Origin of the sequence: Arthrobacter sp. GAS37 (assembly GCF_044908325.1) — a bacterium.
Classification (GTDB): domain Bacteria; phylum Actinomycetota; class Actinomycetes; order Actinomycetales; family Micrococcaceae; genus Arthrobacter; species Arthrobacter ramosus.
On record NZ_JBIYDB010000005.1, the window covers coordinates 1 to 219,790 of the forward strand.

Sequence of the window (219,790 nt, forward strand, 5' to 3'; positions counted from 1 at the left end):
CGAAAGGGTGCTCCTCACGATCAGGAAAATATGGCGTCGAATACCACTATTTTCCCTTGTCGGAGCACCCTTTCACCGGTTTAACACACCCCCCCGGCAGACCTGCCATGAAAACCCCGGGCTAAGAAAGGAATTGAAAAGGAATGGGCCGCGGTGACGATGGCAATGGCGCGAGACCTCGAGACCTCGAGACCATGACCGGTCGCGACTATCTTCTCGTTACCTACGATATTGGCCGTCATGATTACTCCGCCTACGGACAATTTGCGCTCAACGGCCTCAATTTTCAATGCGAGGTTGTGTCGGATCGCTTCCTGCCGGCCGACGTCTGGCCCATTGATACTCCGTACCTCCTCAGAAACGGATGGTCGGCGCCCGATAGCGGAAACCCCAATTGGTCCCAGCTCCAGAAGGGGCCAGAAGAAGCAGCCGTATCCGTTTTGAGCGCCATGCGGGGTCTCGGGTGCAGTGACCCCAGACTGTTCAGTTGGTCATTAGGTGCTTTTTAGTCCACGAGGGTGTTGCCAGACAGGTTCGCTCTCAGCGGTGGTGGCTGGGTGCTTGACCAGTTTCGAGGCGAACACACGTGCTATCGACGGTCTAATGGCCGAACAGTTCTGCTTCGAGCTGGTCGAGGGCTTCGGGGTACCCGGCCACATCGAGGGCCCCGCGTGTGGTCTGGAGTGAAACCACTCGGAAACCAGGACCGAAGTTAACTGCCGCGAAATCCCACAGCTCCAGGTGCCTGCGGTTCGCGGGGATTCGGCCATTCACGAGGAAAGTAGCAGGATTCACCCAGGATCCTTCCCGAGACTCATCTGTCACGAAGTCAACAAGCGGTGCGCGGATGGAGATCAGGCCCCGCACCCAGCAGTTGGCCAGGCTGCCGGGCAACGGTTCTGGCGAACGAATCCAGAATTCCGTCCACCCGCGCCGTCGCCATAGCTTGAACCTGAGTCGGTTGACTACACGGGCTACCACTAGCGAAACGATCCAAGTGGCCACAAAAGTGATACCGAATATGGGAATCGAGCTGGGCTTTGCGCCATCGAACATAAGCAGGACGATCGAGCCCGAAACTACGAGGCCGATCGCCAGCAGACGCTTGATCCATGGTTCCTTCCCGGTCATGCCACACTATAGGCCGGGTTCCCGCCCGTTGTCCCAGACATGGGCCCCCGGGCGAAGCGTCCTAACCGCCGAAGCGTTCAGCGAAGTACTTGGCTGATTCGATGGACTCAATCCCGATCATCCAACAAAACACGACGGCGGCAAGCGCGATGAGCAAGAAAACCGACGCGGCTGTGATCCAAAAAACCTCTCGTGGCAGGGTACGAATGGAGCGCACAGACGCCACAGCAGCCATTGCCGGAATAGCGACAGACACTGCCATCACCCACTGGCGTTTGGGGATCTCGGCCCGGTAGTACGATCCGGGCCTGTCGTCTGGATCAAAGTCGAACCCGAACCAGAAGGCAACAACGTGGACACCGCCGTCAGGCACAGTAGCGCGAACGCGATGCTGATCCAGACGGCCCCGTTTCCAGATTTCCCCATATCCACCATCCACTCATCTCCGCTTCCACGGATCGGAACGGGCCGCGGACCGCGGCGGAAAGTAAATTGATGTTGGAAGACGACATACCGTCCGGCCAAATCGATCGGCAAAGGGAACATGAACAGGGAAATGAACGAAACCGCGCTGCGTGCTGCGAACGTCAATCTGATGGTGGCGCGGTGACGGCCCGGCTGCGGGTGTGCCTGCCCGATCAGAAACTCCTGGACGCCATGGAACCTTCCGCCGACGTCGAGTTCGTGGTGTGGGACCTGACAGGCCCAGCGCCGGCTGACAGTTTCGACCTGCTGGTGCCGCCCTACATGGGCAGGCCAGACGCGCTCACGGCGCTGGATGGCGTGACGGTCCGGTTGGTGCAGAGCCAGTCGATAGGGTACGACGGCGTCGCTGACGTCTTGCCGTCGGGTTGCGCTTTCGCGAACGCGGCAGGAGTCCATGAGACGTCGACGGCGGAACTCGCCTTGGGAATGATGATCGCCAGCCAGCGTGGGATTCCGGAGTTTGTTCGGAATCAAGCGTCCGGAACATGGGCCAACGGTCAGCGTCCCAGCCTGGCCGATCGCCGCGTTCTCCTGGTTGGCTACGGGGGAGTGGGCAAGGCCATTGAAGCCAGGCTGCTGCCGTTCGAAACGCTGGTGATGCGGATGGCAAGCCGCGAACGGGACGATGAACATGGCCGGATCTACGGCATCGACTCACTGTACGAACAATTGCCGCTGAACGAGATCGTGGTGGTCAGCGTACCGCTGTCCGAGCAAACTCGTGGGCTGGTGGATGCTCGGTTCCTCGCGGCCATGCCGGACGGGGCGTTGTTGGTGAACGTGGCTCGGGGTCCCGTGGTGGATACGGAATCGTTGCTGCGGGAAACGTCTTCGGGACGGTTACGTGCTGCCTTGGATGTGACCGACCCGGAGCCGTTGGCGGCCGACCATCCTTTTTGGACGGTCCCTGGTGTGCTGATCACGCCCCACGTGGGCGGGGCAAGCTCGGCGATGTTCCCCCGGATGGTCCGGCTGATCCACAAGCAGATTTCTTTGCTGCTGGCCGGAGAGGCTCCGGTGAACCTGGTGCTGGGTATGGAATCAGTGGCTCGGTAAGGGCCTGAGCGGGCAGCGCGGTTGTGACTGGGCGAGGCAGCAACAACCGCCCTTTACTGCCTGCGGGCTCGGTCGTGAGCCGTCAGTGGGTTGAACGAGCCGGAAGCATCCTCGTAGTGGTTAGTTCTCAGACTATCCTGGACGAATGGTCGAAGTCGCAGAATACGGGGTAGAGAGTTTCGACTCAAGGTTGCGGCGCGAAGCGATGGCATGGCTGACCGTTCGAACCAACGACGGCGAGGAATGGCTCACAAGGGAAGATATACAGGACTTCACTCTCGGCGGGGAGAAAAGAAGGCTTCAGGCAACCCAAACTGGGATTTGGAAACCTAAGGATCTCTCGGCGGCTTTGTCGATCCAAACCGTTTACAGGGCCCCTGGTAGGGAACGGCCATACAACGATGAGGTGGGCAGTGACGGACTCCTTCGTTACGCCTGGCGTGGTGACGACCCGGATCACCCAGACAATCGGGCGCTTCGATCTGCAATGGAGCAGCAAGTGCCTCTCATCTGGTTCTTTGGTGTTGGGATGGGTCCTGCAGTATTTCAGCCTGTTTTCCCGGTCTACTTACTCTGGGAAGAGCCGGACCAGAAACAATTTGTCATAGATCCAAACGTCGGACGAGGAATCGTCAACCGGGAAAGTCCGATCGAAGAACACCTCCGACAATATCTTATGGTGGAAACTAAACGACGGCTGCACCAGCCTGTATTCCGGTCAACGGTCCTGCGCGCCTACAGGAGCAAGTGCGCCGTGTGCGCGCTCGCGCACAAAGAATTGCTTGATGCTGCCCATATTGTTCCTGATGCTGCAGAGCAGGGAATTGCCTCGATCGTGAACGGAATGGCGCTCTGCAAAATTCACCATGCTGCTTTTGATGCCCATATTCTTGGCATTCGGCCCGATCTTGTCGTGGAAGTCCGTGACGACATTCTGGCGGAAGTTGACGGCCCGATGCTGACGTATGGCATCCAAGCCCGGCATGGTCAACGTCTGATGGAACTTCCAGCCAACAGGCGGGAGTATCCCAGTCGGAATCTGCTCGAGCACGCTTACCAGTCATTTCTCAGCGCCTAACAAATACGCCCGACCTCGAACGTTGCTCGGACAGGGCCGCCCGTTCTCGTAACACGGGGGTATCGTTCTTCGTCAGACCTGACTTCGGTCATTCCGTTTAGTGCCTGGCCCGCGGGTTCCGGATTGCGTTGAGGACTGCTTGTTTGTCGGCGGGGATGGCGGGCGGGAATGTCTGTTCGGTGCCGTTGATCGCGATGGTGGCTGAACGAAACGGCCGTAGTTGGCGGATCAGGTTGCGGATCGCGAGCCCGGTCCGGTTCTGTGCTTCGCGGCTGAGTGCCAGCGCGGTGAACACGATGGTCAGGTGGGCTTCGATCGCGTCCTTGGTGCGGTGGAACATGGGCCGGGCCCGTAGGTCGGTCTTGGACATCCGGAAGGACTGCTCTACATGCCAGAGGTCGTGGTAGCTGGCGATCACCTCGCCGGCGGGCATCACGCCGATAGGGATGTTGGTGACGTAGCCTTAGGCCTACCAGGCGTCGGGCCCGCGCCAGCGATGCCTCATCGAGTGACCGGCTGCCGTTGCTGCCCGACCGGGGATGCCGCCCCCGTTACCAACACATGCCGCTGGTAGGTCCTGCAGAACCGGTCATAGCCCACCATCGGCTCACCGGCAGCCGAGCATGAATCGACGTACTCGCCATGCAGCAGCTTCAGCGTCACCCCGACCCGGGCCATCTCCCGGTGGACCTGGTCCCAGTCCGGCTGCGCGAACACGCTTTGATGCTCACCGCGCCCCGCGAACAATCGGACATACACCTCGCGATCCGAGCTGTCGGCGATATCGTCCCAAACCACACCGGCCGCATCGGCAGCCTCCAGCACCGCCGTGATGCTCTTCCGCGACATTCCCTGCGATGCCGCGATCGCCCGGCCTGACAGGCCTTCGGCACGCAACTGCAACACGAGCTTCGCTCTGATCTTCCGTGCCATTGATGATTACTCCTTCCGCCGTGCGCCCTATACACACGACGGAAGGAGCCTAAACTTGGTGGCCCCCAGGCACGCCACTACCGGCACCCAAGGCCGCTACTGCGCGCTCTGCCCACTGGCCCCCAAACACACGAAAGATGGACCCCAACAGCGCGAATATTCAACAACGACGATACCTGCGGGGTGCGGGCGTAGCTTTCGATCGGCAGCGACAGAAACGTGCCATTCGAGCGGTGACGATGCTAGCTGCAGCGGGATGGGCAGCCGTCTACGTGTTTCGGTCTTGAACACGTAGACGCTCCTTTTGTGACACGTAGATGGCGTCTTTATTACACCTAGATTGGCCGTTTTTGCACGTATTTTTCGCTGTTTCACCACTTAGATGGCAAATCCAGCCATAGCCTTTTTACGGCGAACTGGGCGGCCCTTGTGCCACCCAATTGCTGGAATGAAGTGATTGCTACAGCAAGCTCGCACCTGAAGGGGCGCGAACCGGACATTCCCGCCGAACAACAAAATCTGGAGGAAACGTGAAAATTAGTTCAGTATCCTTAGTTTTTTCGGTCTCAGTCGCTGCAATACTTTCTCTGTCAACCATTTCACCCGGCGTGGCGGCCGAGAGCGCGCCACCGACAAGTCCGGCAATCCGCGCCATCGATAATTCGGCACCGGGATTCATTCCGTCGGCCAACGTGCGAGGATCTGCAGATTTGACCACCTCGCACGCCAGGGCCCGAGCCGGGAACGCATCGAACGAGCTTCCCACGAATTCCGGCGATCCCGTGGTAGTCCAGAGTTCAAGTGGGACCGTGATTAGGTTGGGGCTTCCCTTCAATGAAAAGGCCGTTGAGGGCAAGAAACAGTCGAACGGGACAGTCGTTTTTGATAATGAGAACGGAACGAGTTCCGTGCTGGTGCCTAAGGAAGGAAGGAGCGTTGCCGCAGTGACTGTCCTTTCCAGTAACTCCTCTCCGACCCGTTTCAACTACAACCTTGCGGTTCCTCTAGGCGGTACCGCAACCCTAAACAGCCGAGGTTCCCTCGAAATCTTTGATGCCAAGGGCGCTTTCTCGGGCGTAATTGCCCCGCTTGGGCAAAGGATTCCAATGGCAAGGTCGTGGCCACTCATTACGAGCTAAATGGTCCCACTCTCACCCAAGTTGTAGACCACACGTCCCAGTCGTACGCGTACCCAGTCGTGGCGGATCCATGGCTAGGAATCGACTTGATTGACAGATTTAGCTGGGACGGAAACAACATCAAGGTTCACGTAACCCCTATGATGGGCTTCGTGAACGAGGCTGTCGCCGCTGGCCCAGGCTGGGACGAGCTGAAGACCAAGACCCGTAACCGGGTGAATCAGGCTACCCTCCATCAGCAGTGGGTCTGCCATGCCTTAGGAAAGTTCATGATCTTTTTCGAGCCGCCACCCAACAATACTTGGGATCTGGAGGGTTGGCGCCGAGTTGTGACCAACCCGGTCGACTTCATCAGGTACCGGTGCAATTGGTAGTACGTAAAGTAAGGACGAAATGAGTAACCGAACAGCCCCCATCATCATTGGTGCGCTTGGTCTCGTAGTCTTTTCCGTCGTATCCGTGATGTGGACAGTGCGGACATTTGAGATTGACGCTGCCAATCTGACAGAGGCCACCCCACCACTGCAGGAGGCCCTCTGGCTGGGGAGCATCCTGGTGGTTGCCGGGTCCATTACTTGGCTCATTGTGCTCAGAAGACGGGCACCTTAGGAGTAGCAGCCACTCGATCATTTCATCGACGACCGCGGGTTCGCGGCTTTCGATCGCGGCGGCGGCAATGCAGGCGTCGAGCTCGCGCCTCATGCGCTGGCCGAACCCGGGCTCGACTGTTGCTAGGCGTTCGGGGAGGTCGTAGGTGAAGGTGAGCTCTCCGTCGTCGGCCTCTTCCAGTGCCCCTGAAGCCGGATGCCTGGCGGCCGAGCATAGGGAGGTGGATGTCGCGGTCACCGTCGTCCGCCACAACCCGTGTCGGTTCGTCGAGCGCCTGAAGTCCCCGTCCAGGACTTACTGACCGGCCCGGACGAACCTATTCACTTCTTGCCGGGAACGAGAGGACTCCTGGTTTGATAGCACGGATCACGAACAGGCAGGTGAAAATGTTCCGAATCCGGCGCATGTAACCCACCGAACGACGAAACTGAACGCCTCGACGGCTCCGAGGGCCGCTTTGTCGCGGCCGAACAGCCCCCCTGGCGAACTATCCTTACCAGCAGGATTGGCTTGGCCAGCCTGCGGTGATGGTCCTTGCCCGGTAGAGCAGGCTGTTGGTGGCGCTCAGGGCGACGGCGGGTTTGCCTCTTGGCCAGTCGATAGCGCTAATGAGAGCGGCCTTGACCGGCTTTTCCTGAGCGGTGACGGTGAATCGCCGGGACCCCAAGAAAGATGTACCCAAACGCTATCGCCGGGTATCCGGTCCACAGCGGTCCAAGCAACTCGTGAAGGTGGCTAATGAAAATCATGGCAACACCCAAGAGTGCTATTGCAAGCGTCAGCAAGCCGCTCCAGCCGTGAAGCATCACATGGCGGGCTTGTTCTGCGGTGATCATTTTGCGGCTCCTATGCCTCTGGTTACCCACAATTGCTGCTCTTGTAGATCCGGATAGCAGCGAGGGTTGTTACGACAGCTGTCATCATGATGATCATTTCGCTGATGACGAGTTCCAACACACTGATGTTCCCGAGTGCATTTCGGAACAGCAAGGTACTGGGTGCAGTGAGGGGGAAATAGGTCATGGTCTGGACTGCGATCGATCCGGGATTCTCCGAAATAACGCCCAGAATGTAGCTTGGAGAGAACATCGCAAGAATAAACAGGGTTGCGAACGCTGATCCTTCACGGACGCTCCTGATTTTCGCGCCGACGGCAGCATGAATCGCGATCATCATCGCGACGCCGAGGAGCAGCGTCGCGAAACCTGCAAGCATCTTTGAACCGTCGAGGATCCAGGTATGGAACGCAGGGAGGGGCAGCCCGAGTTCCGGCCCGATGGCAAAGTAGGCAAGTAAAATCGGAATGACCATGATGGCAAGCTGAACGGCTCCCAGCACTGTGGTTGCGACCATCCTTCCAAGAAAGACGCTCGAAGCCGTCACGTCCACGAACAGCACCTCGCGTATCTTCTGTTCGCGTTCCTCGGCAAAGCCTCCGATGATTTGGTTCCCTAGAAAGATCGTCATCGTGAAGTAGAGAAACAAGAACAACATAGGAACTGCCACCGCTGCCAACCCTAGATCAGGAACCCCGTTTCGATATCCGATCCTGTCTACATCGACGCTGGCAGTAAGCGACTTCACAAGCTGGGTTGATTCGACGGATCTTGCTACAGACATCTGGAGGAGTTGTCTCGCAAAAGACGTTGACTTTTGATCCGCAACAAGCCCGACATTGTTCTCCGTAATTTGGATCTTGCCGCGCGCTACGTCACTCGGGTAAACGATCAGCGTTTGTACTTTGCCAATCTTCACCTCTTCTTTGGCCTTCTCCACGTCCGTAGCGATACTTCCCCCCGCGCGTCTGGCCAGCTCAGGGTTAATCAAGCCGGACTGGTCGGCGTACTGAAAGGCAAACGACGTCAGCCCAGATACCTCTGAACTTTTCCGGATGACGCTTTCGCTTGACTGGACTAACAACGCCAGGAGAATCATGAACGCTGGCACCATCAGCGACGCAACCCAGAAGCTCTTCCGTCTCAGATGGCGCTTCACGTCAAATGCCACAAGCTGTCGGTTCGGGCTGTTCATACGCTGATCTCACCCTCCATCTCTGCAGATTCTCCGTACATCCGCACGAAAACTTCATCTAGGCTCGAGAGCCGAGTCTGAAACCCCGTGACTCGGACACCGGCTGCCAACAAGTCTGAAAGCAAATGCTCGGGCAACGCATCCAGATCCTCTGTGTGAATCAGCTCAGCCCGCCCGCTCCCCTGAAGTGCCAATGGCCAGTCGTTCACAGTTGTGGGGAGTTCTCCTAGAAAGGTGAACTCGGTTCGGGTCTCGCCGAGATCGCGTTTTGCGTCAGAGACCGCTCCCAAGTAATGCTGAGCTCCGCCATCCAGAAAAAGGATACGTTCGGTGAGGTCTTCTACCTCCTGCATTTGGTGGGTGACCAGGATCAGCGTCGCCCCTCGGCCAGTGCGCTCCGCAACGTACTTGTTGAAGAGGGTCTTGTTTACAGGATCAAACCCCCGCGTGGGCTCATCCAACACCAATAGGTCGGGGTCGCCCATGAAGGTGATTCCTAGATGCACCTTTTGCTGCTGGCCGTTTGATAAGGCTTGGATTGGTGTGAAGGCCTGCGACCCCAAGCCCATCTCTTCAAGATATTCATGAGCCTTTCTCGCTGACGCTTTCGGGTCGAGACCCCTCAAAGTGCCGAAAAGTCGAAGTACGTCAATTACCCGATCACGCTGGAAGTGCCCGCGATCTTCAGGCAGGTAGCCGATCCGGGTAGGGTCGGCTGGCTGATATGGGCTCCCTGCAACATGCGCGATCCCTTCGCTCGGTTCGACCAGGCCGAGCAGACACCTGACTAACGTCGTCTTGCCAGATCCGTTCGGTCCTACTATGGCCATCGATTCTCCAGCGTCGAGATTGAATTGGATTCGGTCAATCCCGATAGCTGAGCCGTAGCGCTTTGACAGTCCCTTAACTTCAATCAGTGCCATTCGCCCTCGTTGGTTTACCGATGTCTGTGACTCTGTGGGGCTGTGTCTGGAACGGACCTCGGTCGATTCCAGACACAGCCGCAGACCTACTTTGCTTGCTTCTTGTAGACAAACCACGTCGCGAGGTTTGCCCCCGATGCGGCAAGGGACAGAATCCCCATGATGATCTGATTGTTAAGGAACGCGATGGTGGCAACGATCAAGAGCATTACGGCCGCGGAGAGGGTAAGAAACTTCATGACGCGGTCATCCACATCCCAAGGCAAGCGACAGGCCGCTAAATGTGTAGCCGACCCCAGCAATGACGAGCGATGCACCGCCAGTGAATGCAGCAGCGATCAGACCGCCGGTCGTAAAAATATGACTAACGAATCCCAGAACGCAGCTGAGTTGGTGCCAGTTCATAATCCCCCCAAGGGTTAGGTTGACATAATTTGGTTAGGAAAGTTGGTCAGTTGTTGAGCTACTGAGGGACCCTTCCTGAAAGAAAGGTAAACCTGCGGATACCCGTCTCCGTGTGGAATCGGCCCAATCTCCGTGCGTTTTGGGCGAATCTCCGTGTGAAAATCGCAAAATTCAGTGTGAAAGAGCCGGCGTCTACGTGTTTAGGTCTAGGTGTGTCTACGTGTTTGGCACCCCGCCGTCGTACCCGCAACGGAACCACACAAGAAGTGAACGTCACCGTCCAGATGCCGCGCGCCGTCGTACACTTCAAACCAGCGGCGCAAGTTGCCGTCGACTCCCTGGAACCAAGCAGTTCCTGCGCTCCCGAGCCGGGTTCCTTCCTGGGGTGTCGCCGTCCGGGCCGAGTTCGTCGGAGTAGGGTGCGTGGCTTTGGTGAGTGTGTCGATGAGTTCCTTGGCGGCCATGGCCAGGAGGTCGCGTTGCGGATAGAAGCCCACGGGAGATCGACGTCCAGGGGCGCCGGGATCCCGGCGACGAGATCGACACTGATCCGGCCCAGTGTGCTGTTTTGCCACCGGGCCCGGAGCACCAGCTCGGCAAGGTCCATGTCAACGGTCAAAGAGTGGCGCTGCATCAGGATGCCGCCGGCCCGGTTGACAAGGTCGCGCTTGTGGAGGCACGCCGCCAAGGCCTTCCGTGCTGCGGTGCGAGACGGGCGCAGGATGTCTGCGGCGATCGGCTCCCCCCCCTGCCTCTCGGAGCGGCGTCATCTGGAGTGGCGTCATCCAGCGGAATTGATTGGCGTGACGCATCTCACTTTCTATATGCTGGATTCAGTCAAGCAGCTGACTTCCCCGACGTCGTCCGAGGAGTCAGCCATGGCACCGATCCGACCCACACACACCCACCTTCATGGTCCGGGTGGTTCCCTCTCCGGGCAAAGTGCGGTCCAACAACTGTTTCGGAGATGGCCGCTTGTGCCCTCCCGCGAATTGAAACGCATCCGCCGCGTGCTTCTGCACTGCGATGAACTAGGCCATCCCGCCGCAACCCGCCACCTGTCCGAACCTGCCCAGGCGCTGCTGGATCTCGTGACGGCCGAACTGGAGCGGCGCCGCGAACCAGGAAAGCATCCACCACTTAGCCATAGCCCGGGTTCCGGAGTTCGCGGACTGCCCCAACGTCTTCCCGCACACCATCGGGGAGGATTGTTCTGATGGCCGGACATTTTGAAGTGTTCACTGACAACGGAGGCAGCTGCAGGGTAAGGCTGGTTGACGAGTTCGGCACGGAGCTCGCGGTGTCCGGCCCCTTCCACGACAAGGACGCCGTAGTCCGTGGGATCTACAAACTCCGGGAAATTGCAGCGAGCGGGCTCATCGAGGTCCACACGTCCACATTCTGAACGGATCCACGATTACAGCGACGAGCCAACGCACTCGCGGGATTCCCCGGATGGCTCCTCGCCAGGGTTCGCGCTCGCCCGCGATGCTCGGCGCTGGCTGGCCGCCAGCACGCCGAGCGAAACGATGGTCAAAGACGCGATCGCCGCTCCGACTGCCGGTGGCCCGGTTTCGCCTGCTGCGGAGCTGAGGGCGAGGCCTGCCGCCCATGAGCCGGCGGCAATGCCGAAGTTGAACGAGGCTGTGGTCAGCGCGGACGCAAGCGTCGGGGCTTTGCCGGCGAACTTGACCGCAAGCGCGAACGCGACGGGATTCACCACGAACCCCGCAAAGCCTGCCAGGGTGATCAGGATGACGACAGGCAGGGCCTGCTCGGAAAACACGCACAATGCGAGCAGGAAGAGCGTGGCCGCGACGGCAGCTGTGATGGTGGTGGCGTACGGCCGGTGGTCTCCGAGCCTGCCTCCCGTGTAGTTGCCGAGGAGCGCGCCCACTCCAAAGCAGCACAGCACCCACGGCAGCATCGCAGCCGGGACGCCGGCACGGTCCGTCAACAGGGGCGCGATATAGCTGTACGTGGCCAGGACGCCTCCCATGATCAAGGCACAGGAGGCCAGGGCCAGCCACAATCGACCGGACCGGAGCGCCGCGAACTCCGAGCTCAGGGACGGCGTCGCCCCGGTGGGCTCTCCGTGCGGGACGAAGCGGACGATAAATACCGCGGCACCGGCCGCGAGGATGGCCAAGGCCCAGAAAGGGGCCCGCCAGCCGGCGATCTGCCCCGCGAACGCCCCGAGCGGGACGCCAACCACCGTCGCCAGGCTTCCTCCACCCATGACGACGCCGAGCGCGCGCGATCCGGCCGCGGGGCCCGCCGCGCGGGTCGCCACCACGACGGCGACGGACCAGAAGGCACCTGTGGCGCAGGCTGTGACAAAACGGGCCGCGAAGATGACTTCGAAGCTCGGGCTAACGGCGACCAAGACATGACCGACCGCGAACAGCAGAAGCGAGAGCACCAGGGTGAGCCGGCGCTGGAGGCGCAGGGTCAGGATGACCATCGCCGGCGATCCGATGATCATCCCGACGGCGAAGACGGTGATGAGGAGGCCCGCGCGGGGAACACTGACCCGGAGGTCGCTGGCGAGTTCGGGCAGCAGACCGGCGATGAAGAACTCGGTTGTCTGCATCAGGAATGTTCCGGCGGTGAGAACGAACACCACCGGCGGCAGTCCGCCGCGTGAACGCACGGCGCTTTTCAACCCGGCCGCTTTGAGATCCGTTGATGACATGCTTTGAGGCACCACTTTCTAGGGGAACACAGAAGGCAACGCCCGAGGCGTGCTGGGGATGTGGGAGGGTCAAATTCACGGTATCGGAGTAGAAGCGAACACTGAGAGGCCCCCTTAGAACCCCTCACCCGGCTCCAAAAGGGGCCCCGGCAGGGCCTCCCACTGTTGCCGGTCCAAGCCCTACCGTGGAAGGTATGAGTTCGAAAGATGAAGTGCGGGCGTTTCTGATGTCCCGCCGCGCCAACATCACCCCGTCCCAGACCGATCTGCAGGACTTCGGCGGGCAGCGCCGCGTACCCGGCCTCCGACGCTCAGAAGTGGCCATGCTTGCAGGGGTTAGCCTCGACTACTACACCCGCCTCGAGCGGGGGAACCTCCGCGGGGCGTCAGAGCATGTACTGAACGCCCTCGCCAATGCCCTGCAACTCAACGAGCTCGAACGGGAATACCTCTTCGGACTCGCCCGCACCGCGACGGCGCTCACCGCCGCCGCCAGGACCGGGCAGAAGAAGCCGGTAGTGCGCGAATCGGTGCAACGAGTTTTGGACAGCATGAGTGTTCCGGCCGTGGTGTGGAACCGTCAACATGACCTCGTCGCCTCGAACCTCATGGGGCGGGCGCTGTACTCGCCGCAGTTCGAATCCGACAGTCCCAACCTCGCGAGGTTTATCTTCCTGGACCCCCGGGCGAAGGACTATTACGTGGACTGGCCGCTGGCCAGGCAGATGACAGCAGCGATGCTCCGCATGGAAGCAGGACGCGATCCGCTGAACGCCGAGCTGACCGCCGTGATCGGGGAGCTCTCCACCCTTAGCCCGGAGTTCCGTTCGAACTGGGCTGAGCGAGACGTGCACGAGCACCGCACCGGCCGGAAGCTGTTCAGGCACCCGGTGGTGGGGGTCGTTGACGTTACCTACGAAGTGTTTGAGATGCCGGGGGAGAAGGGGTTGTGGATCGGGATCTATAGCGTCGAGGAGGGTAGCGAATCCGCGGAGAAGTTCGCACTCCTCGCCAGCTGGGCCGCCACCAACGACCAGCTCGCCGCGCGAAGGCTCGCGCCGCCGTCGTCCGGTCACCCCGCCCAGAACCAAACACGCGCCCAGAACCAAACACTCACAGCTAAATCATCACGAAGCACTGGAGAGCAATGAAGGTCATCGTCATCGGCGGCAGCGGTCACATCGGATCTTTCCTCGTCCCCCGGCTGGTGCGCGCCGGCCATGAAGTCATCAACATCAGCCGTGGCACCCACAAAAGCTATGGCGACGCGCCCGAGTGGCAGCAGGTGCGCCAGGTCATCGCCGACCGGCAACAAGAAGACCGGGACGGCACGTTCGGTGACAGGGTCGCGGCACTGCAGGCCGACGTCGTCGTCGATCTGGTCTGTTTCACGTTCGAATCGGCGAGCTCGCTCGTCAACCGGCTCCGCGGGGAGGCCGGGCACCTGCTGCACTGCGGCTCGGTGTGGCGGTACGGCCAGAGCCTCAAACTGCCGATCGCCGAGGGTTCCGGATCGGCGGCAGCCCCGTTCGGCGAGTACGGAATCCAGAAGGACCGGATCGCGCGGATGCTGAAAGAGGAGACCGACGACGGCGGCGTGGTCACCACGTCCGTGCACCCTGGCCATATCGTCGGGCCCGGTTGGCACCCGATCGGTCCGCTCGGGAACCTCGACCCCGCCGTCTGGCACACCCTCTCTGCCGGCCAGCCGCTGCAAGTTCCCGGAAGCGGCGCCGAACTGATGCACCACGTCCACGCGGACGACGTCGCGCAGGCGTTCGAGAAAGCCATCCAGAACCGCGACGCGGCAGCCGGCGAGGACTTCAACATCGTCGCCCCGACTGCGCTCACCGTCCGCGGATACGCCGACATCGCCGCCGGCTGGTTCGGCCAGTCCGCAACGTTGGAGACGGTCACGTGGGAACATTTCCGGGAATCGACCACACCTGAGTACGCCGAGTCGAGCTGGGGCCACCTCTACCGCAGCCATTGCTTCACAATCGAGAAGGCCAAGTCCCTGCTGGGCTACGCTCCCCGGTACGAGCCCGAACAAGCTGTGCTGGAATCCATCACCTGGTTGATCGAACGCGGGCAGCTCCGCGTCGCCAATCCGCTGAGCGTCCCGGCGAGCTGACCGTTCACGTGGACTGTTGTTGATCTCGCTTGCATTTGACCTTGAGCCCCGGCACCAACTCTTCTCACAGGGAGTGGAGATGAGCCTCGGCGACTTGGTGGAGGATATTCAGGGAACGAGTGCTGCTCACGTGTTTGTTCTTGGGCGGGAATAAGGGAATCCCTGGTTTGAGGCTAAAGACGAAGATTAGGAACATCACGAGGCCCGCGGCTGTCGTTTGGATTCCAGCCCGGCCGGCCGGGCAAACAGACCGCGAAACTTCTGGAAGAACCCCGCCCGAAGGCCGTGCGGACTCACCATGCCTAAGCGCGTAGCCAGCAAACGACTCTGGAGTTGCGCTACCCGCAACCCCTAAAGGGCGCGGCCCTGACCGGCTTTTCTTAACCGGTAGCGGTGAATCGCCGGGACCCCAAGAAAGATGTACCCAAACGCTATAGCCGGATACCCGGTCCACAGCGGGCCAAGCAACTCGCGAACCGGGCTAATGAAAATCATGGTCACGCCCATAGGGCTATTGCGAGCGTCAGCAAGCCGCTCCAACCGTGAAGCATCACGTGGCGGGTTTGTTCTGCAGTGATCATTTCACGGCTCCTCATGCCACGGGTTACCTGCAATTTGATCCTGGATTGTTGATACAACCTCTTCGGGATGGGCGGTTGAGACGATCCATCGGCGGGTCTTCGTTTCCAAAGCGACCGCAGGCCCTCCCGCCAACAATCCTCGGGTGCCCTTGCCCATGACCCGGAAACCACATCCGTCAGACAGGGATGTATCCTCGGCCGTCGCTACGGCCAAAACGTCTGAGATCGACACTTCGGTTGAATAGAACGGCGCGCAGCGCAGGACGATTTTCTCCTCAGCTATGGCGATGGAGACGGTCATCCGAACAATCGCCCAGGTGAAGGCGACGATGCAGGCGGCCATGACGAGCCCGGGCAAAAAGATGCCCGAGACCAGAGCTGACACGACCAACACGATGACTGAAGCGCCGACAATTCTCCAGATCAGACTCTGGAACGTCTTGCCAGCCGGACCTCTGATATCACCATGTCTTCTCCAGTTCCGCCTCTAACTTAGACCGGCCTCTCCAGGATCTTCTGGACGGTCTTCCGACCTCCGGTGCCGCGCTTGTGAGTAGATAATCCACGCAACTGAGCCTGCAAACGGCACCGCAAAGATCCCGACGACAATCGCTACTTTGACTGGAGCGGGAATCCATTTTGACGCCATCAGCGACGCAAGCGCGACGATTACCAACACCAAATAGACGATGCCCAAAACAGGCGTAGCCCAGGCGCCGCTGACGACTGGGTTATCCGGATCAATTGGGCTCACCACGACCGACATGTTCATGTATACCGCTTTCTTCAGAAGTTACAGTCTTGGCGCCAACGCTTCCGACGCGGAGTGGGGATAAGCTTCGGACTCGTTCTCGGTGGTCACTTTGCCTGCTTCTCGTAGACAAACCATGTCGCAAGACTCGCCCCAGACGCCGCCAGGGATAGCACCCATGTGGCCTGATTGCCGACGAATGAAATGATGGCAACGATCAAGAACATTGCGGCCGCGGTGAGAGTTAGAAGTTTCATCAACAGCAAAATAAGCCCCGCCGAGGGCGTCTCCGTGTGCGATGTACCGAATCTCAGTGTGATTTCACCAAAAATCCGTGTGAAAACAGCAAATCTCAGTGTTCGCAGGCGACCTTCTCCGTGTAGCCGAGGCCGCTGTCGCATCGTCGAGCCGCCGACTCTCCGGGCAGCGGCTGGTAGACGAGGCCCCAGCGTGCCTTCATCCGGACCAGGTGCTCGAACCGCTGGGCTCCAGCGCAAGGTTGGGCTTCACCAACGAATTCCGCGCGGAATCGAAGGACATGAAAGCCCACACAACCATGCGGCCTCTAAAGAGAGCGGCTTTGGCCGGCTTTTCCTGACCGGTAACGGTGCCGCGTAGTTGCGGGCCGAAGTCTTCGACCCGGATACGGTCAGGGTCCCACTGCTGGCATTGGCTTCGGGAGCCGAATTGTCGAAGCAATAGACTGTGGCATTCTGAAAGCTCGCCAGCGACGGAGGATACGTTGAACAGATCAGTAACCAGGGGATTATTGTTCGGGGCAGGGTTCGGATGTGCCTATGTGTTGGTGGTTCTTCTCTTGAGCAGGCCCGGCGGCCCCGGGGTGGCGGTACTCAGCGGGCTCGGCGGCGCGATGGTGGGTGCCGTGTCGGGTTGCGTCATTGCCGTATTGACCTTTTGGGTGTGTCGCCTGACCAGAATTCGGCGTGACCATGAAAAGGCTACGGCCGCCGGTATGGCCGGGGTTTCGACTTTGCTGATCCTTATGGCCTTGGCTTCGGCATCGGATTCACGGTGGCCGTGGTGGACGAACCTTATTTCGGCGGGTGCAGCAGCTGTAATTGGCGGACTGGCATGGCCTCGGACGCAAACTGTGATGCTCCAGGACTGAACCACGCAGGACCGGAAAGCCACCGCATTGGTGCCGGGCGCCGTCGTACATCTCGACTTGTGCATCCAGAATGCCCCGCGACGCAGACCGCCGCCTAGTCCTCAGACTCCGGCCGCTGCTGCGTCCCGGATCCGGGTTCCTTCCTACGGGAGTCGCCTTCCGAGCCGAGCTCATCGGAGTAGGGGGCGTGACCTTGCGGGAATTTGTTGATGAGTTCGTTGGCCGCCATGGCCAGGAGGTCACGTTGTAAGACGGGCAGGGAGAGGAGGCCTTGGAGATAGGCTTCCACCTCGTATTCGCCAACTTCGCCGCCCAGGCTGAAGTACTTGAGCCAGAGGTCGCCGACGTTGATTTGTGCTGACTTCATGGCAGCGGCCAGCATGCGCTGCTGTTGTGGTTCATGCGGATCGAAGCCCACGGGCCGGCCTTAGTCCAGGGCCGCCGGAATCCCGGCGACGAGATCGGCACTGATCTGACCCAGTGTGCTGTTCTGGCGCCGGGCCCGGCGCATCAGTTCGGCAAGGGCCAAGTCAACGGTCAAGGAGCGGCGCTGCATCAATATCCCGCAGGCCCGGTTGACCAAGTCGCGACTATGGAGGGACTCAGCCAAGGCTTCGCTGATGCGGTGTGGTGCTTCACTGGCCTGGATATTCGCAAGCAGCGTTGCCGCCGGGGCGGCAAATAGTTCCAACACTCGGGCCGCGTCCTCGCCGAAACCCCCGGCGACGTCCGAGTAGATCTTCAAGGCGCCAATGCATTCTTGCTCGGCGACCAAAGGGGTGCTGACCACTGAACGGATGGACAAGTCCTTCACAGCGTCAGCCCAGTCCGGCCAGCGCGGATCCGTTTCGACGTCCTGGACGATCACCGTTTCCTCCATTGCCCAGGCTGTCAGGCACGGTCCCTGGCCCAATTCATACTGGAGGGCATCCGCAAGGGTGACCACTTCGTCCGTCGAGGCGCTGCTGGTTCGCCTGCCCCTCGAATCCAGAAGAGAGACCCCCGCGCCGGTGGCTCCGGACACGGAATCCTTGATGGCGCGGGCCAGCAACCGCACGGCGCGGTCCACTTTCTCTTCCGTGAGCAGCAGGCCCTGGATTCGCGCGATCACGGTCGACAGTTCATCCATCGGTAGTTTCCGCGCCATAGTCCTCATTCATCTAGGTCGAGTGCATCGAGCCGCAGCGTTCTTGTGAAAGAGAATCCAGTACGGCAGTTGGTGCGCTGTTCCTAGCTTAGTCCGCACCATTTCCCACGCTTTGGCTATTCGTCGAAGTAAGCTTCTGGGTCCGTCTCGCCCGAAACGGAGGCAATGACATTAGCGGCTATGTCCCGGAGTTTGACATTCCGGCTATTCGAAGCCCGGGTCAAAACCTTGAAGGCAGTGTCGCGTCCGCATCGGCTTTGCGCCATGACAATGCCGACGGCGGTGTCGATGGTCGAGCGGGACTGCATGGCTGCAGTGAGATCGTCCCGGGCGTTACGCAACTGGGAGATCGTCAAAGCCACACGCAGGGACTTCGCTGCACTCCCAGCGAATTCTTCCGCGGCTGTAATGTCCGGTCCGGAAAACCCGTGCGGGGTGGTCGAATAGAGGCTCACCACGGCCTCGGCTTCACCGGCCAGATCAAGCGGGACCGCCAGGATGGATCCGATGCCGTTCCGCCAAACTGCCTCCATGTAGTCACCCCAACGGCATTCATGGCGGGTATCTAGGACAAGGATCACTGAATTGTGCCGAAGCGCTGTGAGGCAAGGGCCGTCGCCGAAATCAATCTGCAGCTCATCGAGAGCGCGCACTCTCTCATCGCTGCTGGCCGTGGTGATGCCCTTTTTCCTCGTCACAACGGTGACACCGCACGAGACGTCGTTGTAGGCAGTTGTGAGAGCGGCCGCTGCCAGGTTGGCTAAAGCACCAAGGAATTCGTCGACGTCGGCGCTCGCCAAGACAAGATCCTGGAGGGCGATGCCAAGATCCTGATCCGGGTGAGCAGCCAATCCGGCCAACGCAGTGTGGGTTGGCCTCCGCTCCGTACTAGTCATGGTCGGCGCTGGGTGAAGTCCAATCCTGGGGGACTGATTTGTTCAGGATGTCGGTGGCGATGTCATGAAGACGTCGGTTGTTGTTCCGCGCAGCGAGCTGAAGGAGCTCCATGGCGCGGTCCCGTCCACAGCGGTTCTCGACCATGATCAAGGACAGCGCCGCGTCCACCGCGGCGCGCGATTGCAGGGCGGAGCGCAGGTGTTCAGGGTACGGCTCCGGGACATGAAGCCGCAGCGCCAGCCTCAGTGTCTTCGAAATTGTTTTGGCATGCTCCAGTACGCGGGAAACGGTGGCCTCGTTGAAGATTCCGGTGGTGTAGGCGTAGCAATTCAGGGCTGCGCGTGACGACGAGTCTGTCTGAAGAGGCACTGCGAGGACCGAGCGAATACCTTCGCCTTCCACCTGGTGTGCGTACTGTGCCCAGCGGGCATCGGCCTGCAGATCATCAATCAACACCCGATGTTGGTGACGCAAGGCCGTGAGGCAAGGGCCGTCGTCGAACGCGTATTGCTTCTCGTCCAAGCGCTGCGCCGCAGCGGTACTGCTGGCCACCGTTGAGGGGCCGGCGTCCCGTTCGACAGTGATGGCGCACAGCAAGGGCTCCCGACCGTCCAACAAGGATGCTGAGATGCTGGCCAAACCCAGGAGAAATTCGGTGAAGCCCGGACTTTCAAGCAGGAGGTCCTGCAATTGCTCTGTAGTGGGAACTGCGTTATTGCTGGCCATGCGGCCTCGATTCCAAGGGGTGCCCAGGATCCCCAACCCGGACCTGTAGCCGTGCCCGCTCGCGCGCTGCACAGCCCTAATATTCAATCCCCGGACCCGAACGACCATCCCGAAATCTACTAATTCGACACTACGCCCTCGTGGGAACTTTATAGACGAGAGCCCGAACGCCCGCGTTTACCGGTCTGGTGGCTATTGGAAGCAAGCCGAAATTGGTTGATATGACGTGGGTCACTTATGCTGGTAGAGGTCAAGCAGCTGGCTTTCTCGATTTAGTACGAGGAGGTCAGTCATGGCATCTATTCAACCCAGTCAGCCCCACCTCACCTCCAATGGATCTTGGCGGGGCCACCTACCCAGGCATAGCGCGGTTCAACAACTGTTTCGGCGATGGCCATCCGTGCCCTCGCGCGAATTGGAACGCATCCGTCTCGTGCTTCTTCACTGCGGCGAAATAGCCCACACGGCCGCAACCCACCGACTCTCCGAGCCAGCCCAGGCGTTGCTGGATCTCGTTACGAGCGAGCTGGAGCGGCGACGCGAATCGGGAAATCATCAACCGCTCAGCGACAGCCCGACTAGCAGGCGTCCCGGGATGCCCAAGCTTGCTTCCGGACGCCGTCGGGGAGAACTTCTGTGATGGCGGGACACTTTGAAGTGTTCACTGACAACGGGGGCAGCTGCAGGGTGAGGCTGGTTGACGAGTTCGGGAAAGAGCTTGCCGTCTCCGTCCCTTTCCATGACAAGGACGCCGCAGCCCGGGGGATCTACGCCTTCCGTGAGATCGCGGCAAGCGGACTGATTGAAGACCACACTTCCCGATTCTGAGCTGCCCCGCTTTGTGCGTGCGGCTGGCGTCGCCGCCGCCGCGGCGGTTACTTCTTCGCCGAACGCGGCTTCGCGGCTTTCGGTGGAAGAGTTGCGACGTAGGTGAAGGCCTTCTCGACCCATTCCGCCGTTTGTTCTTCGTTGTCGCTCCATGCCTCGGGGAGACCGACGTAGCCACCCATAGCGCGGCCTTCCGGGCCGAACGGAAGCGTTTGGTGGCCGGCCTCCAGCGCCGCACGGTCGGCGTCGGACAGCCTGACGCCGATCATCGGGCCGAACAGTCCGGCGAACATGTTCCCGTTCACGAAGGCACCCAGGTTGCCGAACATCGGCTTGACGACGACATCAGGGTTCTCCGGCACCACCGCGCGGAAGCGGTCTTTGTCGGCGTCGGACGGTTTGGGTATCTGCATGTGCCTGCTCCGGGGTAGGGGATCGAAAGCCTGGGACTGCCTGAAGCATACGACGGCGGGATGCGGGCTGCCAGCGTCCGGGCACCGTTCTCCATGTCAAACGAGGACAGCAGGATGGGCCAATGTCGAGTTCACCGGAAAAAGAGCCTGCAGGCCAGCTCCAAGGCATTTTGGAACTTCAGTCTGTTCTAGTGGGCGCAGGGAATGCATCTGAATTCCTGACCGGGCTCTCTAGGCTCGCTGCGGCCTCGATTTCTGAGGCTTCCGGCGACGAGATCGAGTGCGCAGTCACCGTCAAAGTCAGGCGCCGGCCCCTTACTGCAGCCGGCAGCAGCGCACGCGCCGTGGAGCTTGACCGGCTTGAGCAGGCTATCGGTGACGGCCCCTGCATCAAGGCACTCCGGGAGATGTCCCCTGTGATCATCGACGACGGTTCGACCGATCTGCGCTGGCCGGAGGTCACCAAAAAATTCGCCGGGATGGGCATTCATAGCTCGTTGGGGATTCCCATGGAAATCAGCGACGACGCCAGCGCCGCGCTGAACTTTTTCGCATCCAGGCCAGGCGCGTTCACCCCGGATGTCTTCGACAAGGCCGTGGGCTTTGCCGCCGCCGCCCGCAACATACTCCACCTGTCTGTGCGCATCGACTCCGCCCACAACCGGGCGAAGGACCTGGAATCAGCCATGCAAAGCAGGACCGCCATTGACGTGGCCTGCGGTGTCATCATGGCGCAAAACCGATGCTCGCAGGCAGAAGCGATGGAAATCCTCACCAGGGTCTCCAGCAACCGCAACCGCAAACTACGGGACGTAGCCACCGAACTGATCGAACAGGTCTCAGGGAGCGGGATCGAAACTCACTTCGAGGGGTAGGAACGGGCTCAGCTGGAGTGCCGTGGCAGTTTGGATGGCCTCGGTAGGACCGCTACTTGTGGATGGGCTTGGTCACCGCGAGGCTGATTGTCTGGCCGGGGGCGAGCTCCCCGGTGGGTAGGTCGGCGAAGGCGTACCAGACGGCGTCGGTGCCGGTGAGCGGTCGGTTCGCCCACTCCAGATCAGGCATTCCGAAACGGAAGGAGATCTGGCGTTCGGTGTCCCCGGGGGCGGTGGTGTACGTGAGTGGGATCCCGTCGGCGTCGGCGGTGAAGGTGCCTTGGGCGCCGTCGATCTTCAGCTCTCCTGGTATCAGTCTCACCCTGGTGCCCGCGGGGATGGGCCGGTCCCCGGCCAAGGAAGTGTTGTACTGCAGCAACTGCTCGGTGGTGCACCGGAATTTGTAGCCGATGCTGTCGAACGAGTCGCCGTCGATGGTGGTGTAGAAGATGGTTTGGCCGGATGAATTGTTGACGGTTGTTCCTCGACCGGATCTGCTGTCGACGGGATTTTTCTGCAGCTGGATGTGGTTCCCGGCACGGACAAAGTGGGTGTTGCCCTTCTCGTACACGTACGAGACCTTGTTCGCTTCGGCCAACTGCTCGCCGGTGATTCCAAACCGGTAGGTGATCCCGCCCAGAGTGTCACCGGATTCAATGGTGTAACTCGTGGGGATGCCGTTTTCGTTGACGGTAGCCGTCCCCTTCGCGCCGTAGATCGGACCCGGAACCGGGATCAGCCGAAGCTTCGTGTTGGGTGCCAATGCGCTCCCGGGCTGAAGTCCATTGAATTCAGCGAGTTTCTCCTTGGAGATGCGGAAGGCTGCGGCCACTTCCGCTGACGTGTCACCGGAGACGGTGGTGTAGTAATCTACGTTTCCAAATGAATCGGTAACAGTGGGCCCAGTCAGGGAAGACTTCCCGGCGTCGGACGGTGTCGCCACAGCGGTGACGGTCGGAGCCGCAGCCGTGTTGACCGGACCCGTTACTAACCTCGAGGCCACGAGTACGCAGGCCGCGATCGCCTCTGCCGCAAGCCCCGCAGCGGCGAAACGCGTCCAATGACGTTTCGCCCGTGTGCGGTGGAAGTCGTGGAGGGATCCGCCGACCGCGATGTGAGTGACATCGGAATTCACGAACGACAGAGACCGATCGCGGCTGCGCTCCAATTCTTCGTCTGTGATCATGAGCGCAGGATCGGCGGATGAAAGCAGATCGTCGAGAGACAGGTCGTTGCTCATTCTGTTGCTCCTTCTGACACTGTCTGCTCTTGAAGTATTCGGCTTAGTTCCTTGCGGGCACGGTGCAGGCGCATTCGCACCGCAGTCGCCGTCGTGTCGAGGAGATGGGACACTTCGACGGCGGTGAGTCCGTCCCAAGACGTCAGCAACAACACCTCCCGTTCCTTCGGGCCCAGATGGTCGATGGCATCCCGCACGGAGGATTCCTCGGCGGGTGTTCCGGGGATATGCTCCAACCGCAAAGCACCGATGAGCCCGGCCGACCGGGACAAGGAGCTGTCATGGTTTCGGAGCACGTTCTTGGCTATTCCGAAAACGACGATCACCGGGAGATCGTCGTCCTGTCCGGACTTCTCCCAGGCAATCCTGAAAACCTCCGCGCACAGATCCTCTGCGGTGGCAGGGCCGTCCGTCCTGCGCCGAAAATAGCGGTAGATGCGGTCGTGGGCCCCCGCGTGGGCGGCAAGAAACCGTTTTTCCCTCTCCAGATCCACCCGTTCCCCCATTGTTTGCAAGCTCATGCTCTGTTAATGTCCGGCAGCCAACAAACTGTAACGAGAATCTTGAAAGAATCTGGGCCATTCAGAAGATGCCCGGCGAGTCACGAAGTGGGGCGGGCGATTGCCGATCAGTTAACAGAACCATTCGTGCAAGAATCGCGGCATGGATGAGGATGAGCGGCAGATGAGGCAACAATTGATGCTCCACGAGGCCCTGGTGAAGGCGATGGATCGGCGGGACGAGGTCTTCCAGGTGATCGAGGATTCAGAGGACGTGGACGAAGCAATCCGTCGGGTGGGTCAGCTGTTGGGCGTGGGAGAGCTGGGCAGCCGTGCAGTCCTCAACCTGCAGGCCAGAAGATTCACCCGCGACCAGCGTCAGGCAATCGCTTCCTATGCAGAAGAACTCAGATCAAGGTTGCCCGATAGGCGCTGAACTGGTCGCGTGCGGTAGATCGTCCTGGCCTCGCTCCCGAGCTTTCAGCGCCATGAAGTGCTTTATGAACTCCGTGGCGGCGACGGCCCACGGGGAAGTTTAGCCCTCGACGACGGACATCGGCAGGCCGCCCCCGTGCACGCTAGGAACGCTAGATGATCAGCCTGTCGGCGGGTGCTTTCCCGCCCAAATGCGGGCAAAAACCATAGCCACCACGAGGACCACAGAAATCGCAACCAACACCCACGACATGACCGGATATTGGGCGCTACCGTCAGCCAGACTTACGAGCTGGGAACCTGCGATAAATGCGTACAGGACGGAAAGCCAGACCATCTGCAGCGTGGTTTTCTGCCACTTTTTCCGGGCGGCCATGGCCCAACCCTAGCTACAGTCCAAGAGGTTAGACAGAGCTAGCCGAGGCTCGGGGGATATTTTCGCTAATGCCTGGGGTGCGAACGGGAGGCCTCTGCGGAGGGGTCCTCCCCCATACCCCGATATGGGGTTCTGGGATACGAGTTTTCGTATCTGGGGTTATCCACAGGTCACCATTCCCGGCTGGTTTTGAGTGGTTTGGCTGCCATGACGGTTGTTGCTTTGGGTGCAGCGCGGTTGCCTTTGGATTGGTTGCATCTGCGACATATGACGATGACGTTTGATAGTTCGTCTCGTCCACCTTTAGCGTGTGGCACGATGTGGTCTGCTTCGGCACTGAATGGGGTGAGTCCGACGTCGTAGTCGAGCGCAACTCCACAGTGAGGGCATCGCGTCTGGCCATTGGCTTTGGCCAGCTTCTTGGCCGCACGTGAGACGCGCTTCCATGTGGCCGTGCCTGTGCGTGAGGTAGCGATGACCATTCTTCGTTGATTGCGGGGTCAGTCGAGGGGTGGGATGATGCGCCAATGACCACAGATGAGAGCGCAACCGAACCGTTCGTGCGATGCCCGCAAACCTTTCCGGTACTCGACGGGCCAGTCGGCAAGGGCTTTGTCCAATGTCAGGCTGAGGTCAACCATGTTGGCCCCTGCGCCGCTCAGGGGACGCCGTATGACCCGGAGGAACGGAAGCGGTGGTACCTGAACTAATCGCCGCTGTGTTTCCGGTGTCGAAGCAGGTAGTGCCTTGACAGGATGGAAGAGCTGCATCCCGGTTCTACCTTTGATCGCTGGTCCGCTCGTGAGGCGGGGCGTGACGTTGACTCCGACACCGGAAAGTGTGTGCCCCGCCAGTATCTTCCGCTGGTGTGGGCGTGCCCGGGTTTGCGTCCGGCGTGCGCGCTCTGCTGCCCTGAGACGAGTGTTGCAAGGGCGGGCGGCTTTCGCTGGCCGGGACGATTGATGTTGGCAGGGTGTGCAGGGATCGAACCTGCGATTCCGGTTTTGGAGACCGGCGTGATGCCTCTTCACTAACTCCCCAGGTGGCCCGCGCTCATGGGGGTTTGCGCGGGGCCGGACGCTGCCTCTCGGCCGTGCCTCGATTCGGGGAACCATTGTGGTTCCCGTGAGCTGCCGGGACTCGAACCCGGTGCACCCCCACAAGGTTCAGCCCTGCCGCCGTTTCGGGCAACAAAAAAGGCCGAACCGTTCAGGTTCAGCCTTGGGATTAGTGACAGTTGTCCTGTCAACGGATCTAGATTAACACATCATCCTCCGGTGGCAAGCTGGATGGTGCCCGTGTCGGTAGCCGCTCTGAGCGGGCCGGATCGGTGAGGACCAGACAAACGGTGCCGGGGCTCGTGCGTGCATTGGCCCCGGCACCTTAGTTCTAAATGACTAGCCGCCGCAGGTGATCGTGACTGAGCCAGACTGGTGGACCCCGGGGCCGAGGTCTGCGCACTGCTTCGCCACGGATGCGGCCCCAGCGACAATAGCGATAATGACGATGATCCCCACGACTACACCAATGGCGCCGATGATGATGCCGGCTAGGGCGAATCCGTTCTTGGCTCCGGCCTTGCGTGACTGGACCTTCGCGATGATGCTGACGATCAGACCGACGAGAGTCAGGGGGCCAAGCAGGGACAAGATGAACCCGACGATTCCGAGAGACTTACCCGGAACGGGCGTGGACGGCTGGTGCTGGTAAGGCGCGGGCTGCAGGGGGGCGCCTGGGACCGAATTGACAGCATTGTGCTCGGACATAGTTTTTTCCTTCATGAGAATGAGACCTGAAATGCGAGGAAGATGCTCCATGATGATCGCGTCGGCCGGCCAAATCTATAGTTCCGGTCGCACATGCTCAGCAATTTGTCCATGGACACGCCAAAAGTAACATTTCTGTTCTCTCGTCTTTCCCGTTTTCGGTAAATCGTCGCGAATATTTCGCCGGCCATCAACGCAGCGTGAGTCTGGGGGCAATCCTTGCGCTAAGCCATGCCATCTGGTCTCCAGCCCATCCGGCCCCGCACCCGTCGCATCCAGCCGTCCAGAGCGAGGGATGGTTCATCTTTTCCTCGTCATGGTTCCAGTATTCGACCCGGAGGTTTGGTTCTCGTTCCGGGCCGTGGAATCGCTGGTTACAGGAGGGGCAGTTGAGTGTTGGGCGCCATGGTGGCCTGCGTTGCACAAGCAGAGCCCGGATTCGGTCCACCCATTCGAGCGTGACGGCGGCAAGGCAGTCTGCCCATTCTCCGTCGAGTGCAGCCCAAGTTTTGAGCATTTCGACTAGGTTGCCGCGGTACTCCTTTCCGGTTCGCTCGAACTCTTCGGCCAGGGCGTCTTCTCGGATCCGGGTTTCTAGTTCGATCGCGTTGGCGTTGATGGCCATGCCGATCCCTTGGCCGGTTCCGCCGCCGTGGTTGCCGTGGGTTGATGCACATGCGGCGCGCAGCTCGGCTAGATGATTAAGTCCTATTGGATGACTAAGTCCTATTGGTTCTTAGTGGTCGTAGGCGATGAGTGAGCGCTTGCGGGGTGCGTTGATGCGCCAGTTGTGCCAGATGCCGGCGGCAAGGGCGAGTAGTCTGGCGCCGACCCGGGCGTAGACACCTTCGAGGGTGCGTCCGCCGTGATCTTCGAGGCCGAGCTGGCCCTTGAGGGTGTCGAAGACGGATTCAATTCATTGCCGGATGCCGCCGAGTCTGCCGAAGCGGGGTTTCTCGTTCTTGCGGTCCGGGCGGATCAGCGTCGCGCCCAGATTCTCGGTGATGAATGCTTCGAATTCCCGCCCGGCGAAGCCCTTGTCACCGAGGATGACCTGTCCTTCGCGGATGAGGTGGTGGTCGTGCTCAAGGAGCGCCTGGGTGGCTTCACGTTCACCGATTTTCGGGTTCGCCAGGCCCCGGATGACAGGCATGCCGTCCGGGGTGCTGATCAGGTAGAGCCGGAACCCCCAAAAGTAGCGGGAGTGGGAGGCGCAGTAGCCGTAGCCGGCATGGCCGGACAGGTCGGAGCGTTTGACGGTTTCCCGGGACATGCCACGCGGGACGGGGGTGGAATCAACCAGGCGCAGGAGCTCATGCCAGGACGGGGTGTCCCTTGCCAATGCGGTGATCGCTGCCGCGATCAGGGAGCCGGCGGCCCGGAGGCGTTTGTTGTAGCCGGATTGGTGCGGGATGCCGGGAAACATGCCGAACAGGTGGACCCGGGCGTACCGGATCCACCTCGTCTCGGAGGAGAAGCCCAAGAGATGTTGGGCCACCGCCAAACACAACGGTTCTGCGTCGCTGAGCAATGGTTTGCGGCCTGGCCGCCGGGTCCGGGACACGCCCAGATCCGGCAGGACATGGTCATCCAAATAGACGTAAAGTGTGGTCAGCAGAGTGTTTAGTTGAGTGTTCACAAACCCGGCTTAACACTCTCCGCCTTACTTTAAAAGCCTCCACGCCCGTTCCCAGCAATAGGACTTACTCATCAGCTGCCAAACGTCTCCAGATGACCGGAACGTCGCGGTCTGGACCAGCGAGTAGCCCGACGGGATGCTGCTCGGCCCATTCGCCGTCGAGGCCTGGTATTCCTCAGTCAATTCCTTGAACCGGACGCTCGCCTCCGAACCGGTCACCTCGACCGATTCCACGGTTAATTTCGTCGAAAATGACGTATACCAGAAGCCCATTGCCTTGAATCCGGCCTTCGAACGGGCCACCTTTGAGAGGTCCCGCTCGCGCTTGGACAGGTAGGCCGCCGTCATATGCTCTCCGGCAAGGCTCATGGCAGGGAGAGTGTCGAGGACTGTACCGTTTTCGATCCTCGACCGCTGCCTGGATGATGGCCGCCAGCTCGGACGGTGAGGGGCTCTGGGCTGCTCCGGGCGATCCCACCATGAGGGGACCGGCGGCGGGCCGGCATCCGGCGAGGGCTAGCCCGAGCACAGCCGCCGCGGCGACCGTGCACATCGAGTGCTTTATCGTGGTCCCCCTTGCCGTGGATGTCCTCACAGCCTGCCGTGCCTAGCCGACCCCGTCAACGGGCGCTCACTCATGTGCCGCCACCGGACCGGCTTACGGGCGCTCGTGAAGTGCGCGACCGTTTTCGGTTAGGTCCACGACGCGTTACTCGGAGGAAGCTCGACGAACGCAACCCCCTGCGATGACTGAGTGCGTGATGCTTGAGGATTCAGGTCGGTGCACCATGCGGGATGGACGCGAAAACCGCGCTTGCCGGGATGAAGGTCGGAGCTGACGTATCCGAGCGAGATCAGGTGCGCCTTGGTGAATTGGAAGACCCCGAACCGTCCCTGTTCCTCTACGAAGACGAGCAGTCCAGACATCGACTCGGCAGCCGTGAAGGGCCTGGTCGATCCGCCTTCGCCGCGCTTCCAGACCGCGACGAAGGCGCCCGGCTTCGTCGATGTGATCCGGGCGGTGCGGATTCGCCACTGCTCCTTCCCGATGCGGGCGACCCCAGATTCGTAGTCGTTGTTCTGTTCTTCAACCTGGATGACAGGCTGTGCATCGGCAAGAGCAGGTGCAGTGTCGATGAAGCGCTTGAACGCATGGAAATTCACTATCAAACTGTATTCGCTCAAGAATCCGGCCTGAAACCTGTCCGGTTGACGGTCCCTCAGCAGGCGCATCGCGGAAGCCAGGGGCGTTCGCATCGACTATTGGGCCGGGGGTTCGCTGAAAGGGAAGCGAGACGTGGTGTCCCAGGCGAAGGTGCCTCGGTTGACGTCCTGGTGGACAGCTATCAAGTGCACTTCGTTGATGGTCAGGGGAGGCAGGGCGGGTGCCCTCAGCTGATCTGACGCTTGCTGAATGAGTTCGGTACTGCCTTCGGCCACGGCATAGCCCAGGGTGAGATGGGGGGTGAAGGGGGCATAGGGCAGCGGTTGGCCCTTGTTGATAGTGTCGGCGCCCGCGTCGCGGACCGCCGCGGTCAGTTTCGCCCATGATGACGTAATCGTCCCTCTGACCCCGAGCGAGTAATCATCCGCTTCCGGTTCGCCCAGCTCGACGCTGAACGGCTTGGTTTCGGCGGCGAGGCTCTTGAGCTGGGCCTTGAAGGCATCCATTTCTTCGGGGCTGACCTCGTCTGAGGTAACCGCGAATTGCTGCACTGTTGCGTGCAGGTAGTCGGCTGGCTGGATGGAGCAGTAGTCGAACGTCTTCAGGACGCGCTGACGTTCTACCAGTGCCGATCGGAGGTCGGGTGCCGGTAATGCGTAGACGTGCAGGCGGTTCCGCATAGACGGCCACAGGGTCATCGGGTGCCCAAAAAAGCGCTTCACGTGGAAACCGTAGTGTCAGCATATGAATCGGAGGTGAACCCCGCCTGGTGCGCAGCAGAACGCCCACCTGGCTGGGATGGGGATTGGCTGGCGGAAGAAATTAATGCGCCGGCCGACGGCGCAACCGTAGGGAGTGCCCTCGTTGGATTCTACGGTCATCCCATAGATCGAACCCTGACCGGAGAGAGTGCGGGAGCTGCTCGGGGAGGCGCCTCACGCGCCTTGATGGTGTGCGTCAGTCGATCCGTCTGGAGCTCTCTCGGCGGCCAAGCACCGAATCCGCAATCTGCTGCGCGGCTTGGTCCGCTGTGATGTGTGTGGTGTCGATGACTTCGGCTTCATCGTGCAGCCAGGTACGGGCTGCCTTAGCGTATGGCTCCAAGTACGCGAAGCGGAACGTCGAGGGTCCGAGGTCTTTGTCGTTCTGTATGCGGTCGCGAAGCGTGGCCTGGTCGGCGTGGAGCACGAAATGCTGGATGGGTATGCCGTGCTCGGTAAGACCACCGCTGATCTCTCTCCAGTAGCTCTCGACAAGGACCGTCATCGGCATCACTAGTGTGCCTCCGGTGTATTCGAGGACGCGTCGAGCGGTTTCGACGACGAGCGGTCGCCATGGCTCCCAGTGTTGGAAGTTGTCGGTTGCAGGAAGTCCCGGCTTGATGTCCATGAGCACCTCACCGACCTTCTCAGCGTCGAGGGCGCGCGCGCCGGGCAGCAATTGCTGCACGATCGCGCTCGTTGTCGTCTTTCCCGCCCCGTGGGTGCCGTTAAGCCAAACGATCATGGACCGAACTCTAGCGCCAAGAAGTGTCCTTCACGGGGCGCCCGATGCCCGATCGGTTACTGGGCGACCGCGCCCAGAATGCGCCCGACGATCTGGTCCGGCGATTCCGATGCGTTGATGCGCTCTTCTTCTACAAAAGATAACGGCTGAGGAGCGCAGTCGGCCAGCCCGGCGCTTGTTGTAGCACTGCCGCGATGGTGCTCTTCCCGAACCAGAGTTTCCACGCAGGACGATGAGCATGTTTCGAACGTAACAGAGACCATGTCCCAGCGGGACCGGCTTACAGCGATGTCTTGGGCTGCAATCGCAGCCGTAGGGTCTCCGTGGGGCAAAGTGCACGGAAGATGATGGGGGATCGCGGTGGCTCGCTTCAAAATGATCGAGGGCAGCGTATTTCTTGTGCCAACTTCCCGTGGCGATGCCGTGGGAGTTGGTGCTCGAGTGTACAAGGCACCGGAAAATTAGGAATGGGATGGCCCGGGTTCAGTACCCACGATTCTCGAGTCCGCAATCGAAGGCTTACCCCCCGGCCACGCGCAGCCACGATCGGCGAGCTCCGCAGGCTTCGGCCAGCGACCGGAGGAGATATGAGCGTCGAGGCGTTAGTCACCGACCGGGAGGTCGTCGCGGAACGGTTGAGAGGCCAAGTGACCAACCTCGAGCAGGTGCGGTTCGAGGCTTTCAGGCAGAGCCTCGCCCGCTGCGATTGGGGGACCACGATCTCGCGGCCCACCTCAACGAGTTTTACCTGCAGCGTCGTTTCGCGGATGTGATGCTCTTCGAGGACGTCCTGCCGGTCCTGGCAGAGCTGCGACGAAACCACCACGTCGGCCTCCTGTCCAACGGCAACTCGTACCCGAAGCGCCTCGGCCTGGAGGATTGCTTCCAGGCCACTGTCTTGTCACAGGACCACGGCGTCGAAAAGCCAGATCGCCGGATCTTCGACATCGCCTCAGACCTGTTGCCCGGGGAACCCCGAATCATGGTCGGCGACTCGCTGGCCAATGACGTCGCCGGTGCCCAAGCGGCGGAGTGGACCGGATTCTGGCTTAACAGGGAAGGCGCCCCGACACCGAAAGCCGCCCCGGACCTGACGATTCGAAGCCTGCACGAACTACTCCCCATGGCGAAGGCCTTGTGACCTCCGCATCCCAATAAAGGATCCCCGAACGCTCGCGTGGTGCAGTGTCTGACTACCATTCACTATGGGCAGGAGAAACTTCCTCATTGAAGGAGGTTCCGGAACCGGGAAGACCTCTGTGTGCGAGGAGTTGGCAAGGCGCGGTTACCACGTCGTTCACGGCGATCGCGAACTCGCGTACCAGGGTGATCCGGAGACCGGGGCACCGATGGAGGACGTCACTGGTCTTGCCGTTCACGATCACCACCTTTGGCGGGTCGACAAAGTGAAGGCGCTCGTCGCAGATCAGCGCGAGGCGGTGACGTTCTTCTGTGGGGGATCGCGAAACTTCGCGAAGTTCATTGACCTGTTCAACGGCGTCTTCGTGCTCGAGATCGACACCGAAACCTTCGCTCGCCGGCTCGACGACCGGCGGGAGGACGAATGGGGAGGACCGGGCCGGCAAGCGGAACGGGACCTCATACTCCGGTTGCATCGCACGAAGGCGGACATTCCGCGAGGTGGCATCGCCATCGACGCCACCGCTCCGCTCGCGCACGTTGTCGACGAGATCCTGACCTTGAGTGGAGCAGTAGGAGACTCCGCCCATTAGCCGGTCCTCCATCGGGCAGGCCGGTCAATATTCTGTGCTCTTGAAGTTCCAGGCCGTAGAGCACGTCCCGTATGTGACTCGCAGCGATAATAAATGCACGATGGGGGGATTACTGCAACCATCCCTCATGACTGGATGCAGCCCGCAACATATTCCGCGTCCACGCCCACCCCGCCGACTATCGACGAGTAGTGCCCCGTCAACCACGGGAGCCCGACCACGTACAGCCTCGGTTGCTCAGTGACGCCGCGGACTTGTCGCGGGTAGCTCCACGTATCCAGAACAGGAATGTCCACGAAGCCAAGGTCCAGCTTGTAGCCAGTGGCCCAGAGCACCGAGGTGATGTTCTCGGCGGCCAGGTTGACCCGCGCCGGCGAAGAAACTGGAAGCCAGTCGTCCGCGGGCGCAGGCTGCTGTTCGGGCGCCTCGATTCCCGCGGCGGCGATGTAGGCGTCGAGCGCCCGCCCCATGCGCTGGCCGAACCCGGCCTCGACTGTTGCCAAGCGTTCGGGGAGATCGTCCGTGAAGGTGAGTTCGCCGTCGTCGGCTGCTTCCAGGTGGCCGTGCAGCCGGATGCCCTTACGGCCGAGCTCGCGGAGGTGGATGTCGTGGCCGCCGTCGGTGCCGGAGAGCAGGGGGTTGCAGGCGAACCGTGCCGCGGGGGAGGGCAGCTGTCCAACCGTCAGGGCGTTGACCCCATACTCGGGTCCGTGGATTCCGGCTTGCAGGATCCAATAAATGATGTCGTGCCCGCGATACCGGCGCGGCGCCTCCGGACACATCGACACCGCCAGATGCACCTCACGCCCGGCTGCGAGCAGGTCTTCCGCGATCTGCCCGCCTGACTGTCCCGTCCCGACAATCAGCACGGCGCCGTCGGGCAATTGCTCCGGATTGCGATAGTCGTGCGTGTGGAGCTGCAGGACATTCCCGGGAAGTCCTGCGGCCAGCGCCGGGATCTTCGGTATTTGATACGCGCCGGTCGCCAGCACCACATTGCGTGCCAGCCAGCCGCCGTCGGACGTTTCGACGCTGAAGCCGCCATCCGACGTCGAGATCCGCGTGACATCCGTGCCGGTCCGGACCGGGGCGCCGATCCTCCGCGCGTAGTCGCGGAAATAGTCCACGGCGTCGTCACGCGCCATGAACGCCTCCGGCTGCGGCCCCGTGTACGGCATGCCCGGCAGGTCGAGTGAGAAGTTCGGGGTGTTCAGCACGAACGCATCCCAGCGATCCTGCCACGCGCCACCCAGCGCGGCCCGCCGTTCAAGGACCACGTGCTCGACGCCGGCCCGGCTGAGGAAGTAGCTCGTGGCCAGTCCCGCTTGGCCTCCACCGACGACGAGCGTGTCGATTTCGAGGGGGCGGTCCTGTTGTGCAGCTCTGTTCTGTTGCACGGCTCTGGGCGGGGCAGTCTCCATGAGCGATCCTTCCGGTCCCTTGGCAGAACTTTACGCCCAGTGATTCGGGTGTGGGAGCCTGAAGGATCGACACCGGGACGCGAGTGCAAGGTTTTGTCGAAGAATTGCCCAAGATTCGTCAATCCACCACCCAGCGTGGGCGGCTTATGGGAGCATCGACGTCGGGGCCTTTCCCGATGGATGTTGGGGGTAACGATGTTCGTTCCGAATTCCGGTGATCAGTTCCGAGAGGATGATCTTCCAGCCCAGATTCGTGCACTGCGGATGCCGCGTTGGGCTGGTGCGGCCCTCGGCGCGGGCCTCGTGGTGATCGCGGTGGCAGCGGTCGCCGGCTCGATCCTCGTCAACGAGAGCGACGGCACGATCATCCCGTTTTGGGCCGAGGCGCTCATCCTGGCGGGAGCGGTAATTTCGGCGATCTCGGGCGCCGCCCTGCTCTGGCATGCCGGGGAGTGGGTCACGCTCACGCGGGACGAGGCGATCGTGACGAGGGCATTCGTTGTCCAGGTCCGGGTCGGGCGCATGCAGCTTGAAGACTTCCATGCCTACCTACACCAGTACCCCGCTCGCGGGGGAGTTCAGTACCGCATGGTGCCGACCTTCACGACCAAGGACCCGTACGACCGGCTCCGGGACCTGCCGCTACCGTTCCTGTCTTACTGGAATCCGGTCGGAGGCACGGAGGCGCCCCTGCCGCCGCGCGCCGCGTACATTGAGGCCTGGACCCGCGCGGGCAGCAGCCCGTACTCGGGAACCATGCCCGCCGGCGTCGCACCCTACACACTCTCGATGCACCGGCAGGCCGTGCGCACGGGCCTGCGGCGCCGTGCGCTCATGTGGGCGATCCTCCTCCCGGTCGTCTCGATCGGGCTCGGTCTCAGCCTCGGCGTCGGACTCGGACCTGTCGCCAAAGCCCTGGGCCATAGCCGCAGCAGCGTCGACAACCGAAGCTTCGACAACCGCAGCGTTGACGCCCAAACGAACCGCACCGGCATCCGCGACCTCGACGACGCGCTCACTCCCGCCGTCACCGCCTTCCAGTGGCGTGCGATGGTGTATCCGGCCACCGGCACGAGGGATTTCACCTTCTTCCCGACCATACGGTCCCTGCCGTCAGCCCCGTACACGGTTCGATACTTCATCCGTGACCCTGCGCAGCACGGAACGGACCTCAGTGTTCCGGAGCAGAAGTACGGCCGAATCGTCTCGCAAGGAACAATTTCCGTCGAGAACCCCACGATCCAGTTCACGCTCGACCACGACGACAGCACCTTCACGTTCGAGGTCTACGTCACCGACGACCGCGGCCACACCACGCTCGACTCGGATCTTTACAGGAACCTCGCAGTGCTTCCGGCATCGACCCCCACGCCCATGCCTACGCGCTGAAAAGCGCTCGCGATTCGGGGGCTGGAGGTGGACAGCCCTGTCAGCCGCGTGGTTGCGTGGAACTGTCGCCATGGCCGCCAAGGGAAGGAACGACAGTGAGCAAGCTAGCACTTATCACGGGCGCCAGCTCCGGAATCGGCTGGGCATTCGCCGAACGCCTGGCGTCCGACGGTTACGATCTGGTGGTCGTGGGCCGACGACAGGAACGCTTGGAACAATTCGCCGCGTCGCACCCTCAGACCACGGTCCGGACCGTCGTCGCCGACCTCGCCACGACTGCGGGTATCGGCTCGGTCGCCGAGATCTGCGCCACTGAGCCCGTGACCTTGCTCGTGAACAATGCCGGCGTCGCGCACTACATGCCCTTCGCCGAGCTTCCCGCCGACAAAGCCGCGGAACTCGTCAACGTCAAGGTCCTCGCTCCCACGATGCTCAGCCGTGCGGCAATACCGGGCATGCAGGAACGTGGCGAGGGCACGATCATCAACGTGGCCGGCATGATCGCTTTCGGCGGCACGGCCCCGCACTCCCAGATGCCCCGCCGCGTCGTCTACGGCGGGACCCTGGCTTATCTCGTCGCGATCTCCCAAACCTTGAGTGCTGAGCTGGAGGGGACTGGAATCACGGTGCAAGTGGTGTGCCCGGGCGCGGTGGCCACCGAATTCCACGAACGCCAAGGCATGGACTTGAGCATGGTGCCGCGGATGAGCGCAGCCGACGTCGTCACCGCAAGCTTGCGCGGCCTGGAACTGGGCGAAACCGTCTGCGCCCCGGGGGTCGAGGACGCCGGGCTCCTCGACGCGGTCTTCCACGCAGACCTCGCCGCTTTCGGAGCGCAGAGCCCGGAGCTTGCCACGCGGTACCGATAGTTCCCGCTAATTCCGGCGGTCGAATGTGATGCGATCCTCCTGAAACGGTCCTAGAGTGTTGGCCATGGCTATCGCACGCTTCCCCGTCGTCGTACTCGACTGCCCTGACCCCAAGACCCTGGCTGAGTTTTACAGCGCCCTTCTTGAGTGGAAAATCGAGCGGAACGACGACGACTGGTGGTCCGTCCGCGCCGAGTACGGTGATTCGCTGGCCTTCCAGAAAGTCGAGTCCTACAGGGCGCCACAATGGCCCGGCCAGGACGTTCCGCAGCAGATGCACCTCGACGTCGTGGTCGATGACCTCGACACGGCTGAGGCAGCTGTGCTCGAGCTCGGCGCGACCAAGCACGAAAACCAGCCGGGAACGACGTTCCGGGTGTTCCTTGATCCCGCCGGTCATCCTTTGTGTCTCTGCCTGGACTAATTGGTCACAGTTGTCGATCTTTGCTTCTGGTGCGCGTCGTATGAGTAAGGGCCCGAATGGAAGGGTCTACCGGAGTGCGACGAAAGGAACAGACCAATGTCGAAGAACGAGCCCACAGACGCTCAGTCCGAGGCGACCGACGAGATCCGCAGCCTCTTCGGCGAGATCTACGCTGCATGGGCAGACAATGATGCGGATGCTTTCGTGGCATCGTATCGGGACGACGCCACGGTGGTTATGCCGCGAGCGTATCACCGCGACAAGGGGGAAATCCGCAGTTCCATGGCTGCTGGCTTCCAGGGTCCGCTCAAAGGTTCCCGGGCGGTCGATGAACCTCTGAGCATCCGCTTTATCGGAGACCACACAGCGATCGTAGTCAGCAAGGCCGGCATTCTCATGGCGGGAGAGGCCCAATTCCCGGTCGACCGCGAAGTCATTGCCACATGGGTATTGGTTCGAGAGGATGGGCGCTGGCTTGTCGCCTCGTATGCCAACGCGCCGGCCCACTGAAAATCGTGTCGAAGAGCCGAATCCGCAAGGTGTTCGGTGTTGATGGAGCGAAAACTCAAGCCAGAGTTCAGACGGAGGGACTGTGAAATGTCAAAGTATTTGGTCCTGATCTTCCAGGATGAAGTGGCTACGAAAGAAGTCGCGGGCGAGACAGTCAGCGCCGACTACCAAGCGTTCATGCAGCGCCGCGGGCGGTCGCTGCTCGGCGGGGCCGCACTCGAGCCGGCCGAGACGGCGACGTCCATCCGGCGCGACGGGTCCGGCGGATTCTCGGTGACGGACGGCCCCTTCGCCGAGTCGAAGGAGACGCTTGGCGGCTACTTCCTGATCGAGGCAGCCGACCTCGATGAGGCGCTGGAGATTGCCAAGGAGGTGCCCGCCGGGGTCGGAGTCGAGGTTCGGCCCGTGCGAGTGGCAAGCTGATGCCGGCCGCCAGCTCCGAGGTCGCTGCTGCGGTTGCGGAGGCGCACCGTCGGGAGTGGGCGTTCGTGTTGGCGGCCACCGTGCGTATTGCCGGTGATATCGACACAGCGGAAGAAGCCGTGCAAGATGCGTACGCCAGCGCATTGTCGACGTGGGGTACGCGTGGCATCCCGGAGAACCCTGGAGCGTGGCTCACCGTGACCGCGCGGCGACGAGCAGTGGACATGCACCGACGCGCCGCGACCGCACAGCGGGCGCTCCCCAAACTTCTCGACCCGGAGGTCCAGTCGCTCGACGACCCGGGCCGCGAGACGGAAGACATCACCGATGATCGGCTGCGGTTGATATTCACGTGCTGCCACCCCGCCCTCGCGCCTGACGCTCAGGTCGCCCTGACGCTACGCCTTTTGTGCGGGCTGTCCACGGCCGATGTCGCGCGGGCGTTTCTGCTCCCGGAGGCGACGATGGCTGCGCGGATCACTCGCGCGAAAAAGAAGATCGCGGCCGCGCACATCCCGTACCGCGTGCCGGCGGCGCCCGAGCTGCGCGAGCGTGTCGACGGCGTGCTGTCCGTTGTTTACCTGGTGTACACGACCGGGCACACTGCCCCATCAGGAGGGGACCTGATGCGCAGAGATCTCGCCGAACGCGGCCATGAGCTGGCGAGAATGCTGCACGTCCTGCTGCCCGGCGACCGCGACGTTGCCGGGCTTCTCGCCCTCGTGCTACTGACCGACGCCCGCAGGGGCGCGCGGCTCGATGAGCACCGTGAACTCGTGCTGATGGAGAACCAGGACCGATCAAAATGGGACCGACCGGCCATTGATGAAGGGGTAGCGCTCCTGGGCGAGGTTTTGAAGCTAGGGCCACCGGGCCGCTTCGCCCTCATGGCAGCGATCGCGGCCGTCCATGACGAGAGCAAGTCGTGGTCCGACACTGACTGGCAGGAGATCCTGGGTCTCTACGACCTGCTCATGGAGACGTGGTCCACTCCGGTCGTCAAATTTAATCGGGCCATCGCTCTCGGCTTCGCGGTCGGCTACGCGGAAGGTTTGGCCGAGCTGGATGCGCTCGGAGCCGAACCGCGACTCGCCCGATACCCGTATCTTCCCGCTGCACGCGCCGACTTCCTGACCCGGCTGGGCCGTTTCGACGAGGCCCGGGTCGCCTTTGAAGAGGCTCTAATCCTCTCTGATAACGACACCGAACGAAGCTACCTCCGGTCTCGTCTGAGTGAACTGATGGAATGACTCCTGCGCGGGTCAGGCACGGTCGTGGAGGGTGATTTGGTATCCGTCGGGGTCGGCGAAGGTAAAGGTGCGCCCGAATGGGCCGTCGAACGGTTCGACCACGATTTCGGTCCCAACGGCCGCTAATTTGTCATGGATCGTTTGCGTGTCCGTGGCGTGCAACCACAATCCGATGCCGAGGCCGGGCTGTGGCGTGGAGGCAAGGCTGACGCCCGGCGCAAGGTCCCGGACGGCGAACGCGACCGGTCTGGTGTCAAATACCACTGCGTGCGGCGGCCCCGCTGGGGAACGGGTCAGCCCGAGGTGCTGCTGGTAGAAAGCGGCAGACGCTTCAAGGTCGCGCACTTGGATTGAAATGAAGTCGGGTCCGGTGACCGGCATGAGGAGCTCCTTAGTGTCAGTTAGTTGACACTTAGAGTATGTCAGAATATTGACATGAGTCAAGACGTAACAGGAGTCAGCCTCGATACATCGCTCGGATATCTCCTTAAGGAAGCGGCCAGTGCGCTTCGCACGGCAATGGAGAGTGTGTTGCGGCCGCTGGGCATGAGCATCACCCATTACGCATGCCTGGAGCTCCTTGCTCAGCGGCCGGGGCTGTCCAACTCCGAGCTCGCGAGAGGTGCCTTCGTGTCTCGACAGTCGATGAACGTTCTATTGCAGGCGCTAGAGCGTGAGGGCCTTGTTTCTCGGGCGACCGAGGCTTCGGTCGGCCGAATACTGCCGACTGAACTGACAGCGCATGGCCGCCAGCAGCTCGAAGCCGCCAGTACTGCAGTCAAGGCGGTGGAAGACACCATGCGCTCGGGCCTCACTGAGGACGAACAGAAACAGCTTCGAGACATGTTGAGGACGTGCGTTGCTTCCCTGCAAACGGCCATCCAATAGAAGGGACGTCGCAACTTGGAAGTGAACAGGTGACCGATAAAAGCTCGGCGCCCAGGTGCGGAACACATCGGTCAGGATTGGAGAAGCGGTCAGTGGGGCCTCGGCATAAAGTCGAAATCACGAAGCAACCCACTCACTTAAGGACCTGTCATGACCGCCATCGAATCAGTCACCCTCGAAGTTCCTGACCCCGCGGCCGCCACCGCTTTCTACGACGCCGCCTTCGGATTGGGCCCGCGTGTGCGCGTGCGGGCCTCCGATGCTCCTACTGACGGCTTCCGCGGGTTCACGCTGTCGCTCGTAGTGTCACAGCCGTCCACCGTCAGCAGCCTCATCGATTCCGCTGTGGAAGCCGGTGCCACGACGCTCAAGCCAGTGGCGAAGTCCTTGTGGGGCTACGGCGGCGTCGTTCAGGCTCCGGATGGCGCGATCTGGAAGGTCGCGACGTCGGCGAAGAAGGACAGCGGTCCGGCCACCCGGGAGGTCGACAAGATCGTGCTGCTGATGGCAGTCGCGGACGTTGCCGCGAGCAAACGGTTCTACGGCGACCGGGGCCTCGCCGTTGGGAAGAGCTTCGGCAAGTACGTCGAGTTCGCCATGCCATCGAGTCCCGTCCAGCTCGGGCTTTACGCGCGCCGCGCGCTCGCCAAGGACGCCGGGGTCTCTCCCGAGGGCACCGGATCGCACCGACTCGCGATCGGTAGCGAAGCCGGCCCGTTCACCGACCCGGACGGATTCGCGTGGGAGCCAGCCTCAGCGTGAGGAGGGCTCGATGTCTCGGCTCGTCCAAGGCCCTTGGGGCTGGTAAGTGATAGCTTAGTCACACCTAAACCGCGAAGGGGAAGCCGTGTTTTTTCTCTCAACTGGTAACGACGTTCTCGCTCCAACCGGGTATGAAGTCATAGCGACGGTGCTTGCTTTGGCCGCAGTTGTCGTCTTTGTCTGGGCCTTGATTGTGCTCGCGCGCAGCGCCAGGAGTCTGACTAAACGGGAACTCGTGCTCTGGCTCTTGTTGGTCCTGTTCATTCCGCTCATCGGCCCGGTGGCTTGGATCGCAACCAGCGTGAAGCATCGGAAGCGACCTTCGATTTCCTAAGTTGGCCTACCGCGAGTTCCATCGGAACCAGCGGATTCCGATGAAGGCGAACACGACGATGTATCCCACGCAGGCCAAGAGCGAATAGGTGTCCTGGCCGCTCCATGCAGACTGGTTCAGGACATCCGAGAACAGTGCCAGGAGGGCTCCGACGGGGGACCAATCCGCGATGGTTTGCATCGAGTCCCCGAGGATGCCGCTGCCGCCGAGGAGGCCGAGGAGCAGCAGGAAGATCATGAGCAACCGGCCGATCGCACTGACGGCGTTGGTGGACTGAACCAAGCCGACCAGGGCTTGTCCGATGGCCAGGAACATGGCTGCTCCGAGGACCGCAATGGTGACGACCAAAAGGTACTGGCCGATGTTGAGCGTGAGCCCGTGAACGATAGAGCCGACGATGACGACAATGATGGACGCGAGCAGGTTCGTGGCTATTTGGACGACAAGGCGGCTGGTCATGATCATCCAGTTGGGCGCCGGGGTGACACGGAGCCTTTGCATCACACCGATCTCCCGGTCGTGGGCCAGGGCCAAAGTGAATCCGAGCAGGCACGAGGTGAGTAGTCCAAGGGTCAACGCCAAGCCGATGAGGAGGTTTGACCCGCCGAGCCGTGATTGTGCTTTGCCAAAGCTTGTGACCACAAGGATTACGACCGGCAGCAGGGCGCTCAAGACAAGTGAAGTCTTACTGTTGAGCATCACAATGGAGTCCGCGCGAAGCAACGAGCCCATGGCGAGGCCGCGCGGTGGGCGGACAGTGGCGACTCTGGTGTTAGTCACGGATCTCACTTCCTGTCAGTCCGATGAACACATCTTCCAAGGTCGGTGCGCCGTGGGCGACCGAAAGCACCCGCGGATCGTCCCTGTGTTTGTCGATCAACTCCGACGGCTTGCCGATGGTGAGCAGTACCCCATGGTCGATGATCGCGACCCGGTCACACACGGCCTGTGCCTCCTCCATCGAGTGCGTGGTCAGAAGAATGCTGTTGCCTTTGCCACGGAGTTCCTCGATGCGACGCCATAGTCCACGGCGTGACTGGGGGTCCAGCCCGGCGGTCGGTTCGTCCAGTAAGAGCAGTAGGGGGTTGTGAATCGTGGCAATGAACAGTGCAAGCCGCTGCTGCTGCCCACCTGACAACTGTTTGAATCTTTTGCCCAGTTCTTCTTCAAGCCCTATGGAACGCATGCTCGTCCCGATTTGCGCACGCGAGAGTTTCACTCCATAGAGGCCGCCGTAGAGTCTTGCGATCTGCTGAATAGTCAGCTCGGCCTGGAAACTGGAGGACTGCAATTGCACCCCGAGGCGCGCTTTCGCGTCCAGCGGCTCTTCTCGAACATTGATTCCGTCCACCAGCAGCCGCCCGGATTTCGGCTTAACCAAGCCTTCGATGGCACTGAGCGTGCTCGTCTTCCCTGCACCGTTCGGGCCCAGCAGGCCGAAGATCTCACCGCGATGAATTTGAAAACTGACGCCGTCGACGACGGTCCGCGCGCCATAGGCGACGCGCAAGTCGCTGACGTCCAAAACCGGCGGCTGTGCCGGCATATTCATTTCACTCATCGAGCCGTATCCCTCTCAGGCTGGCCAAGCAGCCCATGCCAGGGCGCCGTTGCGATGAGTCTATATGCGGGAACCTGATGTTTTGGTGAGAGAAGACAGATGCCTTGCAAATTTGCAGCGGCCGAGATTTCGGACGATCCTCGGTACTTCCTAGCCGCTGCGATCTTCATATAGAGCCTCAAGCTATCTGGCGAGCCGTGCTGAAGGCGGGCAGCCTCTAACTGTCCGGGTGCGACCCCCGAACACTCACACGCCCCGCCGAGTGAGTTCACAGACTGCCCCCAATTGACACTCAAATTGGGCTCTTCGAGTACTCAATTAGTGTCTTTTCACCACACACGCGCCAGTTCCGGCGCTAGTCTTCCTTGCACTGATAGTGGGGATTACGAGACTGGTGGGCACCAGATGGAAGTGTTGGTTCGGCCGCTGATTCTAAGCCCGTCATCACAAATCGATGAGAGAGAGAAGCATGAAAACGTCCTTAAGAAGAAGCCTTTTTGCAATCGGATTTACGGCAACACTTTTAGTGTGCGGTATCGCTCCATCACCTGCACTTCCGCCTCAATCGGAGGACGGTGCGATTTCAGTCGCTCCGGAACTAAAAAATCACGCCGCCCTCCTGGAACGGGTGGTCTCAGTCAGAAATGGCGTCGAGTATGTCTCGGCGGGAGGAAATGAGATTTCGTTCCCGACTACGGGCGATGGATTTGTGGAATTGAAGAGTGACGCCACAAAGATCAAGGTTGGACTGCCTGCTTCGTCGGATTCACAAGGCATTCGAGGCTCGGTTGGTGTCACGTACCCTCATGGCAGGGATGCAACGACCGTTATACCTAAGACGGACGGTTCAGTTCAGATTGCTACGACAATATCAGGACCCGAGTCGCCGACGGAGTTTGCATACCCTGTCGAGCTGCCGTCGGCGGCGAAATTGGAAGTGACGGACGCCGGATTCGTGGTTGCAACCGATCAGGCAGGCGAGTTCCTAGGTGGCTTCTCTGCCCCATGGGCGAAGGACTCAGCAGGAAAGGCGATACCGACTCGCTACGAAGTGCACGGCACTAAACTGATACAGAAAGTAGAGCATCGTAGGGCTGGCGTCCAATACCCCGTTGTGTCGGATCCATGGCTTGGTGTGGACCTTTATCATCGGCCCTGGTGGAACAGCAGGAATGGCGGTTGGACCGTGAATGTTACGCCGACCGCCTGGGGAGTAACGTTTTCGAACGCTACGACTTGGTGGGCGCACCGCGACGAGGTCCGATCCAAGATGGGGGCCGATTCATGGCGCTGGACCGATTCAATTGAGCAGCAGTTCTATTGCCATATCGCCGGCCTGCCACTTTCACTACCCGAGTACAATCTCGAGTCATGGCGGCCTGCTTGGAATTGGTTAAGAATGGCACGATACAATTGTAATTACCCGGAAGGTGGTTGGGGATCCATTTGGCGTTAGGACGAAATGATATTTACTCGGCGACTATGAGAGGGGGGAAGCCTTCGTGACGGCATCCAAGATGAAAACTGCTTTAAAGATTTCAATCACAATCGCGATTATAGGCGCCGCCGTTTCAGCCGTTAGCCTCTTGACGTACTTCGTACGATACTCGCAGCATGACGCAAAGATCGGCCTGATTCCTTACGACGACTATCTTGAACTTACGAGAATGACGCTGATCGAGAAGTACTTCTTGGCGGCTGGCTCAATCTCGTGCTTGATAGCGGGAGTCGTCGCGATAATTATCCTCGTTCGAATTCGCAGTCGCCGGCAGTAAATTTGCGGTCGATCGAGACTTCGCGATGAGCACTTACGGCAGACGAAAGGGCTACTTTCCAGGCGAGAGGACGGTGACGCCGGCGTCAACAGCAGCGGCGAGGAGCTCGGCGTCGTAGGCCACCAGCAGATCAGTTTGGAGCCTGATCGCGGTTGCCAGATGGATCGCATCCGCGCTCCGCAGCCGGCCGGGAAGTGCGGCGGCATACATCAGATCGGAACGGGCGATGTCCACCAGGTTGATGCCGCTCAGGACGGTATTGACTGGCTCTGAGCCCAGTCTCCGCCGCCGCGCCACGCAATGAAGCTCGGTGTAGAGAAGCATCGACGCGACGAGGCGGTTTCCGCTTGAGGCCGCAGTCGAAAGATACTCAGCGACGGCGGGGGATTCCGGTTCGTCGACCACCAGCTTGAGGATCGCGGAAGTGTCCACATAAGTGATCACCGATCGCCACGCAGATCGGCGAGCATGCCCGAGCTGCTCATCGCACTCTTGATGCGCGGCACAAGCCTAAAATCCACGGGGCTCTCGCCAGCAGGGCGGACGCCGCCCGACTGCAACAGCCGCTCGAACGGCGAAGCGGAAGGCGGAATGAGGGTGGCCGCAATTTCCCCGTTGTTGGTCACGTCGATGATTTCGCCGTTTTTGACGCGCTCCAGAATCTTGCTGCTGTTGTTGCGGAGTTCGCGGTGCGGGATCGTGGTCATCATTTGCCTCCGTAGCAATCGTAGCACTGCCCTGGAGGCGGGATTTCGTTTAGACAGGCCCAGCAGCAATCCGTTCCAGCGCCCAGTCCCAACGGATCAGCTCCTGTTCCAGGCGGACGTCGTTTCCGTAGCGGTTGTTTCCCAGCGACTCGTAGACCTCCGCCTCCTCCGGGGTGAGCCTCGCCAATTGGGCCCGTGACGGTGACACTTCCACACTCCACGCCTCGCGATGGGCGAGCAGTGTCGCCTCATCCATGAGAACGCTGGACACGTGTGGGTGAACAGCGCGGAGCTGATCCAGGATCCGGAAGCCATGTGTGTCCAGATCTCCCCAGTACAGGACCTCACAATCCCGCATCCACTCCACGTCCCTCAGTGACGAAAATCCATAGCCGGCGCCAAACAACGCCAAGGACCGTGGCCGATGCGGAAGGGCAAGGAAGTTCACCAGATTTTCGGTGACGAGGACAGAGGTGACCGGTAGCCGGAGCGTACTGAAAGCCTCTGCCGTGACCATAACGTCGCGAGCATCGCCCAACAGCGGAATTTCGGGGTCCAGCAGCCGGAAGCGCACAAGTTCTGGCGGATGCAGGAAACCATGACGCTCAGCGAAGCGGGCTGCCGGTGTGCGCGCAATCGGGTTAAGCAGCAGGCCGTCAGTTTCGTCCGAAGCAGCACCGTCCGCGGCCGCGCTTTGGCCCGGCTGATCGTCCTCTGGCGGCCTGTGCTGCAGTACGGCCAGCATTTCATCAATGATCCGTCGATGAGTCTCGATGAACTTCGTGTGGACTCCGGGAAGGCTCAGTTGCCTTAGATAGATCCCGGGTCCGGGATTCGCCCTCAGCCACAGCGCTACCCGCGCAGCGCTCAGGGCGGCATCACCCAGAGCCAACAGTTGAAGGGGGCGTTTCATAGCCCAGGTACTTAGTGCCGGATCCACTCCGGTAAGCCGTTCGGCCAGCGAACGGAACTGCCCCAGCTCCTGTGTCTTACCCACGAAGGCAACCTCGTCCTCGACCCTCGCGAACACTGCCGCGGCGGGAAGGTGGTTGGAACCGATCGTGGTGCGCCCGACGTCGACCGTTTCCAAAGTGTAGGTCCCCACCGAGGCGAACAACTCGGTTGCCCACTCCCGCGCGGCCGCATAGTCGTCCCGCAGCTCGGCGGCCGAGGGTCGCTTGAGCGCACGACGGCGGGGGTACGCTTCCGTTGGTTCCAGCGCCTCGCGTAACAGTTGCCCGCGCTCCCACGTCGCAGCAGAGAGCGAACGCAGCCCCGCCAGCGTGGTCCAGGTCCGGGACGCACCCGTGTTTTTAGCCGGCACGGCGATCCCGTTCCTCGCGGTATTCCGTGATGGTCATGTTGCGGAGCTGGGAGTCGTTGCCGTTGGTGTTCGCTACGAAGCCCACGTGTGCTACAAAAGGCTCGATCACGTGGATCTTTTGTAGCGGCGTGACGATCAGTAGCTGCAGTTTCATGCGCTGGAACAACTCCAGGCCGTACCGCGCGGACTCGTCCGAGCCGCGGCCGAACGCCTCGTCAATGACCACAAAGCGGAAGCTGCGTCCTTTCGCCGCACCCTTCGCCACGCCTTTTCCTGATGCGAGCCCGAACTGGAACGCCAACGCCGCCGCGAGGATTGTGTAGGCCAGTTTTTCCTTCTGGCCGCCCGACTTTCCGCCTGAGTCGGTGAAATGCTCGAATTCCTCACCGGTCTCCGTCCACTTTTCCGAGGCTGAGAAAGTAAACCAGTTCCGCACGTCCGTTACTTTGGCTGTCCAACGTTCATCGAGTGCCGTGTAGCCCTCCCGTCCACGGAAGCGTTCGATCAGCCTCTCCACCTGCAGGTACTTCTGCTCCGAGTACTGGTCTTCGTCGCCGATGGTCCCCTCCGAGCAGGCCCGCAGGTCGATCCCGAACTGGCGCACGTCCAAGTCGGTTGAGCTCTGATGCTCCAGCTGGATATGTCTGCCCGGGTTGTATTCGATCCCCGCCAAGGACACGTTGATTTCACCGATCCGATTCACGATGTCCTGGCGCCGGCTGTCCAGGAAGGCGTTGAATGCCACCACCTCGTGGATGGTGTTCTGGGTCAGCGACTCCTTGAAGCGCGCCTCGAAACGCGGCAGATCGTCCTTCTCCAGCTGCTCAAGCAACCGGTTGAACTCTGGGGCTGCTTCCAGCGAGGCGTCGATGTCGGTGGTCTCGTTGGGGTACTTGCCGCGGAACTCCGTCATCAAGCGAACGGTAGATGCGGCCGCCGTCGCGATGCGTTTCGTGAGCGCATCGATCGACGCTGTCAGCCCCGATCGGACGGAGCTCTCGGCGGTGCCCGTGTTCTTGTAGGTGAGTGTTTTCTCGCCGAGCACCTCGGCGGCGAGCCGAGCGACGGCGGCCAGCACGGCGTCGTCGTCGGTCAGCGGATGCTCCAGCAGCGCCAGGCGGCATTCCTCGATCGCCGCAGCGATATCTTTGGCGTCCTTCTCATTGGCACCGAGCCGCTGCTGGATTTTGTTGGACTTCTCCTCGAAGCGTCCGAGCTTCCCGGTCACCTCGGTTTCTTTGGCCGTCAGCTGCTGCAGCACGCTGCTGGCCGACTGGAGTTCGTTCCTTTCCGCCTTGAGATCCTCGATCCGCCGCGCGGTCAGTTGCCAGCCGATCTCGGCGAAATCGGCCACAGAGCGGATTGTTCCGAGCTGCTGGTTTTGGCGCACGAGAGAGCCGAGGGACACGTCCACTTTGTGCAGCTGGGTTTCGACCACGCTGACCTTGCCGTCCACGTCGTCCCGCTCGGCGAGGAAACGGGTGATCTTGTCATGGTTATCCCAACCGAGGACGTAATTGCGCCGGTCCGCGAGATCCCGGCGATCATCCTTCTCATGCCTGCCCCTGCCGCCCTTGAGCTGGCCGTTGACCGTCAGGGATTTGGGGTAGCGGCGGAAATCCTCCATGGTCTCGCAGCAGACATAGTCGAACCGGGTGCTGAGTTCGTCCAGAAGGAAAGTGCGGAAGGGGGTACCTTGCTTGATGGCGATTTTCGCCGCCAGTGTCCCTGCTTCGGTGGGCCGCGCCGCGTTCGAATCTCCGACCTTCAGGTAGACCAACCTGGCTCGGAGGTTATTGGAATCCACCCAACTGCTGACCGCCGGGTAGTGCTCTGCGGAGACCAGCAGGGACAACGCGAAACCACGCAATGTTCTTTCCGCTGCGCCCTCCCATTCCGACTCGCCGTCGCGCACCCGCAGCAGTTCGCCGGCATAAGGCAGGACGGTTTCCGCGACGCCGATTCCCTCACACAGCCGACGGCGGAGCTCGAGTTGGGCGAGCGGCAGCAGGGTCTGGCGGGACTGCAGGCTAGCCAGTTCGGCGTCGATGTCTGCCTTGCGGCTGCTGAGTTCAGACCGCTCCAAAGTCAATCCGGTGCGGCGTTCCTGCAGCACACTGGATTCGGCAACAAGCTCCTGTTCCACCTCGCCAAAACGCGCCCGGTTCGCGTCGAAGAGCACACGGTCTTCCGGCATCCTCAGACCCAGTTCGACGGCGGCAGCTGAGTATTGCTCGAAGCGCTTGCGTTGGGAGCGGGACTCGTCCTCAAGCCGTGCGATCTCGGCGTCGATCGCGGCGAGCCGACCCCCACCGTTGGTGCGGATGTCCTCCTGGACCACTGAAAGTTCATGGCGCAGCCGCGAAATGTCCGCGCCGAGCTGGGTGCTGTCCTCCAGCAGTTTGACCCCGGTGTTTTCCAGCTCCCGCTGGTGTTCCAGGCTCAGCGTCAGCTGCTGATCCGTGAACCACGGATGCAACTGATCGCGCTGCTGGCGGGCGAGGGCGTCTTCGCCGCTCAGCTGCTCATGCACTGCGGCAGCGTCACGGATCGGCTTCAGCAAGCCGATCTGGTCCTTCGCCCTCAGCACGGCCTCGTGGGCCTTCTTGAGGTCGTCGAAGTGGTGGATGAGGTTGTCGATGCGCGACTTCACGTCATCGTCCTCGAGCATGTTGGTCCGCACGAAGTGGGTGATGTTCTCCACCTGTTTCATGGAGACAGTGCGGTGGAACAGATCCATGGCTTGGTTGCCGCTGATGCCGAAATGACGCTTGAAAGCCGCGGCGTAGGGGTCGAAGGTGTCATGGACGGCCGCGCCCGCGGCACGAAGCTTCTTTTTCAGCTTGGCCGGATCCTGCCCGAAGTTGGCGAAGTCTTCCGCAATGGACTGCTCAGTTTCGGCCAACGAGTAGAAACGGCTGGGCTGGCCCGCTTCTTGCATGGTCCAGAGGGTGATGGCAAGCGTGACGGACTTATTGAGGACCGCGTTGTGGAAGACGCCGAGGACTACGGTGAGGGCTCCCGGTGCCCGGAGCGCCACGGGTTTGGAGAATTCGCCGCCGGTGCTGCGCGTGCTCTTGTGGAAGCCGCGAACGTACGACATGAGCGTGCGTTCGCGTTTCTGGGCGCCAGCGGCTTTGTTGTAGTCGATCCTATTGGCAGGGAGCAGGAGAGTGGTGATCGCATCAACTACTGTGGACTTCCCCGAACCGATGTCCCCGGTCAGAAGGCTATTGGCACCATCCAAACGGAACATGCGGACCCCGCCGTGGAATGTCCCCCAGTTGAGCAGCTCCAGGCGGTGCAGCCGGAAGCCCGGGAGGGCGCCGTCGTCGTCTTTTTGCCCAGCCGGGAGCTCGTCCAAGCTGAAGAGGCCGTCCTGCAGCTCGGTGGTCATGCGTCGTCCGTTTCCGTTGAAACTGCGGGCTTTTGCCCCGTGAGTGAGCGGCGGTAGTCAGCCAGCCGGGCGTCGAACTCTTCCAGCCACTGGGCATCCACGTACGCCTTGAGGATGCGCGCCACCTCGTAGGTGCCGGTTTCTCCTCGCAATTTCCGCAGGAAACCGAGCTCTACGACCTTCTTGATGTTGGCACCCAGCTTGTCCAGGATCCGGGCTTCATTGCTGGACTCGGGCAGGAACACCGAAACCATGTCGGCAATTTCCTGCTCCGTCATGATGAGGCGGGTCTCGCTGCTATTCGTGTCGAACTCGAGCATCCGGGCACGCAGGAGGGCCAGGAGCAGGCTGACATCGAAGGTCAGTTGGCGTCGGGGGATAAGCCGGGGGAGCGTGACATCCGGGTCCTCGCGCGATTTGAGGAAGGCGTACCCTTCGGATTCGTCCAGGATGAGGTCCAGTCCGAGGACCGCAACATAGTCGCGGACCTGGGAGGCCAAGGCCAGAAGCGACTGCCAGATCTTCTCGTCGGTTTCGGAATAGACCACGCCTTTGAAGAGCCTCGTGACGACGCCGGGCAGTTCCTCGGGAGTGCGGGTGTCCAGTTCCATGATGGTGTTCATGCAGGCCTCACAAAGATGATTTGATCGATTGTCGCTTCGCGGATGCTTCCGTCCGGCAGGGACCAGGACAGTTGCTGGGTCGCCTCCGGGTTGATGTTCGCCCATTCCGACTCGGCAGCCAATTGGTAATAGGCAACCAGCTCCGCCAGGCCCTGCGACAGGGGATAGGCGGCGGTAATGTTAGCCAACGTGGCCTGGTCCGCGTCTTCCAGGACCGCATCGATGTGGGACTTGAGGTGCTCTTTGTCCACATAGAACTGGCTGAACAGGGCGCCGGCGTCAACATCGGCGTCGTCGGCAGTGACGACGTCGTCCATCACCAGGACCCTGCTGCCCGGCTCGTAGAGGGGACGCTCAAACGGCAGCGCGACATCCACCGACGGCGCGGCGATCTCCATGAAAATGCCCGACGGCGGTTGGGCGCGGGTGGTGAGGGCGGTCGACTCGACGCTTCGGATCAGTTGCATGATCCGCTTGTTCTCCAGGAAGACCTTGTCGTCCAGGAGCCTGCGCATTTGCTGGGACAGCTGGCGGACAGTGGCTTGTGTCTGCTCGACGGCGGGCAGCCAGTCCTGGTGGAGGTTCGCCACGGCATGGAGATTGTCCATGCGGGACAGGGCTTCGATCTGCGTGGCGCGCTGAAGAAGGTCCCGTAGCTCCGTCCGGAGTTGTGGGGACATGAGGTAGTCCCAGAATCCCTGGAAGGTGCGCCCCTGCAGGGAGCTGCCAATATCCTGCTGGTTGGCAAAAATGGAGTCGAGGAGCTCCCCTTGGCTGCCATCCCACGTGGCGATCTGCTCGCGCACCTGGCGGTCCAGCCGCCGGAAGTTTTGTTCGACTTCACGGAAGTCGGAGAGCAAGTCTTTGGCCAAAGTGGTCAGCTGTTGGAAGTGGTCCAGTGCTTCCGGAGCGCTCATGACCTTGATGTTGCCCTCGCGTAGGCGCTGCATTTCGGCGTCGATCCCGTCACGCTGGCGCTGGAGTTCGGCCAATCGCACTTCCGGGTCTGTCTCGGATTGCTGAACGAGCGTCTTGAGTACTGCGAAGATGCTGGTCAGGCGGGACTGAGTGGCCACGAAATCCCTCCCGCGCAGGTTCTCGACCCACCGCACCACGTCTTCCGCGGCGGCGGTGAGATCGTAGTGGGGTTCGTCCTCGCCGGGAACGTAGTATTTCCGCAGCCAGGCCCGCTCCGGATCGGCCCAATCGTCGAGGTATTCCGACGCTTGACGGGGAAATTTGCCTTCACCGAAGGACTCGCGGACGCCGAACAGCACATCCTCCAGAATGTCGATGAGTTGCTGCCGGCCGATGTTCCGTTGGTTGGGGCCGGTAAACGCGGCCATGAAGAAGTGCACAGCCAGCGGAGCGTTCTGGGCGCGAAGCAAGGCCCATCCTGCATGGTTTTCACGCAGTGAATTTATTGCGTAGTAATCCATATGATCCTCTGGTTCCAGCGATGCCGGCCGCGTTCATGCAAGGTCCACTTCAACGGCTGCATCCCGTGGTTCTAGGCTAAGCGAGGTCCCGGACATTATTGGGGTCAGCCCGTGTGCAGCCGTCCAGTTTACGGCGCGCGTTACGGCGCGCGGCAGATGAAGGTTTTTGACAAATAGTAGCCATCCGCCCAAAGGCCTGTATGCTTGTAGCTGTTGTTGTGTTTGGCATTTGGTAGTTCAGGCAGTTCCCGCGGTTCATCAACCGCGACCTTCTGAAGTAACGGTGGAGAACACCCCACACCGGAGGCCCGACAGTCGGGACAACCTCCACCTTCAGTAAGGAAACTGAAAAAATGGCTACAGGTATCGTCAAGTGGTTCAACTCTGAAAAGGGCTTCGGCTTCATCTCCCCGGAAGATGGCAGCCAGGACGTTTTCGCTCACTACTCTGCAATCAACTCGGGCGGCTACCGCTCCCTCGAAGAGAACCAGAAGGTTTCCTTCGATGTCGAGCAGGGCCCCAAGGGTCCCCAGGCAGTAAACATCCAGGCTCTCTAAGCTTCGGATTTCAAAAAGCAGGGCCGGTCAATGACCGGCCCTGCTTTTTTGCGCCTATTTCCGGGGTGAGTGACTACTTCGCGACACGCAAATTATCCGGGGATGCGCTAGATCCCTGCCGACACCTGAATACAGGTGTCGCCAGGGATTTGGCGTGTCGCCCAGCTTTTGCTGTAGCGCTCGGCCCTGGGCTTGGTCATGTCCGTCCGGGGATCGTCTTCGCCCGGATGAGGGATTCTGCCCAATCATTCGAATGGACAAATTGCCGGGCCCGCGCAATCACGGGACCGGCAACTTCAGCGAAGAGAATGATCCAGCAGAATCCGACGGTGTCCCTAGGTTGTCCTGTGTAACCCCTTTTTTATGCCTATTCGCAGGCTATGCCGTCGTTATCCCTGTCCAGCGCAGGCCGGTAACCTGGCTGACCCCTATAGATAGGTGCGGCGCCGGCGGCCCGGGCGGCCGTGCAGTTCGCATAGTAAACGGACGACGGCGCGACCGGCTGTACCTGCCTGGCCTGGGCTTGGTCTTGTTGTGCCTTCACTGCGGCAGCATCGGCGTCAGCCTTTGCCTGGGCCGCTGCCTGAGCTGCCGCTGCCTGAGTTGCTGCGGCATCGGCAGCCGCTTTGTCAGATGCAGCCTTGTCTGCCGCCGTCTTCGCCGCCGCTGCGGTTGCTGCCGCACGTGCATCCGTCACTCGCTTGGACTCTGAGCTTTCCATCCAGAGCAGGACTCCCGTGTCCGACTTGGTGCAAATGAACTGCTTGGGTGGATAGCTCTCTGTTGCGTTCTCCGTCACGCAGGACACTGATTTTGGCGCGGTCGGCGTCGGTGTTGGGGTGGGAGTCGCCGAAGCCGAAGCCGAAGCCGAAGCCGAAGCCGAAGCCGAAGCCGATTGGGTGGCGCCGGCCTGCGAAATTGTCGGGCTAGTTCCGCCGCACGCGGCAAGGGAGAGTGCTGCGGCTGTTGACGTGACGATGGCGAAGACCTTGAAGCCGGCTTTGCGAGATTTCAAGAAGTCGTGTGACGCGTGCTTTAATTCCCAGTTGTTTTTAGGCGCGCGAGTATTCATAAATTGCCCCCAATGATTCAGTTTTTGACGCGAATGTGAGCAGATCCTAGCATCTGAAATGCGAGAAAAGAAGAAGTTGTCCACATAGATGAGATGGCCTCTTGACGAGGCGCTCAAGAGCACGGAGCCGGGCCGCCAGTAGAAAATATGTTCGATCCGAAAAAAGATGATTCGAATAAATATCCACATGTGCGAGGTTCGATCTAGAGGCGGCCACGAAACCCCCGTACCGTCGAAAGCAAGAGACCACCACCAGGAGAGCCATGGAAAAACCACCGCCAAACCTCACCACCTTGGACGCCGGGGGAACACTGAGATTTCGCCGGCGCACACGGAGATGCGGAACAAAACCCCACGTCGGTACACGTAGACGCCTCCCTGCGCACACTGAGTTTCGCCAAAACCACACTTAGATGGCGGTTTCGGACTTTACGGTTGCCCTTGGAACGAGGTTCGTCAGCGCACCCGGGGGATTCCGCGGGAGTGCTTGGGAGTCCGCCTGCCCAACCCGGCTTTGGGCAGGAAACAGTTGAATCGTCTGGACCTCGCACCACCTAGGCCCGGAGAGTGCTGGATCAGCACATCAGAGAAAGTTGGATCGCGAGTGTTCGATCAGGAAGTTCGGCGAACGCTGGACTACGTTGCTCGCGGAATGATGGTTCGAATTGTCGGCGCGCCTGGCAGCGGCCGCACGAGTGTCGCGCAAAAGGCTATCGCCGATCTGGAAAATACCGGAGCAACGGTTTACTCCATTTCGGGACTCCGCTCACATCGCGGAATACCATTTGGTGGAATACATAGCCTGAGCCTGGATATTCGAATAGGCCAATTGGGAGTTCTAGGTGTGGCTGACACCCTGGCAAGCCGACTCTCCAGGCCAGGGGAGCGCGTGCTTGTAGTCGATGACCTCGAGTTCGTCGACGCGGAGACTGTAGCGGTTCTGGACGCCGTCCGGCGTCGGACAAAACGGCCCATGATCGTCACCATGAACGAGTCTTCCATCTACTCGATGGCACAGCCTGCGGTGCTCAGCCCCGGCCCGGAAGCCAGGGTTCACTTGAATCCGCTTCGCTACGAGCAGGTGAACGAGCTCCTCACCGACATTCTGGGAGCTCCTGCGGACGCCGACACCACTGCCCGGATCCTGACGAAATCGGCGGGGAACCCCCGGCTTGTGGTTCGCATCGCGGAAACTGCTTCCCTCAGTGGCTTGATTGTCCTCCGCCGTGGTCAATGGCACATGACAGGCGACACCCTGTGGAACGAGCACCTCCATGGCACGGTGGAATCCCTCCTCGAAGGACTTGAACCCGACGAACTCACTGGCCTTCAAGCCATGGCCATCGCCGGGACGACGCCCCTCGATGTACTGCAACAGGTAGTCCATTCCGACGTTCTCGACAGGCTCGAACAGCGCGGCCTCATTTCCGTCACGGAAGATCTCCACAACACTGTCTGCGCTTCGATCACCCCGCCGGTCCTGGCCGACTATTTCCGCGGTCAAAGGGTGCTCACAAGCAGGCGGGTCCTGAAGAGTCGAATAACACGAGCCCTCAGTGGTTTGCCGCAGGAATCCCGCATTGACCTCAACTCGGCCGATTCGCTGATGAGGGTCCTGGCCGCGCTGCGCCTTGAACGGAGCTCCGACGATGCGGCCACGGCGCGCCATTTTCATGAGCAAATCTCCGTCCTGGAGCGGCATCGCTACGAGCGGTGGGATGCCGACAGATCGGTGTCGAATGCGGTCGCACTCCTGAGCGTCTACTGGGGATCGCCCATTGACGCATCGAGAATTGAGCGCGTGATCGCGCAGACGTTGACCTCTGGGGGAGAATCGTGCGATCTGCTGTTCCTGGCATTTACCAAAGCGCTTTGGGCGATCCATAAAGGCAAGGGACTGGATTCTGCAGCCGGCGTCCTCAGGAGCTTCGGGAAGGAACGTCCCGAATGGTCCGCAGAAGCCGAAGCCGCGGAACTTTTCCTCAGGGCATCCTACGATCGAATGCCGGAGAACCTCGACGAAATCTTCGCGCGGCTAGACGATCGTCACCCTGAAAGCGGTGTCATATCCAGCATCCGGGGCATCCTGGAACTCTACCGATTCAACCCTTCCGCCGCGCTCCAAGCCATCCAGCCTCCAGGCGGATTAAGAGGCATCCCGGGAATCGAACCGTTCATCCGCGGAATGGCATTGTTCAGCTCGGGGCGGATTGAGGAGTCAATTGTGTTTGCGCTTGACCAGCGTGCAGAAGCCCGGCGCAACCTGGACCAATTCGGGATGGTTTCCAACACCTATGTGGCTGCCCAAGCCCTGACCTACCGCGGCTATTTCGACGATGCCGAATACCTCATGGGCAGTATCTTTGCCATGGGGCGGCCGGGCTTCCTGGTGGCTTCCCTCCACGACGCCATGCTTAGGCTCGCTGGACTGAGGACGGCGACGTCCGCGATCTTGCCTGCAGCGACCCTTGCCACCCAGGCAAGGCGCGAAGCTGAAGACATCGGCCCACTTCCCGGAACCGCGAGAGGAGTCTACGAACTCGTCGCCGCGCGGCCCCTTATCCCAGCTGTATTCGACGGGAAGGCCGCGAAACTCATTCAACGGCAGCTCGAACGTGGCTATATCCTCGAGGCGATCCATTCCGCGCTGTTCTTCACGTGCCTGCTCCCCGGCCGTAAGGTTCTCGAACTCCTTCGGCAGACCTTGAAAGAGCATGCCTCCTCCACTTCACATGATCAGCTTTTGGCCATTGCTGCCGCGGTAGTGGAGGACGACCACGTAATGCTAGGCGTGCTGCTCGAACATTACGAGCCCGACGTCGACTTCTACCAGGTACGGATGCTGCTTCGCGGTGCTTTCAAGCGGTATGCATTCGTGGACGACACCATCGGCGCGGCAGCGATGGACCGGGCGTACTCCATGTTCGCGACACGATTTCCCTCGGAGGATGAACCCGTAGCGTTTAGCTCCGGAAGCTACTCGCCCCTGACGGTCCGGGAAATCGAGATCGCAGCCCTGGCCGGTCATCGCTCCAACCCCGAGATCGCCGAGCATCTGGGAATCAGTATCAGGACCGTTGAAAGCCACGTCTCCAACGCGCTGCGCAAGACCGGAAGCCCCTCCCGCACCGCCCTCTTTGACCTCGTCCGGGATTCGTCTCCGTTCCGCGAGAAGCGGCTTTCGGAGTGAGCCGCGCGTGGGCTTCGGTCTACAACGATCCTCCTTCCTGCTTGAAGACGAAGGAATGTCTAACGGCCAGTTGCTCCGGAACTGTGTGGGAGATGAGGACAACTACTTTGTGCTGTGCCCACTCGCCGAGCTCGTCGATCAGGGCCTCGATTCCCCGAACGTCCATACCGTTGAAAGGCTCATCGATGGCGACCACAGGGGTATCGGCGACAGTGCACATGAGCAGCCAGAGCTTCCGGATATTGCCCGTCGACAGCATGGAGACGGGCTGTTCCGCCCAGTCCTCCAATCCGTATCTGGCCAGCCGGGCGAGCCCGGCCTCCGGGCCGACCTGACGGCTGCGGGCCGCAAGAGCCAGATGGTCGTGAACGGTCATGGAGGGGTAGAGCGCCGGCGTCGTACGGCAGACGCTCCGCACGTGGCGCGCGTCGGGAGAGCCGGCGTCGATTCCGCAAAGGCGAACGCTTCCGGCCCAAGGTTCGAGGAAACCGCTGATGAGCTCCAGGAGAGTCGATTTCCCGCTGCCATTGCTGCCGGCCACCCGGTAGAGCCCCGGCTCGTTCATGCTGAGACTGAGTCCGTCCAGGACGGGTGAGCCTTGCCGGTAGCCGGCGGTTACAGAATCAATTTCGATCGAAGCCTCAAAAGACGTTGGTGCAGGCATACGGCGGCTCCCAGGATCAAAAGGATGGAATAGCCCAGCAACAGCATGGTGCTGAACTCAGGGCTGACAACAAGGATGAGCGAGCAAGGAGAAATCAGGAGGAGTGTGAAGAGGCCGTCCATCACGTCATTGGATTTGGTGCCGTCAGTGGTGGTTGGCGGACGGGAGAGCGATTCCGCGACCACTCCGGACGCTGCGACGATCAGGCCCGCGAGGACAGCACCGGGAGCCGGAATGTCCAAGGCGAGAAGTGCCCCCAGGAAGACAAACCCACCGATGGCCGCCCCCGCCATAACGTAGATCCCGACGAGCCGGACAACGATCGCAGTGGCGGAGACGCCGTTCTCCCAGGCAAAGCGGTAGTGGTACAGCTTCGCTGTGGGCCCGATCCGATGGAGCATCGGTTCCGTGACGCCCAAGCTCAGGAGCACGGCAATACCAATCAAGGATTTGTGCAGTTCCCCGACGCCGAGAGCTGAGTGAAAGGGGAGGATGCCCCTGGCTCCCAGGAGGATGCCAACGACGGCGATCCAGGCGAGGACGATGGTGGTGATCACCGAGCCCTGTTTGCTGCTCAACAGATCAGTGACAAGGAAAAGCCCGAAGTTTGTCACCGCTCGCTGACTGCCGCCCCGTTCGGCGCTGAAGGAAATCTTGCGGTAGCTGAGGCGGCGCCACGCGCGGATGCTGAGGAGGATCAATACCCCGGATGCAACAGCCGCTAGCAAGCACAACGCCGGAAGGAATCGCGAGGGGTCCTCGGCGAGGCCGTCCAGCCGGGAGAGCTGAGGCACGAGGAAGCCGGTGGCCAACCCAAGCAACACTCCGGGGACGAGAGCCAAGAGGCAGTACCTCCAATGGAGGCCTATCCGTCGTGCAGGCGTCGAAGCGAAATGGAGAACACAATAGACGCAAGCACAGGACGCGAGAGTCAGGACGGAGATGGATGCCGCCACGACGTCGATGTAGCTCGACGATTCCTCGAAGAAGACCAGAAGGAATACCGCGGCTGAATACCAAAGGATGCCTGTGCGGCGGAACGCCGGGACCAGACCGTATCTCACCACAACCTGCGGGAGGGGAAGTTCCATCGCCCGGAAGAGCTCCAAGTGCGGAGTGCCGGAGACTGCCAGCCGTCGGCTCGAAACTACCTCCGTGAGCACTGTCGCGACAGCGGAGTAGAGGATCGCGAGGAATCCCCAATTGAGCACAGCGGCCGCGTCATGGCGGAGCGGGCCGTCGCGGAGAACGGACATCGTGGACGCGAACGCCGTTGTTCCGAGCAGGACCAAGGCTATCGATCCGAAGATAGCGAGGGCCCTGAAGCCATCCAGCGTGAGCGGCAAACGCATCGCATTGACGATTTCGAACGCCCGGAAGTCCCGCAGGATTCGGTAGTTGGACCGCCGGACCGACGCGGCTGTGACTCTGGCGCTCGAAACCTGGCCTGCGACGTCGGCGGGAGAGACTTTGGCCTTCATCAGCGCTTAGAACTTGCTCCGCGGACTCTTCTTCTGGACTGAGTCCATGAAGGCCACAACGGTGAGGACCGTAAGTCCGAGCGCACAGACGACGGCGACGGCCGACGTCGTTCCCTGGAACGGGACAACTATTACCGGGCTGAGGGCCGCCGCGTTGGCAAAACCGGCGACGGCGAAAACGGCCGCCTTGAGCGGTAGCCATTTCCCGGCCGGGCTGAATGCCGCAATCAAGGGTGCTGCCACTCCGAAGACGAGAAGTACGGTGACTGCTGTGTTCTTCAGGGCGAGCGGATCAATATTGTTGAGGCCTTCCGGGGCAGGAGAAGCCCAAATCAGGCCGAGGGAAATGCAAGAGAATACAGCGACCATGAGGCCCACGATTCGTAGAAGAAGGCTGTAGAGCTGAGTAGTCATTGAGAATTTCTGTCCGTGGGTGGTGGTTGAAGAAGGTCAGCCGATGGCAACTATTGTTGACAGAGCTATGGCTGAAAGCACAACGAGGATCTTCCTGCCTGTGGAAAACCCGCGCCAATGTCGGTAGAAGATCGCCAGGGCGAGAACGGCCATCGATGGGAAATAGGCCCAATATCCGGGGACATCCCGCGGTTGGAGGACGCCGAACACCACGCTGAAGAGATTCACGGGGATCGTGGCGAGAATGGCGATCACAAAGAAGGCTCCGATATTGAAGCGGCCCGCGAGTAGCCATTTACCCGGGATCACTCTTTTGTCCAGGAACGCGGCGAGGGAAAAGTACAAAGCGATGATTACCGCGTAGAGAAGAAAGAACAAAACGGTGCCCACCGTCATGGAGAGATTCAGCAGGCGATCGTCCCCGATTTCCGACCGCACGTCCGCCGGAACGTTCGCGCTGAGATGCTTCCTGGTCAGGGGAAGCCGCAGGGCCACCAAAGCCATCAGCAGAATGTAGCCCGCGATCCACAGACCGCGGGACGTGGAGACCCATTCCCTGGCTGCTGATGGCTCGGGCCGCAACTTTCCGACCTTCGCGACGCTGATGACGGTTTCGGACTCTCGGCCGTTTTCCGTGCTGGTCATGAAGTCCTCCTCAGGTCTTTAGCTGGATCACGATGGCCTCGATGGCGGCACCGAGGACTATCAAGGCGATGGCAATGAGCAAGGTGCCGAGGGAACGGGCCATGTCGTCGATGAACGAGCGCACAGTTGCGGGCTCGTTCTTCATCAGCAGCCTGCGAGTGAGGCCCGCGGCGGGCTGGAATCCGGCGGTCGCCGCCATCACCAGGCCGAAGAATTCGAACGGGACATACCAAATCACGTCGGCAACCAGGCCGGTCCCGCCGACGGAATGCACCCCGAGGGATACCGTCGCCCCGACATACAGCGCCAGGATTCCGGCTCCGAGAAGCGTAGTGAGCCCAAGGGTCGCGACCCCCGAATAGAGCAACAAGGCCGCGCCGACGTTCCGGCCGAGGATCTGGAGAAAGTCTTTGCTGTAGAGGGGACTCCCACCCATGTCCTTCGCGTCCCGGATCCAGGACAGGTCCACGGCCGAGTAACCGAAGACGGCTATGGCTGCCATGGCCAGACCCGTGCTTGGGAGCAACCATCCAGGGATGCCCCCAAGCACGCGTGCTGTCTTAGCAAGCATCGATTTACGCGACTGCTTGCGCCCGGCCGATGCGGAAGAGGATTCCTCGAGCCGTTGCGATCAAGGCGCCAGTGATTCCTGCCCCGAATATTGTGCCGATGACAACGAGAGCCCAGCCTCCGACCTCGATGGCGTTCACAATCTGGGACGCCGCCGCGGCAGAGATGCCGAGGGACCCCGCGATCCATGAAACGGCCAAGCTCGCGCCGAAGATGCCGACCACAGCCAGCGCGGCCGCGGCCGCGGCCTGAAGGCCGGTCCTTTTCGTCATTGTTGATTCCACTACAACCCCATTTCTCGAGTAGAACGGCCAACGGTATTGCTGGCCTTGAAACGTGGTGCCCCTCCTCAAGGAAGGCCATCCACGATTCAGATTCTCTCGGTGAAATTGGCGTCTACGTGTAAAAAACGGAAAAATCCGTGTGCCAAAGGCCGTTTCTCAGTGTGAACAAGCCGGATCTCCGTGTGCCTGCGGGCCCGTCTACGTGTTCACAGGGCAAAAACACTGAGACCCGCTAGCGGCCCTCATCACGGCCGCGGCCAAGCAAAGCTACCGTCTCGTCGACGGCGCCTTGGCCGGCGAACCGACAATGAACGGCCGCGTGTTGAGCGGTTTGACAGGAACGACGGGAGGTTTGACTTGAGCCATCGGCTCCGAAGGCGCAGCGTGAGAGCCGGTTCCGAGCCCGCGAACCGTCCAGCCTTGCGCCCGCCATACTCCAGCGTCCAGGACGTTCCGCGCGTCCAGCACCATCCGGCGTCGTACGAGCGAACCGACAGCGGCGGGGCAGAGGGCTCGGTATTCGTCCCATTCGGTCAGCAGCAGCACCAACTCAGCGTCTTCGAGCGCGCGCGTGGTGGACGCTTCGAAGCGGAGTTGAGGGTAGCGCATCCAAGCATTGTTGATGGCCTTGGGATCGGTCACGGTAACGTGGGCGCCGGCCGCGGCCAACTGGAGGGCGACGTCAAGGGCGGGGGAGTCACGGATGTCGTCAGTGTCCGGCTTGAAGGCCGCGCCGAGCACGGTGACGGTGCGGCCGGACAGGAAGCCTTTGCACATTTCACGGGCGACGTCCACGGCGCGGGCGCGCTGGCCCAGGTTGATGGAATCGACCACACCCATCCACTCATCAAGGGAAGGCACGGACAGCGCCTGTGCCTGTGCGCGGAACGAGCGGACGTCCTTCGGCAAGCAGCCGCCGCCGAAACCCAGGCCTGCGTGCAGGTACCGGTTGCCGATGCGCGGGTCCAGGCCCATCGCCTCACTGAGCTCAGTAACGTCGGCCCCTGAGGCGTCGCAAAGTTCGGCTATCGCGTTGATGAAGCTGAGCTTCGTGGCGAGGTACGCATTGGAGGCGGACTTGATGAGCTCGGCCGTCGCGAAGTTGCAGACCAGCCGTGGGATCCCGGCGGAAATCAGCGGTTCGTAGACGGTGTCGAGCGCAGCCGTGACCGGGGCGCCGGCGGCAGAGTCCTTGCCGCCCGGCACGCCGTACACCAGACGATCTGGTACCAACGAATCCTTCACTGCCGTGCCCTGGCGCAGGAACTCGGGGTTCCAGCCGAGCAGCACATCCGGCCTGCGGGCAAGGATGCCGCGGAGCATGTCCACTGTTCCCACCGGAACGGTGGATTTGCCGACGACGGCGGCGCCCCTCGCCAGGTGCGGGAGGAGGCTCTTCGTGGCTGCGATCACGTAGGAGAGGTCCGCGGTATCTGACGTTTTGGACTGAGGGGTACCCACGCAAAGGAAGTGCGTCTGGGCGTCGGCGGCATCGGCGAAGTCGGTGGAGAACGTGAGCCGCTTGGTGGCGAAGCCGTCCCGGAGAAGTTCATCAAGGCCGGGTTCGTGGAAGGGAGCGAAGCCCTTGTTCAGGTGGGCCACCTTCTGGGCGTCGACGTCGATGCCCACCACGGTGTGGCCCATCGACGCGAGCGTGGCGGCGTGTACCGCACCGAGATAGCCGCAGCCTACAACGGAGATTTTCATGCTGGGAGTCCTTTGCTGGAAGTCACGGAAATGGTGGCAGGCTCGGCCGGCTGAAACGCGGTTGCCTGAAGTTCGGCAGCCTGAAGTTCGGCCGCCTGAAGCGGGTGGCTGGGTGCAGCGGTCGGCTCAACAAGCGCTTCGCCGGCGATCACCGCCTTGTAATGCTCGACGAGTTGGGCACTCAGGACCGGCCAGGTCCGTCCTTGGACCGAAGCGAGTGCCGCCGTTCCGAAAGCACGGCGCTTGGCGTCGTCGCCCACCAGGTCCTGCACGTAGCCCCGCAACTGCGCGAGGTCTCCCGGTTCGTAAAGCCAGCCGGTCCGCGAGTTTTCCACGAGATCGAGGGGACCGCCGCGGCCGGTGGCTACGACGGGGACGCCGGAGGCCATGGCTTCCTGGATGGTCTGGCAAAACGTTTCGAACTCGCCAGGATGAACGAAGAGGTCAAGGCCCGCCACGACTTGGGCCAATTCGTCGCCGCCGAGGAACCCGGTGAAGAAGGCGTTTGGCAGTGCTGCTTCGAGTGCGGCGCGTTGCGGACCGTCGCCCACAATGACAAGCCTGGTTCCCGGCAGGTCCGCCAGCACAGCAAGGTCCTCTACTTGCTTCTCCACCGCGAGGCGGCCGACATAGCCGATGATGCGCTCGCCGTGGGGCGCTACGGAGGCGCGCCACGCCGTCGAGCGCTTGGTGGGGGAGAACCGCGCGGTATCCACACCGCGCCGCCACATGCCCACCCTGAGGATCCCGCGGCCGCGCAACTGGTTGAGCGCGAACGTGGACGGGACCAGCGTCCGGTCTGCCCGAAGATGGATGTTGTCCACCCGGTTCCATGCCCAGTTCTCCAGGATGGGGACGCCATACCGGGCGGCGTAGCTGGGGACCTCGGTTTGATAGATGGCAACCGTGGGGATGCCGAGCTGGTGCGCAGCCTGCACAGCCCGCCATCCGAGGACGAAAGGGGATGCGAGGTGGACGACGTCCGGTGCGTAGTCGGCAAGGATTCTCTTGACCCGGCTCACACCGCCCAACGCCACCCGCACATTTGTGTACCCGGCCAAGGGCACGGAGGGGAGGCGGTGGACAAAAGCGCCATTCACGACGTCCGAGACAGCAGTGTCCGACGTCGACGGCGCAATCACCATTACTTCGTCGCCGCGCTCTTGCAGATGCTCCAGCACCCGCAGGATGGAGTGCGTAACCCCGTTCATGAGCGGCAGGAATGATTCGGCAACGATAGCGATCCTCACCCCTCCACGGTGTGCGCGGAGGTTGGCGAAGCGGGGGAATGGGCGTGACCGCAAGGGGAAGGTTTGGTTAACAAATTGATGTTGATTCCCGAGTGGAGAATCCTGAGCGGCGGAAAATGCGTCGATCTAGGTATTTACGGAGCTGAAAGACGGGTAGAAGTTACTCTTATTCCCCAATATCCGCGCGATTTACGGTGACAACGGTAATGAACCTCGTGGCCATGACTGGGGCTTGTCCCGGGCACCGGGGTATTTCGGCAAGAGGGCGCTGACTGGGCGCCGCGCCCTCGGATGCTGAACAGCGCAGGGTGATTCACCCCGCGCCGCCCGTATGTCCGGCCAGGCCGTTGTCTAGAATCGAGCCAGACCCTATGAAACTCTCCAACCGTACTGACCAGGTTGACCAGCACCGGACGTTCAAAGGGACGATCCCCGACAAATGGTTTACATGGTTCTCCACCGTTGTGGTGGTACTTGCTTTCGCCGGTGTCACGGCCGGCATCACCGCACCTGCAGCCCAAGCTGCCAATCCCACCGTCGTGACCCTGACTTTTGACGACGCAAATGCCGACCAACTCAACGCTGCGCAGACCATGCAGAGCCTGGGCCTGGTGGGCACTTTCTTCACGCCGTCCGGATTCATTAACAACCCGAATTACATGACGACCAGCGACATGCAGGGCCTTGTAGCGAACGGCAATGAGATTGCCGGCCACACCGTTACCCACCCGGACCTGACGACCGTGACGGCGGATGAGGCAACTCGCCAGATTTGCAACGACAGGGTGAACCTCAGCAACCTTGGATTCACGATCACTGACTTCGCGTATCCATTCGCTGCCGAGAACGCATCCCTCGAAACCATCGTCAAGAACTGCGGCTTCAACAGTGCCCGCAATCTTGGTGACATCAAGACGCGCTTCAGCTGCGCCGGCTGCCCGCTCGCGGAGACCATCCCTCCTGCCAACCCGTACAACACGGCGGCCCCGGATGAAGTGGACAACACCTGGACCCTGGCAGACCTGCAAAATTCAGTCACCCAGGCGGAGACCGCAGGCGGGTGGGTCCAGCTCACCTTCCACCACATTTCAGCTACCAGCACGGATCCGCTGAACATCACCCCGACCCTGTTCAACCAGTTCGCCACGTGGCTCAAGACGCGACCTGCAACCACCACGGTTAAGACGGTGGCCCAAGTGATCGGCGGAACCGTGAAACCGCTCGTCTCGGGGCCGCCTGTCCCGCCACAGGGCACTGGAAACTTGGTCAAAAACCCAAGCCTCGAAACCCTCGTGAACGGCGTACCGCAATGTTGGGCAGCCGGAGGCTACGGCGCGAACACTCCAACTTTCTCCGTCGTCACACCCGGACACACGGGAAATGTCGCTGAAAAGCTCGTGGTGAGTGGATATGTCGACGGCGATGCGAAGTTATTGCCTGCCTTGGACCTGGGAGGCTGTTCGCCGACAGCAACTGCGGGACACACCTACAACATAGGCGCATGGTATCAGTCCACCACCAACACTCAGTTCGAGCTGTATTACCGAACCGGGCTCGGCTCGTGGACGTACTGGACCTCCAGTCCGTGGTTCGCCGCAGCTACTACCTACCAAAAGGCCACCTGGACCACGCCACCGCTTCCGAGTGGCGCGAACGGCATCAGCTTCGGGTTGAACCTGTTCAGCAACGGCACCATCACGACCGACGACTACGAGATGTTCGACGTCGCCACGGTGACCCCACCGCCACCCCCACCGGCCGGAACCAACCTCGTACAGAACCCCAGCCTTGAAACAGCCGGGGCCGGCTCGTTCCCGCAGTGCTGGCAAGCGGGTGGATACGGCACCAACACCGCCGCGTTCAGCACCGTATCCACCGCTCACACCGGTACGAAGGCGGAGCAGCTCACCATCACTGGCTACGCCAGCGGGGATGCGAAACTGCTTCCCGCGATGGACAGCGGCAGTTGTGCTCCGCCAGCCATCGCCGGACACACCTACTCGGTGCGAGTTTGGTACACCGCCACAGCCGTCACACAGTTCGTTTTGTATTACCGTGACGCCTCCGGCACGTGGGTGTACTGGACCTCCGGACCGTGGTTGGCTGCCGCCAGCACCTACACACAGGCAAGCTTCACGACGCCGGCACTCCCCGCCGGGGCCACTGCAGTCAGCTTCGGCTTGAGCCTGTTCAACAACGGCACAGTCACCACGGACGACTATGCCATGTTTGACACCGTGGGAGCCCCGCCGCTGGGCTGAGTAACTGAACAACTTGAGTAACTGAAACAAGACTGAGGGCGGCTGCTTAGCCGCCCTCAGTTGTTTTACCTGGCCTGTTTACTTGGCCGCCCTCAGAACCTCCGGCAGTTCGTCAACGAACACTGTCCCGGGCGGCTCGTAGTAGATGACAAGCACCTCATCACCCACGTTGAAAACACTGCTCTTATCGAAGGGATGGGCGTGGAAGGCGCTTGTGCCGCCGTGGAACGGCAGCATCACTTCCCCCACGGTGCCTGGCCCGATACGACCCGTGACCCTACCGATTTTGCCCGTCAGGCTCCGATCAACCTCTTTGTGCATCGGCTTCCCTATGCATCAGGGGTTTTGGTGGGCCGCTTGGGCGGCTCCTTGCCGTTCTTGAGGGCTGATGTGATCGAGGGCAGGTAGTTGCCCACTTGGGAAAGGATCCCACCCACCATGCTGTTGAGGCCCTCCCCACCGTTGAGGACCGTCAGGTTTCCCACGTGTGCAAAGGGTTCGGCCGCGGCTGCCACGATCGCAGGCATGTTCTCGGCAAGCTGCTGGGAGATAACGGCCTCTTGGTTGGTTCCGAGAGCCTCGGCACGGGCCTTGATGCCGTCCGCTTCCGCCAAGGATTTGGCCTTGATGGCGGAGGCTGCAGCATCACCCCGGGCCTTGGTGGCTGCCGCTTCAGCTTCACCGGTGATCTTCGTAGCTCCCGCAATGGCGGCCGCAGCCGTGGCGTTGGCCTGGGCTTCGACTTCCACCTTGCGGGCATTCGCCTGGGCCTCGAGTTCCGTTCGCCGCGCCCGCGCCTCGGATGCGCTGATGTCGGCAGCCTTTTGGGCTTCCGCCTCGGTCCGCTGCGCGTACGCCTTAGCATCGGCGGGCTTCCGGATGGACGTCTGGAGCTTCTGCTCCTCGCGGTCTGCCTCGAGCTTTGCCACTTCGGTTTCCTGGACCACCACTTGCTGGCGCGCCGTGGCATCAGCCAACGGTCCTGCCTGGGCGGCGTTGGCCCTGGCCGTTTCGGCATTGGCTTGTGCCGCTGATTGCTTGATCGCCGAGATGCTTTGGGCGTCCGCGATCTGGGCAGCTGCCTCGGCCTCCCTCTCCGCGGCCTCACGGTTCCTGGTGGCTTCGGCGATGCGGGCCTCCATTTTGACCTGCGCAATGTGCGGTTTGGCCAGGTTTTGGATGTAACCCGTGGGGTCCTGGAGATCCTTGATCTGCAGGGAATCAACCACTAGGCCAAGCTTTTCCATTTCTATGCCGCTGGCGCTGCGGACCAACGACGCAAGTTTGTCGCGCTCACGGATGATCTCTTCCATGGTCATGCTGCCAATGATCGAGCGCAAATGCCCCTCAAAAACGTTGTAGACCTGGCTTTGCATTTTGGGCTGCTGGCCGAGAAACCTCCTCGCGGCGTTCGCAATGAAAGGCGCAGCGTCACCGATCTTGTAAATAACCACGCCCTCCACGATCACCTGGATACCTTGCGAGGTCACACAGTTGACCTGAAGCTCTGTTTCATTCAGCGTCAGGGACAAAGTCCTCACGGTTTGGAGCCCGGGAACCACCAAGGCACCCTTCCCTGTGACGATTTTGAAATCCATTCCGTCCCTGGTGTCCACACTTCCGCGGGTCAGGCCGGAAATGATCAATGCCTCGTTTGGTTCAGCCACCTTCCACATCAATTTAATGAGCAGCCGAATAACGGCAATGGCGACAACTACCCCCAATACGGTGACAAGAATAGGGAGATAAGCAACGAGGTCGAACATGACTGTCCTTTCAACGGCAAGCACCCAAGCGGCTCGTGTAGTCAGTCTGCGGTGGTCTGCTCCAGGAGTCCAGCAATTTGTTTACTTACAATTGACACAACGGATGCTGCTAGGCGTGCGTTCCCGCCAACGCTTCGGTCCTCGCAGTGCGTTCCGCCGGAACTACCGGGACGCCGTCGCCCTCTTGGCCGTACAGCCAGTCGTTGTACTGGAAGTCGCCGTCCTTGCGGCTCTTGAACAGCAGGTTCCGCAAGATGCGCGCGACGCCGGACACGTGCCACGACTCTCCCCAGATGCGCGCAGTGCGCTGGACGCGGGCCGTTCGTGCTGCGCGGGCTGAGTTGAAATCGCTGATGGCGCGGTCCCAAGCAGCGGCGTCCACGCCGTCGTCGGTGAACACGGAGCCGACGGTGGAGTCTTGGAGGACCGCCGCGTCTTCAAGCGCCTGGCAGGCTCCCTGGGCCAAGTACTGGAGCATGGGGTGCGCGGCATCGCCCATCAGAACCAGGCGGCCGTCGATCCAGTTCTCGATGGGATCGCGATCGTACATGGGCCAGCGGATGCCGGTCGCAAGGTTCCGCAACGCCAACTGGACTGCCGGAATGCAGTCCTTGTAAGCGGCCTCGAGTTCGTCGACGCCGCCGTACTGTTCCTCCCCGCGCTCGAACGAGGGCGACTTGAAGACCGCCACCGTGTTGAGCAGTTCGCCTTTGCGCAGCGGGTATTGCACGAGGTGGCAGTCCGGACCGAGGTAGACGACGACGTCTTCGAGATCGGTCGCCGGGGTCTCAGGCGTGATGGGGACCGTTCCGCGGTAGGCGACGTACGACGACGACACCGGCCCGTCCTGCGCGACGGCGGCGCGGAGCGTGGACTTGAGGCCGTCCGCACCGAGCACGACGTCGGCCTCGTAAACGTCGCCGTTCGCGGTGTGTGCCACTCCGCGGCCGTTCACGGTCCCGACTTTCTCGACGACGACGTCGTTCACCAAGCGGACGCCCGCGTCCTGGCAGGCCTCCAACAGGATCCGGTGCAGGTCGCTGCGGTGGATCACCACGTACGGAGCGCCGTAGCGCTCTTCGAACTCGCCACCGAGGGTCTGCCGCGTGAGTTCCTCACCGGTCAGGGCGTCGCGGAACACCAAGTGCTTGGGCCGGACGCCGATCTCGAGCGCCTTCCCGAGGAGGCCCCAGCGCTTCAGGACGCGGGAGGCGTTGGGAGCCATCTGCAGTCCCGCGCCGACCTCGCCGAATTCGGGGGCCCGCTCAACCAACGTCACCTCGGCGCCGTTTGCGCGGAGGGCCAGGGCGCCGGCAAGGCCAGCCATCCCTCCGCCGACGACGAGGACTTCAGTGGACGGTTTGCGGTTAGACATTGCTAACTCCTACAGAGGTGGTGTTTTTGGATTGGGTATTGGCGGTTTTGATCTTCGCGCCGATGGCGCCGAGCAGGATGGCCGCGACGGCTGCGGCCCCGGCAAATGCCAGGAAGTTCGAGTTGACGCCGAGCCCGGCCGCGAGCAGCAGTCCGCCTACCTGGGGTGCGGCGACCGCTCCAATGCGGCCGACGCCGAGCGCCCAGCCGAGCGCTGTGCCGCGCAAGTGCGCCGGGTAATGGCTGGCGACCGCCGCGATGATGAGGCACTGGGTTCCGTGGGTGCCGACCCCGGCCAGCACCAACATGACGTAGACAAGTCCTACGGGCGGACCCGCTACCAGTACGGCCAGCGCGACGGCGGCGACGGCGGCTGCCGCGATCGCCGTCGGGATGGGACCGAAGCGGGTTCCCGCCCAAGCGGTGGCCACCGAGCCGACGACGGCACCGAGGTTGAGCGCCAGCGCGAACGTTAGGGCTGATCCGAGGTTGTAGCCGGCCAGTTGCATCAAGTTCGGCAGCCAGGTGCCCAGGCCGTACCAGGCAAAGAGCGTCACGAGGGTGGAGATCGCGAACAGGAGACTCATGCCGAGGTAGGGAGCCCGGAGCAGGGACTTGAAGCCCACTGTTTGCTTCGCATTCTTTGAGGCCGGGAGGGTCTGCGGGAGTGTTTCCGGGAGGAAGCGCATGCCCAGCGGAACCACCACGAGCAGGGCCACGGCGGCCACCAGGAACATGACCGGCCAGCCGAAAGCGGGAATCAGCGGAATGCCTGCCAACGCGGCAATCGAGCCGCCGATCGGCACTCCGGACATCATCAGCGTGGCGATCGTGGACCGACATTTGGCGGGGACCAGTTCCGCGACCAAGGCATTTGCCGAGGGAACAAGTCCGCCCAGACCGATGCCGGCCAGCAAGCGCAGGCCCCCGAAGACGAATGCGTTCGGGGAGAACGCACACAGAATGGTGAAGATCGAAAACAGCGCGGCGCAGGCGATGATGGTCCGTCGGCGGCCCCAACTGTCCGACATCCTGCCCGCGAAGATGGCTCCGATCATCATGCCCAGGAACGCCATCGAACCGACCGTGCCGGCCGTGGCTTTCGTGAGTCCCCAGCCTGTGTCGGTGATAAGGGACGACTGCACGGTGCCGTAGACGATGAGGTCATAGCCATCGAAAACCACCAGCAACCAGCAGACCAGCACAGCGGCGGCGGAACGCTTGGAGAACCGGGTGGAGGCCCTGGGGAGGTGGGGAACGCCTTGTTGTTGGGTCCGCTCCGGCGCTGCAGCGGATGGTGTGTGATTCATCCCACCACTGTGTGGCCGACGCTCGCCGGTACCAATAGAATTCTGTCGTGCAGAATCTTCCAGCCCGCAAGAAACCGGCCTACTCCATTGAGGCCGTGGACAATGCCTTGCAACTCCTTCAGCTCTTGCGCGACGGCGGCAGCCTGCGGCTCAAGGACGCCGCCGCGGAGCTGGGTGTTGCTCCGTCCACCGCCCACCGGCTGTTGGCCATGTTGGTCTACCGGGGGTTCGCGGTCCAGGACGAGACCCGCCGCTACGTGCCGGGGCCGGCGATGGGGGTTGGACCGGCAGGACTCAGTTGGAGCCGTTTGCTGCGCACGGTGGCGCAGCCGCACATGGAACTCCTGAGTGGTCGCATCAACGAGACCGTCAATCTCATGGTGCGCGTGGGAACCAAGGTGAGGTTCCTTGCAACGGTGGAAGGGACCAACGCCCTGCGGGTAGGCGACCGGCAGGGAACCGTATTGCCCGCCAACAAGGCCTCGGGCGGCAAGGCACTGTTGGCCGAGCTGGAGCCAGCCATGATTGAGCAGTTGTTCCGCAGCCACAACGCGGAGATCGGCGGGGACAACATTCCCGACGCCGAATACCCGGCTTTCCTCCGCGAGCTGGAGACGATCCGGAAAAACGGATTCGCCGCGAATTTCGAGGGCACCGAGGAAGGGATCAGCGCTTTGGGGGTGGCCCTCCACAACGGGCGGGGCGATGCCGTGGGTGCGCTGAGCGTCGCGACTCCCGTGGCAAGGTTCCGCAGGCTCTTCGACAGTGGACTCGTGGGCATCATGCGGGAAACCCAGCGCCAATTGGAGATCGACATTGCGGCAAATCCGGCCGAGTCCCAGCCGTGACCCACCCAACTGACTCGCAGTTGTTGTCGTTTTGAGCGCCCATAACGACACCTACTGCTAGTCAGTTGGGCCAACGCCGCCAGGGTTCCCTGGCCGAGCTTGCGAGGCGAGGGTGGCGGTGGGGATCAGTTGGGTCAACGGATTCTGGCTAGCAGAATTTTCTGGAGATCACTTGAGGGCTTCCCTAGGGTCTGGAGTACGCCAAAACTGTCCCGTACCCCTTGAGGAGGCCCCTGTGTCTATCAGCGCCGATAGCACCACACACGAATCTGTTGCCGCCGCGCACGCGGTGCAGGAACCGACTCCCGAGGAAGCTGCCCAGCTCGAGCAGTTGTACCGTGACTTCGAGGCCGGGAACCTGATCCCGCTCTGGACCGAGATCGCGGACCTGATGCCGATGGTGCCGTCCCCGAAAGCCGTACCGCATGTGTGGCGCTGGAACGATCTGTATCCGCTGGCTGCCCGCGCCGGGGAGCTCGTGCCCGTGGGCCGTGGCGGAGAACGCCGTGCGATCGCGCTGGCCAACCCGGGCCTGGCCGGCACGCCGTACGCGACGCCGACCTTGTGGGCGGCCATCCAGTATCTGGGCGCGCACGAAACAGCCCCGGAACACCGCCACTCGCAGAACGCCTTCCGGTTCGTCGTCGAAGGTGAAGGCGTCTGGACCGTTGTCAACGGGGACCCGGTGGCGATGCGCCGCGGGGATTTCCTGCTGACGCCGGGCTGGAACTTCCACGGCCACCACAACGACACCGATCAGCCGATGGCGTGGATCGACGGACTGGACATCCCGTTCGTGCACTACGCGGACGCCGGGTTCTTCGAATTCGGCACCGAACGGGTCACGGATGAGGCCACCCCGGACGTTTCGCGCTCCGAGCGCCTCTGGGCCCACCCGGGCCTGCGCCCGCTGTCCGGGCTCGATGACACCACCAACTCACCGATCGCGGCCTACCGCTGGGAGCACACCGACGCCGCCCTGCGCGAACAGTTGCTTCTCGAGGATGAAGGCCACCCCGCCACGGTGTCCCAGGGCCACGCCGCCGTGCGCTACACCAACCCGACCACCGGCGGGGACGTGATGCCGACCATCCGCGCCGAATTCCACCGCCTGCGGGCCGGCGCTTCGACCGAAGCTGTGCGTGAAGTCGGTTCCAGCGTCTGGCAGGTCTTCGATGGCCGCGGCACCGTGGTGCTGAACGGGGAGTCCAAGGTCCTGGAGAAGGGCGACCTGTTCGTGGTCCCGTCCTGGGCCTTGTGGTCCCTCGAGGCCGAGAGCGAGTTCGACCTCTTCCGCTTCAGCGATGCCCCCATTTTCGAACGACTGAATTTCAACCGCACGTACATCGAAGGACGCAACAAATGAGACTCCTCACCCTCCGCACCGCTGCAGGTACCGTGGCCGTCCGCCAGGACGGCGACACCCTGACAGAGATCGACGGCCTCTCCGACGTCGGCGCCCTCCTGCACGAACCCGGCTGGGCGGCCATCGCGGAGGCGGCCAACGGCGCAACGCACGCGTACGACGGCGCCGACCTCGCCGCCGTCGTGCCCTCACCGGGGAAGATCATCTGCGTCGGGCACAACTACCGCAACCACATCAAGGAGATGGGCCGCGAAATCCCCGAGTACCCCACCTTGTTCGCGAAGTACCAGGAATCGCTGATCGGCCCCAACGACGATCTGGCGTTGCCGCAGGAATCGGACACGGTTGACTGGGAGGCCGAGCTCGCCCTCGTGATCGGCAAGAAGGGGCGCCGCATCAGCGAGGCCGACGCGGCCGATCACATCGCGGGCTATTCGGTGCTGAACGACATCAGCATGCGCGACTACCAGTTCCGCACCGTCCAGTGGCTCCAAGGCAAGACCTGGGAGAAGTCCACGCCGTTCGGTCCGGCCCTGGTCACCAAGGACGAGTTCACGGCCGGGCCGCTCATGACCTCCGCGGTGGATGGCGAGATCCAGCAGCAGACCCCCACCGGGGACCTCGTGTTCACCCCGGAATTCCTCGTGTCCTACATCTCGACCATCATCACGCTGAACCCGGGCGACGTCATCGCGACCGGCACGCCCGGCGGTGTGGGCCACGCCCAGAACCCGAAGCGCTACCTCCAGGAAGGCCAGCTCCTGGTCACCACCATCGAGGGTCTGGGGCAGCTGAACAATCGCGTGGTCAAGGAAGCCTGATGGTCGCCCGCCACGACCTCACCACCGATCCGGGCCTGCAGGAACAGCTGCTGCAGGCCCGGCGCGGGACCGCGTTCTTCGCCCGCAAGCTCAATGAACTCTCCGATGCCGAGCTCGACGGCGATTCGCGGCTTGCCGGCTGGAGCCGCCGCCACGTTGTAGCACACATCGGCTACAACGCCCGGGCCATCGCCCGGCTGGTGGAGTGGGCATCGACCGGCGTGGAGACTCCCATGTATCCCTCTGTTGCGGTGCGGGATGAGGAGATTTCCTTCGGTGCGACCCTGTCTCCCATCGCGTTGAGGAACCTCTTTGACCATTCCGCCGTGCACCTGAGCGTGGAATGGCGGGACCTGCCGGAGGACGCCTGGCACCACACGGTCCGGACCATCCAGGGCAGGGAAGTGCCGGCGTCGGAAACGGTCTGGATGCGCACCCGCGAAGTCTGGGTGCATACCGTGGACCTCGACAACGGGGCAACCTTTGCGGACATTCCTGCCCCGGTACTGGAACGGCTGCTGCGCGACATCACGTCCGCTTGGTCCACCCGCGGCACCGACAAGGGCCTCCTCGTCAAGGTCAGCGGCACGGACCTCATGTTCGGCGATCCGAACGCCGCCGTGGTGGTCGCCGGGCCTCTCGCCGGCGTCGTGCAATGGGCTACCGGGCGCGGGACCGGCGGGGTCGCCGGGGGTGCTGGGCCGGTGCCGGCGGCACCCAAGTGGATCTGACGGCGTCGGGCACAAAGAAGGTTGGCACAGCCCCCGGCTTCTTCACCGCAGGAACTGCACCAACCGCTTGTATGACTATTCAGATTTAGCTGTAGACCCTACCATTGGCGGCTCCTGTAATCCCGGGCTAACCTAATCCGGGCTTTGAATGGGCTATTTTGCGTCGTCAGCCAGATGCCGTGAAAACATCCAGCCTGCGGCGACCATCAGGATGCCCACGACGATGAACGTCCAGTTGTCGAGCGTGTTCAGCGACAGGAAGTTGGCCGCCGAATCAACCCCGACACTCAGTCCGTACACACTGAGCACGATGTACAGGGCACCGAAGCTCATCAGGATATTGCGTGCGCTATGGCCGCCCGAGCGGGACATCGCCCAGCCGGTTCCGCCGATGAGCAGCTGCACAATGTTGAGCAGCAGCGACACTTGGAACACACCCAGGAGCATTGCGTGCGAATTTGGCCCGAAGAACTGCAATTCCCCGTACCGCATGGTGATGCCCGGAATGAATCCGAGAAGGCCCACCAGCGCCATCAGAATACCTACACCCATGCCGATGTTCTGGATGTCCGTGCGTCCAAAGTGAACACCATGTGCATGTGGGGTTGCGGTAGTCATTATGCCCTCCATCCACCTCTTGCGAACAATCCAATTTTACGTCTGGCATATGCAAAAAGCGCTGGGACGGCGGCGCTCGGCGTCCCGGCGCGAGCGCCGGCGCCCCGGTGTGCCCCCGGCGCTCGCTCACACATGGGGCATTTTTCCCCGACGCTCGCGCACATATGGGGCATTTTTCCCCGACGCTCGCTCACTTAAACGACGGCGGCGCGGCCGATGTGCAGGAGCGTTTGGCGTTCGCGCCCCAAAGGTGAGCGAGCGTTGGCCGGGAGGGGGTTATAGGTGAGCGGGCGTTGGAGGATTGGCGGGCCGCGCGGGCGCCTGCCGGGGGAGCGGGGCACGCCGTGGCACGATAGAACACGATGAAACTGCGCGCTGATCAGACCGGTAACCATGGCCTGCCCATGCCTTTGTGGCTGCAGGGCGCCCTTGAGTCGGCCCAGGCTGCCATCATCTCGGCGCTCGTGGTGGTCCTGCCGCTGATCGGCGTCTGGGCAACCGACGGATTCCAGAACCACACCATCGATTTCCTGGCACGCTTGGCTGGCCAAACCTGGCTCCTCGTCCACGGCGTGCCGCTGCAGCTTGCCACCGTCAACCTGGGAACCGCAGGTCTACCGGGTTCCGGGATGCTGTCCCTCATCCCGCTCGGGCTGACTCTGGTCCCCTTCCTCCTGGCGTGGCGCGCGGGCCGCCGACTGGCCAGGGCTTCCTACACGGACCAGCTGTGGCAGGCCTTCTTCGGAGCGTTGCTTGTCTACGGGGCGTTCGGCGCGGCGACCGGATTCGTCTGCCGCACACAAGACGTCGTGATCAACATCTGGTTCGCTGCATTACTTCCGCTTATCCCGTTCGGCCTCGGCATGGTGGTGGGCGCCCGGCGTGAGTCCGGCTCCTGGAGCAGGCTCATTGGCGTCGATGCCGTCGATTGGCTCGCACGCACCAGCCAACATTCCCGTTGGGCCGGTTCCTACTTCGGCTCCGCCATCAAGGCCGGATTCGTGGCGATCATGGCGGCCATGACACTCTCAGCGACGCTGCTCGCCGTCGACCTTGTCATGCACTGGACGGACATCATCGCCGTCTACGAAGGCCTGAAAGCCGGTGCCCTCGGCGGTGGCGTCCTGACCATCGCCCAGCTCGGCTACCTCCCCAATCTGGCGGTTTTCACTTTGGCTTGGTCCTCTGGCGCCGGGTTCTCCCTCGGTGTCGGCTCACACGTCGGACCGCTGGGCACCGCCGTCGGGCCGCTTCCTGCGATTCCTGTCTTCGGCGCGCTGCCCACTGGGCAACTCGACTTCGGTGCCGCGGCCCTTGCCCTTCCGGTGATCGCCGGTCTGTTGGCGGGCTGGTGGTTCCTGCGTGCGGGGGAGAACCACTTCGACGAATGGCTCTCCATCAAGATCAAGGCGCGCTGGTTCACCGCTCCTGTTTCCACGCTGATCCTCGGCGCCCTCATCGGGGCCGTGGCCGGGGCTTTGGCGGGAGGCCTCGCCTGGCTGGCACGCGGTTCCGCCGGAATCGGGCGCCTCACCGAGATCGGCCCGGACCCGCGGTGGACGGCAGTCTGGATCGCCGCGGAGGTGGGGATCGGCGTCGTGATCGGTTATTGCGTGGGGCCCTGGCTCGAGAGGCGGCAGAAGCTCCGCGAAGCGGATCTCGACGATTCCGTCTACGACGGCGACCGCGGCTAAGGTGCCCGCCTCACCTGGCTTGCGCCCCGGCTAGCGCAATCCGCTGGGAATGGACTTCTGGAAATCCACCTGGCACGAGTTTTGGGCGTGAAGCGTCAACGCGGCTCGTGCGCAGTTCTCCAAGGTGGTGATCTGTTGGAAGAAGACGACGGCGGTGATCACCAGCAGGCACATGATGGCCGTGACCACGAGCCCGGAAATGGTGCCAAACAGAACGATGCGCGGCTGCTTGAACCGGATGGTCCGCACGAGGACAACCACTCCAAGCACCCCCGCGATGACGGTGAGGATGCCGCTGAGCCAGACGTAGCTGATGTTCAGGATGTAGACGAAGATGGCGCCAAGCACGGTCAGCAGGAATGTCCTGAACAGCGTTTGGGTAACGGCAAGCGCTGATTTGGCAGCCTCGCTCTGTGGCTGATGCTGCGGGGTGGGTCCAACGCCGGAATTCATGTTTTCCAGCCTACGCGAGCCAGCCATAAGCTAGTGCAATGCGCATTGTTGTCCTCGTCTCCGGAACCGGTTCCAACCTCCAAGCAGTAATCGACGCCGTGAAGGCGGGCGAGCTGGACGTTGAGATCGTAGCCGTGGGAGCCGACCGGCCGGGTACCTACGGCGTGGAACGCTCCGCCGAGGCTGGACTGGACACCTTCGTGGTGGACTTCAAGGACTACGCAGACCGGGCCGATTGGAACGCCGCGCTGACCAAAGCCGTTGCCTCGTACGATCCGGACGTGGTGGTTTCCTCCGGGTTCATGCGGATTGTCAGCCCGGAATTCATCGATGCCTTCGGCGGCAAGTACCTCAACACGCACCCCGCATTGCTGCCCGCTTTCCCGGGTGCCCACGGAGTCCGCGATGCCATGGCCTATGGCGTGAAAGTGACTGGCTGCACCGTCCACTGGGCCGACGCCGGCGTGGACACCGGGCCCATCATCGCCCAGGAAGCCGTCGAAATCGCCCCTGACGACACCGAAGACACCCTGCACGAACGCATCAAGGTGGTGGAGCGCAGGCTCCTGGTCCGGACCCTCGCAGAGCTCGCGGCGGGAAAACACGCCTGAGTCCTCCTTCCGGCCCAACTGACTCGCATTAGGTGTCGTATTCAGGCCTGAAAACGACGTCTAATGCGAGCTAGTTGGGCACCCCTGAGGGACATGCCCACTTTTGACCGCCAAGGATGGACATGTGCAGCGCACCCCAAGGGACATGCCCACTGTTGGCCGCCAAGGATGGACATATTAGCGTTATGTCCACTCGTAGCCTCGGACAGGGGGCATGCTCAGTCGAGGTCGAGCTGCTTGGTCTCCGGCGCAAACAACCCCATCCACAGCACGGACAGCACAATGAGCCCGCCAGCCAAGGCGAAGGACGTGGCCAATCCAAACTCGGGCCAGAAATACGAGGCGAACACGAGCGGCCCGATCCCGGCACCAACCCGTGAGAACGTGGACGCCCAGCCGAAGCCGGAACCCCGGAGCTCGGTGGGGTAGAGCTCTGACACGTAGGTGTAAAGCACGGGGACGGCCACCTGGATAACGAAGCCGAACGCCAGGAGCCAGAACACCGCCGCGTCAGGAATGTCCACCACCAATGACACGATCACCAGGGTCAACGCGGACAGTGGCCCGGTGATGGCCAGGATCCACTTGCGGCCCACCCGCTCCGCCAGCACTGCCGCGACCGCCACGCCCAGGAGCCCGACGCCGGCCATCCCGGCTGTCGTCACGAAGGCCTTGTACTCCTCGAATCCTGCGCCAATCAGAATCTGCGGCATCCACGTCAAGCTCAAGTAGTAGACCAGAAGGATGCTGAAAAACAGGGCCCATGCCGCCGTCGTGATCTTCCAGTTGAACTGCCAGACGCGTCGCAGCTGCCGCCACGCGCTGCCAGCGGAGAGGCGCGGCGCGTCTTGCGGCACGGGAAGACTGTAGGCGCGCGGCTCGGCTCCTGTGGCCAGGACGAGACTGTCGATGACGTCGGCGGCCTCTTGGCGCCGGCCCTTGCGGATGAGGAAGAGCGGGGATTCGGGCACGCTCCGCCTGACCCAGAACACCAGCAGGGCAGGCAACACCATGACGAGCATGGTCAGGCGCCAATCGGCAAAGGCCGCAACAAGTCCTGCTGAAATGAAGCCGCACAGGGCTGCGCCCACGGGCCACCAACCATCCATGGCGGTAAGCACCTTGCCGCGTTGCTTCCTTGGCGTGAATTCACCTACCAGGGCGTAGTCCACCGGAATACAGCCGCCCAGCCCGAAGCCGGCCATGAACCGGAAGATGCAAAACCAGACCAAGTCCGGGGCGAAAGCACCTAGCACCGTGAAGATCGAGAAGATCAGCAGAGTGGCGGTGAATGCCCGCTTCCGGCCGATCGTGTCCGCGATGGTGCCCCAGGCGAAGGCGCCCAAGGCCATGCCGATCAGGTTGGCAGTGCCGATCCATCCGGCGTCGGCGGGCTGGAGGGACCAATGCTTGGAAAGCAGCGGAACGAGGATGCCGTTGAGGGTGACGTCCCAGGCATCGAACATGAAGCCGAGGCCACCGATCAGGAAGATCCGGCCCTGGACCTTCCACCGCCAAGGCAGCTCCTGGACAACCTGCTCGCCGCTCGGGACGGTTGTGTAAGTATTCATTTCCCCTCCTGGGGAAAACTCTATCCGTGCTTCTCAATCGCCTTTCGCAGGAAGCCGCCGGCCTCATCCAAAGCAGTCTTCGCCTGCGCGGGATCGATGCCCGTCAGCACCACCATGATGGCCGCCTTGACCGATCCACCCACGGAATCCAGAGCGCGAATCGCCGTCTCCGCGTCCACTCCCGTGGCGTGTTGGATAGTCCGCTGGGACCTCGCAAGGAGTTTGTTGTTGGTGGCTCGCAGATCGACCATCAGGTTTCCATAGGTCTTCCCGAGCTTGACCATGGCGAGCGTGCTGATCATGTTGAGGACGAGCTTTTGCGCCGTGCCGGCCTTGAGCCGCGTGGAACCGGCAACGAATTCCGGACCGACCACTACGTCGATCGCCACGTCCGCCAGTTTGCTGATGGGTGAGTCGTGGTTGCAGGCGAGCGAGGCGGTGAAAGCCCCGCGGCTGCGGGCCTCCTCAAGGGCGCCGATCACGTACGGCGTGCGTCCCGAAGCCGAGATTCCGACGACGGCGTCCGCCTCGGTCACGCTGATGTCGTGCAGGTCCCGGGCTCCGGCCGTGGCATTGTCCTCGGCGTACTCCACCGGTTTCTGGATGGCCTGGGTGCCGCCCGCGATAATCCCGACGACGAGGCTCGGGGGAGTGCCGAAGGTTGGCGGGCATTCGCTCGCGTCCAAAACTCCGAGCCGTCCGGCAGTTCCGGCGCCGACGTAGAGCAGCCGGCCGCCGCGGGTGAGGCGTTCCGCAACGGCGTCGACCACTGCGGCGATCTGCTCGCTCGCTAGTTCGACGGCGGCCGGGACGCCGCGGTTCTGCTCGTTCATGGCGGCGACGAGCTCGGCCGTGCCCATGGTGTCCAACTCACTGAGTGCGGGTGATGCCGCTTCTGTTTGCAGGCCCGCGAGCTCGGAGCGGAGTTCCTTGAGCCGGTCTCCGTCAGGGGAACCGGGGGAGTCAGGGGAAGCTGCTGCGTCAGGCTGTTCCGTCACGGTGAATGTACCTTTCCTGGAGGAGCCCGCGGCGGTTCGCTGCGAGGGCGGCCCCGTCCATGCCATCGCCGAGTGCCGCAACCACCTCAATCCCAGCCGAAGCGAGGGCGTTGTGCAAGAGCCCATCGAAGAACTCCGATTTCACTACGCCGCCAAGGAGCGCCACTTGCTTCGTGTCGCCGGAGGCAAGGTTCACGGTGGTCACGAGGAGCGTGCACGCGTCGTCCACAATGCCGCGTGCGACGGCGTCTCCCGCCTCCGCTTCTTTCAGCACCACGGGGGCGAAACGCGCCATCGTCCGGGCCGGGTTGTCGGATTCGGCGAGCCACGCCGGAAGCTGCGCGGGTGAGTCAAGCAGCGCGGTAGCCGCGCCGAGCAACGAAGTGGCCGGTCCGCCGTCGTGGGCTTGAAGTGCGGCCTGAAGACCCTGCTGGCCGATCCAGCGGCCGCTTCCGCGATCGCCCAACAGCGGTCCCCAACCGTCGGCACGGTGGAGGGTGCCGGCGTCGTCGAAGCGGAAGGCAACGGCGCCCGTGCCCACAATCAGCACTGTTCCGGGCGCGCCGTCCAGGGCGCCGAGCTGGGCCGCGGTGGCGTCCGAGAGAACCGCGGCCGGGACCTTGAAGCGTTCGGAAAGCAGGGCGGCAAGTTCGTGGGAGTTCGCCGCGGAGGCCTCAACCCCGGCCACGGCGGCGCCGATTCCCCGCAACGAGGCCGGAAGCCCTCGCGGCAGCATGGCTGCAGTGTCCGCGAGCAGCTCGAAGGCGAGCCGGGCGCCGTTGTCCATGCCCAGGCCGGGGAAGCCCTTCTGGTCCGCCGAGCCCAACACCTCATCGCCCTGCCTGAGTTCAACCCTGCATCGGCTCTTGCCGACGTCGGCTACCAAAATCGCATCCGCGGAATCCATGGCCCAACCATATGTTGCGGGCGCCGCCGCGTCTCGAAAAACGAACAAGAGCCACAACGCGATAAACTCGTCCGTATCCCCAGCAACCGCGGAATCCCGCGATATAAGACGGAGACTTTTGTGAGCTTCACGCAGCTTGACCGTGTTCCCATCCGCCGTGCACTGATCTCGGTTTACGACAAGACGGGGCTGGAGGAGCTCGCGAAGGGCCTGCACGCAGCAGGAGTCGCCATCGTCTCCACCGGTTCCACCGCGAAGAGGATTGCCGCAGCCGGTATTCCGGTCAAGGAAGTCGAAGAAGTCACCGGTTCCCCGGAGATGCTCGATGGTCGGGTCAAGACCCTGCACCCGCGCGTTCACGGCGGCATCCTGGCCGACCGCCGCGTTCCTGCCCACATGGAAACGCTGGCCGAGATGGAGATCGAACCCTTCGACCTCGTAGTGGTCAACCTCTACCCGTTCGTGGAGACCGTCCGCTCCGGCGCTGAACAGGACGACGTCGTCGAGCAGATCGACATCGGAGGCCCCGCGATGGTGCGTTCGGCCGCGAAGAACCATGCCGCCGTCGCGATCGTTGTTGACCCGAACTTCTACGGCGCCGTGGTGGAAGCCGCCGCTGCTGGTGGCTTCGACCTGAAGACGCGCCGTCGCCTGGCCGCCAAGGCTTTCGCCCACACCGCAACGTACGACACCGCCGTTGCCACCTGGACCGCCAGCCAGTTCCTCGATGAAGACGGCGACGGCATTATCGACTGGCCCGCTTATGCCGGCCTCGCCCTCGAGCGCTCCGAGGTGCTGCGCTACGGCGAAAACCCGCACCAGCAGGCCGCCCTTTATGTGGACAAGGCTGCGCCCGCCGGCATTGCCCAGGCAGACCAGTTGCACGGCAAGGCCATGAGCTACAACAACTTCGTCGACGCCGACGCCGCCCTCCGCGCCGCGTTCGACTTCTCCGAGCCTGCGGTCGCCATCATCAAACACGCCAACCCCTGCGGCGTTGCCGTTGGTTCCGCCGATGCCGCCGACCCCATCGCCGACGCCCACGCCAAGGCCCACGCTTGCGATCCGGTGTCCGCTTTCGGCGGCGTCATCGCGGCCAACAGCATTGTCACGGCGGGTATGGCTAGAACCGTGGCCGGGATCTTCACCGAGGTTGTCATCGCCCCGGGCTTCGAGCCGGAAGCCGTTGAAATCCTGTCCAAGAAGAAGAACATCCGCCTCCTGGCGCTCCCGGACGGCTACGGCCGCTACCCGACGGAGATCCGCCAGGTCTCGGGCGGCGTCCTCGTACAGCAAGCCGACAAGGTGGACGCCGGCGGCGACAACCCCGCCAACTGGACCCTCGCCGCCGGCGAAGCCGCCGACGATGCCACGCTGGCTGACCTCGCGTTCGCCTGGACCGCTTGCCGCGCCGCCAAGTCCAACGCGATCCTTCTCGCCAACAACGGCGCCGCAGTCGGCATCGGCATGGGCCAGGTCAACCGCCTGGACTCCTGCAAACTGGCCGTTGAGCGCGCCAACACCTTGGGCGTTCAGGTGGAGTCCGACGTCGAAGGTGCCGGCGGTGCGTCCAATTCGAACGCGAGCGGCGCTCCCGAGCGTGCCCGCGGTGCCGTGGCTGCTTCCGACGCGTTCTTCCCGTTCGCCGATGGCCTGCAGATCCTGATCGACGCCGGTGTCCGCGCCGTCGTCCAGCCTGGCGGTTCAGTGCGCGACGAGGAAGTCATTGCCGCGGCCAACGCCGCCGGCATCTCGATGTACTTCACGGGAGCAAGGCACTTCTTCCACTAAGTCCGGGCTTCCACCAAGTCCACTCGCTCCACCAAGTCCACTCGCTCCACCAAGTCCACTCGCTCCACCAAAAAATGGACATGTCCTCCCTTCCCGGGAGGACATGTCCATTTTTGGTGGTCAGGACTGGGCATATTCGCAATATGTCCAGTCCTGGGAGCGAACAGGGGGCATGTCCGGCGAGAGAGGGATGCTACGGGGCTGTGGACGCGGTCTGGTTCTCGTCACAGATGCCCTATTTCCGAGGACGCCGAATCGTAGGCTTCCTGGATGACGGAGCCCCAATAAGGCCCGTAGATCACGGCCGGGCCGCCGGGGTAGCCGTAGCTCGTAATGGAGTTTTGGTAGGAATCCCGGCCGGAGTCGACCATCCACGGTCCGCCCGATGATCCGCCAGTCATATCGCAGGGAATGCCCTGCGCCTTGAACTGTGGATTGATGGGGTCCTTGGTGGCGTCACCCGAACAGCTCTTCAGCGATTGTCCGTCGAACGGCGGGGCGGCAGGGTAGCCGAACGCTTGGTAGCTGAGCCCCCGATCCTGGTTGAACTCTACGCCGGACGCGCCGACGACGTCGGCCAAGTGCTTGCCGTTCACCGTGGCAGTGACTGCGAAGCCTGTGTCATAGCGAATGTCGCCCGCGGTGCGCCACTGGGGTGTGGTGTAAAGGGCTTTGGCAGGCCAGATGCCGAAAGGAGCCTTGCCGTTGAGATAAGCCGGAACGAAAACGAAGTTCCGGACGAACGCCCCGGGACCCTCATTGACGCAGTGACCCGCGGTCGCTACCGTGCTGTCGTTGTCCGACACGACCACGTTGCCGGAGCAGACGTAGGCGAAGGCGCCCATGGTGAAGAAGACCTTGCCGACGTGGTCAATGGGGTCTTCGTCTTGGTGCAGGCTCGCGCTGCTGCTTTTGGCGCTGGCGATTTTCACTGGCGGTCCGGTTTCGACCGTGCCGCTGGCGGTGCTGGAGGTGCCACCTCGTGCGAGGGCAATACCAGCGAGGACATCGCCAGGGATTGCTGCTTGCATCCGTTCGGGAGTCCAGTACCCCGTGGGGTCGGTGTTTGTTGTCGCCAAGCTGACGAGCTGCTGCGTCCCAGGCGCTGCGAAGCTCGAAACCGCGGTGTAAGGCGTTGCGGCTGCCGCCCCTCCAGCGGCACAGAGGGTCAAAACGGCGGAGGTAAGGAGGCTCAGGAGACCAGTGATGGGGAGTGATTTCTTTGTCATGATTGTCCTGCCAATCGTTTGGCGGCCACGTGTCGTCGGCCACAGTTTGACCCCATGAACCTACTCCGATTTGGCGCGGAGGTACATAAGGTCCGGCGGGGTATGACGTTGCACAGCTCGCTCGGAGCCGTCCCAGTACGCCCCAATCCGGCACCCTCAGGTAAGTTAGAGATGTTGAAATCTGCAGACTTTCAGGGAGATGCCCCACCAATGGCAAAGATTATCTATACCCACACTGACGAAGCGCCGATGCTGGCGACGTACTCATTCCTGCCGATTGTGGAAGCTTTCGCCTCGACGGCGGGCGTGGAGGTCGAGACCCGCGACATTTCGCTGGCCGGCCGAATTATCGCCGTCTTCGGTGACTACCTGACTGAAGAGCAGCGGATCAGTGACGCGCTGGCCGAACTGGGTGAACTGGCAAAGAAACCCGAAGCCAACATCATCAAGCTCCCCAACATCAGCGCATCCGTCCCGCAGCTGAAGGCAGTCATTGCCGAACTGCAGGGGCAGGGCTACGCGCTTCCGGACTACCCGGACAACCCCTCCTCTGACGAAGAGACGGACATTAGGTCGCGCTACGACAAGATCAAGGGCTCGGCCGTGAACCCGGTCCTGCGTGAAGGCAACTCCGACCGGCGCGCACCCCTGTCGGTGAAAAACTACGCCCGCCAGAATCCGCACTCCATGGGTGCCTGGAGCGCCGACTCCAAGACCAACGTTGCGCACATGACGGCGGACGACTTCCGCTCCAACGAGAAGTCCGTGGTCATTCCCGCAGATGACACCATCAAGATCCAGATTGTCCGCGAAGACGGCACCGTCAAGGTCCTCAAGCCGGCCTTCCCCGTCCTCGCCGGTGAAGTAGTGGACGGCACCGTGCTGCGCGCCGCCGCATTGGACGAGTTCCTGGCTGCCCAGGTGGTCCGCGCCAAGGAAGAAGGCGTGCTGTTCTCGGCACACCTGAAGGCCACCATGATGAAGGTCTCCGACCCGGTCATCTTCGGCCACGTCGTCAAGGCGTACTTCTCCGAACTCTTCGACACCTACGGCAAGCAGATCGCTGCTGCCGGCCTGAGCGCCAACAACGGCCTCGCTTCCATCCTCAAAGGCCTCGATGAACTCCCGGAGGACGTCCGCGAAGGCATCAAGGCGGCCATCAAGAAGGGTCTGGCAGACGGCCCGGCACTGGCCATGGTCGACTCTGACAAGGGCATTACCAATCTCCACGTTCCCAGCGACATCATTGTCGACGCTTCGATGCCGGCAATGATCCGCAGCTCCGGCCACATGTGGGGACCGGACGGCAAGGAAGCCGATACTCTCGCGGTCATCCCGGACAGCTGCTACGCAGATGTGTACCAAGTGGTCATCGATGACTGCCGTGCCCACGGCGCCTTCGATCCCACCACCATGGGTACGGTTCCGAACGTCGGCCTGATGGCACAAGCGGCTGAGGAATACGGCAGCCACAACAAGACCTTCGAGGTTGAGTACGCCGGAACCATGCAGGTTGTGGATTCCTCCGGAACCGTGCTGATCGAACACCAGGTCTCCCCGGGCGACATCTGGCGCGCCTGCCAGACCAAGGACGTGCCGATCCGCGACTGGGTCAAGCTGGCCGTTACCCGTGCCCGCGCCTCCAAGATGCCGGCCGTCTTTTGGCTCGACGAAACCCGTGCCCACGACGCCCAGCTGATCGCCAAGATCAAGGAATACCTGAAGGACCACGACACCGAGGGCCTGCAGATCGAAATCATGTCCCCGGAGAAGGCCACCGCGTTCACGCTGGAGCGGATCCGCAAGGGCGAAGACACCATCTCGGTGACCGGAAACGTGTTGCGTGACTACCTCACCGACCTGTTCCCGATCCTCGAACTTGGCACGAGCGCAAAGATGCTCTCCGTGGTCCCGCTGATCAACGGCGGCGGCCTCTTCGAGACCGGTGCCGGCGGTTCGGCCCCGAAGCACGTCCAGCAGCTCCTGCAGGAAAACCACTTGCGCTGGGACAGCCTGGGCGAGTTCCTTGCTCTGGCGGTTAGCTTCGAGCACCTCGCCACCACCACGGGCAACGCCCGGGCCCAGGTCCTCGCCGACACGCTGGACCGTGCCACGGGCACTTTCCTCCTGGACAACAAGTCCCCGAAGCGCCGGGTGGGCGAACTCGACAACCGAGGCAGCCACTACTACCTCGCCAAGTACTGGGCACAGGAACTGGCCCAACAGACCGACGACGCCGAACTCGCCGCGGCGTTCTCCGCCGTTGCCGGAGCCCTGACGTCCAACGAGGAAACCATCATCGCCGAGCTGCTCGCAGTCCAGGGTTCGCCTGCCGACATCGGCGGCTACTACCGCCCCGACGCCGCAAAGGCGGAGGCCGTGATGCGTCCTTCCGCGAAGCTCAACGAGGTTGTCGCCACGCTGAACTAAGCGCCCCGCCTCACCCAACTGGCCCCACCGCCACCCTCGCCTCGCAAGTCCCCACCGGCTCCCAGCCTTCGCAAGCTCAGGCAGGGACCCTCGCCGGTGGGGCCCCACGGCCAGGGAACCCTGGCGGCGTGGGCCCCCGCAGTTGTTGTCGTTTGAGGGTTCATAACGACAACAACTGCGAGTCAGTTGCGTTTAAGCGCGGAGTAGCGGCGCGTCGATCCCGTCGACAAGATCGGCAAGCACGCGGCCGATAGCCGGGGTGAACTTGAATCCGTGGCCGGAGAACCCGGCCCCGACCACCAGCGGTCCAAAACGGTCGAGCACGAAGTCTTCGTTGGCCGTGCTTGTATAGGTGCAGCTGCTCCTGGGTGACCACCAGACGGGGGAGGTGCACCTGCGCCCCGACTAGCTTGCTGGTCCAGGCGCCCGCCGTGATGACAACCCGGCGCGGTGATCACTAGCGAATCAGTCACGACGACGGCCCGATCGTCGCCGAGGACGCGGATGTCGCGAACAGGGGTGGAATACGAGAAGCGGGCACCGTGTGCCTCGGCCGATGCGCGCAGCGCCCTGAGGGCCTCGGCCGCCCGGACCCGGCCCGATTCCGGCACGAAGAGAACATCGCTTCGGAACGCCATGCCTGGCCAACGCTCTGAAGCTTCTTTGGCGGAAATGAAATGGCTTGCGATGCCCCGCTCAACGCGCAGAGCGGACTTCCCGAAGCCGGGCAACATTTCCGTGGTTGGCCAGACCCACAAGATCCAACAATTGCGTTTCGGTTTCCTCTGCGAGCCCGTCGCAGAGGTCCCTCGCTTCGCTGACCAGGGCGAGATAGTCGTCCTCCGCATATGCCGTGTTGAAGTTGCGCGTGGCTCCGTGCGAAGCGCCCACACGGTGTCCCTCCGCAAACTGCTCAAGAAGGACCACCGATCGCCCCCTGAGTGCGAGCTGCCGCGCCGCAGCTGATCCCATTGCGCCTCGGCCGACTACGACGACGTCAACATCCATCCCGGATTCATCTATCCTGTCCTGCGGCCTCCCATCGAGGTCCACTGCAGTTTCCATTCCGCCGTGGACGGAGCGGCTGTTTTGAGCTGTGCCGTCGGCATGGAAGATTGGATCGGGTGAAATTCCTCCTTCCCTCGCAGACCTCGTCCTCGCGTGGCGTCGCATTTCTGAGGATCGTGTTCGGCGGCCTTTTGCTGCTGCATGGAGTCCAGAAGCTGCTCGCGGGACAGCCTGCGTTCGAGGCAACCATCGCTGCCATGGGTGTTCAAAAAGCGGAGCTGATGTCCTGGCTCGTCATCTGGGGCGAAACCGGGTTGGGCGCACTTTTGGTGCTCGGCGCCCTGACCAGGGTGGCTGGCTTCCTGGCAGCCCTCATGTACGCAGGGATCTGGTTTGTCACCGAATCAGGCAAGCCGCTGTTGAGCGATAGTCCCGGAATCAACGCTGAGCTGCTCATTCTGTATATCGCGCTGGCGTTGGCGTTTGCCTTCATTGGTTCCGGGGCGGTTTCGCTGGACCGGAAACTGTTTGCCGGGAAACCAGCCCGGAAGTCACGGCGCCAGGCGCCCTAGCGCCGACCGGCCTGGAGACCCGCGCGGGCCATGGCGTCCGCGTAGGAGCGGCCCATTTCGATCAGCCATTCGGTCTGGCGTTCCTTGGAACCGGCGAAGGCGCGCCCGTGCAGCGAACGGGCCTTGTAGACCTTCAAGCCGCGGCGCCAGATCAGCTGGTTGTCAGTCTTGAGGAGCATCTGCGCCAGGCGGTTGGCTTCCGTTCCGTGGGCGACGATCGCCGAGGCGCGTGGAACGAGTTTGAGGAAAGCGAGGAGCGGCTTCAGGCCGGCGGCGACCTGCTCGGGAGTCAGCTTTCCGTTCGCCTCGCCCGGAGTGAACCACGGGTGGGTGTTCCACGGCATCATCCATTCCGGGCGCAGGCCGAGCTGGAACTGCAGGCCCAGTAGCCGGGTGGCGGCGGCGTCGTCGCCCGCCCAGACAACGCCCCGCGAGGAGGCCTCGCTGTTGTTGGAAAACAGGGTGACAATCCGGCACTCCTCCACCGAGTGCATCGGATCCACATAGGGGACTTCGAAGCCGGGGCGGAGCTTGCGGAGGAACTCCACATGCTGGTTCACCGGTGCGATGTGCGGGGCGAAGAAGGGGCTGACCGGTACCGGTGGAGTCACGGCTTCTTCGGCGGAAGCCTCTGCGGAGGCTGCCGGTTCGACGACGGTCGGTTCGACGACGGCCCTTTCGACGGCAGCCGGTTCGACGACGGTCGGTTCGACGACGGCGGGAGCGGCCACAGGTACCACCGTGCGGGTAATGACCGGGCTGGCCTTGGGCATCGAATTTGAGGAAGCCTGCTTCGGCGTGGCCGTCTTTACGGCGGCGGCCTTCGGGGTGTCTTTCCTGGCCGGAGCCTTCTTTTCGGCCTTGGCCGGGGCGTCCAAGTCATCCTCGTCGTCGAACAAACCATCGAAGAGCTTATCGAGTTCGTCGTAGCCGCTGCCGTAATCGTCGTCGAGCTCGGGGCCGCGCCCGAAACCTTCCTCGTACCGCGAGTCCAGTTCGCTGCGGTAATCCTCGTCGTGTACCTCGAAAAAGTCCGGTTCGGCCAATGCGGTCATGAGAGCAGGGGTCTCCTGGGGTCGGGCAGGGGCCGGTGCCGGGGCGCGTGGGAGCACGTCCGTTCCGGGCCAGTTGATGGGGGGCTCTCCGGGGGGCCGGTTGAGCCTTTAGATCTTAGCAAGCCACAGGTGGTCTGGTGTCCTTCCGCCGTTCACCTGACGCGGTATGTCGCGCAGCCCCGGGGCATGAAGGAACTACGATGCGTCGAACTTCACCCGTATGCGCCGGCGAAGGCGGAAGCAGAGACGCGAAAGGGCGGTGGAATGAACGAAAAGTCCATTCCACCGCCCTTGTTCGGCGTCAGTTGTTCGGCGTCAGCGCTCAGACATGAATGACGAATTGCGCAAGTGCTGCGGCAGCTATGAAACTCGCGGAGAACGTGATTGTCGCCACAATCACCGTGCGCCAGTTCAGGGTCTTCAGCGCGTTGATGTCGCGCCCCACGTTCATGCCGAGCAGGGCGATCGAGCCAAGGCCCACGTAGAGCGGGTCGAGGTTGTGGGTGAAGGAGACGATCATGCCACCGAAAGGCAGGATCGGAGCCGTTGCCAAGGTGGCGAGTGCAAGGACCCATACGCTTGACGGCACGGCGGGCACGTACTTGGCGAGTACGAATGCCAGCGCGGTGAGGAGGCCAAGGATCACCACGCCAATGACATCGTTGACACTGATGGACTTGGTGCCCAAGGCGTTGAGGACCACGCCCGCGGCGATGCTTGCAACGAAAGCGATGATCCAGGTTGAAGGCTTCGTGCGCACCTCCGGGTCCTGGAGCACAGCCGAAACGTCCACCTTGGTTCGGTCCTGTGGCCGGCGCAGGTTCGCGACAACGGCGTTCCCGTTGCGGTCAAGGCGCTTGCCCTCGTCATCGCGGCGGAAGAGGCGCGACCAGAACTTGTAAAGCCGCAAGGACATCGGCAGCGAAAGGAAGGCCCCGGCGTAAAAGCCGACAAGGTTCGTCACCAGGTTCGACAGGGCCGCCAGCGCCATGATCTCCGGCGCCTGCTCCGGATGCATGATTGACAGGGCGGCTACGCCACCAAGCATCATGGATCCCGAGCCGAGGCCCAGGCCCAGCGCCAGGGCACGCGGGTCGAAGATGCCCATCCCGCCGAGCAGGCTTGCCAGCAGGGAAATGAAGACTGCGCCGAAGACGCTGCCCAGAAGCCACACGGAGAACACGCCGCGGTAGACCGGGGATTTCACGCCGAAACGCTGCAATGCGTAGGCCAAGTAGGATTCGCGGTCGATTGCCCAGGTGGCACCGATGGCCGTGCGGCCCATGCCCAGCGCGACGCCGACCGGCAGCGCGATGATGACCGTTCCGAAGATGTGGCCTACTTCCTGGAGCAGGATGGCCGGGCCGAGGGTGGTCAGTTTGGCGAAAGAGGGCCCCACCTGGGTGCCGAGGGCCCCTAGGAACATGACGATGCTGACGTTGAGCAACACCGAGGCCACGGCGCGGCTTTGGCCGGACATGGGGCGTACCTTCTGGACGCCGATGACAGCGCCAATCAGCACGGCCCACAACACGGGCATGAGCACGATAGCGGCGTTGCCCAGGGGAATCTTGTGCGTTCCGGCCAGGATGGCGACGGCGCAGACGGCTGTGGACAGCAGGATCATCGATCCCCATTGCCGCGCGGTCGGGGTGAAGAGGCGGGCCGGTCCGTGATCGACATTGACTACGGGCGTATCCACCTCCGGAGTGGTTGTGGATTGGTTCTTCATTGTTGGCACCCTTCGTGTGCTGCAGCGGCGAAGGACGAATATGTCCACGCCATTTGGTATACCAAAGATGGTAAGGTGGATCACATTGCAATGCAAGACATGTCACAAAAGCTGTTCAAAGTCCTGAAGGTGAAGGCGTCCTCGCGCCCGGCCAACTTCGAACTTGATCTGTGGCTATTTGACCTGGGATACCAAACTTGGAGGGTTTATGATTACTCAGCTTTCTGCCCGGTACGTCCTTGGCTATGACGGGACCAGGCATGTGATGCACACAGATGGGCACGTCGTGATGCGGGATGACGAGATCATCTACGTCGGTACCGACTACACGGGTCCCGTGGACGAACGCCGGGACTTTGGACAGAGCCTCATCGCACCTGGCCTCATCGATCTCGACGCCTTGACAGACATTGATCACATGATCTTCGACTCCTGGCCCACAGACGAGACCGCCGCAGGCCTGCAATGGTCTGAGGACTACTTCCACAACCGCCGGCGCGATGTCTTCACCGCGGCGCAGCGCCAGAGCGTGCGAAAGTTCGCACTGGCGCAGCTGGCCTTGCACGGCGTGACCACCTACATGCCGATTGCCTCGGAGATCCACAGTTCATGGGCCGAAACCTTCGAAGAACTCAAAGGAATGGCACAGTCCAGTATCGAGCTCGGCCTGCGCGGCTTCCTGGGCCCCGCGTACCGCTCGGGGATCAATGTCACCGACGACGACGGCCAACGCGTGATCCTCTTCGACGAGGAGGAAGGACGCAAAGGATTCGCCGACGCCACGCGGTTCCTCGACTACGCCGCCGAGCTAGGACACCCGTTGCTTACGGGTGTTCTCCTGCCGTGCCGCATCGAGACCCTTTCGGACGAGCTGATGCACCGGACTGCTGAGCTGGCCACCGAACGGAATGCACTGGTCCGCCTCCATTGCCTCCAGCAACCCAATGAAGACGGGTTCCTCGTCAAGCTCACGGGACGCACCGTCCTGGAGCAGCTTGCGGATTCCGGCCTGCTGGATACCCGGCTCCTTATCCCGCACGGGGTTGTCATCGACGGCACCGACCCGTCCTCGAGTGCAGAGGGCGGGCCGTTGGATGTGCTGGCCCGGCATGACGTCAGCATCATCCACTGCCCACTGACGTCGTTCCACTACTCAGGCATGCTCAAGTCCTTTGATGCCTTCGCAGCCGCCGGGGTCAACATGTGCCTGGGAACGGATTCGTTCCCGCCGGACCTGATTAAGGGCATCGACGTCGGCACCCACCTGGCGCGCATCGCGGAGGGCCGCCGGGACGCCGGCACGGTGTCGGCGTTCTTCGACGCTGCCACTTTGGGTGGCGCCAGGGCATTGGGCCGCGACAACCTGGGACGCCTGTGTCCGGGCGCGCAAGCGGACATCATGGTCGCCTCACTGGGTGACTTCCGTGACGGGGTCGTGGAAGATCCATTGCGCACGCTGATCCTCAACGGCTCGGCACGCAATGTCACCGACACGTACGTTGCGGGCCGCCCCGTGGTTGTTGGCGGCTCGCTCCCAGGCATCGAACTGGATGAACTGCGCGCTGAGGGTCAGCGGCTTTTTGGACAGATGGTGGAAGCCTACGGCGAACGCGACTACAGGCGGCGCGATGCCTCCGAGCTGTTTCCCCCGGTGTACGCCCCCACGGCGGTCCGGATCCAGTGACCCGACGGCGTAACGCACCGTGGGAGTCGGAATTCCCCCGGTGGTTCCACGCATGAGCTCCTCCGCGGGGTTGTTGGCCCTGCGGAGGAGCCGGGAACAGGCTACATCCAGTGCGGTGGAGTAGCCCGAGCCAGTGATTATGCGGGAATTGTTGCCCGGATCTTCCGGCTACCCACCATCACAATGAGTCCAAGCAGCAGCAGAGCTGCCGCGAACAGCAACCACAGACCATTTACTCCAGTGCTTGCGAGAACGGCCGTTCCAGCCCCGACAGCAACCTCTGCAGTAACTGAGGCCGCATTGGCTTGTGCTGCAGTTCCGGATGCGATGGCCGACGGCGACTCAACCGAAGGAACGGCTGCAGCCGGATCGACAAAGCCCTGAGAACCGACCTGCTGGTTCGCGGCCGGCTGGTTCACGACGGGCGGGGTGACTGTCGACAGGTTCACGACACCGGAAGGCAGACCCAAACCTACCGATGCGGTGCCGACAGTGATCGGCAGACCCAAGGGCGCGGTGAGTCCCGTACCCGAGAGGATGCCGGTAGCTGCCGTTGGCGTGGTGCCGAGCAGGTTGACTGAGGTGTCACCGACGGTGACAGGAGCGGTTACAGGCGCCGTAACGCTGGTGCCTCCGGTGGTTCCCGTCGGCGTGGTGCCGAGCAGGTTGAGGGAGGTGTCACCGACGGTGACAGGAGCGGTTACCGGTGCCGTGACGCCGGTGCCTCCGGTGGTTCCCGTCGGCGTGGTGCCGAGCAGGTTCAAGGGTGCGGTGAGTCCCGTACCCGAGAGGATGCCGGTAGCTGCCGTTGGCGTGGTGCCGAGCAGGTTGACTGAGGTGTCACCCACGGTGACTGGCGCGGTCACCGGCGCCGTAACGCCGGTGCTTCCGGTGGTTCCCGTCGGCGTGGTGCCGAGCAGGTTGAGGGAGGTGTCACCGACGGTGACAGGAGCGGTTACAGGCGCCGTAACGCTGGTGCCGGTCGGCGTAGTGGTGCCTTCCGGCGTCGTACTAAGCAGGTTGACCGAGGTGTCACCGACGGTGACTGGCGCGGTCACCGGAGCCGTAACGCCGGTGCCGGTCGGCGTAGTGGTGCCTGCCGGCGTCGTACTAAGCACGTTGACCGAGGTGTCACCCACGGTGACTGGTGCGCTGACGGGAGCCGTCGCCTGGGTGCCAGAGGTTGTTCCAGTGGCGGAATTGCTCAGAACTGCCAGTGAGGTGGCTCCGATATTAACAGGGACCGATATTGGAGCCACCACCTGGGTTCCGGACGGGACGGCTGCTCCGCCGGAATTGCTCGCCGGGGCCGGAGCCGGGGCGGGTGCAGGGGTGGTGGTCGTGGCGCCCGAATTTCCAAGTATTGAGAGCGACGTCGACCCGAGAGTCACCGGAATGGACACCGGTGCAGCGACTTGAGTGCCTGAGGCATTGCCTAGCGCACTTGTAGTGGTGTCTGCCGCGTTCGCGGCAGTTGCGCCGAGGGCTATCAACCCACCGGCAAAGAGGGTGCCAAGCAGCCCCTTGCGAATCATGCTGTGCATTGTGTTTTCTCCTGAACGAGTAGTTCCCTAAGGCGTCCGCAGGAGCCTGCGTGTCCGCCCGGATTGGCCATCTGCCGCCGTCCAGAATTGGCTTCTGGGAAAGCGGCGGGGCTCGGAACTAGTCGGGGGAAGAACCCGGGTCAAACGACACCGGGGCCGGAACTCTGCCGGCAGCAGCTGTGGACACGAGGGTCCCAGTCAAGGGGCAAAACAGGTTAGTGCCTTGGAGCCAGGCAGTAGCAGCCCCCGAAGGATTGCTGGAAAGGACTGCGGATCCGCTTACGGTGTCGCTGCCGCCTGGTGTACCGGGCGGGAGGGTTCCGCCGGACGGGGGCGCTGAAGGATCGTTGGAACCGCTAGCCCGGACTGTCGCCTTCAAAGGTGCCCCATGCAGGCCCGGCGGGCCACTAGGGACAGCGAGGCTGAGCATCGGGGCCGCGACATCCTGAGCCAGCGTTGAGGGGACTCCGGCAACGGGCTCAACAACAGCGGGTCCCCCTGCAAGAGCGACGACATCGGGGATTTGGATGGAAGGGACAGTCATCTCTGGGATGGCGACCGGAAGGCTGCCAACCAATGAACCAACGCTTGACCCAACCCCGTCAACCGCGCTCGCTGCCGGCGACACAACGCTTGTAGTCACCGCACCAACGGTCCCCTCAGGGAGGACTGCTCCGACCACGGGAGTGCTGGCCACAATTTGGTCGACGCTCCGAGTCAGCTGGGGAAGTTCGTTCACTACGCCAGTCGGCACTTGGACGACGGTCACCGAAACGGTATTGCCGGGGATCCCGGAAAGCCCCTCTGCAGCGTTGTGCACGACGTTTGACACTGCGGAGCCCGCGCCGCCCAAAAGCGTGTGGTTGTTCGTGCTGCCGGAATCAGCGTTGGCTGCCGTGGAAGAGAGGGCGATCCAAACAACGGCCCCGGCGCCAGCGAGCATGACGGAGCGGAGAACATGAAGAACGCGCGACTTACTTTGCTCAGCTTCCATCTCGACACCCCCCAGCGTCAGCTTGGATCGACGATCGCTCCCATCCTAGGCCTCACTAGTTAACTAGTCCAGACGTTGGACGACGGATTCGTCATTCAGTTCAGCGGGCGTCGTTGGCGTATCGGACTCCGAGCTGGGACCGCACCCCGTCGAAGAGGCGCATCGTGTTCAGCGAATCGTCCAAGGGCATCACGGGACTTTCGGTCAGTCCTTGTTGGACACAGCGTGTCACCTCACGAAGTTCGTAGGTGTAGCCGATCCCTACCGCGTCAAAGCGTTCGGTCCGTGGTTCATCCCAGCCGGTTCGGATCAGTAGCTCGCGCGGATTGTTGATGGATCCCTGCGTCTGGAGGAAGCCCTTGGAGCCTGCAACGGACGCCGAGCGCGGCCCATGGGCCAGCAACGAAGAGGTCAGCTGGGCGATGGCACCGCCGTCGTAAGCCAGCGTGAGCGCATTCTGCGAGTCGACGCCGTCGTCCGTTAAGGTTCCCACTGCGCTGACCGACTGCGGGAAACCGAGGGTGCCCAAAGGCCAGAGCAGGGCGTATACCGTGAGGTCCAAAAGTGCCCCGCCGCCGTCCGCCGGGGCCCAGATCCGGGCCGAGGGGTCATAGGGGGCGGGGAAACCAAGGTCGGCGCTGACCCACTTGATGTCGCCCAGTTCGCCCGACGCGGCAATGGCGAATGCCCTCTGCATGCTGGGCAGGAACCGACTCCATACGGCTTCCATGAGGAACAATTTCCGTTCCCGGGCCAAAGCGACGAGCTCTGCCGCTTCACGGCCGTTGATGGTCAAGGATTTCTCGCACAGGACGTGCTTGCCCGCGTTGAGGGCGTCCCTGACGATCTTGAAGTGCTGGGCGTGCGGGGTGGCCACATAGACAACGTCGACGGCGTCATCGGCGAGCAGCCGCTGGTAGCCGGGCACACCGCCGTCGTCCCCGTAGGACTTCGTGACCCCATGCGCGGCAGCAAAGGCGTCCGCGGATTCCTGGCGCCGGGAACTCACTGCGTAGAGGTTTGCGTCCTCGAGCTGGGCGAGGTCGCCGCTCACGGTTTTAGCGATCCCTCCTGTGGCGATAATGCCCCAGTTCAGAGCCTTGCCGGTGGCTGCGCGGGGATCCTGGTTCGGCTGGCTGAACAACCATGGCTTGGCGATATGCAGACTCATGCGGCCTATCCTCTCATTCCGCCGCAAGCGTTATACAGCACACGCTCAAGTCACGAGCCATCTGAACTTCGTCGGAGCCATCGCCTAAGCTGATGGTCATCATCCCTCGCAGAGAGGTTCTGTGGGGAGTTACCGAATGGAGTAGGGATGGGTGTTTTTCGACGCGTCATTTTGCCTGTGGCGTGGCTGCTGGTTTTTGCAGTGATCGCCGTGGCCTTGGTGAAGATCGCCTTTGTGGATGGGCTGAAGCCGCAGGGTGCCGAGCCGGCCCCGATGGCCAGGGTGGAGACGCCTGTTGTGCCCGCGGCGCGCGCAACGGTGACCAATACCGTGCAGATCAAAGCCACCGTTCAGAGCGACCCCGTTGTCGGTGTCCGCAGCACGGCGGCGGGAACGGTTGTCCACCTCTATGTGGAGCCGGGCGTTGCCGTGGCCAAGGGGGACCAGCTCTTCCAAGTCAAGTCCGAGCGGACCAAGCCTGCCAGCACTGGCACAACGCCCGGGGAGAAGACCACGTCGGAACCCGTGTACGTGTACACCGACGTGCTCGCCCCTGCCGCTGGAAAGCTCAATGAACTGACTGCCCTGCTTGACCAGCAGTTAAGCGTGGGCGAAGTTGTGGGCAAGGTCGATCCCGGGACCTTCACGGTGTCCGGCCCGGTCAACGCCGCCCAACAGTATCGGCTTCTTGCCAAGCCGGGCTCAGCGCAGATCTCCCTGGTGGGCGGGCCGGCTCCGTTCGCCTGCCCTGCAGTGACGCTGAAGAACAACGCCAACGACGCCGGAGCCACTGCCGGCGCGAACGGAACCGGCGGCGTGGGGATGGCCGCGCCGGCGGGCGCACTGCCGCTGGCCGCGGTGCCCGCGCCAGGCGGGGAAACGCAGAATGGCGGCGTGAGCACCGGGACCCTTAGTTGCCCTGTCCCGGCCGGAGCGGAAGTCTTCGCCGGCTTGGGAGCAACCATGACGGTGAGTGCGGGCGAAGCCAAAGACGTGGTCACCGTTCCACTGACCTCGGTGAAGGGCAGCGTCAAAGAAGGCATTGTCTGGATGGCCAGTGTGGCGGCCGAGGGTAAAGCGCCTGAACAACGGACCGTGAAGCTGGGCCTGAACGACGGCTCCAAAGTAGAAGTGGTCTCTGGCCTGGCCGAAGGCGAACGGGTGCTTGAATTCGTTCCCGGCGCCCCGGCCGTCCCCTCCCAGCAAGGTTACGGGCCAGGCGGGGTACCCTACGGTCCGGCGGGAGGCTAGGCATGGAAAGCCTCGTGAGTTTGCGCGGTGTCACGCGCACGGTGGTGCTGCCTGATGATCAGAAGCTTCATATCCTCCGCGGGATCGACCTTGAGATTTCCGCCGGCGACCACACCGCGATCATCGGCCGCTCGGGCTGCGGGAAGTCAACGTTGCTGAACCTCCTGGGTCTGCTGGACGTGCCCACGTCCGGCGAAATCCAGTTTCTTGGCACATCTGTGCTACAACTCGGTGGCGACGCGCGTGCACGGCTTCGAGGCTCCACAGTTGGCTTCGTGTTCCAGCAATTCAACCTGCTCCCCGGCCGTAGCGCACTGGACAATGTCATCACGCCGCTCCTTTACGCCCGCGGCCGCGATTTCCTGCGACGCCGTGAACTGGCCATGGACATGCTGGACCGTGTGGGACTTGCCGGCCGCGCCCAGACCATGCCGAACATGCTCTCGGGTGGTGAGCAGCAGAGGGTTGCCATCGCGCGGGCCTTGGTCCGGCGCCCCCGTCTGATCCTTGCCGACGAGCCCACAGGCGCGCTCGATGTAGAGACCGGGCAATCGGTCATGGCACTTCTGGACCAGGTGGCCACGGAGTCCGCCGCGGCACTTGTGACCATCACCCACGACAGCAATGTGGCCGCACTGGCACGGTCCCGCTTCCGTCTGGACTCAGGCGTTCTCCATCCCCTTGAGGGCGAGTCGAACTCGGGGACCGCTTTGTCGGAACCGGCCTTGTCGGCACCGGCTTCGCCGGGTCCAGCGCTGTGGGGGCCCACATCGTCGGAGGTCGGTCGATGATCGGTTTCATGTCAGCCATGGTGGAAGCCTGGCAGGAACTGCGGATCAACAAAGTCCGGATCCTGCTGGCTTTGCTGGGCGTAGCCTTGTCCGTCGCGGCGCTCACGTCCGTGGTAGGCGTCGGCAATCTTGCACGCGAAGGATTCAAGGCCTCGTCCGAGCGCACAGGGGGGCGCTCAGCGACGCTCGCACTAGGGGTCAATGGTCCAACCCAGACGGATCCAGCGCGTCTGGATGCGGCGTATCAGTCCATCGTTGACCGTTACGGTATTGCTTTCTCCTCGCACGAGGGCCACGCCGAGCAGCCGTTCCAGTTCCCCCGCGGTGTCCAGTCTGTTCAATTGATGGTGGTGGACCCCGGATATGGGGTCATTCACCGTCTGGAGTTGCGGAAAGGGTCCTGGTTTGCCAGCGACGACGAACAGCGGCTGGCGCCCGCCGTCGTCGTCTCTGAGGCGTTCTACAACGCGGCTGGCAGGCCGGACCTCGCCTTGCAACCCGGCATCAAGACCGCAGGCGAGCAGGAATCGAATGCAGTGATCATCGGCGTCGTGCCGGACACTTGGCCGGATGCACCCCCGGCGGCGTACATACTGTCGGGCGCCGCCAAGCAAATGGGAGTCAACCAGCTCGGTGGGCAGTTCAAAGTATGGGTGCAGGACAGGCAAGCAGAAATGCTCTCGGCAGCCATCCAGGCCGATTTGGCGCAACAGTTCCCCGACACGAACATCATGGCGCAGCGGATCGACTTTGCGGCACACGGAGATCCCCTGGCCCCGGTGCAGCTGGTGGTAGGCGGTATTGCCGGCCTGGTCCTCTTGCTGGGCGCGGTGGGGATGTTGAACATCTCGATGGTCACGGTCCGCTACCGGGTGCGGGAAATCGGTATCAGAAGGAGCTTCGGAGCGACCTCGGGGCGGATCTTCCTGGGCGTGATGATGGAGTCCGTCGTGGCCACCGCAGTGGCCGGGCTGGCCGGCGTCATGGTGGCGGTGGCGGTGGTCAAACACCCCTGGATCCAGTCAAAGGTTGCCCCAGCCCTCAGCCAGTACCCTCCGTTCCCCATCGAAGCGGCCATGCTCGGTTTCGGAGCAGCTGTGCTGGTGGGAGCGTTGGCCGGAGCAATCCCGGCACTTGTGGCGGTGCGCGTCAAGGTTATCGACGCGATTCGCTTCTAAGGAGCCGAGCCCGGCCGCCCGGGCCGCCCGGAAAAGGGGGCCAGGAACCTCGCGGTTCCCGGCTCTCTTTCCGTTGTTTGGAAAACGTGATCAGGCCCCGGCAGCGACCCTTGGACGCACCGTTTCCTCGCTCAGTTTGCCCTGCTGCAGCCTGAAACGCCGTTCGGTCTTCTGAGCCAGGCTCCGGTCGTGCGTTACCACCAGAATGGTGGTGTTGTGGTCCCGGCTCAAGGAACTGAGCAGTTCGATGATGTGTTCACCGGTCTGCTCATCCAGGTTGCCGGTGGGCTCGTCGGCCAGGATGAGCTTGGGCTCGTTGGCCAGCGCCCTGGCAATGGCAACCCGCTGCTGCTCGCCGCCCGAGAGCTTGTTGATGCGACGGGACTGTTTCTCCGGATCCAGCTGCACCTGCTCCAGGAGGGACCGTGCCCGCTCCAAGCGGGGAGCCTTCCGCATGCCCGCGAACTCCATGGGCAGCATCACGTTGTCCACTGCCGAGAGGTTGGGGATGAGGTTGAACTGCTGGAAGACGAAGCCGATGTCCCGGCGTCGGTATTCGGTGAGTTTGCCGGCGGGCAGCCCGGCCAGGCTGACCCCGTCCACTACGACGTCCCCGCTGGTGGGCTTGTCCAAGGCGCCGAGCAGGGAGAGCAGGGTGCTCTTTCCGCTGCCGCTCTTCCCCACGATCGAAGCGAGGGTGCCCTTTTCGAGCTCGAAGCTCACGCCGTTGACGGGCTTGATGGTGCGGTCGCCGGACTTGAATTGGCGGACCAGGTCTTTGACTTCAATCATGGCTATTCTCCTCGGAGGACTTCGATGGGACGGATGCGCGCTGTGAGCAGCGCTGGTACCAGGGCGCCCACGACGGCGACGCCGAAGACTGCGGCAACGCCGGCGGCAATGACGCCGGGGGAGGCGCTCGCCGTGACCGAGGTGAGCAGCTGGGAGGCTCCGCCGAAAGGGTTTCCACCAGGTCCGCCGAAGCCTCCGCCGCCGGGGCCGCGCTGGCTCGTGGCCGCCGTCGAGCTGTTGGAACTGATCAGTGCCGAGGCGATGCCGCCGCTGGCGAAGGAGGCGATGGCAGCGCCAACGACGCTGCCGAGCGCCACGAGGACGAGGGCTTCGAGCACGAACTGCAAGCCGATGGTCCGGTTGCGGGCGCCGATGGCTTTCAGGACTCCGATCTCACGGCGGCGCTCCCGGACCAGCATGACCATGATGAGCAGGATGATCAGGCCGGCCGTGCCGAGGGCGGCGATGAATGCGACGAGTGAAATGTTCTTGACGCTGTCCAGGGAACTGACAGCGGTTTCGAGGTTCCGCTGGCCCTGCGTCACGTCGGCCTTGCCCGAGCCCAGGGCAGTCTGCAGTGCCGTCTTGGCAGCATCCACGTTCGCCATGCTGTTGACCGTCACCACCATGCTGGAGAGCTCGCCCGGTGTTGCTGCGAGGGCCTGGGCCTCGGCGAGTGTCGTGTACACGGCGTTGTTGCCGAAAGTGGTGCCGGCGTCGAAGATGCCCGCTACCGTGAAGGTCTTGTCGGCGATAGTGAACGTTGAGCCGGCCTTGAGATTGTTCTTTGTCGCGAGCGTGGTTCCGACGAGGGCCTTCGTGCTCGCTACGGTGTAGTCGCCCAGGCCCGTGCCGCTGGTGATGTTCAAAGCCTTGCCGGCGGTGTCTACCTCGGCGCCTATACCTGTAGCCGTGATGGGCAGCGAGAACGTCGGCGCGGTTTCGGTGCTTCCCGTGCCGGTGCTGCCCGTGCCGGTGCTGCCGCTGGTGTTGTTGCGATTGCCGAGCGTGCCGGCGTCGATGGCTGCCTGAAGGTTTGTGGTGACGCTCGTGCCGCCGCCGGGACCGCCACCCGGTCCGGCTTGCTGCGTCGTGGTGCCGGTCGAGGCCGCCGTTGCGGTCTCCAGCCGCAGCGCCTTGGTGCCCACCACGGAGACGACGTTCGGTACGGCTGCCGCCGTCGCGGTCTGGGCCGTGGTGAGCGGCTCGCCGCCGCCGTCGAAGCCCTGTGCCCCGGCGGGGTTCACGGTCAGGACCGTGCCCACGGAGGCGTTGAGCTCCTGGACTTTGCCGCCAACGGCTTGGTTGGCCACGAGCATGGCCAGCGCCAGCCCGATCGCGACGGCCAGCACTGCCACCACAGCCGCGGTTCTTATTTTGTTGCGGAAGGCATTGCCTACACTCCGGGCGAGGACGCTCACGATTCTCCTTCTGGACCTGGCCCGCCCCAGCGGCGCGCCTCCTCACCTAACAGTGCTCACCGCGGCTGTGCGGTTGTGCTGCTGTTGCTATGCGGGGCCTGTGAAGAGTTGCGCGACGGCGGATGGAACCGGACACAGCGACGGCGGCCACCCCCTTGAGTGGGGATGGCCGCCGTCGTTGGTGCCTAGATGAGAACTGTTACTTGGTGATCGGTCCGAGGATCGGATCGTCCACGTAGGCCGTCTTCACGTTGGCGAGGGTCACGATGACCGGAGGCAGCAGGTATGCCGGCACGGTCTTGACGCCGTTGTTGTAGGACTTGGTGTCGTTGATTTCCGGGGTCTTGCCGGACTGGACGTCCTGGACCATGGTGATGGCGTGCTCAACGAGCTTGCGGGTGTCCTTGTTGATGGTGGAGTACTGCTCACCGGCAAGGATGGACTTGACCGACTCAACTTCGGAGTCCTGGCCGGTCACGACCGGAAGCGGCTTGCCGGCCGCCTTGACCGAGGTCAGGATGGCGCGGGCCAGGGTGTCGTTCGGGGACAGCACGCCGTCCAGTGAAGCGCTGGTGTAGGTACCCGCGAGGAGGGTGTCCATGCGCTTCTGGGCGTTCTCTGCCTTCCAGCCCTGGGTGACGGCCTGCTCGAAGGACTTCTGGCCGGAAACCACCTTGAGGGTTCCGTCATCGATCTTCGGCTGCAGGATGCTCATGGCGCCGTCGAAGAAGACCTTCGCGTTGGCGTCATCGGGGGAGCCTGCAAACAGCTCAATGTTGTACGGGCCGCTCGGCTTCTTGGCCTTGAGTCCGTCCAGCAGGGCCTGGCCCTGCAGCACGCCGACCTTGAAGTTGTCGTAGGCCACGTAGTAGTCCACGTTGGAGGTGTTCAGGAGCAGGCGGTCGTATGCGATGACCGTTGCGCCGGCGTCCTTGGCCTGCTTGAGCTGCGTGCCCAGCTGAGCGCCGTCAATGGCGCCGACGATGATGAGCTTGTCGCCCTTGGTGATCATCGCGCTGATCTGGTTCTGCTGCTCCGAAACGCCACCGTTGGCGAACTGCACATCCGGCTTGAAACCTGCGCTCGTGAGCCCGTCGTTGAAGAGCTTCTCTGCCAGGACCCAGTTCTCACTGGTCTTCTGGGGGAGCGCGACGCCGATCGAGGAACCCTTGGGGAATGCCTCGCTGCCGCTTGATGAACCACCGGTGCTGCCGCTGTCCGTACGGCCGCAGGCCGTCAGCGCCAGAGCCGCGATCGCAGCTACTGCTGCTGCCTTTCCTGCTTTACCAAACATTCGCATATCTTGGTTCGCTTTCTTTGTTGTGGATGGAACAAGTCGTCTTGAAGCCGATCAGGCTTCCTTGGAGATGACTTCCTTGGTTGAGGTTGTCTCGTCCGGGGCGTTTTCGCTGCTCCGGCCGAAGTTCTTCATCATCATTCCGATGATCGATTTCTTGCCCTGCGTCTTGTTGTAGACGTCGAAGGCAACTGCTGCCAGCAGCACGAGGCCCTTGATGATCTGGGTGAGGTCCGCGCCGACGCCGAGCAGCTGGAGGCCGTTGTTGAGGACGGCCATGACCAGGCCACCAACGATGGAGCCGATCACGGTACCCACGCCGCCGGTGACCGCTGCGCCACCGATGAAGACCGCAGCGATCGCATCCAGTTCCCAGCCGACGCCGTCGAACGGACCCGAAGCGGTGGAGCGGCCCACGAAGATCATGCCGGCGAGGCCGGCAAGGATGGACATGTTCATCATGACCATGAAATTGACCTTCTTGGACTGAACTCCGGAGAGCTCAGCCGCGTGGCGGTTGCCGCCGACTGCGTAGATGTGGCGGCCGATGACCGTCTTGGCGGAAATGAAACCGTAGATCAGGACCAGCACGGCCAGGATGAGGCCCGGGATGGGGAACGAGGTGCCGGGGCGGCCAGTCGCGAACAGGTAGGTGGCGTAGAGGATGGCTGCATTGACAAGCACAAGCTTGGTGACCATCACCCAGCCTTCTTGTACTTCGGCGCCCAATGCCTGGGCGGTGCGGCGGGAACGAATCGCACTGAAAATCACGAATGCGACGGCGATAAGGCCCAGCAGGATTGTCAGGTTGTTATATCCCGTTTTCGGCCCTATCTCGGGCAGGTACCCGGAGCCCAGGTACTGGAAGTCTTCCGGGACCGGAACGGTGTTGGACTTGCCGACGAACTGGTTGAAACCGCGGAACAGCAGCATGCCCGCAAGGGTCACGATGAATGCCGGAATCCCGACGTATGCCGTCCAGAATCCTTGCCAGGCCCCGATCAGGGCGCCGAGCAGGAGCCCGAACAGGACTGCTACGTACCAGGGCAAGTGCCAGTCCCTGATGGCCAAGGCCACCGAGATACCGACGAAGGCCGCTACCGAACCTACGGAAAGGTCGATGTGGCCGGCGATGATGACCAGGACCATGCCAATGGCCAGGATCAGGATGTACGAGTTGCCGTTGAAGAGGTTGATGACGTTGCCCGGGGTGAGAGTGCGGCCCGAGGTGAAGATCTGGAAGAAGATGACGAGTGCAACCAGGGCGAAGATCATGCCGAATTGGCGGGTGTTGCCACCGAATAGCTTCTTGAGCGCGTTCATTGTTTTGGGTCCTTGTGTCCGTGTGGTTCTGGAGATGACCGGGGTCAGGCAGCTTTGCGGCTGGATGTCATGAGCTTCATGAGGCTTTCCTGGCTGGCTTCGTCCTTGTTGAGTACGCCAGTGATGGAGCCCTCGAAGATGGTGTAGATACGGTCGGAGAGGCCCAGCAGCTCGGGAAGCTCGGAGGAAATCACAATCACGCCTTTCCCCTGGTTGGCGAGCTCCTGGATGATTCCGTAGATCTCGTACTTGGCACCGACGTCGATTCCGCGGGTGGGTTCATCCAGGATGAGAAGGTCCGGATCGGTGAACATCCATTTGGCGAGAACAACCTTTTGCTGGTTTCCGCCGGAGAGCTTCGATACGCCTTCCTCGACCGACGGCGTCTTGGTGCGCAGCGATTTCCGGTATTGCTCGGCCACCATGAATTCCTTGTTGGTGTCCACAACGATTCCCCGGCTGATCTTCTTCAAGTTGGCAGACACCGTGGTGGTCTTGATGTCGTCCAGGAGGTTCAGTCCCAGGCTCTTGCGGTCCTCCGTGACGTAGCCGAGACCGGCGTCGATCGCCTGGCGGACGCTGCGCATCGTGATCGGCTTGCCGTCCTTGTACACCTGCCCCGAGATGAACCGACCATAGGAGTGGCCGAAGACGGAGCGGGCAAGCTCGGTGCGGCCGGCGCCCATCAGGCCCGCGAATCCGACGATTTCACCGCGGCGCACATGGAAGCTGGAGTTCTTGCACACCAGGCGGTCCTGGATCTGGGGATGACCGACGGTCCAATCCTTGACCTCGAAGAACACCTCGCCGATCTTCGGCGTGTGGTCGGGGAAGCGGGACTCGAGCGTCCGCCCGACCATGCCCTTGATGATCCGGTCCTCGTCGACGCCGTCTTCCACGACGTTGAGCGTCTCGATGGACTTGCCATCGCGGATGATGGTGATCTCGTCCGCGATCTGCTCGATCTCATTGAGCTTGTGGGAAATGATGATGGACGTGATGCCCCGGCCCTTGAGCCCAAGGATCAGATCCAGCAAATGCTGGGAGTCCGATTCGTTGAGGGCTGCTGTGGGCTCGTCGAGGATGAGCAGCTTGACGGACTTGTTCAGGGCCTTGGCAATTTCCACCAATTGCTGTTTGCCGACGCCGATTTCCTTGATGGGGGTATCCGGGTCCTCGCGCAAGCCAACCCGTGCGAGCAGTTCGATTGACCGCTTGCGTGCCTCGGCCCAATCGATGATGCCACGACGGACGGGTTCGTTGCCGAGGAAGATGTTTTCCATGATGGACAGCTCGGGGATCAGCGCCAGTTCCTGGTGGATGATCACGATTCCCGCATGTTCGCTGGCCCGGATGTCCTTGAACTGCTGGACTTCCGCCTGGTACACGATGTCGCCGTCGTAGCTCCCGTAGGGGTAAACGCCGGAGAGCACCTTCATCAACGTGGACTTTCCTGCACCGTTTTCGCCGCAGATCGCGTGGATTTCGCCCACCTTGACCCGGAGGCTAACGTCCGAGAGCGCCTTCACGCCGGGGAATTCCTTGGTGATGGACCGCATCTCGAGGAGAACCGGATCCTGGTGCGTTATGGGGGTCGACATACCCTTGCGCCTCCAATGTTTGACGTCGTTGTCGGCTCGGGGATGGCGAGCCTATCTGATGAGAAAGTAAACTGGATCACACCGCTTGTCGTCAAGACTTTAACGCAAGACGGCGATAACAGCGTGGTAACGAATTGTTCAGCCCTGCTTGATTCCGGCGTGCTGGAACACCAAGGCGGCCGCCCCGAGGGCCTCCGCCCGGGCGCCGAGCGAAGACATCGCCAGATGCGTTGTCTCGCCGATCACGGGCACTGCATGGCGGACGAGGCCGCGTCTGATCGGGTCCAGGAGGATGTCGCCGAGGCCGGCCAAGGGGCCGCCCACCACGATGACTTCCGGGTTTATGAGATTCGCCACATTGCCCAACGCCCGCCCCACCGCGAGCCCCGCGTCGTCCACCACGCGAAGGGTTGCCGGATCCCTCGCCAGGGTGTTGCGGACAATGTCCTCGGGCTCGAGGTGCAGCCCCGAGCCCTTCCCGAGCAGCTCGATCATTGTGGTGGTGGAAGCCATCGTTTCCAGGCAGCCCCGGTTGCCGCAGCGGCAGATTGCGCCGTATTCGTGGATGGTTGCATGGCCGATTTCTCCCGTGATTCCCACCGCCCCGTAGTAGGGCGCGCCATTGATGATGAGTCCCGCTCCAATGCCGGAACCGATCTTCAGGAACATGAGGTTGCTGACCCCGCTGTGGGGTCCCCAAGTCACCTCCGAGAGGGCGCCCAGATTGGCGTCGTTGTCAACGTATACGGGAAGATCGAGGGCTTCTTCCAGTCGTTCGAGAATCTGGATCCCCACCCATTCGGGCAGGATGGCACCCTGTGCCACGGTGCCGGAACGGCGGTCGATGGGGCCGGCTATGCCGGCGCCCGCGCCAACTACCGCGCTTCGGTCAACCCCGCTTTCGAGCAAGAGTTTTTTGAGGAGCGCGACGGCGGCGCTGATGCCCTGTTCGGCGTGGTGGCCAAGGGGTAGCGTGACGGTTTCCTCGACGATGATGTGATAGCCCAGCGAGGCCAAGACCACCCGCAGGTGGCGCCGGCCAAAATCAATCCCGACGGCGACAGCACCGTTGCTGTTCAGCCTGACGTTCAGTGCCCGGCGTCCGGAGCTGGTGATCGGTTCGGTGGAGACGAGCCCTGCGTCCTGCATGATCTTGACGATGTTGGACACCGTTGCCGTGGAAAGGCCGGTCTGCCTGGCGAGTTCGGCCTGGGTGGATGGGCCGCTCAGCAGGCATTCGATGATCCGCTGCTGGTTCAGGTGGCGCAGTGCTGATTGCGAGCCGGGGTTTTTGCGGTGGCTCTTCGTCGAGCTGGATGTTGCAGGCATGACATGAAGCGTGCCTCAAATCACGGTTGCAGTCAAGAAGTTAACGCAATGGAGTAAAGTTGCATCTCCGTCATGAACTGTGCCGCAGATTTGTACGATCCATCCTCGGCGGGCTGTCCGCAGGTCCATTTGTCCTGTGGGACCGGCCTGCGGCTGGCTAGGCTGGAATCACGAGTAATCCCGGGCGTGTCTCCCATGAACGCCTGACGGGGGATGCAAGGTGCTATCGAGGTGGTAATGATGCTGCTGTCCGTTCTGCAGGCCAACGCTGTTGTCCTGGACATCGACGCCAATCTAAGGACGGTCGATGCGGCGGCACAGTGTGCTGCCGCGGCCGGGGCCTCCTTGTTGCTGACGCCCGAGCTCTTCCCGGTGGGCTACGCGCCGCTGAGGCTCCACGCGGAGCTGGATCCTGCAGTTCTCCCAAGCATTCGCGGGCGCCTTGCGGACATTGCGCGTTCACGGGCCATCGGGCTCGTTTACAGCCTTCCCGCACCGGCTGCCGACGGCGGCTGGCATATCTCCGCCACTCTTCTGGACGCGCACGGAACCGTGCTCCTGGACTACGACAAAGTGCACCTCTTCGGCGAGGAGGAGCGAAAGGCGTTCTCAGCCGCCCAAGCGGCTCCCGGCGTCGTGGACTTCAACGGGATCAAAACGTCGCTGCTGATTTGCTACGACGTCGAGTTTCCCGAAAGCGTCCGCGCTGCGGCCATGCGGGGCGCTGAACTTCTGCTGGTTCCCACCGCCCTGTCCGCGGGCTTCGAGGCCGTGCCGCAGGTCCTGATCCGTGCCCGGGCGCTGGAGAGCCAGCTCAACGTGGCCTACGCGAACCACAGCGGCCACGAGGACGGGTGTGACTTCCTTGGCGGAAGCGCGGTCGCCGGTCCGGATGGTTCATTGCTCGCTGCCGCCGGGGATGGCGCGGCATTGCTGTTCGCCGAGATCTCCACCGAAAGCGTCAAAGCGGCCCGGGAACAGGTGCCCTACCTGCGCGAACGCCGCCCGGAGCTGTACCGCGAGTGGGAAGACTCTGCTCCACAAGGTTGAGGGTTTGTGATGCCGCGCTGGCGGCACTTGTCCAAGGCGACGGCGGAGTGCTGGGCTCGGTGATGGAGTTTTTGTCAATTTTCATCGCAGATCCATAACAAAAACGATAGTTGCATCTCGATTGCCTCCGATCGCAGGTAGCGTAGGAGGGTGTGGACCATGAAAAATTCGCTCAAACAGGAACGACGCATTTTGTTCACTGTATGGGCTGTCGCTGTTGTCGCGGGTGTGGCCGGAGGCCCTTTTCTTGCTACGGTAACGTGCCAGCCCGTCTGGGTATTTTTCGGTCTGCTGGTCCTGGCGGTCCTGCTGGGCTTTTGGCATAGCAGTTTCCGCCGGCGCTCGCAGAGACCCTGATCAGCAGTTGTTCCCGGGCGCTCGCAAGCCAACCGTCCGAGCCCACACACGGATTCCGAGAATGAGGCTGCGTCCATCGCCAAAAAACGGCAGAAGGAAGACTGCATGCAACAGGAACCAATACTGCAGCAGGGAGCCGGGCGCGAGTAGGGCAACCAGCGCCCCGACCAAGCAGGATGCACTCGGGCCCAGTATTGCCACGACTGCGATCTGCCACCCGTAGAGACGCCCGACCGGAATGACGGAAAAGCGAAGGACTCCGGCAGATATCACGATGTCTGAAACCCCGCGAAACAGCCTCATGCCCGCAACATGGGACCACTCATGCACCAGAAAACCGCCCAGCAGGAAAAGTGCATGCACAAGGAGCCACAGGCCGGCCTGGAAAAGGATTGGGTCAGTCGTCACGGCGGCCAGGAAGGTGCACGCAGTGAAGCTGAGAACGACGGCGGCAAATGGCCATCTGCATGACCATATGAGTTGCTTGGCTATCAGGCCGACGGTCGCATCCGTGAGGGTGATCGTGCGAACGGTCAACCCTGGTCTGCTCGTAGGAGTCGCTTCTTGTGGAGCTTCAGTCGTTCCAGGACTGCAGCAACGGCAACATAAAAAACCAAGCATGCCGCGAAGACCAAAGCGATGGGCGCGCCGTTCGACACCCCGATTTCCAATGCGGTCGCTCCGTCGGCCTGTTCATGAGGTTCGAAGAAGAGCGCGCCGAACAGGCCAAATTTCCTGACTCCTATTTCTGACGCCGAGAACATCGTGGTGATGAAACTCGTGACAACGACGATCATGGTGACAACAAAAGAGACTGTCAGCCCAGCGATGAATCTAAGCAACCACTTCATGGCGCGCAATCCTCTCCATTCTTCGCATACCCAGGATGCTGTAAAAGACGACGAGTAAGTTAAGGGCAGCGAAAATTGCCGCACTGATAATTGGATCAAAGTTAAAGACGTTCAAACCAAGCGCCACAATCATGACGACTATCATCGTTAGCAGGACTCCGATGATTACCGTGAATGGGTTTCCCTTCTCGGGAGGGAAGGCAATGCCAACAAGGGTTGATATGAGAATGTTGCTCAAGCAGAATCCGAGCACTGGCAGACAGGCTTCAAAGGAAACTCCCTGGGCCACGGAAATCACGATGACTGGAATGCCCACAACCATCAGGAGGACGCTTTGCGAGCCCACGAGGCGCAAGTAGTTCGCAACGGTGCGGCCCGGATAGGTGACCATGCGTCGGAGAGGCTCAGAGTTTGAAAATGCATAGACTCCCTGAAACGTGATGAGGGCAAGGGCGTAGGGTGGCAACACCAGATGCTCGAGCCAGGCGAAGACGGAATAGATGATGATAAAAGAGGCGGCAACAATTGTTTCGAAACTTCGAAACAAGACCAGGAGGTAAACGCCGAACTTACTCCCTGCCAAGCGTGAAGGCAGAAAGGCGAAGAAGCGACGCATCGGAACGTAGTTCCTGGGGGCGATCGCCACTATTGCTGGAATAATTGCTGCTGATGTCGCAAGCAGCACTAAAATGGAAAACCAGAGCCCGACGTCTTCCTGCAGCTTCGCGTAGAGCAACACCGGTGCATTGTAGTCGCGCCCGAATACGTAGCTTTCGGCGATCTGGCTGCTCTGCTCGTTGGTTTGAGGAAAGGCCACGGCCAGCCCGAGAGCCAGCACCATCGGGACTACCAGGCCGCGGAGTCGGGCAATCCTGAGGGCCTGTAGACCACGTTCAAGGAGATAGTAGCCGAGGCTCAGAAGTAGGTACGTTGAAATAGCGGGAAACCAGATGGACGCCAGAACCCTCGGAATGTAATCAGTTCCCTCGATCAGCACGGTTGAAATGGAGAATGCACCGAAAACGAACACGGTCACAAGGAGAACGAGGGACGACTCAAAGAGCGCAAATGCCATTGTCCTTTCCCTGTTGGTCACTGGCAGATTAAAGGAGAGCTTCAGAAGCTCATCTGCCTTCATGAACAGCACCCGGATCAGTGTGTACGCGATAAGTACCCAGAATCCGACCGATGCGTTGGCGACTTGAAGAACAGGCTCAAGCAGGCCGGTTCCACCGAGATACTGGCGGATGACCACATAGCTCAACACGTTGAATCCGGCGAACGCGGCAACGAGCAGGAATATGGCTGAAAGCCGGGCAGCCGGGCTTGCCAACAGGCCTCGTCCGAAGACGCGTCTCACGATGAAGAGCCAGAACAATCGAAACAGAAGAACTACGCTCTTGAGGCGCATTTATGACGGTTCCATCGCTTGGATGAATTCGTTGGCAAGGTCAGCTATCGTGCCATGATCTTGGATGATTTTCCGGACCGGAGCCTGAACCACGAGGGCCCCTTGGACGAGAAGTGCCAGCTCGTCAGCGACGTGCTCCAACATGGTGAAGTCATGGCTGCACAGCAGAACTGAGCGGCCTTCTTTGGCAAGATTCCGGATATCGCGCTCGAAGAGGTTGATCGCATCGATGTCGACGCCATTGAGGGTCTCATCGATTACGGTAAACCTTCGCCTGAGCATGAACGCGGCGATGAGTTGCAACTTCTTCCTCATGCCGTGTGAGTAGTCTTCGATCAAGTCGCGCTGTCTTTCGCGCATCGAGTACCTGGCGAATTGCGTCCTCAGTGCCTCGTGATCCATGGGTTCTCCATAGAGCCCGTGCATGAAACGCACGTATTCTTCCCCTGTGAGGAACTCAGGGAGGTAATCATTGCTCGACAAGTAGATCGAAGACATCTTGGCGCTGCGGCTCTGACTACTGTCAGACCCAATGTGGACGCGGCCGCTTTGAAGTTGGAGCAGATCCAGGATGACCTTTATCAGGGTGGACTTTCCAGACCCGTTGGGACCAATGAGGCCCATGACCTGGTCCTCGGCGATCGTGAACGAGACATCATGAAGCACTTGGGTCCTGGAATTGTAGGCGTAGTTGACGTTGGCAACACTGAGAGTCATGGCGCGTGATTCCGATGCTCTGGTCGTGGTGGCACGTTGTCTGTGCCACCACGACGGCTGGCTTGCTGGGAGTTACCTGCATTCAACCCACACAGAGACACCCCATTGGCTCCAACTCCAGTTGCCGGTAAAGCGGCCTCGGCCCTGCGTCAGGCACCAGACGGCCATCGCTGCGAGCAATGCAAAAGCAAGCACCATCAGGACGGCCAGAATCACCAGAAACCAGCCGTCGTAGCGAACAATCATTTCGTCAATCTTGGTTCGTGCCGTTGCCATCGTGCTGCTTGCGTTCAATGCGGTCGTCGCGAGCATTTCGTTCCTCCACTTCGATTTGAGCTACTGGCGGATCCCGTGTAGCCGGCATCCGAATGGTAGGCCGCGAAAACCGCGTCTCAGTGGTCGATCGGCGAAATTAAGTGGTGGAACCGGGAAAAATACGTGCAAAATCGACGTTTCTCCGTGTGGCTGCGGCACCGTCTACGTGTTTTATGCAGCACGACACGTAGATAGTGCCGCAGCCAGGAAGCGCTGAGACTACAAGCCTGGAAGCACCGAGACTAGGCGTCCCCTCCGCCCACCAAGCTGTCCGTGTACTGAAGCGCGATCCAAAGCTCCGCGCGATCCGTGCCCGGGCGCTGGAGAGCCAACTCAACGTGGCCTACGCGAACCACAGCGGCCACGAGGACGGGTGTGACTTCCTTGGCGGTAGCGTGGTGGCCGGTCCGGATGGTTCATTGCTCGCTGCCGCCGGGGATGGCGCGGCATTGCTGTTCGCCGAGATCTCCACGGAAAGCGTCAAAGCAGCCCGGGAACAGGTGCCCTACTTGCGCGAACGCCGCCCGGAGCTCTACCGAGTGGGAAGACTCTGCCTGAAAAGCTTGAGGGGCGAAGGGTTATCAGTAACTTGCGGAGTAGCTTTCGAACGAATAGCTCGGGGAAAGCGCAGTACAGCGGTCTCCGACCTGGAAGAAGCCGACGGCACGGCGGCCATGAAGACCTTCAATAGCCCCCAGGATGCACTCGACTGGCAAAAGCCCCGCAGCGGTAAATCCTTCCCGTTCCCCGTGTACGAAGTCGACGGCAAAACACTCATAGGGGAATTCGTGATCGGCCCGACCAATGGGCATTTGGGGGGTGATTAGTATCAAATCAATGTCACGCCGACAAGTTGGGGGAACCAACATCATGAATCGAGGGATTGAAACGCGGTGGGCTTATCGCGACGAGGTGAAGACTAAGCTAGGTGGCAACGCATGGCGGTGGACTAACTGCCGAAGTACAATATGGAATCCTGGCGGCCAACTGTCAATGGCTCGATTCCTTGGTTCGGTACCGCTGTAATCCCTATGACGGTTATTGGTCGTAACCGGGCGGCTGATTCTTGGCAGGACCTCGCTAATCGAGGAAGACGCAAGTTCTATGAACCATCACAGGAGCGAAAGTAGAGGCAAGCGATGACTCGAGCGAGAGCGTTCATTTTTGCTGGCGGTTTTGGGGCCGGTGCGGGTTTCTTGATTGCCCTCACCCTCTGGATCTCCTCCTTTTCGCGCTATATGTACGTAGAGGATCTGGATCCAGCCGTACCGCCGGAAGTCTTCCGTAAATTGGTTGCATTTGCGCCGGCCGAACGGGCATTGCTGTACGTGAGCCTGGCTTGCGTCGCCCTGGGTCTCCTCCTGATGCTGATTGGAAGGGCGCGCCGGAAGCGAGGATCGTAGCGGCACAGCAACCCACACCAACCCCTAACCCTTACGTCAATCCCATAGAACGTCGGCGTGAAGTGCGCTACTGTCCGTATCCATCCGGCGGGAACGCCGCCAGTTGATTCTGTCGCTGAGGAAGAAGAGGGACTAGGCGTCCCCTCCGCCCACCAAACCGTCCGTGTACTGAAGGGCGATCCAAAGCTCCGCCCGCACTTGGGCCTGGTTCAGGTCGGTGTCGAGGAGTTCGGCGAGCAGGCCGATCTGGCGGCGCACGCTGTTGCGGTGCAACCCCAGGAGTTTGGCGGAGGCGTCCCAGCTGCCGTTTTCGCTCAGCCAGCCCCGGAGTACCGCTAAGAGGGGATCGCGCCGATCGGCTTCTAAAGCGAGTACCGGTTCAAGGAGCCTCGCGGCAAGCATGGATCCGGCCTCGCGTCCCAGGAGCCCCGTAACGGACCAGGTCACCTCGTCGACGCGAGCGCTCCGTCCGCTGTACTGGACCCGTGAACGGAGTGACGTCACGCGCTGATGCGCTGCGGCGAGCCCGGTCAGTTCCGTCGGGTCTCCGATGACGAGCCGCCAACCGAGCTTTTCGACGTCCGCGAGGAGTGCGTCGTCCACCTTCAAACGAGTGATCGCAGCGAACCCGTAATCGGTGATTTCCACCAGTTTGGTGTCGAAGAGGCGCCGCCACTGCAATAGCTCGCGCACCGGGCTGTCACCGGCCGGCCACTCGGGGGAGTCCACCTTGATGCCTTGGACCACGCGCAGGGGAGCGGATCGCGTGGAGGACAGGCTTTGGGCGACGAGATCCTTGAGCCCGTTGACGTGCCGTGTCCCGCCGGTGGCAAGGCTTTCAGGGTGCAAAAGCAACGCCGTCGCCAATTGGCTCGGCGCGAGCGAGCCGCTGGTCCGTTGGCGGACGAGCAGCTCCAGCAGCCCTACGACGGACTGCACCACGCTGTTCTGGGCGGGAGTCAGCGCAGCGTCCGAGCCCAGGATCAGGGCGCCCAGATTGGCGTCCTTGGTGCTCCGGAGCGGGTGGCCGAAAACCATCGCCGATCCCGGCTGCTCAAAGCCGTCCACCTCAACCCGCGGTCCGCTGCCCGAAAGGAGCCGCTCCAGCATCGGCTCCAGTAGTGAATGCTCGACGCCGGTGCTGCCGCCGGCTGCGTGGGCGCGCGCACGTACCCGCCCGTCCGCTCCGACGAGAAGTGCCCAGACGGGCACCTTCTGGACCAAAGCGGCGAGGAGCTCGTGTTCCGGCCGAGGGGAGAGGACTGCCCGCATGAGTTGCCTGTTGGTGTCTGCGAGCTGGCGGAAGACCTTCGCATTGTCCGATTCCAGGAGCTGGGAGAACTCAAGCCCGATCGCGGCGAACGGTATCGATTCCGGGATCTCGATCAAGGTGAGCTGGTGCCGGCGGCACGCCTTGACTAGCTCGGCCGGGACGGCGTCGAAATACGGCCTGATCCCGAACCCCAGCGCCGCCACCTTGGCTCCCACCAGCCGCTTCACGTACGCATCGACGTTCTCCTTGGACCCGCCGTCACCCAGGAAGGGGAGTCCCGCGGTCAGCAGGAACTCCCCCTCCGGCAGGTAGGGCGTGGGATCGTCCAGTTCGCTCGGTTCAACCCAGCGCAGCAGCTCCCCGCCGCTGCCGCCGTCGTGGAGTATTTCCAACTCGGGCGGCAGCTGGTTCAGAAACTGCTCAAGCGTGACGAAACTCAGGCGGCTGGGGCTCGGCTCAGGCGACATCGCTCGCTGCCTCCTGGTAATCGGGGCACTCGTAGGCACTGGATTCGTACACGCGGGGGAGCCGCGGTGCGATCCGGTTGATGATCTCGTCGCCGTGGCTTCCGATGGCGGCGCCCCAATCGTCGGCGCTCGCAGCCCCTCCGGCCGGATCGCCGAACAGGACCGCCGTGTCTCCGACCTCGATCCCGGACGCATCCGGACCGAGGTCCACCATGAACTGGTCCATGCACACCTTGCCGATCACGGGGACTTTCCGTCCGGCGATCTGGACCAGGCTCCGGCCGCTGATGCCCTTGGGGATGCCGTCGGCGTAGCCCAGGGGGATGAGTCCGAGGTAGCGCGGTTCGTGCGTGATGGCCTGGTGTTCGTAGCTGACCCCGGTCCCGGCCGGGACCTTCTTGACCATGACGAGTGGTGCGGTGACGCTCAAGGCGGGGCGAAGTCCGAAGTCGGCGGGATCCAGGTGGTCCGCCGGGGCCAATCCGTAGATCGCCAGTCCGGCGCGGACCATATCGAAATGGAATTCGGGCCGGTCCAGGATGTTTGCAGAGCTCGACACGTGCCGCAGCTGCGGGTCCAGGCCGGCAGCGCGCGCTGCGCGAACGGCGTCTTCAAACTCCGCCACGGCTGCAGCGTTTCCGGGGTGGGCGGGAACATCGGCCCAGGCCAGGTGGGTCCAGATGCCGCGGACCAGAACCGTGCCATCCTGCTCGGCCTTGCGAGCCTGGGCCACGAGTTCGGGCCAGTCTTCCTTGCGCGCTCCGCCGCGGCTGAGGCCGCTGTCCAGCTCCAGGTGCACGACGGCGGGGCAGCCCAATTGCCCCGCGATCCCGGCCAGGACCTCAAGTTGACCGACGCTCCCAAGCGAAACGTCGACGTCGTACTCGAGTGCCTCACGGATGGTCGCGCTGGTCTGGGATGCCAGATACAGCCACGAAAGGACCGGCACGGTGATGCCCGCCTGGCGCAAGATGATGGCTTCGCTCAACTGGGCGGTTCCTAGCCAATCGGCTCCTGCCGCAACGGCCGTGCGGGCAACATCCACGAGGCCGTGACCGTAGCCGTTCCCTTTGACGACGGCCATGAAATGCGGCGCGGCGGTGCGCTTCTTGAGGACTTTGATGTTGTCTGAAATCGCAGATAGGTCAACGCTGACCTGCCCGGAAAGTGCCGCTTCCGGCGTCGGTTCTGATTGTGCAATACGTCTCATGGTTGATCACTATAGGTCATTTTGCACCGCCGTGAGAGCTGGCTCACAGGCTTAGGGTGGTCAGGGGAAACCGCCAACTACTCTGAAGGGACGTCAACGGTGACTGTGCCTACCTCCACCCAGACCAAGCCAACGCACGCCGCGAATACAGATCCCGGCAACACCACCCGCCGGCCGGGGCTCGGTTCGCAGCTGCTGCGCCGCAAACCGATCGGGCAGATGGTCAGCGAAGCCGGAAGCAGCGAAAGCGGTACGCCGCTGGTCCGCAGCTTCGGCGTCCTCCAGCTGACAATGATCAGCGTCGGCGCGACCCTCGGCACGGGCATCCTGGTGATCCTGGGTGAATCCGTGCCGCTGGCCGGACCAGCGGTCTGGATTTCCTTCGTCGTGGCGGGCCTTGCTGCCCTGTTCTCGGCTGTGTCCTACGCCGAAATGGCGGGCCTCGTACCCGTTGCCGGTTCCAGCTACTCCTACTCCTACGCCACGATGGGCGAAGGCATGGCCTGGATCTGTGGTTGGTGCCTCGTCCTCGAATACGCGGTCTCCGTGGCTGCCGTGGCCGTCGGCGCAGGGCAATACGTGAACGAAACCCTCGCCGCGTTCGGCCAGTTCCTGCCGGACGCGATGTCCCAGCCGCCGGGGAGCGGCGGCGTGGTCAACATCCCGGCCATGCTGATTGTGGTCCTCGCGATGGTCTTGCTGGTGCGAGGTGCCAAGGAAAGCGCCTGGATCAACACCGTGATCGTGACCATCAAGATCGTCATCCTGCTCTTCTTCTGCGCCGTTGCGTTCACCGCATTCAACGCCGGCAACTTCGAACCGCTCATGCCCATGGGCGCCGCGGGTGTTTCGGCCGCCGCATCCAGGGTGTTCTTCTCCTACATCGGCTTCGACGCCGCTTCCACCGCCGGCGAAGAGGCCCGCAACCCTAAGCGCGACCTGCCCCGCGCTATCCTGCTCTCCATGGTGATCGTGACCAGCATCTACGTCCTGGTTGCCGTAGCCGCCATCGGCGCCCGCCCCTGGGAATGGTTCGGCGGCACCGAGGCAGCCCTCGTCCAGATCCTCGAGGAAACCACCCACCAGCCCTGGATCGCGCTCGTCTTCTCCATCGGAGCCGTGCTGGCCATCGCCAGCATCGTGCTGACGGTCCTCTATGGCCAGACCCGCATCCTGCTCTCCATGTCCCGCGATGGACTGGTCCCGGAGGTCTTCGGCCGTATCTCTCCGCGAACCGGCACCCCGGTGGCCGGAACGCTCATCGTGGGCACCGCCGTCGCACTCACCGCGGGGCTCGTCCCGCTCGGTGCCCTGGCTGACGCCACCAGCATCGGCACCCTCTTTGCGTTCGCGCTGGTGAACGTCGCCGTCATCTACCTGCGGCGCAACCGCCCGGAGCTCAAGCGCAGCTTCCGCGTACCGCTCTACCCGATCACTCCTGTTCTCGGCACGCTGATGTGCGCCTACCTCATGGCCAACCTGGGTGCCGACACCTGGGTGGTATTCGGCGGCTGGATGCTTGTGGGGATCGCGCTCTACTTCGGCTACGGACGCCGGAACTCCAATGTAGCAGCCCTGACCGATCAGGAATACCGTGAACTATCCGCAAGGGTCGCTGACCCGGAAACTGTGAAGGCAGAACTTTCATGACCATCGCCACCGAATTGCCCACGGAACCCACACCCCGCACAGGTGACACCGGGACTTCCCAAGCGACGCCGGGCGACGCTCCCATCACCATGCTGAACCCGGACTTCCCGTTCAGCTACGACCACTACTTGGCCCACTCCGACGGCCTGGCGGTTGTGCCGCCGGAACGGTACGGCACGGAGGTCGCGGTGATCGGCGCCGGCCTGTCGGGACTCGTCACGGCCTACGAGCTCATGAAGCTCGGGCTGCGCCCCGTGGTCTACGAGGCCGACCAGATCGGCGGGCGGCTGCGCACCGCGGGCTTCCCCTCCGCTCCCGGAGTGGTGGCAGACCTTGGCGGCATGCGCTTCCCCGTGTCAGGCAAGGCGTTCTACCACTACGTGGACCTCCTCGGCCTGGACACCCAGGAATTCCCCAACCCGCTCGCGCCCGCAACTTCAAGCACGGTGATCGAGCTGGCCGGGCAGAAGCACTACGCCGCCACCTCGGCGGACCTGCCCGAGTTCTTCCACGAGGTTGCCGCAGCGTGGAAGGCCGCTGTGAATGACGGCGCAGCGTTCCAGGAGATGCAGCAGGCGATCCGGGCCCGCGATACCAAGCGCATCAAGGAGCTATGGAACGAACTGCTCCCGCTCCTGGATGAGCAGACCTTCTACGGCTTCATCGCCGCAAGCAAGTCCTTCAAGGAGGCCGGATTCGCACACCGCGAGGCCTTCGGGCAGGTAGGGTTCGGCACCGGCGGCTGGGACACCGACTTCCCCAACTCCATCCTCGAAATCCTGCGCGTCGTCTACACCGACGCCGATGACCAGCACCGGCTCATCACCGGGGGAGCGCAACGGCTCCCCGAGGCACTTTGGCACCACGCGCCGTCGGGCATGGCTCACTGGCCCGAGGGCACCTCGCTCGCATCGTTGCATTCCGGTTCCCCGCGCGGAGCCGTGGACCGCATCGAACGCGGAGCGAACGGCGACCTCATGGTGCGCGAACGTTGGGGCCGCGAAACCGGCTACCCCGCCGTCGTGACCACGTGCCAGTCATGGTTGCTGTCCACGCGGATCCACACCCAGGAATCGTTGTTCCCCTCGGAACTCTGGACCGCGATCGAGCGCTCGCACTACATGCAGTCGTCCAAGACCTTCGTGATGGTGGACCGGCCGTTCTGGAAGGACATCGACCCCGAAACGGGCCGCGAAGTGCTTTCCATGACGCTGACCGACCGGCTCAACCGGGCAACGTACCTGCTCGACGACGGTCCGGACAAGCCTGCCGTCATCCTGCTTTCCTACACGTGGAACGACGACGCCCTGAAGTGGCTCTCGCTCAATGCCGAGGAGCGAGTCAGGCTCATGCTTCACTCGCTCGAGCAGATCTACCCGGGCGTGGACATCGCGAGCCACATCGTGGGCCAGCCGATCACCGTTTCCTGGGAGGCCGATCCTAATTTCATGGGTGCCTTCAAGGCCAACCTGCCCGGGCACTACCGCTACCAGCAGCGACTGTTCACGCACTTCAAGCAGGACAAACTGCCGGAGAGCCAGCGGGGCATCTTCCTGGCCGGCGACGACGTCTCGTTCACCGCAGGCTGGGCCGAAGGCGCCGTCACCACAGGTCTCAACGCCGTGTGGGGTGTGGTGAACCACCTCGGTGGATCGTCCGTGGCAGGCAACCCCGGTCCCGGTGATTTGTTGGACGAGCTGGGTCCGATCAGCCTGGACTAGCGCTGCGCGTGCATCCCGCGGTGCGCCGCCGCCAGCTCCCGGTAGTGCGCCGCGTTGCGCTTCACGCCGTCGAGCTCTTCTTCGCTCAGTTCGCGGCGCACCTTGGCGGGCACCCCGGCAACCAAGGATCGCGGCGGGATGACAGTTCCCTCAAGCACGACCGCGCCGGCGGCAACAAGCGAACCGGTACCGATGACGGCGCCGTTCAGGATGGTGGCGCTCATGCCGATGAGGCAGTCGTCCTCCACGGTGCATCCGTGGACGACGGCGCTGTGGCCGACGCTGACGCGTTCGCCGACGGTGCAGGGGAAACCGGGGTCGGCGTGCAGGACCACATTGTCCTGCAGGTTCGAGCCGGCACCGACGCTGATTGCGGCGGTGTCGGCACGGACCGACACGCCATAGAAAGCGCTGGAGTCCGCGCCGAGGGTGGCCTTGCCGATGATGGAAGCCGTGGGTGCCACGAAGGCGGTGTCATGGATGGCCGGAGTATCCCCGGCGAAGGTGTAAATGGGAGCCATGGGGCAAGCCTAGAACACGCCGGCCCCAACCCAACGAGCTAGCAATAGGTGTCGCTTTGACGCCCCATAACGACACCTACTGCGAGTCAGTTGGGTCGGAAGGTGTCCGGAGGACCAGGAACTGGTAATGCTGGGTCCAATTGCCGGCACCGGGTCCGGACTCGACGCCCGTTCCCTCGGGCCAGGTTTCAAAGTGTTCCACCGTGCCGTAGGCACCCAAGATGCGGCGCAGGGTGTCGTCGCTCCGCCGGCTGAAGAACCGCCGCGGCTCGTCTTGGTCCTCAGGGTTGAGGACTTCTTCGTCGTCACCGGACCAGAGCCCGACGGCGATCGGCGCACCGGCCGCGCTGACCCGCACGAGTTCAGCGACGACGTCGTGGATCGTGCTGTTGGGGACATGCAAGAGGGTGCTCATGGTCCACACGGCCGGGAACGTGGCGTCGGCGAACGGCAGGGACCGTCCGCTCGCCACGCTGGCGTCCAAGCCCTTGGAACGGGCGACGTGGACGCTCTCCTCGGAAAGGTCGACGCCCGTGTAATGCAGTCCCGCTCGGACGAATTCCAATCCTTCGACGCCGGTGCCGCAGCCTAGTTCGAACATCGAGTGCCGGTGTTCGTCCTTGAGCAGCCGAATGAACCAATCGCGGCATTCCGTCCGATGCGGGGTCATGGCGCGGGTGTTCTGGATGCCGGCCTGCCGGTCGTAGTAAACGGCCAGGTTCGCCTCGTGATTGTCGGCTTCGTCGCTGAAGGCCCTCCGGATCCCGTCCATGGACCCAGCGTAGAACACCCAACTGACTCGCAATAGGTGTCGTTATGAGGCGTCAAAACGACAACAAATGCGAGCTAGTTGGGTGGGGGAGCGCTAGTTGAAAACCACCGTGCGGGTGCCGTCGAGCAGGACGCGGTGCTCGGCGTGCCACTGCACAGCCTGCGCCAGCGTGCGGCCCTCGACGTCGCGGCCCATCTGCACGAATTGCTCGGCTGTGCGGGCGTGGTCCACCCGGATGACTTCCTGCTCGATGATCGGGCCCTCGTCGAGGTCCGCCGTGACGTAGTGGGCGGTGGCACCGATGATCTTCACGCCCCGGGCATGCGCCTGGTGGTAGGGCTTGGCGCCCTTGAAGGACGGCAGGAAGGAGTGATGGATGTTGATGGCCTTGCCGTTGAGTTCGGTGCAGAGCTCGTTGGAGAGGACCTGCATGTAGCGCGCCAGGACGGTCAGCTCTATGCCGTGCTCACGGATGAGCTCGAGCAGCTTCGCCTCGGCCTGGGGCTTGGTGTCCGGAGTGACAGGGATGTGGTGGAAGGGGATCCCGTAGAACTCCGCCAGACCTTCGAGGTCCCGGTGGTTGGATACTATGGCCGGCACCTCGATGGGGAGGGTGCCAGTGCGTTGCTGGAAGAGCAGATCGTTGAGGCAGTGTGCGTCCTTTGAACCCAGTATGAGGGTACGGACCTTCTGGCCCACCGGGTTGATCTGCCACTTCATGCCGAATTCTTCGGCCACCGGGGCCAGTGCCGAACTCAGTTCAGCCTGGGTCGAGGACGTCGTGGCTTCCACCCGCATGAAGAAGTTTCCCGTGCTGGGGCTGCCGTACTGCTGGGAATCGGCGATGTTGCAGCCAGCCTCCAACAAAGCGCCTGCAACGGCGTGCACAATTCCGGGCCGGTCCGGGCAGGACAGGGTTACAACAAAAGACGTAGGCAGGGTGGAGTCAGTCACACGATCAAGCCTACCGTTGCGCACCTGTTGTACTGTTTAAGTCGTCGCGACTGGCGTTGGGTGGTGTACCACCAGGGAGCGGCATTGATGAAGACCACGGATCGTACGCCTGGGCCGAGGGTCACGTTTTACTGTCGCTGTGCCATGCCCCGTAATCAAAGGCATGGAAAAAACCCAGCCGGTAGCCTGACCTGTAGAAATACCCGTTGCCTATCCAGGAGATCTTCGTGACCACCACCACCATCACCTCCGCGACCATCAGCAACCAGCCGCTCTCCGAGCTCGACCCCGAGATCGCAGCAGTTCTGGAACAGGAACTCGGCCGCCAGCGCGGCACCCTGGAAATGATCGCTTCCGAGAACTTTGCCCCCCGCGCCGTCATGGAGGCCCAGGGCTCGGTCCTGACCAACAAGTACGCCGAAGGCTACCCGGGCCGCCGCTACTACGGCGGCTGCGAATACGTGGACATCGCCGAGCAACTGGCCATCGACCGCGTGAAGGCGCTCTTCGACGCTGAGTACGCCAACGTACAGCCGCACTCGGGTGCGCAGGCCAACGCCGCAGCCCTGTCCGCCATGATCACTCCTGGTGACAAGATCCTCGGCCTTTCCCTGGCCCACGGTGGCCACCTGACCCATGGCATGAAGCTCAACTTCTCCGGCAAGCTCTACAACGTAGCTGCCTACCAGGTTGAAGAAGACAACTTCCGCGTGGACATGGACAAGCTCCGCGAACAGGCCATTGCCGAGAAGCCGCAGGTCATCATCGCCGGCTGGTCCGCTTACCCGCGCCACCTCGACTTTGCAGCCTTCCGCTCCATCGCCGACGAGGTTGGCGCGCTCCTTTGGACGGACATGGCCCACTTCGCTGGCCTCGTCGCAGCAGGTCTGCACCCGAGCCCGGTGCCGCACTCCGACGTCGTTACCTCCACGGTGCACAAGACGCTGGCCGGCCCCCGTTCCGGCGTGATCCTCGCCAAGCAGGAATGGGCGAAGAAACTCAACTCCAACGTGTTCCCGGGACAGCAGGGCGGTCCGCTCATGCACGTGATCGCCGCCAAGGCCGTTGCGTTCAAGATCGCTGCCGGCGAGGAGTTCAAGGAGCGCCAGGAGCGCGTCCTTGAAGGAGCCAAGATCATCGCCGATCGCCTCAACCAGGCCGATGTCGCTGAAGCCGGTGTTTCCGTTTTGACCGGCGGCACCGACGTCCACTTGGTCCTCGTGGACCTGCGCAACTCGCAGCTGGACGGCCAGCAGGCAGAAGACCTCCTGCATTCGGTGGGCATCACCGTCAACCGCAACGCCGTTCCTTTCGACCCCCGCCCGCCGATGGTCACCTCCGGCCTGCGCATCGGTACCCCGGCCCTCGCCACCCGCGGCTTCGGTGCCACGGAATTCACCGAGGTTGCCGAGATCATCGCTTCGGCGCTCAAGTCCGGCTCCGCTACCGACGTTGAAGCCTTGCAGGCCCGGGTCGACAAGCTCGCTGCAGACTTCCCGCTGTACCCGCAGCACGAGCAGTGGTGAACCCGTCCATGGCGCAGACCGCGAAGATCCTTGACGGCAAGGCCGCCGCCGCCGCCATCAAGTCTGAGCTGACTGAGCGTGTCGCTGCCCTGAGGGCCCGCGGCGTAACTCCGGGCATTGCCACTGTGCTCGTAGGTGCGGACCCTGCCTCGCAGCTTTACGTGTCCATGAAGCACAAGCAGTCTCTGGAGATCGGGATGAACTCGATCCAGCGTGAGCTTCCGGCGGACGCCACCCAGGCCCAGGTTGAGGCCCTCATCGACGAACTCAATGCGGACCCCGCCTGCCACGGTTACATCGTGCAGCTGCCGCTGCCCAAGCACCTGGACACCGACGCCATCCTCGAGCGGATCGACCCCGCCAAGGATGCCGACGGCCTGCACCCGACCAACCTGGGCCGGCTGGTGCTCAACGTCAACGGAGAGATCACCTCGCCGCTGCCGTGCACACCCCGCGGCGTCATCGAGCTCCTGCAGCGCAACGGCTACAGCCTCGCCGGAAAGCACGTTGTGGTGGTCGGCCGCGGCGTCACGATCGGCCGCTCGATCGGCCTGCTGCTCACCCGGCGGGCCGTGAACGCCACCGTGACGCTGACGCACACCGGCACCAGGAACCTCTCGGAGCTGCTGCGGCAGGCGGACGTGATTGTAGGCGCGGCGGGTGCCAAGCACATCGTCAAGCCTGCGGACGTGAAGCCGGGCGCGGCCGTGCTCGACGTCGGTGTCACCCGTGAAACCGACCCCGAGACGGGCAAGAGCAAGGTCCACGGCGACATCGATCCCGGCGTTGCCGATGTAGCCGGCTGGATTTCGCCGAACCCCGGCGGCGTGGGTCCCATGACCGTGGCGCTGCTCATGACCAACGTGGTCGAAGCAGCGGAACGCCAATTGGCAGCGGGAAGCGTCTCCGGCGTCGCCTGATTTTGCTCCCCACCGCCGTGTAGGGCGCCTACTCCCGCGGGAGTAGGTGCCCTACATCGTTAACCCGACGACGCCGGCGCCCTCCGCGGCTAGGCTCGGAGCATGCAGCGGCGTTTCCAGGGTCCTCCCACGAGTTTCATCGTGATCGCGGTCGCCCTGATCCAGGTCCTGGGGACCGTCTTTTCGGCGAGCCATCAGGCCGCCCTGCGCCCCTTGGACCCGCTCGCCTTTATGCTGCTGTTGGCCGGCCCCGCGGCCTTGGCTTTCCGGACCCGCAGGCCCGCCATCATGCTGCCAATCACTATCGCGGTCACGTCCATCTACCTGCTCCTCGGTTACGCCTGGGGTCCGATCGTGCTGTCCTTGGCTCTCTCGATCATCCTGACCGCTGCCGCGGGGCTCCGCTGGCAGGCCTGGCTTGGGGCCGGGATTTGCGCCGCCGCCCTCGTTCTGATGGCCGTCCTCGCCGGGGATGAGACAGGGCTTGTCCGGGCCTCTGCCGGGGTTGCCTGGGCGGCGATCCTTGTCCTGATCGGTGAAGGCTTCCGACGGCGGGGCGAACGGATGGCCGAATACCGGCGACGGCGGGAGGCTGCGAAACAGGCCGAACGAGACGAATACCGTCTCACGCTCGCCCGGGACATCCACGATGTTGTGGCCCACTCCCTGTCGATGATCAACGTCCAGGCTTCCGTGGCGCTCCATCTGGGAACGAACGATCCCGAGAAGCTCCGCCCGGCGCTGGAAGCCATCAAGGCAGCGAGCAAGGAATCCCTGGCCGAAGTCCGTCAGCTCCTCGGTGTCTTGCGCGACGACGCCCCGCTGAGTCCCGCGGCGCCGCCAAGTCTGGGGCGGATCCCGGAACTCGTGGAAGACGCGCGGCGCGGCGGCCTGCAGCTGCGGTTCGAGAACTCCGTAGACCCTGTACGGGTGGGCCCGGAACACCTTGGCCCGGAACACCTTGGCCCAGCGCAGCAGGAAGCCGCCTACCGGATCGTCCAGGAAGCGCTGAGCAACGTCCGCAGGCACTCAGGCGCGGCGTCCGCCGTCGTACTTCTCGAATTGGCGGGGAACGCGCTGAGGGTGAGGATCGACGACGACGGCGGAGGCCTCCGGGGAGCGCCCGCCGGGAATGGACTGAGGGGCATGCGGGAGCGCGTTGAGGCCCTGGGCGGCACGCTTGGCCTGATGCCGCTGGAGCCGGGGCTGCGCGTGGAAGCGAACCTCCCGCTGAACCCCGAGCAAGGAGGACACCCGCGATGATCCGCTTGCTGTTAGCCGACGACCAGAACCTTATCCGGGCTGGATTCCGGGCACTCCTGGACGCTGAACCGGACATGGAAGTGGTAGCGGAAGCGGGTACGGGCCGCGATGCCGTCAGGCTGGCCGAGCGTGAGGCACCCGACGTCGTGCTCATGGACATCCGCATGCCGGATGGCGACGGACTGGCCGCAACACGGCAAATCCTGGCCAATCCCCGCCTCGCGCACACCCGCATCATCATCCTCACCACGTTTGAGCTGGACGAATACATCGCCGAGGCCGTGCGCGCGGGTGCCGCCGGCTTCCTCGTCAAGGACACCGAACCGGAGGAACTGATCCGCGCCGTGCGGGTAGTCCACGACGGCGACGCGCTCCTTTCGCCGTCCGTGACACGCCGCATCATGGCCCAGCTCGCCCTGCACAGCAAGGCGGCGTCGAAGACAGTACCCCTGGACCACATCACCGAGCGCGAACGGGAAGTCCTGGCGCTGGTAGGCGAGGGCCTGAACAACGCAGAGATCGCCGAGCGGCTGTTCATCACCCCGCTGACAGCGAAGACGCACGTTTCGCGGATCATGACCAAACTGTTGGTCCGGGACCGTGCGCAATTGGTGGTGCTGGCGTACGAATCCGGCTTGGTCCGGCCGGGCTGGAGCAGCTAGCCCCGGCTCGCTGTCTCCCGGGGGAGTAGGCGGAAGTCCGCAAGTGACTCCCGGTGGCCGACGCGTTTCGATGGGCCAAAAACCAGACTGGAACCAGAGCCGAGATACGGCCTGTTGAGAGTTTGGACTGGACATGTTGACATCACTGAGCACCACCATCGGCGCCGCGGCCGCGCAGCTTCCCGCCGACGTCGTCCATGGACCGGGGGACGGATTCGTCTTCTGGCCGTTTTTCCTCCTGATCCCGCTGTTTTGGTTCCTGGTCATCGGATTCTTCATCTTCTTCGGCCGGCGGATGTGGCGCCGGAACCACTACTGGGCAGCAACCCAGGGCGCCGAAAGCGTGCTGAGGGAGCGCTACGCGCGGGGCGAAATCGACGAGACCGAATACCGACAGCGCTTGGAAGTGCTGCGGGCACATCCGACGAAGTGAGGAACCGACGGATTCTGCTGGATCATTCGTCTGGATAAACCATCAGGCCTTGGAATCACGCGGTTCCAAGGCCTGAGGTGCGGAATGATCCAGCAGAATGTCGCGCGAGGGCCCCAGGAGGTTAATCCAGAAAATTGCGGAATACCTCTTTCACGTATTCCTTGGCTCTACTAGTCTGCTGGGGTGCACAATGAAGCCACCCGCTCTTTTTCCACGTCAGCCAGCTTCCAGATGAACCCATCCGCAGTCATCACAGCCGAAAACCTCACCAAGAGCTACGGCGAGCTCATCGCCGTCGACGGTATCTCGTTCGAGGTCCCGGCAGGGGAGTCCTTCGGCCTGCTTGGCCCGAACGGCGCCGGCAAATCGACCACCATGAAAATGATCGGCGGGGTCTCCCAGCGCACGTCCGGGAAGCTCAGCATCATGGGCCTGGACCCGGAAACCCATGGGCCGGAAGTCCGTGCGCACCTCGGGGTGGTGCCGCAGCAGGACAACCTGGACGAGGAACTGAAGGTCCGCGAAAACCTGATTGTCTATGGCCGCTACTTCGGCCTGCCCTTGAGCTATTTGCGTCCCAAGGCCGACGAACTGCTCGAGTTCGCCCAGCTGACAGACAAGGCCAAGTCCAGGGTCGATGCCCTCTCGGGCGGCATGAAACGGCGTCTCACGATTGCGCGCTCGCTCATCAACGAGCCCAAGATCCTGCTCCTGGACGAACCCACCACGGGACTGGACCCGCAGGCCCGCCACATCCTTTGGGACCGGCTGTTCCGGCTCAAGGAACAAGGCGTCACGCTGATTCTCACTACGCATTACATGGACGAGGCCGAGCAGCTTTGTGACCGGCTGATCGTGGTGGACAAGGGCCGGATCATGGCCGAAGGCTCGCCGGCCAGCCTGATCCGCGAATATTCCACGCGCGAGGTGCTGGAACTCCGCTTCGGTTCGGAACGCAACGCCACCATTGGCGTCGAACTCGCGGGCATCGGCGAACGCGTCGAGACGCTTCCGGACCGGGTGCTCATCTACGCGAACGACGGCGAATCGGCCCTGGAGCAAGTCTCCGCACGTCGGCTCCGTCCCCTGACCTCGCTCGTGCGGCGTTCTTCGCTCGAGGACGTCTTCCTCCGGCTGACCGGGCGGAGCCTCGTTGATTAGCGCCCACTCGCCTGCCGTTTCAGCCACCCGGGCGAAGCGCTGGGGATCCTTCTTCTACGCCGAGCAGGTCCTGCGTGTGATGCGCGGCTACGGCTGGTCCGTCTTCCTGTACAGCGTGGGGCAGCCGGTGGCCTATCTTTTCGCGATGGGCATCGGGCTGGCGAGCCTGGTGGATGCGAACAGCGCGGCGGTGTTCGGTGGCGTGAACTACTTGACCTTCATCGCGCCGGCACTGTTGGTCTCATCCGCGGTCATGACGGCGTCGGGCGACTTTTCCTACCCGATCATGGACGGCTTCAAATGGCGCCGCGTGTTCTATGGCCCGCACGCCTCCCCGCTCGTACCGCAGCAGATCGCCGCGGGCCACATCATGGCCAGTGCCTTGAAGTTCCTCGTGCAATCAGTGGTCTACTTCGCCATCGTGGCCATTTTCGGTGCCTCGCCGAGTCCGTGGGGCTGGGTGTCGGCGATAGTTGCCACGGTGGCCGGTTTGTCCTTCGGGCTGCCGCTCATGGCCTATGCCTCGAGCATCACCAAAGACTCCGGCCAGTTCGCGTTGGTGCAGCGATTCATCGTGGTGCCGCTGTTCCTGTTTTCGGGCACCTTCTTCCCGCTGGATTCGCTGCCGCTTGGAGTGCGCTGGATCGGTTGGATCTCCCCCGTGTGGCACGGAACGCAGCTGGGCCGCGTCTTCACCTATGGACTCGAGGAGAATCCCTTGTTGACCCTGACCCACATCGTGTTCCTTGTGGGCGCAGCCGCTGCAGGTTGGACGCTGACGCGGCGCCAGTTCGTCAGGAGGATGGGGGCATGAGCGTTCTTACCGGAGGCCATAGCGCCACTGACGCTGCCCGTGAACGTACCTTCGGCCCGCTGTACTCCCGCAACGCGCTTGCTGTTGTATCCCGGGGCCTCATGGCAGCGAAAAGCAGCACCTGGTTGATCCTTGTATCCGGGTTCTTCGAGCCGGTGCTGTACCTGATTTCCATGGGCGTGGGACTCGGGCCCATAGTGGGGACCGTGGCGGGACCGGGCGGCCAGGAAATCAGTTATGCGGCCTACATCGCGCCCGCGCTCCTGGCCGTGTCCGCCATGAACGGCGCCGTCTACGACTCCACCTGGAACGTGTTCTTCAAGATGAACTTCGCCAAGCTGTACCAGGGAATGCTCTACACCTCCCTTGGACCATTGGACGTAGCCATCGGGGAGATCTTCCTGGCCCTGCTGCGCGGACTCCTGTATGCCACGGGGTTCACGGCCGTCATGGCCGTCATGGGACTCATCACCACGCCATGGGCCATCCTTGTCATCCCGGCCTCAGTACTGATCGCTTTTGGCTTTGCGAGTTTCGGCATGGGCATCACCAGCTTCATGAAGACTTTCCAACAGATGGACTGGATCAACTTCTTCATGCTGCCCATGTTCCTTTTCAGCGCCACGTTCTACCCGCTGAGCGTCTATCCGCAATACATCCAGTGGCTCATCCAAGCGATGCCGCTGTGGCACGGCGTGGAACTCCTGCGGCAGATCAGCATTGGTTCCTTCAGCCCGGCCACGGCAGTCCATATCGCCTACTACCTCGTGATGATTGCCCTCGGGATAACGCTCACTACCGGAAGGTTGCGCAAGCTCTTCCTGAAATAGCCGGGCAGGGTGTTCGCCGGGGGTGGAAGCGAGCGGTTCGCCGCGCGGAGTTTGCGACAATGGGTGCATGCGATCCCTCGGCGACTCCCCGTCATCTGTTCCCTCGTCCGCTTCCGCCAAGAGCCCGTTCAAAGGCTTCCGCATCGGTGGACTGGGCATGACGGTGGTGCTCATAGCTTTCCTGGTGGCCGTGATCTTCGCGGCCAACCAGAACGACGTCGTCGGCTGGATCGTTGCTGTTGTCTCCTTCGGCTGGCTCGCGCTCGCCGCTTTCGTGGTCTTCAGCATCCAGAAGGCCGCCAAGCGGGCCGGTGAAAAACTGACTGAAGCCCAGAACGCCTTCAACGCGGCAACCGGCCGGGCGCCGTCGTCGTCGAGCGCCGACCACGGTGGCACACGGGTGGTCTCGGAACGGAACGAAGCGGATGAAATCCGGGACCTCAAACTGGACCACTCTTTCAAGATCGTCCAGGTGCAAGTACGCGTGGTGGAGGACGAACGCGCCAAGGGCGACGCCGCCGATCAGGACACCATCGCTCGTGCCTTGGAGACCATCGCCATCACGTCGAGCAATGCCCGGGACATGATCAAGTCCTCCGGCGGCGGAGACGAGCCCGTCTCGGGCACCATCATCGACTAGAGTAGGCGGGGTGAGCTCGGCATTGAAGAAGGACTTCCTTCGCATCGCAACGGTCAACGTCAACGGCATTCGCGCCGCCTACAAGAAGGGCATGGCGGAGTGGCTGGAACCGCGCGACGTCGACATCCTGTGTCTACAGGAAGTCCGCGCGCCCGATGAGGTGGTTCAGCAACTCATCGGCGAAGGCTGGTACATTCTGCACGCCGAAGCCGAGGCAAAGGGACGCGCCGGCGTTGCGATTGCCTCCCGGCAGGAACCCGTTGCCACCCGCGTGGGTATCGGCGACGACTACTTCGCCACCACTGGGCGCTGGGTCGAGGCAGATTACGTCGTTCGGGATGGCGGCGGCAAGGACGCTACCCTGACGGTCGTCAGCGCTTACGTGCACTCCGGCGAAGTGGACACGCCCAGGCAGGTGGACAAGTACCGCTTCCTGGACGTCATGACCACGAGGCTTCCGGAACTTGCCAAGCACAGTGAGCATGCCCTGGTAGTCGGCGACCTCAACGTGGGCCACACCGAGCTCGACATCAAGAATTGGAAGGGAAACACCAAGCGTGCCGGTTTCCTTCCTGAGGAGCGCGCGTACTTCGACCGCTTCTTCGGCGACGAGATCGGATGGAGGGATGTCCACAGGGGCCTGGCAGGAAATGTCGATGGCCCCTACACCTGGTGGTCCCAGCGCGGTAAGGCCTTTGACACTGACACAGGCTGGCGCATCGACTACCACATGGCCACTCCTGGACTCGCGGCAGCCGCACTTTCGGTCGTCGTTGACCGGGCGCCGTCGTGGGACACCCGTTTCTCCGACCACGCACCGCTGGTAGTCGACTACCAGCTCTAAGCTTTCGAAAGTTTTCCTCATGACCAGTTCCACCACGACAGAACCCGCTGCAGCTGCAGCCAAGGCAACATCCACCAAACTGGCCGCCGGGGCAAAGCACCGCGTGCTGTCCGGCATGCAGCCCTCCGCTGACTCCCTCCACCTGGGCAACTACCTCGGTGCCTTGGTCAACTGGGTCCGCATGCAGGACGAGTATGACGCCATCTTCTTCATCCCGGATCTGCATGCCATTACGGTGCCGCAGGATCCCGCTGAGCTGGCCCGCCGGACACGTGTCACCGCTGCGCAGTACATCGCCGGCGGCGTAGACGTGGACAAGTGCACCCTGTTCGTCCAGTCCCAGGTTCCTGAGCACGCCCAGCTGGCGTGGGTCCTGGGCTGCATCACCGGCTTCGGCGAGGCCTCGCGCATGATCCAGTTCAAGGACAAGTCGCTGCAACACGGTTCCGACCACGCGAGCGTCGGGCTCTTCACGTACCCGATCCTGCAGGCCGCCGACATCCTGCTGTACCAGCCACACGGGGTACCCGTAGGCGAAGACCAGCGGCAGCACATTGAACTCAGCCGCGACCTCGCCCAGCGTTTCAACAGCCGCTACGGCGAGACGTTCCAGGTGCCGCAGGCCTTCATCCAGAAGGAAACGGCCAAGATCTACGATCTCCAGAACCCCACGGCCAAGATGTCCAAGTCCGCGGAGTCGCCGGCCGGCCTGATCAACCTGCTGGATGACCCGAAGATCACGGCCAAACGCATTAAGTCGGCAGTCACGGACACCGAGACGGAAATCCGTTTCGACCGTGAGGCAAAGCCCGGGGTGTCCAACCTGCTGAGCATCTACTCGTCCATCAGCGGCCAGCCCGTGGAGAAGATCGTAGCGGACTACGAAGGCAAGATGTACGGTCACCTGAAGGTCGACCTCGCTGAACTCGTTGCAGCCCATCTCGGGCCGATCCGCGACCGCGCCAACGAGTTGCTGGCCGATCCGGCCGAGCTCGACCGGCTCCTCGCCCAAGGGGCGGACAAAGCCCGCGAGATCGCCTCGGCCACTCTGGCCGACGTCTACGCCAAGGTGGGCTTCCTGCCTTACGGCGGAGCACAAGGAATCCGCTAAAGCCATGTGCGCAGCTGGCAAGCTCAGCGTCCAGGTCGGCTCCCTTTCAAGGGGAGCCGGCCGGGCCACTGATGCCCGCCTGGACACGGGCGCACACCAGTCTGCCAGCGCGTGCGGGGACAGCCTCTGCGTGGGGGTCATCCTGGGTTTCCCTCGGGAAGTCGCCCAGGAACTCCAGAAATGGCGCGCTTCCTTCGGTGATCCCATGGCGGACGTGATCCCGGCCCACATCACCCTCGTGACCACCACGCCTGCCCAGGACTGGGAAGCCACCCTCGAGCATGTTCGCGACGTCGCCCGTCGACAGACACCGTTCAAGATCACGATTTCCGGCACGGGCTCCTTCCGTCCGGTATCCCCGGTGGTGTTCCTGAAGGTCGAAGACGGTTTCGAGGAGTGTGTGGGCCTGCACGAACAACTGCAGACCGGCCCCCTGGAACGCGATCTTCCTTTCCCCTACCACCCGCACGTGACGGTAGCCCACGACGTCGCTCCCGAAAGCTTGGACGAGGCCGAAACGGTGCTCAAGAACTACAGCGCCACCTTCCCTGTGGTTAGCATGGGACTTTACGAGCACGACGACAACGGCATTTGGCAGCTACGGGAAGAGCTCGACTTTGGCGGCGACGCAGACCCATCACGGAAAAGCACAGCACAACGACCGGCAGCAGGCGGAGAGGCCACCACTGCCGACTGAAGGGGCGCAGCTGAAGCTGCAGCTCATTCACTGTCAGGTCGAATGGGGCAAAGCCCGGCGCTCAGGCAATAGAGGCGCCACAATACCGGCGTTCATCAACCTGGCCCTCGCCCGGCTGAGCAACTTCCGGCCGATGCGCGCCTTCAACCTCTACAACCTGCGCCATGGTCCGCTGTTGAGCGCCGGCATAGGCTTCACCATGTTCTTCTCCATCACAGGCCTGCTGGCCACGGGATTCGCCGTGACCGGCTTGGTCCTCAACGGGCAGCCCCAACTGGTTGATTCAATCGTCTCGAGCGTCGCCACGGCGGCCCCGGGACTCCTGAAAACCAGCGGAGGCAACGGCCTGGTGGACCCGCATGATCTCCTGAATCCCACGGGCCTCGGCTGGACGGCTGCCATAGCCGCCGTCGTCACGGTATTTACCGCGCTCGGCTGGATCGCGGGGATCCGGGAGGGTCTTCGCGGAGTCTCCGGGCTGGAGCCCGTGCAAGAGAACCCACTGCTCATGAAAGCCCGCGACGCCGGTACCCTCCTGCTGCTCGGCGCAGCCTTGGTGGTCAGCGCCGGTGTTTCGCTGGTGTTCGGGACAGCGGCCGGATGGATCATCGAACGGCTCGGGTTGTCCGACGCCGTGGCCGGCCCCGTCACCTGGCTCGTTCGCACTGCCGTTCCACTGGTCCTCAACTGGGCGACGGCGGTCATCATGTTCCGCTTTGCAGGCCGCCTGAAACTTCGCCGCCAAGCGTTCCTGGAAGGAACAGTGCTGGCCGGTATCGGGACCACCATCCTCCAGATCTTCAGCACGGAGTTGCTGGCGAATGCCGGACGGAATCCTATTCTGGCCTCATTTGCCATCATCATCGGGCTTCTCATCTGGTTCAACCTGGTCAGCCAGGTCTATTTGATCTCCGCGGCTTGGGCGGCCATCAGGGAAGCGGACACGGGCGTCCACGAGCACCCCAAGCCGGCCCTCGGATCACGGCACCCTTCGCCGCATTCCTTCCCGGCGAAAGCATTCCCTGAGAAAGCCAAGTAAGGCCTAGTCGCCGAGGTACTGCTCGGCCCAGGCCGAGATGATCCCTGCAACCCGGGCGGCTTGTCCTTTGCCCGTCAACAGGTGGTCGCTGCCTTCGAGCGAAATGAAGCTGCGCGGGTGCCGTGCCGTTTGGAAGATCTCGCTGGCATTGTCGATGCCCACAGTGTTGTCTGTGGGGGAGTGCAGCACCAGGAGAGGTCGGTGCAGGGTACGGATGCAGTCCCTGAGGTCGGCCTGCTCCACGTCTTCCACAAAGTGCCGGCGAACCTCCATGCGCCTGCCGCCCAGGTTGACCTCTGCGCTGCCTTCGCTGAGAATCGTGCTGACTTCGGCGTCGAACATGTGCTCCACGTGCCTGGGCTCGTACGGGGCGCCGACAGTCGCAACGGCCCGAACCTCGGGGAGGCTGAGGGCGGCAGCCAACACAGCCGCCCCGCCGAAGGAGTGGCCCACGAGCAGGGAGATTTCCTTGCCATCGGCACGCATGAACTCGGCGGCGCGGATGGTGTCTGCCACTTTCACGCTGAACGATCCTGCGGACCATTCGCCGGCGGAGTCGCCCAGTCCAAGGTTGTCGAAGCGAAGCATACCGACGCCGAGATCCGCCAAGCCCTTGCAGATACGCGAGGCTGACGGGCTGTCCTTGCCGAGGGTCAAACCATGGGAGAACACACCCCAGCCCCGGACCGGGCCCTCAGGAACGTCCACGATCCCTGCCAGGAGATCTCCGGTGCTGCCTTCGAAGCTGATCTTCACGGATTTGGACACCCTGTCCGCCTTTCGTTTTGCGGGTTGCCCGGATTTCCCGAGCGACTCTTAAACAACGACGACGGCGGACCCCGCCAAGGGGACGCCGTCGTCGTCGTAATCTAAATTTTGGACTAGATCTTGCGTGCCAGGATGGCCTGCTTGACCTCGGCGATGGCCTGGGTCACCTGGATGCCACGCGGGCAAGCCTCCGAGCAGTTGAAGGTGGTGCGGCAGCGCCACACGCCTTCCTTGTCGTTGAGGATTTCCAAGCGCATGTCACCGGCATCGTCGCGGGAATCGAAGATGAAGCGGTGCGCGTTCACGATGGCGGCCGGGCCGAAGTACTGACCGTCCGTCCAGAACACGGGGCAGGACGACGTGCAGGCAGCGCACAGGATGCACTTGGTGGTGTCGTCGAACCGTTCACGGTCCTCGACCGACTGCAGGCGTTCCTTGGTGGGCTCGTGGCCCTTGTTGATCAGGAACGGCATGACCTCGCGGAAGGACTGGAAGAACGGCTCCATGTCCACGATCAGGTCCTTCTCCACCGGGAGGCCCTTGATCGGCTCAACGGTGATGGGCTTGGAGGTGTCCAGGTCCTTCAGCAGGGTCTTGCATGCGAGGCGGTTACGGCCGTTGATGCGCATGGCGTCGGAGCCACAAACGCCGTGTGCACAGGAACGGCGGAAGGACAGCGAGCCATCGATTTCCCACTTGATCTTGTGCAGGGCGTCCAGCACGCGGTCGGTGCCGTACATCGTCAGCTGGTGGTCTTCCCATACGGGCTCTTCCGAGACCTCGGGGTTGTAGCGTCGCACTCGCAGCGTGATGTTGAAGGTGGGAATTTCCCCGCCTCCACCAATGTGCGCGGGCAGCTCGATCTTGGATGCTGGCTCAGCAAGTTCAGCAGACATCTTAATACTTCCTCACCATCGGCTCGTAGCGCGTAAAGACAACAGGCTTGGTGCCGAGTCGGATGCCCGCGATTGCTTCCGCAGATCCGTCCGCTGGGGCGTGCTCATCCTTATACGCCATGGAGTGCTTCATGAATTTTTCGTCGTCGCGCTCCGGGAAGTCCTCCCGGAAGTGGCCTCCACGCGACTCCTCGCGGTGCAGGGCAGCAACTGTCATGACTTTGGCCAGTTCCAGCAGGAAGCCCAGTTCCACCGCTTCGAGCAGGTCAAGGTTGAAACGCTTTCCCTTGTCCTGGACGCTGATGCGCTGGTAGCGCTCTTCGAGGGACGCGATGTCCGTGAGCACCTGGTTCAGGGTGTCCGCAGTACGGAACACCTGCATGTTGGCATCCATGGTGTCCTGCAGTTCCTTGCGGATGGCGGCAACCCTTTCGCCGCCATCCGAAGTGCGGACGTGGTTCAGCAGATCCAGCGTGTATGCCTCCGGGTCTTCCGGGAGCTCCACGAAGTCAGCCGTCTTGGCGTATTCGGCGGCGGCAATGCCCGCACGCTTGCCAAAGACGTTGATGTCCAGCAGCGAGTTGGTACCCAAGCGGTTGGAGCCGTGGACGGAGACACAGGCAACTTCGCCGGCTGCGTACAGGCCCGGCACGATGGTGTCGTTGTCCTGCAGGACCTCGGTGGTGATGTTGGTGGGGATGCCGCCCATGGCGTAGTGCGCCGTCGGGAAGACCGGAACCGGTTCCGTGTACGGTTCGACGCCGAGGTAAGTGCGTGCGAATTCGGTGATGTCCGGAAGCTTCGCGTCAATGTGGGCCGGTTCAAGGTGCGTCAGGTCGAGGAGGACGTAGTCCTTGTTCGGGCCGCAGCCGCGTCCCTCACGGACTTCGTTTGCCATGGAACGGGCCACGATGTCGCGGGGAGCGAGGTCCTTGATGGTCGGGGCATAGCGTTCCATGAAGCGCTCACCCTCGGAGTTGCGAAGGATCGCGCCCTCGCCGCGAGCGGCTTCCGAGAGGAGGATGCCCAAGCCTGCGAGACCGGTCGGGTGGAACTGGAAGAATTCCATGTCCTCCAGCGGGATTCCGCGGCGGAAGGCGATACCCATGCCGTCACCGGTCAGGGTGTGGGCGTTGGAGGTGGTCTTGAAGACCTTGCCTGCGCCGCCCGAGGCGAACACCACCGACTTGGCCTGGAAAACGTGCAATTCGCCGGAGGCGAGGTCGTAGGACACGACGCCGGCAACGCGCTTCTGCTTGTACGGCGTTCCGTCTTCGCGGACGGCGTCTTCCTCAACGGTGAGCAGGTCCAGGACGTAGTACTCGTTGTAGAACTCAACGTTGTGCTTGACGCAGTTTTGGTACAGCGTCTGAAGGATCATGTGGCCGGTGCGGTCTGCTGCATAGCAGGCGCGGCGGACCGGAGCCTTGCCGTGGTCACGGGTGTGGCCACCGAAACGGCGCTGGTCAATGCGGCCTTCGGGCGTGCGGTTGAACGGCAAGCCCATCTTCTCCAGGTCCAGCACGGCGTCGATGGCTTCCTTCGCCATGACCTCGGCTGCATCCTGGTCAACCAGGTAGTCGCCACCCTTGATGGTGTCGAATGTGTGCCACTCCCAGTTGTCCTCTTCGACGTTGGCCAGGGCTGCACACATGCCGCCCTGGGCTGCGCCGGTGTGGGAACGGGTGGGGTAGAGCTTGGTCAGTACTGCGGTGCGTGCGCGCTGACCGGATTCGATCGCGGCGCGCATGCCGGCGCCGCCGGCACCGACAATAACGACGTCGTACTTATGGACCTGCATACCAGATGCTCTTTCTCTCTAAGTCAGATGGTCGGCGGAGCCTGCTCCGCGTATTGTGCACAGCCGGACTAGCCGGTGGTGCAGCGGAGCGCTACGGCGCCGGGCAGAACCCGCCGGGCAGCTGAACGCCGTTGGCGACGGGGCACGGGTTGAACGTGAAGATCACCAGTGTGCCGAGAACGACGATGACGACCGTAGCCGCGTAAAGGACCACCTTGAGCCAGAGGCGGGTGGCGTCCTTCTCGGCGTAGTCGTTGATGATGGTGCGGACGCCATTGGTGCCGTGCAGCATGGCGAGCCACAGCATGGCCAGGTCCCAGAACTGCCAGAACGGGTCGGCCCACTTGCCGGCCACGAAGCCGAAGTCGATGCCGTGGATGCCCTCGCCCACCATGAGGTTCACGAAGAGGTGGCCGAAGATCAGCACTACGAGCACGACGCCGGAGAGCCGCATGAACAGCCACGCGAACATCTCAAAGTTCCCCTTGGAACCGGTGCCGCGACGGTACTGCGGAGAAATTTTTCCACTACGGGGTGTCTGAATGTCAGTACTCATGGCTTAGTGGCCTCCCAGCGCGAGGGACAAGTGGCGGATGGCGAAGGCCCCGAAGACAACCAGCCACAATGCCAGGACGGTCCACAGCATCTGGCGCTGGTACTTTGCGCCCTTCTTCCAGAAGTCAATGGCGATGACGCGCAGGCCATTGAAGGCGTGGAAAACGATCGCTGCGACGAGGCCCGTCTCGCCCAGGGCCATGAGGGGGTTCTTGTAGGCGCCGATAACGGCGGTGTAGGCCTCCGGGGACACACGCACCAATGAGGTGTCCAGGACATGGACCAACAAGAAGAAAAAGATCACAACACCGGTAATGCGATGTCCAACCCAGGACCACATGCCTTCACGGCCGCGGTACAAGGTGCCAGCTGGTTTTGTCGGCACTGAATAAACCTTCCTGCAACACAGCGGCGCTTGCACGGGATCCATGCGGGGGGAACGCCAGCCGCGAGAGCACTCGTAGCTCAGCCTAAATCTAGGCTTCGCTCACAGCTTATTCAATTTAGGCGCCCCTTCTTGTAACGAGAGTGCGGGTGTTCGCCTGAATTCCGGCCTTTTCACGGCGAGGGTGAGACGAAGACCACAAAGTGGGACTTGCGCGGGTGTCCGATAAGGTGTTGCGGTGAGTATAGAAAACGCTGCAAGCCTCGAATCGCCATTGCGCCACTTCCACGCGGTTATTCCGGCCGGCGGAGTAGGCACGCGCCTATGGCCGCTTTCGCGTGCTGCTGCGCCCAAATTCCTGCATGACCTCACGGGTTCGGGAAGCACCCTTCTGCGCGCTACGTACGACCGTCTCGAGCCATTGGCCGGGAACCGCGTGCTGGTGGTTACGGGTGTGGCGCACCGGGTTGCTGTCTGCCGCCAGCTTCCCGAAGTGGGCGACGACGAATTGGTCCTCGAAAGCGAACCGAAGGACTCGGGTGCCGCGATCGGTCTCGCCGCCGCCATCCTTTACCGTCGCGACCCGGACACCATCATGGGTTCCTTCGCCGCCGACCATGTCATCAGCCCGGACAACCTCTTCCAGGAAACGGTCCGCGAGGCCATCCACACTGCGGCAGCCGGAAAAATCGTCACTATCGGCATCAAACCCACGCACCCCTCGACCGGGTTCGGTTACATCCGCACCGGCGACTTGCTCAATATTGACGACGCACCGAACGCGCACGCTGTTGTCGAATTCGTCGAGAAGCCGAGCGAGGACATCGCGAAGAAGTACCTCGAGACGGGCGACTACGTTTGGAATGCCGGCATGTTCGTCGCCCCCGTTGCACTCATGCTCAAGCACCTGGAGGCAAACCAGCCGGTCTTGTTTGCCGGGCTGCAGGAAATCGCCGACGCCTGGGACACCCCGGAACGCGATGAAGTGACCGCTCGGGTGTGGCCCACGCTGCCGAAGATTGCCATTGACTACGCCGTGGCGGAACCCGCCGCAGCGGCGGGGGATGTCGCCGTCGTGCCCGGTACTTTCCGCTGGGACGACGTCGGAGACTTCGCCGCGATCGGTCGCCTCAACAATGCCGGCGACGTCGATGAGGTGACGGTCCTCGGCGAAGGCGCCCGTGTCTTCACTGAGAACGCCAGCGGCGTGGTCGTCTCCGATACCAAGCGCGTGATCGCCCTTATCGGGATCAAGGACGTCGTGATCGTCGATACACCGGACGCGCTGCTTGTCACCACGAAGGAGCACGCCCAGCGGGTCAAGGGTGCGGTGGACGCACTCAAGGCTAGCGGGGACACCGACGTTCTCTAGGGGCCTCCAGCGGCGCTGTCCGTAACCAAGAGACCCCTTTCGCTATTCGGGGGGCGCGGATGACTAGAGTTGTGAGGTGCGCAATTTCACTACCGAAACCGAGCCGACCCCTGTGGTGAAGCCATGGCTTGACGATCTCTTGCCGGAACTCATTGAATTCCGGAGGGACCTGCATGCGCACCCCGAACTTTCCTTCAAGGAATTTCGCACCACGGACAAGTTGGTTGAACGGCTCGAAGCGGCAGGACTTGAACCCCGTCGGCTGGAAGGGTCGGGGCTGACGGTCGACGTCGGCGCGGGGCCCATCGCCACCGCCCTGCGCGGAGACATCGACGCCCTCCCGATCATCGAAGAGACGGGTCTTCCGTTCGCGTCGAAGAACCACGGTGTCACCCACGCGTGCGGGCATGACGTCCACACCACGAGCATGCTCGGCATTGCCTTGGTGCTGCACGCCATGCACCAGGAGTCCCCTTTGGGCGGCACGGTGCGCATCATCTTCCAGCCGGCAGAGGAAACCATGCCCGGCGGTGCCCTGTCCTGCATCGAGCAGGGCGTGCTCCAGGGTGTCCCGCGGATTCTGGCGCTGCACTGCGATCCGCGGATCAACGTCGGCAAGATCGGCACGCGCATCGGCGCCATCACCTCGGCCTCGGACACCATCAAAATCGAATTGACCGGACGTGGCGGCCATACTTCCCGTCCGCATTTGACCGAAGACCTGGTCTTCGCGCTGGCCCAAATCGCCGTCAATGTCCCGGCCGTTCTGTCCCGTCGCGTGGATGTGCGCAGTGGCGTTTCGGTCGTGTGGGGCCAGATCGCGGCAGGTTCCGCACCCAACGCCATCCCAGCCAACGGCTACATGGCCGGCACCATGCGTTGCCTCGACAGGGACGCTTGGCATAGCGCAGGGGAGCTGCTCGACGACGTCGTCCAGCAAGTTGCCGCGCCGTACGGGGTGGACGTGCACCTCGAGCACACCCGCGGTGTCCCTCCCGTGGTCAACTCGGAACACGAGACGGCCCTCATCGAGGCAGCGGCCCGTGCGGAACTCGGCGAGCACGCCGTCGTCCTGACGCCCCAGTCCATGGGTGGCGAGGACTTTGCCTGGTTCCTGGCCGACCTGCCGGGTGCCATGATGCGGCTCGGGACCCATACGCCCGGCGGCGAGGAATACGATCTTCACCGCGGTGACTTCATTGTGGACGAGCGTGCCCTCGGCTTCGCGATCCAGGTCCTGGCCGCCGCCGCGCTGCGAACCATCCGGGATCTCTAAAACTGCGACGCTCGCTCACCAATATGGGTCCGACGAAGGACGCTCGCTCACCAATGTGGGTCCGGCGGCGGACGCTCGCTCACTAATGTGGGTCCGGCGAAGGACGCTCGCTCACCAATATGGGTCCGACGGAGGACGCTCGCTCACTTTTGGTCGAAAGGCTGCGGATCCTTCTGCAGATCATCTGCAGGAGGATCCCGTCGTTTGGGGTTGTTTGTGAGCGGGCGTTGCCGGGGGTGGGCTTGTTTGTGAGCGGGCGTTGTTGGAGCCAATTGAGTTGTGCACAATTTAATTGTGAGCTATCGTTATGGCTATGAGTGAAGCCCCACGCCTCGACCGCCAGGTCTGTTTCGCGCTGTATTCCGCCTCGAAGGCGGCGACGGCGGTCTACCGGCCGGTGCTGGAGGAGCTTGGACTGACGTATCCGCAATACCTCGTGATGCTGGTGCTCTGGGAAAACGAGCCGCGAAGCGTCCGGGAACTGGGGACTGAGCTGGGACTCGATTCGGGCACCCTGTCGCCGCTGCTCAAGAGGCTTGAAGCGTTGGGCTTCGTGGAGCGTCGGCGTTCAGCCGAGGACGAGCGTCGCGTCGAGATCCACCTGAGCGATGCCGGGCGGGCCCTCAGTGCCCGGGCGGGGGCTGTTCCGCAACGCCTCGCCGACGCCGCCGGCTTGAGCGCAGCCGAGCTTGCGCAGCTTCACGACACCCTGGGCCGGCTCACCGCCGCCCTCCATTCAGCCATCTGATCGTCCATCCCAACACGTCCATCCCATCAAAGGAAAAGGAACCACAGTGAAGACTTTGTACACAGCCGAGGCGCTTGCCTCCGGTGAAGGCCGCGAAGGCAACGCACGCACCAGTGACGGCAAGCTGGACGTAGCACTCGCCAGCCCGGTGGAACTGGGCGGAAACGGCCAGGGCACCAACCCCGAGCAGCTCTTCGCCGCCGGTTACGCGGCGTGCTTCCACTCGGCACTCAGGCTGGTGGGACGCAAGGCCCGCGTGGATCTCAGTGATTCCGCCGTCGCAGCCAAGATCCATTTCGGTGCCTTGGAGGGCAGCGAGGGATACGGGCTCGCCGCGGAGCTTGAGATCGCGCTGCCTGCCCTCGACCGGGAAACCGCCGAGCAGCTCGTGGCCAAGGCCCACCAGATTTGCCCCTACTCCAACGCGACCCGCGGGAACATCGCCGTCGACATCAAGCTTGTGGAGGTGGCCGCATGAGCGCAGCTGTTCCCAAGAGCACCCGCGAAATCCAGCTGACATCCCGCCCGCAGGGACGCCCTGTCCAGGAGAACTTCCGGCTGGCCGAGACCGAGCTGCCGGAGCTGCAGGAGGGCCAGATCCTGGTCCGCAACGAGTTCATGTCGGTCGATCCCTACATGCGCGGCCGCATGAATGACGTGAAGTCCTATTCGGCACCTTTCCGGCTCGACGCAGCGCTCGACGGCGGTGCGGTGGGTGAGGTGATCGCGTCCCGTTCCGAGGCGCTCAAGGTGGGCGACGTCGTCGTGCACCAGTTCGGCTGGCGCGAATATTCCGTGGTGGATGCGGCAAAGGCGACGCCGGTTCCGGCCGGCCTGGCGCCGACGTCGGCGTTCCTCGGTGCGCTCGGCATGACGGGCCTGACAGCGTATGCCGGGCTGCTCAAGGTGGCCGAGTTCAAAGCCGGGGACGTCGTCTTCGTTTCCGGTGCCGCAGGCGCAGTGGGTTCGATTGTCGGCCAGGTCGCCAAGGCCATGGGCGCCTCCAAGGTGATCGGCAGCGCCGGTTCCCCGGAGAAGGTGGCGCGCTTGCTGGAACTCGGCTTCGACGCGGCCTTCGACTACCACGACGGTCCGGTGGCGAAGCAACTCCGTGAGGCGGCGGGGGAGCGCGGCATCGACGTCTACTTTGACAACGTCGGCGGCGAACACCTCGAGGCTGCCCTCGCAGTCCTCACAGTGGGTGGCCGCGTGGCAATGTGCGGTGCCATTTCCCAGTACAACTCCACAGAGCCCACACCCGGCCCGCGGAACCTGGCCGTGGCGATCGGAAAACAACTGACCATCCGTGGCTTCCTCGTAAGCGGCCAGCGCCAGCACGCCGCTGAGTTCGCCGAGAAGATGGCCGGATGGCTGGCGGACGGAACGGTCCGCTACGACGAGACGATCGTCGACGGGCTGGAAAACGCGCCGCAGGCCTTCATCGATCTCCTGGATGGAGCCAACACCGGCAAGATGCTGGTCCGCCTGCACTGAGTATGATCCTGCACTGAGTACCGGTCCCGGCGGGCGGGCATCCTAGGACCGTTGGCTGGGAGTTCCACTACTGCTTGGTAACAAAAGCTCAACAATCTTCGGGTTGTTGGGCTTTTGTGTTACCCGGGTGTGTTCAATCCCACTAAAGTTGTGCCATCAGTGCGCCCCTGGCGCAGTGCTGCGAAGCATCAGTGAAAACAGAATTTCAGACTCGAGTTTTCGAAACGGACACTCATTGACCAACTGTCGTAGCATCAATCACTTTCTTCCTGGAGGAAAATTGAAGCAATCACTGCGTGCCACCCTAAAGCGCGGTTCATTTGCAGGCGTCGCAACTGCGGGCGCCGCTGCACTTTTGCTGGCAGGCTGCGGTAGCGCACCGTCTGCTTCGAGCTCGGGCAGCGCCACCAAGTCGGACTACACCGCATGCATGGTGTCCGACTCCGGCGGCTTCGATGACAAGTCGTTCAACCAGTCAGGCTATGAAGGCCTTCAGGCGGCAGCCAAGGACCTGAACATCCAGGAGAAGCACGTCCAGTCCAAGGCCGACACGGACTACGACCCCAACCTTCGTTCCATGGTCCAGCAAGGCTGCAAGCTGACGGTTACGGTCGGCTTCCTGCTGGGCGACGCCACGAAGAACATTGCGACGGCGAACCCGAACAGCCACTTCGCCATCATCGACTACTCGGACCCCACCTTCCCGAAGAACGTCAAGCCGATTGTCTATAACACTGCCCAGGCCGCGTTCCTGGCCGGGTACCTCGCCGCCGGCACTTCCAAGACCGGCAAGGTTGCGACCTTCGGTGGTCTCAACATCCCCACCGTGAGCATCTTCATGGACGGCTTCTCTGACGGCGTGAAGTACTACAACCAGAAGAAGGGCAAGTCCGTCCAGCTTCTTGGCTGGGACAAGGACAAGCAGGACGGAACGTTCGTCGGCGACTTCAAGCAGGTCGACAAGGGCAAGGTCCTCACCCAGGGATTCCTGGACCAAGGGGCCGACGTCGTGCTTCCCGTCGCTGGTCCGGTTGGAGCAGGCGCCGGAAGTGCGATCCTCGACGCCAAGGCAAAGGGCACGGACGCAAAGCTGATCTGGGTCGACTCGGATGGCTACCTGACCGCACCCGCCTACAAGTCGGTCATCCTGACTTCGGTCCAGAAGACCATGGCGACCGCCGTCGAAACGGTCATCAAAGCTGACAAGGACGGCAAGTTCGACCCCAGCCCCTACGTTGGCACGCTCGACAACGGGGGCGTGGCGCTTGCCCCGTTCCACGATCTCGACTCCGCAGTGCCGGCTGACATGAAGAGCGATCTTGACCAGTTGAAGAAGGACATCATCTCCGGCGCAGTCAAGGTCGAATCGAAGTCCAGCCCCAAGTAATAATCCGGGCTAAACCGCGTCGCGCTGCCCTTCAGCCGAGTTTTGGCAGAAGGGCAGCGCGTTCTGCGTTGCCTTCAATTTGCTCTTCGACACTCCTTGGCCGAGCACTATGCTGGGACCACGGTGATGACGAGGGGCCATCCTTTATAGATGGGTTGGAGTTTTGAAACTCGAACTGAAAGGGATCACGAAGCGCTTCGGATCCCTCGTAGCCAATGACCACATCGACCTCGTGGTTGAACCCGGCCAAGTCCATTGCCTGTTGGGCGAAAACGGTGCCGGAAAATCCACCCTGATGAATGTCCTTTACGGACTCTACGATCCCAGCGAGGGCGAAATCCTGGTCGACGGCAAGCCGGTCGTCTTCAAGGGTCCCGGCGATGCCATGGCGGCAGGGATCGGCATGGTCCACCAACACTTCATGCTGATTCCGGTATTCACCGTCGCCGAAAATGTCGCCTTGGGAAACGAAGCCACCAAGGCTGCCGGTTTCCTGGACCTGGATGAAACCCGCCGCAGGATCTCCGAGATTTCCAAGCAATACGGATTCCACGTCGACCCCGATGCCCTCGTGGAAGACCTGCCCGTGGGCGTGCAGCAACGGGTCGAGATCATCAAGGCACTCGTTCGCGACGCCGAAGTCCTGATTCTCGATGAACCGACCGCGGTTCTCACTCCGCAGGAAACCGATGAGCTCCTGGATATCATCCGGCAGCTCAAGGCCGCCGGAAAATCAATTGTCTTCATTTCGCACAAGCTGCGTGAGGTCAAGGAAATTTCGGACATCATCACGGTGATCCGGCGCGGGAAAGTAGTGGGCTCGGCCGATCCCTCGGCGTCCCCGACGGAACTCGCTTCGGCGATGGTGGGCCGGGCGGTCAGCCTGACCCTGGAAAAGAAACCGGCCCAACCGGGTGAGGCGACTTTCAAGGTCCGGGACCTGACCGTTGTTGACCACAACGGCCAGCACGTCGTGGACGGGCTGAGCTTCGACATCGCCAAGGGTGAAGTGCTCGCCATCGCCGGTGTCCAAGGCAACGGCCAGACGGAACTCACGGAAGCCATCCTCGGCGTCCAGCAGCACGTCACCGGGTCCATCATCCTCGACGACGTCGAATTGCTCGGCAAGAGCGTCAAGCAGGTCCTGTCTGCCGGCGTCGGGTTCGTCCCTGAGGACCGCAAGATCGACGGCCTGGTGGGAACGTTCTCCATTTCCGAGAACATGATCCTGGACCTGTACGACAAGCCGCCTTTTGCCCAAGGCATCGGCATGAAACCGGCCTTGATAGCGTCCCACGCGGAGAAGAAGGTCGAGGAGTTCGATGTGCGGACGCCGTCGATCGATGTCGCCGTGGGTACGCTCTCCGGAGGCAACCAGCAAAAGGTGGTCTTGGCCAGGGAGCTGTCCAGGCCATTAAGGCTCTTCATCGCATCGCAGCCCACCCGAGGCCTCGACGTCGGTTCCATCGAATTCGTGCACAAGCGGGTCATTGCCGAACGGGACAACGGAACTCCGGTGATGATCGTGTCCACGGAGCTCGACGAAGTGCTCGAGCTCGCTGACAGGATCGCCGTTCTCTACCGCGGAAAGCTGGTGGGGATCGTTCCCGCCGGTACCTCCCGTGATGTGCTGGGCTTGATGATGGCCGGCGTTCCGGAACATGAGGCAGAACTGACTGCGCACAAGACCCTCGAGGGAGGAACACATGTCTGAGTCCAACACCCCTCGACAAGAAAACGAGGTCGAGCCGGAGCGCCCGGAAACATTGGACGACGAGGTCGTCCTGGATGTCGCACTGGACACGGCAGACGGTGCAATGGCCCCGTCAGTAATTCCGGCTACCAGCCAAGGCGGACAGATCCCGCACGCCGCCGGTGGTTCGGTCTTCCGCCAGATCGTGACCGGAAACGCCATGGTCTCGGTGTTGTCCGTGCTCCTCGCGATTGTGCTCGGCGGAATCCTGATGGCCGTGACCAACCCCAAAGTGGCCGAAACAGCAGGCTATTTCTTCGCGCAGCCGGGGGACATGCTCACCGAGGTCTTCAGGCCCTACGTGGCACTGGTCCAAGGCTCGATATTCAACTGGGCCGGGGCCGACGCCGCAGCCCAGCTGTACCCGATCACTGAAACCCTGACGGTCTCCACGCCCCTGATCCTGGCCGGACTCGGCGTGGCCCTGGCCTTCCGTGCGGGACTGTTCAATATCGGTGCGCAAGGGCAAATCATCTTTGGCGCGCTGTTCGGCGCCTACGTCGGCTTTACCTGGCACTTGCCATTGCTGGTTCACTTGCTGCTTGTCATCGTTGCCGGATTCGTCGGCGGCGCGGTGTGGGGCGGCGTCGTCGGCCTCCTCAAAGCCCGGACCGGCGCGCATGAGGTCATCGTGACCATCATGCTGAACTACATCGCGAACTTCCTGCTCCTGTTCCTCCTGACCACTCCGGCTTTCCAGCGCAAGGGCTCGACCAACCCGATCTCGCCCTTCCTGGACCAGTCGGCACTGTTCCCGGAGTTGCTCGGCCCCCAGTTCAGGCTCCACGCCGGATTCCTCCTTGCTGTGCTGGCAACGGTCTTCGTCTGGTGGCTCCTGAAGCGCTCCACGCTCGGCTTTGAATTCCGGGCCGTGGGCGCCAACCAGAGCGCGGCACGCACCGCTGGAATCAACGTTCCCCGCGCCGTGATCCTGGTGATGGCGATTGCGGGTGCGCTTGCAGGCCTGGCCGGCATTGCACAGGTATCCGGAACGGAGAAATACCTCTCCGGAGGCGTCGCGGCTTCCATCGGATTCGATGCCATCACGGTCGCCTTGCTGGGCCGTTCGACGCCCTGGGGAACCTTTTTCGCCGGCCTCCTGTTCGGCGCGTTCCGTGCGGGCGGCGTCGCAATGCAGGCTGAAACCCAGACCCCCATCGACATCGTCTTGGTCATCCAGTCCTTGATCGTCCTGTTCATTGCGGCACCGCCACTAGTGCGCGCGATCTTCGGACTGAACCCGCGGAAAAAGAAGAAGGCCACTGGCGGCCCCGGCTCCGGAACCATCCCCTCCGGAAAAATCGAGAGCGGAGCTGCAACAGCATGAGCACCACAACAACTCAGCCCGGCGGTGGCACACCCGCCGGTAACGCCCCGGCGAGCCCCGGAAAAACGGGTGCCACCGAGCTGGTGAGCTGGAAGGCCGGCATCGGACTGTCCCTGCTCGCAATCCTGGGAACCGTGCTGTTCGGGTTCATGTCCAATTCGAAGTCGGCAGGCTTCGGCATTGCCGAGGCGGCCAATGAAGCGGCCTCAAGTGTTGCTGCCTTGGTCACGTTCGTCCTGGCCCTTCTGCTTTCCGTTGGTCTCGGATACCTGTGGTTCGTCCGCCGTCGTTCGGGCCTCGCGTCGGGTTCAGGCCTCGCATCTGGGTCAGGCACAGTGCCGGGTTGGTTGCCTCCATCCACCGTCGCCGCCGTCGTGGTCCTCGGCCTTGCCGCGCTGGGAGTGGCAAAGGTTTCCAAGATCACGCTCCCTTCCGCGGCCATCGGCTGGATCGCTGCAGTGATTCTCCTGGCCCTGGCCGGCTACACGGTGTACCTCACCCAGGCGAAGAAAGCCGCACCCAGCTGGGTGGGCGGTACCTTTGCCGCCGTGTTCCTCATCGGGTTCATGGTCTGGATCGTCGCTGGCGGAAATGGCGATGAGCCGTCGATCTCCCTCGCCGGACTGATCGCAGGATCCGTCACCTTGGCCGTGCCGCTGGTCTTCGGATCCCTTTCCGGCGTCCTGTGCGAACGCGTCGGTGTGGTCAACATTGCCATTGAAGGGCAGCTCCTGCTGGGAGCATTCTCCGCAGCCGTTGTTGCCACCGTGACGCACAATGTCTACGCCGGGCTGGTCGCGGCGGCCATCGCTGGAACCCTTGTTTCCCTGGTCCTGGCCGTCGTCAGCATCAAGTATCTCGTCAACCAGATCATCGTCGGCGTCGTGCTCAACGTCCTCATCAGTGGACTGACGAGCTTCCTCTTTTCGACGCTGCTGACGGCTGACCCGGATGGACTCAATAAGCCGGGGCGCTTGCCTCCGGTGGACATTCCCTTCCTGTCCGATATCCCCGTCATCGGCCCCATCCTGTTCCACCAGTCCCTCGTGGGCTATTTGATGTACATCGCCGTGATCGTCGTTTACCTCGGCCTTTTCCACACGAAGTGGGGACTGCGCGTGCGGGCCGTCGGCGAGCACCCGCAAGCGGCCGACACCGTGGGCATCAACGTCAACCGGACCCGTTTCTGGAACGTGCTCATGGGCGGTGCGATCGCGGGCATTGGCGGCTCGTTCTTCACGCTGGTATCCGTGGATGCCTTCAGCAAGGACATGTCCGGTGGTCGCGGGTATATCGCCCTGGCAGCGTTGATCTTCGGTCGCTGGAACCCGATAGGGGCCTTCCTGGCCGCGTTGCTGTTCGGCTTCGCGGACAACCTCCAGAGCGTCATCACCATCATCGGTTCGCCCGTGCCGAGCCAGTTCATGGCCATGCTGCCTTACGCCTTGACGGTCTTCGCCGTCGCTGGACTGGTGGGCAGGTCCCGGCCGCCGGCGGCAAGCGGCATACCGTACGTCAAGGGCTGACCGTGGCGTTCACGGATACCGAAGTGGACTGGGCGGCCCTCGAGGCCGCCGCGGTCGCGGCCATGGGGAAGGCCTACGCTCCGTATTCGAAGTTCCCGGTGGGGGCCGCCGCCCTCACCGAGGACGGGAGGATCGTCAGCGGATGCAACGTCGAGAACGCCAGCTACGGACTCACCCTGTGCGCCGAGTGCGCCTTGGTGGGAGACCTCCATATGGGTGGCGGCGGAAGATTGCGGGCGTTCTATTGCGTCGACTCGAAGGGCAATGTCCTCATGCCGTGTGGCCGGTGCAGGCAATTGCTGTATGAATTCCGGGCACCCGGCATGCAGCTCATGACAACGCAGGGCATCAAGACCATGGACCAAGTGCTGCCAGATGCCTTCGGTCCCGACAACCTGGAGGAGAACCGGTGACACAGACTGAAGCGTTCGATGCCGTACAGATCATCTGCATCAAGCGGGACAAGGGCACCCTGAGCCCGGAGCAGATCGACTGGACCATCGATGCCTATACCCGCGGCGTCATTGCCGACGAGCAGATGGCGGCCCTGAACATGGCGATCCTGCTCAACGGGATGGACCGTGCCGAGATCTCGCGCTGGACCGAAGCGATGATCGCCTCGGGCGAGCGGATGGACTTCTCCAGCCTTCGGCGTCCCGACGGCGGCGTGAAGGCCACCACCGACAAACACTCCACCGGTGGCGTCGGGGACAAAATCACCCTTCCGCTTGCGCCGTTGGTGGCGGTTTTCGGGGTGGCGGTTCCCCAGCTTTCCGGCAGGGGACTGGGCCACACGGGCGGCACGCTCGACAAGCTCGAAGCAATTCCCGGTTGGCGGGCGAACCTGAGCAACGAGGAAATCCTGGCCCAGCTGCAGGACGTGGGTGCAGTCATCTGCGCCGCCGGCACGGGATTGGCACCGGCGGACAAGAAGCTCTATGCCCTGCGCGACGTTACGGGCACCGTGGAAGCCATTCCGCTGATCGCCTCGTCCATCATGAGCAAGAAGATCGCCGAAGGCACGGGCTCCCTGGTGCTCGACGTAAAGGTGGGCTCCGGGGCGTTCATGAAGGACGAAGCCCGTGCCCGCGAGCTGGCCGAAACCATGGTGGCCTTGGGCAAGGATGCGGGCGTCAACACGGTGGCCCTCCTGACCAACATGAGCACGCCGCTGGGCCTGACTGCGGGCAATGCCATCGAGGTGGAGGAATCGATGGAGGTGCTTGCGGGCGGCGGTCCGGAAGACGTCGTCGAGCTGACCGTCAGGCTCGCCGAAGAGATGCTCGCCTGCGCCGGAGTGCACGACGCCGACCCCGCGGCCGCCCTCAAGGACGGCCGCGCGATGGACGTCTGGAACCGCATGATCGTAGCCCAAGGCGGCGATCCGCGTGCCGCCCTGCCCGTGGCCAAGGAATCCGAGGTCATCCCGGCTCCGGCCGACGGCGTCCTGGTGGAGCTCGACGCTCTTTCCGTGGGTGTGGCTGCGTGGCGCCTCGGCGCCGGACGTGCCCGGAAGGAAGACATCGTCCAGGCCGGTGCAGGGGTGCGGATGCATGCCAAACCGGGCGCCCTGGTCCGGGCGGGAGAGCCACTCATGACCCTCCTGACCGACACCCCGGAAAAGTTCGAAAGGGCCAAGGAAGCCTTGGAGGGCGCCGTGCTCATTGCGCCGGAAGGCTCACGGCCGGCGCAACGGCTCATCATCGACCGGATCTCCTAGGCTGATCTCCCGGGCATTTTGGGATGCCCGGGAGACAATCCCTGCGGCCATTCGTTAGGAAGACCGTGCAAGCCATCAACGACTTCATCCTCGCCGCGGCCGGGCAGCCTTGGGTTTTGCTTCTGGTTTTTGCCTGCTGCGTGATCGACGGTTTCTTCCCGCCCGTTCCCAGCGAGTCGATGGTGGTGGGACTCGCTGCAGTCTCCGTGACCGCAGGGATGCCCAACACGTGGCTGCTGATGCTGGCGGGGGCCCTTGGGGCTTTCACAGGCGACAACATCGCCTACTTGATCGGCCGCAAAGTAGGTGTTCGCCGCTGGCGGCGGATGCAGTCCCAAAGGATGCAGGGTGCGTTCCGCTGGGCCGGGAGGGAACTTCGACGCCGGGCCGCGTCACTGATCATGGTGGCCCGGTTCATCCCCGTCGGCCGTGTGGCGGTCAACCTCACAGCCGGAGCAACCCACTTCCCGCACGGCATGTTTGTGGCGCTCACGGCCATGTCTGCCGTTCTGTGGGCCGGTTATTCGGTGGCCATCGGTGTGTTCTTCGGCCAATGGTTCGAGCACAACCACCTGCTCGGAGCGATTATCGCAATCGGCGCGGCCGTCATTCTCGGAATCATCGTGGACCGGATCATCAGCAAAGTCCGCGGGGCCACGCCTTCCACCGAAGAGGACGAAGAAACCGGTGAGCCCGAAGAGGAATCCGTCATGTAGCAGGGATTGAAGATCCCTCCACGGGGGGATGCTTCCATTCCAGCTTTCGAGCTAGCCTTAAATTGTGTCCCACCCCGGCCGGGGCGTAGCGAACGACGCCCGGGCCGTGGGACACTGGATAGCGATCTATGTCACGCGACCGTGTGACTTTCCTTGAGGAGCAATGCCTGCGTGGAATTCATGAACCACATGCTCGAGCATGCCGCCGGGCAACCGTGGATCTACCCGGTGCTCCTGGTTTTCTTTTTCATCGACGGCTTTGCCACGATCCTTCCAAGTGAGACCGCGATCGTAGGACTCTCTGCCCTTGCCATGCACCGAGGTGAGCCGAACCTGTGGCTCCTCGGCGCTACGGCGCTCGTCGGGGCCATGGCCGGCGACAACATGGCGTACATGCTGGGCCGCAAGATCGGCCTGGACCGCTGGAAATGGATGCGCAAGCCGAAGGTCCAGAAGATGTTCGCCTGGGCACACTACGAGCTGGACAAGCGCGGCGCAGTGCTTATCTTCACAGCCCGGTACATACCGTGGGGCCGGGTAGCGGTGAACTACGTCGCCGGACAGACTGGCTTCCGCCACAAGACCTTCTTCTTCCTGGATGCCTTCGCGTGCTTCACGTGGGTAGCTTATTCGATCGGCATTGGATCGTTGGCCGGCCACTGGGTGCACAACAACCCGCTCCTCGGCGTGGGGATTGCCGTGGCATTCGCCGTGGTACTCGGCGTCATTGTGGACCACACGTTGCGTTGGTGGCACAAGCGCCTTGAAAAGAAGGACGGCGAAAAGAAGGACGGCGAGAAGAAGGAAGCAGCTTCCGCGGAAGCAGCCGCAGCAGACACGGGGACCGCGGTTAACGCGGCGGCCGGCGTCGAGCGCTCAAACCCTGCTGGCTAAGCTTCTTCCGTCCCCCTAGAGTTGAGACGTGACTGACCCCATTGTTGACGCCGCCCCTGCCCTTGACTTCGACCTGAAGAGCCTGCCGAAAGTTTCCCTTCACGACCATCTGGACGGGGGACTGCGCCCGGCCACCATCATCGAGCTGGCGGAGGCCGTCGGCCACACCCTGCCTTCCACGGATCCCGTAGCGCTGGGCCAGTGGTTCCGTGAGTCCGCGGACTCCGGTTCTTTGGTCCGCTACCTCGAAACCTTTGACCACACGATTGCTGTCATGCAGACCAAGGAAGGCCTGGCGCGCGTCGCCAAGGAGTTCGTTGAGGACCTGGCTGACGACGGCGTCGTGTACGGCGAGATCCGTTGGGCGCCCGAACAGCACCTGCAGAAGGGCCTCACCCTCGATGAGGTTGTGGACGCGGTCCAGGAAGGGCTCGACGCCGGCGTGGACGCAGTTGAGGAGTCCGGCGGCCAGATCCAGGTGGGCCAGCTCATCACGGCGATGCGCCATGCGGACCGCGGCCAGGAAATTGCCGAGCTCGCCGTACGCCACCGATACAACGGAGCTGTCGGCTTCGACATCGCCGGAGCCGAAGACGGCTTCCTGCCTTCCCGTTTCAAGGACGCTTTCACCTACCTGGCCGAGCACAACTTCCCGGCTACGGTGCACGCCGGCGAAGCCGCGGGTCTGGAAAGCATCCAGTCAGCCCTTGTGGACGGCCGCGCCCTGCGCTTGGGCCACGGCGTGCGTATCGCCGAGGACATCACCGTTGAGTTCGAAGATGCCGAGGGCGAAGAGGCCGACGACGACGCCGAGGACACCATTGGCATGGTCACCTTGGGTGAGGTGGCCGGCTGGGTCCGCGATCGCGGAATCGCGCTGGAAATCTGCCCCTCGTCCAACCTGCAGACCGGCGCAATCGCGAACTTCGGCGAAGGCATCGAGAACCACCCGCTGGACATGCTCTACCAGTTGGGCTTCAACGTCACCATCAACACTGACAACCGGCTCATGAGCGGCGTGACGCTCACGGACGAGTTCGAGCTTCTCGTGGAGACCTTCGACTACGATCTCGACGACCTCCTCGAACTGACCCTCAACGCCGCCGAGTCGTCGTTCCTGCCGCTGGACGAAAAAGAAGCGTTGGTGGAGTACATCAACGACGCCTACGCCAACCTTGGCTGAGGAGTCCACTGGCGGGACAGCCTCTGTAAGTCCCGTCGCGGCGCTCGTTGGGCCCACGGCGGCAGGGGTCCCCGGCCGAGCTTGCGAGGTTGGGGAGCTGCTGGGGAAGATCGCCTCTTTGCGCGAGCACTGTCCGTGGATGGGGGCGCTGACCCACGAATCCCTCATCGAGTACCTGATCGAGGAAGCGTACGAGGTGGTTGACTCGATCGAGGCCGGCGCCTCCGGTTCCGACACTGCCGACGAACTCCGCGGCGAGCTGGGCGACGTGCTGCTCCAAGTGGTGCTCCACGCCCGGCTCGCCGAGGAGCAAGGACAGTTCACCTTCGACGACGTCGCGCGCACCATCACGGAGAAGATGGTGCGGCGCAACCCGCACGTCTTCAAGCCGGACGGATCCTTGCAGGAATCCTTCCCGGCCACCGTGGAGGAGATCGTCGAAAAGTGGGACGCCGTGAAGAAGGCCGAAAGACCCGGGCGTTCGGATCCCTTCGAAGGAATACCGCTACACCTTCCTGCCCTCGCCCTGGCGCAAAAGTCCCTTGACCGTGCCGAGCGCGCAGAGCGCGCGGGCGGCCCGGAACGCGGCGGCAGTCCAATGGCGGCGGTGGAGGTTCCCGACTCCGAAGCTGCGCTTGGGGACTTGCTGCTCGCCGTCGTCGCGGGCTCGCGGGAGAAGGGGTTCGACGCCGAACGGGCCTTGCGCGGCGCCGTCCGCCGCTACCAAGGCCGCGACGGCGAAGCCACAAAACGTGAGGGATCCGACGCTGTTCCGTAACCTTGGCCGGTCTCGACTAGGCTAGTGGCGACGAGGACGTCGAGAATTTCCCTCAAGATTCCCAGTAAATCGCTTCACCATAAGGAGCAGTCCATGGCGCTTATCGATGCCATCCACGCCCGCGAGATCCTTGATTCCCGCGGAAACCCGACAGTAGAAGTTGAAGTTCTGCTTTCCGATGGCCAGATCGGCCGCGCGGCAGTTCCCTCCGGTGCTTCCACCGGCGAGCACGAAGCCGTTGAACTGCGCGACGGCGACAAGGGCCGTTACCTCGGCAAGGGCGTCCAGAAGGCCGTTGACGCGGTCATCGACGAAATCGCCCCGGCCCTGATCGGCTTCGACGCCACGGACCAGCGCAGCATCGACCAGGCCATGATCGACCTCGACGGCACCCCGAACAAGGCCAAGCTCGGCGCGAATGCCATCCTCGGCGTTTCCCTCGCCGTGGCCAACGCAGCCGCCGCCTCCGCCGACCTGCCCCTGTACAAGTACCTGGGTGGCCCTAACGCCCACGTCCTGCCCGTCCCGCTGATGAACATCCTCAACGGTGGCTCCCACGCCGACTCCGACGTCGACATCCAGGAATTCATGATCGCCCCGATCGGCGCCGAGACCTTCTCCGAAGGCCTGCGCTGGGGCGTTGAGGTATACCACAACCTCAAGTCCGTCCTGCAGGCCAAGGGCCTCTCGACCGGCCTCGGCGACGAAGGCGGCTTCGCGCCGAACCTGCCGTCGAACCGTGCTGCGCTGGACCTGATCCAGGAAGCCATCAGGAACGCCGGCTACACCCCGGGCAAGGACATCGCCCTCGCGCTGGACGTCGCCTCCTCCGAGTTCTACAAGGACGGCGCCTACCAGTTCGAAGGCAAGGCACTCTCGGCCACCGAGATGAGCGCCTACTTCGCCGAACTCGTTGCAGACTACCCGCTGGTCTCCATCGAAGACCCGCTGGACGAAAACGACTGGGAAGGCTGGAAGACCCTCACCGACGCGATCGGCGACAAGGTCCAGTTGGTCGGCGACGATCTCTTCGTCACCAACCCGATCCGCCTGCAGCAGGGCATCGACTCCGCCACGGCGAACTCCCTGCTCGTCAAGGTCAACCAGATCGGTTCCCTGACCGAAACCCTGGACGCCGTTTCCCTGGCCCAGCGCTCCGGTTACACCACCATCACCTCGCACCGCTCCGGCGAAACCGAGGACACCACCATTGCTGACATCGCCGTTGCCACCAACGCGGGCCAGATCAAGACCGGTGCCCCTGCCCGCTCCGAGCGCGTCGCCAAGTACAACCAGCTGCTGCGCATCGAAGAAGAGCTCGACGACGCCGCACGCTACGCCGGCCGCAGCGCTTTCCCGCGTTTCAAGGGCTAGTATCCGCTGAAACAGCTGACCGGTGGCTATGGTGGAAAGACCATAGCCACCGGTTCTGTTTAACGAAATGTGCGAGCACCTCGGCAAACCGCAGGCTCCGTGAGGCACGCAAAGCGCAGCAACCCGCCAGGCAAGCACCAGGCATTACAGGAGTGTCATGGCCACCCGCCGCCCCAAGGTCCCCCGGGCAGATGCCCTGGGCCGCTCGCCCCAAAAGAACCCCGACGGCGGCCACGTTATCCGTGCCGACTTCGGCGAGTCCCGCAAGGCAAGCGCTGGCCAGCAGGAGACCCCGGTTCCCGCAGGGTCCAGACAGGCGTCCAATGCCAAAGCCGAAGGCGGCACCCAAAGCAAGGGCCAGTCCGGACCCAAGGCTGGTTCTGCGGCGAAACCTGGACGTTCGCTTCCGGGCGGGCCGGGAAACACCCCGGTTGTCGGCAAGGCATCGAACAAAACGTCCGGTGCCGGGTCCGCCCACCTCGACAAGGACCACAGCGCGCGCCCCGTGCCTGCGAAGGCGTTCTCCGGCCGCATGCTTGCCCTCGCCGTGGTGATGATAGCCATCACCATCATGCTCGCGCCCACAGTCAAGATCTGGTTGGAGAAAAAGGCGGAAATCTCCGGCCTGGAAGCCGACATTGCCAGCAAACAGGCCGAGCAGGCCAGCCTCCAGAAGCAGATCACGCGGTGGCAGGATCCCAACTATGTGAAACAACAAGCCCGGGACCGCATTAACATGGTTATGCCGGGTGAAGCAGGCTACTGGGTGTTTGGTGGAGACGTTCCCGCCGGAACACCGGGCGGAAGCACCAGCTCAGGAGCTTCCGGAAGCCCGTCCAATCTGCCATGGGTGGATGGCCTGTGGGAATCCATCAGGCGCTCGGCAACAGACTAGACGCGGTGCCCGCCGCCGTCGCGCCCTGATGGGCGCGGCCAAACAGGGCAGGAAGGATGGCAGCGCCAGTGGAAGACAACTCGGCACCTGCATCGCAGGAGTCCCGCAAGCCATCAGCACACGATCTCGAAATCCTCAGCCGCCAGCTCGGACGGCCGGTGCGTGACGTCGTCGAAATCCCGGCGCGCTGCGTGTGCGGCAACCCGCTGGTCGCCGCGACGGCTCCGCGTCTGAGCAATGGCACCCCGTTTCCCACGACGTTCTACTTGACGCACCCCGTCATCACCGCCGCCGTGTCGCGGCTGGAGGCCGGCGGGCTCATGAATGAGATGAACGAACGGCTCACGGCCGACGAGCCTTTGGCTGCGGCTTACAGGAGCGCCCACGAAGCCTATCTGCAGGCGCGTGACGAGATTGCCGGACGGGCCGGCACCGGGGACGTCCCCGAGATCGCAGGCGTCTCTGCCGGCGGCATGCCCACCCGCGTCAAGTGCCTCCACGTGCTGGTCGGCCATTCCCTGGCCGCCGGTCCCGGCGTCAATCCGCTCGGTGACGAGGCCATCCGGGCGATCAGCGAATGGTGGACCGCGGACCGCTGCTATTGCGACGGCGCGTGGGACAGTGCGGGGGAGGCCCCGTCCCGGGACCTCAGCCGCCACGGACCGCAGGGCCTGCCGGACATCGTGGGCCGTCCCGCCCCGGTCCGCAAATCCAAGTCCTCCCACGGAACAGAGCCATCAGGGGAACCAGCCGCAGGGGAGCTCAACGTATGAACCGGGTAGCTGCCATCGATTGCGGCACCAATTCGATTCGGCTCCTGATTGCTGATTCAAACGGTGCGGACGCAGGGTCTCCCTTGCGGGACGTTGTCCGCGAGATGCGCGTGGTGCGCCTCGGCCAAGGGGTTGACGCCACCGGCGAGCTTGCCCCCGAGGCGCTCGAACGCACCTTTGCGGCAACCGCCGACTACGCCGAGCTGATCCGCCATCATGGCGCCGGGGGCGTCCGTTTCGTGGCGACCTCTGCCAGCCGGGACGCCCGCAACCGGGACGTCTTTGTTGACGGGATCCGGGACCTGCTGGGCGTCGAACCCGAGGTCATCTCCGGCGACGAAGAAGCCGCCCTGTCCTTCGCCGGTGCAAGCAGCGTGCTGCCTTCGCGCGGCAAGGACCCGGTCCTTGTGGTGGACCTTGGCGGCGGAAGCACCGAGTTCGTCCTCGGAGACTCCGACGGCGTCATTGCCGCCAAATCCGTCGACATCGGCTGCGTGCGGCTGACCGAACGGCACCTCCGCAACGACCCTCCGACGCCGGAGCAGATCGCCGCCGCGGAAGCCGATGTCGACGCAGCCATTGACCTCGTCGCCCGCACGGTCCCGCTGGGCCGGGCCACCGCCGTCGTGGGCGTTGCCGGCTCCGTCACCACCATCACGGCGCACGCTTTGGGCCTGAGCGAGTACGACCCCGCACTCATCCACGGTGCCAGCCTGGACCTGGAGACCATCAGCGACGCGGCCACGAGCCTGTTGGAAATGAGCCGCGAGGAGCGTGCCCGGCTGCCCTACATGCACCCCGGACGCGTTGACGTCATCGGAGCCGGAGCCCTCGTATGGCGCCGTATCCTCCAGCGCCTGGCTGAGCTGGGAGAGGGCTCCATCACTGGGGCTATCTCCAGCGAGCACGACATTCTCGACGGCATCGCGCTGAGTATTCGTTAACGATGGGTATTCGCTGATGACATCGCCACACGGTTGGCGCCGCCGGACAGCATCGGCCGCGCTGGCCGCCATGCTGGCCGGGGGAAGCCTTGCAGGGGCCCTGCTCACTGCCCCTTCGGCGTTCGCCGACTCTTGGCGGGACAAGGAATACTGGCTCAACGAGTACGGCATTTCCGCAGCCTGGCAGGTATCAAAGGGCGCGGGGGTGAAAGTCGCGATCATCGACAGCGGGGTGGACGGGCAACACCCCGACCTCAAGGGTGCGGTGGTCGGCGGAACCGACGCTTCCGGTGCGGGCGATCCGAACGGACAGAAGAGCATCGGGGCCAAACCCGAGCACGGGACCCTCGTCGCAACTCTCCTGGCAGGGCGCGGACACGCTTCGGCCAGTCCATCGACCGCTCCCTCGTCTCCGTCGCCGACGTCGTCTTCTTCGCCCGGTTCCAGTGTTGGCCCGGACGGAATCGTCGGCGTCGCCCCCGAGGCCGAGATCTTGTCCGTCTCCGCTTGGCTCGGTTCGCCGAATCCCGCGGGCAAGACGGACCAGGAACAGATTCCCGAAGCTGTTCGATGGGCAGTGGACAACGGCGCCAAGGTCATCAATATTTCCCTCGGCAGCACCTCGCCTGATTGGCCCCAAAGCTGGGACGCGGCGTTCCTCTATGCCGAACAAAAGGACGTGGTGATCGTGGCTGCGGCGGGCAACCGGATCGGCGGAAACGTCCAGGTGGGCGCGCCCGCCACGATTCCGGGGGTACTGACCGTGGCAGGACTCGACCGGAACCGTACGGCCAGCGTCGATGCCTCTTCGCAGGGAATCAGCATCGGCGTCTCGGCACCGGCGGAAAAGCTGGTGGGTGGCCTGCCCGGGGGGAGCTATGAAGATTGGGCCGGCACGTCCGGCTCCGCGCCGATCGTCTCCGGCGTCGCGGCGCTTATCCGCTCGAAATGGCCGGATATGAGCGCCAAACAGGTCATCAACAGGATTGTGTCGACGGCCGTGGATGCAGGGGCGCCCGGCAAGGACCCCATCTATGGCTACGGCATCCTCAACGCCGAGGCGGCCCTGAAAGCCGATGTGCCCGAGGTGGCGAGCAATCCGGTGGGATCCATTGCGGAATGGATCCGGGTGCATCGGCGCGGGGACCTCAGCAGCCCCACGCCTCAGTCAACGTCGAAGCCGAGCATCCCCGCAGCCACTTTGGCGGATCCCACAGTTCCTGCGGCGAAGGCGCCCTCGCAGGCCGACACTGCGGTTCCGGCCGCGGTGGTCATCGGCTTTGGTTCGCTTTTCGTGGCGATCGTTGCGGGCGCCTCCGTCCAATTGAGGCGCGCCTACCGGGCCTCCCCGGAACTGCCCGACGAACCCGCGACCGGCGTGGTGGACGTCGTGGATCCGAGCGGCCCGAAATAGCCTCCGGCGCTGGTGCGTAGCTTCGGGAAATAGTTAGTGAAGATTTTCACAAGGTGCTGTACTCTATTCTTATGGCAACCACCCCTGAGCTCATTGACCGTCCCCGTGTTCTCGTTGTCGGCGGCGGATACGTCGGCCTGTACGTAGCACTCAAGCTGCAGAAGAAGATCGCGAACGCCGGCGGCATCGTCACCGTCGTTGATCCGCTTCCCTACATGACCTACCAGCCCTTCCTCCCCGAAGTGGCCGGCGGCAACATCGAGGCACGCCACGCCGTCATCTCGCACCGCCAGCACCTCAAGCAGACGGAACTCATCCAGGGCCGCGTCACCAGCATCGACCACCAGAACCGCACCGCCGTTGTTGCTCCGGCCGACGGTGGAGAGCCTTTCGAGATCCCGTACTTCGACGTCGTGGTTGCCGCCGGCGCCATTACCCGCACCTTCCCCATCAAGGGCCTCGCTGACGAAGGCATTGGCCTGAAGACCATCGAAGAAGCGGTCGCCCTGCGAAACAAGGTCCTTGAGCGCATCGAGCTCGCCTCTACGATGACGAACGCCGCCGAGCGCGCCAAGGCCCTGACCTTCGTGGTCGTGGGTGGCGGTTTCGCCGGTATCGAGTGCATCACCGAGATGGAAGACCTCGCCCGCGCTGCCGTCAAGAACAACTCGCGCATCCGCCAGGAAGAAGTCCGCTTCGTTCTTGTCGAAGCCATGGGCCGCATCATGCCCGAGGTCACCGCAGCCCAGGCCGAGTGGGTTGTTGAACACCTGCGCAGCCGCGGCATCGAGGTCCTGCTTAACACCTCCCTCGACAACGCAGAGGGCAGCCTCAAGCTCATCAACCTGCCGGACAAGACCCCTGCCCAGGAGTTCGAAGCCGACACCCTCGTGTGGACGGCCGGCGTGCAGGCCAACCCGATGATCCGCTCCACCGATTTCCCGCTCGAGCCGCGCGGACGTGTCCGTGTCCTCCCGGACCTCCGCATTGCAGGCGACGAAGGCATCATCGACAACGCCTGGGCGGCCGGCGATATCGCTGCCGTTCCGGACCTCACCGGCAGCGGCCTGCCGGACGGCACCTGCGTTCCCAACGCCCAGCACGCACTGCGCCAGGCCAAGCGCCTCGCCAAGAACCTGTGGGCCTCCCGCTGGGACAAGCCCATGGCCGACTACAAGCACAAGAACCTCGGTGCGGTTGCCGGCTTCGGCGAATGGAAGGGCGTTGCCAACATCAACATCCTGGGCCGTATCGGCCTCAAGGGGGGACTCGCGTGGCTGGCCCACCGCGGCTACCACGGCTTGGCCATCCCCACCGGTGAGCGCAAGGTCCGCGTGATCTTCAACTGGCTCCTGGGCATGACCATGGGCCGCGACACCACCCAGCTCCTGGACCTCGACAACCCGCGCGGAGCCTTCGTGGCCGCGGCCACCCCGGCTCCCAAGCCGGCCGCCGCACCCGCGCCGGCCGCTGAGCCCGCCGAGGCCAAGGCTCCGGTCACGGCTGACGCCAAGTAGCGAACGCCAAGTAGTCCCGCCGACGGCGGCCGTCTCCCACGCGGGAGGCGGCCGCCGTCGTCGTTTATCGGCGGGTCCTAGACTTGCAGCATGGCTGGCGAAAGCGATCTGACGACTCTCCTGAGATCCATGCACCCCGTGCTTCGAGACGGCGACTACGTGTACGCATTGTGGCCGCACGGTAAACCGCTTGAAGGCAATATCGAAGCCGCTGTCCGCGAAGCGGAAGGCCTCACCGTGGTGCTGCGCCGAGAGGAAGCCGGGCGCCTGGGACTGTCCTACGATTTCGTGGCGGCGTGGATCACTCTTCAAATCCACTCCGCGCTCGAGGCTGTGGGGCTCACCGCGGCAGTCAGCTCGGCCCTCACGGCAGCCGGTATCAGCTGCAACGTCCTGGCCGGATTCCATCACGACCACCTGTTGGTTCCCTCCGCCGAACGCGGGCACGCCATGGAAGTGCTTGGACTGCTGGGCCAAGGCGTAGTGCTTCGAACGGAGAGGCCGGCCGACCGCGAGTCCGTACTGGCGCTCACGGCTGCCGCCTTTTCCACCAGCCCGGCCACCTGGCTGCCCGTCGAAGGAGTCCCGGCCGAAGCGACGCTGCTGCGTGAACTCTTCGACTGCGATGAGTACCTGCCGGAGTTCAGCATCGTGGCCGAGATTGCCGGTGAGGTCGTAGGCCACGTCATCAGTACCCGCGGCTGGATCGGGGAGCTCCGGCTTTTGGGGCTGGGCCCCATCAGCGTCCAGCCGCACTTGCAGCGGCGCGGCATCGGATCTGCGCTCTTGCGGGAAACCGCGCGACGGGCCGACGATGCGGGCGAACCTGGCATCGCCCTGCTGGGCAGTACCGGGTACTACCCGCGCTTCGGATTTCTACCCGCCCGAAAGCTGGGCGTGATGGCCCCCGACGCCGGGTGGGGAGACCATTTCCAGCTGTTGCCCCTCAAAGCATGGCCCGACGGCGTCGGCGGAACCTTTCGTTATGCCGCGCCGTTCCACGGGCTCTGAGACCAAAGAGGGGAGTGCACTGGGTTACCATTATCCGGGCGCCCCAGTAGCCCAATTGGCAGAGGCAGCGGACTTAAAATCCGCGTGTTGTGGGTTCGAGTCCCACCTGGGGCACGCACGCGAGATGCGAACCGTGCCGCCCCCCGTGTTGCGCCAGCTTGTGCCGTGACAGGAATTTAACCCCGCGTTCATACGAAGGGTTGTCCGGGCAGGGGGGTGATCCACCGTTATTAGATCCTGACCTGCATATATGTGTTCCAGGACACATATTTGGTAGTACTCTCATGGAACATGTTCGAAGTGAAAGTGACTTCGGGCGAATGACCACGAATCAGACGCACCGCGGAGGCTATTTATGTACAGGAAGAAAGTCATTTCGGCGATTGCAGCAGCAGCCACCCTTGGCATGCTAGTGGCGGGCTGTGCGAATCAGACGGCCCCTAGCGGCACAGAGACCTCGGGTGGCGGCGGCAGGATCAATATCCCTGCGATTTCCAAAGTCGACGTTCCTGCCGGAGCTGTTTTGCCTGCAGGCGATGGCAAAGGAACATGCCCGTCAACCACCACCCTTGCCTATGCCGGTGCCGAGACAGGACCCAACGCCCAGCTGGGTATCAACATCTTCAACGGCATCCAGCTGGCCATCAACCAGCACAACACCGCGAACCCCGGCTGCCAGGTCCAGTTCAAGAAATTCGATACTGAAGGCGATCCGAACAAGGCCACTGGCCCGGTAACGCAGATCGTGTCCGAGTCGGACATCATCGGAGTGGTGGGCTTGCCCTTCTCGGGAGAATCCAAGGCCACCGGCAACATCTTCGAGCAGAAGGGCTTGGTGCACATCACGCCCTCCGCAACCAACCCGAGCCTGACGAAGAACGGCTGGACCACCTTCTTCCGCGCCCTCGGCAATGACGCCGTCCAGGGTCCGGCGGCGGCGAAGTTCCTCACGGACAAGCTGCAGGCAAAGAAGGTCTACCTCGTCCAGGATGACTCTGACTATGGCATCGGTCTGGGAACCACAACGTCCGCGGCCCTTGGCTCCGCGATGGTGGGGTCCGACAAGGTCGTCACTGGCCAGAAGGACTTCTCGGCCGTGATTTCCAAGATCATGAACGCCAAGGCAGACACCGTCTACTACGCCGGCTACTACGCAGAAGGTGCTCCCTTCGACCAGCAGCTGGTTGGAAAGGGATTTACCGGCTCCTTCGTGGGTCCGGATGGCGTGAAGGATGACCAGTTCATCAAGCAGGCCGGCGACGCGTCGTCGAACTCATACTTCACCTGCCCGTGCATCCCCGGCGAGCTGATCCCGAGCTTCGAGTCCGAGTACAAGAAGCTGGCCAACGCAGAACCCGGAACCTACTCCATTGAAGGTTACGACGCAGCCACGGTCCTGCTCTCAGGTATCGACAAGGGCAAGCAGTCCCGCGCGGACCTTCTCTCCTGGGTCAAGTCCTACGATGCAGACGGTCTGTCGAAGCACTACAAGTGGGATGCAACCGGCGAACTGGCAACGCCTGATGTTTACGGCTACAAAGTTGAGAACGGCAAGATCGTTCCCATCGGCGTCATCGGAAAATAACACCGAGCCCAGATGAATGCTGGGGGTTAGCATCCATGCCGACCCCCAGCATTTCTTTTGATTACATCAGGAAGTGCCATGATCAGTGAAGTAATTCCCAACCTGCTCCACTCGGTTCCCGTGGACGACACGTGGATCACCTTCGACGTAAACTCGTTCACCCAAAACTTCTGGAGTTCCACCTTTGACGGGTTGACCTTCGGGGCAATTTATGCGTTGGTTGCCCTCGGTTACACCCTCGTCTACGGCGTTCTCAACCTCATCAACTTTGCCCACTCCGAAGTGTTCATCACGGGCTGTTACGGAGTGTTCTTTACCCTCAGCGCCCTGAATTTCGGTCCCTCTGCTCCGAGGCTGGGTTTTTGGGCCATCGTGGGAAACCTTGTCCTCGCCCTCGTCGTCGCGATTATCGCCTCAGCCTTGATGGCAGTGATCGTGGAACGGGTGGCTTATAAACCCTTGCGGCAGCGCAAGGCGCCCCGCCTGGCATTCTTGATTACCGCCATCGGTGTTTCCTTCGCCATTCAGTACACCATTTACTGGTGGCGCGGACCGAGCCCGGAGGCTGCGCTCACGATGTTCCGGCCGCTCGCTATTTTCGACGTCTTCGGGACCATCGTCGATTCGCAGCAGGTGGTTATTGTCGTCGCTGCGATTATCCTCATGATCGCCACTGATCAGTTCATTAGGCGGTCCCGCACCGGCCGAGGCATCCGTGCCGTGGCGCAGGACCCGGATACCGCAACTTTGATGGGTGTCAACAAGGAAAAGATCATCGTGACGACCTTTATCATCGGCGGGATCCTGGCCGGAGCAGCTGCCTTGTTCTACGTCATGAAAATCCCGTCCGGCGTGCAATACAACGGCGGATTCATCCTCGGCGTCAAAGCCTTCGCGGCCGCTGTCCTCGGAGGCATCGGCAATGTGCGCGGTGCTTTGCTGGGCGGCCTGCTGATCGGTTTGATTGGCAACTACGGCCAGGTGCTCCTGGGTAGTTCCCAATGGACGGACGTTGTCGCGTTCGTGGTCCTGGTGTTGGTATTGATTGTGCGACCCGAAGGTGTCTTGGGTAGCTCGCTTGGAAAGAGTAAGGCATGAGCACAACAGACGGCCCCACGCTTATTCCCGATGATGCTTCAGCGCAGGAGATTGCCGACCGCGAAGCCAAGATGCGGCAGCGCAAAGGCTGGTTCCCCGGACTAAGTGACAAATGGAATGCGCTCCCGCGCCAAACCCAATGGTTGATCCTGATCGTCGTCGTTGTCATTGCGTACTTGCTTCCCATCCTCAATCCGCCGCTGATCACGACGGAACCGGGCAACAATTGGCAAATTGCACTCGCGCAAATGTCCGTCTATGCCCTGGTGGCTGTGGGCTTGAACGTGGTGGTCGGCTATGCGGGCCTCCTTGACTTGGGCTACGTGGCATTCTTTGCCCTGGGTTCATACACGGCAGCAATGTTTACCAGCCCGGATTCTCCGTATGTGCACATTCCCTACTTGTGGACGCTGCCGCTGGCTATGGCGGTCGCCATGTTCTTTGGCGTGGTCCTGGGTGTGCCTACTCTTCGCCTCCGCGGCGACTACCTGGCTATTGTCACGCTGGGCTTCGGCGAGATCGTGCGCATTTTGGCCACCATTATTCCGGCGATGAAAGGCCAAGTTGGTTTCCAGAACGTCGGCCACCCTCCGGGAACGGATTCAAGCGGCCAGCCAATCTTCCTGAACTCGAGCGGAACTCCGTGGTACTGGTTGACGCTGACCATCATCATTCTGGTGCTCTTGGCCGCCGGAAACCTGGAGCGCAGCCGCGTGGGACGCGCGTGGATTGCCATCCGTGAAGATGAAGACGCCGCGGAAATCATGGGCGTCCCGACGTTCAAGTACAAGGTGTGGGCCTTCGCGATTGGTGCTTCCGTGGGCGGACTCTCGGGTGCATTGTTCGCCGGCCAGGTGGGTTTTGTGAACAACCAGAAATTCGACATCGCCACCTCAATCCTGTTCGTCGCTGCTGTTGTCATGGGCGGCACGGGAAACAAGGTTGGTGCGATTCTTGGCGGTGCGTTGGTGGCATATATTCCGCTCCGCTTTACCGCGATTGCGGAGTTCAAGTATTTGATCTTTGGTGCGGCGCTGGTGGTCATCATGATTTTCCGCCCCGGCGGTCTCCTGCCGGCACGCCAGAGCCTCCTCGCGTACGGACGCTTGGCTTACAACAAGCTCAAGGGCGCCGTAGGCGACATCCCTCCTTCGGGCAAAGTCGTTTTGGAACCGGGAAAGGGGGCTGACAATGAGTGAAGCAATTGAACCGGATATTGATGTGGAAGCACTCAAGGAGCAGGGTGTGGACCTTGACGTCGCCGGGAAGGTAGCGCCTGAGAGGGACATTGTCACCAAGGTGGGCGAAGCCTTGGTCCAGGTCCAAGACCTGACGATCAAGTTCGGTGGCCTGACGGCTTTGGACAATGTCACTTTCGATATCAACCGAGGCGAAATCCTCGGCTTGATTGGTCCTAACGGTGCCGGCAAAACCACGTGTTTCAACGCCATGACAGGCGTGTACAAGCCGACGTCCGGAAAGGTCTTATTGGAAGGCCAATTGCTCAACGGACTGCCGCAGCACCGGATCACCAGGCGAGGCTTGGCCAGGACCTTCCAGAACATCCGCCTTTTTGGTGAGATGACCGCTTTGGAAAACGTGGTTGTTGGTCTCGATGCACGCCACCGCACGAGTGTCGGCGGGGCACTCCTGCGTCTGCCCACCCATGTCCGGGAAGAGAAAACCGCGATTGATCGCGGCATGGCACTGCTTGAGTTCGTCGGCATCGCTGATCATGCCCATTTCTTGTCGCGGCACCTTCCTTATGGGTACCAGCGTCGCCTGGAAATCGCGCGGGCACTGGCCACAGACCCTAAGGTCCTGTGCCTGGATGAGCCTGCGGCCGGGTTCAATCCCGCGGAAAAAGAAGACCTCATGGCCCTGATCCGGACCATCCGTGACGACGGCTACACGGTCCTGCTCATTGAGCACGACATGAAGTTGGTCATGGGCGTGACCGACCGGATCGTGGTCCTGGAGTTCGGGAAAAAGATCGCGGATGACTTGCCCAAGATTATCCGCGACGACCCGAAAGTTATTTCCGCCTATCTCGGGGAGCCTGAAGATGACCTTGCTTGAGCTGAAGAACGTTTCCGTCCACTACGGCCGGATCCAAGCCATTTCGGACATGTCATTCAGCGTGGATGAGGGCGAAATCGTCTCGCTCATCGGTGCCAATGGTGCCGGCAAAACCACCACCATGAGGACCATCTCCGGATTGCTGACTCCCTCGGCTGGCTCCATCACCTTCGCCGGGCAGGACATCACCAGGATGAAAGCGCACATCCGAGTCGTCCAAGGAATTTCGCAAGCCCCTGAGGGACGCGGAATCTTCCCTGGCATGACGGTGGAGGAGAACCTTGACATGGGTTCCTACGGCCGCAAGGACCGGACCAAGGTGGCAGACGATTTGGAGCGCGTCTTCGACTTGTTTCCACGGTTGAAGGAGCGCATCAAGCAGTTCGGCGGCACCATGAGCGGTGGGGAACAACAGATGCTCGCGATTGGCCGGGCGCTGATGTCCAACCCCAAGCTGTTGCTGTTGGATGAACCTTCCATGGGGCTTGCTCCGCAGTTCATCCGCCAGATCTTCAAGATTGTCACCGAGATCAACAACCAAGGCACCACGGTGCTTCTGGTGGAGCAAAACGCCAACCAGGCCCTCGCCCGTGCTCACCGTGCTTTTGTCCTGGAAACCGGGTCAATTACGCACAGGGGAACCGGCAAGGAACTGCTCGCCAACCCGGCGGTCAAGGAAGCGTACCTCGGCGTCGGATAGCCGCATGTGCCGGCACCCTCACAACAAACAGGGTGCCGGCATCAGCGGCGGTGGAACTTTCGGTGCGGACTAAGCGTGGGAATTGGTAGCGTGAACTATCACTTCGCACCCACGGCAAGAAGGACACCCACCATGGCACTCGGCGGCAACCCGATCTTCAACGGAAAGAATTTCCGTGGAGCCACACAGGCTCCGCCTGTTCCCAGCTACTCCCACGGCCAGAACCAGTACGGCCAGCCCCAGTACGGCCAGCCCGCCTGGGCGGCACAGCCGCAGATGACCAGCGATCAGCTGCAGCAGATGTACAACCAGCCCGCAGCCGGTCCGGCCGAGACCGGCCGTATGACTTTCGACGACGTCATCGTCAAGACGGCAGCCTGCCTTGCGGTGCTGTTGCTTGGCGCAGCCGTCACGTTGTTCGTGGCTCCCGGCACGGCAAGTCTCCTCATGATTGTCGGCGCGTTGGGCGGCTTCGCCCTGGGCATGGTCAACTCCTTCAAGAAGCAGCCGTCCCCGGCACTGATCCTGACTTACGCCGGCCTTGAGGGCTTGTTCCTCGGAGGCCTGACCCGCCTCCTGGATGGCATGTTCCCGGGCGTTGGCCTGCAGGCAGTCATCGGCACCCTTGCCGTCTTCGGCGTAACGTTGGCTCTCTTCAAGAGCGGCAAGGTGCGCGCCACACCCAAGGCAATTCGCTTCTTCATGATCGCCACGCTCGGCTACCTCGTCTTCGCAGTCATCAACATGGTCCTGGTGTGGACCGGCGCCGTCCAGTCGCCGTTCGGCCTGAGCAGCAGCGTGCACATCTTCGGCATCCCGTTGGGCGTTTTCATCGGCATCCTGGCTATCGGCCTGGCCGCGTTCTCCCTCGTCATGGACTTCACGAGCATCGAACAGGGTGTCCGGCAGGGTGCTCCGGAGAAATACTCCTGGACGGCCGCTTTCGGCCTGACCGTCACACTCGTGTGGCTCTACGTGGAGATCATCCGCCTACTGGCGATCCTGCGCGGCGACGACTAACGCGGGGAGGTCTTCGAGCGGCTTACGACAGCCGTTCGAAGACCACCGCCATGCCCTGTCCGCCACCGACGCAGAGGGTCGCCAGTCCCAAGGTGCCATCCCGTTCGCGGAGGCCATTGAGCAAGGTAGTGGTCATTCGGGCGCCTGTCATGCCAAACGGGTGGCCAAGGGCGATGGCGCCGCCATGAACGTTGAGCTTCTCGGGATCGATGCCTAGCTCGCGGGCGCTCGCCACCACCTGGACGGCGAAGGCTTCGTTGAGTTCCACGAGGTCAATGTCTGCCATGCTCAGCCCCGCCAAGGCCAGGGCCCGGCGGGACGATTCCACGGGTCCCATGCCCATGAGCTCCGGGGAAAGTGCGCTGACGCCTGTGGAGACGATGCGTGCCAGCGGTTCGAGGCCAAGCTCCCGGGCCCTGAAATCGCTCATGACCACGACGGCGGCGGCGCCATCGTTGAGCGGGCATGCATTCCCCGCGGTCACGGTCCCTTCCTTGCGGAAGACCGGCTCCAAGGCGCTGACGGCTTCAAGGGTGACGCCGGCGCGGGGTGAATCGTCGCGCTCCACCACGGTGCCGTCCTTGCGGGTGTACGGCGTGATCTCCCGGGCGTAGAAACCGGAGGCAATGGCCGCCTCAGCGCGGTTCTGGCTCCGGACCGCCCACAGATCCTGCTCCGCCCGGCTGATTCCGTGGCTCGTGGCGACGTTCTCGGCTGTCTGTCCCATCGCGATGTAGACGTCCGGCATCCGTCCGCCCATGCGGGGATCCGTCCACGGCGTGTTGGACGCGGCCCGGGCCGCCGTGCGGGCACGCGCCGCTTCAAACAGGGGGTTATGCAGGCTGGTGTCCGTTTCCCCTGCCCCGACCCAGCTCTGGTAACGGGACACCGACTCAACCCCCGCCGAGACGAAGGCATGGCCTTCCCCGGAGCTGATCGCGTGGAACGCCATCCGCAGGGTCTGCAGGCTCGAGGCGCAGAAGCGGTTGATCGTGGCCGCGGGGACAGTGTCCAGGCCTGCCAGGACGGTCACCACCCGGGCCATGTTCGAACCGGCTTCGCCACTGGGCTCGGCGCAGCCAAGGTAGAGGTCATCGAGGCCACGGCCATCGAGTGCTCCCGGATCGAATGCCGGAATTTTTGCCAGCGCAGCAGTCACCATCGCCGCCGCGAGGTCGTCAGGACGTTCGTCCTTGAGGGACCCCTTGAAGGCCCGTCCAATGGGGCTTCTGGCGGTGGAAACGATGACGGCCTCAGTCATGCCCCCAGCTTACGCCGGGGCCCGCTCGCCGAAGGCGGCGAACGGACTGGAGTCAGGCGAGGCGTGTGGCCCCGGCGGCCGGAGTCACGGTGAAGATGTCCGGCGTCGTGAAACCGGCCGCCGCGAAGGCGCGTACGACGGCGTCGCGCACATCCTGCTCATGGCCCACCGGGGTGAGGGCGATAGCTGAGCCGCCGAAACCGCCTCCTGTCATCCGGGCACCGATGGCGCCGTGGGCGCGGGAGGTTTCCACCGCGAGATCGAGTTCCGGGCACGAGATCTCGAAGTCATCGCGCATGGACGCATGGCTCGCATCCAGGAGCCTGCCGATGTGGGCGGGTCCGTCCGTCGTGAGCCGTTCCACGGTCTGCAACACGCGGTCGTTCTCCGTGACGATGTGCCGCACGCGTCGGAAAGTCGTGCTGTCCAGGAGGCCGCTGGCTTCCTCCAGATCGCCGATGCCAACGTCGCGAAGGGCCGGGACTCCCAGTACCTGGGCGCCCAATTCGCAGGAAACCCTACGGGAGGCATAGCCGCCGTCCGCATGCGAATGCGAGACCTTGGTGTCGATGACCAGCAGCACGAGCCCGGCTTCCTGGGCGTCGAAGGGAACGAGCTGTACGCTCTGGTCGCGGCAGTCCAGGAAGACTGCATGGCCCTTTGACCCGCGAAGTGACGCTGACTGGTCCATGATTCCGGTGGGGGCGCCCACGAAGTCGTTTTCGGCCCTCTGCGTTGCGAGGACCATGTCTTCGGCGCCGAGTCCCGCGCCAGTCAGCTCGTTGAGGGCCGAGATGACTGCGCATTCGATGGCGTGCGAGGAGGACAGTCCCGCGCCAAGGGGGACATCCGAATCCATGAGGAGATCGAAGCCCGGGACAAGGATGCCGCGCTGTTGCAAGGCCCAGGCCACGCCGAGCGGATACTTCGTCCAGCCCTTGGCCGCTTCCGGAACCAACATGTCCACGTCGGCTTCGACGAGGCCCTGCTCGCCGAAGGTGGACAGCAGCCGGACGCGTGAATCATGGCGGATCCGGACTGCAACCTTCGCGGTCTTGTTGATCGCGAAAGGCAACACGAAACCCTCGTTGTAATCGGTATGCTCGCCGATCAGGTTAACGCGTCCCGGTGCCTGCCATACGCCGTCGGGGGCTGAACCGAAGGTCGACTCGAAAAGCCCGGACAGGGCGCTCACCGCTGGGGCGTCGGGAGTGGAGGTCATGCTGGTGCCCCTTCGGGAATAGCGCGCTGCGAATGGCTGGCGACGGCGCGCAGCCGTTCTGCCACGGATTCGGGCGTGGTGTCGTTGATGAAGGCTCCCATGGCCGCCTCGGAACCGGCAAGGTACTTGAGCTTGTCGGCGGCACGGCGCGGGGAGGTGAGTTGCAGGTGCAGGTGGCCGGACGGCCTCAAGGCAGCATCGAGGGGTGCCTGGTGCCACGCGGAAATGTACGGCGTCGGAGTTGGATACAAGGCGTCCATGCGCTTGAGCAACTCAAGGTAGACATGGGCCAGTTCGTCACGTTCTTCGCCGCTCAAGGCTGCGAGGTCGGGAACTTGGCGATGCGGGACCAGGTGCACCTCCAGCGGCCAGCGGGCGGCGAGCGGCACGTAGGCACTGAAGTGCTCGCCTTCGAGTACCATGCGGCTCCCGTCCTGCCGTTCGGCCTTGAGGATCGAGGACGTCAGCGATTCCCGGCCCTTGGAGTTGTCGAAGTGCCGGCTGGCAGCGGCGCCAAGGCTTGCCGCCCGCGGGGTGACGTAGGGGTAGGCATAGATCTGTCCGTGCGGGTGGTGGAGCGTTACCCCAATGTCCGCACCCCGGTTTTCGAACGGAAACACCTGCTGGATTCCAGGGAGCGCGCTGAGTGCCTCGGTCCTGTGCGCCCACGCCTCAATGACCGTGCGCGCCCTGGTTTCGCCAAGCTCGGCAAAGGATCCGGTGTGGCTGGGGGTGAACGAGACAACTTCGCAGCGGCCGTAGGCGGGGCCTGCCGTTCCCCAAGCAGGGGTGCCTGGAATCGTCCCGACCGCCGGGCCCAGTGAGGGGAAACGGTTCTCGAAAACCACGACGTCGTAGTCCGGCGCGGGAATTTCCGACGGGTTCGCGGGCGTGGTGGGGCAGATCGGGCATTGGTCCGCGGGCGGCAGATGGGTGCGGCCTTGGCGGTGTGCCGCGACGGCGACCCACTCGCCGCTCAGCGCGTCGTAGCGCAGCTCGCCCGGATCAGCCCGGGGCGGCAGCTCACGGTGATCCGTCAGCGAGCCGGGATCGCGCTCCGGCGAGCCGGCGTCGTCGAAATAGATCAGCTCCCGGCCATCGGCGAGACGTGTGCTGGTAAGGCGAGTCATGGATTTATGGTGTCACAGAGTGCTCAAAAAGGCAAAATAACTAACAAAATTGAACATTGGCGATGGAATCAAACAACACGCGGGATGCAGTACGGTGGTGCCATGCCTCCCACAACACCGTTTTCCGCGCCGGGCGAAGAGACTGTATCCCGCCGCTTTGCCAGCGGACGCCAATTCGAGATCCACCGCGGCGACGCACTCGCCGTGGTCACCGAGCTCGCCGCAGGTTTGCGGCTGTTCAGCCGCGACGGCGTCCAGCTCACCGAGAGCTACGGCGACGGGCAACTTCCGCCCGGCGCTACCGGAATTACCCTGGCTCCGTGGGCAAACCGGATCGAGGACGGGATCTGGTATCTCGACGGCAAGAAGCAGCAACTGGACATCACGGAGGTGTCCCGCAACAACGCGAGCCACGGGCTCTTGCGCAACTCGTCCTACGCCCTCGTTGCGGAAGACCAATTCTCCGTGACCCTCGAAGCCGTGATCTTCCCGCAGCATGGCTACCCCTTCCTGGCCCGGCACCAGGTACGTTACGAGATCGACGCCGGGCTCGCACTGCGGGTCTCCCAGAGCTTCATCAATGATTCGGCGGCACCCGCGCCCTTCGTGCTTGGGGCGCACCCATACTTGCGCGTGGGGGACGTTCCGCCGGAGGAGATGGTCCTGACTGTCCACGCAGGCACGCGGCTCGTGGCCGACGAGCGCCTGATTCCGCGGAGTTCGGTGGCCGTCGACGGTGATTTCGATTTTGGCGGCGGCCGGAGCGTGGGCGGCCTGGATGTCGATGTGGCGTTCACGGATCTGGAGTTCGACGGCGGGATCGCCAGCCAAACGCTGTCGGCGCCGGATGGCCGGAGCGTCTCCCTGGAGCAGGACGAAAACTGCGCCTACGTCCACGTTTTCGTCACGGATACTTTTCCGGGCCGCTCGAAGGCCGTTGCGATCGAGCCCATGACCGGTCCGGCGAACGCCTTCAACTCGGGGAAGGGCCTCCGGTGGCTTGAACCAGGGGAGACCTTCACCATGAGGTGGGGAATCGTGGGCGCGCTGTAGATGCGTTTCCCATCCGGCACTCCCTGCGGAATTATGGGTGAATGACGCCAGCCCAGGACGCCACGCCATCAAGTGACCCCGTTTCGACCGTGCCCAGGCCGGTATCCGAGCATCACATTGCGCAGGACATCCCGTATGGAGTGCGGATCGCTGCCGCCTGGGCCTGGCGGGTGGGCCTCATATTGGTGGTCGTTGGAGCCCTTATTTGGCTGTTGGGGAAGGTCAGCTTCCTGATCATCCCGCTCATGGTCGCCTCCCTTCTTGCCGGCTTGCTCTATCCGGTCACGGGGTGGCTCAGGAAGCTCAGGATGCCGCATGGAGCGGCCGTTGCCGTCACGGTGGTGGGGTTCCTCGGGGTCATTGCGGGAGCCCTGGCGTTGGTGGGCAGGCAGCTCGCTGTGGGATTCGGCGAGCTGTGGCAGGAAGCGCTTACCGGCATCCAGCAAATCCAGGCGTGGCTCGCTGACGGACCGCTGCATCTCACTGCGGACCAGATCGACACTTACATCCAGAGCGCCACCTCGGCCCTGCAGAACAACAGCAGCAGCATCCTCAGTGGTGCCCTGTCGTTCGGTAGTACCGCCGGGCATTTTGCCGCGGGCATGGTCCTGGCCCTCTTCATCCTGATCTTCTTCCTTCTGGAGGGATCCAGGATCTGGCGGTTCATCGTCGGGCTCCTGCCCAGGACTGCACGCGCGGCGGCCGACGGCGCCGGCCGGCGCGGTTGGTCGTCCATGGTCAGCTACGTGCGCATCCAGATGTTCGTCGCGTTCGTGGACGCTGTGGGGATCGGCGTCGGCGCAGCGATTATCCAGGTTCCCCTCGCCCTGCCGCTGGGTGTCCTGGTGTTCATCAGTTCATTCATCCCTGTGGTCGGTGCCCTCGTGACGGGAGCCATCGCCGTGCTCCTGGCCTTGGTGGCCAATGGTCCCGTCAACGCGCTCGTCATGCTGGCCATCGTGCTGTTCGTGCAACAGCTCGAAAGCCATATCCTCCAGCCGCTCATCATGGGCAAAGCAGTATCGTTGCACCCTGTCGCCGTGATCTTGTCGGTCGCAGCCGGTTCCTACCTGGCCGGAATCCCGGGAGCGCTCTTTGCCGTCCCGCTCCTCGCCGTAGCAAATACGGCGGTTCGCTATATTGCAGCGCGGACGTGGGAACATGATGAAGGACTGATGACGGCGTACGCCGGCGCAGGGATTGCACCACCGGACTCCGATGAGGAACCCACCATCAAGGAGATCCGCCGTCCCGGCACCAATGCGGGCGCACGGTCCAACAGCGGCGAAGGTGCCGCAGGTCAGCACGCGGCTGCGGAACGGACATTCCCCAAGGATGCCGCAGAGCACACCAACAAAGGAGACTAACCCGTGAATACCCTCGATACCCTGCCCGTCACCCTGGACGATGTCCTTAAGGCGCGGGAGCTGCTCGAGGGCATTATTACCAAGACCCCCATCGAGTCCTCGCGGGCTCTCGGAGCGATGGTAGGCGGAGAGGTCTTCTTCAAATGCGAGAACCTCCAGCGGGCAGGTTCCTTCAAGGTCCGTGGTGCCTACGTGCGCATGGCGCGCTTGTCTGCCGAGGAAAAGAAGCGCGGCGTGGTCGCGGCTTCGGCAGGCAACCATGCACAAGGCGTTGCGGTGGCGGCGAAAAGCCTGGGAATCAAGGCGCGGATCTACATGCCGCTCGGTGTAGCGCTTCCGAAGCTTGCTGCGACCCGCAGCCACGGCGCCGAAGTTGTCCTGCACGGACACAACGTCGATGAGGCCCTGGCCGAGGCCCAGCGCTACGCGGACGAAACAGGTGCCGTCTTTGTCCACCCCTTCGACAACGTCGACGTCGTGGCGGGCCAGGGCACCGTCGGGCTCGAAATCCTGGATCAAGTCCCCAACGTCGACACCATCCTCATGGGAGTTGGCGGCGGCGGCCTGCTCGCCGGCGTCGCAGTGGCCGTCAAGGCAAGGGCCAGGGAACTGGGCCGGGAGATCCGGATCATCGGCGTACAGGCTGAGAACGCGGCCGCCTACCCGCCGTCGCTCGCCGCCGATGCCTTGGTGCCGCTCAAGAAGGTTTCCACCATGGCGGATGGCATCGCCGTCGGGCGCCCCGGCCAGCTGCCGTTCAGCATCATCCGCGAACTCGTGGACGACGTCGTGACCGTGAGCGAAGACTCCTTGGCACGGGCGCTCATCTTCCTGCTGGAGCGCGCCAAGATGGTGGTCGAGCCGGCCGGTGCTGTCGGCGTCGCGGCCCTCATGGACGGCAAGATCGAAAACCCGGGGACCACCGCCGTCATCCTTTCCGGCGGCAACATCGACCCCATGCTGATGCTCAAGGTGATCCAGCGCGGCCTCTCGGCGGCGGGACGGTACATGACCGTGCGCATGATGCTGGATGACCGGCCCGGTTCCTTGGCCACGATCGCCCGCATCATCGCCGAAAACGATGCCAATGTGACCGGCTTGGACCACACCCGGGTGGGCGGCGCGATCAGCATGGGCGACGTCTCCATCACCGTCAACCTGGAAACCAAAGGCCACGAGCACAGTGAGCAGGTCCTGGCAGCCCTTCGCGCCGAGGGCTTCCACCCGATCGTGGTGCACTGACGGGCTTCTGACCATGGCGCTTCACGGCAACGGGGACGGCCGGATACCGGCCAAGGATTCACTGGCCGTGCGCGCCAGGGGCGGATTGCTGTTCATGGGTGGCTTCGTGGCGCTGTTGGCTGTGATCGAACTGGTCAACACCTTGATGTCGCACAGCCTCAACGTCATCTTCGGGCTGCGGCCGCGGAGCGTGGACGGGGTTTTCGACATCCTGACGTTCCCCTTGCTCCATGCCAATTTCGGCCATCTCCTGTCCAATGCGCTGCCGTTGGTCATCTTCGGATTCCTGGTGTTCCTGTCCGGTCTCCGGGTGTTCCTGACGGCTCTTGCGTTTAGCTGGCTAGGCTCAGGCCTTGCGGTGTGGCTCATTGGCGGGGGAGGGGTGACAGTGGGCGCTTCAGGCCTGGTTTTCGGGCTCTTCACGTTCCTGCTGGTGCGCGGCTTCTTCAACCGCAGCTGGTGGCAAATCCTGCTGTCCGTGGTGCTTTTCCTGGCGTATGGCAGCATCTTGTTCGGCTTGCTGCCCATGGTGATGGGGATCGTCTCCTGGCAGGCGCACCTTGGCGGGGCCATTGGGGGAGTGGTGGCCGCAGTGCTGCTGCGCCCACGTCCCCTCGCCGTAGCCCAGCCCAACTAACGCCGTAGCCCAGCCCAACTAGCTCGCAGTTGTTGTCGTTTTGACGCGTCAAAACGACAACAACTGCGAGTCAGTTGGGCGGAAACAACGACGCCGGCCCGCCCCGCAAAGGGGTGGGCCGGCGTCGTTGTTTCGCGGAACTATCAGCCAGCGAACGGCTTGGCGGAAACAATCTCCACCGGAATTTCCTTGCCATTGGGGGCGACGTAGCTGATCTTGTCGCCTTCCTTGTGGCCCATGATCGCCACGCCCAGCGGAGACTTCTCACTGAAGACGTTGAGATCGGAATCGCCGGCGATTTCGCGGGATCCGAGCAGGAAGGTCTCTTCGTCACCGGCGATACGAGCGACGACGAGCATGCCCTGCTCGACGATTCCGTCGTCGGCCGGAGCTTCGCCGACCTGCGCATCGCGCAGGAGCGCGGTCAGCTGGCGGATGCGGGCCTCGATCTTGCCCTGCTCTTCCTTCGCGGCGTGGTAACCGCCGTTTTCCTTGAGGTCGCCTTCCTGACGGGCGGCTTCGATCTTCTGCACGATCTCCGCACGGCCGGGGCCGGAAAGGTGGTCCAGCTCTGCCTTCAGGCGGTCAAATGCGTCCTGGGTAAGCCAAGCTGCAGGCGCGCTGTTGGTGGTCGACACGGACTTCTCCTTATGGATCTGACAAGCAAAGACCCCGCCGGTGCAGGCCACTCGTGGAACTCAGCAACCAACTCAGCGGGGTTAAGGTATTGATCCAGTGTAGTCAATCCTGTGGACAAACCCAAGCTCACTGAGTCGCGGGTCACACCTTTGCTATTTGCTGCTGTCGACAATCCAGCAGTTGTCCACGACGGCGGACACGGCCTCGGACTCGGTGCGAAGGATGGTCCTTTGGGCGGTTGTCTGGCCGCCGTCGGCGCCGGCCTTGGGGGCATTCGGGCCGATCTCGACGACTTTCCAGCCGACCACTGCGAATTTGGAGTCCAAGGCCTTGACCGCGCATTTTGCCGTGGCATCGGGGTTCTTGGTGACCTGGAAATCGACCGACAGCTGGGTGGCGTCGGTGGCGCTGTAGCCGATGTCCTTGAAGGACACAGACGACTGCGAGGAAGACGTGGTGACCCAAAACAAGAGCCCGATGGCCACAAGGAGGACGGCAATGACGATGTTCCGTTTGGTTTTCCCTCCGAAGGCGCGCTTTTGGCTGCCGTAGCGATTGGCTAGGCTGGTAGTTGCCGGCAGCGCCGTGCCCGATGGGTCTTCCGAAGTCACCCACCCAGTTTAGTGGGCTTCCGGCGCCTCCCCGCACACAGCGGAGTCGCACGCGTTAGAAATGCCTGATCAGTTCACAGCCATCAGCAAGCCCAGAACAGCATTACCCGGAAAGAGGAACCGTACCGGATGAGCACATCCACCAGCCCCGACACGCAGCTCCGGCTGCTCACCGTCCACGCACACCCGGACGACGAGTCAAGCAAGGGCGCGGCAACCATGGCGATGTATGCGGCTTCCGGCGTGGAGGTCATGGTGGCTACGTGCACTGACGGTTCCCGCGGGGACATCCAGAACCCGGCCATGGAGTCGGCTCCGCACCCGAAGCGGGACATGGCAGGCGCGCGCCGCTTGGAAATGAAGCAAGCTGCCGCGGTCCTGGGAATCAAGCAGCGTTGGTTGGGTTTCGTGGATTCCGGACTGCCCGACGGCGATCCGTTGCCACCCCTGCCTAGCGGCTGCTTTGCGCTTCAGCCCCTTGAGCGGGCGGCGGCACCACTCGTCCGCCTGGTCCGCGACTTCAAGCCGCACGTCATAGTGAGCTACGACGAAAACGGCGGCTACCCGCACCCGGACCACATCATGGCCCACAAGGTTGCCGTCGAAGCTTTCCACGCTGCCGGTGACCCCGAGCGCTATCCGGGGACAGGCGAAAGCTGGGCACCGAGCAAGCTGTACTACGACCGCGCCTTCAGCCCCGACCGTTTCCGTGCCTTGCATTTCGCACTCGAAGAGGCGGGCCTGCAATCGCCTTATGCCGAACGCCTGGCTTCCTGGCTGGAAGCAGATGCGGAAGGCCATACTCCGCCGAGGCCGATGCACCAGACCACCACGCAAGTGGATTGCGGTGACTACTTCGAGGCCCGTGACGACGCACTCAGGGCGCACCGGACGCAGATTGATCCGCTCGGCTTCTTCTTCGCGGTGTCCCCGGACATGCAGCGCAGGGCCTGGCCGTGGGAGGACTACACCCTGGTCGACTCCCGCATCCCGGCCGAACTGCCGGAAAAGGACCTGTTCGCAGGGCTAAGATAGGATCGCCGGCGATTTCTATCAAGCGTAGAAGTCGCCAACCGGCTGGAAACTCCCATAGAAGGTTTGAACCGTGCACCACTTTCTCATCGCCCTGGCCACGACCCCGTCGCCTACCCCGACCCCGTCGCTGCGTCCCGGCTTGTCGGAAGACCAGGTGACCCCGGGGACCTGGGGTTTCGTCCTGACTGCCTTCATCGTGGTGCTCACGACCTTCCTGATCGTTGACATGGTCCGCCGGATCCGGCGGGTCCGCTACCGCGCCCAGGTTGAGGAAGCCCTTGTCGGCGAGACCGACGGCGCTGAGACTGACGGCGCTGAGACTGACGGCGCGGGGACCGGCGGCGCGGGGACCGGCGGCGTCGTCTCGGGCAAGCCGGGCGTTGAAGAGTCCAACGGCGATGCCGGCTCCGCAGCCCGCTGACCCGGGCACCACCCGGGAATGGCCGGGGGCATCCAACGCCCTCGGCTTGGAACCGTCCGCCTATCTCCGCCAGCATGCGAACAATCCGGTGCACTGGCGGCCGTTCGGCGATGAGGCCTTTGCGTTCGCGGCGGCCCGCGATGTTCCCGTTTTTCTCTCTATCGGCTATGCCGCGTGCCACTGGTGCCACGTCATCGACAGGTCCCGAGATTACAGGCGACTGAACCCGTCTCGCCCGTGACCTAGGCATTTTTCGTGCTTTTGAGGGTCGTGCTAGGACGCTTGAGGACATCGATTCTGCGCCCTAATGCATCACCTTGTTGCATCACGGAGTGATCGACGTTGACCGTCCAAACCTTGACTCGGCGCGTGTCAGGTACCTGGGTCTCGTGAGGGGCCTGCTCTGCCACGAAGAAGTGTCAGTGGGTGCCGACAGTCTCATCTTTGAGTTCGGGTCTGCCCCAGCTTCCGTTGACTCCGGAAACCGCCGCAGACATTTCTGTCGGTCCACTCGGTACTGAGCCCGGAGGCCCCGCGTGGGCCATGTCATCGGCCGTGCCGGGCGCGAGGATTGGCTGCCGATGTACCGGGCCGGACTGGTCACCGATCGCATCGCTGACTGAAGCCGTCTTCTGCTTCATTGCGCAATCCACAAGGTGATGCAATTATTGATGCATGGCTACGCTCGAACGTCCGACTCGGAAGAACTTCTCACTCACGGCCCAGGACCTCAAGGACCTGGAGCTCCTGAAGACGTCCCCTGCCCATCGTTCGGCGCTCGGGGAACTTGCCGGTGAGCAGCTGGCGGAATCCAGCAGTGAGGCCGCCGTAATGCACGCCGTGTGGGAAGCCGGAGTGCGATCCGTCCGCGAACAGATCGAGGCAGATGGTTATGCCGCCATTGCCCAGGAACAGAATCTTGCCGAGCGCAAGAGCGTCTCTCGCCGTCGTCGTCCGCACTGGGCTGACGAAGGATGAGCCCTACGTATCTGCGGGGGCAGGTCATTCGTGCAGAGGTGGGGTTGGATGAGCCCAAGCTCTTCGTTGTTGTCTCCAACAACAGGCGTAACGCCCAATTGGGTTCAGTACTGGCCGCCCGTCTGACCACGTCAGATAAACCAGCGATTCCCTCTATCGTCAAGCTCAACGAGACGGAGGCCATGAACGGGTACGTGGTCTGCGATGACATCGAGAACATCTACGATGATGAAGTGCTCAGCGTCGTCTCGTCCTTCTCCCCGCAGACGATGACTCTGGTGAATCAGGGACTGCTGGCCGCTCTGGGAATGCTCTGATCAAGCCCTAATCGTGAAGCGGCGCTTCCCCATGGCCCGTGTCGCGTCGAGCTCGTCGTCGCGTTCTGAGAGTTGCCGGCGTTGTTCTGCGGTGTGGTGTTCCAGCTCGGTGACGCGGCGGTGCAGACGGTCGACATCGTCGGGGGCACCGAGGCCGGGGGTTGAGTAGTATCTGCGTCGCTAGTAACGCTAAGCGGCGAAAGTCCTTGTCGTTCTGGGGATTCTGGGTATGGCCGGGCCGCACTGCGGTCTATCACGACACTTCAAGGCGAGAGCGTTTTGTTAGGTTGATTTTGTTATGTCCTGCGGTCCAGTGGTTATCTGACTCTCCACGCGCCCTTAGCGTACGATTTTTTCCTTTTTCTGAAGCAACCCCGAAGTCCCTGATTTTGTCCCGGAGGTAGCCCGGAATCCCGTGCGGCCTACGGCCTTTCTAGGCCGGTGCGTTCCGCCCCAGGAATTCTAGGACTTTTTCGGCCACTTCGGCCCAGCCGGAGTCGACCACCAGGGAGTGGCCGCGGCCCGGGAACTCAAAGCTTTCGGTCACGCCGGGGTTTTTCTCCTGCAGCTTGAAGGTGGCGTTGGCGATGGCCCAGGGCACCGTGTGGTCGTCCTCCCCGGAGATCACCAGCAGCGGTCCGCGCTCGGGGTTCTTGGTGTCGGCACTGGCCTCGGTGCGCGGGTTCAGGTTCGCGAATGCGGCCTGGAAGAGCGGGATCCCGGAACCGGGCACCGGGAAGAGCTCGTAGAGTTCGTGGGCTTCCGCCTCCGGGACGGCGTTGGTGAAGGCGTAACGGAACTCCTTCTCAGTGAGCATCACCTGCCGGCGCCGGTTGGCGGGGTTGGAGATCACGGCCGAGGCGGCCTTCAGCGAGGACAGCGGCAGCGGCAGGACCCCGCGGATGGGGGCCGGGTCCACGGCTGCCGTGGCCGCGGCCAGGCCCATCCCGGCAAGTTTTTGCACGATCAGCCCGCCAAAGGAATGGCCGATGAGCACCGGCTTCTTCTCCAATTTGCCGACGACGGCGGCGAAATGGTCCGTGATGTCGCCGATGGATTTGCCGGCGAAGACGCCGGGGACCCGGCGGGCCTCCTCGACGGTGTCGGGGTCATCGGGCCAGCCCGGGGCCAAGGTGGTGTAGCCACGCTCTTCGAAGAGGGTCCGCCACGCGTCCCAACTGCTGGGCAGCAGCCACAGGCCGTGCACGAAAACCACAGGCTGTTTTCCGGAGGCGTTGGCGCGGTCCAGTTCCGCCTGCTCTCGATCGGTGATAACTGACACGGCGTACTCCTTGGGGCCCGGTGCAACGCAATAAGCTGGGAACAGTCGATCCCTACGCGACAAACACTAATCCAGCCATATCGACCCGGCCAGAGAAACCGTTGAAATTACGGCAGCAACGGGATGGGCCGACGCCGTTGACAGCGTTGCCTCCGGGCTTCTACGGTCAGTGGGTATTAGGGCAAGGGTGCCTGCACCGGGGATGCTTGCCGCGCCTTCGCGAGGAACGGGACCGCCATGGACCTGCATTTGACCGACAAGGTGGCCGTTGTCACAGGCGCCAGCAAGGGGATCGGGCTGGCCGTCACCCAGGCACTCGTAGCCGAAGGGGCGAAAGTCGTGGCCGGGGCCCGGAGCATTTCCGCCGATCTGGCGGAGCTGGCCGCAACGGGCGCCGTCCTGGCCGTCAGCGTGGACCTGTCCACCCCGCAGGGACCGGCCGAGCTGGTTGCCCAGACGGCACATTTCGGTGGATTGGACATTGTGGTCAACAGCGTCGGAGCCGTCACCCCGCGCACGGAGGGGTTCCTGGCAGTCAGCGATGAGGACTGGCTGGAGACCTTAAACCTCAGCCTGATGGCCGGCATCCGCACCACCCGTGCGGCGATTCCATTGTTGATCAGCCGTGGCGGCGGCAACGTGGTCACGATCGCCTCCGTCAACGCCTACCTGCCGGATCCGTTTGTGATCGACTATTCGGCGGCCAAGGCCGCGGTGTGGAACGTGTCCAAGGCACTGTCCAAGGAATTCGGGCCGCAGGGCCTGCGCTTCAACACCATCAGTCCCGGCCCCGTGGCAACCCCGCTGTGGATGGGCGAAAAGGGGGTGGCGGCCACGGTGGCCAAGGCGACCGGCGTCGACTTTGAGACGGCCAAGGCGAACATCATCGCCAGCCAGGGCGGCTTCTCCACAGGCCGGTTCACCCAGCCCGAAGAGGTCGCCGACCTGGTCCTGCTGCTGGCCAGCGACAGGGCCGGCAATGTCACCGGTGCCGACTTCCTGATCGACGGGGGACTGATCAAAACCCTCTAAAGGCCGCTTCAGAAAACGGAAAAAATACCACGGCAGGTTCAAGCGGTCATCGCAACACCTTGATGATTGAAGGATGTTGATGACTGATCGTGCTGATCGTTTTTCCGAGCGTCTCGTTGCCGAGAAGATGGTCCATTTCTGGGACCTGCGCGATGAAGGGTCAGATGATCCAGGCAGTGGTGTCCGCCGGAAGCTTTCCATCCGTCAGCGGGCTGCTGCTGACGACGACGGTGCCGGCCGGCAGTTCGACGGGCCCGGTGCCGAAGTTGGTTACCGACTGCCAGCCGTTGGGCCGGATGAAATGCAGGACGTTGTCCGCGGACTTGATCCATTCCAGCGTTTCTTCGCTCTGCATCGCGCGGCGCAGTTCCAGCGCGCTGCGGTATAACTCAAGGGTGGACCCGGCCACACCGTCCTGGGTCGATACGGCGTACTGTGCAAACCAGGCCGGCTGCGGCAGGTGCGCTTCGCCGTCACCGAAACCGAACGAGGTGCCCCCGGCCGTCCACGGCAGCGGCACGCGGCAGCCGCGCCACCGACACCTCGGCCTTCAGCCTCGCCAATTCAGTACCGTGGATATGCGCCATTACCTGAGACCCTTCTGGTTGTCAGAAATTCGTCCATACGAAATCTCCGCTGTCAGAAATACAGGATATGCACCCTGTCCCCAGAGATCGTCAACGCAGCCAGAGAGTCCCTCCTCATCAGCCACTAAGCGCTGCTAATTTACCGCCAAATAGCTCTGCGATTCACACCGGGGCGGACTTCCGGCCCGGCAGTTGTTCTTGTTCCCGGTAGGTTGTGAGAATGAAATGCCGGTGTGTGCCACTGCTGCCGTCTGGCCAGGAAGCACCTAGCAAAACCCCGGTGCACATGCCGGCTCCATGCCATATTCTGGGCGTGCCAGGCGAGGAAAAGAGATGTCTTAGGATCAAGGGATGACCCCTCAACGTCCCATTGTCTTGATTACTGGCGTCGGCCGACGAATCTCCATCGGTACAGAGATCACCCGTCAGCTTGCTGCGGACGGGTGGGACATCGCCTTCGCCAACCACCGCCCGGAACGGGGGTTCGTGGATGAGTTCACTCTGGAGCTGCACGCACTTGGGGCTAGGACCTTCACCTTCGAGAGCGATCTAGCAGACCCGATGAGCCCCGCGACGTTGGTGCAGGCGGTCACAAACGAGTTCGGGCCCCTCCAGGCGCTGGTCGCCAGCCATGCTCAGTCCGTAGACAGCAGCATCCATGACACGTCCATCGAGAGTTTTGACCGTCACTTCGCCATCAACACCCGCGCCAACTGGCTATTGATTAAAGCGTTCGCGCAGCAGTACTCGTCAGCACCTGGACTGGGGCGAATCGTCGCGCTGACGAGCGACCACACAACCCACAACCTTCCCTACGGTGCTAGCAAGGGCGCACTTGATCGAATTGTGATCGCGGCCGCTGGCGAACTTGGTCACCTCGGTATCACCGCGAACTTGCTCAACCCGGGCCCGGTCGACACCGGCTGGATGAGCCCGGAACTCGAGGAGGCCCTGAGCAGCGAGACCGCGCTTGGTCGACTTGGCACACAACGGGACGCTGCGAACCTGGTGTCCTTCCTGCTCTCCGAACGCGGCGGCTGGATCAATGGCCAGCTACTGCATTCCAACGGCGGTTTTCACCTGCCCGTCTAAGCCTGCACCGTGAAATGCTCCTGTCTGATGAGGAGCAGATGTCGGTAATCTCCGGGCTAATCGCGTACGCCAAAACACCGCTACATCTTTGCGGTCCTCGCCCTCGCCGCCGAGAAGATCGAGATTGACCCAGAGGCAACGCCCGCGCTGCTGATGTTCAACCTGTTCAACGGCACCCTTGGACGCGCCTTCCTCGAGGGCTGGTACGAGAGGTAGGCCTTCTTCGGCACCACTCAGAGGTGCAGGACGGCGCCATCCGCCCGGGTCGGGTGTGGTAGCCAGGACGTTGCTTCGCCAGCCGGGCAACGGTATACCACTACCTGAGCATGGGAAGCGACGAACTGGCCTGACGGGCGCCGAATGCAACGCCACGTACGACCGAGACGGGGGCTGGCCCACGATTCCGCTTATATAGGACGCGTCATGGACCGGCGCCTGGCCTGTCCGGCGGAGGTTCCGCAAACGGAACCCTAAAACCGCCATTTTTAGCTGTGATTTAACCGCCAAACCAAGTTAACAGTCACAACCCTGGGTCCCAGAACCGCTAGGTTCGCCGCCGGGTTTCCCGTGCGTGAGACGGGAGGTGCCGAGACGCCTTACATCTTCTCATTTTCCATCGCGGGGTCGGAACTCGAGGGTTAGTGAACATGTGGTGATCGCAGTGGGATGGGGCCGTTTGTGCTGATTTAGCAGGGATCTTTTCTCCTCGTTTATGAACGCAAAACATACCCCTCGCATAGACCCCCGGGTACATGTCCTTAACCATGTATGTGAGAAGGCATGCGGGCGGTGGCCGACTTTACGTCAAACATGAACGCGGTGTTCGTCGCGCGGACGCAGCACCTGCCTGAGCCTGCGGGCGACCTGCGTGCGTTGAGGGCGGAGCTCGACGATGCGGCGATTTAGCGTTGCGGAAGTGCCGCTATTTATCGCTGCGATTCACTGTGACTGTTGGTTGAGAATGGCGGTTATTCCACAGATGGGATGGCGGTTTCGGTGTCCCCGTATGTGCGGGCTCCGGTGCTGCACAGATCCCGTTCCATCGTTACTCCGTAAGGGACGTCGCCGCTTAGGTTCACTGTGTATAGGCCAGGTTCGTGCCGTGTCACGAGAATGCCCTGCCACCGCTCCCTCATCGAGTGGACGCGGGCCGTCTCGACAGCTGTGTTGATGCTCTCTTCGATTTCCGCCCGGGAGCGCCCAGTGATGTGGAAGTAGCGGTCAAGTTCGATCGTGGTGATCATGAGAAGTCCTGATTTGCCTTTCGTAAGTCGTCTTTGATTTAGGCGCTGAAGATTGGTCGTGGTGGCGAGGGACGGCCACCGCAGCGGCGATTTGCACGACGAGGTTGTCCGAGGTGACCTGCAGCAGGGCACCGACAACGATGATCGCGGAGATCGCGTTCGTGACGGACATCAGCGGGGTGTGCAGGGCGTGGTGGACTTTCCCGATGACGTAGAAGCCGACGACGATGGAGAGCAGCAGCACGGTGAAGTGCTGCGGCAAGGGCGCCGGCGCGACCGCATTGATCCCAAACAGCACCGCGATACCCGCGGCGATGAGCCCGGCCTTTTCGGCAACACCCAGCCTCTTCTTCGCACTGGCACCGGCGGAGTCCACGGCCGGGGCGGCGTCCGCCTTTACTGCGGGTGCGGCGGAGACCTGAACCGGGGGAGGGGGCCAGGTCTTCTCGCCATCCCTCACCACCGTCACAGAGCGCTGCACCACGTCGTCGAAGTCGATCCGAAGCTGTCCGTCCTTGTCCTCGGTGAGGAGCTTGAGCAGGTTCAGTAGGTTCGTCCCGTACAGCTGGGACGCCTGGGCCGGCAACCGGGCCGGTAGGTCGGTGTACCCGAGGATCACGACGCCGTTGTCCGTGACCACGCGTTCCCCGGCGACCGAGCCTTCGACGTTGCCGCCCTGACCGGCAGCCATGTCAACGATGACGCTGCCCGGCTTCATGCCGGCCACGTCCTCGGCTGTCAGCAGCTTCGGTGCGGGACGGCCCGGATGAGGGCCGTGGTGATGATGATGTCGACGTCACGGGCCTGCTCGGAGTAAATCTCGGCGGCCCGCTCGTTGTAGGCCTCGGACGTGGCCTTAGCATACCCGTCGGAGCTTTCCATGGCTTCAGCGACCTCGACATTGAGGTACTCCCCGCCAATGGATTTTACCTGGTCGGCGACCTCGGGCCGCGGGTCAGTTGCCCGTACGATTGCCCCCAGGCTGCTCGCGGCACCAATGGCCGCGAGGCCGGCGACGCCGGCGCCTGCGACCAGGACTTTCGCCGGGAGTACTTTGCCCGCCGCAGTTACCTGCCCGGTGAAGAACCTGCCGAATTCATGTGCTGCTTCAATGACGGCCCGGTAGCCGGCAATGTTCGCCATGGAGCTCAGGACGTCCATCGACTGTGCCCGCGAGATCCGCGGCACGGCATCCAGTGCGAGCGCCGTAATGGGCCGTTGGGCCAGCGCCTCCACAAGGTCCGGCCGCAACGCCGGACTCAACATCCCGATCAGGGTAGCGCCGTCGGCCAGCCGGCCGATCTCTTCCTCAGTGGGCGGGTTCACCCTCAGTACGACGTCGGCTCCCCAGGCCTCGTCTGCGCCCACCACCAGTGCACCCGCGGCAGCATAGGCGTCGTCCGGGAAGGCCGCCGGCTCCCCGGCGCCCTTCTCCACCACGACCTCGTAGCCTAACTCCAGCAGTTGCCTGACGGTGGGCGGCGTCGCAGCCACCCTCGTCTCGTGGCCTAACTCGGCAACGATGCCAATGCGTGTCAAATTCTTCTCCTGATGCAGTATTTGGGGGATTTCCGGTCCTCACAGTGCTGTGGGCCTGCCCCTTCTCGGTGCAGACCCACAGGATTTTGGCGTGCTAGTTGCTCGGAAGCAGTGAGGGTTCCTTGGCCACGGTGGCCGGTGTCCAGCGGAGGTGCGCCGGCGTTGCCTCGGAGTCCGGCTCCCGCAGGAGGGACAGACGGGGCCGCACGGCGTCGGTACGGGAGCTCGGCGGCTTGCGGCGGCCGGCCCTGAACTGGGGAATCCACTGGGCGCCGGGGCCGTGGTATTCCTGTTCGGCGGCTGCATGCAGCGTCCACTGGGGATCGTACAAGTGCGTACGGCCCAATGCCACGAGGTCGGCCCGGCCCGCAAGCAGGACGGAATTGACGTCGTCGTACGTGGAGATGGCACCAACGGCGATCACAGCCACGCCTGCCGGAGCGGCAACTTCCTGGCGGATGCGGTCGGCGAACGGCGTCTGGTAGCTGCGGCCGAAAGCCGGTTGTTCTTCCTTGGCAACCTGGCCGGTGGAGACGTCGATGCCCGCGGCGCCATGGGCCACGAATGCCCGCGCGATGTCGACCGAATCGTCGGAAGTGTTGCCGCCCTCGATCCAGTCTGTGGCGGAGATGCGGACCGTAACAGGCTTGCTGGCCGGCCATGCCGCGCGGACGGCGCCGAACACTTCCTGCGGATACCGCAGCCGGTTCTCCAGGCTGCCGCCGTATTCGTCGGTCCGCTTGTTGGAGACCGGCGACAGGAAGGAGGACAGAAGGTAGCCGTGGGCGGCGTGGATCTCCAGGAGGTCGAAACCTGCCTGCTCGGCGCGCAGGGTCGAGGCGACGAATTCCGCCTTAATGGCCTCCATGCCTGCCCGGTCCAACTCGGCGGGCGTCTGGTTCTCGGGACCGTAAGGCAGGGCCGACGGGCCGACCGTGGACCAGTTGCCGGACTCGAGTGGCTGGTCGATGCCTTCCCACATGAGCTTGGTGGAGCCCTTGCGGCCTGAGTGGCCCAGCTGGGCGCCGATCTTGGCGGTTGAACGGCTGTGAACGAAGTCCACGATTTCCTTCCAGCTGTCGCGCTGGACGTCCGTGTACAGCCCGCTGCAGCCGAGGGTGATGCGCCCTGCTTCGGAAACACAGACCATTTCGGTCATGACCAGGCCGGCACCGCCGAGGGCCTTGGACCCCAGGTGGACCTTATGGAAGTCCCCGGGGATGCCGTCCACGGCGGAGTACATGTCCATCGGGGAGACCACGATGCGGTTCTTCAGTTCCAGCCCGCCGATGCGGAATGGCTGGAACATGGCCGGTGCAACCTCGGAGAGGCCCTGGGATTCGGCGAAGTCGCGGTCCACGGCCTCGGCGAACTCGGGGTCCCGGAGGCGCAAGTTTTCCTGCGTGATGCGGCGGCTGCGGGTGAGCAGGTTGAAGGCGAACTGGGTGGGGTCCTGGTCCTTGTACTGGCCGATGCGCTCGAACCACTCCAGCGATGCCTGCGCTGCACGCTGCGTGGAAGCGACCACGGGCCGGCGCTCCGCCTCATAGGCCACCAGGGCCGACTCAACATCCGGGTGCTCGTGCAGGCAGGCGGCCAGGGCCAGCGAGTCTTCCATGGCGAGCTTGGTGCCGGAACCGATGGAGAAGTGGGCGGTGTGGGCGGCGTCGCCGAGCAACACGACATTGTTGTGGCGCCAGCTCTCGTTGCGGACAGTGGTGAAGTTGATCCACTTGGAGTTGTTGGACAGGACTTCGTAGCCGTCCAGCTCCTCGGCGAAGATCCCGCGGATCTTGGCGATCGCCTTTTCGTCCGAGACCCCCGGGGGGAAGACCTCGTTGGCGGTCTCGTCGAAGCCCGCCGCACGCCAGACGTCCTCGTGCATTTCCACGATGAAGGTGGACCCCTCATCCGAGTACGGGTAGCCGTGGATCTGCATGACGCCCCACTCGGTTTCCTTCACGAAGAACTTGAAGGCCTCGAACACCTGGTCCGTCCCGAGCCACATGAACTTGTTGGTGCGGGGGTCCAGGTTGGGCCGGAAGGATTCGGCGTACTTGGCCCGGATCTGCGAGTTGACGCCATCGGCGGCCAGGACAAGATCGTAATTGGCTTCGAGTTCCTCAACGGGCGGCGCCATGGTGCTGAAGCGTACGTCGACGTTGAGTTCGATGCAGCGGCGCTGCAGCAGTTCCAGCAGTTCCTTGCGGCTCATGGCAGCGAACCCCTGGCCGCCCACCGTCACGGTCTCTTCGCCGAAGTGGATGTCGATGTCCGACCAGCGGGCGAAACGGCGGCTCATGTATTCGGCCACGACGGGATCGGCGTTGCCGATGCCGCCAAGTGTTTCATCGGAGAACACGACGCCGAAACCAAAGGTGTCTGTGGCGGCGTTGCGTTCCCAAAGGGTGATGTCGTGTGACGGGTCGAGCTGCTTCATCAGTGCTGCGAAGTACAGGCCTCCGGGGCCGCCTCCGACGATTGCGATCTTCATGGATCGGGTCCCTTCTAGGCCTGGGGTGCTGCCGCGTGGGCCAGCTGGTCGTTGTTGTTTTCGAGGCGTTGCCGCAGCTTGAAGTGCTGCAGCTTCCCGCTGGGGTTGCGCGGCAGTTCAGCAACGAACCGCACATCGCGCGGATACTTGTACGGAGCGATCGTCTGCTTGACGAAGTCCTGGATTTCCTTGCGCTTCCCCTCGTCGCCGTCGACGCCGTCGCGAAGGACGATGAAGGCACACACCACGGTTCCGCGCTCCGGGTCCGGCCGCCCGACGACGGCGCTCTCCAGGACATCGGGATGCTGATTGATGGCGGCCTCCACTTCCGGGGCGCCGATGTTGTAGCCGGAGGAGACGATCATGTCATCGGAGCGGGACTGGTAGATGAAGTAGCCGTCCTCGTCCCTGACGAAGGTGTCGCCGGTGATGTTCCAACCGTGGGCGACGTAGCGGGATTGGCGCTCGTCATCGAGGTAGCGGCAGCCGGTGGGTCCGACGACGGCAAGCCTGCCGGGCTGGTTCGGTCCCAGTTCGGAGCCGTCCTCGTCCAGGATGGCCGCCCGGAACCCGGGGACGGCCTTCCCCGTTGCACCGGGCCGGCTGTCATCACCGGTAGCAGAGATGAACACGTGGAGCATTTCCGTGGCCCCGATGCCGTTGACCAGCCGGACCCCGGTGGCATCGTAGACGGCCTGCCACGTTTCTTTGGGCAGGTGCTCGCCGGCCGAGACTGCGACCCTCAGCCGGCTGAGCAGTTCCCCGCGCCCGGCCTTGAGGATGGCCCGGTAGGCGGTGGGTGCCGTGAAGAGGATTGATGCACCGGCCGCAGCCGCGTTCTCTGCCAGTTCCACGGGCGTTGCACGCTCAGTCAGCAGCACGGAGGCCCCAAAGCGGAGCGGGAAAATCACCAGGCCGCCAAGTCCGAAGGTGAATGCGACCGGTGGCGAGCCCGCGAAGACGTCCTCGGCTGTGGGCTGGAGGATGTGGCGGCCAAACGTGTCGGCGATCGCCAGGATGTCGCGGTGGAAATGCATCGTGATCTTGGGGGTGCCGGTGGTGCCTGAGGTGGGGCCCAGAATCGCGACGTCGTCCGCTGCCGTTTCGATCGCGGTGAACCTTCCGCTCTTGACTGCGCAGCGGGCGGCGAAATCGCCGATGCCGGTGCCTCCGTAGGCGACGACGGCCACATCGGCATCCGCGGCCGCGGCCAGGTCCTGAATGAACCGGTGGTCCGAGAGCGCCACGACTGGCTTGGTCAGCTGGATCAGTGTCTGGATCTCGGCTGCCCGCAGCATCGGCATGGTGGTGACGACGATGGCACCTGCCTTGAGCACGCCGAGCCAGGCTGCAACAATCCAGGGGTTGTTGGGTCCGCGCAGCATCACGCGGTTGCCCGGGACGACACCGAAGTCTTCGGTGAGCACCTGGGCCGCCTGGTTGGCCCAAAGCTGCAGTTCACCGTAAGTCCAGACCTCGCCTTCGGGCGTGCGGAGCGCCGGGCGGTCGGCACCGTAGTGGGCAACGGTGTCATCGATCAGTATCGCCGCAGCATTGAGCTGGTCGGGGTACTGAAGTTCCGGGAGGGTGAACTCGAGGGCCGGAAGCGTCGCTGCCGGCGGTAGGTGGTCCCGGGTAAATGTGTCCACATGGGCCGATGTGCTCATGGCCACTCCTTCTATGGTTCGTGCTTCTGATGTCGGATTAGGATCCGGGGCGGATCATGCCCTCTTGGGCGACGGTGGCGAGCAGGCGGCCTTCCCGGTCGAAGAAGTGGCCAAGGGCCATGCCTCTGTTGCTTTGACCGGAGACTGCTTTTTGTGCGTACAGCACCCATTCGTCCGCGCGTCCGTCGCGGTGGAACCACATGGAATGGTCCAGGCTTGCTGTGGTGAGCCCGGGGGAGGACCAGTGCAGGCCCTGGGCCCTGAGGAGGGGCTCCAGGATGGTGTAGTCGCAAACGTAGGCTAGGGCGATGCGGTGCAGGTTCGCGTCCAGTTGCTGGTTCGCTGTGGCCGGGAGTTCATCGAAGGCTTTCACCCAGATGGCCTGGTGGGCCTCGCGTCCGCCTTCAACCTCAATGTAAACGGGCCCGGCGACGTGGCGCATGTCGAAGCTGCGTCCGGTGGACCAGTACTCCGCGGCAGGGCCGTCGACGTCCTGGAGGACTTCCGCTGCACTGCGCAGGGATTCCGGATCGATCGCGTGGGGGGCGGACTGTCCGGCTGTAACGGGCTGGTAGTCCGCCCCGTCTTCGGGGACCTGGAAGGAGCCCATGGCCACGAAAACGGTCTTGCCGTTCTGATATCCGCGGACGCTTCGGGTGGAGTAGCCGCGGCCATCACGGAGGTTCTCCACTTCGTACCGCACGGTCGATCCCACATCCACCGGGCGCATGAAGTAACTGTGCATGGAATGCAGCGACCGGTCCGCGTCAACGGAGCGCATCATTGCGGCAGCTGATTGAGCAACCATGTCACCGCCGTAGGCCTTGGGCCAGGGAACGTACTGGGTGACAGCCTCATACGCTTCGTCGTGGACCAGGGCCGGGACCTGGGTCAGTTCGATGGCGCGCAGGAACGTTGCGGAGGTCTTAGTGGCTGCGGGGGCGGGGATGTTCATGGCGTTATGCGCGCCGGTAGTCGGCGAGGGTCTCATCCGGAACGTCTTCGAGGTTGACCACTATGTTTTCCGGCGTGCGGGTGGTGAGCCAGACGAGTTCGTCGGTGACGGACATGTTTGCCTCAACGTGCGGCATGAAGGGGGGCACGAAAACCCAGTCTCCGGCTTTCATGTCCTTGTATTCCGAGTAGTTCTCGCCGTAGTAGATGCGGCCGTGGCCGCGCAGCACGTAGCCGCCGGTTTCGGCTTCGCCGTGGTGGTGGGGGAGCGAGCGGTAACCCGGGGTGTTGGATACCTGTCCGAACCAGATCTTGGTGGCAGGGGTGTGCTGGATGGACACGCCGGATACGCGGACGCAGTCGCCGGACTGTGCCGTGTTGGTGTCCTCCTGCCCTGCCCGGGTGACAACAGGAACAACTTTGCCGTCGGCGCCGGCGTAGATGGAGTTGTCTCCCTCGGTGCGGTACTGGGTGGTCTCAGTCAGCTCGGTCATGGTCTTTACTCCTTGGTGGTTGTGGTGGCGACGACGGGGCGCAGAGCGGCTGCGTCATCGTTGGTATGGATACGGATGGTGTTTTCCAGGCGTCCGATGCCTGCTATTTCGGTGGTCAGGACGTCTCCGTCCTGCAGGAAGCGGGGAGGGGTCATTCCCATCCCGACTCCCCCTGGTGTCCCAGTGAGGACGAGGTCCCCGGGGCGAAGCATGGTGAACTGCGAAATATAGGACAGGAGCCGGGCCGGACCGAAGACCAGCGTTCCCGTGTTCCCTGACTGCACCAGGTCTCCGTTGACATATCCGCGGACCTCGAACTCCCCGTTCACGTCGTCAGCTGTGACCAGGACGGGGCCCACGGGGGTGGTCGCGTCGAAGGCCTTCCCCTGGAACCACTGCAGGGTGCGGTTCTGCCAGTCGCGCATGGAAACGTCATTTGCCACGGTGTAACCGGCGATGGCCGTTCGCGCCTGTTCTTCGTCCGCCCGGAAAAGGGGGCTGCCCACGACGACGGCGAGCTCGGCTTCCCAGTCGACTTTCCCGCTGCCCCGGACATCGATGGTGTCGTGGGCGCCTGTCAGCGTGTCCGCGTGCTTGGCAAAGAGAGTGGGGTACTCGGGTAGGTCCCTGCCCATCTCCTGGATGTGGTCGCCGTAGTTCAACCCGCAGCAGATGACTTTCCGGGCGTCGGGCAGCAACGGGGCAAATTCGGCGGTGCCGGCCTCGGTCGTCCCGGTGACCGCCAGTGAGCCGTCAGGGCCGGTCGCCGCCGCGGCAGCTGCCTCGACAACGGCACGCCACGCCGGATCGGCCAGGAGTGCACCCACGCTCGGGTAGGGCAGCGGCAGGAAGGCGTCGGCGCCCAGGCCGAGGGCCGCCGTCGTACCGTTTCCGCGAGTGCGGAGTGTGGCCAGTTTCATCCGTCTGGTTCCCTTCGTCTCGATATGTCGACTTTTTTACGGTCGTCACATATGCTCAAGTTAGCACGACACAAAGGACCCGGCAAGGGGCCTTTTCAAACAGGAATCAAGAGTCGACATCGCGAGGAGCATCAATGAGCAACAAGACCGTCAACCCCGAGTCCCTGCCCAAGCCGTCCGGTTACGCCCACGGCATTCTTGCCGGGAATGCGGTGTACCTGGGCGGCCAGACAGCACTGGACGGCAATATGGAGATTGTTCCCGGAGGCATTGTGGAGCAGTTCAGGCAGGCGTTTTCAAACGTTTTGACCACCCTGCGGGCAGCGGGTGGGCAGCCGGAGGATCTGGTGAGCGTCACCATCTACCTGACCGATGTGGATGACTACATGGCGAACGGCCGGGAGATCGGGCGGATCTGGCGCGAAATGGCGGGTTCGGAATATCCGGCCATGGCCGGAATCGGCGTCACCCGCCTCTGGCAGAAGGAAGCCATGATCGAGATCCAGGGGATCGCTGTCATCCAGGACCGTCCGTAGCGTCCGGGCGAGTACAGACTCCCGACGGCGGGAGGTTTGGTTTGGGGGACAGGGAACCCCCGGTGGTTGTCCCACCCGATGGGGCGGCGGGAATCGCCGGGAGTTTCTTCGCGTTACGAGCCGGCCGTCTGGGTGGTAGGTGGGCTGTTGACCCCCGAGCGATCCTCCGCCCCCGAGGATTGCGCGGGGGCGACCGCTTCCACGACTGCGGCGGGCCAAGGCTGCGCTTTGGCTGAGCCGGGCGGCACGTGGGCTACTGTTACAGTTCCGAAAGCTGCCAGGCTGCCCGCCAGGCCATCATGCGGATGGCCCTGAACCTCGAAGGCATACGTCATGGACGTCCTGCCGAGCTTGGAAATGCCTACGGTGGCCGTGATCCGCTGGCCGAACCACAGCTTGGCCTTGAAGTGGATCTCCTGGTGAATGCGGGGAACGCTGGGGAAGTAGTCAGGCAGCCCGAGCGTGCGCAGGAAGAGCTCAGCTTCCGCGGACTCCACCCAGCGCATCACTGCCGAGTTGTGCTGGTGGCCGGAAGCATCCGTATCCACCCATTCAACAGTGCGTTCCACGCTGGCACGCGGCTGGGTTTTGGACATGCGGTCCACGGCGCGCTCCTCTCGATCGTTTGGTGGGCCCAGAATATAACAGAATCCTGACGCCCGTAACGGGTACCAAATATATCTATGCCGATCTATTTACGTACGTCACATTAACGCTATAAACTTGATGCAAGACGCATGGTACGGCGGACACAAGTGGTGATCCGCCCACATGCCCTCACAAGGAGACAAAGATGTCTGGTTCACGCTCTGAGGAGACCAAGGAAAACCCACAGGAACTGACCGTGGGCGCTCTGCTCGACGAAGAATTCCGATCCGTCTTCGGGGGAACGACGCCGGTTGCGTCACCCTGGGCCGGCCTGAGCTTCATCTAGCCGCCTTCTCGGCGCGGCCACGGCATGGCCGGCGCCGTCCTTAGCAGCCAGTCGGGGGTAGCCTATGACTGTAAAACCAACCCCCGAACCAATAGAGGTAGCGCTGAATGGCCAAGGCCGATGCCGTCCCCGACGTTTCTCCCACGCCGCGTCATCAACACCTGATAGTTACCGTGTATGGCCTGTATGCCCGTAACCAGGACGGCACCTTTGCAGTAGCAGACCTCATTCAGCTCCTGGGGGACCTGGGAGTTGAATCAGCCGGTGTGCGGTCATCAGTGTCGCGGCTGAAGAAACGCGGCGTCCTTGTCAGCCTGAAACGTGGAGGCTCCGCGGCCTACAAGCTCTCACCGGAACTTGAGGATGTGTTCAGTGCCGGAGACGAGCGCATTTTCGCTCCCCGCCGTGCCCAAAAAGACGACGCATGGCTCCTGGCCTCCTTCTCCGTCCCCGAGGCGCAACGGCACCTCAGGCACAAGCTCCGAACCATCCTGACCCGCGTCGGCTGCGGACAGGTCTCCCCGGGACTGTGGATTGCTCCTGGAAATCTTGCGGACGAAGTGGAGCAGCAGCTTCGGCGTGCCGATCTCATGGACTACGTTGACCTCTTCAAAGCAACGCATCTTACCGGCGGCCACATCGACGAAAAGGTGGGTCAATGGTGGGACCTGCCTTCTTTGGAGGCTCTGTACACCGACTTCCTGTCCCGGCATCAACCCGTACTCCAGCGGTGGGAGAAGCATGAAGGAGAGCCCGAGTCGCCCGAACTGCTGAAGCAGGCTTTCGCCGACTATGTCCCCATGGTCACCCAGTGGCGGCGGCTGCCCTATATGGACCCCGGGCTCCCCGCGGAATACCTGCCCGACAACTGGCACGGACTGGCCGCCCAGGAGCTCTTCACGAAGCTGCACAGGCTGCTGGGGCCGAAGGCCCAGCACTACGCAATGTCCGTCGTCGGATCCAATTGAGCCACGCAGCAAAGGGGCTGGGGCGTCTTACGCCCCAGCCCCTTCGGCTGTGTCCCGGCCTCCCTGTCCCGGCGGATCAGTGTCGATGGAAGGATCAGTGTCCTTGGAAGGCCTCGGCCAGCCACCAGGAGCCACCGTCGGAGGCGATCTTGGCGTCGATCACCAAGGGTCGGTCCTGCCCGCCGTCTCTGAAGGCCGCCACCCATTCCCGCACTGGCTGCAGGTCTTCAAGCGTGCGGACAGTGACGCCGTCGGCTCCAAATCCCCTGGCGATTGCCGCAATATCGGTCTCCGGGAACGACACACTGCCCAGTTCCTCCTGGGGGTGGTGCTCAGCGAAGTGATGTACCTCAGCGCCGTACGCGGCATCGTTGTAGACGATGCAAACCAGCGGCAGCTTGAGCCGGACGGCCGTCTCCAGTTCGCTGATACCCATCAGGAAGCCGCCATCACCGGCGCCCAGCACGGGCAACCGCTGTGGCTGCGCTACTGCGGCACCGATTGCCGTGTAAAGACCGATGCCAATGGCCTGGAATGCTTGCGTAAAGCAGAATCCGAATTCGTCCGGCACCGCCAGATACTGGCTGGGGTAGCCCATGAAGTTGCCCGAATCCACTGCGACGATCCTGTCTGCGGGAAGGATCGAGTCCAGTTCCCGGCTGATCACCCGGGGATCGATCGACGTCGCAGTGCCAAGGTCCGGAGTCTCTACGTCCCGCCAGCGTGCACTCTGTTTGATGGCGAGGGCGTTCTGCTCGGTACGGTACTTTTCAGCCGCAGCAGGCTGGATCCTCCTGAGGACTTCCAGGGCGTCGTCCGCAGTGAGGGCGGAATCACCCAGCACGCCCAGTGTGATCGCCCTGTTGGCGCCCAAGGAGGAATCCTCGACGTCGATCTGGACTACTTTTGTTCCGGCAGAGATGAGCCTGCCGTGACGCATAGTCCACATATTCAGCGTGCAACCCCACCCGATAATCAGGTCCGCTGAGGTAATGAGCTCCGCGGTCAAGGGAGAGGAGAATCCGCCGGAGATGCCCAAATTATGCGAATCGCCGTTGAACAGTCCGTTGGCCACGGCCGAGGTCGCCACGAGCGCCCCCGCATGCCGGGCCAGGGCCAGGATGGAATCCCGGGCGCCCCGGCCGCCGCGGCCCGCGACGAACACGGGACGTTTCGCATTCGAGATCAGCTCCACCAACTGGTTCACTGCACCGGTATCCGGACGAAGCCGCGCAGGTACAGGCACGACGACGGTACTCACCGTGTCTGCGGCGGTTCCGCTTTGGACATCCAGCGGCAAGCTGAGGACCACGGTCCTGCGCTCATTCACCGCTGTTCGGAAGGCTCGGACAGTATCCGCTACGGCCGTTTCGGGGGAGTGGATCCGTTCTGCCACGGCCCCGACGCTGCGCGCCAGTGCATCCTGGTCGATCTTGAAGTTGGACCGGATGGCTGCCGCCTGCGTATCGGCCGTCAGCACGATCATGGGTGTTCGGCTCTTGGCAGCCTCTCCGACGCCGGTGATCGCGTTGGTCAGGCCGCATCCTTGGTGCGTGGTCACCACGCCTACCTTGCCGGACATCCTGGAGTAGGCATCGGCCATGGTGGCAGCGCCGCCCTCATGGCGGGCAGCGGTGTAGGGAATTCCGGCGTTCATCAGGGTGCTGGTGACGTCGAAGTTGCCGCTTCCCACCACCCCGAAGACGTGGCCGACTCCCAGCTTTGCCAGTGTCTGGCCCACCAGGGTGGAGACCCTTACCTGCTCGCTCATGCGCCGGGCTCCGATGCCGTGCTTGCCGTATTTGCTGAGCTGTCAACCAGGGCATACACCCGGCTGGGGCTGCCCGTCCCGCCAACGATGGGCAGGGGCGCAACCACCAGCGTCGCGCCGGTGACCGGGAGTCGATCAACGTTCCGCAGTGACGTCACACCATATTTGTCAGCGCCGAGGAGAAACGAGTGCACGGGGAACATGGGATCGAGTGTGGCGGCCTGGCCGGCGTCGATGCCGACGGTTTCCACGCCGAAGCCGCTGATGGAGGCGTTTCCGGCGAGCCATTTGGCACCAGCCGCGGAGACCCCGGGAGTGTGGGGGCCGGCGTCGTCGGCGTTCATGAAATCCGCGGTGTTACCGCCGCGGGCGGACCAGCCGGTGCGGAAGATGACCCAGCAGTTTTCCGGGAAGGAGCCATGCTCCTGCTGCCACTGCTCGAAGTGTTCGGGCTCCAGCAGGAAGTCGGGGTCCTGGGCTACTACGGCGGTCTTGTCAATCACCACGGCCGGCCCCACCAGGCGGTGCGGCTCGATCCGGTCAACGGACTTCCCGTCCTTGCCCGTGATCCAGTGGACGGGAGCGTCCAGGTGTGTCCCGGCGTGTTCGCCTACAGTGACGTCGTTCCACGCCCAGGCCGGTCCGGCGTCGTCGAAATTGCTAACGGGCGTCAGGGAGAGTCCAACCGTGTTGGCGAGTGGTTGGGGAAGATTCAGGATGGGAGTGTCACCGCTGAGCGGCGTGGTGAGGTCGACGACGTCGATGGCGCCGGATGACAAGGCTGCGGTGAGCTCATTTAGAACAGACATTGTTCTCCTGTCGGGTTGATGTGGGTTCATTTCAGTTTTTGGGCCACCAAATGCCCCGATCCGCCGGATAGCCCGGGGCCGGGGTGGGTGGACGCGCCGATATGCCACAAGCCCTTGACCGGGGTCTTGTGGTTTGCGGCCTGGGGGAAGGGCCGCCAGAGGAGGTTCTGGAAGAGTTCCGCGGATCCGCCGTAAGGGTCGCCGTTGACGGCATTGGGATTTTCCGCGGCAAGATCGGTCGGTGCCAGGATGTCCCAGGCCAGAACGGATGCCCTGGTGCCCGGTGCGAACTGTTCAAGCCGGGCCAGGATACGCTCCATGTACCGTTCCTTAAGTTCCTGTGTCCAGCCACCGTCCACCTTGAGCGCACCTGCGGCATCCGCCACCGGTGAGAAGGGCACCTCCTGCAACTGCAGCCACAGTGTCGCTTTGCCTTCTGGAGCCCGGGAAGGATCCAGGACGCACTGCTGGCCGACGACGACGGTAGGTTCCGTGGGCAACAGCCCCGCCTCCGCTTGGGCGCAAGCAATTGCGGTACTGTCCGAACCGTTGCTCAAGTGAACCAGGGGCACGGAATCCAAACGGGGATCGAGCCATTGGACCGGCTTGTCCAGGGCCAGGTGGATCTGCATGGCTCCGCGGCCGTTCTGGTAACGTGCAGCGGCTTCGGCCAACCCGGCTGGTGGTTTGCGCAACAGCCTGGAATACAGTGCCTGGGGTGACAAGTTTGCCAGGACGGTGCGTGCGCTGACCAGCCCGTTGGATGTTTTCACTCCCGTTGCACCTTTGGAATCGACCAGGATTTCCTCGGCTTCTGTGTCCAGCATGATCCGGACGCCTTTATCCCTCAGGAGGGCCTCGAAAGCAGCGATGAAGTTCGAGGCTCCGCCTTTCACCACAGGGAGGCCAAAGCTGTGCATGCTCAAGGCCATGACCGGAAGCATGACGCCGCCCGTCGCTTGGTCGGGGCCGAGGCCGGCGTGAAGGAGCCAAGGGGACCACAGCTGGTCGGTTTGCCATCCGTTGAAGCGGCTGCGGAGGTAGTTGCGGCCACTCATGACTGAGTCCCGGACGAAGGCCTCGGTACCCTTGACTTTTCCTCGCCTCAAGGCGCCGGCGGCGATCGCCAGCACCTCCTTGAAAGAGCGCAGTTCAGCACCGAACGCACCGAAGATGGTCCCTGCATTGCGGCCGAGGTCCTCCAGCATGGCCAGGTAGGCGCTTTCGTCTCCGTTCTCCTGCAAAGCCGAAGCAGTGAGTGCCGGGTCGCGATGGGCCACGACAACCCTGTGTTGCCCTGTCTTTGGATCGGCTGCCACGCTGGCCGTCACCGCGCCGTCGGAATTGCAGTATTCCAATCCCCTCGCATGCAGTTCGCTTCCCAAAGCCTGGTAAGCACCTCCGGAAACGAACAGCGGATGCCAGGAAGAGAAAGAATCGTGGGTGAAGCCAGGCAGCGTGCGTTCCCCTGAGTGGATGAAGCCGCCCAGCCTGCGGGCCCGTTCAATGAGGCAGACGCGCTTCCCGGCCATGGCAAGCTCCGCGGCGGCCACCAGGGAGTTGATCCCCGAACCAATGATGGCAATATCGGTCGAGTCCGTCATGGAGGGCATGGTCATCTCAGAAGTCCGGGTGGTTGGTCGCGGCGTGGTATTTGCCGCTGTGGAACAGGAGTGGTTCCCCTCCAGCATTCTCGTACTTCTCCACCTCGCCTACGTAGATGACATGGTCGCCGGCATCGTGTCGTGAGACGGTCCGGCACTGGAACGTGGCAACCGCGCCGTCCAGCAACGGAATTCCGGCGATTCCCTCGGTGGTTTCCGCGCCGGCGAATTTGTCTGTAGCAGGTGTTGCGAACTGGCGCGAGAGGACGTGCTGGTCACTGGCAAGGACGTTGATGGCGAAGTGCGTAGCGTCCTCGAAGTCCACAAGGCTCGGAGCCCGCTTGCTGGGGCACCACAACACCAACGGAGGTTCCATCGAAACTGACGTGAAGGAATTGGCCGTCATGCCCACCTTCCGCCCGTCGACGCCGAGGGTAGTGACCACCGTGACGCCCGTGGCGAATTGTCCCAGGGCGCCCCGGAAGTCCCTCAGGTCAAAAGCTGACGAATCTTCGTCCTTGCGCGCTTGCACGAACTCGGCGGCAGCTGCGGGATCGAACCACCATGGGTAGAACGTGCGGGGATCATCGAATCCTCCAGCGATGCTTGCGGCCAGCGCCGGGTGGTCAGCTGCTTCGGCCAGGACGGCCTGTTGGTGTTCCCGCCGGGGTTTGAGCATGTCATTTGTCCACGCCACGGCCCACTGACCCCAGCCCCGCCAGAACTCGTCAAAGGTGCGTTCCATCCACTGCTTGTCGAAAGGCTGCTGCCCTCGCCGGATGATGGAATCAAGGTAGTACTTGGCGGCCAGCGTCGCGTTGTTGGACCCCTGACCAGTGAGGGGATCGTTCAGCAGGACGGCGTCGCCCAGACCGAAGACAAGGTTGCCATTGCCCAGCTCGCCCACAGCCGAGCGAACGGTCGGGGTAATCCGGCCAAGGAGCGTAGCGCCCTCATCTGTGAGCGTTGCGTTGGCGAAGTTCTTCGCCTCGTGGGGAAAGTGCTCTTCCAGGATTTCCAGTGATCGACTCAGCTGTTCCTCCGGACTTGTAACATCGGTCCACTTGTCCATCGGGCCGCTCACGACGCCTTCAAAGACCATCATCTGGCAAGGCCCGGACACCGTGAGTCCGGGGAAGGTGAAGAACTCCCCGACGCCGGGGACTACGGACATGCGGATGCTGTCACTGGGCTGATCGGCCGGGGCGGTGGCGGATGCATCGAGTGAGACCGTATCGATGGAGACATAGTTCAGGGCGAGCACTCTTTGTGGCCGATCGAACGGGGACTTGGACCTGTCCTTGGGGAAGATCTGGGCGATCTCTCCCTTTCCGGTGCTGACGATAACCAGTTCATGGTCGCGTGACAGCTCCTCCAGCATGCGCGGCGTGACTTTCTCTATACGGAAATCACCGCCGCCAGCCACAAAGGCCTCGATCCAGGCCGCACTCTTGATCCGCTGGTCCACCGAGTGGGCGGTCCCCTCAAGGGGCGCCTCCCACTCGATGGCGCCAGCGCCGGATTCGCCTTCCACACGCAATCGAATAGCGCTGATCCCGGGCACGGCTTCACCGTCATAGAGCTTGGTCAGGGCCGAACTCAGCTGTGCTTCGGCGGCGAGCGCTGTGGGGAACATGCATTGGCTGGACATAACCTTGCCGGTGCGGATTTGAGCGGCCGAACGGTCAGAGAACAGCGTGACTTCATACCCCTCCCGCTGCAGGCCCAAGGCCAGTTGGGCGCCGGATTCGCCGGCTCCGATAATTGCGATCTTTCGCATGTCTGGTTTTCCTTCGAGGAACGTTGTTGCCAGGGGAAGTGGAGCGACTGTCAGGTCGCGGGTACGGCGGAGCCCACGCTTGCAAGGTATGCGGCCGCCTTATCCGGGTCCATGAACCATTCCTGGAAGTCCGGCGGGTTGTTGAATCCATTAGCGAAGCGGTGGGCGATTTCGGCCGACTGACCGGCCGCTCCCAGAAGCGAAAGGACGTGCGGGGGCGGCGGAGCCAACAGCGCGTTCGTCCACTGTGCTACGTGCTGTGCATAGTTCCAATACGTTTCGAAAGTGGCCTGCATGAACGCTGCGTCAAAGGCACCATCGCCGTGCGCCGCGATGCTCTGCAAGTAGGACGCCGCGCATTTGCTGGCGTTGTTGGAGCCCTGGCCGGTAATGGGATCGTTCAGGACCACGACGTCGGCCAGTCCCAGGACCTTCTTCCCGCTGGGAAGCGTGGCGATGGGATGGCGGACAGTGGGTGCGAACCGGCCCTGCAGGAACCCGTTGGGATCGGTCAGCTCGACGTCGAACGCCCGGCTGGCTTCCCACGGCAGGTACTGCTTCAGGATGTTCTTGGACTTCTCCAGATGTTCCCCGGGCGTCAGGCCCTTCCAGCAATCCAGGGGTCCGCCCGGGATGCCCTCGAAAACCATGATTTCGCACGGACCGGTGGTGGTGAGCGCAGGGAAGGCAAAATACTCGCCCACCCCCGGAATCAGGTTGAAGGAAACTGCCGAGTGTTCTGCCCTGGGCTCCATTCCAGTAACGTACGTCAACGCCAAAGCGCGCTGGGGTGCGTCATAGGCGCTGCGCTGGGCATCACGGGTGAAGAGCTGCGCAATTTCTCCCTTGCCGGCGGCCACAATCACCAGATCGGAGCTAAGCGAGTAGCGTTCCAGTTCATCCACACCGGCGTCCTCGAACACGAGCTCGCCTCCCTGCGCCACGAACTCTTCCATGAACCTCGGGAATTTGACCCGCTGATCAATGGACTTGGCCGGGTTATCCAGGCGGGATGCCCAACTGATGGCCTTCTCACCAGGAACCTCAGGATGGGGGATCGTGAACGATATTCCATCCACGGTGGGAGCTTCAGGCCAGAAGTCCAACCCAAGCGCCCTCTCGTGCTCCAGGGCATCGTGGAAGATGCACTGGCTGGAGGAGACTTTGCCCTCATGGATTTCTTCGGCGGTGCGGTTGGAGATCGTGGTGACTGCAAATCCGGCCTTGAGCAAACCGATGCCAAGTTGCAGGCCCGATTGTCCTGCTCCGACGATGGTGATGTGGCGCTGTGTCATAGTGTTGACCTTGTCTTTCTGCTGTCTCTGCATCCGTAAATGATGGGGGAGGATATTTGGCCTGGCCTCGGCGTTGGCTCCGGGTGGGTTTGTTCCCAGCCGGGGAGACCGATGTGTACGAGCTTGATGTCATTCATGTGTCGTCACCTCTTTTCGGCGGCGAGTAATGGGATGGCTTCTTCGGCGCGCTCGGGTCCCAAAGCGGAGTAGCCGCCGTCGACCGCCCAATCAGCTCCTGTCACGAAGCTGGCGCCGTCGCTGGCGAGGAAAGCGACCACGGCTCCGATCTCCTCTGGCCGTCCCACCCGCTTCAGGGCATGGAACGGGGCTGCCACCGAATCTGTCTTATCAATGTCGCCGCCGGACAGGGTGTCCATGATGTTGCTCCACACCCATCCGGGGCTGACCGAATTAACACGGATGCCGTCGTCGGCGAGATCTACTGCCATGCTCCGGGTCAGCTGGACGAGGGCGGCCTTGCCCGCAGGGTAGAGCCAGCGGCCTGTCTGGGCAACTGAACTCGAAATCGAGGTGAAGTTGATTATGGCTCCGTGCCCGGATGCCTTCAGGTAGGGGCGCGCCGCATTGCTTGCCATGACAGCGCTCACCACGTTGACATTCAGTGCCTGAAGCCAATCCTTCCTGTCCGAAGCTGCACCGTCGTCCTTGTAGGTGCAGGCCAGGTTGACGAGGATGTCGATGCCTCCGTGCGAGGCTGCCGTATCGTCCATGAGTCGCGCCACGGCAGCGTCATCGGTGATGTCGGTAAGTGAAAAGCTGATGTCGCTTCCCAACGTGTGGAGCTGGGCACCGCCGTCGGCGTCGATGTCGGCGACCACAACGGTGGCACCGGCATCCCGCAACGCCCTGGCGACGCCTTGGCCGATCTTGGTGACGCCGCCAGTGACGACTGCGGTCCTGCCCGAGAGTGCTGACATGGCCAAACCTTTCGTAATGAATCCATGGGGTGGAAAGTCTTATGTATGCGTGACGCTCGTCGTTGCCGACGGACTGGCTGCTTCGCTGCCTACTTGACAGTGGTGCTGCCTGACGGTGGGCCTGCCTACTTGACGGTGGGCCTGGGTGCGGGCTTCGGATGAGTCCGTTCCCACTCGATTCGGCGCTCATGCACCAGCTTGACGTTCTTCATCTCTGCTCACCCCTTCCGTCGGTTTCATTGCTGCGTTTCTATGACGTGCGTCATACTTGTTCTAAGAGCGACTCTATTCACAGGCGAAAAACGGGTCTATCCGCTTGGCGCAGGGCTCATCCAAAAAACGAAAACCGGGGAAGGAACGCGCAATGGTGAGGATCCTTCCCCGTGATGTCCTCAGGGGCCTCCCGACAGTGACCACGACGGACGTCGACGATGCGCACCAGAAAATCGCCGATTTGTTCTGCGGTCACGACCTCGTTCCGCAAACCCGGGGGACGTCCGTGGACATGAAGCTGCGCTCGCTGCACCGCGGTGATGTTGGCATCGAATTCCTGGACTATGGCGCTGACGTCCGGATCAGTCCTGAAGGGCTGGAGAACTTTCATCTGATCCAGATTCCCCTCGCGGGCCACGCGCACATGGAGGTGGGCTCATCTTCGGTGGATTCCAGCCCCAAAACCGCGACAGTTCCGCCGATCGACCGCCCGTTCACCATGACGTGGGATCGCGGAACCCCGCATTTGATTGTCTACGTGAGCCGCCTCGCCCTTGCATCTGTCGCGGAGCAACTCTACGGCGAGGATCCGCACGGTAATGATCTGCGCAGTAGTTATCCGGGCGGCGGCGATCCGGAGAAGGGCGTTAAGCTCGGCTACGCGATGGACCTCACGGGTTCTGCTGGGCGGGCATTCTTGAGGTCCGTCGTCGAACTGCACGACGACATGATCAGCCAGCAGCAGAGAACAGCTCCAGGCTTCGTCCAGAAGCTGCTCGCGGACACGATGGTTTCACGGCTGCTCTTGGCAATGGATCCTGTGACGGAGGCTGACCACTCCAGTCCGGCTTCCGAAAGCCGGTTGATACGACAATTCCGGGAACTGCTGGAACGGCACGCCTCTGAGGAGTTGGCGGTTCCGGACATCGCAGAGAATCTGGGAGTGTCGGTGCGCACCCTGCAACTGGCACTTCGCTCCGAGGTGGGGGCAACGCCGTCGGAGTTGTTGAGGAGAGTGCGCCTGGACCGGGCCCGGGAACTGCTTCTTGCTGCTGCCCCCGGAGAGGAAACCATAGTTTCGATCGCAGAGCGCTGCGGTTTCTCCCATCAAGGGCGCTTCTCGGCCCTCTACCTCGACACGTTCGGCGAGCTGCCTTCAGAGAGCCTTCGCCGCTAACCTTGCTAGCGGATATCCGCTATTCGCTCGGGCGAAGTCTGTCCAATTGGTCAACGTCTGCCAGCGAAGGGCGCATGCCGCGGTGGAGCACAATTCCCTCGGGTAGGTCCTCCACTTCCACCCGGGAGCCTGAAACCTTGAAGGAGAAGCGGGACCCACCCATGTCCACATTGGTAGCGTTGAAATCTCCCCACGATGCCGGCAGCACAGGATCAATCCAGAGCCCACCCAACGACAGATGGGCGTCGTAACGCAAGAGGCTGCGGATCAACATTATCGGAGTGGTCGCCGCCCAGGCCTGGGGTGAACATGCCGTGGGATAGGGCAGCGGCTGGGGGTAGTCGGAGCGGCTGTAACCGCAAAACAATTCAGGCAACCTATGGTCGGTATGTTCGGCAGCCTCCATCAAGGCTGAAGCAAGCCGCTGGGCTTCCTCAACAAATCCATAGCGCAGCAGCCCTGCGACAATCAGTGCATTATCGTGCGGCCACACGGAACCATTGTGATAGCTGACCGGGTTGTAGGCGCCCATGTCCGTGGCCAGTGTGCGTACGCCCCACCCGCTGAACATCTCCGGGGACATCAGCCGGTCAGCAACCTGCCGGGCCTTGTCGTCATCCACGATGCCGGTCCACAGGCAATGGCCCATGTTGGAGGCACAGGCATCGACCGGTCGTTTGTCCCGGTCCAGCGCTATGGCATAGTACCCGCGTTCGGGCAGCCAGAATTGTTCGTTGAACCGTCTCTTGAGGAGCTCTGCACGTTCCCGTAATTCGGCTGCCAAGGCGCGGTCGCCGGCGTCGTGGGCCATCCACGCACGGGCGGTATAGGCGCTGTAAACGTAGCCCTGCACCTCGCATAACGCGATAGGCGTTTCAGCCAAGCGTCCGTCGGCAAAGTTGATGCCGTCCCAGGAGTCCTTCCACCCCTGGTTGATCAGGCCCCGATCGTTGAGGCGTTCGTACTCGACGAACCCGTCGCCGTCGCGGTCGCCATAATCCCGGATCCAGTCCAGCGCGCGGTCTGCGTGCGGTACTAAAGCGGCGATATCCTCAGTGGCAAGGCCCCACCGGCTCACTTCACCCAGCAAGGCCACGAACAGGGGAGTGGCATCGGCCGTGCCGTAATAGGCTGACTTTCCACCAAGTGCCAAGCCTGTCCCGACGCCGAGCCGCACCTCGTGGAGGATCCGGCCTGGCTGTTCCTCGGTCAGGGGATCAACCACAATCCCTTGCCGCTCGGCAAGGGTTTGGAGCGTCCCCAAGGCCAAAGGGGCGTTGATGGGCATGACCATGAAGGAGGCCAGCAAGGAATCCCGGCCGAAGAGTGCCATGAACCACGGCGCCCCGGCCGCGACCACCATCCGATCACGATGCTGCGGGTCAACAATGCGCAAAGCACCGATATCGGCGTAACTGCGATAGACGGTTCGCTCAAGGGACCTGTTGCCTATTCGTACGGGAGGGATGGTTGCATCCCAGGACTGCTGCCGCTGGAACTGCGGTGAGACAGTGTCTGACGCTGCTGTGTGGACGGTCGGCTGGGTGGGAGTGCCTGCATCCGGCATCGGGTCGGCGGTCACCCGGACTCTCCATTCTCCATGGGCCGGAATCGAAATGTGGAAAACGAGCCCTTCCGTCCCTGCCTCACCACCGGGCGCTCGAATGATCACGCCCTTGCGCGCGCCCTCCCAAGCGGCCTCCATGATGACGGCACCGTCGCCGTATCGCCGGGTATGTTCCCATTGCCGGTGAAACCGTCCTTCTTTGACCTCAAAGAGATCTGCGAAGTCCGTGTCCACAAACAACTCGACGTCGCACGAGGCCTGCTTGGGTGCATGGTTTTGGATGGTGATGTCCTCAAACATCCCCACACCGACTTCGCGCCGGCGCTCTACCGTCAGCGGGCTGTCCGCCCGGCCGTCGGTGCCCACCGCCCTGCCGACGTACATTCCTTGATATGGCGACGGCGTCCACGCACCCAGGGGCTCCACCGTCTGGCCATTAACGCTCAGGGACCAGCGGGAGAGGATCCTGGTGTCCTCGTGGAAGACTCCATGCGGGTGATGGGGAAAGATGTCCCCGTTCTGCAATGAGATGCAGAATGCGGATCCTTCTACAAGTGTCACGGCACCCTGCCCAACAGGACCCGCCGCGTTGTCTGCATTCCATCCGGCCACAACAGGCTCCTTTGAAGTGCACCGCTGCCAAGTGATCTGAATCTACGCCGGTCCCGCAAGGCTTACCAGAGCCCCTTATGCGCGGGCTTCAGGTCAAGTGGTCCTCAATGACTCACTCAACGGACCCGCCGTTGCTGCCGGGGGACGTCCCCGCAATCGTTGGACGGTAGCGGACGGAGATTCCTTGTACTTTTCGCTGTAATACGCGGCAAACCGCCCAAGGTGGGAGAATCCGGCGTCGAAGGCGGCTTCGGCGACCGTGGCCGCGGCTGGACCTGCCTGTCCCTCTAAAATCCGGCGTGCACGTGCCAGCCTCATGTCGCGCAGGACGTGCGCAGGACTCTGGCCGACGTGTGCTTGGAAGGCATTATGAAGCTGCCTTGTACTGATCCCGACGGCAGAGGCGACGTCGTCAATCCGGATGTTTGCTCCCAAGTTCTGCTCTAGGTAATTGCAGGCCGATTCAACGTACGCCGGAGCCCCCTTGTTGCCAGGCAAGGGGGCGAAGGCCGGCTCCAGAAAAGGAGCAAGCCCTGCGGACATTGTGGCCAGAAGGATATTTTCAAGCCATGTGACAGACTCTCCAGGGAGGCCCTGGTCCAACTGGCGGCAGGCTTCCAACCAGGTTTGCGTCACCATGTTTGGATTGCTGAGCTGTAATGGAACGTCGCTGGCAAGGGAAATCGGCTTGACCAGCACCCGATTCGACGTAGCTGCCAAATAGTTTTCCAGCACATCGGCGTCGACGCCGCCAACCAGGGCTCCGCGCAGTGGGTCCGGAACCATCTTGGTCTGATGGTGGGAGCTCAAAGCGAACGGAGTGTTCGCTACCCATTGGTTGCCGCAGGATTCCACGAGCATCGGACCCCGCGGGATGACGAGCAGCGCCCTGCGACCCGAGGGTGGACTGACAATGGTGACCCCAGTGCCGAAGGAGACAAAAACCAGGCTGATGGCGCCGGCCACCAGGCCGTTGACCGTTCCGTCAATTCCGCGTCCCTGATGCGGAACCAGCAGATGCTCATCGGACGTCAGGCTGTTGACGGAGTCCCGGACAACAGCTGGCGAGGTGCTGCGGGTTAGAGCATGTGCCGCAAGGGGTCTGTCCGCAGACAACTGACGTGAACAAGTGTCGCCCGCCCCAGTTGAGCCCATGTAGTGACCTTTCCCTGAAGGGGACCGTGGTCCCGGTCCCGCCCGGAGCTCCTCTACCATCCGAATGATATATAGAGTGTCTTTGACGATAGTCATTACTCCTATACATTGGCAAGGACCGGTTCGCGAACACCCAGCTTCTCCAAGCGCGGGAGCACTTCCTGTACGAAGTACTCAAGCTCGCCCGCGTAGTCTAAGAAAGCCAAAGTCATGCCATCGAATCCTGCTTTGGCAAACCTGGCAATTTCCGCAGCAACGTCGTCCGGTGTCCCGATCAGCGGGCAGGAGCCGTGACCGGCTGCAAATCGGGACCGCATCGTGCCCAGCATTTCCTTGGTGAAGGACTCCGCGTGGAGGCCCTGCAGGTTCATGAGGTAGTCCACCGCTCCCCAGTCGGCGTTTTCCTCAGCGTAGTAATGCAAGTAATCCGTAGCCTCCTGACGGCTGGGCCGGCAGACCACGTGACTCAGCGTCAGCACGCCGACGTCCCGCTGGTGTTCCCTCATCGCCTGGCTCTTCACTGAGCGCACAACAGCCTCTCCGTCCTCCGGACCGCCGACGACTGTGAACACGAAATCTGAATTCCGTCCGGCGAAGGACCTCCCCTGCGCAGACGACCCGGCGTTCAGGATCGGCACCCTCCCGCCCACGGGCTTCGGCAATGACTCAACATGCTTCAGTGAGAAGAACTTGCCGTCAAAGTCAAAGATTTCATCGCGCTCCCACGCTTCACGCACCACGTCCCACCACTCCTGGGCGAAGCCATAGCGGTCATCATGGGCGTCAGCCATATCCACGCCCATTGTTTCGTATTCCGGCTGATTCCAGCCCGCCACGATGTTCAAGCCGGCACGGCCGCCTCCGATCGCATCCAGGGTGGCAATTTGCTTCGCAGTCACCAACGGGTGATTGAATGCCGTGTGAACGGTTGAAAAGACAGATATCCGCTCCGTGGATGCCAGCAGCGCAGCAGCCCACGGAATTGGCTCAAGAACGGAACCGTGAAAGTTCGTGTCCCCTTTGTAGCCGATCCACCGTGCGATGGGCAGCAGAAAGTCGATTCCCGCCTTGTCGGCGATGCGGGCCATTCTGAGATTCTCCTCCCAGGTGGCTCCCCAACGTTCTTGGATCTTGGTTACGGCTAAACCGCCGGAGCAATTCGCCGAGAATAGCCCAAGCTTGAAGTGGTCTTTTCTGTTCATGGGATGATGGCGTCACTTTCTCGTCTTCGGGAAATATGCTTTTGCAATTACTCAGATTTAAGGCTTGCGAAGCTGCTGGGACAACAGGGGATTGATCGAATCCGGCTGGGTTATCTGGTCAACCAGGCCAACCAAGATGATGTGGTCTCCACCCTCGTAGCGGGTCCACAGCCGGCAGTCCAGCCGGACAGCCGCGTCCGGCAATGCTGGGGCGCCGGTAGCGCCCAGCTGTGTCTTGAGGCCTTCAAACTTGTCCACGCCTCGCTGCGCGAACCGAGGGACGTAGTGTGCATCGTCCTGATCCAGGACATGGATGGCGAAATTGTCTGTCTCCATCCAGATTTCAAAACTTGTAGATGCCTTGTCCACGCACCAAGAGACCAGAGCCGGATTCAGGGAGACCGAGGTGAAACTGTTCATCACCAGTCCGGCTCGCCGGCCGGCTGTCGCGGTGGTCACGACACAGATGCCGGTTGCCCAATGCCTCATGACTGATCTGAGTTCGGTTGCCGCCACCTCGGACTCCTGCACATTTGCAATGGTCGTCCGCCCCATCATGCTGTCCACCAACATGAAGTACACCTCCAGTCACTTTTTACTAACGTTCTACAATTCTGGAGATGGCGGCGGGATCGGACTATCCGTTATACGCTGACCTTTGGCCGTTTTGCGTGATGCAAGTCACTCGCTCGACTGGCAGATTGGCTTAACGTAGATGGGACCCGAGGTGCGCGCAAAGAGTCTGTCGCGCCGGATTTCCCTCGGAGCCATAGGCCCCTCCCGGCCAGGAATGAGCCATGGGCGGCCGATTCCCGGGCCGGTGGAGTGACCTTCATGGCAACTTCCGCACTATCTACACCTGCTCGAGCCTCTTGACGTGCCTGGTATAGCTTCCGGCGCACTTCTGTAAGGACCCGACTTCATTGAGGCCCTCGATGGGCACGGAGACTTCTTCCCCGGATTTCCATCTGTGGATCTCGCTGACGTCGGACAAGAGTGTGTTAGGTCCATCGAAGGCAAGCAGACCGGTCAGTTCTTCACTCTCGCCTGAAAGCCGCCGGCAAGGCTGCGGATCAGGTTTCTGCCAGCGAACTGGGTCGAATGCCTGGCTCTCGGGGGTGGTGTCCAGCCTGGCGCGATTCGCTCGGGACGATGGTGTCCGCTGTCGGGTCCTAGGACTATCCGCATATGACACCCCCTCCCGAAGCGACAACCAAGGCTGTTTCATGCGACGCCAGGGAGGCGCACTCTGCGATCAGGAGGAACTTCCCTGAAGTCACAAATCTAGTCTCTTTTTGACGATCGTTAAAATCTAGTGACATTTGCGCAGGCGGCTTGGTAGCGTGCACCTCGGACGCCGACTGGCGTCCACGTGCCGAAGAAAGGCTTAAAGTGACAGCTGACCATTCCGCTTCCGGGGGGCAGTCATTCTCCGCGAAAGTCGAGGATCATGCCCTTACTCCCGTCCCTTTTTCTGAAAGGAAATCCGGTTGGGGGTTGATGACCAACACCGCCGGAATCGCTTCAACTCTTGTCGAGGTGGCCATAGCTGCTGCCGTCACCATGATCGCCGGCGTGGGATGGGGCATTCTGGCCGGTGTCCTCGTAGCGGTATTTGGCGGTGCCTTGGGCTGGATGGTAGGCCATGTTGCCTACGTCTCCGGTACCTCCAGTACGGTAACCGCACGCTATTACGGGCTGGGGCGTCGGGGATCTGTTCTGGCTTCCCTCATTTTCGCCTTCATGATCCTCGGATTCCTTGCCCTCGAAAATGCACTGCTGTACTACGGAACACTCTTTATGTTCGGTTGGGCACCAAGCTTGCTGAATGCAGTTCTCATCTACGGCGTTCTCACGGCGGTCTGGATTCTGCTCACAATCTACGGAATGAAAGCCGTACAGCGAACGTCCATCATCCTTCTGATCGCGTTTGTCGTACTCACGGTGACGATGGCCACGGTGGCTCTGGCAAACTCCCCGCTCTCCTTAGGAGACATTCTCGGGGCAGGTCCCATAGGTGGCACCGGCAACGAAATGGCCAACTTTGGACTCGTCATTTCCATGCTGGCCGGAAGCGCTGGAGCCCTTGCACTTGTAGACGCTGACTACGCCCGCTATGCCCGATCAACCAGAGACGTGGGGATCCTGGCCGTAGGAGGCGCCATCATGATTGACATCATCGTCGTCATCCTCGGTGCCGTCATCGTTCACGCCAGCGCGAATTCCGTTACCGATTTCCTGACGCGGAACCCCGCCGCCGCTGAAACCCAAGTGGGGGAATCAGTAGCGGACAAAGTGTCGTGGATGATTGCCAACAACACCGGCGCCTACTTCGTCATCATTTTCGGGATCGTTGGGTTCATCCTGATGTACGTCGCGCAGGTCAAAGCCCAAGTTCTTAACACGTACTCCGGATCCCTCTCCCTGGTCAATCTCGTGGAGGGGTTGACAGGGAAGAGCCCCAGCCGGCTCAGCGCCGTCATTGCAGGAAACGTCGTGGCATTATTAATGATCTCCGGAAACATCCTCGGGTTACTGGCCAGTTTCCTCGGCGTCCTGGGCGTATCCACGACGGCTCTCGCCGGCGTCATTATCGCCGACTACTTCATCGTCAGAAAGCGCAAGTCGGTGATCGGCAACGAGACAGAGGCGGTGAACTGGGCCGGCGTCGTCTCCGTTGTCCTGGCTGCCGTAGTTGGTTCCGTTCTGTCCGAGACACGGATCACGCCACTGGGCTTCCTTGTCAGTCTGGTGATCGTGCTTGGGCTCTACCCCATTCTGCGGAATTTTGTGTTCAGAGCACCGAAGTACCCAGTCGAAGTTGTTGACCCGCTACACGGGGAACTGGTCTAGTCACTGCCCCTCCATAAATTGCGGCCGTCATTCGCATGTACGAATGGCGGCCGCCTTTTACTTTGTCGTGACTGGGTCCCTGATGATCCAGGTTCATGTACGTCTCTGGCCGCGCATCGACGGTGTTGCTTTAGACCGGACCAGCGCTGTGCTGGGAAGCGGCCACGAACCTAAACACTTGGATGACTGGGCGGTGCCGGCCAATCCCAGGTCTCGCCGCACCAGCAGCGGCCATCCTCGTGCTCCTGGATGACGAGAACCCGTTCCTCTCCGAGCAGGATGATGTCTTCATAGCTGAGCATGCCTCCAGTGCAGCATCGGCGAACGGCTGCCGTAGAAGCGTCTTGGTCTATAGGAAAACTGCAGGTAACGGCATCGGTGCGCTCTGCCCGTGAGCCTCCTGTGACCACCACCTCAAATCCGAGCGGCGGCGAACCAGGGACGAGCCTCCAGTTCCGGGGACCTACGCGGATGCACCACCAACTCTTTCCTTCACCGTCGACGGCGAGTCTGGCCGGCGTTTGCTTTCGGAACTCGAAGTTGGTGAACATGTGGTGATCGTCGCGGGATCGGCATGTTTGTGCCGATTTCGCAGGCAAGTTCGTGCCTCATAAACGAGCACATCAAACCACCGATACACACTCCTCAGGGAGCAGGGAAGAGTATGCGAGTCCTACGGTTCTCCGGGGCAGCCTGCCGCTTGCCTGTCTGTTGCCCGCGCTTCCTGGTTGCGATCTGAGTCCAAACGCTCGCAACATCACAGGATTATCTGTAGTGCACGATCACTGACTTTGATGCAACTGTCATTGGCGAACAGTGATGGATGATGCAATTGCCACTGGTAAACAGTGATGTAGCGCCTGTTGCATCAGGACATGCATCGCCAGGTCACTGGGCCCCTGCCGCGGGTCTGAGCGATGATGGAAATTGTGAACCGACTTGCCAGCGCCTACAGCCGCTATCTCCTGCAGCACAAGGACAATCCGGTGGATTGGTTTCCCTTCGGGGATGAGGCTTTTGCTGAAGCAATGCGTCGTGACGTACCAGTGTTCTTGAGCATTGGCTACGCTGCGTGCCATTGGTGCCACGTCATGGCCCACGAGTCCTTCGAGGACCAGGACACCGCCGACTACCTGAACGCCCACTTCGTGGCCGTCAAGGTAGACCGCGAAGAACGCCCCGACGTGGACTCGATCTACATGGCAGCCACCCAGGCGATCAGCGGCGAGGGCGGCTGGCCCATGTCCGTCTTCCTGACGCCCGATGGCTTGGCCTTCCATGCAGGCACCTATTTCCCGCCAACGCCACAGCCCGGAAGGCCGTCCTTCCGCCAGGTGCTTGAGGCGGTCCGCGAGGCGTGGCTGGAACGCCGGGACGCCGTCGAGCAGAACGCACGGGGGCTCGCCGCCGGCATGGCCAATGCCCAGATCGCCTCGACGGTGTTCCTCGACAGACCATCCGAAAGCCTGGACAGAAGCCTGCTGTCGGAAGCCGTGCGTCTTCTCGCCCGTTCGGAAGACCCCGACGGCGGCGGCTTCGGCGCCGCTCCCAAGTTCCCGCCGTCGGCCGTTCTTGAGTTCCTGATACGGCACGCTGCCGTGCCGTCGGATACCTCGGACGCCGCCCGAGACATGGCGGGCCGCACTCTCGCCGCCATGGCCCGTTCCGCGCTGTGTGACCAGCTCGACGGCGGCTTCGCCCGGTATTCCGTGACCGCGGATTGGTCCGTTCCGCATTTCGAGAAGATGCTCTACGACAATGCCCAGCTCCTCCGCGCCTACGTCCACTGGGTCCGGCTCCAGGGCGACTGGGTCCTGCCGGCCGGCGAGGCCGCGAGCGTGGCGTCGCGGGTGGCGGACTGGATGCTGGATTCGCTCGGCGTGGGCGGTCCCGCAAACCCGGGCGGGCTCGCTTCCTCCCTTGACGCCGATACCGTGGTGGACGGAGTGCATCACGAAGGTGCGTCCTATCTCTGGACTCCTGCGAGCCTCGAGGCCGTGCTTGGCCCGGAGGACGGCGCGGCCGTGGCCCGGCTGATGAACGTGGGGCCGTCCGGGACGGTCTCGGAGCTTGGATCTCCGCTCCATCCCGGTCGCCGTCTGTCCGGCGCGGAATCGCGGTTGTGGAACCGTGTCATGCCCGCCTTGCGCGCCGCACGCTCGGGCCGGCCCCAGCCGGCGCGCGACGACAAAGTAGTGGCGGGCTGGAACGGCCTGGCCATCGCGGCGCTTGCCGAAGCCGGTGCGGTCCTGGACAGGCCGGAACTGGTGACTGCCGCGGAAAACGTGGCCGAGTACCTGATGCGCGTGCATTGGCGTCCGGCGTCCGGCCCCGAAACATCCAGTGCCTCAAACGCCGGCACCTCAAGACCCGGCGCGGGGGTGCTGATCAGGGTCTCGCACGACGGCGTTGCGAGAGGGATCAGCGGCCTGTTGGAAGACTACGCGTTTTGCGCGGAAGGCTTCCTGGCTCTCTACGCCGTGACCGGCCAGCGGCGCTGGTACGGGTTCGCGGAGGAGCTGATCAGCGGAGCCTGCGCGCGCTTCGTGGTGGACGGCAGGTTGTCGGACTCCGTGGGGGAGTCGGCCCAGGTTTTCAACGCGCAGGGCCAGCACGCGGGCCTGGACCCCTTCGACAATGCGGCGCCGAGCGGGGCGGCGGCTTTTGCCGGAGTGTTGCTGAGCTACGCGGCGTACTCCGGTTCGCACGAGCACAGGGCCATGGCAAGCAGCATCCTGTCGCTCCTGCCGCCGATAGCCGGGCGGGCGCCTAGGGTGGCGGGATGGCTGCTTGCGACCGGCCAGGCGGCCGTGGCCGGCCCCATAGAGGCCGCCGTCTCCGGCCCTCCAGGCCGGAAGCAGCGGGAACTCCATCGCGCTCTGTTGGCCTCGCCGAGCCCGGGGCTGGTGGTGGCGGTCCAGCTGGGTCTGGCTGGCGAAAAAGCCGCCGACGACGGCGCGCTCCCCGGGTCCCGCGCCACGGAACCGGAGGTGCCGCTGCTTGAGGCCCGCACGGCTGCTGCGGACGGCTCACCACAGGTGTATTTGTGCCGGGGGATGGTGTGTGACCTGCCGCTTGGCTCTGTCGAGGAGCTGGTCCAGCGCCTTGAAGCGATGACGGAGGCCGCCGGCTAGCTCAGCACGGCGATCATGATTGCGGCGAAATGTGCGGCGAAGGCCAGCACCGTGAGTGCGTGGAAGAGTTCATGGAAGCCGAAGTTCAACGGACTGAAGTTGGGCTTCTTGATCCCGTAGAAAACAGCGCCAGCGATGTAAAGGGCCCCTCCCACACAGATCAGGATCGCGGCCGGAACGTTCGCCGCGAAGAACTCGGGCAAGTAGAACAGCGCCCCGCAGCCCAGCGCGACGTAGATGGGCACGTAGAGCCAACGTGGAGCGCCGGTCCAGAGAATCCGGAACAGCACTCCCAGCAGTGCTCCGGACCAGATCATCCACAGCAGGAGCACGGCCTTCGGGCGCTCCAGCAGCGACCACGCGAGGGGTGTGTAGCTGCCCGCGATCACCAGCATGATGTTGGTGTGGTCCAGGCGCTTGAGGACCATCCTGGTCTTCGGCTCCCAATTGCCGCGGTGGTAGACCGCGGACACGCCGAAGAGCAGCACACCCGTGAAAGCGTAAATGGCGGAGGCGATTTTGCGATCCGTTGTAGGCGCCATCGTCACGAGGACGATCCCTGCCGCGACGGCGAAAGGCGTGGCCACAGCATGTATCCAGCCGCGCCACCTTGGTTTGGTTGTGAGCAGCTCCGACATCGTTAAAGCGTAACCCGCGCCCCGATAAGTTACTGCCGAGTAACGCGTTTTCGACTAGTTTTCGCCCGCTGAGGTGTGCCGACTGCCTAGCTTGGGAAGGTAGCCTTGGTGGTGCGCCTACGGCTGCAGTCCGGAGGTGCCGATTGTTGTTTGGCTGGAGGGCCGGCTGCCAACCAGGCCAGCCGCCGTCGTCGTTTGTTTCGCTTTTCACGTGCTGTTCAAAGGAAGTCAGGTGAGTGTCCGGATGGAGTGGCCCGGCTTCCTCTATGGCTTCTACGAGCGCAAACTGCTCCGTTCGCTCGAGCAGGAGAAGATTCCCCGGCACATCGGCGTCATGGTTGATGGCAATCGCCGCTGGGCGCGGCAATTCAACGCTCCCACCAGCGAAGGGCATCAGGCAGGCGCGGACAAGATCCACGAATTCCTCGGCTGGTGCCAGGAACTTGGAGTCAAAGTCGTCACGCTGTACATGCTCTCGACGGACAACATGAACCGGTCCGGTGAAGAGCTCGAACTGCTCATGGGAATCATCGCCAATACCCTCGATCGCTTGGATGACGACGCCGATATCTCGGTCCACGCCATGGGTGCGCCGGAGCTCCTTCCGGACTATCTCGCCGAGCGGCTCAACAAGCTCACGGCCCGCACTCCGATCCGCGAGCGGCTTCATGTGAACGTGGCCGTCGGCTACGGCGGACGGCGCGAGATCGTCGACGCCGTGCGGGAACTACTGCACGACGCTGTCGCGCACGGCCGCAACATCACCGAGCTGGCCGATGAGCTTTCAGTGGACGACATCTCGCGTTTCCTCTACACGCGAGGCCAGCCGGACCCCGATCTGGTGATCCGCACATCAGGTGAACAGCGCTTGTCCGGTTTCCTCATGTGGCAAAGCGCTTACAGCGAGTTTTACTTTTGCGAGGCACTCTGGCCCGCGTTCCGCAAGGTCGATTTCCTGCGGGCCCTGCGGGACTATGCCGGCCGCCAGCGCCGCTTCGGTTCCTGACACGCGCCATCCCAGTGCGCTCCCGTTTACGTGAAGTTCACATTTTGTCTTCACGAATCGCCGTTTGGGCTAACCGGAAATGTAATCGCACGGGAATACGTTAATCCCATCAGTAGGTAAACCGCCTGCTGATCGGGGAGGCCAGTAGATGGAGCGAATCATCGCACCAGTTACGTGGGGGGCCGCGCCCGGCCTTCCGGCCGAGCCGCCTCACGAATAAGCCGGGTTCGCCCGGGGCTGGAGTCGATGTGGCTATTTCTGAGCAACTGCCCGTAGTCGTTTCCGACGGGGAAAGTTCAGCTACCTCTCGCACCAAGCGGGCCAACGGTGGGCGGACTGCAAAGTCCGGGACCCCGACTGGCAGAAGCTATGTGATTGACACTTCCGTATTGCTTTCCGATCCGCACGCCCTGTTGCGCTTCGCGGAGCACGAAGTCATTGTCCCGATCGTGGTCATTACCGAATTGGAAGGCAAACGCCACGATCCCGAGTTGGGCTACTTCGCCCGCAAGGCCCTGAGGCTCTTGGATGACTTGCGTATCGAGCATGGCGGGTTGAATCAACCCATTCCGATCGGATCCGACGGCGGCACGCTGCGTGTCGAGATGAACCATGTGTCCACCGAAGTGCTGCCGGCAGGATTCCGCGGCGCGGACAACGACAGCCGCATCCTGGCAGTCGCAAAGAACCTCGCCAACGAAGGCCACAACGTCACGGTCGTCTCCAAAGACCTCCCCATGCGCGTCAAAGCCTCCGCGATGGGGCTGTTCGCGGACGAATACCGCAATGAACTCGTCAAGGACTCCGGCTGGACCGGCATGGCAGAGATCGAAGCCAGCGAGGACGAGATCACCACCCTGTACGGGCACGAACCGGTGTTCATCCCCGCGGCGGCCGAGCTGCCCGTCAATACGGGCCTGGTGCTGCTCTCCAACCGGGGCTCCGCCCTCGGCCGCGTGGGCGCGGACAAGCAAGTGCGGCTGGTCAAGGGCGACCGTGATGTCTTCGGACTGCACGGCCGCTCAGCGGAGCAACGGCTTGCGATCGACCTGCTCATGGATCCCAGCGTCGGAATCGTCTCGATCGGCGGACGGGCGGGCACTGGAAAGTCGGCCCTGGCCTTGTGTGCGGGACTCGAGGCAGTCCTGGAACGCCGGGAGCACCGCAAGGTGATTGTCTTCCGCCCCCTGTACGCGGTGGGTGGACAGGAACTCGGGTACCTGCCCGGTTCCGAGGCAGAGAAGATGAACCCCTGGGCGCAGGCGGTCTTCGACACCCTCGGTGCACTCGTCAGCCAGGAAGTCGTCGAAGAAGTCATGGACCGGGGCATGCTCGAAGTCATGCCGCTGACCCACATCCGCGGACGTTCACTCCATGACGCCTTCGTGATCGTGGACGAGGCGCAGTCGCTCGAAAAGAACGTGCTCCTCACGGTCATGAGCCGTATCGGCCAGAACTCCAAGATCGTCCTGACCCACGACGTCGCCCAGCGCGACAACCTCCGCGTCGGCCGGCACGACGGCATTGCCGCCGTCGTCGAAACCCTCAAGGGGCACCCGCTGTTCGGCCACATCACCCTGACGCGCTCCGAACGCTCGCCGATCGCGGCTCTCGTGACGGAACTGCTCGAAGGGGCGGAAATCTAAGGCTCGGCATCCGTTGTCCGGAGAGAGCCGGTTATCCTCGGCGTGCTAGCTCGTACCTCGCTTTTGACGCACGCTGCCGGATAACCGGCTCTCTCCGGTGCGAGCGGCTCGCTTTTTGGGCAGGCATGCGGCTTCGCTAGTTCCTGGCTGGACGGACGACGCTCGCTCACATATGTCGTGTTTTTCACCGACGCTCGCTCACTTATGTCGTGTTTTTCACCGACGCTCGCTCACTTATGTCGTGTTTTTCACTGACGCTCGAGAATTGTCAAGCTGTGTGGAGTCACTGGGCTATTTTTTGGGGTGTTTTGGTCTGGGGGAGGTTGATCCCGACGTATGTGGCGGGGGCCGGTG

At 62.7% G+C, this 219,790-nt stretch carries 211 protein-coding genes, 2 tRNA genes and 8 pseudogenes; 106 read left to right on the forward strand and 115 right to left on the reverse strand.

Annotated elements, in window-relative coordinates; genetic code table 11:
• The first annotated feature begins 194 nt into the window (after positions 1-194).
• A complete protein-coding gene (locus ABH924_RS06145) occupies positions 195-509 on the forward strand; it encodes a TY-Chap domain-containing protein (protein ID WP_404497842.1) in 315 nt (104 codons plus the stop codon).
• Positions 510-600: 91 nt separating this feature from the next.
• Here the strand turns inward: ABH924_RS06145 and ABH924_RS06150 are convergent, their stop codons facing one another.
• Both ABH924_RS06150 and ABH924_RS06155 read right to left on the reverse strand, forming a co-directional pair.
• The gene (locus ABH924_RS06150; RefSeq protein ID WP_404497678.1) at positions 601-795 is read right to left on the reverse strand and encodes a hypothetical protein; all 195 of its coding nucleotides are present in this window, start codon (positions 793-795) and stop codon (positions 601-603) included.
• Positions 796-1,192: 397 nt separating this feature from the next.
• Entirely contained in the window at positions 1,193-1,504 is a 312-nt protein-coding gene (locus ABH924_RS06155; RefSeq protein ID WP_404497679.1) for a hypothetical protein, read from the reverse strand.
• A gap of 233 nt (positions 1,505-1,737) precedes the next feature.
• Here ABH924_RS06155 and ABH924_RS06160 point away from each other — a divergent pair, with 233 nt between their 5' ends.
• Positions 1,738-2,673, forward strand: a complete 936-nt coding sequence (locus tag ABH924_RS06160) for a 2-hydroxyacid dehydrogenase (RefSeq protein ID WP_404497680.1) — start codon at positions 1,738-1,740, stop codon at positions 2,671-2,673.
• 145 nt (positions 2,674-2,818) lie between these two features.
• Positions 2,819-3,751: an HNH endonuclease gene (locus tag ABH924_RS06165; RefSeq protein ID WP_404497681.1), complete on the forward strand. Its 933-nt coding sequence runs from the start codon at positions 2,819-2,821 to the stop codon at positions 3,749-3,751.
• 97 nt (positions 3,752-3,848) lie between these two features.
• Here the strand turns inward: ABH924_RS06165 and ABH924_RS06170 are convergent.
• The 3 genes and pseudogenes from ABH924_RS06170 to ABH924_RS06180 form a co-directional block, all read right to left on the reverse strand.
• Positions 3,849-4,266, reverse strand: a pseudogene (locus tag ABH924_RS06170) (transposase); the annotation flags it as partial.
• Entirely contained in the window at positions 4,253-4,684 is a 432-nt protein-coding gene (locus ABH924_RS06175; protein WP_404497682.1) for a hypothetical protein, read from the reverse strand. The pseudogene ABH924_RS06170 and the gene ABH924_RS06175, both read right to left, overlap by 14 nt.
• Before the next feature lie 460 nt (positions 4,685-5,144).
• Positions 5,145-5,402, reverse strand: coding sequence for a hypothetical protein (locus ABH924_RS06180; protein WP_404497683.1), 258 nt, complete (start codon positions 5,400-5,402; stop codon positions 5,145-5,147).
• Positions 5,403-5,882: 480 nt separating this feature from the next.
• On the opposite strand from ABH924_RS06180, the gene ABH924_RS06185 reads away from it, so the two are divergent.
• Positions 5,883-6,197 carry a DUF2599 domain-containing protein gene (locus ABH924_RS06185; RefSeq protein WP_404497843.1) on the forward strand — a complete coding sequence of 105 codons (315 nt, stop codon included), beginning with the start codon at positions 5,883-5,885 and terminating at the stop codon, positions 6,195-6,197.
• A 19-nt stretch (positions 6,198-6,216) separates the two neighbouring features.
• Complete coding sequence (locus tag ABH924_RS06190; RefSeq protein WP_404497684.1) at positions 6,217-6,432, forward strand: hypothetical protein; 216 nt, start codon at positions 6,217-6,219, stop codon at positions 6,430-6,432.
• Positions 6,433-7,037: 605 nt separating this feature from the next.
• Here ABH924_RS06190 and ABH924_RS06195 read toward each other — a convergent pair.
• The 5 genes from ABH924_RS06195 to ABH924_RS06215 form a co-directional block, all read right to left on the reverse strand.
• On the reverse strand, positions 7,038-7,268 hold the full coding sequence (locus tag ABH924_RS06195; protein ID WP_404497685.1) for a hypothetical protein: 231 nt from the start codon (positions 7,266-7,268) through the stop codon (positions 7,038-7,040).
• Positions 7,269-7,290: 22 nt separating this feature from the next.
• Positions 7,291-8,463, reverse strand: coding sequence for an ABC transporter permease (locus tag ABH924_RS06200; protein ID WP_404497686.1), 1,173 nt, complete (start codon positions 8,461-8,463; stop codon positions 7,291-7,293).
• Complete coding sequence (locus ABH924_RS06205) at positions 8,460-9,386, reverse strand: ABC transporter ATP-binding protein (RefSeq protein ID WP_404497687.1); 927 nt, start codon at positions 9,384-9,386, stop codon at positions 8,460-8,462. The genes ABH924_RS06200 and ABH924_RS06205 overlap by 4 nt, the downstream gene beginning before the upstream one ends.
• A gap of 86 nt (positions 9,387-9,472) precedes the next feature.
• Positions 9,473-9,625 (reverse strand): hypothetical protein, encoded by a 153-nt coding sequence (locus ABH924_RS06210; RefSeq protein ID WP_404497688.1) that lies wholly within the window; start codon positions 9,623-9,625, stop codon positions 9,473-9,475.
• 372 nt (positions 9,626-9,997) lie between these two features.
• A complete protein-coding gene (locus ABH924_RS06215; RefSeq protein WP_404497689.1) occupies positions 9,998-10,288 on the reverse strand; it encodes a hypothetical protein in 291 nt (96 codons plus the stop codon).
• Between the two features lie 719 nt (positions 10,289-11,007).
• Between ABH924_RS06215 and ABH924_RS06220 the strand changes: the two genes are divergently transcribed.
• Positions 11,008-11,196: a hypothetical protein gene (locus ABH924_RS06220; RefSeq protein ID WP_264637492.1), complete on the forward strand. Its 189-nt coding sequence runs from the start codon at positions 11,008-11,010 to the stop codon at positions 11,194-11,196.
• Positions 11,197-11,208: 12 nt separating this feature from the next.
• On the opposite strand, the gene ABH924_RS06225 is transcribed toward ABH924_RS06220, so the two are convergent.
• Positions 11,209-12,486, reverse strand: coding sequence for an MFS transporter (locus ABH924_RS06225; protein ID WP_404497690.1), 1,278 nt, complete (start codon positions 12,484-12,486; stop codon positions 11,209-11,211).
• A gap of 194 nt (positions 12,487-12,680) precedes the next feature.
• Between ABH924_RS06225 and ABH924_RS06230 the strand changes: the two genes are divergently transcribed.
• Positions 12,681-13,637 carry a helix-turn-helix transcriptional regulator gene (locus ABH924_RS06230; protein WP_404497691.1) on the forward strand — a complete coding sequence of 319 codons (957 nt, stop codon included), beginning with the start codon at positions 12,681-12,683 and terminating at the stop codon, positions 13,635-13,637.
• Positions 13,634-14,620 carry an NAD-dependent epimerase/dehydratase family protein gene (locus ABH924_RS06235; protein ID WP_404497692.1) on the forward strand — a complete coding sequence of 329 codons (987 nt, stop codon included), beginning with the start codon at positions 13,634-13,636 and terminating at the stop codon, positions 14,618-14,620. The genes ABH924_RS06230 and ABH924_RS06235 overlap by 4 nt, the downstream gene beginning before the upstream one ends.
• Positions 14,621-15,202: 582 nt before the next feature.
• Here ABH924_RS06235 and ABH924_RS06240 read toward each other — a convergent pair.
• From ABH924_RS06240 to ABH924_RS06265, 6 genes are all read right to left on the reverse strand, one after another.
• On the reverse strand, positions 15,203-15,586 hold the full coding sequence (locus tag ABH924_RS06240) for a hypothetical protein (RefSeq protein WP_404497693.1): 384 nt from the start codon (positions 15,584-15,586) through the stop codon (positions 15,203-15,205).
• Positions 15,587-15,688: 102 nt separating this feature from the next.
• Entirely contained in the window at positions 15,689-15,973 is a 285-nt protein-coding gene (locus tag ABH924_RS06245) for a hypothetical protein (RefSeq protein ID WP_404497694.1), read from the reverse strand.
• 1,202 nt (positions 15,974-17,175) lie between these two features.
• Positions 17,176-17,499, reverse strand: a complete 324-nt coding sequence (locus ABH924_RS06250) for a hypothetical protein (protein ID WP_404497695.1) — start codon at positions 17,497-17,499, stop codon at positions 17,176-17,178.
• Between the two features lie 9 nt (positions 17,500-17,508).
• On the reverse strand, positions 17,509-18,210 hold the full coding sequence (locus ABH924_RS06255; protein WP_404497696.1) for a GAF and ANTAR domain-containing protein: 702 nt from the start codon (positions 18,208-18,210) through the stop codon (positions 17,509-17,511).
• A gap of 134 nt (positions 18,211-18,344) precedes the next feature.
• Positions 18,345-19,124, reverse strand: coding sequence for a GAF and ANTAR domain-containing protein (locus ABH924_RS06260; protein WP_404497697.1), 780 nt, complete (start codon positions 19,122-19,124; stop codon positions 18,345-18,347).
• Entirely contained in the window at positions 19,117-19,851 is a 735-nt protein-coding gene (locus ABH924_RS06265; RefSeq protein WP_404497698.1) for a GAF and ANTAR domain-containing protein, read from the reverse strand. The genes ABH924_RS06260 and ABH924_RS06265 overlap by 8 nt, the downstream gene beginning before the upstream one ends.
• Positions 19,852-20,490: 639 nt before the next feature.
• Between ABH924_RS06265 and ABH924_RS06270 the strand changes: the two genes are divergently transcribed.
• Entirely contained in the window at positions 20,491-20,679 is a 189-nt protein-coding gene (locus ABH924_RS06270) for a hypothetical protein (protein WP_234751116.1), read from the forward strand.
• 47 nt (positions 20,680-20,726) lie between these two features.
• On the opposite strand, the gene ABH924_RS06275 is transcribed toward ABH924_RS06270, so the two are convergent.
• Positions 20,727-21,092: a TfoX/Sxy family protein gene (locus ABH924_RS06275; protein WP_404497699.1), complete on the reverse strand. Its 366-nt coding sequence runs from the start codon at positions 21,090-21,092 to the stop codon at positions 20,727-20,729.
• A gap of 122 nt (positions 21,093-21,214) precedes the next feature.
• On the opposite strand from ABH924_RS06275, the gene ABH924_RS06280 reads away from it, so the two are divergent.
• Positions 21,215-21,967: a GAF and ANTAR domain-containing protein gene (locus ABH924_RS06280; protein ID WP_404497700.1), complete on the forward strand. Its 753-nt coding sequence runs from the start codon at positions 21,215-21,217 to the stop codon at positions 21,965-21,967.
• A 52-nt stretch (positions 21,968-22,019) separates the two neighbouring features.
• On the opposite strand, the gene ABH924_RS06285 is transcribed toward ABH924_RS06280, so the two are convergent.
• Entirely contained in the window at positions 22,020-23,207 is a 1,188-nt protein-coding gene (locus tag ABH924_RS06285; protein WP_404497701.1) for a LysM peptidoglycan-binding domain-containing protein, read from the reverse strand.
• Positions 23,204-23,728: an RNA polymerase sigma factor gene (locus ABH924_RS06290; protein ID WP_404497702.1), complete on the reverse strand. Its 525-nt coding sequence runs from the start codon at positions 23,726-23,728 to the stop codon at positions 23,204-23,206. Before ABH924_RS06290 ends, ABH924_RS06285 begins: the two co-directional genes overlap by 4 nt.
• 142 nt (positions 23,729-23,870) lie before the next feature.
• Here ABH924_RS06290 and ABH924_RS06295 point away from each other — a divergent pair, with 142 nt between their 5' ends.
• A complete protein-coding gene (locus ABH924_RS06295; RefSeq protein ID WP_404497703.1) occupies positions 23,871-24,143 on the forward strand; it encodes a DNA gyrase subunit A in 273 nt (90 codons plus the stop codon).
• Positions 24,144-24,302: 159 nt separating this feature from the next.
• Here the strand turns inward: ABH924_RS06295 and ABH924_RS06300 are convergent, their stop codons facing one another.
• From ABH924_RS06300 to ABH924_RS06330, 7 genes and pseudogenes are all read right to left on the reverse strand, one after another.
• Positions 24,303-24,518, reverse strand: a complete 216-nt coding sequence (locus tag ABH924_RS06300) for a hypothetical protein (protein WP_404497704.1) — start codon at positions 24,516-24,518, stop codon at positions 24,303-24,305.
• Between the two features lie 170 nt (positions 24,519-24,688).
• Entirely contained in the window at positions 24,689-25,000 is a 312-nt protein-coding gene (locus ABH924_RS06305; RefSeq protein ID WP_404497705.1) for an HNH endonuclease, read from the reverse strand.
• 484 nt (positions 25,001-25,484) lie between these two features.
• Positions 25,485-25,558 (reverse strand) — tRNA-Trp (locus tag ABH924_RS06310).
• Positions 25,559-25,915: 357 nt separating this feature from the next.
• Entirely contained in the window at positions 25,916-26,284 is a 369-nt protein-coding gene (locus ABH924_RS06315; RefSeq protein ID WP_404497706.1) for a DUF4190 domain-containing protein, read from the reverse strand.
• Between the two features lie 190 nt (positions 26,285-26,474).
• A complete protein-coding gene (locus ABH924_RS06320) occupies positions 26,475-26,909 on the reverse strand; it encodes a hypothetical protein (protein ID WP_404497707.1) in 435 nt (144 codons plus the stop codon).
• Between the two features lie 111 nt (positions 26,910-27,020).
• Positions 27,021-27,923 (reverse strand): annotated as a pseudogene (locus ABH924_RS06325) (IS982 family transposase).
• Positions 27,924-27,947: 24 nt separating this feature from the next.
• Entirely contained in the window at positions 27,948-28,292 is a 345-nt protein-coding gene (locus ABH924_RS06330; RefSeq protein ID WP_404497708.1) for a hypothetical protein, read from the reverse strand.
• 53 nt (positions 28,293-28,345) lie between these two features.
• On the opposite strand from ABH924_RS06330, the gene ABH924_RS06335 reads away from it, so the two are divergent.
• Positions 28,346-28,534 (forward strand): hypothetical protein, encoded by a 189-nt coding sequence (locus ABH924_RS06335; protein WP_404497709.1) that lies wholly within the window; start codon positions 28,346-28,348, stop codon positions 28,532-28,534.
• 82 nt (positions 28,535-28,616) lie between these two features.
• On the opposite strand, the gene ABH924_RS06340 is transcribed toward ABH924_RS06335, so the two are convergent.
• The 3 genes from ABH924_RS06340 to ABH924_RS06350 all read right to left on the reverse strand — a co-directional run bounded on the left by ABH924_RS06340 (position 28,617) and on the right by ABH924_RS06350 (position 30,594).
• Complete coding sequence (locus ABH924_RS06340) at positions 28,617-29,156, reverse strand: MepB family protein (protein ID WP_404497710.1); 540 nt, start codon at positions 29,154-29,156, stop codon at positions 28,617-28,619.
• A 27-nt stretch (positions 29,157-29,183) separates the two neighbouring features.
• The gene (locus ABH924_RS06345; RefSeq protein WP_404497711.1) at positions 29,184-29,810 is read right to left on the reverse strand and encodes a 2'-5' RNA ligase family protein; all 627 of its coding nucleotides are present in this window, start codon (positions 29,808-29,810) and stop codon (positions 29,184-29,186) included.
• 235 nt (positions 29,811-30,045) lie between these two features.
• The gene (locus ABH924_RS06350; protein ID WP_404497712.1) at positions 30,046-30,594 is read right to left on the reverse strand and encodes an AAA family ATPase; all 549 of its coding nucleotides are present in this window, start codon (positions 30,592-30,594) and stop codon (positions 30,046-30,048) included.
• 706 nt (positions 30,595-31,300) lie between these two features.
• Here ABH924_RS06350 and ABH924_RS06355 point away from each other — a divergent pair.
• Positions 31,301-31,735 (forward strand): HAD family hydrolase, encoded by a 435-nt coding sequence (locus ABH924_RS06355; RefSeq protein WP_404497713.1) that lies wholly within the window; start codon positions 31,301-31,303, stop codon positions 31,733-31,735.
• A 64-nt stretch (positions 31,736-31,799) separates the two neighbouring features.
• Positions 31,800-32,327 (forward strand): AAA family ATPase, encoded by a 528-nt coding sequence (locus ABH924_RS06360; RefSeq protein WP_404497714.1) that lies wholly within the window; start codon positions 31,800-31,802, stop codon positions 32,325-32,327.
• A gap of 125 nt (positions 32,328-32,452) precedes the next feature.
• Here the strand turns inward: ABH924_RS06360 and ABH924_RS06365 are convergent, their stop codons facing one another.
• Positions 32,453-33,748 (reverse strand): flavin-containing monooxygenase, encoded by a 1,296-nt coding sequence (locus ABH924_RS06365; RefSeq protein WP_404497715.1) that lies wholly within the window; start codon positions 33,746-33,748, stop codon positions 32,453-32,455.
• Between the two features lie 195 nt (positions 33,749-33,943).
• Between ABH924_RS06365 and ABH924_RS06370 the strand changes: the two genes are divergently transcribed.
• The 6 genes from ABH924_RS06370 to ABH924_RS06395 all read left to right on the forward strand — a co-directional run bounded on the left by ABH924_RS06370 (position 33,944) and on the right by ABH924_RS06395 (position 38,613).
• Positions 33,944-35,137 carry a hypothetical protein gene (locus ABH924_RS06370; RefSeq protein ID WP_404497716.1) on the forward strand — a complete coding sequence of 398 codons (1,194 nt, stop codon included), beginning with the start codon at positions 33,944-33,946 and terminating at the stop codon, positions 35,135-35,137.
• A 95-nt stretch (positions 35,138-35,232) separates the two neighbouring features.
• Positions 35,233-36,006 carry an SDR family NAD(P)-dependent oxidoreductase gene (locus ABH924_RS06375; RefSeq protein ID WP_404497717.1) on the forward strand — a complete coding sequence of 258 codons (774 nt, stop codon included), beginning with the start codon at positions 35,233-35,235 and terminating at the stop codon, positions 36,004-36,006.
• A gap of 64 nt (positions 36,007-36,070) precedes the next feature.
• Positions 36,071-36,430 carry a VOC family protein gene (locus tag ABH924_RS06380; protein WP_234751152.1) on the forward strand — a complete coding sequence of 120 codons (360 nt, stop codon included), beginning with the start codon at positions 36,071-36,073 and terminating at the stop codon, positions 36,428-36,430.
• Positions 36,431-36,526: 96 nt separating this feature from the next.
• Positions 36,527-36,940, forward strand: a complete 414-nt coding sequence (locus ABH924_RS06385; RefSeq protein ID WP_234751153.1) for an SgcJ/EcaC family oxidoreductase — start codon at positions 36,527-36,529, stop codon at positions 36,938-36,940.
• 87 nt (positions 36,941-37,027) lie between these two features.
• Positions 37,028-37,363 carry a YciI family protein gene (locus ABH924_RS06390; protein WP_404497718.1) on the forward strand — a complete coding sequence of 112 codons (336 nt, stop codon included), beginning with the start codon at positions 37,028-37,030 and terminating at the stop codon, positions 37,361-37,363.
• Positions 37,363-38,613 carry an RNA polymerase sigma factor gene (locus ABH924_RS06395; protein ID WP_404497719.1) on the forward strand — a complete coding sequence of 417 codons (1,251 nt, stop codon included), beginning with the start codon at positions 37,363-37,365 and terminating at the stop codon, positions 38,611-38,613. Before ABH924_RS06390 ends, ABH924_RS06395 begins: the two co-directional genes overlap by 1 nt.
• Positions 38,614-38,625: 12 nt before the next feature.
• Here the strand turns inward: ABH924_RS06395 and ABH924_RS06400 are convergent, their stop codons facing one another.
• Positions 38,626-38,994 (reverse strand): VOC family protein, encoded by a 369-nt coding sequence (locus ABH924_RS06400; protein ID WP_404497720.1) that lies wholly within the window; start codon positions 38,992-38,994, stop codon positions 38,626-38,628.
• Positions 38,995-39,048: 54 nt separating this feature from the next.
• Here ABH924_RS06400 and ABH924_RS06405 point away from each other — a divergent pair, with 54 nt between their 5' ends.
• The 3 genes from ABH924_RS06405 (at position 39,049) to ABH924_RS06415 (ending at position 40,597) form a co-directional block, all read left to right on the forward strand.
• On the forward strand, positions 39,049-39,501 hold the full coding sequence (locus ABH924_RS06405; protein WP_404497721.1) for a MarR family winged helix-turn-helix transcriptional regulator: 453 nt from the start codon (positions 39,049-39,051) through the stop codon (positions 39,499-39,501).
• A gap of 150 nt (positions 39,502-39,651) precedes the next feature.
• Positions 39,652-40,263, forward strand: a complete 612-nt coding sequence (locus tag ABH924_RS06410) for a glyoxalase (protein ID WP_404497722.1) — start codon at positions 39,652-39,654, stop codon at positions 40,261-40,263.
• A gap of 85 nt (positions 40,264-40,348) precedes the next feature.
• Complete coding sequence (locus ABH924_RS06415; RefSeq protein ID WP_404497723.1) at positions 40,349-40,597, forward strand: PLDc N-terminal domain-containing protein; 249 nt, start codon at positions 40,349-40,351, stop codon at positions 40,595-40,597.
• Positions 40,598-40,603: 6 nt separating this feature from the next.
• Here ABH924_RS06415 and ABH924_RS06420 read toward each other — a convergent pair whose 3' ends face one another.
• Both ABH924_RS06420 and ABH924_RS06425 read right to left on the reverse strand, forming a co-directional pair.
• On the reverse strand, positions 40,604-41,377 hold the full coding sequence (locus ABH924_RS06420) for an ABC transporter permease (RefSeq protein WP_404497724.1): 774 nt from the start codon (positions 41,375-41,377) through the stop codon (positions 40,604-40,606).
• Entirely contained in the window at positions 41,370-42,158 is a 789-nt protein-coding gene (locus tag ABH924_RS06425) for an ABC transporter ATP-binding protein (RefSeq protein ID WP_404497725.1), read from the reverse strand. Before ABH924_RS06425 ends, ABH924_RS06420 begins: the two co-directional genes overlap by 8 nt.
• A gap of 469 nt (positions 42,159-42,627) precedes the next feature.
• On the opposite strand from ABH924_RS06425, the gene ABH924_RS06430 reads away from it, so the two are divergent.
• The gene (locus ABH924_RS06430) at positions 42,628-43,614 is read left to right on the forward strand and encodes a DUF2599 domain-containing protein (RefSeq protein ID WP_404497726.1); all 987 of its coding nucleotides are present in this window, start codon (positions 42,628-42,630) and stop codon (positions 43,612-43,614) included.
• A 370-nt stretch (positions 43,615-43,984) separates the two neighbouring features.
• On the opposite strand, the gene ABH924_RS06435 is transcribed toward ABH924_RS06430, so the two are convergent.
• Genes ABH924_RS06435 through ABH924_RS06460 form a run of 6 tightly spaced genes read right to left on the reverse strand, consistent with a single transcriptional unit; the run spans position 43,985 to position 51,423 of the window.
• Positions 43,985-44,377 carry a type II toxin-antitoxin system VapC family toxin gene (locus ABH924_RS06435; protein WP_404497727.1) on the reverse strand — a complete coding sequence of 131 codons (393 nt, stop codon included), beginning with the start codon at positions 44,375-44,377 and terminating at the stop codon, positions 43,985-43,987.
• On the reverse strand, positions 44,374-44,643 hold the full coding sequence (locus ABH924_RS06440) for a type II toxin-antitoxin system Phd/YefM family antitoxin (protein ID WP_234751163.1): 270 nt from the start codon (positions 44,641-44,643) through the stop codon (positions 44,374-44,376). The genes ABH924_RS06435 and ABH924_RS06440 overlap by 4 nt, the downstream gene beginning before the upstream one ends.
• Positions 44,644-44,689: 46 nt before the next feature.
• Positions 44,690-45,964 (reverse strand): Wadjet anti-phage system protein JetD domain-containing protein, encoded by a 1,275-nt coding sequence (locus ABH924_RS06445; protein WP_404497728.1) that lies wholly within the window; start codon positions 45,962-45,964, stop codon positions 44,690-44,692.
• Complete coding sequence (locus tag ABH924_RS06450) at positions 45,954-49,361, reverse strand: ATP-binding protein (RefSeq protein ID WP_404497729.1); 3,408 nt, start codon at positions 49,359-49,361, stop codon at positions 45,954-45,956. Before ABH924_RS06450 ends, ABH924_RS06445 begins: the two co-directional genes overlap by 11 nt.
• Complete coding sequence (locus ABH924_RS06455) at positions 49,358-49,984, reverse strand: DUF4194 domain-containing protein (RefSeq protein ID WP_234751166.1); 627 nt, start codon at positions 49,982-49,984, stop codon at positions 49,358-49,360. Before ABH924_RS06455 ends, ABH924_RS06450 begins: the two co-directional genes overlap by 4 nt.
• On the reverse strand, positions 49,981-51,423 hold the full coding sequence (locus ABH924_RS06460; RefSeq protein WP_404497730.1) for a DUF3375 domain-containing protein: 1,443 nt from the start codon (positions 51,421-51,423) through the stop codon (positions 49,981-49,983). The genes ABH924_RS06455 and ABH924_RS06460 overlap by 4 nt, the downstream gene beginning before the upstream one ends.
• A gap of 353 nt (positions 51,424-51,776) precedes the next feature.
• Between ABH924_RS06460 and ABH924_RS06465 the strand changes: the two genes are divergently transcribed.
• A complete protein-coding gene (locus ABH924_RS06465; protein WP_028266315.1) occupies positions 51,777-51,980 on the forward strand; it encodes a cold-shock protein in 204 nt (67 codons plus the stop codon).
• Positions 51,981-52,347: 367 nt separating this feature from the next.
• Here the strand turns inward: ABH924_RS06465 and ABH924_RS06470 are convergent, their stop codons facing one another.
• A complete protein-coding gene (locus ABH924_RS06470) occupies positions 52,348-52,995 on the reverse strand; it encodes an excalibur calcium-binding domain-containing protein (protein WP_404497731.1) in 648 nt (215 codons plus the stop codon).
• Positions 52,996-53,896: 901 nt separating this feature from the next.
• Between ABH924_RS06470 and ABH924_RS06475 the strand changes: the two genes are divergently transcribed.
• The gene (locus tag ABH924_RS06475; RefSeq protein ID WP_404497732.1) at positions 53,897-56,242 is read left to right on the forward strand and encodes a LuxR C-terminal-related transcriptional regulator; all 2,346 of its coding nucleotides are present in this window, start codon (positions 53,897-53,899) and stop codon (positions 56,240-56,242) included.
• Between the two features lie 19 nt (positions 56,243-56,261).
• Here ABH924_RS06475 and ABH924_RS06480 read toward each other — a convergent pair whose 3' ends face one another.
• The 8 genes from ABH924_RS06480 to ABH924_RS06515 all read right to left on the reverse strand — a co-directional run bounded on the left by ABH924_RS06480 (position 56,262) and on the right by ABH924_RS06515 (position 63,257).
• Positions 56,262-56,906, reverse strand: coding sequence for an ATP-binding cassette domain-containing protein (locus ABH924_RS06480; RefSeq protein ID WP_404497733.1), 645 nt, complete (start codon positions 56,904-56,906; stop codon positions 56,262-56,264).
• The gene (locus ABH924_RS06485) at positions 56,858-58,387 is read right to left on the reverse strand and encodes a hypothetical protein (protein WP_404497734.1); all 1,530 of its coding nucleotides are present in this window, start codon (positions 58,385-58,387) and stop codon (positions 56,858-56,860) included. The genes ABH924_RS06480 and ABH924_RS06485 overlap by 49 nt, the downstream gene beginning before the upstream one ends.
• A gap of 6 nt (positions 58,388-58,393) precedes the next feature.
• On the reverse strand, positions 58,394-58,801 hold the full coding sequence (locus ABH924_RS06490) for a hypothetical protein (protein WP_404497735.1): 408 nt from the start codon (positions 58,799-58,801) through the stop codon (positions 58,394-58,396).
• A gap of 36 nt (positions 58,802-58,837) precedes the next feature.
• Complete coding sequence (locus tag ABH924_RS06495; protein ID WP_404497736.1) at positions 58,838-59,446, reverse strand: hypothetical protein; 609 nt, start codon at positions 59,444-59,446, stop codon at positions 58,838-58,840.
• A 10-nt stretch (positions 59,447-59,456) separates the two neighbouring features.
• On the reverse strand, positions 59,457-59,948 hold the full coding sequence (locus ABH924_RS06500) for a stage II sporulation protein M (RefSeq protein ID WP_234751174.1): 492 nt from the start codon (positions 59,946-59,948) through the stop codon (positions 59,457-59,459).
• A gap of 73 nt (positions 59,949-60,021) precedes the next feature.
• Entirely contained in the window at positions 60,022-60,288 is a 267-nt protein-coding gene (locus tag ABH924_RS06505; RefSeq protein ID WP_404497737.1) for an uberolysin/carnocyclin family circular bacteriocin, read from the reverse strand.
• 279 nt (positions 60,289-60,567) lie between these two features.
• Positions 60,568-62,007, reverse strand: a complete 1,440-nt coding sequence (locus ABH924_RS06510; RefSeq protein WP_404497738.1) for a UDP-glucose dehydrogenase family protein — start codon at positions 62,005-62,007, stop codon at positions 60,568-60,570.
• Entirely contained in the window at positions 62,004-63,257 is a 1,254-nt protein-coding gene (locus tag ABH924_RS06515; protein WP_404497739.1) for a glycosyltransferase family 4 protein, read from the reverse strand. The genes ABH924_RS06510 and ABH924_RS06515 overlap by 4 nt, the downstream gene beginning before the upstream one ends.
• A 371-nt stretch (positions 63,258-63,628) precedes the next feature.
• Between ABH924_RS06515 and ABH924_RS06520 the strand changes: the two genes are divergently transcribed.
• A complete protein-coding gene (locus tag ABH924_RS06520) occupies positions 63,629-65,518 on the forward strand; it encodes a polysaccharide deacetylase family protein (protein ID WP_404497740.1) in 1,890 nt (629 codons plus the stop codon).
• 78 nt (positions 65,519-65,596) lie between these two features.
• Here ABH924_RS06520 and ABH924_RS06525 read toward each other — a convergent pair whose 3' ends face one another.
• The 4 genes from ABH924_RS06525 to ABH924_RS06540 form a co-directional block, all read right to left on the reverse strand.
• Positions 65,597-65,839: a hypothetical protein gene (locus tag ABH924_RS06525; protein ID WP_404497741.1), complete on the reverse strand. Its 243-nt coding sequence runs from the start codon at positions 65,837-65,839 to the stop codon at positions 65,597-65,599.
• A gap of 8 nt (positions 65,840-65,847) precedes the next feature.
• Positions 65,848-67,284: a flotillin family protein gene (locus ABH924_RS06530; RefSeq protein WP_404497742.1), complete on the reverse strand. Its 1,437-nt coding sequence runs from the start codon at positions 67,282-67,284 to the stop codon at positions 65,848-65,850.
• 109 nt (positions 67,285-67,393) lie between these two features.
• Complete coding sequence (locus tag ABH924_RS06535; protein WP_404497743.1) at positions 67,394-68,659, reverse strand: FAD-dependent oxidoreductase; 1,266 nt, start codon at positions 68,657-68,659, stop codon at positions 67,394-67,396.
• Positions 68,652-69,968 carry an MFS transporter gene (locus ABH924_RS06540; RefSeq protein ID WP_404497744.1) on the reverse strand — a complete coding sequence of 439 codons (1,317 nt, stop codon included), beginning with the start codon at positions 69,966-69,968 and terminating at the stop codon, positions 68,652-68,654. The genes ABH924_RS06535 and ABH924_RS06540 overlap by 8 nt, the downstream gene beginning before the upstream one ends.
• Before the next feature lie 47 nt (positions 69,969-70,015).
• Between ABH924_RS06540 and ABH924_RS06545 the strand changes: the two genes are divergently transcribed.
• The 4 genes from ABH924_RS06545 to ABH924_RS06560 all read left to right on the forward strand — a co-directional run bounded on the left by ABH924_RS06545 (position 70,016) and on the right by ABH924_RS06560 (position 73,734).
• Entirely contained in the window at positions 70,016-70,816 is an 801-nt protein-coding gene (locus ABH924_RS06545; RefSeq protein ID WP_404497745.1) for an IclR family transcriptional regulator, read from the forward strand.
• A gap of 235 nt (positions 70,817-71,051) precedes the next feature.
• Entirely contained in the window at positions 71,052-72,182 is a 1,131-nt protein-coding gene (locus tag ABH924_RS06550; RefSeq protein ID WP_404497746.1) for a cupin domain-containing protein, read from the forward strand.
• Positions 72,179-73,003, forward strand: coding sequence for a fumarylacetoacetate hydrolase family protein (locus tag ABH924_RS06555; RefSeq protein ID WP_404497747.1), 825 nt, complete (start codon positions 72,179-72,181; stop codon positions 73,001-73,003). The genes ABH924_RS06550 and ABH924_RS06555 overlap by 4 nt, the downstream gene beginning before the upstream one ends.
• Positions 73,003-73,734: a maleylpyruvate isomerase family mycothiol-dependent enzyme gene (locus ABH924_RS06560; RefSeq protein ID WP_234751186.1), complete on the forward strand. Its 732-nt coding sequence runs from the start codon at positions 73,003-73,005 to the stop codon at positions 73,732-73,734. Before ABH924_RS06555 ends, ABH924_RS06560 begins: the two co-directional genes overlap by 1 nt.
• A gap of 153 nt (positions 73,735-73,887) precedes the next feature.
• Here the strand turns inward: ABH924_RS06560 and ABH924_RS06565 are convergent, their stop codons facing one another.
• Positions 73,888-74,352: a DUF4383 domain-containing protein gene (locus ABH924_RS06565; RefSeq protein ID WP_234751187.1), complete on the reverse strand. Its 465-nt coding sequence runs from the start codon at positions 74,350-74,352 to the stop codon at positions 73,888-73,890.
• Positions 74,353-74,714: 362 nt separating this feature from the next.
• On the opposite strand from ABH924_RS06565, the gene ABH924_RS06570 reads away from it, so the two are divergent.
• Positions 74,715-76,046: a DUF6350 family protein gene (locus tag ABH924_RS06570; protein ID WP_404497748.1), complete on the forward strand. Its 1,332-nt coding sequence runs from the start codon at positions 74,715-74,717 to the stop codon at positions 76,044-76,046.
• Between the two features lie 30 nt (positions 76,047-76,076).
• Here ABH924_RS06570 and ABH924_RS06575 read toward each other — a convergent pair whose 3' ends face one another.
• Entirely contained in the window at positions 76,077-76,499 is a 423-nt protein-coding gene (locus tag ABH924_RS06575) for a hypothetical protein (RefSeq protein ID WP_404497749.1), read from the reverse strand.
• Positions 76,500-76,537: 38 nt separating this feature from the next.
• On the opposite strand from ABH924_RS06575, the gene purN reads away from it, so the two are divergent.
• A complete protein-coding gene (purN, locus tag ABH924_RS06580) occupies positions 76,538-77,110 on the forward strand; it encodes a phosphoribosylglycinamide formyltransferase (RefSeq protein ID WP_404497750.1) in 573 nt (190 codons plus the stop codon).
• A gap of 218 nt (positions 77,111-77,328) precedes the next feature.
• Here the strand turns inward: purN and ABH924_RS06585 are convergent, their stop codons facing one another.
• The 3 genes from ABH924_RS06585 to ABH924_RS06595 are packed head-to-tail and all read right to left on the reverse strand — an operon-like array spanning position 77,329 to position 80,586.
• Positions 77,329-78,681, reverse strand: a complete 1,353-nt coding sequence (locus ABH924_RS06585) for an MFS transporter (protein ID WP_404497751.1) — start codon at positions 78,679-78,681, stop codon at positions 77,329-77,331.
• A 20-nt stretch (positions 78,682-78,701) separates the two neighbouring features.
• Positions 78,702-79,679 carry an N-acetylmuramic acid 6-phosphate etherase gene (murQ, locus tag ABH924_RS06590; RefSeq protein WP_404497752.1) on the reverse strand — a complete coding sequence of 326 codons (978 nt, stop codon included), beginning with the start codon at positions 79,677-79,679 and terminating at the stop codon, positions 78,702-78,704.
• Positions 79,663-80,586 (reverse strand): N-acetylglucosamine kinase, encoded by a 924-nt coding sequence (locus ABH924_RS06595; protein ID WP_404497753.1) that lies wholly within the window; start codon positions 80,584-80,586, stop codon positions 79,663-79,665. Before ABH924_RS06595 ends, murQ begins: the two co-directional genes overlap by 17 nt.
• Positions 80,587-80,706: 120 nt before the next feature.
• Between ABH924_RS06595 and purH the strand changes: the two genes are divergently transcribed.
• On the forward strand, positions 80,707-82,377 hold the full coding sequence (gene purH / locus ABH924_RS06600) for a bifunctional phosphoribosylaminoimidazolecarboxamide formyltransferase/IMP cyclohydrolase (protein ID WP_404497754.1): 1,671 nt from the start codon (positions 80,707-80,709) through the stop codon (positions 82,375-82,377).
• Between the two features lie 224 nt (positions 82,378-82,601).
• Here purH and ABH924_RS06605 read toward each other — a convergent pair whose 3' ends face one another.
• Entirely contained in the window at positions 82,602-83,606 is a 1,005-nt protein-coding gene (locus ABH924_RS06605; RefSeq protein ID WP_404497755.1) for a trypsin-like serine peptidase, read from the reverse strand.
• A gap of 210 nt (positions 83,607-83,816) precedes the next feature.
• Between ABH924_RS06605 and ABH924_RS06610 the strand changes: the two genes are divergently transcribed.
• Positions 83,817-86,036 carry an NADP-dependent isocitrate dehydrogenase gene (locus ABH924_RS06610; RefSeq protein ID WP_404497756.1) on the forward strand — a complete coding sequence of 740 codons (2,220 nt, stop codon included), beginning with the start codon at positions 83,817-83,819 and terminating at the stop codon, positions 86,034-86,036.
• A 192-nt stretch (positions 86,037-86,228) separates the two neighbouring features.
• Here the strand turns inward: ABH924_RS06610 and ABH924_RS06615 are convergent.
• The 3 genes and pseudogenes from ABH924_RS06615 to ABH924_RS06625 all read right to left on the reverse strand — a co-directional run.
• A pseudogene (locus ABH924_RS06615) lies at positions 86,229-86,384 on the reverse strand (N-methyl-L-tryptophan oxidase); the annotation flags it as partial.
• Positions 86,385-86,515: 131 nt separating this feature from the next.
• Positions 86,516-86,770: pseudogene (locus ABH924_RS06620) on the reverse strand (FAD-dependent oxidoreductase); the annotation flags it as partial.
• Positions 86,733-87,101, reverse strand: coding sequence for an FAD-dependent oxidoreductase (locus ABH924_RS06625; RefSeq protein ID WP_404497757.1), 369 nt, complete (start codon positions 87,099-87,101; stop codon positions 86,733-86,735). The pseudogene ABH924_RS06620 and the gene ABH924_RS06625, both read right to left, overlap by 38 nt.
• 59 nt (positions 87,102-87,160) lie before the next feature.
• Between ABH924_RS06625 and ABH924_RS06630 the strand changes: the two genes are divergently transcribed.
• The gene (locus ABH924_RS06630; RefSeq protein WP_234751205.1) at positions 87,161-87,616 is read left to right on the forward strand and encodes a DoxX family protein; all 456 of its coding nucleotides are present in this window, start codon (positions 87,161-87,163) and stop codon (positions 87,614-87,616) included.
• Here ABH924_RS06630 and ABH924_RS06635 read toward each other — a convergent pair.
• Both ABH924_RS06635 and ABH924_RS06640 read right to left on the reverse strand, forming a co-directional pair.
• Complete coding sequence (locus ABH924_RS06635; protein ID WP_234751336.1) at positions 87,613-88,110, reverse strand: uracil-DNA glycosylase; 498 nt, start codon at positions 88,108-88,110, stop codon at positions 87,613-87,615. The genes ABH924_RS06630 and ABH924_RS06635 overlap by 4 nt on opposite strands.
• 883 nt (positions 88,111-88,993) lie before the next feature.
• Positions 88,994-90,403 (reverse strand): DUF3100 domain-containing protein, encoded by a 1,410-nt coding sequence (locus ABH924_RS06640; RefSeq protein ID WP_404497758.1) that lies wholly within the window; start codon positions 90,401-90,403, stop codon positions 88,994-88,996.
• Positions 90,404-90,611: 208 nt separating this feature from the next.
• On the opposite strand from ABH924_RS06640, the gene ABH924_RS06645 reads away from it, so the two are divergent.
• Complete coding sequence (locus ABH924_RS06645; protein ID WP_404497759.1) at positions 90,612-92,087, forward strand: chlorohydrolase family protein; 1,476 nt, start codon at positions 90,612-90,614, stop codon at positions 92,085-92,087.
• 137 nt (positions 92,088-92,224) lie between these two features.
• Here ABH924_RS06645 and ABH924_RS06650 read toward each other — a convergent pair whose 3' ends face one another.
• The 3 genes from ABH924_RS06650 to ABH924_RS06660 form a co-directional block, all read right to left on the reverse strand.
• The gene (locus ABH924_RS06650; protein ID WP_404497760.1) at positions 92,225-93,631 is read right to left on the reverse strand and encodes a hypothetical protein; all 1,407 of its coding nucleotides are present in this window, start codon (positions 93,629-93,631) and stop codon (positions 92,225-92,227) included.
• 118 nt (positions 93,632-93,749) lie between these two features.
• On the reverse strand, positions 93,750-94,625 hold the full coding sequence (locus ABH924_RS06655) for a hypothetical protein (RefSeq protein ID WP_404497761.1): 876 nt from the start codon (positions 94,623-94,625) through the stop codon (positions 93,750-93,752).
• 100 nt (positions 94,626-94,725) lie between these two features.
• On the reverse strand, positions 94,726-95,796 hold the full coding sequence (locus tag ABH924_RS06660) for a Gfo/Idh/MocA family protein (RefSeq protein WP_404497762.1): 1,071 nt from the start codon (positions 95,794-95,796) through the stop codon (positions 94,726-94,728).
• Between the two features lie 147 nt (positions 95,797-95,943).
• Between ABH924_RS06660 and ABH924_RS06665 the strand changes: the two genes are divergently transcribed.
• Genes ABH924_RS06665 through ABH924_RS06675 form a run of 3 tightly spaced genes read left to right on the forward strand, consistent with a single transcriptional unit; the run spans position 95,944 to position 99,016 of the window.
• A complete protein-coding gene (locus ABH924_RS06665) occupies positions 95,944-97,047 on the forward strand; it encodes a hypothetical protein (protein WP_404497763.1) in 1,104 nt (367 codons plus the stop codon).
• A 2-nt stretch (positions 97,048-97,049) separates the two neighbouring features.
• A complete protein-coding gene (locus ABH924_RS06670) occupies positions 97,050-97,838 on the forward strand; it encodes an ABC transporter ATP-binding protein (protein ID WP_404497764.1) in 789 nt (262 codons plus the stop codon).
• Positions 97,839-97,846: 8 nt separating this feature from the next.
• The gene (locus ABH924_RS06675; RefSeq protein ID WP_404497765.1) at positions 97,847-99,016 is read left to right on the forward strand and encodes an ABC transporter permease; all 1,170 of its coding nucleotides are present in this window, start codon (positions 97,847-97,849) and stop codon (positions 99,014-99,016) included.
• A 90-nt stretch (positions 99,017-99,106) separates the two neighbouring features.
• On the opposite strand, the gene ABH924_RS06680 is transcribed toward ABH924_RS06675, so the two are convergent.
• From ABH924_RS06680 to ABH924_RS06705, 6 genes are all read right to left on the reverse strand, one after another.
• Positions 99,107-99,808: an ABC transporter ATP-binding protein gene (locus ABH924_RS06680; RefSeq protein ID WP_404497766.1), complete on the reverse strand. Its 702-nt coding sequence runs from the start codon at positions 99,806-99,808 to the stop codon at positions 99,107-99,109.
• A gap of 2 nt (positions 99,809-99,810) precedes the next feature.
• On the reverse strand, positions 99,811-101,229 hold the full coding sequence (locus ABH924_RS06685; RefSeq protein WP_404497767.1) for an ABC transporter permease: 1,419 nt from the start codon (positions 101,227-101,229) through the stop codon (positions 99,811-99,813).
• Positions 101,230-101,428: 199 nt separating this feature from the next.
• Positions 101,429-102,529 carry a sugar-binding protein gene (locus tag ABH924_RS06690; RefSeq protein ID WP_234751227.1) on the reverse strand — a complete coding sequence of 367 codons (1,101 nt, stop codon included), beginning with the start codon at positions 102,527-102,529 and terminating at the stop codon, positions 101,429-101,431.
• Positions 102,530-102,580: 51 nt separating this feature from the next.
• Positions 102,581-103,849, reverse strand: coding sequence for a multiple monosaccharide ABC transporter permease (gene mmsB / locus ABH924_RS06695; RefSeq protein ID WP_234751229.1), 1,269 nt, complete (start codon positions 103,847-103,849; stop codon positions 102,581-102,583).
• 44 nt (positions 103,850-103,893) lie between these two features.
• Complete coding sequence (mmsA, locus tag ABH924_RS06700; RefSeq protein ID WP_234751231.1) at positions 103,894-105,450, reverse strand: multiple monosaccharide ABC transporter ATP-binding protein; 1,557 nt, start codon at positions 105,448-105,450, stop codon at positions 103,894-103,896.
• 138 nt (positions 105,451-105,588) lie between these two features.
• A complete protein-coding gene (locus ABH924_RS06705) occupies positions 105,589-106,779 on the reverse strand; it encodes an ROK family transcriptional regulator (RefSeq protein WP_404497768.1) in 1,191 nt (396 codons plus the stop codon).
• A gap of 240 nt (positions 106,780-107,019) precedes the next feature.
• On the opposite strand from ABH924_RS06705, the gene ABH924_RS06710 reads away from it, so the two are divergent.
• Both ABH924_RS06710 and ABH924_RS06715 read left to right on the forward strand, forming a co-directional pair.
• On the forward strand, positions 107,020-107,829 hold the full coding sequence (locus tag ABH924_RS06710) for a nitrilase-related carbon-nitrogen hydrolase (protein WP_404497844.1): 810 nt from the start codon (positions 107,020-107,022) through the stop codon (positions 107,827-107,829).
• A 681-nt stretch (positions 107,830-108,510) separates the two neighbouring features.
• Positions 108,511-108,657 carry a hypothetical protein gene (locus ABH924_RS06715; protein WP_404497769.1) on the forward strand — a complete coding sequence of 49 codons (147 nt, stop codon included), beginning with the start codon at positions 108,511-108,513 and terminating at the stop codon, positions 108,655-108,657.
• 62 nt (positions 108,658-108,719) lie between these two features.
• Here ABH924_RS06715 and ABH924_RS06720 read toward each other — a convergent pair whose 3' ends face one another.
• The 4 genes from ABH924_RS06720 to ABH924_RS06735 form a co-directional block, all read right to left on the reverse strand.
• Entirely contained in the window at positions 108,720-109,037 is a 318-nt protein-coding gene (locus ABH924_RS06720; RefSeq protein ID WP_404497770.1) for a hypothetical protein, read from the reverse strand.
• Positions 109,021-110,448 (reverse strand): hypothetical protein, encoded by a 1,428-nt coding sequence (locus tag ABH924_RS06725; protein WP_404497771.1) that lies wholly within the window; start codon positions 110,446-110,448, stop codon positions 109,021-109,023. The genes ABH924_RS06720 and ABH924_RS06725 overlap by 17 nt, the downstream gene beginning before the upstream one ends.
• Positions 110,449-111,165, reverse strand: coding sequence for an ATP-binding cassette domain-containing protein (locus ABH924_RS06730; protein ID WP_234751241.1), 717 nt, complete (start codon positions 111,163-111,165; stop codon positions 110,449-110,451). It lies immediately after the preceding gene.
• A 72-nt stretch (positions 111,166-111,237) separates the two neighbouring features.
• Positions 111,238-111,477, reverse strand: coding sequence for a hypothetical protein (locus ABH924_RS06735; protein ID WP_234751242.1), 240 nt, complete (start codon positions 111,475-111,477; stop codon positions 111,238-111,240).
• 308 nt (positions 111,478-111,785) lie between these two features.
• Here ABH924_RS06735 and ABH924_RS06740 point away from each other — a divergent pair.
• Positions 111,786-112,038, forward strand: a pseudogene (locus tag ABH924_RS06740) (nitrilase-related carbon-nitrogen hydrolase); the annotation flags it as partial.
• Between the two features lie 977 nt (positions 112,039-113,015).
• Here ABH924_RS06740 and ABH924_RS06745 read toward each other — a convergent pair.
• Entirely contained in the window at positions 113,016-114,623 is a 1,608-nt protein-coding gene (locus tag ABH924_RS06745) for a PucR family transcriptional regulator (RefSeq protein ID WP_404497772.1), read from the reverse strand.
• Positions 114,613-115,833 (reverse strand): alanine racemase, encoded by a 1,221-nt coding sequence (alr, locus tag ABH924_RS06750; protein ID WP_404497773.1) that lies wholly within the window; start codon positions 115,831-115,833, stop codon positions 114,613-114,615. The genes ABH924_RS06745 and alr overlap by 11 nt, the downstream gene beginning before the upstream one ends.
• A gap of 219 nt (positions 115,834-116,052) precedes the next feature.
• Here alr and ABH924_RS06755 point away from each other — a divergent pair, with 219 nt between their 5' ends.
• Both ABH924_RS06755 and ABH924_RS06760 read left to right on the forward strand, forming a co-directional pair.
• On the forward strand, positions 116,053-117,483 hold the full coding sequence (locus tag ABH924_RS06755; protein ID WP_404497845.1) for an amino acid permease: 1,431 nt from the start codon (positions 116,053-116,055) through the stop codon (positions 117,481-117,483).
• The gene (locus ABH924_RS06760) at positions 117,480-119,204 is read left to right on the forward strand and encodes a flavin monoamine oxidase family protein (RefSeq protein ID WP_404497774.1); all 1,725 of its coding nucleotides are present in this window, start codon (positions 117,480-117,482) and stop codon (positions 119,202-119,204) included. Before ABH924_RS06755 ends, ABH924_RS06760 begins: the two co-directional genes overlap by 4 nt.
• On the opposite strand, the gene ABH924_RS06765 is transcribed toward ABH924_RS06760, so the two are convergent.
• From ABH924_RS06765 to purU, 3 genes are all read right to left on the reverse strand, one after another.
• Complete coding sequence (locus ABH924_RS06765; protein ID WP_404497775.1) at positions 119,201-119,725, reverse strand: gamma carbonic anhydrase family protein; 525 nt, start codon at positions 119,723-119,725, stop codon at positions 119,201-119,203. The two genes, ABH924_RS06760 and ABH924_RS06765, sit on opposite strands and share 4 nt — an antisense overlap.
• A gap of 76 nt (positions 119,726-119,801) precedes the next feature.
• On the reverse strand, positions 119,802-120,497 hold the full coding sequence (locus tag ABH924_RS06770; protein WP_404497776.1) for a class I SAM-dependent methyltransferase: 696 nt from the start codon (positions 120,495-120,497) through the stop codon (positions 119,802-119,804).
• A 93-nt stretch (positions 120,498-120,590) separates the two neighbouring features.
• Positions 120,591-121,451, reverse strand: coding sequence for a formyltetrahydrofolate deformylase (gene purU, locus ABH924_RS06775; protein WP_234751253.1), 861 nt, complete (start codon positions 121,449-121,451; stop codon positions 120,591-120,593).
• Between the two features lie 212 nt (positions 121,452-121,663).
• On the opposite strand from purU, the gene glyA reads away from it, so the two are divergent.
• The 13 genes from glyA to ABH924_RS06840 all read left to right on the forward strand — a co-directional run bounded on the left by glyA (position 121,664) and on the right by ABH924_RS06840 (position 133,391).
• Positions 121,664-122,977 (forward strand): serine hydroxymethyltransferase, encoded by a 1,314-nt coding sequence (glyA, locus tag ABH924_RS06780; RefSeq protein ID WP_404497846.1) that lies wholly within the window; start codon positions 121,664-121,666, stop codon positions 122,975-122,977.
• Between the two features lie 8 nt (positions 122,978-122,985).
• Positions 122,986-123,897 carry a bifunctional methylenetetrahydrofolate dehydrogenase/methenyltetrahydrofolate cyclohydrolase gene (locus tag ABH924_RS06785; RefSeq protein ID WP_404497777.1) on the forward strand — a complete coding sequence of 304 codons (912 nt, stop codon included), beginning with the start codon at positions 122,986-122,988 and terminating at the stop codon, positions 123,895-123,897.
• Between the two features lie 102 nt (positions 123,898-123,999).
• Positions 124,000-125,160 (forward strand): sensor histidine kinase, encoded by a 1,161-nt coding sequence (locus tag ABH924_RS06790; RefSeq protein WP_404497778.1) that lies wholly within the window; start codon positions 124,000-124,002, stop codon positions 125,158-125,160.
• Positions 125,157-125,822 carry a response regulator transcription factor gene (locus tag ABH924_RS06795; protein WP_234751256.1) on the forward strand — a complete coding sequence of 222 codons (666 nt, stop codon included), beginning with the start codon at positions 125,157-125,159 and terminating at the stop codon, positions 125,820-125,822. The genes ABH924_RS06790 and ABH924_RS06795 overlap by 4 nt, the downstream gene beginning before the upstream one ends.
• Before the next feature lie 133 nt (positions 125,823-125,955).
• Positions 125,956-126,255: an SHOCT domain-containing protein gene (locus ABH924_RS06800; protein WP_059388001.1), complete on the forward strand. Its 300-nt coding sequence runs from the start codon at positions 125,956-125,958 to the stop codon at positions 126,253-126,255.
• Between the two features lie 231 nt (positions 126,256-126,486).
• Positions 126,487-127,416: an ABC transporter ATP-binding protein gene (locus ABH924_RS06805; RefSeq protein WP_404497847.1), complete on the forward strand. Its 930-nt coding sequence runs from the start codon at positions 126,487-126,489 to the stop codon at positions 127,414-127,416.
• Positions 127,409-128,230 carry an ABC transporter permease gene (locus ABH924_RS06810; RefSeq protein ID WP_404497779.1) on the forward strand — a complete coding sequence of 274 codons (822 nt, stop codon included), beginning with the start codon at positions 127,409-127,411 and terminating at the stop codon, positions 128,228-128,230. Before ABH924_RS06805 ends, ABH924_RS06810 begins: the two co-directional genes overlap by 8 nt.
• Positions 128,227-129,060 (forward strand): ABC transporter permease, encoded by an 834-nt coding sequence (locus ABH924_RS06815; RefSeq protein ID WP_234751259.1) that lies wholly within the window; start codon positions 128,227-128,229, stop codon positions 129,058-129,060. Before ABH924_RS06810 ends, ABH924_RS06815 begins: the two co-directional genes overlap by 4 nt.
• A 67-nt stretch (positions 129,061-129,127) precedes the next feature.
• Positions 129,128-129,700 carry a hypothetical protein gene (locus tag ABH924_RS06820; RefSeq protein WP_234751261.1) on the forward strand — a complete coding sequence of 191 codons (573 nt, stop codon included), beginning with the start codon at positions 129,128-129,130 and terminating at the stop codon, positions 129,698-129,700.
• A gap of 10 nt (positions 129,701-129,710) precedes the next feature.
• The gene (locus ABH924_RS06825) at positions 129,711-130,544 is read left to right on the forward strand and encodes an exodeoxyribonuclease III (protein WP_404497780.1); all 834 of its coding nucleotides are present in this window, start codon (positions 129,711-129,713) and stop codon (positions 130,542-130,544) included.
• A gap of 19 nt (positions 130,545-130,563) precedes the next feature.
• Positions 130,564-131,655, forward strand: coding sequence for a tryptophan--tRNA ligase (gene trpS / locus ABH924_RS06830; RefSeq protein WP_234751264.1), 1,092 nt, complete (start codon positions 130,564-130,566; stop codon positions 131,653-131,655).
• Between the two features lie 4 nt (positions 131,656-131,659).
• On the forward strand, positions 131,660-132,352 hold the full coding sequence (locus ABH924_RS06835) for a 2'-5' RNA ligase family protein (protein ID WP_404497781.1): 693 nt from the start codon (positions 131,660-131,662) through the stop codon (positions 132,350-132,352).
• A 133-nt stretch (positions 132,353-132,485) separates the two neighbouring features.
• On the forward strand, positions 132,486-133,391 hold the full coding sequence (locus ABH924_RS06840) for a YihY/virulence factor BrkB family protein (RefSeq protein ID WP_404497782.1): 906 nt from the start codon (positions 132,486-132,488) through the stop codon (positions 133,389-133,391).
• Positions 133,392-133,394: 3 nt separating this feature from the next.
• Here the strand turns inward: ABH924_RS06840 and ABH924_RS06845 are convergent, their stop codons facing one another.
• The 5 genes from ABH924_RS06845 to sdhC all read right to left on the reverse strand — a co-directional run bounded on the left by ABH924_RS06845 (position 133,395) and on the right by sdhC (position 137,796).
• Positions 133,395-134,159, reverse strand: a complete 765-nt coding sequence (locus ABH924_RS06845) for an alpha/beta hydrolase family protein (RefSeq protein ID WP_404497783.1) — start codon at positions 134,157-134,159, stop codon at positions 133,395-133,397.
• 113 nt (positions 134,160-134,272) lie between these two features.
• Complete coding sequence (locus ABH924_RS06850) at positions 134,273-135,055, reverse strand: succinate dehydrogenase iron-sulfur subunit (RefSeq protein ID WP_078105990.1); 783 nt, start codon at positions 135,053-135,055, stop codon at positions 134,273-134,275.
• Between the two features lies 1 nt (position 135,056).
• Complete coding sequence (gene sdhA, locus ABH924_RS06855) at positions 135,057-136,856, reverse strand: succinate dehydrogenase flavoprotein subunit (protein ID WP_234751269.1); 1,800 nt, start codon at positions 136,854-136,856, stop codon at positions 135,057-135,059.
• A gap of 91 nt (positions 136,857-136,947) precedes the next feature.
• Entirely contained in the window at positions 136,948-137,412 is a 465-nt protein-coding gene (locus ABH924_RS06860; protein ID WP_404497784.1) for a succinate dehydrogenase hydrophobic membrane anchor subunit, read from the reverse strand.
• Between the two features lie 3 nt (positions 137,413-137,415).
• Positions 137,416-137,796 (reverse strand): succinate dehydrogenase, cytochrome b556 subunit, encoded by a 381-nt coding sequence (gene sdhC / locus ABH924_RS06865; RefSeq protein WP_234751273.1) that lies wholly within the window; start codon positions 137,794-137,796, stop codon positions 137,416-137,418.
• Positions 137,797-138,034: 238 nt separating this feature from the next.
• On the opposite strand from sdhC, the gene ABH924_RS06870 reads away from it, so the two are divergent.
• The 29 genes from ABH924_RS06870 to ABH924_RS07010 all read left to right on the forward strand — a co-directional run bounded on the left by ABH924_RS06870 (position 138,035) and on the right by ABH924_RS07010 (position 168,380).
• Positions 138,035-139,168, forward strand: a complete 1,134-nt coding sequence (locus tag ABH924_RS06870) for a mannose-1-phosphate guanylyltransferase (protein ID WP_234751275.1) — start codon at positions 138,035-138,037, stop codon at positions 139,166-139,168.
• A gap of 76 nt (positions 139,169-139,244) precedes the next feature.
• Positions 139,245-140,444 (forward strand): amidohydrolase, encoded by a 1,200-nt coding sequence (locus tag ABH924_RS06875; RefSeq protein ID WP_234751277.1) that lies wholly within the window; start codon positions 139,245-139,247, stop codon positions 140,442-140,444.
• Positions 140,445-140,757: 313 nt separating this feature from the next.
• Positions 140,758-141,192 carry a MarR family winged helix-turn-helix transcriptional regulator gene (locus ABH924_RS06880; RefSeq protein WP_234751279.1) on the forward strand — a complete coding sequence of 145 codons (435 nt, stop codon included), beginning with the start codon at positions 140,758-140,760 and terminating at the stop codon, positions 141,190-141,192.
• Positions 141,193-141,238: 46 nt separating this feature from the next.
• Positions 141,239-141,670, forward strand: coding sequence for an organic hydroperoxide resistance protein (locus ABH924_RS06885; RefSeq protein ID WP_234751280.1), 432 nt, complete (start codon positions 141,239-141,241; stop codon positions 141,668-141,670).
• A complete protein-coding gene (locus tag ABH924_RS06890) occupies positions 141,667-142,686 on the forward strand; it encodes an NADP-dependent oxidoreductase (protein WP_404497785.1) in 1,020 nt (339 codons plus the stop codon). Before ABH924_RS06885 ends, ABH924_RS06890 begins: the two co-directional genes overlap by 4 nt.
• A 280-nt stretch (positions 142,687-142,966) precedes the next feature.
• Complete coding sequence (locus tag ABH924_RS06895; protein WP_234751284.1) at positions 142,967-144,073, forward strand: BMP family protein; 1,107 nt, start codon at positions 142,967-142,969, stop codon at positions 144,071-144,073.
• 163 nt (positions 144,074-144,236) lie between these two features.
• Positions 144,237-145,787 (forward strand): ABC transporter ATP-binding protein, encoded by a 1,551-nt coding sequence (locus tag ABH924_RS06900; protein WP_404497786.1) that lies wholly within the window; start codon positions 144,237-144,239, stop codon positions 145,785-145,787.
• Entirely contained in the window at positions 145,780-147,153 is a 1,374-nt protein-coding gene (locus ABH924_RS06905) for an ABC transporter permease (protein WP_404497787.1), read from the forward strand. Before ABH924_RS06900 ends, ABH924_RS06905 begins: the two co-directional genes overlap by 8 nt.
• Positions 147,150-148,679 (forward strand): ABC transporter permease, encoded by a 1,530-nt coding sequence (locus ABH924_RS06910; protein WP_404497788.1) that lies wholly within the window; start codon positions 147,150-147,152, stop codon positions 148,677-148,679. The genes ABH924_RS06905 and ABH924_RS06910 overlap by 4 nt, the downstream gene beginning before the upstream one ends.
• Positions 148,680-148,681: 2 nt before the next feature.
• The gene (locus tag ABH924_RS06915) at positions 148,682-149,092 is read left to right on the forward strand and encodes a cytidine deaminase (protein WP_404497789.1); all 411 of its coding nucleotides are present in this window, start codon (positions 148,682-148,684) and stop codon (positions 149,090-149,092) included.
• Entirely contained in the window at positions 149,089-150,399 is a 1,311-nt protein-coding gene (locus ABH924_RS06920) for a thymidine phosphorylase (RefSeq protein ID WP_404497790.1), read from the forward strand. The genes ABH924_RS06915 and ABH924_RS06920 overlap by 4 nt, the downstream gene beginning before the upstream one ends.
• Before the next feature lie 65 nt (positions 150,400-150,464).
• Complete coding sequence (locus tag ABH924_RS06925; protein WP_404497791.1) at positions 150,465-151,115, forward strand: DedA family protein; 651 nt, start codon at positions 150,465-150,467, stop codon at positions 151,113-151,115.
• 189 nt (positions 151,116-151,304) lie between these two features.
• Positions 151,305-152,009 (forward strand): DedA family protein, encoded by a 705-nt coding sequence (locus ABH924_RS06930; RefSeq protein ID WP_404497848.1) that lies wholly within the window; start codon positions 151,305-151,307, stop codon positions 152,007-152,009.
• A gap of 28 nt (positions 152,010-152,037) precedes the next feature.
• A complete protein-coding gene (locus ABH924_RS06935) occupies positions 152,038-153,192 on the forward strand; it encodes an adenosine deaminase (protein WP_404497792.1) in 1,155 nt (384 codons plus the stop codon).
• Between the two features lie 139 nt (positions 153,193-153,331).
• The gene (locus ABH924_RS06940; RefSeq protein WP_404497793.1) at positions 153,332-153,970 is read left to right on the forward strand and encodes a MazG nucleotide pyrophosphohydrolase domain-containing protein; all 639 of its coding nucleotides are present in this window, start codon (positions 153,332-153,334) and stop codon (positions 153,968-153,970) included.
• Positions 153,971-154,063: 93 nt separating this feature from the next.
• Complete coding sequence (eno, locus tag ABH924_RS06945) at positions 154,064-155,344, forward strand: phosphopyruvate hydratase (RefSeq protein WP_404497794.1); 1,281 nt, start codon at positions 154,064-154,066, stop codon at positions 155,342-155,344.
• A gap of 157 nt (positions 155,345-155,501) precedes the next feature.
• Complete coding sequence (locus ABH924_RS06950; RefSeq protein ID WP_404497795.1) at positions 155,502-156,239, forward strand: septum formation initiator family protein; 738 nt, start codon at positions 155,502-155,504, stop codon at positions 156,237-156,239.
• A 56-nt stretch (positions 156,240-156,295) separates the two neighbouring features.
• Positions 156,296-157,012: a DUF501 domain-containing protein gene (locus tag ABH924_RS06955; RefSeq protein WP_404497796.1), complete on the forward strand. Its 717-nt coding sequence runs from the start codon at positions 156,296-156,298 to the stop codon at positions 157,010-157,012.
• Positions 157,009-157,956, forward strand: coding sequence for an exopolyphosphatase (locus tag ABH924_RS06960; RefSeq protein WP_404497797.1), 948 nt, complete (start codon positions 157,009-157,011; stop codon positions 157,954-157,956). Before ABH924_RS06955 ends, ABH924_RS06960 begins: the two co-directional genes overlap by 4 nt.
• Positions 157,957-157,972: 16 nt before the next feature.
• A complete protein-coding gene (locus ABH924_RS06965; RefSeq protein ID WP_404497798.1) occupies positions 157,973-159,370 on the forward strand; it encodes a S8 family serine peptidase in 1,398 nt (465 codons plus the stop codon).
• 71 nt (positions 159,371-159,441) lie between these two features.
• Positions 159,442-160,887: an NAD(P)/FAD-dependent oxidoreductase gene (locus ABH924_RS06970; RefSeq protein ID WP_404497799.1), complete on the forward strand. Its 1,446-nt coding sequence runs from the start codon at positions 159,442-159,444 to the stop codon at positions 160,885-160,887.
• A gap of 90 nt (positions 160,888-160,977) precedes the next feature.
• Positions 160,978-161,898, forward strand: a complete 921-nt coding sequence (locus tag ABH924_RS06975; protein ID WP_404497800.1) for an N-acetyltransferase — start codon at positions 160,978-160,980, stop codon at positions 161,896-161,898.
• A gap of 40 nt (positions 161,899-161,938) precedes the next feature.
• Positions 161,939-162,012, forward strand: a tRNA-Leu gene (locus ABH924_RS06980).
• Between the two features lie 241 nt (positions 162,013-162,253).
• Positions 162,254-163,483: a branched-chain amino acid ABC transporter substrate-binding protein gene (locus ABH924_RS06985; protein ID WP_234751304.1), complete on the forward strand. Its 1,230-nt coding sequence runs from the start codon at positions 162,254-162,256 to the stop codon at positions 163,481-163,483.
• Between the two features lie 78 nt (positions 163,484-163,561).
• Entirely contained in the window at positions 163,562-164,581 is a 1,020-nt protein-coding gene (locus ABH924_RS06990) for a branched-chain amino acid ABC transporter permease (RefSeq protein WP_234751305.1), read from the forward strand.
• Positions 164,578-165,780, forward strand: coding sequence for a branched-chain amino acid ABC transporter permease (locus ABH924_RS06995; RefSeq protein WP_234751306.1), 1,203 nt, complete (start codon positions 164,578-164,580; stop codon positions 165,778-165,780). Before ABH924_RS06990 ends, ABH924_RS06995 begins: the two co-directional genes overlap by 4 nt.
• A complete protein-coding gene (locus ABH924_RS07000; RefSeq protein WP_404497801.1) occupies positions 165,773-166,660 on the forward strand; it encodes an ABC transporter ATP-binding protein in 888 nt (295 codons plus the stop codon). The genes ABH924_RS06995 and ABH924_RS07000 overlap by 8 nt, the downstream gene beginning before the upstream one ends.
• Positions 166,653-167,360, forward strand: a complete 708-nt coding sequence (locus tag ABH924_RS07005; protein ID WP_372460937.1) for an ABC transporter ATP-binding protein — start codon at positions 166,653-166,655, stop codon at positions 167,358-167,360. The genes ABH924_RS07000 and ABH924_RS07005 overlap by 8 nt, the downstream gene beginning before the upstream one ends.
• A gap of 132 nt (positions 167,361-167,492) precedes the next feature.
• A complete protein-coding gene (locus ABH924_RS07010; RefSeq protein ID WP_404497802.1) occupies positions 167,493-168,380 on the forward strand; it encodes a Bax inhibitor-1/YccA family protein in 888 nt (295 codons plus the stop codon).
• 22 nt (positions 168,381-168,402) lie between these two features.
• Here ABH924_RS07010 and ABH924_RS07015 read toward each other — a convergent pair whose 3' ends face one another.
• From ABH924_RS07015 to galT, 3 genes are read right to left on the reverse strand one after another with little or no spacing between them, the layout of a single operon-like run.
• Complete coding sequence (locus ABH924_RS07015) at positions 168,403-169,641, reverse strand: acetyl-CoA C-acetyltransferase (protein WP_404497803.1); 1,239 nt, start codon at positions 169,639-169,641, stop codon at positions 168,403-168,405.
• Positions 169,642-169,693: 52 nt separating this feature from the next.
• Positions 169,694-170,863, reverse strand: coding sequence for a galactokinase (galK, locus tag ABH924_RS07020; protein ID WP_404497804.1), 1,170 nt, complete (start codon positions 170,861-170,863; stop codon positions 169,694-169,696).
• On the reverse strand, positions 170,860-171,993 hold the full coding sequence (gene galT, locus ABH924_RS07025; protein ID WP_404497805.1) for a galactose-1-phosphate uridylyltransferase: 1,134 nt from the start codon (positions 171,991-171,993) through the stop codon (positions 170,860-170,862). The genes galK and galT overlap by 4 nt, the downstream gene beginning before the upstream one ends.
• A gap of 102 nt (positions 171,994-172,095) precedes the next feature.
• Here galT and ABH924_RS07030 point away from each other — a divergent pair, with 102 nt between their 5' ends.
• From ABH924_RS07030 to ABH924_RS07045, 4 genes are read left to right on the forward strand one after another with little or no spacing between them, the layout of a single operon-like run.
• Positions 172,096-173,046 (forward strand): aldose 1-epimerase family protein, encoded by a 951-nt coding sequence (locus ABH924_RS07030; RefSeq protein WP_404497806.1) that lies wholly within the window; start codon positions 172,096-172,098, stop codon positions 173,044-173,046.
• A 41-nt stretch (positions 173,047-173,087) separates the two neighbouring features.
• Positions 173,088-174,413, forward strand: coding sequence for an AI-2E family transporter (locus tag ABH924_RS07035; protein WP_404497807.1), 1,326 nt, complete (start codon positions 173,088-173,090; stop codon positions 174,411-174,413).
• A gap of 3 nt (positions 174,414-174,416) precedes the next feature.
• Positions 174,417-175,655, forward strand: a complete 1,239-nt coding sequence (ilvA, locus tag ABH924_RS07040) for a threonine ammonia-lyase (protein WP_404497808.1) — start codon at positions 174,417-174,419, stop codon at positions 175,653-175,655.
• A 13-nt stretch (positions 175,656-175,668) separates the two neighbouring features.
• Entirely contained in the window at positions 175,669-176,292 is a 624-nt protein-coding gene (locus tag ABH924_RS07045) for a rhomboid family intramembrane serine protease (RefSeq protein ID WP_404497809.1), read from the forward strand.
• 143 nt (positions 176,293-176,435) lie between these two features.
• On the opposite strand, the gene greA is transcribed toward ABH924_RS07045, so the two are convergent.
• Positions 176,436-176,930: a transcription elongation factor GreA gene (gene greA / locus ABH924_RS07050; protein WP_234751319.1), complete on the reverse strand. Its 495-nt coding sequence runs from the start codon at positions 176,928-176,930 to the stop codon at positions 176,436-176,438.
• Between the two features lie 153 nt (positions 176,931-177,083).
• On the reverse strand, positions 177,084-177,542 hold the full coding sequence (locus ABH924_RS07055) for a DUF4307 domain-containing protein (protein WP_404497810.1): 459 nt from the start codon (positions 177,540-177,542) through the stop codon (positions 177,084-177,086).
• Between the two features lie 129 nt (positions 177,543-177,671).
• Here ABH924_RS07055 and mca point away from each other — a divergent pair, with 129 nt between their 5' ends.
• From mca to ABH924_RS07070, 3 genes and pseudogenes are all read left to right on the forward strand, one after another.
• The gene (mca, locus tag ABH924_RS07060; RefSeq protein WP_234751321.1) at positions 177,672-178,577 is read left to right on the forward strand and encodes a mycothiol conjugate amidase Mca; all 906 of its coding nucleotides are present in this window, start codon (positions 177,672-177,674) and stop codon (positions 178,575-178,577) included.
• Between the two features lie 70 nt (positions 178,578-178,647).
• Positions 178,648-178,998, forward strand: coding sequence for a hypothetical protein (locus ABH924_RS07065; protein WP_404497811.1), 351 nt, complete (start codon positions 178,648-178,650; stop codon positions 178,996-178,998).
• Positions 178,976-179,194 (forward strand): annotated as a pseudogene (locus ABH924_RS07070) (DUF255 domain-containing protein); the annotation flags it as partial. The gene ABH924_RS07065 and the pseudogene ABH924_RS07070, both read left to right, overlap by 23 nt.
• 223 nt (positions 179,195-179,417) lie before the next feature.
• Here the strand turns inward: ABH924_RS07070 and ABH924_RS07075 are convergent.
• Positions 179,418-179,639: a hypothetical protein gene (locus ABH924_RS07075; protein WP_404497812.1), complete on the reverse strand. Its 222-nt coding sequence runs from the start codon at positions 179,637-179,639 to the stop codon at positions 179,418-179,420.
• Positions 179,640-179,673: 34 nt separating this feature from the next.
• On the opposite strand from ABH924_RS07075, the gene ABH924_RS07080 reads away from it, so the two are divergent.
• Together ABH924_RS07080 and ABH924_RS07085 are read left to right on the forward strand one after the other, a co-directional pair.
• Entirely contained in the window at positions 179,674-179,976 is a 303-nt protein-coding gene (locus ABH924_RS07080) for a hypothetical protein (protein WP_404497813.1), read from the forward strand.
• Positions 179,973-180,293, forward strand: coding sequence for a type II toxin-antitoxin system PemK/MazF family toxin (locus tag ABH924_RS07085; RefSeq protein WP_404497814.1), 321 nt, complete (start codon positions 179,973-179,975; stop codon positions 180,291-180,293). Before ABH924_RS07080 ends, ABH924_RS07085 begins: the two co-directional genes overlap by 4 nt.
• A gap of 433 nt (positions 180,294-180,726) precedes the next feature.
• Here the strand turns inward: ABH924_RS07085 and ABH924_RS07090 are convergent, their stop codons facing one another.
• Complete coding sequence (locus tag ABH924_RS07090) at positions 180,727-181,575, reverse strand: alpha/beta hydrolase (protein ID WP_404497815.1); 849 nt, start codon at positions 181,573-181,575, stop codon at positions 180,727-180,729.
• A 237-nt stretch (positions 181,576-181,812) separates the two neighbouring features.
• Between ABH924_RS07090 and ABH924_RS07095 the strand changes: the two genes are divergently transcribed.
• Positions 181,813-182,607 (forward strand): oxidoreductase, encoded by a 795-nt coding sequence (locus ABH924_RS07095; protein ID WP_404497816.1) that lies wholly within the window; start codon positions 181,813-181,815, stop codon positions 182,605-182,607.
• 160 nt (positions 182,608-182,767) lie between these two features.
• Here ABH924_RS07095 and ABH924_RS07100 read toward each other — a convergent pair.
• A pseudogene (locus ABH924_RS07100) lies at positions 182,768-183,136 on the reverse strand (alpha-amylase); the annotation flags it as partial.
• A gap of 409 nt (positions 183,137-183,545) precedes the next feature.
• On the opposite strand from ABH924_RS07100, the gene ABH924_RS07105 reads away from it, so the two are divergent.
• Positions 183,546-184,286 carry an SDR family oxidoreductase gene (locus ABH924_RS07105; RefSeq protein WP_404497817.1) on the forward strand — a complete coding sequence of 247 codons (741 nt, stop codon included), beginning with the start codon at positions 183,546-183,548 and terminating at the stop codon, positions 184,284-184,286.
• Positions 184,287-185,254: 968 nt separating this feature from the next.
• On the opposite strand, the gene ABH924_RS07110 is transcribed toward ABH924_RS07105, so the two are convergent.
• From ABH924_RS07110 to ABH924_RS07140, 7 genes and pseudogenes are all read right to left on the reverse strand, one after another.
• Positions 185,255-185,530, reverse strand: a complete 276-nt coding sequence (locus tag ABH924_RS07110) for a hypothetical protein (RefSeq protein ID WP_404497818.1) — start codon at positions 185,528-185,530, stop codon at positions 185,255-185,257.
• Between the two features lie 70 nt (positions 185,531-185,600).
• Positions 185,601-187,069: pseudogene (locus ABH924_RS07115) on the reverse strand (Re/Si-specific NAD(P)(+) transhydrogenase subunit alpha); the annotation flags it as partial.
• A gap of 94 nt (positions 187,070-187,163) precedes the next feature.
• Positions 187,164-189,563, reverse strand: coding sequence for a bifunctional salicylyl-CoA 5-hydroxylase/oxidoreductase (locus tag ABH924_RS07120; protein ID WP_404497819.1), 2,400 nt, complete (start codon positions 189,561-189,563; stop codon positions 187,164-187,166).
• 14 nt (positions 189,564-189,577) lie between these two features.
• Positions 189,578-191,230, reverse strand: coding sequence for an AMP-binding protein (locus tag ABH924_RS07125; protein ID WP_404497820.1), 1,653 nt, complete (start codon positions 191,228-191,230; stop codon positions 189,578-189,580).
• Positions 191,231-191,267: 37 nt separating this feature from the next.
• Entirely contained in the window at positions 191,268-192,185 is a 918-nt protein-coding gene (locus tag ABH924_RS07130) for an acyl-CoA thioesterase (RefSeq protein WP_404497821.1), read from the reverse strand.
• A 4-nt stretch (positions 192,186-192,189) separates the two neighbouring features.
• Positions 192,190-192,678: a cupin domain-containing protein gene (locus ABH924_RS07135; RefSeq protein WP_404497822.1), complete on the reverse strand. Its 489-nt coding sequence runs from the start codon at positions 192,676-192,678 to the stop codon at positions 192,190-192,192.
• A 5-nt stretch (positions 192,679-192,683) separates the two neighbouring features.
• A complete protein-coding gene (locus ABH924_RS07140; protein ID WP_404497823.1) occupies positions 192,684-193,598 on the reverse strand; it encodes a fumarylacetoacetate hydrolase family protein in 915 nt (304 codons plus the stop codon).
• Between the two features lie 134 nt (positions 193,599-193,732).
• On the opposite strand from ABH924_RS07140, the gene ABH924_RS07145 reads away from it, so the two are divergent.
• Positions 193,733-194,134, forward strand: coding sequence for a RidA family protein (locus ABH924_RS07145; RefSeq protein ID WP_404497824.1), 402 nt, complete (start codon positions 193,733-193,735; stop codon positions 194,132-194,134).
• Positions 194,135-194,247: 113 nt separating this feature from the next.
• On the opposite strand, the gene ABH924_RS07150 is transcribed toward ABH924_RS07145, so the two are convergent.
• Positions 194,248-194,730, reverse strand: coding sequence for an acyl-CoA thioesterase (locus tag ABH924_RS07150; RefSeq protein WP_404497849.1), 483 nt, complete (start codon positions 194,728-194,730; stop codon positions 194,248-194,250).
• Between the two features lie 197 nt (positions 194,731-194,927).
• On the opposite strand from ABH924_RS07150, the gene ABH924_RS07155 reads away from it, so the two are divergent.
• A complete protein-coding gene (locus tag ABH924_RS07155) occupies positions 194,928-195,068 on the forward strand; it encodes a hypothetical protein (protein WP_404497825.1) in 141 nt (46 codons plus the stop codon).
• Positions 195,069-195,175: 107 nt separating this feature from the next.
• Positions 195,176-196,036 carry a PaaX family transcriptional regulator C-terminal domain-containing protein gene (locus ABH924_RS07160; protein ID WP_404497826.1) on the forward strand — a complete coding sequence of 287 codons (861 nt, stop codon included), beginning with the start codon at positions 195,176-195,178 and terminating at the stop codon, positions 196,034-196,036.
• A 94-nt stretch (positions 196,037-196,130) separates the two neighbouring features.
• Here the strand turns inward: ABH924_RS07160 and ABH924_RS07165 are convergent, their stop codons facing one another.
• From ABH924_RS07165 to ABH924_RS07190, 6 genes are all read right to left on the reverse strand, one after another.
• Positions 196,131-197,807: a thiamine pyrophosphate-binding protein gene (locus tag ABH924_RS07165; RefSeq protein WP_404497827.1), complete on the reverse strand. Its 1,677-nt coding sequence runs from the start codon at positions 197,805-197,807 to the stop codon at positions 196,131-196,133.
• Positions 197,804-198,616, reverse strand: a complete 813-nt coding sequence (locus ABH924_RS07170; protein WP_404497828.1) for a cyclase family protein — start codon at positions 198,614-198,616, stop codon at positions 197,804-197,806. Before ABH924_RS07170 ends, ABH924_RS07165 begins: the two co-directional genes overlap by 4 nt.
• A 26-nt stretch (positions 198,617-198,642) precedes the next feature.
• Positions 198,643-200,220, reverse strand: a complete 1,578-nt coding sequence (locus tag ABH924_RS07175) for a phytoene desaturase family protein (protein WP_404497829.1) — start codon at positions 200,218-200,220, stop codon at positions 198,643-198,645.
• Positions 200,221-200,236: 16 nt separating this feature from the next.
• A complete protein-coding gene (locus ABH924_RS07180; protein WP_404497830.1) occupies positions 200,237-202,000 on the reverse strand; it encodes a flavin reductase in 1,764 nt (587 codons plus the stop codon).
• Between the two features lie 50 nt (positions 202,001-202,050).
• Positions 202,051-203,328, reverse strand: a complete 1,278-nt coding sequence (locus tag ABH924_RS07185) for a styrene monooxygenase/indole monooxygenase family protein (RefSeq protein ID WP_404497831.1) — start codon at positions 203,326-203,328, stop codon at positions 202,051-202,053.
• 110 nt (positions 203,329-203,438) lie between these two features.
• Positions 203,439-204,233, reverse strand: a complete 795-nt coding sequence (locus tag ABH924_RS07190; protein WP_404497832.1) for an SDR family oxidoreductase — start codon at positions 204,231-204,233, stop codon at positions 203,439-203,441.
• A gap of 364 nt (positions 204,234-204,597) precedes the next feature.
• Here ABH924_RS07190 and ABH924_RS07195 point away from each other — a divergent pair, with 364 nt between their 5' ends.
• Complete coding sequence (locus tag ABH924_RS07195) at positions 204,598-205,623, forward strand: AraC family transcriptional regulator (protein WP_404497833.1); 1,026 nt, start codon at positions 204,598-204,600, stop codon at positions 205,621-205,623.
• Between the two features lie 19 nt (positions 205,624-205,642).
• On the opposite strand, the gene ABH924_RS07200 is transcribed toward ABH924_RS07195, so the two are convergent.
• From ABH924_RS07200 to ABH924_RS07215, 4 genes are all read right to left on the reverse strand, one after another.
• Complete coding sequence (locus tag ABH924_RS07200) at positions 205,643-207,802, reverse strand: glycogen debranching N-terminal domain-containing protein (protein ID WP_404497834.1); 2,160 nt, start codon at positions 207,800-207,802, stop codon at positions 205,643-205,645.
• A 93-nt stretch (positions 207,803-207,895) separates the two neighbouring features.
• Positions 207,896-208,957 carry an AraC family transcriptional regulator gene (locus ABH924_RS07205; RefSeq protein ID WP_404497835.1) on the reverse strand — a complete coding sequence of 354 codons (1,062 nt, stop codon included), beginning with the start codon at positions 208,955-208,957 and terminating at the stop codon, positions 207,896-207,898.
• A gap of 101 nt (positions 208,958-209,058) precedes the next feature.
• Complete coding sequence (locus ABH924_RS07210) at positions 209,059-210,159, reverse strand: LLM class flavin-dependent oxidoreductase (protein ID WP_404497836.1); 1,101 nt, start codon at positions 210,157-210,159, stop codon at positions 209,059-209,061.
• 57 nt (positions 210,160-210,216) lie between these two features.
• The gene (locus tag ABH924_RS07215) at positions 210,217-210,732 is read right to left on the reverse strand and encodes a flavin reductase family protein (RefSeq protein ID WP_404497837.1); all 516 of its coding nucleotides are present in this window, start codon (positions 210,730-210,732) and stop codon (positions 210,217-210,219) included.
• A gap of 927 nt (positions 210,733-211,659) precedes the next feature.
• Here ABH924_RS07215 and ABH924_RS07220 point away from each other — a divergent pair.
• Positions 211,660-213,012 carry a hypothetical protein gene (locus ABH924_RS07220; RefSeq protein ID WP_404497838.1) on the forward strand — a complete coding sequence of 451 codons (1,353 nt, stop codon included), beginning with the start codon at positions 211,660-211,662 and terminating at the stop codon, positions 213,010-213,012.
• 170 nt (positions 213,013-213,182) lie between these two features.
• Here the strand turns inward: ABH924_RS07220 and ABH924_RS07225 are convergent, their stop codons facing one another.
• Positions 213,183-213,314, reverse strand: a complete 132-nt coding sequence (locus tag ABH924_RS07225; protein ID WP_404497839.1) for a hypothetical protein — start codon at positions 213,312-213,314, stop codon at positions 213,183-213,185.
• A gap of 618 nt (positions 213,315-213,932) precedes the next feature.
• On the opposite strand from ABH924_RS07225, the gene ABH924_RS07230 reads away from it, so the two are divergent.
• Positions 213,933-216,146, forward strand: coding sequence for a thioredoxin domain-containing protein (locus ABH924_RS07230; RefSeq protein ID WP_404497850.1), 2,214 nt, complete (start codon positions 213,933-213,935; stop codon positions 216,144-216,146).
• Here ABH924_RS07230 and ABH924_RS07235 read toward each other — a convergent pair.
• Positions 216,143-216,784: a hemolysin III family protein gene (locus tag ABH924_RS07235; RefSeq protein ID WP_404497840.1), complete on the reverse strand. Its 642-nt coding sequence runs from the start codon at positions 216,782-216,784 to the stop codon at positions 216,143-216,145. The genes ABH924_RS07230 and ABH924_RS07235 overlap by 4 nt on opposite strands.
• A gap of 244 nt (positions 216,785-217,028) precedes the next feature.
• Between ABH924_RS07235 and ABH924_RS07240 the strand changes: the two genes are divergently transcribed.
• Positions 217,029-217,790, forward strand: a complete 762-nt coding sequence (locus tag ABH924_RS07240) for an isoprenyl transferase (protein ID WP_234751350.1) — start codon at positions 217,029-217,031, stop codon at positions 217,788-217,790.
• 371 nt (positions 217,791-218,161) lie between these two features.
• Positions 218,162-219,436, forward strand: coding sequence for a PhoH family protein (locus ABH924_RS07245; RefSeq protein ID WP_404497841.1), 1,275 nt, complete (start codon positions 218,162-218,164; stop codon positions 219,434-219,436).
• Positions 219,437-219,790: the final 354 nt, after the last annotated feature.

Excerpts from the sequence above, each read along its gene's own strand:
- ABH924_RS06200 (WP_404497686.1), bottom strand. The coding sequence starts at position 8,463 with ATGAACAGCCCGAACCGACAGCTTGTGGCATTTGACGTGAAGCGCCAT.
- ABH924_RS06510 (WP_404497738.1), bottom strand. The coding sequence starts at position 62,007 with ATGAAAATCTCCGTTGTAGGCTGCGGCTATCTCGGTGCGGTACACGCC.
- ABH924_RS07225 (WP_404497839.1), bottom strand. The coding sequence starts at position 213,314 with ATGCTCAGCTATGAAGACATCATCCTGCTCGGAGAGGAACGGGTTCTC.
- ABH924_RS06890 (WP_404497785.1), top strand. The coding sequence starts at position 141,667 with ATGAGCGCAGCTGTTCCCAAGAGCACCCGCGAAATCCAGCTGACATCC.
- ABH924_RS06910 (WP_404497788.1), top strand. The coding sequence starts at position 147,150 with ATGAGCACCACAACAACTCAGCCCGGCGGTGGCACACCCGCCGGTAAC.
- ABH924_RS06990 (WP_234751305.1), top strand. The coding sequence starts at position 163,562 with ATGATCAGTGAAGTAATTCCCAACCTGCTCCACTCGGTTCCCGTGGAC.
- ABH924_RS07155 (WP_404497825.1), top strand. The coding sequence starts at position 194,928 with ATGTCTGGTTCACGCTCTGAGGAGACCAAGGAAAACCCACAGGAACTG.
- ABH924_RS06950 (WP_404497795.1), top strand. The coding sequence starts at position 155,502 with ATGGCCACCCGCCGCCCCAAGGTCCCCCGGGCAGATGCCCTGGGCCGC.
- ABH924_RS07110 (WP_404497818.1), bottom strand. The coding sequence starts at position 185,530 with ATGATCACCACGATCGAACTTGACCGCTACTTCCACATCACTGGGCGC.
- galK (WP_404497804.1), bottom strand. The coding sequence starts at position 170,863 with ATGACCTCCACTCCCGACGCCCCAGCGGTGAGCGCCCTGTCCGGGCTT.
- ABH924_RS06455 (WP_234751166.1), bottom strand. The coding sequence starts at position 49,984 with ATGAACACCATCATGGAACTGGACACCCGCACTCCCGAGGAACTGCCC.
- ABH924_RS06640 (WP_404497758.1), bottom strand. The coding sequence starts at position 90,403 with ATGAAGAACCAATCCACAACCACTCCGGAGGTGGATACGCCCGTAGTC.
- sdhA (WP_234751269.1), bottom strand. The coding sequence starts at position 136,856 with ATGCAGGTCCATAAGTACGACGTCGTTATTGTCGGTGCCGGCGGCGCC.
- ABH924_RS06320 (WP_404497707.1), bottom strand. The coding sequence starts at position 26,909 with ATGGCCATCAACGCCAACGCGATCGAACTAGAAACCCGGATCCGAGAA.
- ABH924_RS06230 (WP_404497691.1), top strand. The coding sequence starts at position 12,681 with ATGAGTTCGAAAGATGAAGTGCGGGCGTTTCTGATGTCCCGCCGCGCC.
- ABH924_RS06805 (WP_404497847.1), top strand. The coding sequence starts at position 126,487 with ATGAACCCATCCGCAGTCATCACAGCCGAAAACCTCACCAAGAGCTAC.
- ABH924_RS06985 (WP_234751304.1), top strand. The coding sequence starts at position 162,254 with ATGTACAGGAAGAAAGTCATTTCGGCGATTGCAGCAGCAGCCACCCTT.
- ABH924_RS06315 (WP_404497706.1), bottom strand. The coding sequence starts at position 26,284 with ATGTCCGAGCACAATGCTGTCAATTCGGTCCCAGGCGCCCCCCTGCAG.
- ABH924_RS06300 (WP_404497704.1), bottom strand. The coding sequence starts at position 24,518 with ATGGCCGCCCGGAAAAAGTGGCAGAAAACCACGCTGCAGATGGTCTGG.
- ABH924_RS07125 (WP_404497820.1), bottom strand. The coding sequence starts at position 191,230 with ATGAGCACATCGGCCCATGTGGACACATTTACCCGGGACCACCTACCG.
- ABH924_RS06840 (WP_404497782.1), top strand. The coding sequence starts at position 132,486 with ATGCGCGCCTTCAACCTCTACAACCTGCGCCATGGTCCGCTGTTGAGC.
- ABH924_RS06405 (WP_404497721.1), top strand. The coding sequence starts at position 39,049 with ATGAGTCAAGACGTAACAGGAGTCAGCCTCGATACATCGCTCGGATAT.
- ABH924_RS06765 (WP_404497775.1), bottom strand. The coding sequence starts at position 119,725 with ATGGCTCCCATTTACACCTTCGCCGGGGATACTCCGGCCATCCATGAC.
- ABH924_RS06175 (WP_404497682.1), bottom strand. The coding sequence starts at position 4,684 with ATGGCACGGAAGATCAGAGCGAAGCTCGTGTTGCAGTTGCGTGCCGAA.
- ABH924_RS06850 (WP_078105990.1), bottom strand. The coding sequence starts at position 135,055 with ATGTCTGCTGAACTTGCTGAGCCAGCATCCAAGATCGAGCTGCCCGCG.
- ABH924_RS07095 (WP_404497816.1), top strand. The coding sequence starts at position 181,813 with ATGGACCTGCATTTGACCGACAAGGTGGCCGTTGTCACAGGCGCCAGC.
- ABH924_RS07075 (WP_404497812.1), bottom strand. The coding sequence starts at position 179,639 with ATGAAGCAGAAGACGGCTTCAGTCAGCGATGCGATCGGTGACCAGTCC.
- ABH924_RS06585 (WP_404497751.1), bottom strand. The coding sequence starts at position 78,681 with ATGAATACTTACACAACCGTCCCGAGCGGCGAGCAGGTTGTCCAGGAG.
- ABH924_RS07120 (WP_404497819.1), bottom strand. The coding sequence starts at position 189,563 with ATGAAGATCGCAATCGTCGGAGGCGGCCCCGGAGGCCTGTACTTCGCA.
- ABH924_RS06560 (WP_234751186.1), top strand. The coding sequence starts at position 73,003 with ATGGTCGCCCGCCACGACCTCACCACCGATCCGGGCCTGCAGGAACAG.
- mca (WP_234751321.1), top strand. The coding sequence starts at position 177,672 with ATGAGCACATCCACCAGCCCCGACACGCAGCTCCGGCTGCTCACCGTC.
- ABH924_RS06670 (WP_404497764.1), top strand. The coding sequence starts at position 97,050 with ATGGAAAGCCTCGTGAGTTTGCGCGGTGTCACGCGCACGGTGGTGCTG.
- ABH924_RS06465 (WP_028266315.1), top strand. The coding sequence starts at position 51,777 with ATGGCTACAGGTATCGTCAAGTGGTTCAACTCTGAAAAGGGCTTCGGC.
- ABH924_RS06595 (WP_404497753.1), bottom strand. The coding sequence starts at position 80,586 with ATGGATTCCGCGGATGCGATTTTGGTAGCCGACGTCGGCAAGAGCCGA.
- ABH924_RS06970 (WP_404497799.1), top strand. The coding sequence starts at position 159,442 with ATGGCAACCACCCCTGAGCTCATTGACCGTCCCCGTGTTCTCGTTGTC.
- ABH924_RS07175 (WP_404497829.1), bottom strand. The coding sequence starts at position 200,220 with ATGACGGACTCGACCGATATTGCCATCATTGGTTCGGGGATCAACTCC.
- ABH924_RS06975 (WP_404497800.1), top strand. The coding sequence starts at position 160,978 with ATGGCTGGCGAAAGCGATCTGACGACTCTCCTGAGATCCATGCACCCC.
- ABH924_RS06540 (WP_404497744.1), bottom strand. The coding sequence starts at position 69,968 with ATGAATCACACACCATCCGCTGCAGCGCCGGAGCGGACCCAACAACAA.
- ABH924_RS06410 (WP_404497722.1), top strand. The coding sequence starts at position 39,652 with ATGACCGCCATCGAATCAGTCACCCTCGAAGTTCCTGACCCCGCGGCC.
- ABH924_RS06425 (WP_404497725.1), bottom strand. The coding sequence starts at position 42,158 with ATGAGTGAAATGAATATGCCGGCACAGCCGCCGGTTTTGGACGTCAGC.
- ABH924_RS06370 (WP_404497716.1), top strand. The coding sequence starts at position 33,944 with ATGTTCGTTCCGAATTCCGGTGATCAGTTCCGAGAGGATGATCTTCCA.
- ABH924_RS06645 (WP_404497759.1), top strand. The coding sequence starts at position 90,612 with ATGATTACTCAGCTTTCTGCCCGGTACGTCCTTGGCTATGACGGGACC.
- ABH924_RS06225 (WP_404497690.1), bottom strand. The coding sequence starts at position 12,486 with ATGTCATCAACGGATCTCAAAGCGGCCGGGTTGAAAAGCGCCGTGCGT.
- ABH924_RS06520 (WP_404497740.1), top strand. The coding sequence starts at position 63,629 with ATGAAACTCTCCAACCGTACTGACCAGGTTGACCAGCACCGGACGTTC.
- ABH924_RS06275 (WP_404497699.1), bottom strand. The coding sequence starts at position 21,092 with ATGCAGATACCCAAACCGTCCGACGCCGACAAAGACCGCTTCCGCGCG.
- ABH924_RS06800 (WP_059388001.1), top strand. The coding sequence starts at position 125,956 with ATGTTGACATCACTGAGCACCACCATCGGCGCCGCGGCCGCGCAGCTT.
- ABH924_RS06365 (WP_404497715.1), bottom strand. The coding sequence starts at position 33,748 with ATGGAGACTGCCCCGCCCAGAGCCGTGCAACAGAACAGAGCTGCACAA.
- ABH924_RS07150 (WP_404497849.1), bottom strand. The coding sequence starts at position 194,730 with ATGTCCAAAACCCAGCCGCGTGCCAGCGTGGAACGCACTGTTGAATGG.
- ABH924_RS06280 (WP_404497700.1), top strand. The coding sequence starts at position 21,215 with ATGTCGAGTTCACCGGAAAAAGAGCCTGCAGGCCAGCTCCAAGGCATT.
- ABH924_RS07165 (WP_404497827.1), bottom strand. The coding sequence starts at position 197,807 with ATGAGCGAGCAGGTAAGGGTCTCCACCCTGGTGGGCCAGACACTGGCA.
- ABH924_RS06490 (WP_404497735.1), bottom strand. The coding sequence starts at position 58,801 with ATGACTACTCAGCTCTACAGCCTTCTTCTACGAATCGTGGGCCTCATG.
- ABH924_RS06795 (WP_234751256.1), top strand. The coding sequence starts at position 125,157 with ATGATCCGCTTGCTGTTAGCCGACGACCAGAACCTTATCCGGGCTGGA.
- ABH924_RS06525 (WP_404497741.1), bottom strand. The coding sequence starts at position 65,839 with ATGCACAAAGAGGTTGATCGGAGCCTGACGGGCAAAATCGGTAGGGTC.
- ABH924_RS07240 (WP_234751350.1), top strand. The coding sequence starts at position 217,029 with ATGGAGTGGCCCGGCTTCCTCTATGGCTTCTACGAGCGCAAACTGCTC.
- ABH924_RS06725 (WP_404497771.1), bottom strand. The coding sequence starts at position 110,448 with ATGCGCCTCAAGAGCGTAGTTCTTCTGTTTCGATTGTTCTGGCTCTTC.
- ABH924_RS07160 (WP_404497826.1), top strand. The coding sequence starts at position 195,176 with ATGGCCAAGGCCGATGCCGTCCCCGACGTTTCTCCCACGCCGCGTCAT.
- ABH924_RS06655 (WP_404497761.1), bottom strand. The coding sequence starts at position 94,625 with ATGGAAGCTGAGCAAAGTAAGTCGCGCGTTCTTCATGTTCTCCGCTCC.
- ABH924_RS06720 (WP_404497770.1), bottom strand. The coding sequence starts at position 109,037 with ATGAAGTGGTTGCTTAGATTCATCGCTGGGCTGACAGTCTCTTTTGTT.
- ABH924_RS06625 (WP_404497757.1), bottom strand. The coding sequence starts at position 87,101 with ATGGAAACTGCAGTGGACCTCGATGGGAGGCCGCAGGACAGGATAGAT.
- ABH924_RS06665 (WP_404497763.1), top strand. The coding sequence starts at position 95,944 with ATGGGTGTTTTTCGACGCGTCATTTTGCCTGTGGCGTGGCTGCTGGTT.
- ABH924_RS06690 (WP_234751227.1), bottom strand. The coding sequence starts at position 102,529 with ATGCGAATGTTTGGTAAAGCAGGAAAGGCAGCAGCAGTAGCTGCGATC.
- ABH924_RS06675 (WP_404497765.1), top strand. The coding sequence starts at position 97,847 with ATGTCAGCCATGGTGGAAGCCTGGCAGGAACTGCGGATCAACAAAGTC.
- mmsA (WP_234751231.1), bottom strand. The coding sequence starts at position 105,450 with ATGTCGACCCCCATAACGCACCAGGATCCGGTTCTCCTCGAGATGCGG.
- ABH924_RS07010 (WP_404497802.1), top strand. The coding sequence starts at position 167,493 with ATGGCACTCGGCGGCAACCCGATCTTCAACGGAAAGAATTTCCGTGGA.
- ABH924_RS07220 (WP_404497838.1), top strand. The coding sequence starts at position 211,660 with ATGACCAACACCGCCGGAATCGCTTCAACTCTTGTCGAGGTGGCCATA.
- ABH924_RS06735 (WP_234751242.1), bottom strand. The coding sequence starts at position 111,477 with ATGCTCGCGACGACCGCATTGAACGCAAGCAGCACGATGGCAACGGCA.
- ABH924_RS07205 (WP_404497835.1), bottom strand. The coding sequence starts at position 208,957 with ATGGGCTCAACTGGGGCGGGCGACACTTGTTCACGTCAGTTGTCTGCG.
- ABH924_RS06965 (WP_404497798.1), top strand. The coding sequence starts at position 157,973 with ATGACATCGCCACACGGTTGGCGCCGCCGGACAGCATCGGCCGCGCTG.
- ABH924_RS06635 (WP_234751336.1), bottom strand. The coding sequence starts at position 88,110 with ATGCACTCGGTGGAGGAGTGCCGGATTGTCACCCTGTTTTCCAACAAC.
- ABH924_RS06295 (WP_404497703.1), top strand. The coding sequence starts at position 23,871 with ATGGATGAGGATGAGCGGCAGATGAGGCAACAATTGATGCTCCACGAG.
- ABH924_RS07085 (WP_404497814.1), top strand. The coding sequence starts at position 179,973 with ATGAGCCCTACGTATCTGCGGGGGCAGGTCATTCGTGCAGAGGTGGGG.
- ABH924_RS06450 (WP_404497729.1), bottom strand. The coding sequence starts at position 49,361 with ATGACCACCGAGCTGCAGGACGGCCTCTTCAGCTTGGACGAGCTCCCG.
- ABH924_RS06770 (WP_404497776.1), bottom strand. The coding sequence starts at position 120,497 with ATGGACGGGATCCGGAGGGCCTTCAGCGACGAAGCCGACAATCACGAG.
- ABH924_RS06605 (WP_404497755.1), bottom strand. The coding sequence starts at position 83,606 with ATGACAAAGAAATCACTCCCCATCACTGGTCTCCTGAGCCTCCTTACC.
- ABH924_RS07135 (WP_404497822.1), bottom strand. The coding sequence starts at position 192,678 with ATGACCGAGCTGACTGAGACCACCCAGTACCGCACCGAGGGAGACAAC.
- ABH924_RS06710 (WP_404497844.1), top strand. The coding sequence starts at position 107,020 with ATGCTGCTGTCCGTTCTGCAGGCCAACGCTGTTGTCCTGGACATCGAC.
- eno (WP_404497794.1), top strand. The coding sequence starts at position 154,064 with ATGGCGCTTATCGATGCCATCCACGCCCGCGAGATCCTTGATTCCCGC.
- ABH924_RS06820 (WP_234751261.1), top strand. The coding sequence starts at position 129,128 with ATGCGATCCCTCGGCGACTCCCCGTCATCTGTTCCCTCGTCCGCTTCC.
- galT (WP_404497805.1), bottom strand. The coding sequence starts at position 171,993 with ATGACTCGCCTTACCAGCACACGTCTCGCCGATGGCCGGGAGCTGATC.
- ABH924_RS06755 (WP_404497845.1), top strand. The coding sequence starts at position 116,053 with ATGGTCAGCGAAGCCGGAAGCAGCGAAAGCGGTACGCCGCTGGTCCGC.
- ABH924_RS07080 (WP_404497813.1), top strand. The coding sequence starts at position 179,674 with ATGGCTACGCTCGAACGTCCGACTCGGAAGAACTTCTCACTCACGGCC.
- ABH924_RS06440 (WP_234751163.1), bottom strand. The coding sequence starts at position 44,643 with ATGATGACCACGATCCCGCACCGCGAACTCCGCAACAACAGCAGCAAG.
- ABH924_RS06485 (WP_404497734.1), bottom strand. The coding sequence starts at position 58,387 with ATGAAGGCCAAAGTCTCTCCCGCCGACGTCGCAGGCCAGGTTTCGAGC.
- ABH924_RS06265 (WP_404497698.1), bottom strand. The coding sequence starts at position 19,851 with ATGGCCAGCAATAACGCAGTTCCCACTACAGAGCAATTGCAGGACCTC.
- ABH924_RS07180 (WP_404497830.1), bottom strand. The coding sequence starts at position 202,000 with ATGCGAAAGATCGCAATTATCGGAGCCGGCGAATCCGGCGCCCAACTG.
- ABH924_RS06495 (WP_404497736.1), bottom strand. The coding sequence starts at position 59,446 with ATGACCAGCACGGAAAACGGCCGAGAGTCCGAAACCGTCATCAGCGTC.
- ABH924_RS06335 (WP_404497709.1), top strand. The coding sequence starts at position 28,346 with ATGATGGCCGCCAGCTCGGACGGTGAGGGGCTCTGGGCTGCTCCGGGC.
- ABH924_RS06480 (WP_404497733.1), bottom strand. The coding sequence starts at position 56,906 with ATGCCTGCACCAACGTCTTTTGAGGCTTCGATCGAAATTGATTCTGTA.
- ABH924_RS06400 (WP_404497720.1), bottom strand. The coding sequence starts at position 38,994 with ATGCCGGTCACCGGACCCGACTTCATTTCAATCCAAGTGCGCGACCTT.
- ABH924_RS06760 (WP_404497774.1), top strand. The coding sequence starts at position 117,480 with ATGACCATCGCCACCGAATTGCCCACGGAACCCACACCCCGCACAGGT.
- ABH924_RS06270 (WP_234751116.1), top strand. The coding sequence starts at position 20,491 with ATGGCGGGACACTTTGAAGTGTTCACTGACAACGGGGGCAGCTGCAGG.
- ABH924_RS06745 (WP_404497772.1), bottom strand. The coding sequence starts at position 114,623 with ATGTCGCCTGAGCCGAGCCCCAGCCGCCTGAGTTTCGTCACGCTTGAG.
- ABH924_RS06235 (WP_404497692.1), top strand. The coding sequence starts at position 13,634 with ATGAAGGTCATCGTCATCGGCGGCAGCGGTCACATCGGATCTTTCCTC.
- ABH924_RS06650 (WP_404497760.1), bottom strand. The coding sequence starts at position 93,631 with ATGCACAGCATGATTCGCAAGGGGCTGCTTGGCACCCTCTTTGCCGGT.
- ABH924_RS07000 (WP_404497801.1), top strand. The coding sequence starts at position 165,773 with ATGAGTGAAGCAATTGAACCGGATATTGATGTGGAAGCACTCAAGGAG.
- ABH924_RS06395 (WP_404497719.1), top strand. The coding sequence starts at position 37,363 with ATGCCGGCCGCCAGCTCCGAGGTCGCTGCTGCGGTTGCGGAGGCGCAC.
- ABH924_RS06995 (WP_234751306.1), top strand. The coding sequence starts at position 164,578 with ATGAGCACAACAGACGGCCCCACGCTTATTCCCGATGATGCTTCAGCG.
- trpS (WP_234751264.1), top strand. The coding sequence starts at position 130,564 with ATGACCAGTTCCACCACGACAGAACCCGCTGCAGCTGCAGCCAAGGCA.
- ABH924_RS06860 (WP_404497784.1), bottom strand. The coding sequence starts at position 137,412 with ATGAGTACTGACATTCAGACACCCCGTAGTGGAAAAATTTCTCCGCAG.
- ABH924_RS06535 (WP_404497743.1), bottom strand. The coding sequence starts at position 68,659 with ATGTCTAACCGCAAACCGTCCACTGAAGTCCTCGTCGTCGGCGGAGGG.
- ABH924_RS07190 (WP_404497832.1), bottom strand. The coding sequence starts at position 204,233 with ATGTCAGCACTCTCGGGCAGGACCGCAGTCGTCACTGGCGGCGTCACC.
- ABH924_RS07145 (WP_404497824.1), top strand. The coding sequence starts at position 193,733 with ATGAGCAACAAGACCGTCAACCCCGAGTCCCTGCCCAAGCCGTCCGGT.
- ABH924_RS07105 (WP_404497817.1), top strand. The coding sequence starts at position 183,546 with ATGACCCCTCAACGTCCCATTGTCTTGATTACTGGCGTCGGCCGACGA.
- ABH924_RS06730 (WP_234751241.1), bottom strand. The coding sequence starts at position 111,165 with ATGACTCTCAGTGTTGCCAACGTCAACTACGCCTACAATTCCAGGACC.
- ABH924_RS06305 (WP_404497705.1), bottom strand. The coding sequence starts at position 25,000 with ATGGTCATCGCTACCTCACGCACAGGCACGGCCACATGGAAGCGCGTC.
- ABH924_RS07185 (WP_404497831.1), bottom strand. The coding sequence starts at position 203,328 with ATGCAGAGACAGCAGAAAGACAAGGTCAACACTATGACACAGCGCCAC.
- ABH924_RS06255 (WP_404497696.1), bottom strand. The coding sequence starts at position 18,210 with ATGGATGAACTGTCGACCGTGATCGCGCGAATCCAGGGCCTGCTGCTC.
- ABH924_RS07215 (WP_404497837.1), bottom strand. The coding sequence starts at position 210,732 with ATGTTGGTGGACAGCATGATGGGGCGGACGACCATTGCAAATGTGCAG.
- ABH924_RS06290 (WP_404497702.1), bottom strand. The coding sequence starts at position 23,728 with ATGAGCTTGCAAACAATGGGGGAACGGGTGGATCTGGAGAGGGAAAAA.
- ABH924_RS06330 (WP_404497708.1), bottom strand. The coding sequence starts at position 28,292 with ATGAGCCTTGCCGGAGAGCATATGACGGCGGCCTACCTGTCCAAGCGC.
- ABH924_RS06340 (WP_404497710.1), bottom strand. The coding sequence starts at position 29,156 with ATGCGCCTGCTGAGGGACCGTCAACCGGACAGGTTTCAGGCCGGATTC.
- ABH924_RS07015 (WP_404497803.1), bottom strand. The coding sequence starts at position 169,641 with ATGACTGAGGCCGTCATCGTTTCCACCGCCAGAAGCCCCATTGGACGG.
- purN (WP_404497750.1), top strand. The coding sequence starts at position 76,538 with ATGCGCATTGTTGTCCTCGTCTCCGGAACCGGTTCCAACCTCCAAGCA.
- ABH924_RS06505 (WP_404497737.1), bottom strand. The coding sequence starts at position 60,288 with ATGACGAAAAGGACCGGCCTTCAGGCCGCGGCCGCGGCCGCGCTGGCT.
- ABH924_RS06190 (WP_404497684.1), top strand. The coding sequence starts at position 6,217 with ATGAGTAACCGAACAGCCCCCATCATCATTGGTGCGCTTGGTCTCGTA.
- ABH924_RS07230 (WP_404497850.1), top strand. The coding sequence starts at position 213,933 with ATGGAAATTGTGAACCGACTTGCCAGCGCCTACAGCCGCTATCTCCTG.
- ABH924_RS07195 (WP_404497833.1), top strand. The coding sequence starts at position 204,598 with ATGGTGAGGATCCTTCCCCGTGATGTCCTCAGGGGCCTCCCGACAGTG.
- ABH924_RS06220 (WP_264637492.1), top strand. The coding sequence starts at position 11,008 with ATGGCCGGACATTTTGAAGTGTTCACTGACAACGGAGGCAGCTGCAGG.
- ABH924_RS06530 (WP_404497742.1), bottom strand. The coding sequence starts at position 67,284 with ATGTTCGACCTCGTTGCTTATCTCCCTATTCTTGTCACCGTATTGGGG.
- ABH924_RS06390 (WP_404497718.1), top strand. The coding sequence starts at position 37,028 with ATGTCAAAGTATTTGGTCCTGATCTTCCAGGATGAAGTGGCTACGAAA.
- ABH924_RS06815 (WP_234751259.1), top strand. The coding sequence starts at position 128,227 with ATGAGCGTTCTTACCGGAGGCCATAGCGCCACTGACGCTGCCCGTGAA.
- ABH924_RS06555 (WP_404497747.1), top strand. The coding sequence starts at position 72,179 with ATGAGACTCCTCACCCTCCGCACCGCTGCAGGTACCGTGGCCGTCCGC.
- ABH924_RS06260 (WP_404497697.1), bottom strand. The coding sequence starts at position 19,124 with ATGACTAGTACGGAGCGGAGGCCAACCCACACTGCGTTGGCCGGATTG.
- ABH924_RS06785 (WP_404497777.1), top strand. The coding sequence starts at position 122,986 with ATGGCGCAGACCGCGAAGATCCTTGACGGCAAGGCCGCCGCCGCCGCC.
- ABH924_RS07235 (WP_404497840.1), bottom strand. The coding sequence starts at position 216,784 with ATGTCGGAGCTGCTCACAACCAAACCAAGGTGGCGCGGCTGGATACAT.
- ABH924_RS06565 (WP_234751187.1), bottom strand. The coding sequence starts at position 74,352 with ATGACTACCGCAACCCCACATGCACATGGTGTTCACTTTGGACGCACG.
- ABH924_RS07210 (WP_404497836.1), bottom strand. The coding sequence starts at position 210,159 with ATGAACAGAAAAGACCACTTCAAGCTTGGGCTATTCTCGGCGAATTGC.
- ABH924_RS06210 (WP_404497688.1), bottom strand. The coding sequence starts at position 9,625 with ATGAAGTTTCTTACCCTCTCCGCGGCCGTAATGCTCTTGATCGTTGCC.
- ABH924_RS06680 (WP_404497766.1), bottom strand. The coding sequence starts at position 99,808 with ATGATTGAAGTCAAAGACCTGGTCCGCCAATTCAAGTCCGGCGACCGC.
- ABH924_RS06350 (WP_404497712.1), bottom strand. The coding sequence starts at position 30,594 with ATGATCGTTTGGCTTAACGGCACCCACGGGGCGGGAAAGACGACAACG.
- ABH924_RS06360 (WP_404497714.1), top strand. The coding sequence starts at position 31,800 with ATGGGCAGGAGAAACTTCCTCATTGAAGGAGGTTCCGGAACCGGGAAG.
- ABH924_RS06385 (WP_234751153.1), top strand. The coding sequence starts at position 36,527 with ATGTCGAAGAACGAGCCCACAGACGCTCAGTCCGAGGCGACCGACGAG.
- alr (WP_404497773.1), bottom strand. The coding sequence starts at position 115,833 with ATGAGACGTATTGCACAATCAGAACCGACGCCGGAAGCGGCACTTTCC.
- ABH924_RS07035 (WP_404497807.1), top strand. The coding sequence starts at position 173,088 with ATGACGCCAGCCCAGGACGCCACGCCATCAAGTGACCCCGTTTCGACC.
- ABH924_RS06285 (WP_404497701.1), bottom strand. The coding sequence starts at position 23,207 with ATGAGCAACGACCTGTCTCTCGACGATCTGCTTTCATCCGCCGATCCT.
- ABH924_RS06715 (WP_404497769.1), top strand. The coding sequence starts at position 108,511 with ATGCACCAGAAAACCGCCCAGCAGGAAAAGTGCATGCACAAGGAGCCA.
- ABH924_RS06245 (WP_404497694.1), bottom strand. The coding sequence starts at position 15,973 with ATGAACATGTCGGTCGTGGTGAGCCCAATTGATCCGGATAACCCAGTC.
- ABH924_RS07045 (WP_404497809.1), top strand. The coding sequence starts at position 175,669 with ATGGCGCTTCACGGCAACGGGGACGGCCGGATACCGGCCAAGGATTCA.
- ABH924_RS06165 (WP_404497681.1), top strand. The coding sequence starts at position 2,819 with ATGGTCGAAGTCGCAGAATACGGGGTAGAGAGTTTCGACTCAAGGTTG.
- ABH924_RS06500 (WP_234751174.1), bottom strand. The coding sequence starts at position 59,948 with ATGGCAGCCATAGCCGTCTTCGGTTACTCGGCCGTGGACCTGTCCTGG.
- ABH924_RS06570 (WP_404497748.1), top strand. The coding sequence starts at position 74,715 with ATGAAACTGCGCGCTGATCAGACCGGTAACCATGGCCTGCCCATGCCT.
- ABH924_RS06880 (WP_234751279.1), top strand. The coding sequence starts at position 140,758 with ATGAGTGAAGCCCCACGCCTCGACCGCCAGGTCTGTTTCGCGCTGTAT.
- ABH924_RS06430 (WP_404497726.1), top strand. The coding sequence starts at position 42,628 with ATGAAAACGTCCTTAAGAAGAAGCCTTTTTGCAATCGGATTTACGGCA.
- ABH924_RS06705 (WP_404497768.1), bottom strand. The coding sequence starts at position 106,779 with ATGCCTGCAACATCCAGCTCGACGAAGAGCCACCGCAAAAACCCCGGC.
- ABH924_RS06145 (WP_404497842.1), top strand. The coding sequence starts at position 195 with ATGACCGGTCGCGACTATCTTCTCGTTACCTACGATATTGGCCGTCAT.
- ABH924_RS06575 (WP_404497749.1), bottom strand. The coding sequence starts at position 76,499 with ATGAATTCCGGCGTTGGACCCACCCCGCAGCATCAGCCACAGAGCGAG.
- ABH924_RS07130 (WP_404497821.1), bottom strand. The coding sequence starts at position 192,185 with ATGAACATCCCCGCCCCCGCAGCCACTAAGACCTCCGCAACGTTCCTG.
- ABH924_RS06930 (WP_404497848.1), top strand. The coding sequence starts at position 151,305 with ATGCTCGAGCATGCCGCCGGGCAACCGTGGATCTACCCGGTGCTCCTG.
- ABH924_RS06660 (WP_404497762.1), bottom strand. The coding sequence starts at position 95,796 with ATGAGTCTGCATATCGCCAAGCCATGGTTGTTCAGCCAGCCGAACCAG.
- ABH924_RS06610 (WP_404497756.1), top strand. The coding sequence starts at position 83,817 with ATGGCAAAGATTATCTATACCCACACTGACGAAGCGCCGATGCTGGCG.
- ABH924_RS06940 (WP_404497793.1), top strand. The coding sequence starts at position 153,332 with ATGGGGGCGCTGACCCACGAATCCCTCATCGAGTACCTGATCGAGGAA.
- ABH924_RS06955 (WP_404497796.1), top strand. The coding sequence starts at position 156,296 with ATGGCAGCGCCAGTGGAAGACAACTCGGCACCTGCATCGCAGGAGTCC.
- ABH924_RS06205 (WP_404497687.1), bottom strand. The coding sequence starts at position 9,386 with ATGGCACTGATTGAAGTTAAGGGACTGTCAAAGCGCTACGGCTCAGCT.
- ABH924_RS06960 (WP_404497797.1), top strand. The coding sequence starts at position 157,009 with ATGAACCGGGTAGCTGCCATCGATTGCGGCACCAATTCGATTCGGCTC.
- ABH924_RS06460 (WP_404497730.1), bottom strand. The coding sequence starts at position 51,423 with ATGGATTACTACGCAATAAATTCACTGCGTGAAAACCATGCAGGATGG.
- ABH924_RS06905 (WP_404497787.1), top strand. The coding sequence starts at position 145,780 with ATGTCTGAGTCCAACACCCCTCGACAAGAAAACGAGGTCGAGCCGGAG.
- ABH924_RS07140 (WP_404497823.1), bottom strand. The coding sequence starts at position 193,598 with ATGAAACTGGCCACACTCCGCACTCGCGGAAACGGTACGACGGCGGCC.
- ABH924_RS07170 (WP_404497828.1), bottom strand. The coding sequence starts at position 198,616 with ATGTCTGTTCTAAATGAGCTCACCGCAGCCTTGTCATCCGGCGCCATC.
- ABH924_RS06380 (WP_234751152.1), top strand. The coding sequence starts at position 36,071 with ATGGCTATCGCACGCTTCCCCGTCGTCGTACTCGACTGCCCTGACCCC.
- ABH924_RS06790 (WP_404497778.1), top strand. The coding sequence starts at position 124,000 with ATGCAGCGGCGTTTCCAGGGTCCTCCCACGAGTTTCATCGTGATCGCG.
- ABH924_RS07030 (WP_404497806.1), top strand. The coding sequence starts at position 172,096 with ATGCCTCCCACAACACCGTTTTCCGCGCCGGGCGAAGAGACTGTATCC.
- ABH924_RS06835 (WP_404497781.1), top strand. The coding sequence starts at position 131,660 with ATGTGCGCAGCTGGCAAGCTCAGCGTCCAGGTCGGCTCCCTTTCAAGG.
- ABH924_RS06195 (WP_404497685.1), bottom strand. The coding sequence starts at position 7,268 with ATGATCACCGCAGAACAAGCCCGCCATGTGATGCTTCACGGCTGGAGC.
- mmsB (WP_234751229.1), bottom strand. The coding sequence starts at position 103,849 with ATGAACGCGCTCAAGAAGCTATTCGGTGGCAACACCCGCCAATTCGGC.